Source organism: Rubrivivax rivuli (assembly GCF_004016505.1).
Taxonomy (GTDB): domain Bacteria; phylum Pseudomonadota; class Gammaproteobacteria; order Burkholderiales; family Burkholderiaceae_C; genus Rubrivivax; species Rubrivivax rivuli.
The window spans coordinates 506003-733777 of the sequence record NZ_SACR01000002.1 but is presented as its reverse complement, the minus strand read 5'-3'; the positions used below and the strand labels follow the sequence as shown (position 1 = coordinate 733777).

Here is a 227775-nt window from a genome sequence, read left to right as displayed (position 1 = left end):
CTGTCGGTGGCCTGCCTCGAAGACGGCGGCGCGCTGCTCGCGGTCAACCTGTACTGCCATGCGCCGGCCCAGGGTTTCGCGGCGGGCACGGTGGAAGGGTTCGGCCTGACCGCGGCCACCTTGCTGGCTGCGGTGCGGCGCCATCTGGACGACGAAGCAGCGCTGGCCTTGCCACCCCCGCGGCGCGAGCGCCTGCGCCAGCGGTGCGCGCAACTCACCGAGCGCGAACTCGACGTGCTCGAAGCCCTGCTCGACGGCCTGACCTACGACGGCATCGCTGCCCGGCTCGGCCTGAGCGTGGCCACCGTCAAGACCTACCGCGCCCGTGCCTTCGAGCGCCTGGGTCTGCACTTCAGGAGCCAGCTCTTCGCGGCCTTCGTGCCGCCCGGGGCCTGAGCGACGGCAGCGCCTGTCAGCCTCTTGGTGGACAGCCGCAGGGCCGGCGGCGTTCGACACTGCGGCCCCCAACGCTGTGCTGGAGCCTGCCGTGCCCGACCGCCGCCTCGTCCTCTCGTCCTTGTGCCTGCCTGTGGTGCTGAGCCTGTCCTCGCCGGCGTGGTCGCAGGCAGCCGCCTATCCCGACCGGGCCCCGCGCCTGGTGGTGGGCTTCCCGCCCGGGACCGGGCCCGACGTGGTGGCGCGCACCGTCGGCCAGCGCCTGGGTGAACTGCTCAAGCAGTCGGTGGTGATCGACAACCGCGCTGGCGCGGGGGGCCAGATCGCGGCGCAGGCCGTGGCCAAGAGCGCAGCCGATGGCTACACCTTGCTGCTGGGCGAGGTGGGTTCCATCGCCATCGCACCGGCGGCCTACGGCAAGCTGCCCTACCAGCCGGCGCGTGAACTCGCGCCCATCGCCGAACTGGTGCGCTCCGACTTCGTGCTGGTGGTGCCGCCGGCCTCGCCCGCGCGCGACCTGAAGGGCCTGCTCGACAGCGCGCGTGCGGCGCCTGCAGGCGTCAACTTCGCCACCTTCGGCGCGGGCACGCCGGGGCACTTCGGTGCCGTGGTGCTGGCCGAGCAGGCCGGCTTCAAGGTGGAGCCGGTCCACTACCGCGCCACGGGCGACGCGCTCACGGCGCTGATCGCGGGCGACGTGCAGGCCGCCTTCGTCTCCACGGCGCTGGCGGTGCCGCAGATCAAGGCCGGCAAGCTGCGCGCCCTGGCCACCACCGCCGGCACGCGGGCGCCCCAACTGCCCGAGGTGCCGACGTTCGCCGAGGCAGGCTGGCCGCGCATCGACTTCACGGCCTGGTTCATGCTCTTTGCGCCGGCCGACGCGCCGCCGGCCGTGCTGGACACCCTGAGCCGCCAGGCGGTGGCCGCCATGCAGACGCCGGAACTTCGCCAGAAGCTGCAGGACGCGGGCTTCACGCTCGTGGGCGGCGGCCGGGCCGAGGCCGAGAAGCGGGTGCGCAGCGAAACCGAGCGCTGGGCCGCCATCGTCAAGGCCACGGGTTTCAAGGGCGACTGAGCGGCGCCACGCGGCGCGGGCGGGCGCCGCCACCCACCCCCTTGAACCCGGGGTTGGCGCCGGCGACTCCCCTTCATTTGCGTGTTGGGCTCGAAAGTTCGCGCTGTTGCTGCTACCGTCATCGGCACGGTTTCTTGTGCTTTCCGTGCACTCTTCAACGCTTCGGCGGGCGAGGTGCGGGCCGGGCACGCAGCAAGCCCATCGTTTGTGCGGCCGCTGGCCCCCCGAGGCCCGCCGCTGCGCTTTTCAGCAGTTGCTCGCGGGCCTGGCGCCCGGTATGTGGAGGGGTCGAGATGAAGGTTTCTGGACAACGGGTCTTCAAGGCACTGGTGGTGGCCGTGGCAGCCGCCGCGGCCGTGGGCGCGCACGCGGCCGGCGCGAAGGGCGCCGCCACCACGGCCAGTGCCAAGGCCCAGCATTGGTCGGCCTCCACGGGCACCGTGGGGTTGCGCTGGAACCGCGATCTGGCCGGTGACATCGGCCTCGTGCTGGGCACCGCGCAAGCGCGCCAGGGCGCCATCGGCGTCGACGACCACGAGTTCTTCGATCTGCAGCCTTCGGCCACGCTCGACTTCAACGTGCGCAGCGGCAACCTCGACAGCTTCGTCGGGGGCGAACTGCGCGCGCTGGGCGGCTACAGCATCCAGTCGAAGGCCGCCGGCACCATCGACCTGACGAACTTCCGCCTCGTGCCGCGCGTCGGCGCCAAGGTGCCCACGCTCGACGTCGTGGGGGCCGACGGCAAGGCCTGGTTCTACCTCGATCGCGTGATGTACGAGCTGATCGACGGCAACCAGCGCCTGGCGCTGCGCACCATGGATCTGCGCATCTCGCCCGAGCTGGCGCAGCGCATCGGCCACCCCGAGGTGGCCGACTGGGCGATCGCCGACATGGTGGTGACGGCCAACGTGCTGCGCCAGGGCCCGCTGCCGCAGCCGGTGCTCGGCAGCACCAAGTGGCACGGCAACCCGGTGCCGGGCGTGCCGGGCCAGACCTACCAGGCCGACCTGTTCATGACCACCTTCAGCATGCAGTACTCGCGCTGCAACGGCTGCACGGGTGCCGGCGGCAACGGCCTGACGGTGTTCACGCCCTCTTCCACGCTGCGCAACAGCCTGAACAACGGCACCTTCGTGGCCACCGTGCCGGGCGACCCGCTGGGCACCAGCACGGCGCTCTACGCCGCCGACATTCCGTGGTACGAGAAGTTCACCGGTCCCTTCCCGCCCTACGGCAACGACCAGCACCCCTACCTGATCTGGAACATGTACCGCTACAACGCGGACGGCAGCATCGACCAGATCGGCCGCTCGGGCGTGAAGCACGCCTTCCTCACGCTGAACACCAACTGCCTGCAGAACCCCGGCGACAGCCACATCCTGGGCCTGGGCTGTGCCGACGTCTACAGCGTGGGCAACAACGACAGCAACAACTCGCTGGGCCCGCGCAGCGAGATCATCCCGTCGAACAACGCCTGGGGCCGCTGCGGCTCGATCTACGACACCAACTGCGACGGCTTCGCCAACGCCACGCCCAACGGCGCCTACGACCAGCGCCTGACGGTGCGTGAATCGCAGTTCAGCGGCCCGGCTCACAGCGGCGCCACCTTCCGCTTCGAGAGCTGGTACCTGGCGCGCCAGGACATCAACATCCTCAACTCCATGGGCACGGTGCGCACGACCTTCTCGCGTCCGTCGACGGTCTGGGTGGTGGGCGGCAACGACCAGTACCGCCTCGGGCCGGCCATCGACCGCTGGGTCGACCCCGCCGCGCCGGGTGCCAACGCCAGCTCGACGATGGTGACCACGGCCGAGGGCAGCGTGAAGGTGGCGATGAAGGCCATCAGCCTGGGCGGTGGCCTGTGGCGCTACCACTACGCGGTGATGAACCTCGACTTCTCGCGCCCGCAGACCGAAGGGGCCGAGCCCAACCTGCGCGTGCTGCGCAACCTGGGCTTCGACAACTTCACGGTCCCGGTGGGCGCCAACACCGTCACCGACCTGGTCTTCAGCGACGGTGACCTCGATGCCGTCAACGACTGGGTGCCTGCCATCCGCGACGGCCGCCTCACCTGGACGGCGGCCTCGCGCGGCAACGCGCTGAACTGGGGCACGATGTTCCGCTTCTCCTTCACCACGAACGTGGCCCCGAGCAGCAGCGCGGTGACCCTGCACGTGGCCGCCGACAACACGCGTGAGGTGCTGCGTGCCAGCGGCGTGCTGGCCCCGGCACCGCTGCAGCGGCCAGCGGCCACGGCCTCGCGTTGACCGGCAGGCGCCTTTGCGGCGCCTGCCCACAGAGCCTGACTGAAGGAACAGCGCCGGTCCGAGACCGGCGCTGCCGTTTCAGGCGCGCGGTTTGCGCGCCTTCTTCGAGGCGGCCTCGCGTGCTGCCTTCTTGGCGCTGCGAGCCGCCTCGCGTTCGGCGGTGGCGGCCAGCCACACGGCCTGGTCTTGCGGTGTCTCCAGCGTCACCCGGCCGATGGCGGCGCTGCGGAAGTCGTTGAGCACCGCCTCGGCGGCCTTGTGCAGGTGCGGCACGCTGCCGGCCCCCAGGTAGCCGCGGTGCCGGGCGATGCGTTCCAGCACCAGCTCCGAAGGCTGTGCCGCCAGTTCGGCCACGGCCTCGGGCGTGGCCGCCAGCTTGTAGCGCGCGCCCAGGGCCGCTGCGTAGCCGGCCTGCAGGCGTTCGATCAATCCCAGCGCCACCTCTTCTTCGTCGTAGGCGTTGCGGCCCACGGCGCCGCTGGCGGCCAGCAGGATGCCGTGCTCGGGCACGGTGATGCGCGGCCACAGCAGGCCGGGCGTGTCGTAGAGCGTCACGTCGCTGGCCAGCGCGATGGCCTGCTCGGTCTTGGTGATGCCGGCTTCGTCGCCGGTCTTCGTGGCCTTGCGCTTGGCCAAGGTGTTGATCAGCGTGCTCTTGCCGACGTTGGGCACGCCGCAGATCAGCACGCGCAGCGGCTTGACCATGCCGCCGCGCAGCGGCGCCAGCGCGCGGCAGGCCTGCACCAGGCGCGCCGCGGGCGCGGCTTCGCTCGCGTCCAGGCCATAGGCGTGGGTCTCGGGCAGGGCGTTGTAGTGCGCCAGCCAGGCCTCGGTGCGCGCCGGGTCGGCCAGGTCCTGCTTGTTGAGGATCTTCAGCGCCGGCTTGCCCGCCGTGAGCTCGGCCAGCAGCGGGTTCAGGCTGGCGGCGGGCAGGCGCGCGTCGAGCAGTTCGATGACGACGTCGATGCCGGCCTTGAAACGTTCCACCATCGCCTTGCGCGTGGCGTGCATGTGGCCGGGGAACCATTGGATGGCCATGTCAGGGCGGGCGGGGAAACATCGGCCGATGCTACCCAGGTCGCGCGCGGGGCCGGCCGGGCATGCCTTAGGCTCGCTGCATGGTCCACCCTCGTTCGCTTGTCACTCTCGGCCGCCGCTGGCTGCAGCTGTTCGCCGGCCTGGCCTTGCTGCTGGCGCTGCCGCTGCACGCGCAGACGCTCAGCATCGGCGTCGACACGCCCCTGGCCGCCGTGCTGGCCGACGCCGCACCCGCCTTCACCGCCACGCGCCCGGGCGTGAAGATCGTGCTGAAGGCCGCGCCCGCCGCGCAGCTGCTGGACGAGCTGGCGCGCGGCGCCCCGCTCGACCTGCTGGTGGGCATCGAACGCGAAACCGCCGCGCTGGGCGAGCAGCGCCGGTTGCTGCGGCCCGAGGCCCGCGCCGCTTTCGCCAGCAACCGGCTCGTGCTGGTGGTGCCCGCCGGCGTGGCCACGGTGCAGCGCCTGTCGGACCTGGCGCTGCCCGCCGTGCAGCGCGTGGGCCTGGGCCGCAGCAGCAGCCTGCCGCTGGGTCGCCATGGGCGCGAGGCGCTCAACGCGCAGCGGCTGTGGCCCGCGGTGCAGCGCAAGGTGATGCAGGCCGACGACAGCGCCGCGCTGCTGGCGCTGGTGAAGGAAGGCGCCGTCGACGCCGCCTTCGTGTACGAGACCGATGCCCTGGCCGCTGGTGCAGCGCTGCGCGTGGTGCAGGTGCTGCCCACGCCCGAGCCTCTGCGCCATGGCGCGCACCTCAGCACGGCCAGCCGGCAGGCCGAACTGGCGGCGGCTTTCGCCGCCTGGCTGCGCAGCGACGCCGCCCGCGCTCTGCTGCAGGCGCGCGGCTTCGGCCCCCCCTGAAACCGCGCGCCTGCGCCCCGCGCAGGCACCCCCTCCACCCCGGGTGCGCCCGCAGCAGCAAGGCGCGGTCTTTTGCGCACAATGCGCCGCTTCAACGCTCACCGCCCCACCCGGGCCCACCGCATGAAGCTGCAACGCTCCACCCTGGCCCTGTTGGCCACCGCCGGCACCCTGGCCCTGCTGTCGCCTGCCACCCAGGCCCAGACCCTGAGCTACCCTGCCACGCGCACCGTCGAGCAGGTCGACACCTACCACGGCACCCGCGTGCCCGACCCCTACCGCTGGCTGGAAGACGACAACAGCGCCGACACCAAGGCCTGGGTGCAGGCGCAGAACGCGGTGACGGAGAAGTTCTTCGCCGGCGTGCCGCAGCGATTGCCCACGCGCCAGCTGTACACCACGCTCTTCAACTACGAGCGATATGGCGTGCCCTTCGAGGAGGGCGGCCGCTACTTCTGGACGCGCAACGACGGCTTGCAGCAGCAGGCCGTGCTGTACACCGCCACCGCGCTGAACGCCAAGCCCACGGTGGCGCTGGACCCCAACACGCTCAGCAAGGACGGCACCGTGGCCCTCACCGGCGTGGTGCCCAGCCGCGACGGCAAGTTGCTGGCCTACGGCGTGGCCAAGGCCGGTTCCGACTGGCAGACCTGGCGCGTGCGCGACCTGGCCACCGGCCAGGACCTGCCCGACCTCATCGACTGGGTGAAGTTCAGCAGCGCCACCTGGACGCCCGACGGCAAGGGCTTCTTCTACGGCCGCTACGAAGCGCCCAAGCCCGGCGAAGCGCTCAGCGGCGTCAACCTCTTCCAGAAGCTGTACTACCACCGCCTGGGCACGCCGCAGTCGGCCGACGTGCTCGTCATCGACAACCCGCGCGAGGGCAAGTGGGGTTTCGGGGCCAGCGTCAGCGACGACGGTCGCATGCTGATGATCACCGTCAGCAACGGCACCGGGCGGCGCAACGGCCTGATGTTCCTGCCGCTGAAGGACGGCGCCTACGTCGGCGGCACGCCGCAGCCGCTGACCCTGGCCTTCGACGCGCAGTACGTGCCGCTGCACCTGAACGGCGAGCGCCTCGTGCTGCGCAGCGACCGCGGCGCGCCCAACGGCGCGCTGCTCAGCGTGCAGCTGCCCGCCCCGGGCGCCGAGCCCGTCTGGCAGACCCTGGTGCCGGAGGCCCGCGACGCGCTGGTGGGCGCCAGCGCCGTGGGCGGCCGCTACATCCTGCGCTACCTGCGCGACGCCTCCACGCTGGTGCGCCTGCACCGGCCTGACGGCAGCGTCGACCGTGAACTGCCGCTGCCCGGCGTGGGCACGGCCGGCGGCTTCGGCGGCCGCTGGGACGACAGCGAAACCTTCTTCAGCTACACCAGCCTGGTGACGCCCGCCGACGTGATGCGCCTGGACATGAAGAGCGGCCAGACCTCGGTCTTCCAGCGCCCGAAGACCGCCTTCGACCCCGAGCAGTACGAGACGCGCCGCGCCTTCGTCACCAGCAAGGACGGCACCAAGTTCCCCATCTTCATCGGCCACAGGAAGGGCCTGAAGCTCGACGGCAGCAACCCCACGCTGCTCTACGGCTACGGCGGCTTCAACGTGCCCACCACGCCGGGCTACAACGTGACGGCTGCGGCCTGGATGCAGATGGGCGGCGTGTACGTCACGGCCGCCATCCGTGGCGGCGGCGAGTACGGCCGCGCCTGGCACGAGGCTGGCACCAAGCTGAAGAAGCAGAACGTCTTCGACGACTTCATCGCCGCGGGCGAATGGCTGGTGGCGCAGAAGATCACCACCCCCGCCAAGCTGGCCATCAACGGCGGCAGCAACGGCGGCCTGCTGGTGGGCGCGGTGCTCAACCAGCGACCCGAGCTCTTCGGCGCCGCGGTGCCGGCGGTGGGCGTGATGGACATGCTGCGTTTCCACAAGTTCACCATCGGCTGGGCCTGGATCAGCGACTACGGCTCGTCCGACGACGCCGAGCAGTTCAAGGCGCTGCTGGCCTACTCGCCGCTGCACAACATCCAGGCCGGCAAGAAGTACCCGCCGGTGCTGGTGCTGACGGCCGACCACGACGACCGCGTCGTGCCGGCGCACAGCTTCAAGTACGCCGCCGCGCTGCAGGCCGCCAACACCGGGCCGGCGCCCAAGCTGATCCGCATCGAAACCAACGCCGGCCACGGCGCGGGCAAGCCCACCAGCAAGATCATCGAAGAGCGCGCCGACATGCTGGCTTTCCTGGCCCACACCTTCGGCATGAAGGTCGCGCCTTCGGCACCTTGAGCGAAACGGGCCGGGCCGGCACCTCCAGCCGGAGCCGGCCCTGGCGGCGCGTGTTGGCCGGCCCACCCCGCGCCATGGAGAAAACCATTTGCCGGTGTCGCGATCAACACGGGCATCGATTCACGCGAATTCACGAATTGCGGTTTTGCCAGAGGCGCCGTGCAGTAATTCACTGAATCTGCAAATTGCATGTCTTTGCGCGCGAAGATGTGCAATTTGACGCAAGGCGAAAACGCTGCGGTGTAGCGCCCTGGCATCGACGGCAAATCAACGGCCTGTCGAAGGGTTTGACAGTTCTGGCGAGCGATCCCCTGGGGGAAAGCAACTCATTGATATCAATCAATGAGTTAGAAGTGATGGCCTGGGTTTTGCTAATGGCGGGCTAATTCAGCGTCACTCTCTTTTTCAGTTTTTCGCCGGAGGCCCCCTTGATCTCACGTCCCTACTTTGCCGCTGCTCTTTCGACCTTGACCTTGCTGTGCGCAGGCACGGCGGTCGCAGCACCTGTGCTCGATCAGCGCCAGGAAGCCTTCGGCATCGGCATTCCCTTTGGCTTCAGCACCTCCGGCAACAACCTGCCCGTGGGGCAGAGCTTCACCGCCGGGCTCACCGGCCGGCTCACGTCCATCCAGCTGTTCTCCAACGGCACCAGCGACCTGAACGGTCTCAGCAACACGGTGACGATGTCGGTGCGCGCCGGTGCCACCCGTTCAAGCACGGCGCTGGGCACGGCCACCTACACGGGCCACGTCACCTGCACGGCGACGTGCTGGTTCTCCTTCGATTTCTCCAGCCAGGCGGTGGATCTGGTCGGCGGCAACGCCTACCACTTCGACATCACCAGCGTCACCGGCCCGGGCGCCTTCGGCTCGCGCGGCATCGTCGGTACCAGCATCAGCACCTACGCGGGTGGCCGCGTGCTGCCCATGCCCGGCTACGGGTCGCCGGACTGGGATCTGACCTTCAGGACCTATGTCGACACCAGCATCACCAGCAACGTGCCCGAACCCGGCACCCTGGCCCTGGCCGGCTTGGCCCTCCTGGCCGCCGCAGGGCTGCGCCGCAAGGTCTGAAGCGACGGCCGGGCGCGGCCGCTCTTTCTCTCGGTCCCTGCGGGTCCTGCGGGGCACTGCCGCGCACCACATGCAGCGCAGGGCGGGCTTTGCGGTCCAATCAGGTCCATGCAAAACGAAGCCGCACGCATGGATGACCGCATCGAGGCCCGCCTTACCGAACTGGAGATCAAGGCCAGCTACAGCGAAGACCTGCTCGACCGCCTGAACGAGGTGGTGGTGCGCCAGCAGGCGCAGATCGAGGCGCTGCAGCGCGCCTTGTCGGCGCTGCATGAGCAGGTGCTGGCCGCGCCGCAGCAGCCGGCCTTCCGCAGCCTGCGCGACGAGCTGCCGCCGCACTACTGAAACGAAAACGGCCCCGGGGCGCGCTGCCCTGGGGCCGTTGCCTTTTGGGCGGCTGGGGTTTACTTCGCCGCCAGTGCTTCCTTCAGCCCGGCCGCGAACTCGGCGCCATGGCGCACCTGTGCGGTGCTGGGCTTGAGCGTGCTGCCGATGGGCTCGGCACGGCCGCCCAGGCATTGCGCCAAGAAGTTCTCGGTCACCGCGTTGAAGGCGATGTTGTTCACCGGCCGCGCGAAGCCGTGGCCTTCGTCGGGGAAGACGATGTAGGTCACGGGGATCTTGCGCGCCTTCATGGCGTCGACGATCTGGTCGCTCTCGGCCACGTTCACGCGCGGGTCGTTGGCGCCCTGGCCGATGAGCAGCGGCCGCTCGATGTTGGCCGCGAAGTTCAGCGGCGAACGCTCCTTCAGCAGCGCCTGGCCCTCGGGCGTGCCAGGGTCGCCCATGCGGCGGTAGAGCTGCTTCTTGAAGGCTTCCCAATACGGCGGGATGGTGCCCAGCAGCGTGAACAGGTTGCTCGGGCCGACGATGTCGACACCGCAGGCGAACTCCTTGGGCGTGAAGGCCAGGCCGGCCAGCGTGGCATAGCCGCCGTAGCTGCCGCCCATGATGGCCACCTTGTCCTTCTGCGCCACGCCGCGCTGCACGGCCCACTGCACGGCGTCGAGCAGGTCGTCGTGCATCTTGCGGCCCCACTGCAGGTCGCCGGCATTCACGAAGCTCTTCCCGAAGCCCGTGCTGCCGCGGAAGTTCACGCTCAGCACCGCGTAGCCGCGGTTGGCCAGCCACTGGTGGTAGGCGTCGTAGCCGTACGTGTCGCGCGCCCATGGGCCGCCGTGCACCATCAGCACCATGGGCACGGGCTGGCGCGGCTTGCCTTGCGCGTCGGGCTGGGCCTGGGCGGGCACCGTGAGGTAGCTCACCAGCGTGAGCCCGTCGCGCGACTTGATCTCGTGCGCCTGCATCGGCACCAGCGGCGCGCCCACCAGTTCGGGGCGGCTCACGTACAGCGGGCTGAGCTTGCGCGCCTTGCGGTCGTACACGTGCACGGCGGCCGGTGCGGTGACGGTGTCCACCGCCACCAGCCACTTGTCGTCGGCCTCGGTGCGCGAGGTGATGCTGAACTGGCCCTTGGTCTCGCGCACCAGGAACTCGAGGTCGGCCTTCAGCGCCGGGTCCAGCGCCACGGGCTCGCTCTTCAGGTAGTTGACGGCGTAGCCCTGCACGCGGCCGGTCTGCGGGTCGAAGAGGCCGTCGGTGATGTCGGCGCGGCGGTCTTGCGCCACCACCGTCATCTGGCCGCTGGCCACGTCTTGCGCCATCAGCGCAGCGGTGTCGCGGCCGCGGGCGTCCACCCAGTACAGCGTCTTGCCGTCGGCGGTGTAGCCCAGCGGCGCGGTGGTCTGGCTGTCTTCCAGGCCCACGCTGATCATCGGCGTGGCTTCCACCTTGTTGTCGCTGACGCGGAAGTAGTCGCTGCCGCCGGCCGCGTTCGGCCGGCTGGCCAGGCGCAGGTTCAGGTCGCGGTCGGCGCGAAAGCCGCCATAGCCCTCGTTCTTCAGCACCAGCGTCAGTTCGCCGGTGGCCAGGTTCAGGCTGTGCACGTCGTGGAAACGCGGGTCGCGGTTGTTCAGGCCCACGAGGATGCGGTCGCGCACCTTGGGGCTGATGCCGATGACCTGCACCACGGTCTTGTCGAAGGGCGTGTAGCTCTTCTGCGTGCCGGTGGCCACGTCCACGCCGTAGAGGCGGAAGTTCTCGTCACCGCCCTGGTCGTTGACGTAGAGCAGGGTCTTGGAATCGGGCGACCAGAAGCTGCTGCGGATGGGCCGCACGCGTTCGTTGGTGAGCGCTCGGGCCTGCTCGGGCTTGTCCAGCGGCGCCACCCAGAGGTTGAGCACGCCGTCGCGAGGCGCCACCCAGCTCAGCCAGCGGCCGTCGGGGCTCAGGCGCCCGCCGGCCTTGGTGGGGTTGCCGAAGAACTTGGCGCGCTCGATCAGCGGCACCTGGGCGCCCGTGGCAGCCTGGGCCAGGGCGCTCTGCATGTGCAGGGGCAGGGCGGCGGCGATCAGCAGCGCCGGCAGGGAACGTGGGGTCATGCGGTCTCCGTGTGACGCGAAATGCGCCTGAAGGTGTCTCGGAAACCACGATTCTGCGTCGCACGGCCGGCTTCGTGCGCCCCGCGCGACAGGCTGCCTCAGGGCCGGATGGACGGGCCGCCGGGTGCTTCAGTGGAACTTGCCGCCCTTGCCTGGCGCCTTGCCTGTTGCCTTGCCGCCAGCTTTGCCCGTGAAACGCTTGGGCGGCGTGGGCTCGGCTTCCGGCGCCGGGGCGGCGCCGCGCGCGCTGGCCTGCGCGGCCAGGGCCGCGCCGCTGACGCCGGCGAAGAGCGCGGCGGCGCGCACCTTGATCTCCAGCAGCTCGCTGGCGCTCACCGAGTACTGGCCGGTGACGGTGTTGACCTCGATGCGGAACTCGACGTCCTTGCCGTTGTTCGACAGCGTGCCGCAGGTGAACTCGTAGTCTTCGCTCTCGAAGGGCAGACCCTGGGTGTCGATGTCGTAATCCTCGTACTCGATGCGGCCGATCTCGCCGCTGGCGAGGTTCAGCAGGCCGGTGGAGGTGATGACCTCGTCGGTCAGTTCATCGGCGATCGAGATCGGCACTTTCAGATCCACGGGCAGTCCTTGCGATTTCAGAGCGCGCATTCTGGGGCCTCGCGCCCGTGGGCCCTGGAGGGCTGCGCTTAAAGTGCCTGCATGAAGCCGCGTCTGCGCCTGCGCACCCTCACCCGCGGCGATGGCCTGCTCGGCAGCCGCGCTGTCACGGGCTTCGGGCCGCGCGGTGCGCAGCTGACGGTGGCGCAGGTGCACTACACCTATCCCGCGGCGGGCGCAGCGCCTGGCGACGAGCCTTTCGCCGTGCCCGCCCCGCGCAGCGTGCTGCAGCCGCGGCCCTGGCCCGTGCCACCGGGCCGCGACCTTGCCGCCGAAGCCACCGCGGCCGACCAGCTGTGGGCCAGTGCCTTGCGCCCGCTGCCTGATTTCGCGCCCCAGTGGCGCGCGCCCGAGGCCGCCGCCGGCCTGGACGACCTGTGGACCCTGCGCGAAGAAGGCCACTGGCCCGATTTCTGGGCCGACGAGGTGCCGCGCCTGCAGGCCCTGGGCTGGCAGGTGCTGGTGATGCCGGGGTTCGCCCACTTCAGCGTGCCCGTGCAGCGCTGGCACCTGGGCCTGCAGCCGCTGGCCGAGGCCGGGCTGGAGCCCGCCGTGGTGGCCGCGCTGCCCACCGATGGCGGTGTCGCGGGCCTGCTGCCGCTGCAAGGCCCGCGCGGGGTGGGGCAGGGCGTGGGCCAGGAAGGCGGCTGGCGCATGGCGCTGGGCGTGGAGGTGGAAGGCGAGGTGCTCGACCTCGCGCCCATGCTGGCCGCGCTGCTGCGCCGCGACCGTCGCTGGCTGCAGGCCGATGAACTGGCCGCGATGGACGATGCGATGACGGTGACGCTGCGCGCGCCCGGCGGCAGGCGCATCGAGGCACCGGTGGGGCCGCTCAAGCGCATCGTGACGGCGCTGCTCGACCTGCTGCTCACGCTGCCGGCCGAAGACAGCGCCGAGAAAGCCGCGCAGCGCCTTTCGGCCTGGGAAGCGGCGCAGGTGCAGGCGCTGCAAGAGTCTCTGGCCGACACCATGGGCGCCCGTGCAGGGGCGCAGACCTGGCAGCTGCAGGGCGATGCCGGCCTGGCCACGCTGGTGGCGCGCCTGCGTGATGCCGGCGCGCCGCCCGCCGTGCCAGCACCGGCCGGCCTGGCCACCCCGATGCGGCCCTACCAGCAGCACGGCCTGGCCTGGCTGCAATACCTGCGGGCGCAGGGGCTGGCGGGCATCCTGGCCGACGACATGGGCCTGGGCAAGACGCTGCAGGTGCTGGCCCACGTGCTGGCCGAGAAAGAGGCCGGCCGCCTCACCGCGCCGGCCTTGGTGGTGCTGCCCACCTCGCTGCTGGCCAACTGGCAGGCCGAGGCCGCGCGCCACGCGCCGGGCCTGCGCGTGGCGCTGCTGCACGGGCCGGGACGCGAGGCGGTGCTCGCACCGCCCGCCGATCAAGGTGACGTCACGCCGGCCCCGGCCTTCGACCTCGTGCTCACCACCTACGCCCTCGTCTGGCGCGACATCGACACGCTCGCCGCGCGCGACTGGCACCTGCTCGTGCTCGACGAAGCCCAGCAGGCCAAGAACGCTGGCAGCCGCGCCGCGCGCGCGCTGCGCCAGTTGCGCGCACGCCACCGCCTGTGCGTGACCGGCACGCCGCTGGAAAACCACCTTGGCGAGCTGTGGGCGCATTTCGATCTGCTGATGCCGGGCTTCCTGGGCGACACGCGCAGCTTCACGCGCCTGTGGCGCAAGCCCATCGAGGTGAACGGCGAAACCGCGCGCGCCGAGCTGCTGGCGCGGCGCCTGCGCCCCTTCATCCTGCGCCGGCGCAAGGAAGACGTGGCGCCCGAGCTGCCACCGCTGACCGAAGTGCTGCGCCGCGTGCCGCTGGAAGGCGCGCAGCGCACGCTTTACGAGACCGTGCGCATCGCGGTGGACGAGCAGGTGCGGCGCGTTCTCGAACGCCAGGGCCTGGCGCGCGGGCAGATCGAGGTGCTGGACGCGCTGCTCAAGCTGCGCCAGGTGTGCAACCACCCGCGCCTTCTGAAGACGCCGGGTGCCGCTGGCGTGCCCAGCGCCAAGCTCGCGCTGCTGATGCAGATGCTCCCGGCGCTCATCGCCGAGGGCCGCCAGGTGCTGGTGTTCAGCCAGTTCACCGAGATGCTGGCGCTGGTGGCCGAGGCCCTGGCCGCTCTGCCTGCGGCCGAGCGCCTGCCCTGGCTGCAGCTGACAGGCGACACGCCCGCCGCGCAGCGTGGCAAGGTGGTGAGCGCCTTCCAGGCCGGCGAAGCGCCGCTGCTGCTGCTGAGCCTGAAGGCCGGCGGCGTGGGCCTGAACCTCACGGCTGCCGACACCGTGATCCACCTCGACCCCTGGTGGAACCCGGCGGTGCAGGCCCAGGCCACGGCGCGCGCGCACCGCATCGGCCAGCACCGGCCGGTGTTCGCCTACCAGCTGGTGGCCGAAGGCAGCATCGAAGAACGCCTGCTCGCGCTGCAGGCGCGCAAGGCCGCGCTGGCCGAAGGCGTGCTGGGGCAGGACGCAGCCTTCGCGCCGAAGTTCGGTGAAGACGACCTGCGGGGCTTGCTGGCGCCCTTGCGGTAGAACCGCGGCATGCGCAAGAACGCCTCGGCCGGGGAAACCGGCCTCGTCTATTCCACCGACACCGGCCGCATGTGCCCGGCCTGCCGCCAGCCGCTGGCGGCCTGCCTCTGCAAGGCCTTGGCCAAGGCCGTGCCGGCCGGCGATGGCACCGCGCGCGTCACGCGCGAGAAGCAGGGCCGGGGCGGCAAGACCGTCACCGTGGTGCGTGGCCTGGCGCTGGACGCCGAGGCTCTGGGGGCCCTGGGCAAACGCCTGCGCAGCGCCTGCGGGGCCGGCGGCACGGCCAAGGACGGCGTGTTGGAAGTGCAGGGCGACCACGCCGACAAGGTGCTGACGCTGCTGCTGGCCGAAGGCTTCAAGGCCAAGCGCGCCGGCGGCTGAACGGCGCGCGGCCCTCCAGGCCGGCGGCCCTGCAAACACGGCGTCACCACGGGGTGTTGCCGGGCGGGCATGATGCGTCGATACCGTCTGCCTGCCACCCCTGGGAGCCCCGCTTGAACCCACCCCGTCGCCGCGCCCTGGCGCCCATCGCCGCCGCCCTGACCTTGCTGACCACCGGCCCTGCCGCGCAGGCGCAGAGCGAAGAAGCGCCGGCGTCCTCGCTGCCGCTGTGGGAACTGGGGGCCTTCGGCTTCGGCGTCTCGCAGCAGGCCTACCCGGGCTCTGAAGAACAGCTCACGCGCGGCCTCGTGCTGCCCTATGCGCAGTACCGCGGCCGCTTCCTGCGTGCCGACCGCGACACCGCCGGCCTGCGCGCCGTGAAGACGCCGCTGTACGAACTGGACATCGGCGTGGCCGGCTCCTTCGGCGGCAGCTCCGACGAGATCGGCGCGCGCCGCGGCATGCCCGCGCTGGGCACGCTCATCGAGTTCGGCCCGCGCCTGAAGATCAACCTGGGCACCTGGGGCGAGGGCCGCCACGCCGGCCGCTGGCGTGTGGAACTGCCGCTGCGCGGCGTCTTCGACATCAGCGACGGCGCAGCCCACCGCGGCATGAGCTTCGAGCCCAAGATCAACTTCCAGCGCCGCAGCCTGGGCGGCTGGGGCTACGCGGTGAGCCTGGGCGCCATCGTCGGCGACAAGCGCCTGAACCGCACCTTCTATGGCGTCGACCCGGTCTACGCCTTGCCCGACCGCCCCGCCTACGCGGCGCAGAGCGGCCTGATCTCGTGGCGCCTGAGCACCTCGCTGTCGCGCCAGGTCTCGCGCGACTGGCGCTGGGTGGGTTTTGCGCGCTGGGCCAGCGTGGCCGGCGCGGCCAACGAGGCCAGCCCGCTCGTCAAGCGCACCAACGGCCTGAGCGTGGGCATGGGCCTGAGCTACACCTGGCTGCGCTCGGAGGCGCGCGCCAACGAGTGAGCCGGCGCGCGCCCGGCTTTCAGGCTGCGGCCTTGCCGCGCTTCTTCTTGGCCGGGGCGGGCGGCGCGCTCAGCGTGGCGTAGAGCGCCGCGAACTCCAGCGTCACCTTGTGCTTGGCATCGAGGTGGATCAGGGGCTTCGCGAGCTCGTGCGATTCCTTGATCTTCACGCTGGCGCTCAGGCAGGGCTGCAGCACCGGCAGGCCTTCGTCGACCAGCTCCTGCACCGTGCGCCGCGGCAGGCTGGCGCGCGGCTGGTACTGGTTGACGACGATGCCCTCCACCCGCAGCGCCGGGTTGTGGTCGGCCTGGATCTCCTTCACCGTCTCCAGCAGGCCATAGAGCGCGCGACGGCTGAAGTCGTCGCAGTCGAAGGGGATCAGGCAGCCCTGCGCCGCGATCAGCGCCGAGCGTGTGTAGAAGTTCAAGGCCGGCGGCGTGTCGATCCACACCTCATCAAAGCTGTCGGCCATCTCGTCGAGCGCGTCGCGCAGCTTGTAGATCTTGTAGCGGCTCTCCAGCTTGCCGTGCAGCTCGTCCAGCAGCGGGCCGCCGGGCATCAGGTGCAGGTTCGGCCAGGGCGTGGCGACGATGAAGCTGCTGGTGGGCGGCGGGCGCAGCGTGAACTTCAGCGTGGTCTCGAAGAAACCCGCCGCGCCCGGGGCTTCGGCGTGTTCGGCATCGGCCGTGGCGCCCAGCAGGTAGCGCGTGCTGTTGCCCTGCGGGTCGAGGTCGATGACCAGCACGCGCCGCCCCGCGGCGGCGGCCAGCGCGGCCAGGTTGCAGGTGATGGTGGACTTGCCCACGCCACCCTTCTGGTTGAAAACGACGCGTCTCATGCAGCCCTCGGCAGCCGGTTCGAAAGCTGCATTGTGCGCCGCAGCAAAACACGTTTCGACGCGATGCCGCCACACTCGGGCCGTCGCTGCATCCGGCAGCGCCGCCCGCGCGTAGAAGGCGGCTGGCCGCGGTGAGCCCCGCGCGCCGCGCCGCGCCCCCAAAACCCCCGAGAAGGACTCCCCATGCGCACCACCCTCGCCCCCCTGGCCCTCGCCGTGGCCACCGCCGGCCTGCTGAGCAGCCCCGCTGAGGCCCAGGTCAGCCCCGTGACCATGGTCGACGCCTTCGAAGCCACCAACGGCAAGTTCGAGGGCTACCGCCGCTCCGGCGCCAAGGGCGTGTGCGCCACCGGCGAGTTCGTCGGCAGCGCCGAAGGCCGCGCCCTCTCCACGGCTTCGGCCTTCAGCGGCCGTGCGGTGCCGGTGATCGTGCGCTTCTCGGTGGGCGGCGCCAACCCGAAGGCCGCCGACAACACGCGCTCGCAGCGCAACCTGGCGCTGCAGTTCAACCTGCCCGACGGCGAGATCTGGCAGATGGGCAACATCTCGGCGCCCATCTTCGGCGCTGTCACGCCCGAGCAGATGCTGGGCAGGCTGCAATCGCTGCAGCCCGACCCGGCCACCAAGGCGCCAGACCCGGCCAAGGTCAAGGCCTACGTCGACGCCAACCCCGAGGTGCTGCTGCAAGGCCGCTACTTCGCCAGCCAGCCCGTGCCGGCCAGCTTCGGCAGCGTGAACTACTGGGGCGTGCACGCCTTCGCCTTCGTCAACGCCAAGGGCGAGAAGCAATGGGGCAAGTGGATCTTCGAACCGGTGGGCGGCGTGCGCGGCCTGAGCGACGAAGAAGCCAAGGCCAAGGGCCCGAGTTTCCTGTTCGACGACCTGCGTGAGCGCGTCAAGGCCGGCGGCGTGGCCTTCAACTTCAACCTCGAACTCGCCCAGCCCGGCGACAAGCTCGACAGCGCCATCGTGCCCCTGCCCGAAGGGCGCAAGAAGGTGACGCTGGGCAGCCTGAAGATCACCGCCGTGGCGCCCGATGCCGGCGGCAACTGCGTGGCCATCAACTTCGACCCCAACCGCCTGCCCAAGGGCGTGGAGCCCTCGGCCGACCCGATGCTGGCCGCGCGCGCCGCGCCTTACGCCATCTCGCTGAGCCGCCGCATCAACGAAGGCGCCAAGCAGTGAGCCCAGGCCGCGGCCTGGCCGCCGTGCGCGGCGGGGCGCGGCCTATCATCCTTCGATGAGTGCCGACATCGAAGACCCGAACGCCCCGATCCACGAGCCGCGCCTGTGGCGCGACAACGGCTGGACGGCGCGCGTGGTGAAGAACAACGACGACGAAGGCTGGGCGGTGGAGATGTACCGCGCAGGCCAGGTCGAGCCGGCCCTGATCGGCCCCTGGACCATGGGCCGCGACAAGAAGAACCCCAAGCCGCTGGACACCAACGCCTTCAACACCCTGGTGAAGACCGCGCACGAGGTGGTGCGCCGCCACGAGCAGGCGCAGCACGCGCTGCTGCACAAGGAGGTGGTGCTGATGCTGGAGAGCGGCCGCGTGACGGTGACGCTGGACGTGGTGCCCGACGAAGACGACCCCCACGCCTGGCTGGCCGCCACCGACGCCGAGGGCGGCGAAATCGGCCGCGTGCGCGTGGCGCCGAGCTTCAAGCTCAACAGCACCAGCGCGGCGGCCTGGGTGGAAGGCGGCTGCGGCAAGCCGCGCTAAAGCCGCACGAGAGCCGCACGAAAGCCGCGCCGGGCGCTCAGCCCAGCCCGCAGAGCTTGCGCAGCGGCCCGAGCAGCGTTTCACCCTTGAAGGGCTTGACGATCCAGCCCGTCACGCCGATGGCCTTGCCGCGTGCGCGCATGGCGGCGTTGTCTTCGGTGGTCAGCATCACGATGCGCACGTCGGTGTTGCCCATGTCGCTGCGGATCTTCTCCGCCATCGTCAGCCCGTCCATGTTGGGCATGTTGATGTCGCTGAGCACGAGGCGGATGCCGGGGTTCTGGCTCAGCTGCGCCAGGCCGTCGCGCCCGTCGGTGGCCACGGCCACCTCGAAGCCGTTCTTGCTGAGAAAGCTGGCGACGATCTCGCGCATGGTGGCGGAGTCGTCGACGACCAGTACTTGGGCCATGGCTTGCGGTCCTTGCAGGGCTTCTTGAGGCACCACGCGGGTGCCTGGCTTCAAAACAGTTCGAGTTCGCCGGTGTTGGCGGCTTGATCGGGCGGCGCGGCGTATTCCGTGAACTTCTCGGGCAACCACAGCAGGTTGAAGATCAGGCGCTGCACGATGGTCAGCGGCGGCAGGCCGGGCCGGCGCGGGTCGCTCAACAAGTAGCGCACGCACAGCTGTGGGTCTTCAGAGCCGAAGCTCATGTACTTGTGGTGGTGGTTGATGACGATGGGCACCTGCGTCTGCTGGTTGGCGAAGGCCTCGGGCGGGATGTAGCGGTTCTTGAACGCGCCCCAGATGAGGTTGGTGGTCTCGCCCAGCAGATGGTTGAGTTCGCGGAAGTTCAGGTCGCCGCCCACGCCGGCCAGGCCGAAGCCTTGCAGCAGGCCCTGGCGCAGCGCGCTCTCTTCGGTCTGCAGCATCATGTAGCCGCGGCACCAGGTGCTCTCCAGGGCGATGAGCGTGCTCACCTCGCCGAAGATGATGCGGTCGTGCACCACGTAGGGCGGTTCGTGGCCGACCTCGGCATGCGGGAACATCGAGCGGATGCTGCGCAGCGTGAGCTCCAGCACGCCCTGCACCAGCTCGGGCGGGTAGCGCAGGCCGTACAGGCTGCGCTCCACGGCGGCGCGCAGGCTGGCGGTGTCGCCACCGGCCCAGGCGTGTTTGATGGCCGCGGCTTCCGGCCCGCTGAGTGCACGCGCGCTGGTGCGCCGCAGAAAGATGGGCAGCTCGGGGCGCTGGCGGTGGATGGTCTGCGCCAGGCCCAGGCTGTCGGGCTGCACACCGGGCAGGTCTTCGGCCAGCAGCACGCCCGCCAGGTCCAGGTGCTCGGCCAGCGTGGCCACGGCATTCACCGCGCTGCGCGGCAGCGGCTTCAGGCCCAGCTCGTTGCAGAAGTCCAGCAAGTCCTGGTAGTGCTGGGGGTCGTGCTCCAGCAGCAGCACCTTGGCGGCGCGGAAGTCGTTGGCAGACATGGGATGGCAACAGGTTGGCGCTCGTGCGGAGCTGCGGGAACGCGCGCGGCCCCGTCCAGGGTGCCGGCTTGAGGCATATCGGCAGCGAGGGCGGAAGGTTGAGGGGGCCCGCACACGCGCTCGGCGGTGCTCTGGCCGCCAGGCCTTCAGCGCTTGCGGGCTGCCGCCTCCTGCGCCGTGAGCCACAGCCGCGTCTCGAACTCCAGCTGGTGGTACTCGGCCTCCATGTGCTGGCACAGCGCGTAGAAGGCCTTGTCGTGTTCACGCTCGCGCAGGTGCGCGAGTTCGTGCACGACGATCATGCGCAGGAAGTTGGCCGGCGCGTCCTGGAAGACGCTGGCGATGCGGATCTCGCGCTTGGCCTGCAGGCGCCCGCCCTGCACGCGCGAGACGGCCGTGTGCGTGCCCAGGGCCTGGTGCACCACGTGCAGGTGGTTGTCGTAGCGCACCTGCGCCAGCGGCGGCGCGTTTTTCATGTGCCGTGCCTTCAGCTCGGCCACGTAGGCCTGCAAGGCACGGTCGCTGCGCACGGTGTGGGTCTCGGGGTGGCGCTGCAGCAGCCAGGGCATCAGGCGGCCTTCGTCCAGCATCGCCTGCACGCGCGCCAGCACCTCTGGCGGGTGGTCCTGCAGGTACTTCATGGCGCAGGCCGCGCCACGATGCGCAGCGCGTTGGCCACGGCGCGCTGCGCGGGCTCGTTGGCCGGGCGAGCGGCCAGCGACCGGCCCTGCACGAAGAGCGCGCTGCTGCCGCCGCCGTCGAGGTTGACGGCCTCGTACACGCCCTGCGCCTGCAGCCACTGCGCCAGCGGCGCAAGGACGACGCCCGGCACGCCCGGGCGCCGGCCCTCGGCCACCACGATCCAGAGGTGGCGGCGCGCCGCGTCCAGGCCCACCACGGTGCGCGGGTGTTCGCGGGCACACAGGCCCGGGCAGCGCTGGTCGTCGGAGGGCTCGCGCGCCCGGCCCTCGCGCACCAGCCAGGGCGTGCCGGCCACGGCGTTGAACCACGCCGGCGGCGCCGCCGCGGGCGGCTCGAAGACGATCTCGCAGCGCTGCTCGCGCGTGCAGGCCAGCAGCGGGCTGGTCGCCACGGCCAGCGGGCGCGGCCAGACCTCGCCCTCGCTCACGGTCCAGCCGCGGGCGTCGAACTGGCGGTCGAAGAAGGACGCGTTGACGATCGCCAGCGCCGCCGCGGCGCCGGGCATCGCGTCCAGCGTCTGGCCGCGCTCGGCGGGCGCGCTGATGGCCAGGCGCAGGCCGGGCGCCTGCAGGTCCAGGCGCAGCAGGTGCAGCTCGGCGCCGGGCCAGGGCTGGGCGCGGCGGTAGTCCAGGCCCGGGGCGATGCGGGCCCAGCCCGGGGCTCCGGGCGCGCCGGCGGGCGGCAGCGCACACGCGCCCAGCAGCAGCGCCAGCGCTGCACACGCTGCGCCGCGCCAGCCCCGCCAGCCCTTCACCGCCGTGGGCGGCCGCCGGGGCGGCGCTGCTGCGCCAGCGGGCGCTTGCCCTTGAGCTGGCGTTCGATGCCGTCGTTCAGCGCGCTGCGCAGCAGGATGACTTCGTCGACATGGCCGTACACGCCTTCGAAGCGCAGGTCGAGCCAAAGCCACAGCGTGCAGGCGCGCAGCGCCATCTCCATGCGCTCCAGCCGGCTGTGGCCGTCCACCTGGTCCAGGAACCACGGGCGCCCGGCGCGGCCGGTGTGGGCGTGGCTGCTGCTCCAGTCCAGGAAGGCCTGCAGCTGCCCCTCGGTGCGCGTGTCCACCGGCGCCTGCGCGTAGGTGAAGCGCTGCTTCAGGGTCAGCGTGCCGGCGCTGGCGTCCAGCTGTTCGGCCAGCTCCAGCATCTGCTCCAGTTCGGCCACCTGGAAGTGCGCGTCGTCGAGCTTGAGCTGTTCGACGAAGACCCCCAGCACCTCGCGCAGCCGTGTCTTGCCCAGACGCTGCGAGATGGTGTCGATGTGCCAGCCGTTGGGCGCCACCGGCGCCTTGAAGTTGGCCGGTGCCTGCGGCGTGCGCGCCAGCAGCTCCTTCAGCGTGCGCAAGGCGCCGGGCTCGGCGTCTTCCAGCACGCCGGCAAAGCCTTCTTCGTGCATGCCGTAGCGGCCGGCGCGGCCGGCGATCTGGTGCGTCTCCGATTCATCCAGCCGGCGGTCGGCCACGCCGTCGTACTTGGTGAGCGTGCTGAAGAGCACGCGCCGGATGGGCAGGTTCAGGCCCATGCCGATGGCGTCGGTGGCCACCAGGATGTGGCTCTCGCCGGTGGCGAAACGTTCGGCCTCGCGGCGGCGCACCTCGGGCGGCAGCGCGCCGTAGATCACGCTCACCGGATGGCCGGCCGCGCCGATCGCGTCGCGCAGGGTCAGCACCTCGCGGCGGCTGAAGGCCACCACGGCGTCGCCCTTGTGCAGCGACTTCAGCGCCACCGGCCCAGGCAGCAGCTGCACGTGCTGCTTGCGCGTGAAATCACGCACCTCGCAGCTCTCGCCGCACAGGCCCAGCAGGTTCTCGATGGCCGGCACCGCGTAGGCGCTGCAGATGATGTAGACCTCGCGCGCCGGCACGGCCACGATGGCCTGCGTCCAGGCCCAGCCGCGGCTCTTGTCGAAGATCATCTGCGCTTCGTCGATCACGGCCACGTCGATGACGGTGTTGGTCGACACCATCTCGATGGTGCTGCTGACCACGCGTGCGCCCGGTGCGGGCTGGTTCTCTTCGCCGGTGAGCAGCGAGCAGGGCACGCCGGCGGCCATGAGCCGGTCTCGCCCCTCCAGCGCCAGCAGGCGCAGCGGCGCGAGGTAGGCGCCGTCCAGGGCGCCGGCCAGCTTCTGGAAGGCGGTGTAGGTCTTGCCGCTGTTTGGCGGGCCCACGAACAGCGTCACCTTGCGCTGCAGGCGGCGGGCTTTCTGGAAGGTGTCGGGGTAGCCGGTGAAGGCCAGCTCGGAGTGCAGGCCCTCCAGCGTGTCGAGCTCGGTGACGCGCCGCTCCCAGCGCTCTTGCGCGCGGCGGCAGGCGGCCAGCAGCTCGGGCAGGTCTTGCGGCGTGGCGCACTCGGCCTGCAGCGCGGGCAGCAGGCTGGCCAGGTGCGCCGGCTTGAAGGCCAGGCTGCGCGCCACCAGCGCATCCAGCTGCGCCACCAGCTCGGCGGCCTGCGGGTGCGGGGGCGGCGCGCCCATGGCGGCACGCAGCGCGGCTTCGTCGCCGCTGCGGTAGTAGGCCCACACCACGTCGGCGGCCACCGGCACGCGGAAGATCACCGGCACGCGCCAATCCTGCTGCTGCAGGCGCAGCGCGTGGCTGATCAGCCGGGTCCAGCTGCCGTGGTGGCGCGCCACGCCCAGCCCCTGCAGCACGCCGCTGCGCTGCAGCAGCACGGTGCGCGCCTCGGGGCCGGTGCCCACGGCGTCGATGTGCGCCAGCGCGGCGTCCATCAGCGCGGGGTCGATCCAGCGGCTGGGCCGCTGGCCGGCCACGGCCTTCTGCAGCAGCACGAAGCCGAGCTTGTCGAGGTGGTCTTCGTGGCCCTGGGCGTGCTCGGGCAGGTAGTCGGCCGGCTTCACCACCTGCGGCAGCGTGTAGGCGGCGTGGCGGATGCGCGCCAGCGCTTCCTTGTCGATGTGCTCGGGCAGCCGCGCGGCGTGGCGGTTGATGGGCAGGTTGGCGGGGTTCACCGCGCTGCTGCGCGGCGCGCCGCCGGGGCTGGCAGGCGCCTTGGCCGGTGGCTTGGAAGGAGAAGAACTCATGCCTGGGGGCAGCGCCGCGAGGGGCGCCACCGGTGTTGTAACGGCCGTGGAGCGGCACGGCACCGGGTGCGGCCGACTTTAAACCCGCGGGATGGCCCGCGAAACCCGCGCTGTTCCACCGATAAGGCCGCGGCCGCCTTGCGAACAATCGCGCCATCCAGATGTAACAGCTTCCACCATGCACGCCTGCTACCGCCTCGCACCCAGTGCCGGGCCAGCTTCGTGGGGCAGCGATGTCGCCGGCTGAACTCGACATCGCCACCCTGTCGGTGCTGGATGCCACGCACCAACACATCGCCGTCGTCGACGCGGCGGGGCTGATCGTCGCCGTCAACCGGCCCTGGTTGAACTTCGCGCGCCGCCACGGCGTGCTGGGCCCGGACGAAGACCCGGCCGGGCGGCCCTACCTGCCCCTGTGCGAGGCCTGCGGCCTGCCGGCCGATGCCGCCACCCAGGCCGGCCTGGCCGAGGTGCTGGCCGGCAGCGACCGCAGCTTCGAGCTGGAACACCCCTGCGCGCGCCGCCACGATGCGCCGGCCACCGAGAGCGGCGAGCGCTGGTACCTGATGCGCGCCTCGTCGCTGGCCGGCAACCGCGGCGGTGCCGTCATCACGCACGAGGATGTCAGCACGCGGCGCCAGGCCGAGCAGCAGATCCGCAACCTGGCCTTCATCGACCCCCTGACCGGCCTGCCCAACCGCCGCATGCTCTTCGACCGCCTGCAGCAGGCCTGCGCCACCAGCGCGCGCCACGGCCAGCACGGCGCGCTGTTCTTCATCGACCTCGACCACTTCAAGCTCGTCAACGACACCCTCGGCCACGACCACGGCGACCTGCTGCTGCAGCAGGTGGCGCGCCGCCTGCAGGGCTGCGTGCGCGGCGAAGACACCGTGGCGCGCATCGGCGGCGACGAGTTCGTGGTGATGACCGTGGGCCTGGACGGCTTGGAGAAGACCGCCGCCACCCAGGCCGCCGTGGTGGGCGAGAAGATCCTCGCTGCCGTGGGCCAGCCCATGCTGCTGGGCGAGCACCCGCACACCGTCACGCCCAGCATCGGGGTGAGCCTGTTCCGCGGGCGCGAGCACACGCAGGAAGAGCTGGTCAAGCGCGCCGACGTGGCCATGTACCAGGCCAAGGCCGCCGGCCGCGGCACCGTGCGTTTCTTCGACCCCGTGATGCAGGCCGGGCTGGACGCGCGCGCCGCCCTGGAGGCCGACCTCAAGCGCGCCCTGGGCGCGAACCAGCTCAGCCTGCACTACCAGGGCCAGGTGGAAGACCAGCGCGGCACCGTGGGCGCCGAGGCGCTGCTGCGCTGGGTGCACCCGCAGCGCGGCCTGCTGCGGCCCGAGCAGTTCCTGCCGCTGGCCGAGCAGAATGGGCTCATCGTGCCCATCGGCCAGTGGGTCCTCGACCGCGCCTGCGCGCAGCTGGGCCTGTGGCAGCGCAGCGGGCGGCACCCGGGCCTGCACCTCTCGGTGAACGTGAGCGCGCGCCAGTTCCGGCACGACGGCTTCGTCGACAGCGTGGCGCAGGCTCTGCGCCGCCACGGCGCCGACCCGCGCCGCCTGCGCCTGGAGCTGCGCGAAAGCCTGGTGCAGGACAACCCCGCGCGCACGCTCAGCCGCATGGGCGCGCTGAAGGACCTGGGCGTGAGCTTCGTGCTCGACGACTTCGGCATCAGCTACTCGTCGCTGAGCCTGCTCAAGCGCCTGCCGCTGGAGCAGATCAAGATCAGCCAGACGCTGATGCGCACGCTGCTCAGCGACCCGCACGACGCCGCCATCGTGCGCACCATCGTCGGCATCGCCGACGGCATGGGCCTGGGCGCCGGTGCGGTGGGCGTGGAGAACGCGCAGCAGCGCGACAAGCTGCTGCAGCTGGGCTGCCGCCAGTTCCAGGGCGATTTCTTCGGCGCGCCCGCGCCGCTGGGCCAGTTCGAGGCCCGCATGGCCGGCGTGGCCACGCTGGCCGGCCTGCCGCACACCCGCACCAGCCTGCGCGCCTGAGCGCCTGGGCGCGGGCCCACCCGCGCCGTGACAATCGGCGCGATGAACCCCAACGTTTCCGCTGCCGCCGCCGGCTTCGACACCTTGCCGCTGCCGCCCGCGGCGCTGCAGAACCTGGCCCGCCTGGGCTACACCGCGATGACGCCCATCCAGGCCGCCGCGCTGCCGCTGGCCCTGGCCGGGCACGACCTGCTGGCGCAGGCGCGCACCGGCAGCGGCAAGACCGCCGCCTTTGCGCTGGCGCTGCTGGCCCGCCTGGGCGCTGACCCTCAGAAGCGCAGCCCCATGGGCGCGCTGGCCGTGCAGGCCCTGGTGCTGTGCCCCACGCGCGAACTGGCCGACCAGGTGACGCAGGAGATCCGCCGCCTGGCCGCGGCGGAAGACAACATCAAGGTGCTCACGCTCTGCGGCGGCAGCCCCATGCGCCCGCAGCTGGCCAGCCTGGAGCACGGCGCGCACGTGGTGGTGGGCACGCCCGGCCGCCTGATGGACCACCTGGAACGCGGCAGCCTCGACCTGGCCGCGCTGAACACGCTGGTGCTGGACGAAGCCGACCGCATGCTCGACATGGGCTTCTTCGACGACATCGTCACCGTCGTCAAGCAGTGCCCGAAGCAGCGGCAGACGCTGCTGTTCAGCGCCACCTACCCCGAGGGCATCGGCAAGCTGGCCGCGGCCTTCCTGCGCGAGCCGAAGGAAGTGAAGATCGCCGCGCCCGCGCCCAGCGTGGCCGCGGCGCAGATCCAGCAGCGTTTCGTGCAGGTCAGCGAAGAAGACCGGCTGCACACCGTGGGCCTGCTGCTGGACCACGTGCGCCCGGCGCGCACGCTGGCCTTCTGCAACACCAAGCAGCAGTGCCGCGACCTCGTGGCCGTGCTGCGCGCGCAGGGGCTGGTGGCGCTGGAACTGCACGGCGACCTGGAGCAGCGCGAGCGCGACCAGGTGCTGGTGCAGTTCAGCAACGGCAGCGCCAGCGTGCTGGTGGCCACCGACATCGCCGCGCGCGGGCTCGACATCGTGGGCCTGGAGGCGGTGGTCAACGTCGACGTCAGCCCCGACGTGGCCACGCACACGCACCGCATCGGCCGCACCGGCCGGGCCGACGCGGTGGGCGCCGCCTACACCCTGGCCAGCCTGGACGAGATGGGCCGCGTGGGCGCCATCGAGCAGGCCGGGGGCTTCAGCTCGCAATGGCTGGCGGTGGACAGCCTGGTGCCCAGCAGCGCAGGGCCGCTGGTGCCGGCGATGGCCACGCTGCAGATCCTGGGCGGCCGCAAGGAAAAGATCCGCGCTGGCGACGTGCTGGGCGCGCTGACCAAGGACATGGGTTTTGCCGCCGCCCAGGTGGGCAAGATCAACGTCAACGAGTTCAGCACCTACGTGGCCGTGGCGCGCGGCGTGGCCGATGCGGCGGTGCGCAAGCTGAACGCGGGCAAGGTCAAGGGCAAGAGCGTGAAGGTGCGGCGGCTGTAGCCGCACCTGTCGCAGCGCCCGCATCGGCGCCGCCCCGCCTTGCTTCGTTGCTCAATTCAACGATTCGGCGTGGGGCCAAATTTGATGATTTGGTCAATCGCCACCCGGGGTAAGCACTGAGCCACCCCGCGGGCGCAGCCGCGCCCGGCCGGACCCGGGAAACCACCAAGTTCCTCCTGTGGCGGCGCCCTGCCGCCAAGGCCCCCGGCAGCGCGTTCGCGGCCCCGCTGGCACGTGCATTGCGCTCTCCTGGACAAGCGGCCATCCCGTTGCCGACTTCATCAATCCACCAGGAGACTTGCCATGGGTGCTTCGGAACAACTGCCTCTCATGCCTGCCGCGGCCGACGCCCGCCTTTATGACCAGGGCGCCTGGCGCGTGCCCACCGGCGGCACGCGGCCGGTCAACGAACCCGCCACCGGCCTGGTGCTGGGCCAGGTGGGCATCGCCTCGGCGGCCGACATGCAGGGCGCCATCGGGCGCGCCCAGGCGGCGCAGAAGGCCTGGGCGGCCACCTCGCCGCGCGACCGGGCCGCCGTGCTGCTGAAGGCCGCGCAGGCCCTGCAGGCGCGCTTCGAGGACTACGCCCTGGCCATCGCCCGCGAGACCGGCGGCATCGTGCCCAAGGGCCAGCACGAGGTGAAGGAAGCCATCGTGCTGTGCCAGGTGGCCGCCGGCCTGCCCATGCAGGCGCAGGGGCAGGTGCTGCCCAGCACGCCGGGCCGCATGTCGCTGGCCAAGCGCGTGCCGCATGGCGTGGTGGGCGTGATCTCGCCCTTCAATTTCCCGCTGATCCTGGGCATCCGCTCGGTGGCACCGGCACTGGCGCTGGGCAATGCCGTGGTGCTGAAGCCCGATCCGCGCACGCCCTACAGCGGCGGCGTGATCATGGCCGAGGTGTTCGAGCAAGCCGGCCTGCCCGCCGGCCTGCTGCAGGTGCTGCCGGGCGACGCCGAAGCCGGCGAAGCCCTGGTCACCGACCCGCGCGTGCCGATGATCGCCTTCACCGGCTCGCCCGGGGTGGGCCGCCGCATCGGTGAACTGGCCGGCCGCCACCTGAAGAAGGTGTCGCTGGAACTGGGCGGTGCCAACAACCTCATCGTGCTGGAAGACGCCGACCTCGATGCCGCCGCCAGCGCCGTGGCCTTCGGCGCCTGGTTCCATCAGGGCCAGATCTGCATGGCCAGCAACCGCGTGCTGGTGCATGAATCGGTGCTGGAAGGCCTGAAGGCCCGCCTGGTGGGCAAGGCCACGCACCTGCCCGTGGGCGACGGCGCCAGCGGCCGCGTGGCCCTGGGGCCGATGATCGACGCCAAGCAGCTGAGCCACTTCGATGCGCTGGTGAAGGACACCGTGAAGGCCGGCGCCACGCTGGAAGCCGGCGGCACCTTCGAGGGCCTTTGCTACAGGCCCACCGTGCTGTCGGGCGTGAAGCCGGGCATGCGCTCCTTCGACGAAGAGCCCTTCGGCCCGCTGGTCAACCTGGTGTCCTTCAAGACCGACGAAGAGGCCGTGAGCCTGGCCAACAACAGCCAGGGTGGTTTGTCGGCGGCGGTGATCGGCCGCGATGTCTCGCGCGCGCTGGCCATCGGCGAGCAGCTCAACGCCGGCATGTTGCACATCAACGACCAGACCGTGAACGACGACGCCGTCAACCCCTTCGGCGGCCCCGGTCTGGGCGGCAACGGCAGCGCGGTGGGCGGCCCGGCCGACCTCGACGAATACACCCGCTGGCAGTGGGTGACCGTCAAGGCCGCGTTGCCCGGCTTCCCGTTCTGAAGCGGCCGCAGAGCCCCAGAACCCCGAAACCCCAGGGCCCCGCGGGGCCCTGCGACCCGACTCACACCCACAACTTCTCGGCCAAGACCGAGGTGCAGGAGACAAGCATGAACGAATCCACCAAGTCCACTGGGCTCAACGCTGCCGCTGCGCCTTCGCGCCGTGCGGTCTTGCGCAGCGGCGCTGCAGCGGCAGGCCTGGCGGCCTTCCCGATGATCGGCCGCACGCAGGGCAACACCCTGCGCATCGGCGTCGTGAGCCCGCGCTCGGGGCCGCTGGCGCTGTTCGGTGAAGGCGACGGCTGGGTGCTCGACCAGGTGCGCAAGCACGTGGCCGGTGGCGTCGAGGCCGGCGGCAAGCGCTGGAACCTGGAGTTCATCGCCAAGGACACCACCAGCAACCCGGTGCGTGCCGCGGCCGTGGCGCGCGAGCTGATCAACGCCGACAAGGTGGACTTCGTGCTGTCCACCTCCACCCCCGAGACCGTGAACCCGGTGGCCGACGCGTGCGAAGCCGCCGGCATGCCCGCGCTGTCCACCACCAGCCCCTGGGAGGCCTTCTACTTCGGCCGCGGTGCCAAGCCCGGCGAGCCCTCGCCCTTCAAGTGGACCTTCCACTTCTGCTTCGGCGTGGGCAACTTCGCCAAGCTCTACACCGACCAGTGGAGCAAGGTCGCCACCAACAAGAAGGTGGGCATGCTGCTGCCGGCCGACGCCGACGGCAACGCCATCCGCCGCATGCTGATCCCGGCGCTGCAGCAGAACGGCTTCAGCGTCTTCGACGCCGGCCCCTACCAGAACGGCCTGGCCGATTTCTCGGCGCAGATCGCGGCTTTCCGCAAGGAAGGCATCGAGATCTTCAACACCTTCCCCTTCCCGCCCGACTTCGCGGTGTTCTGGCGCCAGGCCGCGCAGCGCGGGCTGGCCCAGCAGGTGAAGATCGTGCAGACGGCCAAGGCCGGCCTGTTTGCGGCCGAGATGCAGGCCCTGGGCCAGCTGGGCAACGGCATCCACTCGGGCACCTACTGGCACCGCAGCTTCCCGTTCAGCTCGCCCGCCACCGGCATGAGCAGCGCGCAGCTGGCCGACAACTACGCCAAGGCCAGCGGCAAGGTCTGGACGGCGCAGATCGGTGCCACCGCCTCGCTGTTCGACGCCGCCGTTGCCGCGGTGCGCGGAAGCGCCAACCCGGGCGACCGCGCCGCACTGGCCGCCTCCATCGCCAAGCTCAAGACCCCCACGGCCGTGGGCGACATCGACTTCACCACCGGCCCGGTGCCCAACGTCGCCACCACCAACCTGGTGGGCGTGCAGTGGCGGCGCGCTGCCAACGGCACCTTCAGCCTGGACATCGTGGCCAACGCCGACCACCCGAAGGTGCCGCTGACCGGCCAGATGACCGCCTACAAGCTGAGCTGATCGCCACAGCGGGGCGGGCCTCATGAACCACGACATCGTGCTCGGTGCCACCGGCATCACCAAGCATTTCGGCGCGCTGCAGGTGCTGCATGGCGTCGACCTGCACGTGCGCCGCGGCGAAGCGCTGGGCGTGGTGGGCCCCAATGGCGCGGGCAAGACCACGCTGTTCGGCGTGCTGGCCGGCACCCTGCCGGCCAGCCACGGGCGCGTGCACTTCGACGGCCGCGACATCAGCGCCTGGGACACCTCCGAGCGCTGCCGCGCGGGCATCGGGCGCACCTACCAGGTGCCGCGCCCCTTCCTGAGCATGAGCGTGGCCGAGAACGTGCTGGTGGCGGCCCAACACGGCGCGGGCCTGCGCGGCGCGGCGGCCCAGGCGGCCGTGCACAGCGCGCTGGACCGCACCGGCCTGCTGCCGCTGGCCCCGCGCCCGGCCGACACGCTGGGCCTGCTCGACCGCAAGCGGCTGGAGCTGGCCCGTGCGCTGGCCACCAACCCGAAGGTGCTGCTGCTCGACGAGATCGGCGGCGGCCTGACCGAGGCCGAACTCCTGAAGCTGGTGGAACTGGTGGGCAGCCTGCACGCCGAAGGCTTGACGCTGGTGTGGATCGAACACGTGCTGCACGCGCTGCTGAAGGTGGTGGGCCGGCTGGTGTGCATGGACGCCGGCAGCGTGCTGGCCGAAGGCGAGCCCGCGGCCGTGATGGCCAACCCGCTGGTGATGAAGGCCTACCTGGGTGGAGCCGCTGCATGAGCCCGGCAACCCGCAACCCCGATCACATCCTGCAGGTGCAAGGCCTGCGCGCCGGCCACGGCCAGCTGGTGGCCGTGCGCGACGTGTCGTTCGCCTTGAAGCGCGGCGCATGTGTGGCGCTCATCGGTGCCAACGGCGCCGGCAAGACCACGCTGCTGCGCTGCTTGGCCGGCGTGCACCCGGCCTTGGGCGGGCGGTTGCACCTGGGCGCGCAAGACATCACCGCGCTGCCCGCGCACCGCCGCGTGCAGCAGGGCCTGGCCCTGGTGCCGGAAGGCCGCCGCCTGTGGGCCGACATGACGGTGCGCGAGAACCTCACCGTGGCGCTGGAACACCGCGACGCCGCCCGCGCCGCCGCAGCCACAGCGCCCTGGTCCATCGAACGCGCACTGCAGGCCCTGCCGGGCCTCGTGCCCATCCTCGACCGCCCGGCCGGCGCCCTGTCGGGCGGCCAGCGCCAGGCCGCGGCCATCGCCCGCGCCCTGATGAGCAACCCCGAGGTGCTGCTGCTCGACGAGGTGTCGCTCGGCCTCTCGCCGCTGGTGGTGGACGAGGTCTACCGCAGCCTGCAGGCGCTGCGCGCGCAGGCCGGCACCACCTTGCTGCTGGTCGAACAAGACCTGGGCCGCGCGCTGGCCTTCGCCGACCGCGTGATGTGCCTGCGCGAAGGCCAGATCGTGCTGGAAGCGGCTTGCGCCGAGACCACGCGCGAGGCCGTCACCGAAGCGTATTTCGGCATGGCGCATGCGGCGCCGAGCGCTGCCCTGGAGACCACCCCATGACCGACGCCATCGTGCAAGGCGTGCTGCTGGGCGGCTACTACGCCGTGCTGGCCGCCGGCCTGTCGCTGATGTTCGGCGTCATGCGCATCATCAACCTGGCGCATGGCGACCTGGCCATCCTGGGCGCCTACGGCGTGCTGGCGCTCACCAGTGCCGGGCTGCCCTGGTGGGGCGCGGCGCTGCTGGTGCTGCCCGTGATGGCCGTGGTGGGCGCGCTGCTGCAGCGCTGGGTGCTCGCGCGCACGCTGCGGGCGGGGGTGCTGCTGCCGCTCTTGGTGACCATCGGCCTGGGCGCGCTGCTGCAGAACCTGCTGTACGGCGTGTTCGGCTCCGACACGCGCTCGCTGGCCGATGCGCTGGGGCCCTTGTCGTGGGCCAGCTGGACGCTGCCGGGCGGCATCGTCGTGGGCCAGGTGCCGGTGCTGACGCTGGGGCTGGGCATCGCGGTGCTGGCCTCGCTGCAGCTGATGCTCAAGCGCACGCGGCTGGGCCGCGCCATCCGCGCCGCCGCGTCCGACCCCGAAGCCGCCGCGCTGAACGGCGTGGACGCCGCGCGCGTGCACCGCGCGGCGGCCGGCATCGCGGTGGCGCTGGCGGCCCTGGCCGGCACCATGCTGGCCCTGCGCGCCACCGTCGAGCCCTATGCCGGGCCGCTGCTGCTCATCAGCGCCTTCGAGGCGGTGGTCATTGGCGGCATCGGCTCGCTGTGGGGCACCTTGCTCGGCGGCATCCTGCTGGGGCTGGCGCAATCGCTGGGCGCGCTGGTGTCGCCGGCGGGCTTCCAGCTGGGCGGGCACCTGCTCTTCCTGGCCGTGCTGGGCGCGCGCCTGTGGGCGCAGCACCGCGCCGCCCACGGCCGGCCGGCCTGGCCCTGGCAGGCGCGCCGGGCGGCCGCCTCACCCAGCGCCGCGCCCGTCAAAGGAGTGGTCTGATGACGCCCCGCCAGGTTCTCTTCGGGGGCACGGCCGTGTTGGCCGTGCTGACGCTGCTACCGCTGGTGGTGGGCGCCAACGTCATCGACAAGCTCACGGGCCTGTTCATCCTGATGCTGCTGGCCGCCATGTGGGGCCTGATGGCCGGGCAGGCCGGGCTGGTGTCGGTGGGCCAGCAGGCCTTCTTCGGCCTGGGCGGCTACTTCGCGCTGCGGCTGGTGGACGGCGGCTTCTCGGCCTACCCGGCGCTGCTGGCCGGTGCCGTGGGCGCTGCGGCCGTGGCCTGGGTGATGTCGTTCTTCCTGCTGCGCCTGAAGGACGGTGAGTTCGCCATCGCCACCTGGGTGGTGGCCGAGGTCATCCGCATTCTCGTGATGCTCGATCCGCTGGTGCAGGGCGAAACCGGCACCTCCTTGCTCGCGCTGAACGCGGTGGAGCCCGCGCTGCGCCGCAACCTGGGCTACGGCTTCGCGCTGGTGTCGCTGGCCGCCATGCTGCTGGCCGTGTGGTGGCTGATGCGCAGCCCGGTGGGCACGGCCTCGCGCGCCCTGGGCGACGATGACGAAGCCGCCGCTTCGCTGGGGGTGCGCGTGATGTCCACGCGGCGGGCGGTGTACGTGCTGGCGGCCTTCGGCTGCGCCCTGGCCGGCGTGGCCTGGCTGGCCAGCGCCGTCACCTTCCTGCCGCGCACCAACTTCGGCGTGCAGTGGTCGGTGCTGATGCTGTTCATGGTGCTGGTGGGCGGCCTGCGCAGCCTGGCCGGGCCCATCGTCGGCGCGCTGCTGCTCTTCACGCTGCAGGAGAGCCTGGGCGACTTCGGCGTCTGGTACCTGGCCGGCGTGGGCGCGCTGGCCGCCCTCTTCGCGCTGTTCCTGCCGCAAGGCCTGGTGGGCCTGTGGCAAGAGCGGCGGGCCCGCCAGGCGGCGCAGGCCGCCAGCGCTGCAGCACCACCGCCTGCAGACGCCTCAACCCCCGTCAACCCAACCCGGAGCATCTCCACATGAGCAAGTTTCAAGGCAAGACCATCGTCGTCACGGGTGTCAGTTCGGGCATCGGCAGCGACACCGCCCGGCTGCTGCGCCAGCAGGGCGCGCGCGTCATCGGCCTGGACCGCAACGACCCCATGCTGACGCTGGACGGCTTCGTCAAGGCCGACCTCTCGGAGCAGGCCGCCATCGACGCCGCGCTGCGCCAGCTGCCCGAGCGTGTGGACGGCCTGGCCAACATCGCCGGCGTGCCCGGCACCGCCCCGGTGGACCTGGTGGCCCGCGTCAACTTCCTGGGCCTGCGCCACCTCACGCAGAAGCTGGCCGAGCGCATGCCCGAGGGCGGCAGCATCGTCAACGTGTCGTCCATCCTCGGCTTCGAGTGGCCCGCCCGCGTCGACCTGCACAAGGCGCTGGCCGAGACGCCCAGCTTCGAGGCCGGCCTGGCCTGGCTGGCGCGCCACCCGGTGCCGCAGGCCAGCTGCTACCAGTACTTCAAGGAAGCGCTGATCGTGTGGACGCTGACGCAATCGCAGCGGCAGTTCCTGGCCCGGGGCGTGCGCATGAACTGCGTGGCGCCGGGGCCGGTGTTCACGCCCATCCTGGGCGACTTCGTGCAGATGCTGGGCCAAGAGCGCGTGCAGGCCGACGCCCACCGCATGAAGCGGCCGGCCTTCAGCGACGAGGTGGCGCCGGCCATCGCCTTCCTGCTGGGCGACGACGCACGCTGGGTCAGCGGCATCAACCTGCCTGTGGATGGCGGCCTGGCCTCGACCTACATCTGAGCCCAGGGGAGCGAGAGCCATGACAGCCCTCACCGAGGCCGCAGCCCCGCAGGCGGCCAGCAGCCCCTTGCCTGCACCGCAGACCCTGCCCATCGGCGGCAGCACGGTGCGCTACCGCGACAGTGGCGGCCCGGGCCTGCCGGTGCTGCTGACGCACGGCATCGGCGGCTCGCTGGAGCTCTGGAACCGGCAGTTCGAGCGGGCCGACCCGGCCCTGCGGCTGATCGCCTGGGACATGCCTTCGCACGGCCTGTCGAGCCCGGCGCCGGAGGACACCAGCCTGGACGGCATCGCGCGCCAGGGCTGGCAGCTGCTGCAGGCCCTGGGCGTGGGCCGCGCGCTGCTGGTGGGCAACTCGCTCGGCGGCGCGGTGTCGCTGCGCATGGCGGCGCAGGCCCCCGAGGCGGCCTGCGGCCTGCTGCTGGCGGCGGCTGCCACGCTGGGCCGCGGAACCGTGCTGCCCTTTCGCCTGATGACGCTGCCCGGCCTGGGCGAGCTGATGGTCAAGCCTGGCCCCATGGCGGTGAAGCAGCAGGTGCAGGCCATCGTGAAGCAGCCCGGGTCGATCACCCCCGAGGTGCTGGCCGCCATCGAGCGCAACGTGATGCGCCCGGGCGGGTCTGCCCACTTCCTGGCGCTGCTGCGCAGCCTCACGGCCTTCCGGGGCCAGAAGCAGGAGGTGGTGCAGCGCTCGCACGAGATCCTGCGCCAGCTCCGTGTTCCGTTCACCTTCCTGCATGGGGAAGAGGATGCGGTGCTGCCGGTTTCGCACTCGCGGCAGGCGCACCAGCAGCTGCCGCATGCGGGGCTGGTGGTGCTGCCCGGCTGCGGCCACACCCCGCAGCTGGAGCAGCCGGCGGCCTTCCAGTTCGCGCTGCTGGACCTGGCCCGGCAGGCCGGTGCCTGAGCCGGCCGGTGGTCTTGTTGGGGCTCCGGGGCGCCACGCGGTCACCCGCGGCCAGGCCTCGGGCCGCGCACCCACGGCACGGTGTGAAGTGAGGGCGCGCCGCTGCGGCACACTCAGTGCCCCCGCTGCCCCCATCCTTCCATGCGCCCACTTTCACTGCTGCCCGCCCTGGCCCTGACGCTGCTGCTTGGCTCTGCAGGGTTTGCCAAGGCCGCGCAGGCCGCCCAGCCGCCGGCCGCGCCGGTGCCCAGCACGGCCCCGGCCTCGCCCGACCACTGGCACCTGCCCGTGACCACCCACACCCTGCCCAACGGCCTGACGCTGGTGGTCACCGAAGACCAGAGCTCGCCCACCGTGGGCATCAGCGTGGTCTACAAGGTGGGCATGCGGCGCGAGCCGCGCGGGCGCAGCGGCTTTGCGCACCTCTTCGAGCACCTGATGTTCCAGGGCACGCCGGTGGCGCCCAAGGGCGTGTTCGACCGCGTCACCACCGCCGGCGGGGGCGACAACAACGGCAGCACACGCGCCGACTTCACCAACTACATCGAACGCGCACCGGTCTCGGCGCTGGAGACCATGCTGTGGCTGGAAGCCGACCGCATGAAGACGCTGGACTTCAACCCCACCACGCTGAAGAACCAGCAAGACGTGGTGAAGGAGGAGATCCGCGTCAACGTGCAGAACGCGCCCTACGGCGGCTTCATGTGGATCGACATCGGCATGCTCGCCTTCGACAAGTGGGAGAACAAGCACGACGGCTACGGCAGCTTCGAGGACCTGGACAACGCCAACCTGGACGACGTGCGCGCCTTCCACCGCGACTTCTACGGCCCCAACAACGCCGTCATCGCCATCGCCGGCGCGGTGACGCCAGCGCGTGCGCTGGCGCTGGTGCAGAAGCACTTCGGCAGCATCCCGCGCCGGCCGGTGCCGCCGCTGGCGGACTTCAGCGAGCCGCTGAACACCGCCGAGCGCCGCCTGGTGCAGAGCGACTCGCTGGCCCAGGTGCCCGGCCTGGCCGCCGCCTGGAAGATGCCCGTGCGCGGCAGCGCCGACCACGCCCCCATGGTGGTGCTGGGCGAGGTGCTGGCCGGCGGCAACGCCTCGCGCCTGTACCAGGGCCTGGTGAAGGGCCGCGAGCTCGCGCTGAACCTGGAAAGCCTGTGGGGACTGACCGGCCCCTGGCAGTACGACGGCCCGACGCTCTTCACGCTGTTCGCGCTGTACAAACCCGGCACCAGCGCCGACGGCGTGTTGGCCGCGGTGGACGAAGAGGTGGCGCGCATCGTGCGCGAAGGCGTCTCCGAGGCCGAGCTGCGCCGTGTGAAGACGCGCATGAAGGCCGATTGGTACAACGGCCTGGAAAGCTTCCTCGGCCGCGCCGACCTGCTGGCGCAGTTGCAGGCGATGTGGGGCGATGCGAAGGTGGTGAACCAGATCCCGGCGTGGATCGACGGTGTGAACTCGGCGCAGATCCAGCGCGTGGCCGCCACCTACCTCACGCGGGCCAACCGCTCGGTCATCGACCGCCGGCCTGCCGCCGCCACCACCCCTGCCGCCCGATGAGAGCCGCCATGACCCTGCGCCCCCAGAACCGCCCCGCCACGCTGCGTTCGCTGGCCTGCGCCGCTGCGCTGCTGGTGGCCGCCGCGCCTGCCCTCGCGCAGAGCGCCGCGCCGCCGCCCTTCCCGAAGGACATGCCGCGTTTCGGCCCCGACCCCGTGCTGCCTGCGCCGCAGGTCAGCCGCCACCGCCTGCCCAACGGGCTGGAGGTGTGGGTGGTGCCACGCGCCGGCCTGCCGCGTGTGGACGCCATGCTGGCCGTGCGCGGCGCCGGCCAGGCGGCCGACGCGCTGGCCCAGGCCGGCTTCAGCGCGCTGCTCGCCGCCCTGCTGAGCGAAGGCACGCTGCGGCGCGACGCGCTCACGCTGGCGCAGGACGTGCAGGCCCTGGGCGGCAGCCTGGGCGCGGCGGCCAGCGCCGACGGCATCACCGTGGGCATGCAGGCCCTGGCATCGCAGGCCGGGCCGATGTTGCAACTGCTGGCCGAGGTGGTGCGCGAGCCGGCCTTTGCCGCTGCCGAGGTGCAACTGGCCCGCAACAACGCGCTGGAAGGCCTGAAGGTGTCCAGCGCCGAGCCCGGCTACCGGGCCGAGGGGGCGCTGGGCCCGGCCCTCTTCGGCAGCCACCCCTATGCGCGCAGCCTGGCCACCGAAGCCGGTCTGATGAGCGCCACGCCCGAGGCCCTGCGGCGCGCGCACGCGCAGCGTTTCCGGCCCGAGCGCGCGCTGCTGGTGGTGGCCGGCCGCATCAGCGCGGCCGAGGGCCTGGCACTGGCCCGCGCCGCCTTCGGCAACTGGCAGGCCGCGGGTGAGGCACTGCCGCCCACGCCCGCCGCGCCGCGCCAGGCCACGCCCGTGCGCCAGCTGATCGAGCGGCCTGGCAGCGTGCAGACCACGCTGCGCCTGGGCCGCCCTGCCGTGCCTGCCAACCACCCCGACGCCGTGCCGTTGCGCGTGGCCGGCGCGGTGCTGGGCGACGGCTTCACCAGCCGCATCAACCTGAACCTGCGCGAAGACAAGGGCTACACCTACGGCGCCAGCCTGCGCAGCGGCACGCTGCGCGAGGGCGGCGCCATCCGCGGCGGGGCCGACGTGCGCAACGAGGTCACGGGCGCGGCGATGCAGGAGATCCAGCGCGAGATGCGCCGCCTGCAGACCGAGCCCGTGCCGGCGCAGGAGCTGGCCGAGACGCAGCGTTACCTCAGCGGCAGCTACCTCGTGGGCCTGCAGACGCAGAGCGCGCTGGTGGGCACGCTGGCGCGCAACTGGGTGGTGGGCCTGCCGCCCGAGCACCTGGTGAATTACACGAAAGCCGTGCACCGCGTGACGGCCGCGCAGGTGCAGGCGGTGGCCAAGACCTACTTCGCGCCCGAGGCCTACAGCTGGGTGGTGGTGGGCGATGCGGCGGTGGCGCCGCAGCTGCAGCCCATCGGGCGCTTCGAGACGCTCAAGCCTTGACCTGAGCCGCTGCCGGCAGCCGCAGGCCGGCATCGCCTGCCACGCGCTCGGGCAAGGCTTCGGCCCTGAAGAAGCGCAGTTCCAGGCTGCGCCGCGCTTGCGTCATCGTGGGCGTGAGGTGGGTGCGGTGCAGGCACAGGCCGTCGAAGAGCAGCGCGTCGCCAGCCTGCAGCACGGCGTGCTGGAAAGCGCCCTGACCGAAGCGCGCCGCCACCGCCTCGGGCGTGAGTTCGGGCGGGCTCAGCAGGCCGGGCAGGGCGGTGCCCACCCATTGCAGCGAAGGCGCGTCGCCGCCGCAGGGCGTGAGTGCGATCCACAGCGTCTGCATTGACAGCGCCGCACCGGCCGGGGCCGGCTGGCCGGCATGGGCCAGGAAGTCGTGCCGCAGCGCGCCGTCCTGGTGCCAGTGGTGCGCCGGCCGGCCGCTGCGCAGCCAGCTCTGCGACAGGTTGCACCAGGGCGCCGGGCCCAGGGCGCCAACCAGAGGCCCGGCTGCGGCGCTGTCGGCCACGGCCTGCAGCACCGCGGCGGCGTCCAGCGGCAGGGCGGTGAGCGGTGTTGACGCAGGGCTGTTCGTGGTGGCTTCCAGCCACGCTTCGCACAAGGCCGCCGGCAGCAGGCCGGGCAGAAGCTGCAGCGGCGTCGGCATGGCCGGGGACTTCAGTCGCTCTTGGCCAGCGCGCGCTCGATGCGGCGCCGCGCGATGCGCGTCTTCGGCACGTTGAAGTCGAACCACACGCGCACATCGTCTTCCAGCCCGATGCCGTGCATGTAGTTGTAGAGCGCCTTCTTCAGGCCCACACCCAAAGCGTCGTGGTCGGTGCCGGTGGGGTCGAAGAAGCCGATGTCGTTCTTGCCGAAGGTGACCTCGGGCAGCTCCTGCAGCGTCACGCCGTAGGCCGCCGGGTCCAGGCCCACGGGCGAGTGCACGGTGCAGGTGAAACGGTGCCAGAAACCGCTCTGGATGCAGCCGTGCACGAAGAGCTGGCGCACCAGTTCCAGCGCGTCCACCGTGTCCTGCACCGTCTGTGTGGGAAAGCCATACATCAGGTAGGCATGCACCAGCACGCCGGCGTCGCTGAAGCCCTTGGTGACACGCGCCACCTGGTCGACGCTCACGCCCTTTTTCATCAGCGCGAGCAAACGGTCAGACGCCACCTCCAGCCCGCCGCTGATGGCGATGCAGCCGCTGTCGGCCAGCTGCTGGCACAGCTGCGGCGTGAAGGTCTTCTCGAAGCGGATGTTGCCCCACCAGGTGATGGGCAGCTGCCGGCGCTGGATCTCCGCGGCCAGGGCCTTCAGCGATTTCGGCGGCGCGGCTTCGTCGACGAAATGGAAACCCGTCTGGCCGGTCTCGGCGACGATGGCCTCGATGCGGTCGCACAGCAGTTCGGCACTGGCTGCGTCGTAGCGGCCGATGTAGTCGAGGCTGACGTCGCAGAAGCTGCACTTCTTCCAGTAGCAGCCGTGGGCCACGGTGAGCTTGTTCCAGCGCCCGTCGCTCCACAGCCGGTGCATGGGGTTGAGCATGTCCAGCAGGCTGAGATAGCTGTGCAGAGGCAGGCCGTCCCAGGTGGGCGTGCCCACCTCGGCGAAGGGCACCTCGGGTTCGGCGAAGTTCACATAGCGCACGGCACCCGTGTCGGCATCGCGCAGGAAGGTGCGCACGAGGCGGCTCTTGCCGCGGCGCCCCTGCAGGTGGTCCAGCAGCGCCAGCAGCGGGCGTTCGCCGGCATCCAGCGTGACGAAATCGAAGAAGTCGAAGACGCGCGGCTCTTTCAACTCACGCAGCTCGGTGTTGACGTAGCCGCCGCCGAGCACGGTGACGATCTCGGGGTGCTGGGCCTTCACCGCCTGCGCGATGCGGAAGGCCGCGTACACCGCGCCGGGGAAGGGCACCGAGAGCAGCAGCACCGTGGGCCGGTGCTCGGCCACCGCCGCCAGCGCCAGGCGCTGCAGCGTGCGGTCCACCAGGTTCGGCGGTGCGGCCAGGGCGGCGGCCAGCGGCTCGAAGGTGGGCTGGCTCATCGCCAGGCGCTCGGCATAGCGCACGAACTCGAAGCGCGGGTCCACCGCGTCCTTCAGCACGTCGGCGATGTCGTTGAGGTAGAGCGTGGCCAGGTGGCGCGCGCGGTCTTGCACGCCGAGGGAACCGAAGGCCCAACCCAAGGCATCGGCGCCGGGTTCGTCTTCGGGGTCGGCATAAGCCTCCAGCGCCGCGAAGCGTGGGCCCTCGGGCAGGAAGCCGCGTGCGGCGATGCGGTGCGCCAGCGTGGCATCACGCCCCTGCAGGAAGGCCAGCGTGGGGCCGATGCTGCGGCTGTAGGCCTCGTACTGCGCCAGAAAACCCTGCACGCGCTGGCTGGGCTTCTTCAGCGCCAGGGCCTCTTCCCGCACGGCCTGCAGGCCGGGGCGCGAAAGCAGTTCGAGGATGAGCGCCAGCGCCAGGTCGACCTGCTGCGCCTGCACCCCGCGCGAGCGCAGGAAACCCGTGAGGTAGGCGGTGGAGGGGTAGGGCGTGTTGAGCTGCGTCATCGGCGGGATGACGCTGAGCACGCGCGGCCCCTCGGGGTTCGGGTTCGGGCTCGGGTTCGGGCTGGAGTTCGGCGGCGCAGTCATGGCGGCGCCGATTGTCGCGGCCCGGCGCTGCGGCCGGGCCGCCGGGGCCGTTCAACCCCGGGCGTGGCTCACTCGCTGGGCATGAAGATCCACAGCAGCACGTAGGCCAGCACGCCGAAGCCGCCCATCAGCAGCAGTGCCACGAAGAGCAGGCGCACCAGCCAGGCCTCCAGGCCCGCATAGCGGGCCAGCCCGGCGCACACGCCGCCCAGCCAGCGGTCTTGCCGGCTGCGGCGCATCAGGCGCGCGCCGGGGCTGGCGGTCGGGGCCTCGCCCTCGATCACGCGCGCCTTGGCGCGCTGGTACTCGTCGTCGCTGAGCTTGCCGCTGCTGTGCAGGGCGGCCAGGCGGTCCAGTTCGGTGGCAATCATGGGGGTGCTCCTGAGGTTGGAAAGACGGCTTCAGCTTTGCGGCTGCAGGGTGAATTCGCGGCGGCCCGAGCCCTTCTGGCCGGCGCCCGAACCGCTGTTGGTGGTGATGCGTTGCGTGGCGACCAGGCGCTCACCGACCACGGCGAAGACCTGTTCCTCGGTGTTCTGCATCTCGAAGCTGATGACCACGAAGGCGCTGCCTTCCAAGCGCTGCCGTGCCCGGCTGGCCAGCGGCGTGCCGTCGGCCCCCAGCCAGACTTCGAGCGTGGACTCGTACTTCTTCACGTACTTGTCTTTCTTGACCTGCGGCACGTCGAAGACCAGCACGCGTGCCGGCTGGCCCTGCCAGGGCTCGCTGCGCTCTGCCTTGAACACGGCGTTGGCCAGGTCGCGGCGCAGGTTCTCGGCGGCGCGCGAGAGTTCGCGCACCTCGCTGAAGCCCAGGCCGCGCAGGCCGGTGGCGGTGGGGGCCGGGGCCTTGGGGTTGGTGGCACGCGCGGCGTCTTCCTGCGCGGCCCTGGTCAGCGCGGCCTGCGGGTAGCTCAGGCGCAGGCCTTGCGGGCCGTCTTCCAGCTGCACGCTGGCCAGGCCGGTGTTGGTTTCGGTCTCGTCGCCGTCGGAGCTGCGGCCTTCGCTCTTCAGCTGTACCAAGGCCTTGATCGGCGTGTGGCCGGAGAGGCGGCCGAGGGTGTCGCGCAGGTCTTGCAGCGGGTTGGCCTGCAGGGGCAGGGCCACCAGCCAGCTGGCGGCGATGAGGAGAGGGGTACGCATCATGGGTTGGCATTGTGCGAAGCCAGCCCGCCGCCGCGCCAGCCCCGTGCGACCAGCCGCACGCCGGGCGGGTTCAAGCGCCGCTGCGCGGCCCGGACTGCACGCGCGGGTGCTGGGCTACCCGGGCGCCAGCCAGGCCCGCAACTGCTGCTGCACGGCCGGGCTGTGCAGCAGGGCCAGGTGGCCGGTGTTGGCGAGCACCGCGGTCTGGCCGGGCGGGAAGGCCAGGCGCTGCGCCACCGTGGCGTGCTGCCCCAGCGCGCTGGCCACGGGCACCAGCCCGTCGCCGCGCAGGCGGCTGAAGGCCTGCCGCGTGCGGCCACCGCCAGCGGGCGGGGTCTCGGCGTCCAGCGTGCCGGCCAGCGCCCAGCAGCGCGGGCCTGTTGGTGGCGGCGGTGGCAGCGGCAGGGCGCGGCCCTCGGCGTCTTGCAGGCCGTGGCGCAGGTTGGTGATGCCGGCGCTGCGCACCTTGCCCAGGCGCGCCAGCGGCGCGGTGTAGCGCGCCAGGCCTGGCGCGGCGCCGAGCAGCCAGTCCACGCCGTGGCCGGCGCGCTCCAGCGGCGCGCCGTGGTGCGGGCTGCCCAGGCACACCAGGTCGCTGCACAGCGCCGCCCAGCCGCTGCCCGCGGCCTGGTGCAGCGCGCTGCGCGCGATCAGCCCGCCCATGCTGTGGCCCAGCAGCACCACGCGGCGCACCGGCACGGGCCAGGCCGCCACCAGTGCTTGCATCAACGCGGCGAACTGGCGACCGTTGTCGGCGATGGGCAGGCCGGTGTTGGCGTGCAGGTACAGCGGCAGCGCGTCCAGCGGGCCGGCCAGTTCGCTGCCGAGGTCGCCGCCGGGGGTGCCATCCGGGGCCGCGGGGTGGGCCCACTGGCGGTCGTTCATGCACAGGCCGTGCAGCAGCACGAGCAGGGTGTCGGGCGCGGGCAGGCTGCGGGCCTGCAGCCAGGCGGCCAGCGCCGGGGCCTGCAGCGGCAGGGCCTGCCCGCCACGGCGCAAGGCCATGGGGATGGCCAGCGGGTTGGCTGTGGCGGCGAGGTGGTCGCCCAGCACGCCGTTGAGTGCGGCCACCAGGGCCTCGCGCTCGGCGCTGGGCAAGGCGGCAGGGGCGGCGGCCAGGCCGGGCGGGCCCTCGCTGCCGGCCGCCAGGCTCGGGCCGAGCAGGGCCAGCAGCGCTTCCAGCGTGCCGCCGGCCAGGCGCGTGACGCCGCGCACGCTGCGGTAGACCAGCCCGGTGAGGCCCGTGGTGCGGCCCTGCAGCTCGCCCGGCGTGCCGGGCAGCTTGGCGATGCGCTCGTGCATCGCTTCCACCAAAGAGGTGAGGCCGGCCACGCCGTCGGTGGCCAGGCGGGCGGCGCCGCGCAGGTCTTTCGTGTCGATCGCGGCGCTCCTTTCCGCACAAGGGCGCACGGTGTGCCGACGCTAACCGAAAGCCGTTGCGCCGCGATGGCGCGGCGAGCGCAAGCCCCGTCTTCCCCTCGGAGCCCGTTGGAAGCCTTGGGTTTAAATTCGAGCGCTTATGCCTGTCTCCAGCCTGCTCCACCACCCCACCGACCACCAAGACCAACTGCTCGACCGCCATCTGCGCGAGTTGCTGGGCCCCATGGCGCCAGAAGCGCTGCAGGCGCTGCACGGCGCCTTCCAGTGGGTGGAGATCGCCGCCGGCGAGACGCTCATCACCCAGGGTGAGGCGGCCGACTGCATGTACCTCTCCATCAGCGGCCGTCTGCGCGCCTGCCTGCGCGGCGACGACGGGCAGGACCGCCCGGTGCGCGAGATGGCCCGCGGGCAGGTCATCGGCGAGATGGCGCTCTACACCGACGAGCCGCGTTCAGCCACGGTGGTGGCCATCCGCGATTCGGTGCTCGTGCGGCTGGACAAGGCGGCCTTCCTCGGCTTGCTGGCACAGAACGCGCAGCTCTCGGTGGCGCTGACGCGCCAGATCATCCGCCGCCTGCAGAGCGCGCAGCAGGGCCCCGAGGCCACGAGGCCCGTGACCATGGCGCTGCTGCCCGTGACGGCCGGCGTGGACACGGCGGCCTTCGCTGCCGCGTTGGCGGCACAGCTGCGCGTGGCTGCACCACAGGCGCCTGTGCGTGTGCTCGACGCGGCGGCGCTGGACGCCGAACTGCAGCAACCGGGCCTGGCGCGCAGCGACGCGGCCGACCTGCAGGCCAACCGCCGCATCGCGCTGGCGCTGGACGACATCGAGGCCACGCACGGCTTCGTGCTGCTGGTGGCCGACGACGGCCCCACGCCCTGGACCGAGCGCTGCACGCGCCGCTGCGACGAACTGCTGCTGCTGGCCGATGCCACGCAGCCGCCGGCCCTGCACCCGAGCGAGACGCAGTTCCTCGCGGCGCGCAGCGGCCGGGCCGAGATCGCGCAGGTGGCCGAGGTGCTGGTGCTGCTGCACCCCGAAGGCACGGCCAACCCGCAGAACACGCGCGCCTGGCTCGACCGCCGCCCCGTGGCCGACCACGTGCACGTGCGCCCCGCGCGCACGGCCGACATGGCCCGGCTGGCGCGCCTGCAGAGCCGCACGGCGGTGGGTCTGGTGTTCGCCGGGGGCGGCGCGCGCGGCCTGGCCCACCTGGGCATCGTGGCCGAGCTGGAAGCACGCGGCCTGCACATCGACTGCCTGGGCGGCACCAGCATCGGCGCCATCATGGCCGCCGTCACTGCCAGCGGGTTGCCGCTGGAGCAGCGCCTGGACGTGGCCCGGCGCGCCTTCCTCCAGGGGCCCACGGGCGACTTCAACCCGGTGCCGCTGCTGAGCCTGATCCGCGGGCAGCGGCTGCGTGGCATCGTCAGCGAAGCCATCACCGCGCTGTTCGGCGGCCCGGTGCATGCCGAAGACCTGTGGAAGAACTTCTACGCCGTCGCCAGCAACTACAGCCGTGCCAGCGAGCAGGTGCTGCGCCGCGGCCCGCTGCAGCAGGCGCTGCTGGCCAGCGCCGCCATCCCCGGCGCGCTGCCGCCGGTGCTGCGCGACGGTGAGCTGCTGTGCGACGGCGGCACCTTCAACAACTTCCCGGTGGACGTGATGCGGCGCCAGCGCGGCATCGGCCGCGTGATCGGCGTCGACCTGGGCGCACGGGCGCCGCGGCGCATCCCGCACGATGAGGTGCCCGGTGCCTGGGCGCTGTTTCTCGACCGGCTGCGCCCGCGCCGCCTGCGCCGCTACCGCTTTCCTTCGCTGGTGTCGTACCTGATGAACGTCACCATCCTCTACAGCGGTTCTCGCCAGCGCCAGGCGCAGGCGCTCACCGATCTGTACTTCAACCCGCCGCTGCACCGCGTGGGCATGCTGCAGTGGAAACGCTTCGACGCCATCGTTCGCCAGGGGCGCGAACACGCGGCGCAGCAGCTCTCGGCGATGTCCGACGAGGCCTTGCAGCCCTACCGCCGCTAGGCCCGCCAGGCCGGCGCTGCGCGCCCGGGCGCGCGCCGTAAACTGCGCGCACGAAGAACGCGTGGCACGCATGAGCAACAAGACCGAAGGCCGGGCCCGCCGCAAGGGCGCGGCCACGCACGACAGCGGCAAGGTGACTCTGGAGATGGTGGCGGCGGCTGCCGGCGTTTCGCCCAGCACCGTCTCGCGCATCCTCAACGGCACCGCGGTGGTGGCCGACGAGAAGCGTGCCGCGGTCGACGAGGCCATCGCGCGCCTGGGTTTCGTGCCCAACCCCATGGCGCGCGGCCTGGCCGGCGGGCGCACGCTGAGCATCGGCGTGGTCACCCAGGCCATCGACAGCCCGTTCTACGGCGGCGCGCTGCGCGGCGTGGAAGAAGAACTCGGCCGCGCCGGCTACAGCCCGCTCTTCGTCAGCGGCCACTGGAGCGCCGCGCGCGAGGCGCAGTGCATCGAGACGCTGAAGGCGCGCCGCGTGGACGGCATCATCGTGCTGACGGGCCGCCTGAGCGACGCCGCCCTGGCCCAGCAAGCGCAGAGCCTGCCGGTGGTGGTGACGGGCCGCAACCTGGTGGCGCCACGCCTGTACGCGCTGAATTTCGACAACTTCGAGGGCGCGCGGCTGGCCGCGCACCACCTGCTCAGCCTGGGCCACCGCCGCATCGCCTTCATCTCGGGCGACAGCCGCCACCCCGACGCGAAAGAGCGCCTGCGCGGCTACCGCGCCGCGCTGGAGGCCGCGGGCCTGCCCTTCGAGCCGGCGCTGGTGCTGCCCGGCAACTACACCGAAGACAGCGGCCGCATGGCGGTGGAGCGTCTGCTGGACAGCCGAGAACCTTTCACGGCGATCTTCGCGGCCAACGACCAGATGGCTTTCGGTGCCGGCCTGGCGCTGCACCGCCGCCACCTGCGGGTGCCGGAAGACGTGTCGCTGGTGGGCTTCGACGACGTGGCCAGCGCGCTCTACGCCATCCCGCCCTTGAGCACCGTGCACCACCCGGTGTACGAACTCGGGCAGGCCGCGGCCCAGGCCATGCTGCAGCTGCTGGCGGGCGAAACGCCCACGGCACAGCTGCCGGCGCCGCGTTTCATCTCGCGCGAGAGCAGCCGCGAACTGCAGGCCGCGCCAGCCGGCGCTGCCCCGCGGGCCCGGCGCCGCTGAAGCCCCGAGCCGGCAGCTGGCGCCGGCGGTCCGCACTAACCCTCGATTGACAGCCCGGACCCGCCGCCTTAAATTCTGAAAGCGCTTTCATAGAGTCGTTTGCGGGCCCCGTGCGGGCGCCGCGACCCCGTGCGCACCGGCTCCGCTTCCTTTTTCCTTGACTGTCATGAACCCCAAGCCCCCCTTTCCCGCGCCGCAGCGCTTCCCGAAGGACTTCGTCTGGGGCGTGGCCACCAGCGCCTTCCAGATCGAGGGGGCGGCCACGGCCGATGGCAAGGGCCCGTCGATCTGGGACCGTTTCTGCCAGCAGCCCGGGGCCATTGCCGACGCCAGCAACGGCGACGTGGCCTGCGACCACTACCACCGCTGGCCGGCCGACCTCGACCTCATCCAGAACCTGGGCGTGGACGCCTACCGCTTCAGCATCAGCTGGCCGCGGGTGCAGGCCAGCGGCCACGGCGCCTTCAACGCCGCAGGCCTGGATTTCTACGAGCGCATCGTCGACGGCCTGCTGGAACGCGGCATCCGCCCCTACCTCACGCTGAACCACTGGGACCTGCCGCAGGCCCTGCAAGACGAGGGCGGCTGGGCGAACCGCAGCACCGTGCAGCGCTTCGTCGACTACGCCTGCGCCATCGACCGCCGCCTGGGCCGCCGAGTGGCCGCCATCACCACCCACAATGAACCCTGGGTGATGGCCGTGCTGGGCCACGAGACCGGCCTCTTTGCGCCGGGCCAGAAAAGCCGCGCCACCGCCATGCAGGCGGCGCACCACCTGCTGCTCAGCCACGGCCTGGCGCTGCAGGCGCTGCGCGCGCAGGGCTGCAGCAGCCGGCTGGGCATCGTGCTGAACCTCTCGCCCATCCGCGCCGCCACCGACAGCCCCGCCGACCAGGCGCAGGCCCGCCTGGAAGACGGCCGTGCCGTGCGCTGGTACATGGACCCGTTGTTCAAGGGCCAGTACCCCGAAGACGTGTGGCAGCACCTGGGCGCCGATGCGCCGCAGGTGCAGGCTGGCGACCTGGCCGCCATCAGCACGCCGATGGACTTTCTCGGCGTCAACTACTACACGCGCTCGGTGGTGAGTGCCGATGGCAGCTGGGACGTGAAGAACAGCGGCAAGGCCCTCACCGACATGGGCTGGGAGGTCTACCCCGAGGGCCTGACCGAACTGCTGGTGCGCCTGCACCGCGACTGGCCACTGCCCGCGCTGTACGTGAAGGAAAACGGCGCGGCTTTCAAGGACGAGTTCGTGCCGGGCAGCGCGGGCCAGCCTGGCCGCGTGCACGACGTGGCCCGCACCGACTACATCGCGCGCCACATCAGCGCCGTGGCCGATGCGCTGGCGCAGGGCGTGCCCATGGCCGGCTACATGGTGTGGAGCCTGCTCGACAACTTCGAGTGGGCCTCGGGCTACGAGAAGCGCTTCGGCATCGTGCACGTGGACTACGCCACCCAGCAGCGCACGCTGAAGGACAGCGCGCTCTGGTACCGCGACTTCCTTCAGGTGCAGAAGAGCGCCCGCCAGCCGGCGCTGAGCACCGTGGCCGTCTGACCCCCCGGAGCCCCCCGATGAAGAAGACCGCGCCGAAGACCAAGCCTCCCAAGATCGAGGGCTGGAAACTCGTCTGGCATGACGAGTTCGAAGGCGACGCCGTCGACCCCGCCAAGTGGGACTTCGACCTCGGCAACGGCTTCTACGACTACAAGAACCACGCCTGGGTGCCGGGCTGGGGCAACGAAGAACTGCAGTACTACACCGCAGAAGCGGAGAACGTGCAGGTGCGTGACAGCTGCCTTCGCATCCGCGCCGTGAAGGCGCCGCTGCACGGCTGCGGCTACACCTCGGCCCGGCTGAAGACCAAGGCGCGTGACGGGCGCGTTCTTTTCGCCACCTGCTACGGCCGCATCGAGTTCCGCGCGCAGGTGCCCTGGGGCAAGGGCCTGTGGCCCGCGCTGTGGATGCTGCCGGTGGACGACAAGTACGGCGGCTGGGCCGCCAGCGGCGAAATCGACCTGATGGAGATCGTGGGCGAGAAGCCCGAGGAGGTGCTCAACAGCATCCACTTCGGCAGCAGCTTCCCCAAGCGCTCGCTCATCACCACCGTGCACGCGCTGCCCGAAGGCAGCGTGGTGAGCGACTGGCACACCTACGCGGTGGAGTGGGAGCCGGGCGAGATCCGCTTCTTTGTCGACGGCGTGCAGACCTGCACCTACAGCCACTGGTGGAGTTGCAGCCAGCTGAAGAACGGGCAGGGCGTGGAGCCCAGGAAGGCCGCCGACCTGAACCCCTGGCCCGCGCCCTTCGACCAGCCCTTCTACCTGGTGATGAACGTGGCCGTGGGCGGCAACTTCCCTGGCGTGCCCAACGAGCAGACGCGTTTTCCCGCTGAGATGGTGGTGGATTACGTGCGGGTGTACGAGAAGGTGGGCGGCTACGGCGCACCGAAACCCATCGGCCCGGGCGCCTTCCCGTGGCAGATGAAGAAGAAAAAGGCCTGAGGAGCGTTGCGATGTCCCGTCCCACCGAACCGAACGATGCCGCGCCCGCGGGGCGCCTGACGCGCAGCGCCGAAGAGGGCGAAACCGCACGAACCCAGCAGCACCGCCACTCAGGCGCCTTGCCGCAGGCCACGGCGGTGGAACGCAGCCGCTGGCAGACGCAAGGCCCCGAGGTGTGGACCGCCGAGGCCCGCCGCACGCTGATCGACGACTTCAGCACCACACTGCAGCGCGGCGTGCACGGCCTGTGTTTCAGCCCCTACCTGGAAGGCCAGCAGCCCGGCAGCCAGGTCAGCGAAGCGCAGATCCGCGAGCGGCTGGCCATCATCCGCCCGCACTGCCAGTGGATCCGCACCTTCTCGTGCACCGACGGCCACGAGCAGACGCCTCGCATCGCGCACGAACTCGGCTTCAAGACGCTGGTGGGCGCCTGGCTGGGCACCGACGCCGAGATCAACGAACGCGAGATCCAGGGCGTGATCGACGTCGCGCGCGCCGGCCATGCCGACATCGTGGCCGTGGGCAACGAGGTGCTGCTGCGCGAAGACATGCCGGAAGAGCAGCTGCTCGGCTTCATGCAGCGGGTGAAAGACGCCTTGCCCAGCGTGCCGGTGGGTTACGTGGACGCCTACTACCTCTTCGAGAAGCACCCGCTCGTCACCGCCGCCTGCGACGTGGTGATGACCAACTGCTACCCCTTCTGGGAAGGCTGCCCGCGCGAGCAGGCGCTGGCCTACATGCAGCAGATGGTGGCGCGCACACGCGCCGCCGCGCCGGGCAAGCGGGTGCTGATCAGCGAGACGGGCTGGCCCGACCAGGGCAGCGCCTTCCAGGGCTCGGTGCCCTCGCGCGAAGGCGCGATGCAGTACTTCGTGGACACCTGTCGCTGGGCGCAGCAAGACGGCATCGAGATCTTCTACTTCGCGGCCTTTGACGAAGCGTGGAAGGTCGGCGCCGAAGGGGATGTGGGGGCCTACTGGGGTCTGTGGGACAAAGACGGCGCGCCGAAGTTCGCATGAGCCACGCCGAGTTCACGCTGCCCTCAGGCAACGCCATCTGCTATTCGGGCTACCGCGAAGGCCAGAGCCCCGACAGCCGCGTCTACCCCTCGGTGGCGCAGATCCGCGAAGACCTGCACCTGCTGCTGCGCGAGTGGCGGCTGCTGCGCCTGTACGACTGCAGCGTGCATGCCGAGCGTGTGCTGCAGGTGATCGAGGAAGACCGGCTGCCCATGCAGGTGATGCTGGGCGCCTACCTCGGCGCCGAGATGAACAACTTCGGTTGCCCCTGGGGCGGCACCTACAGCGAAGAGAAGCTCGAAGCCAGCCGGCTGGAGAACCAGGCCGAACTGCAGCGCCTGATCGAGCTCGCCAACCGCTACCCCCGCATCGTCTTCTCGGTGGCCGTGGGCAACGAGGCCACGGTCGACTGGACCGACCATTACGTGCCGGTGCCGCAGATGATCGAGTACGTGCGCCGCGTGAAGGCCGGCGTGCGCCAGCCCGTGACCTTCTGCGAGAACTACGTGCCCTGGCAGCACAAGCTGCGCGGGCTGGTGCAAGAGCTCGACTTCATCTCGCTGCACACCTACCCGGTGTGGGAATACAAGCACATCCACGAGGCGCTGGACTACACCAAGGCCAACGTGCACAGCGTGGCCAGCCTCTACCCCGGCAAGCCCGTGGTCATCACCGAAGCCGGCTGGTGCACCAACAGCAACGGCCGTGGCATGCACGCCGAGCACGCGGTGCAGGAACTGCAGGCGATCTACTACCAGGACCTGATGGACTGGACGCGCGCCGAAGGCCTGCTGTGTTTCGTGTTCGAGGCTTTCGACGAACCCTGGAAGGGCTCGGCCGACCCGCTGGAGCCCGAGAAGCACTGGGGCCTGTTCACCGTGGACCGCCGTCCCAAGCTGGTGATGCAGCCGCTGTACCCCGAACTGGCGCCCCCCGCCACCACCGAAAGCCCCGCATGAACGCACCCGCCGCCACCGCCGCAGCCCACAAGGTGCCCTTCGCCCACAAGGTGGCCTTCGGCCTGGGCATGCTGGCCAACCAGATGTTCCCGGCGGCCCTGGGCATCTTCATGGTGGTGCTGGTGCAGGACATGGGCTTTCCCACGTGGATGTGGGGCATCCTGTTTTTCCTGCCGCGCGCCTACGACGCGGTGCTCGACCCCATCATGGGTTTCATCTCCGACAACACGCGCTCGCGCTGGGGCCGGCGGCGGCAGTACGTGTTCATCGGCGCCCTCATGCTGGGCGTGGCCTTCGTGATGATGTGGCAGCTCTACCGTGAAGACGGGCTGGCCTACAACTTCGGCTACTTCCTGTTCTGGTCGCTGGTCTTCTTCACGGGGCTCACGGTCTTCAGCATCCCCTACGTGGCCATGGGCTACGAGATGAGCGACGACTTCCACGAGCGCACCAGCATCATGGCCGTGGCGCAGTGGATCGGCCAGTGGGCCTGGGTCATCGCGCCCTGGTTCTGGGTGGTGATGTACGACCCGGCCTGGTTCCCCAATGCCGACACCGCCACGCGCACGCTCTCGGTGTGGGTGGGCGTAGCCTGCATGCTGCTGGCCATGGTGCCGGCGGTCTTCCTGCCCAGCCGCTCCACGCTGAACGACACCCACCTGGTGCCGCTGACGGTGGCCAACATCGGCCACGGCTTCAAGGAGCTGATGGACGGTTTCAAGGAAGCCTTCGCCTGCGTGCCCTTCCGCAAGCTGTGCTTCTCCACCTTCCTGATCTTCAACGCCTTCAACACGGTGGCGGCGTTCTCCTTCTTCATCGTCGTCTACCACCTGTTCAACGGAAACACGGCGGCGGCCGGCATCTGGCCCACGCTCTTCGGCAGCATCGGCGCGCTGGTCACCACCTTCGCCGTCATCCCCACCGTGGCGTGGATGTCCAGGCGCCTGGGCAAGAAGATGGCCTTCATGGCCTCGCAGGGCATCTCCATCCTGGGCTACATCCTGCTGTGGTTCCTGATGGTGCCGGGCAAGCCGTGGATGTTCATGCTGGCGCTGCCCTTCTTCAGCTTCGGCATCGGCGGGCTTTTCACCATCATGATGAGCATGACGGCCGATGTGTGCGACCTGGACGAACTGGCCACCGGCAAGCGGCGCGAGGGCATCTTCGGCGCCATCTACTGGTGGATGGTGAAGCTGGGCTTCGCGGTGGCCGGCCTGCTCAGCGGCGCCATCATGGCCTTCGTGGCCTTCACCCCCGGCGCGCCGGTGCAGCCGGCGGGCGCGGTGGACGGCCTGCGGCTCTTCTACTCCGGCATCCCCATCTTCGGCACGCTGCTGGCGATGTGGATCATGCGCAACTACGACCTCGACGAGGCCCGCGCCGTGGAGGTGCATGCCGAGCTCGAGCGCCGCAAGCAGCGCGCGGCCGCGGCTGGCAGCGGCGGTGCTTCCGGCGCCGGCGCGCGCACCTGGCTCGTCGACCACGGTCTGGAGCTGGTGGAAGGCCAGCGCTCCAGCCTCGCGGGCTGCAGCGGGGCCGAACTGCAGGCCCGCTTCAACGAGCAGCGCGCCGAGCGCCTGTACGGCCTGTGCTTCAGCGCCTATGCGCGCGGCCAGGGCGCGGGCGACGTGCTGCCGCCTTCGCAGGTGCGCCGCCGCGTGGCGTTGGTGGCGCCGCACACGCGCTGGCTGCGTTCGTTCTCTTGCACCGAAGGCCACGAGCTCATCCCCAGCCTGGCGCGCGAGCACGGCCTGAAGACGATGGTGGGCGCCTGGATCAGCGCCGACCGCGAACGCAACGAGCGCGAGATCCACAGCCTCATCACGCTGGCGCAGGCCGGGCGCGTGGACATCGCCGTGGTCGGCAACGAGGTGCTGCTGCGCGGTGACCTGCCCGAAGCCGAATTGCTGGCCTACCTCCAGCGCGTGAAAGAAGCGGTGCCGGAAGACGTGCGCGTGGGCTGCGTGGACGCCTACTACGTCTTCCTGGAGCGGCCGGCCCTGGTGGCGGCCTGCGACGTGCTGCTGCCCAACTGCTACCCCTTCTGGGAAGGCGCCGACATCGCCTGGGCGGCGCACTACCTCAAGCGCATGCACGCGCTGGTTCAGGCCGCGGGCGGCGAGAAGCAGGTGATCCTGGCCGAGACCGGCTGGCCCGGCGCCGGCCAGGCGGTGGGCGGCGCCGTGCCCTCGGCCGAGAACGCCATGCGCTACTTCATCGACGTGCAGACCTGGGCGCGGCGCGAGGGCGTGAAGGTCTTCCACTTCTCGTCCTTCGACGAGCCCTGGAAGCTGCAGCCCGAAGGCGAGGTGGGCACGCAGTGGGGCTTGTGGGACGCCGACGAGAAGCCGAAGTACCTGGGCCCGGCCGCCTGATGCCGTGCGTCCCTGAACAAGCGCAGCGCCGCACCCGCACGCTGGCCGTGCTGGGCTGCCTGGTGCAGCTGGCGGCTTGTGGTGGTGGTGGCGGCGGCGGTGCGAGCAGCCCAGCCCCTGTGGCCGCAAGCCCGGCGCCCGCGCCGCCCGTGGCTGCGCCCACGCCGCCAGCCGCCCCCGCGCCACCCCCGGTGGCCACCGGTGCCGTGCCGGCGGGCTACCGCCTCGTGTGGTCTGACGAGTTCGACCTGCCCGGCCTGCCCGACGCCACGCGCTGGGGCTACGACACCGAGCGCAACCGCCTGGGCTGGTGGAACAACGAGCGCCAGTACTACGCGGCGGCGCGTTTCCAGAACAGCGTGGTGGACGGCGGCCGGCTGCTCATCACCGCGCGCCGCGAAGCCCTGTCGCAGCTGCCTGACTGGGGCGGCCAGGCCTACAGCTCCGCACGGCTCATCACGCGCGGCAAGGCGGCCTGGACCTACGGCTACTTCGAGATCCGCGCGAAGATGCCCTGCGGCACCGGCACCTGGCCCGCCATCTGGATGCTGGGCACGGGTGGGGTGTGGCCCGACGATGGCGAGATCGACATCCTCGAACACGTGGGCCGCACGCCGGGCGAGATTCTGGGCACGGTGCACACGCCCATCACCGGCGGCAGTGGCAACGGCTCGCGCACCGCGCTGCCCACCGCCTGTACCGCCTTCAACGACTACCAGCTGCACTGGACGGCCGATGAAATCGCCATCGGCGTCAACGGCACGGTCTACCACCGCTACCGCAACCCCCGCACCGGCCGTGCCGCCTGGCCTTTCGACGCGCCGCAGTACCTGCTGCTGAACATCGCGGTGGGCGGCACGCTGGGCGGCGCGGTGGACGACAGCATCTTTCCGCGCACGCTGGAAGTGGAGCACGTGCGGGTGTGGCAGGCGGCGCCTTGAACCGCCACTGAGGCGGCCACTCGGGCCCCCACATCGGCGGCCACTGATCCCCAGCCGCCCGGGTCGGGCGCGTGCTTGCCGTTAGAGTCGCCCGCGCCTTCGCGAACGAACCTGCCCATGCATCGAATCAAGCTCGGCCTGCCCGCCCTGTTGGCGAATTTCGCCGCCTTCGCGGCCCTCATCACCCTGGCGCCGCCGGCCGCGGCCCAGATCGGCACCGAACGCCTGCAAGGCCTGCGCGACAACACCCCGCGCTGGCACGCCATCACCGGCGCGCGGCTGGTGCTGGCGCCCGGCCGCGTGGTCGAAGGCGGCACGCTGGTGATGAAGGATGGCGTGATCGTCGCGGCCGGCACGGGCGTGGCGGTGCCGGCCGGCGCACGTGTCTGGGCGCTGCCCGGCCGCACGGTCTACGCCGGCTTCATCGACCTGGCCAGCCCGCTGGCACTGCCGGCGGCGATGAAGGCTGCTCCGCCCACGCGCCCGGGCGCCGAGCCGGGGGGCGTGCCGCCCGCAGGGGCGCGCCCGCCTGCCGCCTCGCCCAGCGGCCGCGGCCTGGCTGCCCGCAACCCCCTGGTGCGCGCCGAACAAGACGTGGCCCAGCAGCTCGACTGGAAGCCCGACGAGGTGCGTGCCGCGCGCGAACTCGGCTTCACTGCCGTGCTGGCAGCCCCTGCGGCTGGCGTGTTCCGCGGCCAGGGCGCGCTGCTGGCGCTGGGCGCGCCGGCCAGCGGCGACCCGAAATCGCAGGTGATCGCAGCGCGCGTGTCGCAGCACCTGGCCTTCGAGCTGGGCACGGGCCGCGACAGCTACCCCAGCTCGTTGATGGGCGCCATCGCGCTGATGCGCCAGACCTTCCTCGACGCCCGCTGGCAGGCCCGCGCACTGGCCGCCCCCGCAACTCTGGCCGCCGGTGAGCGCCTGGAACCCAATGCCACGCTGCAGGCGCTGCTGCCGGCGCTGGAGGGCCGCCAGCCCGTCATCCATGTGGCTGACGACGAGCAGGACTACCTCCGCATCGCCCGCCTGCGCGACGAGTTCAAGCTCAGAAGCGTGGTGCAGGGCAACGGCTTCGAGTACCGCCGCGCCGCACAGTTGAAGGCGCTGGCGCTGCCCGTGATCGTGCCGCTGGCCTACCCGGCACGGCCCGAGGTCGACAACCCCGACAGCGCGCTGGACGTCTCGCTGGCCGCGCTGCAGCACTGGGAGCAGGCGCCCTCCAACCTGGCGCTGATCGACCGCGCCGGCGTGCCCTTTGCCGTCACCGCGGCCGGCCTGCGCGATGCGAAGCGCGATTTCTGGCCCCGCCTGCGCCAGGCCGTGCGCCGCGGCCTGCCGGCCGAGCGGGCGCTGGCCGGCCTGACCACCGTGCCGGCCGGCCTGGTGGGCGAAGCGGCGCGCCTGGGCACGCTGGAGGCGGGGCGCATCGCGAACCTCGTCGTGGCGCGCGGCGACCTCTTCACCAGCGATGAGGCCGAGATCGAGCTGGCCTTCGTCGACGGCCGCCCGCTGGCCACCGAAGTTGCCGAGCGCGGTGACGTGCGCGGCACCTGGGCCGTGGACGGCAGCGGCGAGACCCTGACGATCACCGGCACGCGCGCCGCGCCGCGGCTGCAGCGCGACGGCGCCCCGTGCGACCTGGCGCAGCGCGGCACCGACTGGGTGCTGCGACTGCCCTGCGGCCGGCCGGGCGCCACGGGGCCTGCCGCCGAGGGCGCGGCGCCGCCCAGCCAGGTGGTGGCAGCCCTGCGGGGCGACCGCTGGGCCGGCACGCTGCAAGTGGGCGACGGGCCGCTGCAGGCCTGGTCGGCCCGGCGCGCCGCGCCTGCCGCGCCCGCGCCGGCCGCGTCGGCCGCCGTTGCGCTGGCGGCGGCCGATGCGGCCGTCAAGCCGCCCCCGGCCACCTGGCCGGCCGGTGCGGTGTCGCGTGCCCTCCCCGAGCAGCCGGCCGCGGTGCTGCTGCGCAACGCCACCGTGTGGACGGTGGGCGCTGCCGGCACCCTGCCGCGCGCCGACGTATTGGTGCGTGCCGGCAAGATCGCGGCGGTCGGCCCGAACCTCGCGGCGCCCGCCGGTGCCACCGTGATCGACGCCACCGGCAGGCACATCACCCCCGGGATGATCGACGCGCATTCGCACGTGGCCATCGCGCGCGGCATCAACGAGTTCAGCCACTCCGTCACCGCCGAGGTGCGCGTGGCCGACATCCTCGATGCCACCGACATGACGATCTACCGCCAGCTCGCCGGCGGCACCACTGCGGCCAACGTGCTGCACGGTTCGGCCAACACCATCGGCGGTCAGAACGAGGTCATCAAGATGCGCTGGGGCGGTGACGCCGCGGCGCTGGTCTTCCAGGGGGCACAGCCGGGCATCAAGTTCGCGCTGGGCGAGAACGTCAAGCGCTCGAACTTCGGCCCCGGCTCGCGCTACCCGGCCACGCGCATGGGCGTGGAGCAGGTGCTGCGCGACAGCTTCGCGGCCGCCGAGGAGTACGCGGCCGAGTGGAAGGCTTTCCGTGCGGCCAAGCCTGGCACGCGGACGGAGCCCCGGCGCGATCTGCAACTCGACACGCTGGTGGAACTGCTCGAGCGCAAGCGCGCCATTCACGTGCACTCATACCGCGCCGACGAGATCCTCATGTTTGCCCGCTTCGCGAAGGAGAAGAACCTGGAGGTCGCAGCCTTCCAGCACGTGCTGGAAGGCTACAAGGTGGCCGACGAGATGGCGGCCATCGGCGCCGGCGGCTCGACCTTCAGCGACTGGTGGGCCTACAAGATGGAGGTGCTCGACGCGATCCCGCACAACGCCGCGCTGATGGCACGCGCCGGCGTCGTGACCACGCTGAACAGCGACAACAACGAACTCGGCCGGCGCCTGAACACCGAGGCCGCCAAGGCCATCAAGCACGGCGGGCTCAGCCCGCAGGAAGCGCTGGCCCTGGTGACGCTGAACGCCGCCAAGCAGCTGGGCGTGGCCGCGCGCACCGGCTCGCTGGAAGTGGGCAAGGACGCCGACCTCGTGGTGTGGAACGGGCCGCCCATGGCCACCACCAGCCGCGTGGAGCAGACCTGGGTGGACGGCCGCCGCTACTTCGACCTGGAGGCCGACCGGCGCCAGCGCGAGGCCGATGCCGCCGAGCGCGCCCGCCTGGTGGCCGCCGCACTGCGCGCGCCGCGCCCTGCTGCCAGCGAAGGCGGCGGCGCGCCACCCGGTGGCGCCAGCCCGCCGCGCCCGAACTTCACCGACGGGCTGAACTGGTTCCACCTCTTCGACAAGATGCGCGCCCACCGCCACAGCTATGCCGACCTGGGCGCCTGGCACGAATGCACCGAGGACGCGCGATGAAAGCCGTGACGCAACACCTGCCCCTGCGGCACTGGCCGGCCCTGCTGCTGGCACTGGCCTGCACCGGGCCCGCGCAGGCCGCCGACCACGTGCCCCCGCCGCCGCAGCGCGTGCCGATGCTCGTCACCAACGCCGTGCTGCACACCGTCAGCGGCCCGGTCATCACGGGCGGGCGCATGCTGGTGGAGCGCGGACGCATCGTCGCCATCGCCGGCCCGGGCGAAGCCCTGCCCACGCCCAGCGCGGCACCGCAGGTGCTGGACCTGGGCGGTCGTCACGTCTACCCCGGCTTCATCTCGGCCAACACCGCGCTGGGCCTGGCCGAGATCAACTCGGTGCCGGCGACGGTGGACCTGCAGGAGGTGGGCCCGATCAACCCCAACGCACGCGCGCTGGTGGCCCTCAACCCCGACAGCGAACTGCTGCCGGTGACCCGCAGCAACGGCGTGCTGGCGGCGCTGGCGGTGCCGCAGGGCCCATCGGGCGGCGGTTTTGCCGGTACCTCGGCCGTGGTGCAGATGGACGGCTGGACCTGGGAAGACATGGCCCTGCGGCGCGAGGCCGCAGTGCACCTGGCGCTGCCCTCGATGCGCCTGAACCCCGAGCTGTTGCGCGGCGGCATGGAACTCTTCGCCGAAGAGCTGCGCCGCGCCACCGCGCAGCGCCTGCGCCTCATCGACGAATCCTTCGAGGCCGCGGCCGCCTACGGCCGCGCGCGCGCCGCCGACGCCAGCCACCCGCGCGATGCGCGCTGGGATGCGCTGCTGCCGGTGCTGCGCGGCGAGCGCCCGCTTTTCGTGCAGGCCGACGAACTGCCGCAGATCCGCCACGCGCTGGCGCTGGCCGAGAAACACGGCTTCAAGCTGGTGATCGTGGGCGGCGCCGACGCCCCACGCATCGCCAGCCTGCTGCGCGAACGCCAGGTGCCGGTGGTCATCGCCGGCATGCACCGCCTGCCGCTGCGCCGCGACGAGGCCTACGACGGGCCCTACCGCCTGGCCACCGCGCTGGCCGAGGCCGGCGTCACCTACTGCATCGGCCGCACCGGGGGCGCCTTCGCCGCGGCCAACGAACGCAACCTGCCCTACGAGGCCGGCACCGCGGTGGCGCATGGTCTCTCGCGCGATGAAGCGCTGAAGGCCATCACGCTCTACCCCGCGCGCATCCTCGGCGTGGCCGACCAGCTCGGCGCGCTGGCCCCCGGCCTGCTGGCCAGCTTCATCGTCACCGACGGCGACCCGCTGCAGACCGAGACGCAGGTGCTGCGTGTCTTCATCCAGGGCCGTGAGGTGGAGATCGGCAACCGGCAGACGCGGCTGGCGGAGAAGTACCGGCAGAAGTACGAGCAGCTGAAGGCGCGGTGAGCGGCGCGGTCGGGCGGGGTGGGGGCGCGCAGCCCGGGCGTTGTCACCCCGGTCGGTGAGGCGCCGCCCTGCACCGGAGCCAGGGCACGCGCGCCGGCTGCCTGGTTCCGAGGCTTCTGGGTGCTCAGCCCTGCCAGGGTTCTGCGGCGTAACCGGCCTCGAGCAGGGCCGTCGCGATGTCTTCAGCCGTGATCATCGCGGTGTGCATCACCCAGGCCTGGCGTTCGGCGAGCCGCACTTCGGCCTGGCTCACGCACGGCAGGTCCTGCAGTTCGAACATCACCGCATCGGCATCGTCCTGGCTCTGCAGGCCGGGGAGGTGGAAGGTGGTCTGGGGCATGGGGGCGTGGGAGGCGGGCAGGGCCAGCCTTGGGCAGCCGGTGTCGGCGCAGCTTACAACCTGCGACGCTGGAGCTGCTCTCAACGCACAGAAGTGCGCGCAAGTCCCTCATGTGAAAGCAAAAGTTTCAACTGGCAAGGAATCTGCTGGCAGGGCGGCCGTGCGAGCGGTGTGCCGGCGTCGGGTCGCTTGCGGGTGTGGCACGAAGCAGGAGAAACACATGATTCGGAACATCTCGAAGGGCTTCTTTTCATTGGCCCTGGCATGCATCGGTTGGGCTGCTTCGGCAGCGCCCATCGCGATCAGTGGCTACAACGTCCTGAATGCCACCGTGTCGGGTACCGGTGGATGGACCCATACCTACACGGGCACGATCACGCCGACCGGCACGCCGGGCTATGCCAACTACACCGGCGGCACTGGCACGATGGCCGACGGCGTGATCGGCGCCACCATTAGCGACACGCAGTTGTTCTGCCAGGTGTCGACTTCGACATGCAGCGGCACCTCCAACATCGGCCCCACCATCACGCTGTTCCTGGGCGGCACCTTCAACGTCTCCAGCTTGTCCATCTATGGCGGCTCTTTCAGTGGCAACTCCATCCCAGGGGCCATCACCGGCATGGATGTGACGATCGGCGGCACCACCGTCACCGTCGCCTCCACGCAGTTCGGGATGGCGGGCGGCTCCGGGCAACTGGTCAACGATCTGCTGAACCTGGTAGGCACCGGTCTCGAGAACATCGCCACGAGCAGCGTGGTGCTGTCCCGCATCACTTTCCTGGAGCAAGGGGTCACCACGCGAGGCCGCTTCTCGATCACCGAGATCACGCTCGATGGAGCTGCTGTGAACGTCGTGCCTGTGCCCGGAACCTTGGCGCTGGCAGGGGTGGCGCTGGCGCTGGCTGGCGTGTGCCGGCGGCGCGCTGCCCGCAGGGTGTGACGCGAACGATGCCGCGAGGCGGCGCTGCGAGGGCCGGCGTTTCACCGGTCTCGCAGGACTTCAGGTGCCGCCGTTCGCGGCCAGCAGGCTCAGGATGCCGTGCGCCGGCACCTGCACCCCAGCCCAACGCCCATCCACCAGCAGCGTGAAGCCCTGCGCCGCATCGCTGCGGTTGAGCACCACCACCACCACCTGCCCACCGGGGTTGCGCGCCGCCGTCACTTCCAGCACCTGCTTCGAGGCCGCGCACAGCACCCGCTGCGCCCCCGGCTGCATGAAGCGCGCGAAGTGGCCCAGCGCGGCGTAGCTGCTCTGGAGGTGCAGCGCCGCACGCCCAGCGTCCGCCAGGATCGGTGCGCTGCAGAAGTTGCCCACGTGGTTGGGGCCGCCGTGTTCGTCCAGCAGCAGGTTCCAGTCGATCCAGCCCACGGTCCAGTGGTTGAGGTCCTGGATCATTGAACGCGCATAGCGCTCGGCCAGCGCCCAGCTGCCGTGGTGCGGGCCGCCTTCCTGGCAGCCTTCGGTGAAGAGCAGCTGCTTGGTCGGATACGCGTCGTGCAGCAACTGCACCTGCTCGAAGTGGTCTTCCACGTACCAGTGGAAGCCGGCGCCCCAGACGTACTTCGCGGCCTCGGGGTCGGCGTAGACGGTGCCGGCGCGCTGCACCAGCTCGTCGCGGTTGTGGTCGTGCACGACGATCTTCACGTGCTGCAGCCCGGCGGCGTGCAGCGCGGGGCCGAGGTGGTCGCGCACGAAATCGCGCTCTTCCTCGGCGCTGAAGATGCACGAATCCCAGCGCTGCGTGGCCTGCGGCTCGTTCTGCACGCTCACGCCCCAGATGGGCACGCCTTCGGCGGCATAGGCCTGGATGAACTTCACGTAGCACTGCGCCCACGCGTCGCGGCATTCGGGCCGCAGTTGCCCGCCGCCGTTCATGCGGCCGGTGGTCTTCATCCAGGCCGGTGGGCTCCAGGGTGAAGCGAGCAGACGGATGGGCCGGCCCGCCACACGCTGCGCGGCGTGGATCAGGGGCAGGATCGCCTGCCGGTCGCGCTCGATGTTGAAGTGTTGGAGCGCGAAGTCGCCCTCGACATCGGCATGCGCGTAGTTGCCCAGTCCGAAATCGCTGCTGCCCATGGGCACACGGCACAGCGTGTAGCCGTGGCCTTCGGTGGGCGAGAAGCAGGCGCGCAAGAACTCGTCGGCCTGCGCCGGCGCCAGCTGCTGCCACACCGTGGCCGTGGCCTCGGTGAAGGCGCCGCCGAAGCCCAGCAGGGTCTGCAGGCGGCGTGTGCTGTCCACGTACACCTGCGGCCCGCCGGGCGGCGGGCCGCTGTGCCAGGGCAGCGGGGGCTGCTCGGCCAGGCGCTCGCCGCTGTCGCGGCAGCTGCGCCAGTGGCGCAGCGCCTGCGGCGGGCTCACTTCGCCCGTCACGTCGATCGTCACTTCGACCAGTGGATGCCGTCGACCTGGATCTTCGGCAGCCCCGTCGTGTTCAGCGGCTTGCCGGTGAACGAGAAGCGGTCGGCGATGATGAAGCGGAAGCTCACCATGCGCAGATCGAGCTTGGGGTTGGCGGCGACGAAGGCCGAGATGGGGATGCTCACCTGGCACCAGTTGTTGGTGTTGCAGTAACCGTAGTCGCCGGGGCCGATGGGCAGGAAGGCTTCCTGCACGTCGCGGTCTTCGGTGTCGGTGCTGATGCCGATCTCGATCTTGCCCGGGTAGCTGTCGCTCTTCACCGCGAAGTTCAGGCGGCCGTTGGCGTAACCCGAGAGGTTGGCCGTGACGCCGCTGCCCGAGTAGAGGAACAGGCCCCAGCCGAAGTTCACCGGGTTGGGCGTGATCTCGAAGCTGTTGCTGCCGTCACCCGGCGCGCCGCCGGCCACGGTGGCGTAGCCGGTGGTGGCAAACGGGTCCCAGCGCAGGCCGGTGGCCACCTGCTCGCCGGCCACCACGGCTTCACTGAAGAGCGTGTAGCGGTTGGCCGCGACCGCGGTGCCGATGGTGGGCGCCACCCACTTCACGGCGTCGGCCGTGGTGTAGGTGCCGGGTTCACAGGCCCAGGTCACGCCGCAGGTGCCGAGGCTCTGCACCGCGTAGCGCGCCTGGCGGTCCTTGTTGAAGAGGCCCCAGCCGTCGTCACCCTGCTTCCAGGGTTCGTCGAAGGCCTGGAAGAAGAAGACCGCCTTCGGCCCGTTGCCGCGCCGGCCTTCGGCCGCCCACTCCTGCAGGGCGTCGAAGTAGAGCTTCTGGTTCACCGGGTGCGCGCGGAAGGCCAGGTTGGGGCCGCCGGCCGTGTCCACGGCCGTCCAGCCGGTCTCGCCGATGATCATCGGCATGTTCTGCAGGCCGAGCTGGTCGAGCGCAGCGCGCGCCTTGCCGAACTGTTCCTTCGCCTCGGTGATGCTGGCCGCGATCATGGCCTGCGCACGTTGCGCCTCGGGCACGCTCTTCAGGCGCCAATCCCACTCACTCGGGTTGTAGAAGGTGTCCAGCACCGGGTAGGTGTGCACGGCCGCGAAGTCCACCACGTCGGTGATGACCTTGGGCACGCGCGACCAGAAGAGCCAGTTGTCGTCGGTGGTGACGGGCTGCTTGATGGCGTCGCGCACGCTCTTGATGTAGCGCGCCATGATCACCGGGTCGACCTTGTGCGTGGACCACTCCACCATGGTCTCGTTGCCCACGCTCACCGCGGCCACGATGGACTCGAAGCGCTTGGCCAGCTCGATGCACTTGGCCAGCTCGGCCAGGTTGGCGGCCTCGTCGGCCAGGCTGTTGACCGGGTTGGGGTAGGCGCCCAGCATCACCTTCAGGTCGAGGTTGTTGTCGCGGATGACGGAGAGCACCGTCTCGGCGAAGGCCTTGCTGCTGAAGAGGCGGATGGTGCCGATGCCGGTGGCCCGGATCAGCCGCAGGTCCTGCAGCACGTTGGCCGCGGTGATGACCTCGTTGCCGATCTCGGACTCGTTGCGCGAAGTGCGGTAGGGCGAGTAGTTCACCGCCGCGCGCGTGGTGAATTCGGCCGGCAGCGCGCGGCGCTCGGTCACCGAGACGGGTGATTCGGTGTAGCCACCACCGCCGCAGGCGGTGAAGGTGGCGGCCATCGTCACCGCCATGGCGGCGACCAGCGCGGCGCGGGCGCCGGGCAGCGTGTTCAACCAGTTGGACTTCATGGAAGCAGCCTCGGTCTCAGAAGGTGTAGTTCGCTTCGAGCGACACCCAGTTGCCGCGGTTGGCAATGCGGGAGTCGACGTTCGAGAAGGCATCGTGGGCCGGCATGCTCAGCGGCGCCTGGCCCTTGCGGCCGTAGGCCACGGCGTTCACCGAGCCCGAGACGCTGAGCCCGCCGCCCACGGCGTAGCGGGCGCCCAGGCTCACGAAGAGCGCGGTGTTGTTCTGGCCGCGGTCGCTCGGGTTCTTGGTGCTGGCCTTGCCCAGGTAGGTGAGGCCCGTGTAGCCCACGAGTTTCGGGTTGATGTACTTGCGCAGGCCGAGCATCAGGTCGACGGAGCGCGCCGAGTAACCCGGGTTGGGCACGCCGTTGGCGTCGAAGCCGCCCCAGTTCACGTTGAAGGGGTTGTTCCACTGCGCCTGCGCGCCGGTGGTCAGCGGCACGGCGTAGCTGCCGCTCCAGCGGTTGAAGCGCAGGCCGCCCGACACTTCGTATGCGGTGCCGATCTGGTACTTGCTCAGCAGCATGAACATGCCCTGGCTGCTGCCATTGAGCTGCCCATCGTCACGCTCGGGGAAGGGCGTGAGGCCCGTGAAGGGCGCCTTCGCGAAGGCGGCCGGCGGGCCGTTCTTGGCCGATTGCGCGATGGCTTCCACCACCAGCGGGCCGCGCGCCCACAGCGCCCAGAACTCGAAGAGCTGGGGCTTGTTGCGCTTGAAGTTGGTGTCGCCCTGGTCGTAGGTGGCTTCCAGCACCAGGTTGCCATCGGCCACGAACAGCTCGCGCGAGGTGTAGCGCAGCGCCTTGGTGAGGATGCCGTAGGCCGCGCCCGAATCGCTGAAGGCCGTCTGACCCAGGTCGCTGGCGTAGGGGAAGTCGGGGCGGTTCCAGCCGCGGGCGAGGAAGTTGCCGATCTGCACGGTGCCGTAGTACTCGTGCTGCAGCGTCAGGCTGCGCTCGTACACCACGCCGGGCAGGTCGGGTTTGCCGTCGCGCAGGCGCTGCGAGTAGGCGCCGCTGATCTTGAAACCCTGCGGTAGGTCGAACTTGACGCCCAGCACGGGCTGGATCTGCACGCTGTCGGTGTTCAGGCCGCCGTACTCCTTGCCGTAGACGATGTCATCGGCCCAGATGAAGTGGCGGCCGGCCTGCGGGTCGCGCTGGCAGCCTTCGCAGCCGTTGCTGACGCGGCCCACGCTCACCTTGGCAAAGCCAGTGAGGCTGAAGGGGCCGTATTCGAAGGCCTGGGCGGCGGGCGCGGCCGCAAGGCCCAGCGCGCACAGCGTCAGGGGCAGCGCTGCTGAAATGGCGGCCGCCAAGGCGCGGCGCGCCGGAAGCCGGGGCTGCCCGGCCGGGCGTGCTGTGGGGGCCGGGGTGCCGCGAGGGCGGGTGATGTCTTGCTGCATAGGTCGGGCCACCTTGGGCTGGATGGTTGCGTTGAAAGCGCTTTCACAGAATACGGTTGACGGTGCTGCGGCGTCAACGCGAACGCGGTGCGTGTTTACCCTCGCGCCTGAGGCCGGCAGGGTCTTGCGGGTGTGACGGCTCCGGGAAAACGCGGAATCTTTCTGAAAGCGCTTTCACAAACAATCGCCGCGCAGGCAGTTCTTGCACGAAAGGGAATGGCATGAGCGCGACGAACGCAGGTGGGCCCTTGCGGCCGGTGGGGGGCACGTGGCAGCGCTGGCGCCCGCGCGGGCTGGCCCGCATGGGGGCCGCCGTGCTGGCCGCGGTGTTGTCGGCCGCTGCCTGGGTGGGCCCTGCAACGGCGCAGACCGTCAAGCTCGGCGCCGGCGCCTACCACCTCACCCCCAAGGCCGGCGACAAGCCCGTGCCGCGCGCGCCCTTCCGCACCGAGGCCATGCTGCAGCGCGCCGCGCCCACGAGCCAGTGGTACTCGTCGCTGGTCTTCAACCCCAAGCCCGAAGCGCTGTTCGTCCAGCCCATCACGGTGAAGACCGTGCCGGCCGGCCTGGAGTTCGCGTTGCCGAGCAAGGAAGCCATCAACAGCGTGCGGCAGGACGTGGAGATCCGCTATCCGCACAAGGACCCGCTGCTGATCTCGCCCGTGGCCTTCGAGCCCGGCAAGGCCAAGCTGGCTGGCGCCGACGATTGGTCCATCGACATCTCGTTTGCCAACGGCGCCGACGACTTCCGCGCCACCGTGGCGCGCGGCAACCCCTACGCCTTCCTGAAGCTCACGCGCGGCGACCTGCGCGTGCGCCTGCCCGCCGCAGGCCAGCGCCTGCACGAGGCCGCCGATGCGCGCGTGCTGGCGCTGAAAGTGGGGGGCAAGGCCTATGCGCTCTTCGGCCCAACGGGCGTGAAGTGGGAGGCGGTGTCGCCCACGGAATGGATCGCGCGTTTGCCGGCCGGTGCCGGCTACGCCTCGGTGGCGGCGCTGCCCGACGAGCAGGCCGCCACGTTGGCCCTCTTCACAAAGCACGCCTACAGCTTCATCGAACAGACCCGCGTGGCCTGGCGCTACGACGAGGCCGCGAGCCTCGTGGAAACCACCTTCACGGCCACCACCAAGGCCATGGAAGGCGCCGACGCAGGCCCGCTGCTCGGCCTGTACCCGCACCAGTGGTTCAGGAATGCCTCGGTCGAGGGCAAGCTGGGCGTCACGTTCGACACCGTGCGTGGCCCGCTGCGCCTGCTGGCGGCCTCGCAGTTCAAGACCACCACGCGATACAACGGCTTCTTGCCTTACTGGCCCGGCATCACGGCCTCGCCGTGGCTCGACGAGCTGAAAGACGTGATGGAGAAGGACATCCGCACCGCCGGCCGCGAACTGCAGCGCGAAGGCAAGAGCGCCTACTGGGCCGGCAAGGGCCTGCAGCGCACGCTGAAGCTGGCCGAGGTCTTCGAGCAGCAGGGCGACAACGCCAGCCGCGACCGCCTGCTGGAGATGCTGAAGAAGCGCGCCGAAGAGTGGCTGGGTGGCGACAGCAGCCGCGGCTACGTGCAGTACGAGAAGTCGATGGGCGTGGTGAACATCTACCCCGAAGAGTTCTTCGCCATCACCGAGATCAACGACCACCAGTTCTGGTTCGGCTACTGGATCCGCGTGGCCGCGGAAGTGGGCCTGCGCGACCCGTCCTGGATCGCGAAAGACCGCTGGGGCGGCATGATCGAACTGCTGATCGCCGACATCGCCACCACCGAGCGCGGCCGCGCCGACTTCCCCTTCCTGCGCAACTGGGACGCCTACGAGGCCCACACCTGGGCCAACGGCATCGGCGCGGGCGAGTTCGGCAACAACAACGAGAGCTCGTCGGAAGCCATCAACGCCTGGGCCGGGCTCATCCTGTGGGGCGAGCTCACCGGCAACAAGGCACTGCGCGACCTGGGCGTGTATCTCTACACGAACGAGATCGAGGCCATCAACCACTACTGGTTCGACATCCACGGCCTGGTCTTCGCGAAGGAGTACAAGAACGCCGAGGTGAGCCAGGTCTTCGGCGGCATGTACCGCCACGACACCTGGTGGATCGACGACCCGCGGCAGATCAAGGGCATCAACCTGCTGCCCGTGACCACGGCGCACACCTACCTGGGCCGCGACCCGGCCTTCGTCAAGCGCAGCCTGGCCACGCTGCCGGCCGAGACGGCGCTGTGGAACCGCATCGCCAAGAAACCCAGCCCGCCGCCGCCGAAGGACATCTGGCAGGACGTGTTCGCGCAATACCTCGCGCTGGCCGACCCCGCCGAGGCGCTGAAGACCTGGGAGCGCTGGGGCTCGGTGGAGCTGGGCGCCTCGCGCAGCTACACGCTGCACTTCATGCTCAACCTCGAAGCGATGGGCCCGCCCGACTTCAGCATCACCGCCGACACACCGCTGCACGCCGTGTTCAAGCGCGCCGACGGCAGCCGCAGCTACCTGGCCTACAACGCGCGCAGCACGCCGCTGGAGGTGCGCTTCAGCGACGGCAAGCGCATGACAGTGGCGCCCAAGGCCCTGGGCCGCCTCAGCAGCGCGAACTGAAGGCCGCCCACCGAGGCCCGACCACCGAAACCAGCGCGCCTACGGGTAAGCCAGGGGGCGCGCGCCCTTGCCAAGCCAGAAACCGCCTGCGCATACTGCTGAAAGCGCTTTCACAGATTTTGTCGAACGACGTCACCCCGACAGGAAACACCGCCATGAACACCGCCCAACGCCCCCGTTCGCTGTCTGCCGGGCAGCCCGCCCGCCAGCCCCGGCACCTGATGTCTGCCACGGCGCTGGCCGCGGCCCTGCTGCTGGCCGCCTGCGGCGGCGGTGACGGCGAAGCGCCGCCGCAGCTGGCCACCGGCACGGCCGACACGGCCGGCCCGGTGATCACCATCACCGACAGCGTGGCCGAAACCAACGCCACGGGCGACGTCACCTTCACCTTCAACTTCAACGAAGACGTCGGCACCAGCTTCACGGTGGACGATGTCACCGTGGCCGGCGGCACCAAGGGCGCCTTCGTGCGCGTCAGCGGCACGCGCGCCACGCTGGTGGTGGTGCCCACGCCCGACGCCGTCGGCACCATCAACCTCAGCATCGCCGCCGGCCGCGTGAGCGACGCCGTGGGCAACACCAACGCGGTGGTCAGCTCGCTGCAGGCCTACAACACCGTGATCCCCATCGTGGAGACGCGCATCGTCGGCTTCAGCGAGGCCACGCCGCCGGTGCTGGCGGGCTTCGGCGGCGCCGAAGACGCCACCATCACGGCCGACCCCACCGACGCCAGCAACCGCGTGGCCAAGGTCGTGAAGAGCCCGACCGCCGAGCTTTGGGCCGGCACCACCGTGAGCATCTGCCCCAGCAGTGCCATCGTGCGCCTGCCCTTCAGCAGCACGCTCACCACCGTCACCGCCCGCGTGTGGGCGCCGGCCGCCGGCATCCCGGTGCGCCTGAAGGTGGAAGACGCGGCCGACGGCACGAAGAGCGCCGAGACCGAAGCCCTCACCACGGTGGCGGCAGGCTGGCAGACGCTGCTGTTCAACTTCGCCAACCCGGCGGCGGGCACGGCGGCGCTGAACCTGGCCAACACCTACAACAAGGCCTCGATCTTCTTCAACTTCGGCAAGACCGGCGCGGCCGGTGGTGGCGGCACCTTCTACTTCGACGACCTCGCCTTCCGTGGCAGCAGCTTCACCGTGGCCTGCCCCAGCGCAGGTGGCGGTGGCACGGCCACCACCACCAGCATCACGATGGACGAGGCCACCGCGCCCACGCTCACGGGCTTTGGCGGTGCGGAAGACAGCGCCATCGTCGCCGACCCCACCAACGCCGCCAACAAGGTGGCGCGCGTGATCAAGAGCGGCACCGCCGAACTCTGGGCCGGCACCACCATCTCGAACCTGGCCAACCAGGCCATCGCGCCCATCGGCTTCACGGCGACGAACCGCACCATCACGGCCCGTGTGTGGTCGCCCACCGCCGGCACGCCGGTGCGCCTGAAGGTGGAGAACGCCACCGATCCGAGCAAGAGCGTGGAGACCGAGGCCACCACCACCGTGGCGGCCGGCTGGCAAACGCTGAGCTTCAACTTCGCCAACCAGGCCGCCGGCACCGCGGCGCTGAACCTGGCCACCACCTACAACAAGCTGTCGGTCTTCTTCAACTTCGGCACCACGGGCGCGGCCGCTGGTGGCGCGCGCACCTACTACGTCGACGACATCGTCTACCCGGCGCCCGCAGCGGCCGGTGGCGGCGGCGGTGGCAGCACGGGCCCCGTCACCTTCAGCAGCGGCTTTGGCGCCACGACCACCGTGCAGGGCGGGGCCTACGGCGGCTACAGCGGCAGCAGCGTCGACGGCTTCAACTGCGGCGCGCCCGCGCAGTGCGGCAGCGGCGGCAGCTTCACGCCGGCGGTGGCGGCGGCCGACAGCGGCTTCTTCTACTTCTACCAGACGCCCACCGCGGTGACCTCGCTGTACGCCGGCATCTTCGTGCAGGCCCCGGGCCTCACCACGGGCCTGAGCGGCACGGGCGACACCCCGGGCGTGTCCATCGCAGGCAAGACCTCAATGTCCTTCACCTTCGGCCAGAACCCCGAGTGGTTCAACGGCCCGGCGAAGAATTTCGGCGTCATCCTCACCCTGGGCAAGTACTACAACGTGGGCAGCGCCTCGGCCCCCGCGGCCTGCAACATCAAGCTGCTGGCCGCGGTGACGCCCACCGCGCAGGCGGCCACGCGCTACACGCTGCAGCTGGCCGACTTCACGCTGATCCAGACCTGCAACGTGGCCGGCCTCACGCCTGCCAGTGCGCTGGCCCTGGGGCCGCTGTCGCAGGTCGACTTCCAGGCCGTGGGCTCGGGCAACCCGCTGCCGCCCAACAACGGCAAGCTGGTCGGCGCGAACATGAGCGTGTCCACGGGGAGCCCGGCGGTCTTCCCGACCACGCTGGTGGTCAACGGCGCCATCACCTTCGAGTGATGAAGGCTGGCCGGGCGCCGGCCCGGCCTGGTGTCACGGGCCGCACCGCGGCCCGTTGCTCCTTCAGCCGCGCCCGAGGTGTGCGCCCACCGTGTCGAGCAGGGCGTCCAGCGCGAGCGGCTTGGTGAGGTAGGCCGCAAAACCGGCTTCGTGCGCGGCGGTGATGTCTTCCTGCAGCGCGTTGGCGCTGACCGCCAGCACGGGCGTGTGCACCAGCGCAGGCATCTCGCGCAGGTGCCGCAGCACGGCGAAGCCGTCCATCTCGGGCAGGTGGATGTCCAGCAGCACCAGGGCCGGGCGGTGCTCTGCGGCCAGGCGCAGGCCTTCGCTGGGGGTCTCGGCGCACAGCAGGCGCACGCCGGGCAGGCGCGCCAGCATGGCCTCCATCAGCGCCACGTTGACGGGGTTGTCCTCGATGTAGAGCACGGTTTGTTCGGGCTGCGCTGGCGGTGCTGCGGGCGCCGCATCCAGCGCCGCACCGCTGAGCGGCAGCCCCGGGGCCGACGGGCTGCCGCCGTCGCGCGGCAGGCGCAGCCAGAAGGTGCTGCCTTCACCCGGCACGCTGTGCACACCGATCTGCCCGCCCATGGCCAGCACGAGGCGGCGGCTGATGGCCAGCCCGATGCCCGTGCCCTCGATGCCCGATTGCGCGGCCCCCAGGCGCTCGAAGGGCTGGAACAGCCGCGCCTGTTCGTCGGGCGTGAGCCCGCGGCCGCTGTCACGCACACCCAGCCAGAGTTCGCTGCCTTCCAGGCGCCAGAGCACGGCCACCGTGCCGCCGGGGCGGTTGTACTTGATGGCGTTGCCCAGCAGGTTCAGCAACACCTGCTTGAGGCGGCGTCGGTCGGCGCGCACCTGCACGCCCTCCAGGCCGCCCGGCGTGGCGCCCAGCGTCACCTCCAGGCTCTGCGCGAGGGCCTGCACCAGCGCCAGGCACTCGTCGACCAGATCGCCCGGGGCCAGCGGCTGCAGTTCCAGCGGCAGCTCGCCGGCTTCGATGCGGCCGAGGTCGAGGATCTCGTTGATCAGGCTGAGCAGGTGCTCGGCGCCGCGCAGCATCTCGCGCACCCAGGCCTGCTGGTGCGGCACGAGCGTCGCGCGCGGGTCGGAACCGAGCAGCTGCCCGAAACCCAGGATGGCGTTGAGCGGCGTGCGCAGCTCGTGCGACATCTGCGAGAGGAACTGCGACTTCGCCTGGTTGGCACTCTCGGCCTCGTCGCGCGCCGCGATCAGCGCCTCTTCGGCCTGCTTGCGCGCGGTGATGTCCACGCCGAAGGCATAGCAGTTCTGGCGGCCGTCGGCCTGGCGGGGGCCGGTCACGCGGGTCACTTCCAGCACCAGGCGCTGCCCGTCGGGCCCGCGGTAGAAGCTCGCTTCCGTGACCGAAGGCTCGCCCCGGTGCGCACGCTGGATGGCGGCTTCCACGCCCGCTGCGCGTTCTTCGCCCAGCACTTCGCGCACGGTGCGCCCGATGGCGGCCTCGCGCGAGAGGCCCCACACCGCGAGCAGGCGGTCGTTGATGTAGGTGTAGCGCAGCGCCTCGTCGGTGGCCGCGATGTAGCCTGGAAAGGCCTCCAGCAAGGCACCCAGTTCGGCCGAGCTGGCCCGCAGCGCCGCTTCGGCGCGCTTGCGCTGCGTGATGTCGAGCGTGAAGCCGTAGACCACGGGCTCGCCGCTCAGCGGGTCGGCGCCGGCCACCATGCGCACCTGCAGGTCCAGCGGCTCGGCGTCGGGCGGCCGTACCGTGTGCTCGTAGCTCACGGCCTCGCCGCGCAGCACGCGTTCGATCAGCGGATGCAAGGCCTGGGCCCGCTCTGCGCCCAGCACCTCGGCCACGCTGCAGCCCACCACGGTCTCGGGCGTGCGGCCGAACAGCGCGGCCAGGCGCTGGTTGACGTAGGTGTAGCGGTGCTGGCGGTCGAGGCGGCTGATGTAGCCCGGGAAGTTGTCGAGCAGCGCCCGGTGCTCGGCGGCGCTGGCCAGCAGCGCGTTGCGGCTGCGCTCCTGGTCGGTGACATCGCGCGTGACCATCACCACCTGCTGCACGCGCCCGGTGTTGTCCTTCTGCGGGAAGTAGTGGGTCTCGATGACGCAGTTCGGCCTCGAGGCGCGCGGGTCGGGGCTGCGGGCGCTGCGCATCTCGCCAGTGGCCATGCACTCGCGCAGGGCCTGCAGGCGCGCCTCGGTCACGCGGTGCGACAGCACCTCGCTGGTCAATCGTCCCAGCGCCGCCTCGCGCGGCACGCGCGAGGCGCGGCACCAGGCGTCGTTGACGAGGAGGTAGCGCTCGCTGCGGTCGACCACCGACACCACATCGCTGATGGCATTCACCGCCAGCTCGTAGTGCCGCAGCGCCGCTTCGGTGCTGCGGCGCTGGGTGATGTCGGTCCAGACACCCACCGAGCCCACCTTCGCGCCCTGCGCATCGAACAGCGCGGTGGCGCTGCACACGCAGTGCAGCCGTCGGCCGTCGGCGCGCATCAGCGTCAGCTCGTAGTGCCCTGCGGCCCCGCCGATGCGCTGTGCCAGTTCCATGGCCAGCACGGCCTGGTCTTCCGGCGCCACGAAGTCCTGCACGCGCCGCCCAAGCACGGCGGCGTGCGGCTCGCCCAGCAAGCGGGCCATGGCCGGGTTGAGGTCGGTGGTGCGCGCCTCGTTGTCGATGAACCAGAAGCCCTGCTGCGAGGTCTGCATCAGCTGCGTCAGCAGGTGGTGCTGGTCGGCCAGGCGCTGTGCCACGTCGTCGGCGCGCTGGCGGTCGGCCAGCGCCTCGTTGGCGCGCCGGCTTTCCAGCAGGCGCAGGTGCACGCCGTCGCGCACCAGCTGCTGCGCGCGGCGGGCGGTGGTGGTGGTGATGCACAGGTAGACGGCCGCCATCGCCGCCAGGGCCAGGGCGCCTGGGTCCTGCGAGCGCAGAGCCAGCAGCAAAGCCGCGCTGACGGTGGGCAGCGCGAAGAACAGGGCGGTGCGCAGGTCGAAGGCCGCGGTGCCGAGCGCGCCGGCGGTCACGATGCTCAGCGCGAACACCAGCAGGTCGAGCTCGCGCCCGGCTTGCAGCTGATCGGGCACCAGCACCACGCCCACCCAGGCCAGCCCGTGCAGCAGGAAGGCTGCGCGGTGGCGCCAGACCCAGCGGGGGTACCCGTCGGCCGCCGGGCTGCGCGCCGCCTGCGCACGCACGCCAGCCCAGCGCAGCGCCAGGGCCCCGGCCAGCGTGGCCAGCCAGGCCAACACGGCCCCTGGCGCAGCCACGCTCCAGAGCGCCGCAGCCAGCAGCAGGCCGATGCTGCCGCTGCCGAGCACCGAGCCGAGCACCACGCGTTCGTGCTGCAACAGGCGCTCGGCCTGCAGGGCCTTGTCGATATCGCTGTCGGTCACCATCGGGGCGCTGAATCTCCAGTTCGGGCAAGGGTGGCCGGGGCGGCTGCGCCGACCACGAGGCCCGAAGAGCGCGGCCCGCGTTGTGGGCTGCATTATTCATTTCCTGCTTGGTGCTGCCTGGTGCTGCTTGGTGCAGCTTCGCCCGCTGGCCGCGGGCGCGGTGCGACACTGCTGCCCGATGAAACCCGCGGCCGTCGTGCTGGCGCTGGGCACGGCGCAGACGCTGGCCTGGGCCTCCAGCTTCTACCTGCCGGCCATGCTGGCCGCGCCGATGGCGGCCGAACTTGGCCTGGCACCGGCCACCGTCTACGCGCTGCTGTCCATGGCCTTGCTGATCTCGGCGCTGCTGGGGCCGCTGTCAGGCCGCACCATCGACCGTCACGGCGGCCGCCCCGTGCTGATGGGCTGCAGCCTCGCCTTTGCGGCCGCGCTGGCACTGATGGCCGCAGCGCCCAGCGCGCCGGTGCTGGTGCTGGCCTGGGCGGCCTTGGGGGCGGCCATGGGTTTTGGGCTCTACGACGCGGCCTTCGCGGCGCTGGTGCGCTTGTACGGCGGCCAGGCGCGCAGTGCCATCACCGGCATCACGCTGCTGGCCGGCTTTGCCAGCACCGTGGGCTGGCCGCTCACGGCTTGGTTCGAAGCCACCTGGGGCTGGCGCGGGGCCTGCGCGGCCTGGGCCGCGCTGCACGTGCTGGTCGGGCTGCCCTTGAACGCCGGGCTGCCGCGCGTTGGCGCCGCCGCCATGGTGCCGCCGCCAGCCCCAGGCGCCGAGGCGCAGTCCGCCCAGCCGACGGCCGAAGCGGGCCGCGGGCTCGCCCCGCAGCGCGCGCGCCGCCTGGGTGTGCTGCTGGCGGCGGTGTTCGCGGCGATGAGCGTGGTCAGCGCCGGCATCGCCACGCACCTGCCGGCGCTGCTGCAGGCCAGCGGTGCCAGCCTGCCCGTGGCCGTGGCCACGGCGGCGCTGATGGGCCCGGCCCAGGTGGCGGCACGGCTGCTGGAGCTGGGCTGGCTGCGCCACCACCCGCCCTTGCTGGCCGCCCGCGCCGCGGCCCTGGCCCACCCGGTGGCGGCCGGGCTGCTGCTGACGCTGGGCCCGCTGGCGGCCATGCCCTTCACGGTGGTGCACGGCCTGGGCAACGGCCTCGTCACCATCGTGCGCGGCACGCTGCCGCTGGCGGTGTTCGGCAGCGCTGGCTACGGCGCTCGCCAGGGTTGGCTCACGCTGCCGGCACGGGTGCTGGGCGCCCTGTCGCCCTGGCTCTTCGGGTTGGCGCTGGCCCGCTGGGGCCTGGGTGCCGTGGGTCTGACGGCCGCGGTGGCGCTGGCCGGCGCGGCCGGGCTGTGGGTGCTGCGCCTGCCTGCGCGCTGAAACGGGGGCGCTGCCTCAGGCCGGCGCTGAACGCCAGCCCAGGCGCGTGGAGAGGCCCTGGGCCGCGGCCCTCACGCGTTGCACCAGCGCGCTGCCCGGGCGGCTGTCGAACACCGCCGTGGGGCCGATGGCGGTGAGGCTGAGCACCAGCGCGCCGCCGCCGTCGAACACCGGCGCGGCCAGCGCGCTGATGCCGGGCAGGTAGACGTCCTGCACGCGGCTGATGCCTTCCTCGCGCACGGCCTGCAGCGCGGCGCGCAGCTCGGCGTCGAGCGCGGCGCCGCCGCGGCCGCTGGCCTTGTGCTCATCGCGCAGCACCGGCTGCACCACGGCCGGCGGCATCAGCGCTGCAAAGAGGCGGCCGCTGGCGGTGGCGCGCAGGCTCATCACCGTGCCGTGGCGCATGCCCACGAACACCGCCGTGGGCGGCTGCGCCACGCGCACGATGGTGGCGCCGCGGTCGCCCCACACGGCCACGGCCATCGTGTGGCCGCACTCGGCGGCCAGTTCTTCGATCAGGGGCGTGGCCAGCGCCAGCGGGTCGAGCTGCTGCAGGCTGATCAGGCCCAGCTGCATGGCCAGCGGGCCCAGGCCGTAGCGCCCGCTGGCGTCTTGCGCCACCAGGCCCAGCTTGCCGAAGCTCACGAGATACGGGTGGGCCTTGGCCGGGGCCATGCCGGCGTTGGCGGCCAGCTCTTTCAGCGGCAGCGGGCGGCCGTGGTGGGCCAGCGCGCGCAGCAGCGCGCCGCCAACCTCGATGCTCTGGATGCCGCGCTGGGCCGCAGGGGTGGCGGGTGGTTCGGCGCGGGCAGGGCGGGGCATGATGAGCGTTAGTGGATGGTTAATGCGTTCGACAATACAGAACTCGTGCGCTAGCATCAAGGGCCATGTTCTTCAGCGGGTGTGCGCGATGACTTCCACCAAGACCTTTGCCAGCCAGGCCGATTTGCAAGAGAAGCAGGTCAGCTTCACCCGCCTGAGCGACAACGCCTACGCCTACACGGCCGAAGGCGACCCCAACACCGGCATCATCATTGGCGACGACGCGGTGCTGGTGCTGGACACCCAGGCCACGCCGGTGATGGCGCAGGACGTGATCCGCCGCATCCGCGAAGTCACCGACAAGCCCATCCGCTACGTGCTGCTCACGCATTACCACGCGGTGCGTGTGCTGGGTGCTTCGGCCTACGGCGCCGAGCACATCATCGCGAGCGAAGACACGCTCGACCTCATCAAGGAGCGCGGCGAGCAGGACAAGGCCAGCGAGATCGGCCGCTTCCCGCGCCTGTTCCGCAACGTGGAGAGCGTGCCGCCGGGGCTGACCTGGCCGACGATCACCTTCACCGGCAAGATGACGCTGTGGCTCGGCAAGCTCGAAGTGCAGCTGCTGCAGCTGGGCCGCGGCCATACCAAGGGCGACACGGTGGCCTGGCTGCCGCAGCAGAAGATCCTGTTCAGCGGCGACCTGGTGGAGTTCGACGCCACGCCCTACGCCGGCGACGCCTACTTCACCGACTGGCCGCAGACGTTGGACAACATCGCCGCGCTGCAGCCGCAGCAGCTGGTGCCCGGCCGGGGCCCCGCGCTTACCACGCCCGAAGCCGTGGCGGCGGGTCTGGCCGGCACGCGCAGCTTCATCGCCGACGTGCGCGCCAGCGTCGAAGCCGGCGTCAAGGCGGGGCTGGATCTCAACGCCACCTACAAGGCCACGATGGCGAAGCTGGCGCCCAGGTACGGCCACTGGGTCATCTTCCAGCACTGCATGCCCTTCGACGTGACGCGCTGCTACGACGAGATGAGCGGCCACACCCACCCGCGCATCTGGACGGCCGAGCGCGACATCGAGATGTGGAAGGCCCTGGAGAGCTGAGGCGCCGCCGTGCTGAGCACCTACACCTGGCCCCGCTACGCGGCCGGTGCGGCGCCCGAGGTCGGCGCGGCATCGACGCGCCGCGTGCCGCTGGTGGTGCTGGGCGCCGGCCCGGTGGGCCTGAGCGCGGCCATCGACGCCGCGCAGCGCGGCCTGCCCGTGCTGCTGCTGGACGACGACGACACCGTCTCGGTGGGCTCGCGCGGGCTTTGCTATGCCAAGCGCACGCTGGAGATCTTCGACCGCCTGGGCCTGGGCCAGCGCGTGGTGGACAAGGGCGTCACCTGGAACGTGGGCCGCACCTTCCTGGGCGAGCGCGAGGTCTTCAGCTTCAACCTGCTGCCCGAGCCCGGCCACCAGCGCCCGGGCATGGTGAACCTGCAGCAGTACCACCTGGAGCAGTTCCTGGTGGAGCGTGCGGCCGAACTGCAGGGCCTGGATCTGCGCTGGCGCCACCGCGTGGCCCAGGTCACGCCCTTGGCCGATGGCGCGCTGCTCCACGTTGAATCGCCGAACGGCGGCTACACGCTGCACGCCGACTGGCTGGTGGTGGCCGATGGCGCGCGCAGCCCCACACGCCGCGCGCTGGGCCTGGACATCGACGGCCAGGTCTTCCAGGACCGCTTCCTGATTGCCGACGTGCTGCTCGACGGCGAGCCCTTCCCGCTGGAGCGCACCGAGCGCCGCTTCTGGTTCAAGCCCAGCTTCTTCGATGGCGAAAGCGCGCTGATGCACCGCGAGGCCGATGGCGTCTGGCGCATCGATCTGCAGCTGGGCTGGCAGGCCGACCCCGAGGCCGAGAAACAGCCCGAACGCGTGGCCCCGCGCATCCGCCGCCTGCTCGATCAGCAAGGCTGGGGCCACATCGGCTTCACGCTGGAATGGGTGAGCGTCTACACCTTCCAGTGCCGGCGCATGGCGAAGTTCCGCCACGGCCGGCTGCTGTTCGCAGGCGACAGCGCGCACCAGGTCTCGCCCTTCGGCGCGCGCGGCGCGAACTCGGGCGTGCAGGACGCCGACAACCTGGTGTGGAAGCTGCAACAGGTGATCACGGGCCAGGCGCCTGAAGGCCTGCTCGACAGCTACGACGCCGAGCGCGGCGCTGCCGCCGACGAGAACCTGCTCAACAGCACGCGCAGCACCGAGTTCATGACGCCCAAGACACCGGCCGCGCGCACGCTGCGCGACGCCGTGCTGGGCCTGGCCGGTGCCGTGCCCGGCGTGCGCGCCCTGGTCAACAGCGGCCGGCTCTCGGTGCCCAGCTGCTACCGCGGCAGCCCCTTGAACACGCCGGACACGGACGCCTTCGAAGGCCGCATGGAACCCGGCGCGCCGCTGGACGACGCGCCCGTGGCCGGCCCGCGGCCCTGGCTGCTGCAGCACCTGGGGCAGGGGGGCTTCACGCTGCTGCACTTCGGCCTGCCCGATGCGGCCACCGCCACCGCGCTGCGCGGCCTGCCCGCTGGCGTGGCGGCCCTGTGTGTGCTGGCGGCCGACACCGACTGCAGCCTGCCGCATGTGGTGGACGTGCAAGGCCTCGCCGCGCGCCGCTGCGACGCCCGCCCGGGCACCGTCTACCTGCTGCGCCCCGACCAGCACGTGGCCGCGCGCTGGCGCGGCTTCAGCGCCGAGGCCGTGCACCGCGCGTGGCGCCGCGCGCTGGCGATGGACGCGCAGGCCGAGGCCGCCGCATGAAGCCCGAACACTTGATCACCGTCGCGAACTTCGGCCTGCCCGGCGAGCGGCACCGCCACGCCTACGAGCCCGGCGACACCTTCTTCAACCAGCTGGTGCAAGCCCACCAGGGCCTGAGCGAGGCGCAGAGCGAGCAGCTCAACGCCCGTCTCGTGCTGCTGCTGGCCAACCACATCGGCGACTTGCGCGTGCTGGGCGAAGCCCTGGCGCTGGCGCGCGAGAGCCTTGCTCCTGGAGATTCCGCATGACCCGCACTTACCTCAGCGGCTTCGGCAACCACTTCGCCACCGAGGCCGTGCCCGGCACGCTGCCCGTCGGCCGCAACAGCCCGCAGCGCGTGGCCCACGGCCTGTATGCCGAACTCCTCAGCGGCACCGCCTTCACCGCGCCGCGCGTGGAGAACCGCCGCACCTGGGTCTACCGCCGCCAGCCCGCGGTGGTGGTGGGCGGCTACACGCCCTACGCGCAGCCGCTTTGGAAAACGGGCCTGGCCGAGGGCGTGAACGCGCCGCCCGACCCGCTGCGCTGGCACCCGGTGCCGGTGCCCGAAGACACCGCGCTCGATTTCATCGATGGCGTGCGCACCGTGGTCGTCAACGGCGATGCCGAAGCCCAGAACGGCATGGCCGCGCACCTGGTGCTCATCAACCGCCCGATGTTCACGGGCGGCGCACGCCGCTGCTTCATCAACAACGACGGCGAGATGCTGCTCGTGCCGCAGCAGGGCGCTTTGTGCATCACCACCGAGCTCGGCGTGCTCGACGTGGCCCCGGGCGAGGTGGCCTTGCTGCCACGCGGCGTGGCTTTCAGCGTGGACGTGCAGGGCCCGAGCCGCGTCTACGTGTGCGAGAACTACGGCGCGCCCTTCCGCCTGCCCGAGCTCGGCCCCATCGGCAGCAACGGGCTGGCCAACCCGCGCGATTTCCAGGCGCCGGTGGCGGCCTTCGAGGCCACGCCTGCACCCGTGCAGCTCATCAAGAAGGCCGGCGGCCAGCTGTGGCAGGCCACCCAAGACCACAGCCCTTACGACGTGGTGGCCTGGCACGGTAACCTCTGCCCCTTGAAGTACGACACGGCGCACTTCAACACGATCGGCAGCATCAGCTTCGACCACCCCGACCCGAGCATCTTCACCGTGCTCACCAGCCCCAGCGACACGCCGGGCGTGGCCAATGTCGATTTCGTGATCTTCCCGCCGCGCTGGCTGGTGGCCGAAGACACCTTCCGCCCGCCCTGGTACCACCGCAATGTGATGAGCGAGTTCATGGGCCTGGTGCTGGGCCAGTACGACGCCAAGCCCGAGGGTTTCCGCCCCGGTGGCATGAGCCTGCACAACAGCCACGTGCCGCACGGCCCCGACACCGAGGCCTTCGGCAAGGCCAGCAGCGCCGCATTGGCGCCGCAGAAGCTCGAAGACACACTGGCCTTCATGTTCGAAAGCCGCTGGCGCATGCGGCCCACGGCCTGGGCGCTGCAGCCGGCGCTGCTCGACGGCGCGTATGCGCAATGCTGGGCCGGCCTGGCCGACCACTTTCAGCCTTGAACCTGGATGGCGCCGCTGCAAGCGCCATGATCCGCCCATGAACGACAACAACAACGCCCCGCTCACCGACGCCACCCACCACCCCGCGCTGCGCAGCTGGGTGGCCAGCGCCAACGAGCCCGGCACCGATTTCCCCATCCAGAACCTGCCGCTGGGCCGCTTTCGCCTGGGCGCGCAAGAAGCCGAGCGCGCGAGCGACCACGCCTTGCGCGTGGGTGTGGCCATCGGCGACCAGGTGCTCGACCTCAAGCTCGCGGCGCAGCTGTGCCCCTGGGCCGACGAAGTCCATCCGCTGCTGGAACCCCTGGCCGCTGGCGATTTGCCGGCCTTCATGGCCCTGGGCCGGCCGGCCTGGCGTGCGCTGCGTGCGGCACTCTCGGCCGCATTGGCCGAAGGCAGCGAGCAGGGGCCGTTTCTGGAGGTCTGCCTGCACCCGCAGAACGCCGTGCGCATGGCCCTTCCCTGCACGGTGCGCGACTACACCGATTTCTACGTCGGCATTCACCACGCCACGAACATCGGCCGCCTGCTGCGGCCCGACAACCCGCTGCTGCCCAACTACAAGTGGGTGCCCATCGGCTACCACGGCCGGGCGTCATCGGTGGGGCTGGGCGGCCCGGTGCGCCGGCCGCAAGGCCAGCAGCGCCTGCAAGCGGAAGGCGCGCCCGTCTACGCCCCCAGCCGCCGGCTGGACCACGAGATGGAACTTGCGCTCTGGGTGGGCGTGGGCAACGAACTGGGGCAGCCCGTGCCCATCGAGAAGGCCGAGCAGCACCTCTTCGGCGTCTCGCTGCTCAACGACTGGTCGGCGCGCGACCTGCAGGCTTGGGAGTACCAGCCGCTCGGGCCCTTCCTGGCCAAGAGTTTTGCCACCTCGGTCTCGCCCTGGGTGGTCAGCTTCGAGGCGCTGGCGCCTTTCCGCCGCCCCATGCAGCGCCCGGCCGACGACCCCGCGCCGCTGCCCTACCTGCTGGACGCACACGACCAGCAGCACGGCGCCATCGCGCTCACGCTCGAAGTCTGGCTGCACACCGCCGCCATGCGCGCGGCCGGGCAGAACCCGGTGCGCCTGTCTCAGGCCAACGCCGCCGAAGCGGCGTACTGGAGCCCCGCGCAACTGCTGGCCCACCACAGCAGCAACGGCTGCAACCTCGCCACGGGCGATCTCTTCGGCACCGGCACGCTCTCGGGCCCCGGGCCGGGGCAGGGCGGCAGCCTGATGGAACTTAGCCGCGCCGGGCGCGAGCCCATCACGCTGCCCAATGGCGAGCGGCGCAGCTTCCTGGAGGACGGCGACACCGTGCTGATGCGCGCCTATGCCGAAGCGCCGGGCGTCGTGCGCATCGGCCTGGGCACGCTCAGCGGCACCGTCATGCCGGCCTGAACCTCTCTCGGCCCACCGCGCCGGTGGGCGGGCCCGAAGCGCGGAACAGGCCGCCTGCGGCAGCGCTTATGCAGGCTTGGTGTGCGTGCCGCGCTGCCGAGAATCGGGGTTCATCATGGATCACTTGCGCCTGTCTGCCGTGGTTGCGCGTGTGGTGGCGTGGCACAACCGCCACCCGCTGGCGCGCCGCATTGGCGCGGCGCAGGTGCATGCCGTGGGTTACGTGTCACTCCCCTTCACCGGCCCGGCGCCGCAGCACACCGCGCCGAGTGCCGCGCAAGCCGCGGCCGAGGCCATCGCCGCCGCTGCGGCCACGCCGTTGCCCGTGCTGACCGAGGCGGCCGAGCCCGCGCATGCGCTGGCCGAAGGTCAACAGGCCGAGGCAGGCCCGGCGGCCCCACCCGATGCCTTGGGCCACGAGCGCAGCCGCCTGCGCGAGCGGGTGCTGGCCCGCGCCCGCGAACTTGCCGCGCTGCCGCCCGAGACCCAGGCGCAACTGCTGGCCGAAGAGCAGGCCGCGGCCGTGCTCGCCACGCTGGCGCCCGCCCTTCTGAAGCCCGACTTCAGCGAAGACTTCATCGACCCACTGACGCCGCGGCAGGTGGCGCGCTTCGCGCTCAAGCACGGCAGCGTGCTGGCCCGCATGCCCGTGGACGGCCCGGTGCGCCTGGTGCAGGCCGACAGCCTGCTGCCCGGCCGCAAGCCCGAGCCCGGCCGTGTGCTGGCGCGCGTGCTGCTGCTCACGGCGGTGGTGGAGACCGACACCCGCAAGAGCCGCGTGCTGCTGGGCAGCGGCCTGCAGCCCGAGGTGCTGGGCCGGCGCATCCACAGCACGCCCCGCCGTGCCGCCGTGCTGGCGCTGGGCGCCGGGCTGGTGGGCCTGCCGCTGTGGATCTGGCGGCCTGCGGGCCTGGTGCTGCCCGCCGGGGCAGGGGCGGCGCTGCCCGCGTCGGCCGTTGCAACGTCGGCTGCGGCGGCCTCCGCGGCCGTGCCGGTGCCGGCGGCCGGCGCCTCGGCCGCCGCCTCGGCCGCCGCGCTCCCCCTGGTGCCGCCTGATGCGGCCCACGGCCCTGCGGCTGCGGCCAGCGCCGCCAGCCCTGACCCCGTGCCCACGGCCACGGCTGTCGTCGAGGGTGCACCGGCCCCGGCTCACGCCGGCCCGCCCAGCGCCCATGCCGTGCCCATCGCCCCTGCGCCCCAGGCCGCTGCGTCTGGCGCCGCGGCGGCCGGGTCGCCTGCGGCCGGCCGCACGCCCCGCGTGTCCATCGTGCCGCCCTTGAGCGAAGAAGAAAAAGCCCGGGCCCGCGAGGCGCGTGCCGCGCTGCGGCCGGCAGCGCCCGCCGCTTCGGCGCCGGCGCCGGTGTCCGTGCCTGTGGCCGGCGCGGCAGCCGCTGCGGCGCCGCCCGAACCGGGCGCCGCGCCACCGGCCGGCACCCTGCCCCGCGTGTGGCGCGCCGGACCGACGCCCCGCCGCTTGCCCGGCGAGGCCGCCGACGGCGCACCCGCTGCAGCCGCCGGCACGCCGTCCGCGCAGGCCGCGGCCACCGCTGCGCCCGCGCGCGCCGCGGCGCCTGCTGGCGGGCCGGTGTTCGCCATCACCACGCGCCCGCTGCGCACGCGTTCCGAAGCCGATCAGGTGCGCGTGGCCATGGTTTCGCTGCTGCGCACGCTGGGCCACGAGAAGCTGCAGGTGGAAGTGCTGCCCCAGGGCGACGACTGGCGCGTGGTGGCCTTGCCCTTCTCGCGCCGTGCCGAAGCCGACCAGGGCCGCACGCTGCTGGTCTCGCGCGGGATGCGCGTCGAGGTCGTCGACTTCTAGCCGGCGGCCCGGCGGCGCCTCAGCGCGGCGCCCCGACGCGGACCACCACCGCCTGCTCGGCCACCCGCCCCTTCTCGTCGGCCACGCGCACGAAGAGCCGGTGCGTGCCCTGCGGCACCTGGGCCTGCTCCACCACCACGCCGCTTTCGCTGATCTGCGCATGGCGCTGCAGGCGCTCGGTGACATCGAGCTTGAGCACGCCGTAGAGGATGCGGAAGCTGCCCGGCACGATGCGCGCATCCACCGGCGGCAGGAACTGCACCTGCAGCCGCAACGGCGAGGGCACGGCGCGGCCGTCGGCCACCGGAGCCAGCACCTCGATGCCTGGCACCTGCCGCGGCGGGGCCGGCCCCGAAGCCGGGGCGGGCAGGCTGCGCGTCGGCGTGGGCAGCGCGGGTGCCGGCCCGGCGGCGGCCTCGCGCCGGGCTTCCTCTTCCGTGATCAGCACCGGCGGCCTCGCCGCAGCCGCCGGGGCCTGCGCCGCCGCGGACGGCAGCAGGCTGCAGGCCACCAGCGCCAGGGCGGAGAGCCCTGCGCCGGGCCCCACACCGGGCCAGAAGGGTCGGCTGTTCAGACGCATGCACAACTCCCGCAGCGGCCGCGCTGCGCGGCCAGCGCTCATTCTGAGGTGAACAGGTCGGCGCGTTTGCCCCGGATGGGCGCGTAGAAGCGCTTGATCTCGCCCATGTCGGCTTCCACGTCGCCCGTGGGCGTGAACACGGGGCCCAGGCCGCTGCGCTTTTCAGCGTAGTCCATGTAGGCCAGCACGATGGGCACGCGGGCTTCCAGCGCGATGAAGTAGAAGCCCGTCTTCCAGTGCCGGGTCTTGCCGCGCGTCCCCTCGGGTGGCACCACCAGCTGCACCGGCCCGTCGGCCTGCACCAGGGCCGCTGCCGAGGCCTGCACCAGGTTGTTGGTCTTGCTGCGGTCCACCGCAATGCCGCCCAGCCAGCGCATCACCGGGCCGAAGGGAAAACGGAAGATGCTGGCCTTGCCCATCCAGTAGATGTTCAGGCGCAGGCTGAAGGCCACCATCAGCGTGTAGGGCAGGTCCCAGTTGCTGGTGTGGGGGGCGGCGATGAGCACCGCTTTCGTGGCGCCGGGCGGCAGTTCACCCTCGATGCGCCAGCCCGTGGCGCGCAGGAAAGCCAGGGAAGCGGCGCGCAGGCAGGTGTTGACCACCGGTGTGCTGAAGATCGTGCGGTGCATGCAGAAACGGGGAATCGGTGGCGGGCGGATTGTCGGCCACCGGCCGGCCCCGCTGCCCCCGGGGCTGCCCGGGGCTCGGCGTTAACCCGTAGCATCGGGCGATGCATCCCGCCTTGGTGCCGGCCGTCTCCGGAGAACGCATCGAACGCCACGGCCTGAGCTGTTACGTGGCCGGCGAGGGCCCGCCGCTGCTGCTGCTGCACAGCGTCAACGCCGCGGCTTCCGCTGCCGAGGTGCGGCCGCTCTTCGAACACTGGCGCGCCACGCGCACCGTCTTCGCGCCCGATCTGCCCGGCTATGGCTACAGCGAGCGCACAGACCGCGCCTACACCCCGCGCCTGATGACCGACGCGCTGCACGCGGTGGCCGCGCTGGCGCGCGAACGTTGCGGGCCGCAGCCGCTGGACGCGCTGGCGGTCTCGCTGGGCTGCGAGTTCCTGGCGCGCGCCGCGGCCGAACAGCCGGCGCACTGGGGTCGGCTGGCGCTGGTCAGCCCCACCGGCTTCATGGGCCGGCGCGCCTGGCGCAAGGCGCCGGGCACCACGCGCGGGCTGCCCGCCCTGCACCGCGTGCTGGCCAACCCGCGCTGGGCACAGGCGCTGTTCAACGGTCTCACCAAGCCGCCCGTGGTGCGCTATTTCCTGCGCCGCACCTGGGGCGGCCCGAACATCGACACCGCGATGGCCGACTACGCCATCCTCACCGCACGCCAGCCCGGCGCGCGCCACGCGCCGCTGCACTTCCTGAGCGCCGGGCTGTTCAGCGCCGACATCCACACCGTCTACGACGCCCTGCAGCAGCCCGTGTGGGTGAGCCACGGGGTGCGCGGCGACTTCACCGACTACCGCGGCCTTGAAGGCTGGCGCGCACGGCCGAACTGGCGCATCACCGTCTACCCCACCGGCGCGCTGCCCTACTTCGAGCGCGAGGCCGATTTCAATGCCGAGCTCGCGCACTTTCTGGCGCAGCCGTCGGTGCCGGCTGCCGCCGTGGCTTGAGGCATATTCCGGACCAGGCCTGTCGCCCCCCCGTCCGCGCCCGCCATGCAGCTCTCTGCCACCGAAGTCCGCGTCCTCAGCCGCCTGATCGAGCGCACGCTGGCGCTGCCGCCCGAGCAGCGCGAGGCCTACCTCGCCGGACTGCCCGAGCCGCAGCAGGGTCTGGTGCCACGCATCCGCGAGCGCCTGGCGCAGCTGGCCGAAACGGCCGCCGAGGCCGAAGCCGCGGTGGCCCCGCCCCCGCCCCGACCCGCCAAGCCCGACGTGCGCGTGGGGCCCTACCGCCTGCTGGAGCCGCTGGGTGCCGACGCGCAGGCGCGTGTGTGGTCGGTGGAGCGCGCCGAAGGTGCCGCGCGTCAGCGTTTCGTGCTGCGCCTGCCCGATGCACCGGCGGCTGGCGGCACCGCGCCCCCGAGCGCCGATGAAGCCCGCCGCCAGGCGGCCGAGCGTCAGGTGGTGCTGCTGCCCGAGCATGCCGACATCGTGCGCCTGATCGACGCCGGCATCGAGGCCGAAGGCCGCTTCTACCGCGTGCTGCCGCACATCGACGGACTGGGCCTGCTCGAGCACGCGCAGCGCCGCGGCCTCGGGCTGCTGGCCCGCGTGGGCCTGCTGCGCCAGGTGTGCCGCCTGGTGGCCCACGTGCATGACGAGGAAGTGGCCTGCACCGCGCTGGGCCCGGCCTGCCTGCGCGTGGACGACGATGGCCGCGTGCGCCTGCTCGACTGGGGCCGCGGCCGCAGCCTGCGTCCCGACACGCGGGCCGAGGACATCGCCGCACTGGGGGCCCTGCTGCAGGCGCTGCTGGAGGCCGGCTCGCTGGCCCCGGGCCCCGACGTGGGCCAGATCCTGAGGCGCGCACTGCGCCGGGACGGTGCCGCGCCTTACAAGACCGTGCAGGCGCTGATCGACGATCTGAACCTCGTGCTCGGCTGGCAGCCGGTGCCAGGGGCCGGCGGCGGCACGCTGTACCTGGCGCGGCTGTGGTTGCGCCGTCACCGCACGAGGCTGGTGCTGGGCGCGGTGGCAGCGGCCTTGCTGGGCGCGGGCAGCTGGTCTGGCTGGCAGGCCTGGCAACGCAGCCAGGGCCAGGCGCTGCGCAGCGACGCCGTGAAGCTCTTCCTGCAAGAGCACCTGCCCGAGGCCCTGCCCGCGGGGCCCGCCGCTTCGGCCGCCGGGCCGGCCGTCGAGATCGACCTCGCCGTGGCAGGCCCGCGCCTGCAGCAGGCGCTGGAGCGCGCCCGCGCCGGTTTTGCCGGTGAGCCGGTGCTGCGCGGCCAGGTGCTGACCGCGCTGGGCTTGCGCTTCCGCGTGCTGGGTCAGCCCGAGCAGGCGCAGGGTGTGCTGCAGGAGGCGGTGACGCTGCTGCAGACCACCGCCCGCCCTGACGACCCCGCGCTCGGCGCGGCGCGTGCCGAACTGGCGCAGCAATGGCTGCTGGAAGGCAGCGCTGCGGGCCGCCAGCGCGCCGCGGTGCTTGCGCGCGAGGTGCTGCAGCAGTGCAGCGGCACGGCCTGCGCGGCGGCCCGGCTGCAGGCGCAGCGCGTGCAGCGGCAACTCGAGCCCTGAAGTTCCGCGGCCGCTACAGCACCTTGGTGGCGAGGCGGAAATCCGGGTCTTCGGGGTAGGGCGCCACAGTGAAGCCCAGGCTGGCCATGAGCTTCAGCATGGGTGCGTTGTTGGTCAGGATCAGGCCCATCACCGCTGCCAGCCCCATGCGGCGCGCGGCCTCGATGATGGACAGCATCAGCCGCGTGCCCAGGCCGCGCCCGGCGAAGTCGTCGGCCACCAGCAGCGCGAACTCGCAGCTCGTCCCGTCGGGGTTCGTGACGATGCGGCTCACGCCGACGATGCGCTCGGTCTCGGTGCTGCTGCCGTCGGCTTCGGCGTGGCTGTCCTTCACCACCGCCACCAGGGCCATCTCGCGGTCGTAGTCGATCAGCGTGAAGCGCGCCAGCATGCGCAGGGGCAGTTCGGGCAGCGTGCTGGCAAAGCGGAAGTAGCGGCTCTCCGGCGAGAGGCCGCGCACCAGGGCCTGCAGCATCTGGGCGTCGTCGGGGTGGATGGGGCGGATGGTGTAGACCCCGCCGGGCGCCGTGGCAGCGTTTTCGCCCGGCGCCGGCTTGGCGCGCCAGGGCCACTCGCGCTCTTGCCCGGTGGGGTAGGGCACGATGGCCAGGTGCGCGAAGCTGCCCGGGTGGCTGGCCGCGTCTTCCACCACCACGCGCGCATCCACCGCCACCGCGCCGTGCTCGTCCACGATGATGGGGTTGATGTCCATCTCGCGCAGCTGCGGCAGCGCGCACACCATCTCGCTCACGCGCAGCAGCACGGCTTCCAGCGCGGCCAGGTTGGCGGGCGCTGCGCCACGCCAGGCGCCCAGCATCTCGGCCACGCGGGCGCGGTCGATCAGGCGCGACGCCAGAAACTGGTTCAGCGGTGGCAGCTCCATCGCGCGGTCGGCGATCAGCTCCACCATCGTGCCGCCGGCGCCGAAGGTGATGACGGGGCCGAAGGCCTCGTCGGTGGTCAGTCCCACGAAAACCTCGCGGCCGCGGCCCTGGCCCGGGCCCTGGCCGTTGCGGCGGCTGGCCATGGGCTGCACCGTCACGCCGTTGATGCGGGCGCCCGGCTGCGCGTGGGCCACGGCCTGCAGCATCTCGAGGTAGCGGTCGCGCACCTGGGTGGCGTTGTGCACGTTCAGCACCACGCCCTGCACGTCGCTCTTGTGCGTGATGTCGGGTGAATCGATCTTCAGCGCCACCGGGTAGCCCAGCTGGCTGGCGATCAGCATGGCCTCGTTGGCGCTGCGCGCGAGCATGGTGCGCGTGACGGGGATGTGGAAGGCCGCCAGCAGCGCCTTGCTCTCCATCTCGGTCAGCACCTGGCGGCGTTCGGCGAGCACGCCTTCGATGAGCAGGCGCGCGCCTTCGGTGTCGGGCTGCGCGCCATCGCCCAGCGGCGGCGGCGTCTGCTGCAGCAGCAGCTGGTTGCGGTAGAAGCTGGCGATGCTGTGGAAGGCGTCCACCGCGGCCTCGGGTGTGCGGAACACCGGCAGGCTGCGCGCGGCCAGCAGCTCGCGCGCGGCGCGCACGCGGGTCTCGCCCATCCAGCAGGCCAGCACCGGCTTGCTGGATGGCGAGAAAGCCGCGGCGATGTCGCGCGTGAGCGCGTCCACGTCCACGCCGGCCTTGGGCGCGTGGATGAGCAGCACGCCGTCGACATCGCGGCTGTCCACGCAGGTCTTCAGCGCCTGCACGTAGGCCGGGCCGTCGGCGTCCTCGCCCAGGTCGTGCACCGCGCCCACCTGCAGGCCCAGCGTGCCGGCCCAGTCGGCGGCCAGCACGGCGGGCCCGCCGCCGTTGGTGACGAGGGCCAGCGTCTGCCCCACCGGCCGAAAGCGCGAGGCCAGGCACTGCGCCGCGCTGAAGAGCTGCGTGAACTGCCGCACCCGCACCACGCCGGCACGGCGAAGGGCGGCGTCGAAGACATCGTCGCTGCCCACGATGGCCGCGCTGTGCGTCAGTGCCACCTTGCTGCCGGCGGCCTGGCGGCCGGCCTTCATCACCACCACCGGCTTCGAATAGGCCGCTGCGCGCAGCGCGCTCATGAAACGCCGCGCGTGGCGGATGCCTTCCATGTAGACCAGGATGCTCTGCGTGCTGCTGTCGCTCGTCAGGTAGTCCAGCACCTGCGGCAGCTCCACCGCGGTGTTGGGGCCCAGCGAGACGACGGTGGAAAAGCCCACGCCGTGCTGGCGGGCCCAGTCGAGCATGGCCGAGGTGAGCGCGCCCGATTGCGACACCAGCGCCAGCGGCCCCGGGGCCGCCAGCGGCCCCAGGCTGCTGGCGTTCAGGCCGATGGCCGGGCGCTGCAGGCCCAGGCTGTTGGGGCCGAGCAGGTTCACGCCGTGCTGCCGGGCGGTCTGGTGGAGCTGTGTGCAGATCGCGGCGTCGAGCCCCGTGGTCATCACCAGCGCGGCGCGGCAGCGGATGCGCCCGGCCACCTCCAGCGCGGCCACACACTGCGCCGCCGGCAGCGCGATGAGTGCCAGGTCGGCCCGGCTCTGCGCCAGATCGCCCAGCGTGCCGGTGGTGTTGATGTCCAGCCAGGTGACGGGGCCTTGGTAGCCACCCTCGGCCAGCGCCTGGCGCAGCGCACGCGCTTCCCGCGTGAGGGCCTCGGCGTCGGGGTCACCGGCGAAGACGATCAGCGAGCGCGGCTGGAACAGCGGGGTCAGGAAGTGGCGGTCCACGGGGCGGCGTCCTCGCGCAGGGGTCTGTCGGGTGGGGGCCGGGGAAGGCTGACGTGCAGCATAGGGCAGGCGAGGTGACGGCCCGCTGACAGCGCGTGGCACGATAGCGCGATGCCTGCCGCCGATCTGACCGCCATCGCCCTTCAGCACCTCACGCAGGCCCTGGCCGACCCGGTGCAGCTGGTGGCCCTGGTCTCGGCCGCGGTGGCCGGGGCGCTGGTGATCGTCAGCGCCTTCGTGCGCACCATGATCCCGCTGCGCTGGCTCGCCGTGGGCAGCAACGTCGGCTTCATCGTCTACGGCCTGGTGCACCCGAGCTGGCTGATGGTGGCCTTGCACGCGGTGCTGCTGCCGGTGAACCTGTTCCGCGTGGTGCAGATGGTGCGCCTGAGCCGCCGCGTGGCCGCTGCCACCACCGACCCGCGCCAGCTGGCCGTGTGGATGCGCCCCTACATGCGCAGCCGCCGCTACGCAGCCGGCCGCGTGATCTTCGAGCTGGGGCAGCGTGCCGACCGGCTGTACTTCCTGGCCGAAGGCGAGGTCGAGCTGCCCGAGGTGGGCCGCCGCCTGCAGCCCGGGCAGATGTTCGGCGAGATCGCCTTCTTCGCCCCCGGCCGCCAGCGCAGCAGCAGCGCGCGCTGCCTCACGGCGGCCACGGTGCTGAGCATCGACGAGGCCACCTTCCGTCAGCTGGTCTACCAGAACCCGGAATTCGGCCTGGAGATCGTGGGCCTGATCGCCGGCCGCCTGAGCCAGGACGTGCAGCGTCTGCAAGCCGCCGAAACAGGGGCCGCCGCGGGCCGTGCTGTGCTGGAAAACAAGTCGACCTGATTACACTGCGGCCGCCGGCGCGGGCTGCGCCACGCCTTCACTTTCTGCACAGGACCCCCATGAAGAAGTTCGCCCTGCTTGCCGCCCTGCTCTCGACCCTGGCCGTGGCCGGCACCGCGCACGCGGCCGACCCCAAGGTCAAGATGAACCTCATCGACCACAGCAACGCCAACCTCATCGCCCCCGATGTGGCCAAGGCCGTGATGGGCGAGGCGCTGCCGGCCAAGGTGTGGAAGATCCACCCCGCCAACCGCTACGCCTTCGTGGCCCAGGTGGAAGGCGGCATGAAGGGCAGCACCTGCGTGGTGGCCGCCCGGGTGATGCTGGTGCCGCTGACGGCCACGGCCAAGGCCGTGCTCTTCCGCCCGCTGGAAACCGCCACCGCCTACGACGCGCTGCCCAACAGCAGCACCGACGCGTGCAAGGCCCTGGCCAAGGACAAGCTGAAGGAAGCCACCAGCGCCGTGGCCTCCAGCATCGTCAAGAGTTAAGGGTCGCGGGGTACAGGCCCCGCTGCCGCGCCATCAGCCGCACCAGGCCGAAGAGCGCGTCGATGTTCGGCGTGGCCTGGCCCAGGTGGGCGCCGATCTCGCGCACCGCGCCGAGCAGCGCGTCCAGCTCCAGCGGCCGGCCGGCCTCGGCGTCCTGCAGCATCGAGGTCTTGAAGCTGCCGAGCTTGCGCGTCACCGCATGGCGCGCCTCGGGTGCCTGGTCGATGGGGATGCCGAAGGCCGCGCCGATGGCCTGCGCCTCGCGCATCACGGCGCTGCAGAAGCCGCGCACGAGGTCGTCGTCGAGGATGCGGTCGCAAGGCGCGCCCGTCAGCGCGGAGACCGGGTTCATGGTCATGTTGCCCCAGAGCTTGAACCAGACCTCGCGCTGAACCTGCGCTGAGCGCGTCACGTCGAAGCCGGCGCGCTCCAGAACGGTGGCAACGGCCTGCAGCGAAGCGCCATCGTCAGCGGCGGTGCCCGCTTCACCGATCACCAGCCCCTGGCCCATCACCGGCCGCACCTCGCCCGGCGCTGGTGCCGTGGCGCTGGCGTTCACCACGCCGCCCAGCACGCGCGCGGCGGGCAGCAGCGCGCGCACCGCGGCGCCCGGGTCCACGCTTTGCAGCACCAGCCCGCGACAGGGGCCAGGCAGCTCCTCGAAGAACCACCAGGGCACGCCGTTCATCGCCGCGAGCACGCGCGTGTGCAGGCCGCACAGCGCGGCCACGGCCGGCGCCACCGCGGGCAGGGCCGGGCCCTTCACGGCCACGATGACGAGGTCCTGCACGCCGAGCGCGGCCGGGTCGTCGCTGGCTGGTAGGGGTATGGCGGTGATGCCTTCCGGCCCGTGCACACGCAGGCCGTGCTGCCGCACCGCCGCCAGCGTGGCGCCGCGCGCCAGCGCCGAGAGCGTGACCTCGCCCGGCGGCAGGCGCTGGCCCAGCCGCGCCGCGAACAGGCCCCCGATGGCGCCCAGGCCGACGATGCAGACTTTCATGGCACAGGCACGCGTGGTGGTGGTGATGCGGGCCGAGTCTATGCGTGGCTGCGCGCCGGGCCTGCGGGGCGGGCAGCGGCGCGGCAGGGGCGGGCATCATCCGGCGCATGTCTGATGCCTTCCTGCCTGCCGCCATCTCGGGCTTCGTGCTCGGCCTGTCGCTCATCGTCGCCATCGGCGCACAGAACGCCTTCGTGCTGCGCCAGGGGCTGCGGCGCGAGCATGTCGGGCCCATCGTGGCGCTGTGCGCATGTTGCGACGCCGTGCTGATGGCGGCCGGCGTGGCGGGCCTGGCGCAACTGCTGGGCACGCGCCCGGGCCTGGCCACGGTGCTGACGCTGGGGGGGATGGTCTTCCTGGCGGCTTACGGGCTGATGGCGCTGAAGCGCGCGCTGCGCCCGGGCACGCTGCAGGCCGCGGCGGCCAGCGGTGCACCCACCCCGCTGCGCACCGTGCTGCTGCAGGCCCTGGGCTTCACGCTGCTGAACCCGCATGTCTACCTCGACACCGTGCTGCTGCTGGGCAGCCTGGGCGCGCAGCAGCCGGGTGCGGCGAAGGGCGCCTTCGTGGCCGCAGCGGCCACGGCCAGCCTGCTGTGGTTCACGGCACTGGGCTACGGCGCGCGCTGGCTCGCGCCGGTGTTCGCGCGGCCGCGGGCCTGGCAGGTGCTGGACGTGCTGATCGGCCTGACCATGCTGGTCTTGGCGGCAGGGCTGGGCTGGCGGCTGTGGACCGGCTCCTAGCGTGGCGTGCCGCCCCGTTGTGCACAGGGGCGGCTCCGGGAGGCGGGCCTCATGGCGCTGCAGCCAGGCCGTCGTCCGCGGCGTGGCGCCAGGCCAGGGTGCCGCATTCCTTCAGGAAGATCCGTTTCGGGGATGGCGACATGTCGCGCAGCTTCATGCCGAACTCGTTGCCCGAGACGCCCCTGAAGTGCGGCACGCCCAGCGCGGTGCCCACCGTCTGCACGCAGGTCTCGCCGATCACCTCTTGAATGGTGCATTCGCGGCGGGCAGCCACGGCCTGCTGGGTTTGCTTGAAATGGGCGATCTCGTCGTGCTTGGCCTGCAGTGATTGCTGCAGGGCCTGCTTTTCCTTGGCGAACCTTTCCATGGCCTTGAGCCCGGTCAGGTGCCTTTGCTGCATCTGGCGGAAGCTGCTCTCCTGCACCGGCGAGAGTGCCAGCTTGCCTGCACGCACCATCTCGGTCAGAGCCAGAAGCTTGCTGAATTCGGGGTCCGCGGCGAGTTTCTTCACTTCGGCGGACACGGCCTCGATCTTCTGCTCGATGTCGGCCACACCCGCCCACAGCGCAGCCAGCTTGCGCCGTCCTTCGGCGGCATCTGGCACCAGCACGGTCACCAGGGTGGGCTTGCCGCGGCGCACGTCGGAGGTCTGGATCTGCACCGACTGGGCCACCAAGGTGCAGCCCTGCGCCACGCCGACCCGCAGGCTGTTGGCGATGACCTCGCAATTGATGGCGTGGCCGATGACCACCTCATCGCCGATGAGCGTCGAGTTCTCGGCGTAATGCACGTCGATGCTGCCGCCCACGGCCTCGACGCCGGCGTTCAATGCACGGTGCTTGATGTGGATGCTGCCGCCCGTGCTCGTGGCCCGGCCGCCACTGAGGCTGTCAGCCAGCTCGATGCGCCCGGCCTTGGAGACCAGCGAGCCGTACACGGTGGAGGTGAACTTCATGTGCTTGCCTTCCACGACGCGGCCTTCCTGCACCTCGCCGTGTTCGACAAACTCATCCACCGAGAGGGTCAGATCCCCGGTGGTCTTGGCATTGATGCCGCTCTTGTTCTCGATCTTCTCGGTCACCGAGATCAGGTTGGAGCCGACATCGATCGAGATGAACCCGCTGGCCGCCGCGGTGATGAACTCGCCGTCGGGGCCGTTGTCGATGCGTGTCCCGGGCCCGGCCAGGGCCTCCAGGCTCAGGTCCTTGGGCAGGTCGGGCTCGATGAGTTCGCCCGTGACTCGAAAGCCCGGCTTGCCCAGTTGCCGGGGCACCTTCTTCATCATCCGCGTGCCCTTGGCGATCTGCGGAAAGCGATTCTTGAAGCGCCGCAGATCGGCCCGGCCCGAGGTGATCAAGGGCGAATCGTCGCGGTGCAGGCCCTCGAACTGCTCCAGCAGTTCGGCATCGCGCCCGGGCTGGGGCGCGAGTTCCAGCGCCACGGCCACGCGGTCCGCCTTATTGGCGGCGATGGCGTCCTGCACCGCCTGCACCTGGATGCCGAAGCGCACGCCCTTGGTCCACATGACGCAAATGAACTCGTCGATGTCCAGGCGGGCCGGCTCGAGGCGGCTGCGGTCGCGGTGGTCGAGGGCCGGCGTCTGGCCGGGCTGGGGTTCCGGCTCGGCCACTTCCAGGAACACGGGCTCGAACAGGTACTCGGCCCGCGCGCCCTGGTCGAGCACCCGCACCTCCTTGTAGAGCGAGCGCCGCTCGGGCGACAAACGCATGATGCCGGCCGCCAGCCGTATCTCGCGGGCAGGACTGCGGATCGACTCGGGCTGGTACAGCAGCGCCTGGAAGCTGGCGTGGTCGAGTTGGGTGAAGTAGGCGCCCTGCGCAAACAGCCGGTCCACGAAGACCATGAAGCTGTCATCCACGGGCATCTTGGCCACATCGAGCACGACACCCCGGGGGGTCTTGCGGATGAAGCTCGGCAATGGCGACAAGTCAGGGCTGGACCCCACGACCTCAGCGTGATCTGTCTGCTCAATCATGTCGCTTCAGCGTGCCCATCGTGAACATCCATCGAGCTTGGCTCGGTTCTCGGTCGGTGCCGGCCGGCCCAGATTTTCACTGCGGCGCCAGTCCAGCCCGGCGGCTGGGGCTGGCAACGGCGTGGCGCGCCGGCGCGGACATCCACCACCGTTGTCGGCCAACCGGCGCCTTTCTTCAGGGCGCACCGACCCGCCGCGTTCATTCAACCGTGACCGAGGTCGCCAGATTCCTCGTCTTGACCGCACCGCCCGCCAAAGACCGCGCGGCGCTGGGCGGGCGTCATCGCTTCCAGGGTGTCGATGTTGCGCTCGAAGATGGCCTCGGCCTCGGGGAAGGCGGCCACCGCGCGCTCGACGCTGTCTTCGCGCAGCAGGTGCAGCGTGGGGTGGGGCGCGCGGTTGCTGAGGTTGCCGGCATCGCCAGGCTCGGTGCCCTCGAACTGGAACTGCGGGTGGAAGCTGGCGATCTGGAGGTCGCCGTCCAGGCCCAGGTCTTCCAGCGCGCCCTCGGCGACGTCCAGAAAGTCGTTGAAATCGAGGAAATCAGGCAGGGCCTGCGGGCACACCAGCACCGTGGTGTCGGTGGTCTCGGCCGGCGTGGCGTGCAGGTGCTGCAGCTCGGCCACCAGGTCGGCCAGCAGTTCGCGGGGCTGCTTGGCGCTGCTTTCCACCCAGCGGATCTGGCCCTTGCTGTGCACGGCCTTGGCGAAGGGGCACAGGTTCAGGCCGATGACGGCCTGCTCCAGCCAGGCTTGGGTGTCCTGCAGCGCAGGGGAGGGGGTGGTCGAGATCAAGGCGGTGCCCGTGGTGGGTTCACGGCCGCACGGCGGGGCTTTCCATCGCCATGCCGGCGGCGCGCTGTTTCAGGTAGAGCTCGATCATCGTGTATTCGTCGCTGCCGTAGGCATAGGGCTCGGCGCGCACGCCGGTCATGCAGTTGCGCAGGCGGCGCTGCAGCGAGCCCAGGCCCTGCCACTCCAGCCGGTACAGCGGGTAGCCCGTGGGGTGGGCCTGCGGGATCAGCGCGCCGGCCAGGCGGCGGCCGGCATGATCGTCGTGGCACTGGGCGCAGGAGAAATCGAGCTGGCCGATGCGCTGGCGGTAGAGCGCCTCGCCCCGGGCCAAAAAGGGCTGCAGCGCCGGCGTGCGGTCGGGTGCGATGGGCAGGCCGCGCGACTGCAGCGCCACAAAGGCTTCCAGCGCGAGCAGGCCTTCGCTCTCGGGCGCCAGCGGCGGCGCCTTCACGTGGCGCACGCGGCACTGGTTGATGCGGCCGGCCAGCGTGAGCGGTTTGCCGAGCGTGGCGTCCCAGGCGGGGTGGCGGGCCGCGGCGCCGCGCAGGCTCATGGCCGGTGCGCTGCCGGCGCCGTGGCAGCTTGCGCAATCTGCCTGGAAGCGCTGCTCGCCGTCTTGCACCCACAGCATGGCCGGGTTGAGCGTGTCGTCGCGCTGCAGGGCCTGGGTGCTGGGTGCCATGTCGGCGAAGCCCGAGCGGCGAGGGTCGGCCGCCTGGGCAGTGCCGGCTGTCACCACCGCGAGCAGCAGGCCCACCCCGCCCAGCAAGGCAGCGCGGGCGAAGCTCATGCCACCGTGAGCGTGGCGGTTTCGCGCTGCGAGACGCCGTTGTCGCCTTCGATGCCGACCACCAGCGTGCCGCTGCGCGTGGCGCGAAGCGGGAAGGCGAGGAAAGGGTTGGCGGTGATGGCCGGGAAGAGATCGGCCGCGAACACCAGCTCGCCCTCGAAACGCGCCTCGATGCGCCGCAGGATGTTGCGCGGCACCGTGCGGCCGCCAGCATCGGGGCGGAAGCCGGTCTCCATGGGGTGCTGCAGGAGCAGCCGCACCTCCACCACCTCGCCAGGGCGGGCCGTGGCGGGCAGGCGGAGCAGGGCGCGCACGTTGCTCATTCGCCCTCCAGGCAGGCAGCGAGTGCCACCGTCACGGCCACGCGGTGCTGCCAGCAGCTGCCGTCGTTCATCTGCGCGATGGCGATGACGTGCTGGCTGCTGGCCATGCGCATGCGCGTGCCCACCTGCGCGCGGCCGCTGGCCGGGCCCAGGTGGAACACGGCCACCTCGGGTTGCGGGTTCAGCTCGGTCAAAAGCGCAATGCGCCTGACGTGCTGCTCGGCCGTCATGGGGCTTTGCACGCTCACGCTCACCGGTACGGTGTTGCCGTTCTCCACCACCGCGTCCACGGCCAAGGTCACGCGGCCGGTCTGCAGCGGGGCGCCGCCGGTGAAACGTTCGATGGCGGCCTGCAGCGCGGGCGAAGTGGCCGCGTGCGCAGACCAGGGCCGCAGCAGCACGGTCAGCGCGCCCGCACCGCCGGCGGCCAAGAGCGTGCGGCGATCGGTGCTCATTGCAGGGTCTCGAGAAAAGCCACCACATCCTCCACTTGCTGCGCCGTCAGCACCGGTTTGCCCTGCCACGCCGCGCCCACGCGCTGCTCGGCCGTGGCTGGCGGCAGGCGGTGGAAGCTGGGCATCACGCTGGCCGGGTTCAGGTGCCTGGCATCGGCCACACGCAGCCGCAGTTGCGCCGCGCTGTAGCGGCGGCCCACGCCGGCCAGGTTCGTCGACAGGTTGCCCTGCGCGCGCTCGGCCGGCGTGCGGTCGAAAGGCCCGCTGTGGCACAGCAGGCACAGGCCCTGGGTGCGGTCGACCACGAGGGCGCGGCCGGCAGCGGCGTTGCCGGGCGTGGCAGTCAGGGGCTGCGGGATGCCATCGCCCACCACCGTGAACGTGGTGACCGCCCCCGCCAAGGCCAACGCCGCCATGCCCGGCATCACGCGCCCTGTGCCTCAGGCCTGCTGCAGCTGCTGCTTGATGGGCAGCTCGCGGATGCGCTTGCCGGTGGCCGCGAAGATGGCGTTCAGCACTGCCGGTGCCGCCACCGCGATGGTGGGCTCGCCCACACCGCCCCAGAAGCCGCCCGAGGGCATGACGATGGTTTCCACCTTGGGCATCTCGGCGATGCGCATCGACGGATAGGTGTCGAAGTTGCGCTGCTCGATGCGGCCGTCCTTCACCGTGCACTCTTCGTAGAGCATGGCGCTCAGGCCGTAGACGAAGCTGCCTTCCACCTGCGCCTCGATCTGCTGCGGGTTCACCGCGTAGCCGCAGTCGGTGGCCGCCACGATGCGGTGGATCTTGAGCTGCCCCTTGGGGCCCACCGAGACCTCGGCGCAGGCCGCCACGTAGCTGCCGAAGCCGTGCGTCACGCACAGGCCACGGTGCACCTTCTGGCCGTTGATGTCGGCCGCGGGCTTGTCCCAGCCCACGCGCTCGGCCACCGCGTTCAGCACCGCCAGGTGCTTGGGATGGTTGGCCATCAGCTTGCGGCGCAGGGCCAGCGGATCCTGGTTGGTGGCCTGGGCCACCTCGTCCAGGAAGCACTCCAGGTAGAAGGCGTTCTGGTTCAGGTTCACGCCGCGCCAGAAGCCGGGCGGCACGTGCGGGTTGCGCATCGCGTGGTCCACCAGCAGGGCCGGGAAGGTGTAGCCGATCATGGCCTCGCCGCCGCCGTTGTTCAGCCCCTGGAACATCACCGGGTCGCGCCCCTCGCGGATGTTCTGCGGCGCCACGCCGGCCAGGATGCTCTGGCCGCTGATGCGCATGTGCAGCCCGGTGATGTTGCCCTGCGCGTCCAGCCCGGCCGTGAGCTTGGCCTGGGTGATGGGGTGGTAGCGGCCCTGGGTCATGTCTTCTTCGCGCGACCACAGCAGCTTCACCGGCGTGCCGGGCATCTGCTTGGCGATCAGCACGGCCTGGGTGATCCAGTCCTGCACCGCGCCGCGGCGGCCGAAGCCGCCACCGAGGTCGATCTTGTAGACCTCGCATTGCGCCGCCGGCAGGCCCGCGGCCAGCGCCGCGGCCGAGAGCGAGGCCTCGCCGTTCTGCGTGGGCGTCCAGACCTCGCAGCGCTCGGGCGTCCACTTGGCCGTGGCGTTCATCGGCTCCATCGTGGCGTGGTTCTGGTGCGGGTAGGCGTACACCGCCTCCACCTTGCGCACGGCGCCGGCCAGCGCGGCCTTCACGTCGCCGTTGCTGTTGCCCACCACGGCCTGCGGGGCGTCCAGGCCGGCCTTCAGCACCGCGTTGAAGTCGGCCTGCTGGGCGTTGGCATGCGCGCCGAAATCCCACTGCACCGGCAGCGCATCCAGCGCCTTCTTCGCGCGCCACCAGGTGTCGGCCACCACGGCCACGGCGTTGTCGCCCACGGCCAGCACCTTCTTCACGCCGGGCATCTTCTCCACGGCGGCCGCGTCATAGCCCTTGAGCTTCCCGCCGAACACCGGGCAGGCGTTGATGGCGGCGTTCAGCATGCCGGGCAGTTGCAGGTCGGCGCCGAAGACCTTCTTGCCGTTGACCTTGTCCACCGTGTCCAGGCGCGCCATGCGCTGGCCGATGAGCTTCCAGTCCTTGGGGTCCTTCAGCGGGATGTCGGCGGCGGCCGGCGGCGTGAGCTTCGCGGCGGCGGCGGCCACCTGGCCGTAGCTCACCTTGCGGCGGCTGGCGGCGTGGGTGATCACGCCCTTGCTCACGGTGCACTCGGCAGCCGGCACCTGCCAGCCGTCGGCGGCAGCCTGCACCAGCATCATGCGTGCGCTGGCGCCGCCCTTGCGCACGTACTCGTGGCTGGTGCGGATGCCGCGGCTGCCGCCGGTGCCGAAGTCGCCCCAGGGGCGCTTACGGGCCAGGCTCTGGCCCGGCGTGGGGTATTCGGTGGTGACCTTGGACCAGTCGCATTCCAGCTCTTCGGCCACCATCTGCGCCAGGCCGGTGAGCGTGCCCTGGCCCATCTCGCTGCGCGCGATGCGGATGATCACCTTGTCATCGGGCTGGATCACCACCCAGGCGTTGATCTCGGGCGTTTGCCCCTGCGCCGTGGCGCTGGTGGGGAAGCCGAAGACGAAGCCCCCGGTGACGGCGGCCGTGGCCGCGGCGCCGGTGCCCAGGAACTGGCGGCGGTTCAATGTGGCGGCCTTCATGCGACGCTCCGGGTGACGTGCACGATGTCCAGGCCCGCGGTCTTGGTGACCCCGGCGGCTTCCTTGATGGCCGCGCGCACGCGGTTGAAAGTGCCGCAGCGGCAGATGTTGGTGATCTCGGCGTCGATGTCGGCGTCGGTGGGCTTGGGCTTCTTCTTCAGCAGCGCGGCGGCCGCCATGATCATGCCGCTCTGGCAGTAGCCGCACTGCGGCACGTCGTTGTTGACCCACGCCTTCTGCAGCGCGTTCAGGCCCTTGGGCGAGAGGCCCTCGATGGTGATGACCTTCTGGCTGGGCTGCACCGCCGAGACCGGCATCACGCAGCTGCGCACCGGGTTGCCGTCGATGTGCACCGTGCAAGAGCCGCACTGGGCGACGCCGCAGCCGTACTTGGTGCCCGTCAGGCCCAGATGTTCACGCAGCACCCACAGCAGCGGGGTGTCGGGTTCGGCGGGGTGCTGTCGCACCTGGCCATTGACGTTCAGACGCGTCATCGGGTGTCTCCTGGCGGTGGCTGTTAGAGACGCCGATGATGGCCGGTGTGAACCACCCCCGAGTTCAGTCGGGATTGCGCTTCAGTGCAAGTTGTCCTTGCCGTCCTTGCGCTGTTGAAAGCGGTCGGGCCGGTAGACGTTGCCCTCGCGCTCCACCTGCGCAGCCCGGCGGGCGCGCTCGATGAGGGCTTCGGCCTCCTCGCGGGCCTGCCGCGGGTCGGGCTGCCGGGGCGGCGCCGGCGCGCGCCGGGCGGCACTCGCACGCCGCCACCAGGCTTGCACGCGGTGGCGCAGCCCCTGCGTGCGCGCCGGGCCGAGCCACATGCCGCCCCACACGAGCGCGCAGAACACCAGCCCCAAGACCGCGAAAACCTGATCAGCCATGCCCGGAATCTAGCGCGCCTGCGGCCGCAGCGCGCGGTGCCGGGGCCGCGAATCTGCGGCGCATCTGGCACCGGCCCGCTCTTGGAGGGATGGCCGCCGGCCCCCGCCTTCCGCTATGGTGCGGGCTTCGCGCGCGCGAAGCGGGGCCGGTCCGGCACCCGCGCGCTGCGCCGGCTGCCGCACCATGCCCCTGCCTCTGCCCGCCACCGCACGTCCGCTGCCCGCCCGGCTCTGGCTGGGCGCCTGCGCCTTGTTGCTGCTCGCCGCGGCCCTGCCCGCCGAGGCCGCCCGCCTGGCCCTGGTGGTGGGCAACGACCGCTACCAGCACGTCACCCCCCTGCGCAACGCGCGCAACGACGCGCAGTCGCTGGCGCAGGAACTGCAGGCCGCCGGCTTCCAGGTCACCACCGTGCTCGACGGCACGCGCGAGCAGATGCACGACCAGATCGACGGCTTCCTGCGCCGCATCGAGAAGGGTGACGAGGTGGTGTTCTTTTTCAGCGGCCACGGTTCGCAGCCGCCGCAGCTGGGGCCCTACCTGCTGCCGGTGGACATCAAGGTGACGGGCGAGCGCGCCATCCAGCGCGACGGCCTCTCGCTGGAACAGTTGGTGGACGATCTCAACCAGCGCGCGCGCTTCTCGCTGATCATCGTCGACGCCTGCCGCGACGACCCCTTCCGCGCCACCACGGCAGGGCGTTCGCTGCCGCCGGGTTCGTCGCTCTCGCGCATCGAGCCGCCCAAGGGCTCGATGATCATCATGGCGGCCTCCAAGGGCCAGCAGGCGCTGGACCGCCTGGGCGACAGCGACCCGGTGCCCAACGGCCTGTTCACGCGCGAGCTGATCAAGCAGATGCGCAACGTGGGCGTGTCGGCGGCCGAGATGCTCAAGCGCGTGCGCAGCAGCGTGGAGACCAAGGCCTCGGCCGTGAACCACCAGCAGCGGCCCTCGCTGGTGGACGAGAGCTCCACCGATTTCTTCTTCTACCCGCCCAAGCCCGGCAGCGCCGTGGCCACGCCCGGGCCGGTGCAGCCGGCCACCCTGCCTGCAGCGGCGCTGGCACCTGCCGCGCAGCCCGTGCCGCGGCAGGGTGGCACGCCCGAGGCGGCGGCGCCCGCCCCGGCGCCTGCCACGCCGGCCAACGCGCTGCAGGCCGAGTTCGAGCTCTGGGATCGCGCCGCCAACAGCAAGCGCCGCGAAGACTACGAGGCCTACCTGCGCGCCTACCCCAAGGGCCGCTACGCCGAACGCGTGCGCGAGGCGCTGAAGCAGTTGCCCTGAAGGCGGCCGAGTGCCCCGCCGGGGCGCTCAGGCCAGGTGCTCCGTCAGCAGGGTCGACAGCATCGGCAGCGCCTGCTCCAGCAGCGGCCCGCGCGGGCGCTGCGCCGAGGTGGCCAGCCAGAGCGTGGCCGCCAGTTCGGTGGCCGCCGCGCCGCGCCGTGCGGGCAGTTGCACCGGGCGCGCGCGCAGTTCGTTTTCGCGCCCGCTGGCTCGGATGGCGTTCAGCGACAGCACGGCGTGCAGCGGGTGGCGCTGCACCAGGTCCAGGATGGCCGGCACGCTTTCGATCTCCAGCCCCACGCGGGGTTTGAGGCCTGCCTCGGCCATCACCGTCTCCAGGCGCATGCGGATGGCATGCGGGCGGCTCGGGATGGCGAGCTCGCGGGTGGCCAGCGTGGCCAGGTCGAGCGGGCGCGCCACCAGCTCGGCCCCAGCCTCGCGCGGGGTGCGCGCCGAGACGAGATAAAGCGGTTCTTCCAGCACCGGCAGCAGTTCGAAGGCCGCCGCTGGCGTGGCGTTGTAGACCACGGCGCAATCGATGCGGCCCTGGGCCAGCCATTCCAGCGTGTAGGTGGTGAGGCCCTCCACCACGGTGAGCGTGGCGCGCGGAAAGCGCTCGCGGAACAGCTCCACCAGCGGCGCCGTGAGCGTACGGCTGACGCTGGGCGGCAGGCCGATGCTCAGCAGCCCGGCGGCCATGCCGCGGTGTTCTTCCAGGTCTTGCCGGGCGCGCTCCAGCTGCTGCAGGATGCCGCGGCCGTGGCCGAGAAGGCGCGTGCCGGCCGGCGTGAGCGTGACCCCGCGGCCGTTGCGCTCGAAGAGGGCCTGGCGAAGCTCGACCTCCAGCGCGCGCACCTGGCGGCTGAGCGCCGGCTGTGCCACGCGCAGCACGCTGGCCGCGCGTGTGAAGCTGCCCAGCTCGGCCACCTGCACGAAGGTCTGCAGCTGTTTGAAATCCATGCGGCAATGGTATGCCGAAACGGCCTAGCAGCTAGTGTCGCCATGCGGTTGCAACATGGGCGGTCCGGTCGAAGAATGCGGGGCATCCGAGGCCCTGGCCCCTGTCCATTCCTCCACCCTGCGCGCATGAACACCCCGGCCTCCCCGCTCACCGGCATCTCTTCGATGGCCACGCGCCACCTGCTGGCCGAACTGGCCGAGCGCTGCGTGGCCCAGGGCGGCCCGCGCGTGGTGTTCGAGAGCGTGGGCGGCGTCGACGCCGCCCGCCGTGTGGCCGCCGGTGAACACTTCGACCTGGTGGTGCTGGCGTCGGATGCCATCGACACCTTGCTCGCCGCCGGGCAGGTGCGCGGCCCGCGCCTGGACCTGGTGCGCTCGGCCATGGTGGTGGCGGTGCCGGCCGGTGCGCCGCACCCGCCCCTGCACGACGAAGCCGCGCTGCGCGACGCCGTGGCCGCCGCGCCCAGCATCGGCTACAGCACCGGGCCCAGCGGCAAGCACCTGCTGGCGCTGGTGGCACGCTGGGGCCTGCAAGACAGCCTGGCCGGCCGCCTGGTGCTGGCCCCGCCCGGCGTGCCCGTGGCCACGCTGGTGGCCAGCGGGCAGGCGGCGATGGGTTTCCAGCAACTGCCCGAGTTCGCCGGCCAGCCCGGCATCGAGGTGGTGGGCGAGTTGCCGGCCGGCGCCGCGCAAACCACTGTCTTCAGCGCCGCGCTGGGCCTGCAGGCCGCCCCGGCCGCGGTGGTGGCGCTGGCGCACTTCATGCACCCGGCCACGGCCGCCCTCAAGCGCCATCACGGCTTGAGCGCCGCAGGCTGACAACCCGACGGAGACACCGTTCATGATCATCGACATCCACGGCCACTACACCACCGCGCCCAAGGCGCTGGAAAACTGGCGCAACGCGCAGATCGCCGGCATCAAGGACCCCGCGTCCATGCCGCGTGTGGCCGATCTCAAGATCAGCGACGACGAGCTGCGCGAGACCATCGAGCTCAACCAGCTGGCCAAGATGCGCGAGCGCGGCAGCGACCTCACCATCTTCAGCCCGCGTGCCAGCTTCATGGCCCACCACATCGGCGATTTCCAGGTCAGCAGCACCTGGGCCGCCATCTGCAACGAGCTTTGCTACCGCGTCAGCCAGCTCTTCCCGCAGCACTTCATCCCCGCGGCCATGCTGCCGCAGAGCCCGGGCGTGGACCCGGCCACCTGCATCCCCGAGCTGGTGAAGTGCGTCGAGCAGTTCGGCAACGTGGCGCTGAACCTCAACCCCGACCCGAGCGGCGGCCACTGGACCAGCCCGCCTTTGACCGACCGCCACTGGTACCCCATCTACGAGAAGATGGTGGAGTACGGCATTCCGGCCATGGTGCACGTCAGCACCAGCTGCAACGCGTGTTTCCACACCACCGGCGCGCACTACATCAACGCCGACACCACGGCCTTCATGCAGCTGCTGCAGGGCGACCTGTTCAAGGATTTCCCGACGCTGAAGTTCATCATCCCGCACGGCGGCGGCGCCGCGCCCTACCACTGGGGGCGTTACCGCGGCCTGGCCCAAGAGCTGAAGAAGCCGCTGCTGAGCGAACACCTGCTGAACAACGTGTTCTTCGACACCTGCGTTTACCACCAGCCGGGCATCGACCTGCTGACCAAGGTGATCCCGGTGGCGAACATCCTCTTCGCCAGCGAAATGATCGGCGCGGTGCGCGGCATCGACCCCGAGACCGGCTTCAACTACGACGACACCAAGCGCTACATCGAGGCCAGCACGCAGCTCAGCGCGGCCGAGAAACACGCCATCTACGAAGGCAACGCGCGCCGTGTCTACCCGCGGCTGGACGCCGCCCTGAAAGCCCAAGGACTCTGACCATGTACGAACTCGGCGTCGTCTACCGCAACATCACGCGCACCCCGGCGCACATCGCCGACCAGCTGGCGCACTTCGGCAGCGCCACGGTGCACGAGGCCATGGGCCGCGTGGGCCTGCTGCACACCGGCATGCGGCCCATCTACAGCGGCGCGCAGGTCAGCGGCACCGCCGTCACCGTGCTGCTGCACCCGGGTGACAACTGGATGATGCATGTGGTGGCCGAGCAGATACAGCCCGGCGACATCGTCATCGCAGCCATCACCGCGCCTTGCACCGATGGCTATTTCGGCGACCTGCTGGCCACGTCCTTCCAGGCCCGCGGCGCGCGTGCGCTGGTCATCGACGCCGGCGTGCGCGACGTGAAGACGCTCACCGAGATGCGCTTCCCGGTGTGGAGCAAGGCCATCAGCGCCAAGGGCACGATCAAGGCCACCCTGGGCAGCGTGAACATCCCCGTGGTGTGCGCCGGCGCGCTGGTGCACCCGGGCGACGTGGTGGTGGCCGACGACGACGGCGTGGTGTGCGTGCCGCGCGCCATGGCCGAAGCCACGCTGGCCGCCGCCACGAAGCGCGAGGCCAACGAAGGCGAGAAGCGCGCGAAGCTGGCCGCGGGCGTGCTGGGCCTGGACATGTACAAGATGCGCGAGCCGCTGGCCCAGGCCGGCCTGCGCTACATCGACTGAAGGCGCGACTGTGCGCATCGGCCTCATCGGTTATGGCGAAGTCGGCCGCATCCTGGCGGAAGACCTGGGTGCCGCCGGCCACCGGCTGCAGGCCCACGACCTGAAGCTCGCCGGCGCGGGCGCTGCGCCGCTGCGCGCCCATGCCGCGGCACACGGCGTGGTGCTGGCGGCCACGCACGCGGAAGCCGTGCGCGGTGCCGAGTTGGTCGTCAGCGCAGTCACCGCCAGCCAGGCCGTGGCCGTGGCCGAAGCCTGCGCTGCGGGCCTGGCCCCCGGTGGCTTTTTTCTCGACTTCAACAGCGCCAGCCCCGGCGCCAAGATCCAGGCCTCGCAGTGGGTCAACGCGGCCGGCGGCCGGTATGTGGAAGGCGCGGTGATGACCAGCGTGCCGCCCTACCGCCTGAAGGTGCCGCTGCTGCTGGGCGGGCCCGACGCGGCGGCGCTGAAGCCGCTGCTGGACACCTTGGGTTTTGCCGCCCAGGTGCACAGCGAACAGCTCGGCGTGGCCAGTGCCACCAAGATGTGCCGCAGCGTGATGATCAAGGGCCTGGAGGCCATGGTCATCGAGAGCTTCACCGCCGCGCGCCACCACGGCGTGGAAGACGCGGTGATCGCTTCGCTGCAGGAAACCTTCCCCGGCATCGACTGGGAGAAGCAGGCCAGCTACTTCTTCCAGCGCGTCATCGAACACGGCCGCCGCCGCAGCGAAGAGGTGCGCGAGGTGGCCGTCACCGTGCGTGAAGCCGGCCTCGTGCCGCACAGCGCGGCGGGCACGGCCGAGCGCCAGGCGCACATCGCCGATCTCGCCGACGCCGGCGTGTTCGGCACCCGCGGTGAACCGGGTTTTGCGCGCGGCGCCGACTGGCGTGTGGAAGCCGACCGCCTGCTGGCGGCCGTCAACAAGGACAAGACATGAAGACCCAGGTTGTCATCATCGGCAGCGGCCCCGCGGGCCTGTTGCTTTCGGAGATCCTGCACCGCCACGGCATCGAGAGCCTGGTGCTGGAACGCCAGACGCGCGAGTACGTGCTCTCGCGCATCCGCGCCGGTGTGCTGGAAAGCACCACGGTGGACGTGCTGCGCGCCAACGGCCTGAGCGAACGCATGGACCGCGAAGGCCACCCGCACGACGGCATGCGCATCGCGTGGGCCGGGCGCGACAGCTTCCTGGTGGACACCGCCAGCACCCTGGGCCGGCGCTTCATGGTCTACGGCCAGACGGCCATCCAGGAAGACCTCTACGCCGCCGCCGACCGCCGCGGCCAGACCGTGCTGACCGAAGTGCAGGACGTGGTGCTGCACGAGTTCGACGGCCGCCCGGGCGCCAAGCCCTACGTCACCTACACGCGCCATGGCCAGGCCGGGCGCGTGGACTGCGAGTTCATCGCCGGCTGCGATGGCTTCCATGGCGTGAGCCGACGCAGCATCCCCGAGAGCGTGCGCAAGGAGTACGAGAAGGTCTACCCCTTCGGCTGGCTGGGCGTGATGGCGCGCGTGAAGCCGCTGCCCGACATCACCTACGTCAACCACCCGCAAGGTTTTGCGCTGGCGAGTTATCGGAACAGCCAGCTCTCGCGCTACTACATCCAGGTGCCGGTGGACGACAAGGTGGAGGCCTGGTCCGACGACCGTTTCTGGAGCGAACTGACGGCGCGTTTCCCGGCCGAGATGGCCGAGATGATCGAAACCGGGCCCACCATCGAGAAGAGCATCGCGCCGCTGCGCAGCTTCGTCAGCGAGCCCATGCGTTATGGCGCCCTCTACCTGTGTGGTGATGCGGCGCACATCGTGCCGCCCACCGGCGCCAAGGGCCTGAACCTGGCGGTGAGCGATGTGTTCTACCTCTCGCGGGCGCTTGCCAGCTGGTACGGCCAGGGCAAGGACGAACTGCTCAACAACTACAGCGCGATGGCGCTGCGCCGCGTGTGGAGCAGCGTGCGCACCAGCTGGTACCTCACGACGCTGCTGCACCGCTTCCCGCACTTCAGCGATTTCGACCAGAAGGCGCAGGAGCACGAGCTCGATTACCTGAAGAACTCGCGGTTTGCACAAGCCGCGCTGGCCGAGCAGTACGCTGGCCTTCCCTTCGAGATGGTGAGCTGAAACCATGGTGCAGAACGTCTTCGAGAAGACCCCCGGCTGGCTGGATTGGTACGCCGGCCCATCGAAACCCCGCTTCCAGCTGCCGCCGGGCGCGGTGGACGCGCACTGCCACGTCTTCGGCCCCGGTGCCGAGTTCCCCTACGCGCCCGAACGCAAGTACACGCCCTGCGATGCCAGCAAGGCGCAGCTGTTCGCGCTGCGCGACCACCTGGGTTTTGCACGTAACGTCATCGTGCAGGCCACCTGCCACGGCGCCGACAACCGTGCCATGGCCGACGCCTGCGCCAGCAGTGGCGGCAAGGCGCGCGGCGTGGCCACGGTCAAGCGCAGCGTGACGGACCGGGAACTCGAAGCCCTGCACAACGACGGCGTGCGCGGCGTGCGCTTCAACTTCGTCAAGCGCCTGGTCGACTTCACGCCGAAAGACGAACTGATGGAGATCGCCGGGCGCATCAAGTCTTTGGGCTGGCACGTCGTCATCTATTTCGAGGCGGTGGACCTGCCCGAGCTGTGGGACTTCTTCACCGCGCTGCCCACCACCGTGGTGGTGGACCACATGGGCCGCCCTGACGTGAGCCTGCCGGTGGACGGCCCGCAGTTCGCGCTGTTCCAGCGGTTCATGCGTGAGCATGAAAACGTGTGGAGCAAGGTCAGCTGCCCTGAGCGCCTGAGCGTGGCCGGCCCGCGCGCCTTGAACGGCGAGCAGGCCGCCTACCGTGACGTGGTGCCCTTCGCCCGCCGCATCGTCGAGAGCTTCCACGACCGCGTGCTCTGGGGCACCGACTGGCCGCATCCCAACCTGAAGGACCACATGCCCGACGACGGCTTGCTGGTCGACTTCATCCCGCACATCGCCGTGACGGCAGAACTGCAGCAGCAGCTGCTCGTCACCAACCCGATGCGCCTCTATTGGCCGGAGGAAACCGCATGAGCCTCGACAAGCCGTACCTCGACATCCCTGGCACCACCATCTTCGACGCCGAGCAAAGCCGCAAGGGCTACCACCTCAACCAGTTCTGCATGAGCCTGATGAAGGCCGAGAACCGCAAGCGCTTCAAGGCCGATGAGCGGGCCTATCTCGACGAGTGGCCGATGACGGAAGACCAGAAACTGGCCGTGCTGGCGCGCGACCTGAACCGCTGCATCGCACTGGGCGGCAACATCTACTTCCTGGCCAAGATCGGCGCCACCGACGGCCGCAGCTTCCAGCAGATGGCCGGCAGCATGACAGGCATGAGCGAAGACGAGTACCGCGCCATGATGGTGGCCGGCGGCCGCGACCCGATGTGGGGAAGGAACTGACATGGCCCGCATCACCGCCTCGGTCTACACCAGCCACGTGCCCGCCATCGGCGCGGCGCTGGACCTCGGCAAGACGGCCGAGCCTTACTGGCAGCCGCTGTTCCAGGGCTACGAGTACAGCAAAGCCTGGCTGCAGGACAACCAGCCCGACGTGATCTTCCTGGTCTACAACGATCACGCCACGGCCTTCAGCCTGGACCTCATTCCCACCTTTGCCATCGGCACCGCAGCGGCTTACCAGCCCGCCGACGAAGGCTGGGGCCCGCGGCCCGTGCCCACCGTGATCGGCCACCCCGAATTGGCCAGCCACATCGCGCACAGCGTGATCCAGGACGACTTCGACCTCACCATCGTGAACAAGATGGATGTCGACCATGGGCTCACCGTGCCGCTGTCCTTGATGTGCGGGCAGCCGCAGGCCTGGCCCTGCCCGGTGATCCCCTTCGCCGTGAACGTGGTGCAGTACCCCGTGCCCAGCGGCCGGCGCTGCTTCAACCTGGGCCGCGCCATCCGCAAGGCCGTGGAGAGCTACGACCAAGACCTGAAGGTGCAGATCTGGGGCACCGGTGGCATGAGCCACCAGCTGCAGGGCCCGCGCGCCGGGCTCATCAACCGCGAGTGGGACAACCGCTTCCTCGACCGCCTGATCAGCGAACCCGAAGCCCTGTCCCAGGTCTCGCACATCGACTACGTGCGCGAGGCCGGCAGCGAGGGCATCGAACTCGTGATGTGGCTGATTGCGCGCGGTGCCATGAGCGACAGCGCGCCGCTGGTGAAGCACCGCTTCTACCATGTGCCCGCCAGCAACACGGCCGTGGGCCATCTGATCCTGGAGAACACATGACCATCAAAGTTGCCCTCGCCGGTGCCGGCGCCTTCGGCCTGAAGCACCTGGACGCGATGAAGCTGATTCCCGACGTCGAGGTGGTGTCGCTGATCAGCCGCGACCTCGCCAAGACGCAGGAAGTGGCCAGCAAGTACGGCATCCCGCACGTCACCACCAAGCTGGAAGACAGCCTGGCCATTGCGGAAGTGGACGCCGTCATCCTCGTCACGCCCACGCAGATGCACGCCAGCCAGACCCTGGCCTGCCTGGAGGCCGGCAAACACGTGCAGGTGGAGATTCCGCTGTGCGACGCGCTGAAGGACGGCCAGGCCGTGGTGCAGCGCGCGAAAGAGACCGGCAAGGTGGCCATGTGCGGCCACACGCGCCGCTTCAACCCCAGCCACCAGTGGGTGCGCCAGCGCATCGTGAAGGACGAGTTCCACATCCAGCAGATGGACGTGCAGACCTACTTCTTCCGCCGCACGAACATGAACGCGCTGGGCCAGCCGCGCAGCTGGACCGACCACCTGCTGTGGCACCACGCCGCACACACGGTGGACCTCTTCGCCTACCAGGCGCGCAGCCCCATCGTGCAGGCCAACGCGTTGCAGGGCCCCATCCACCCGACGCTGGGCATCGCGATGGACATGAGCATCCAGCTCAAGGCCGCCAACGGCGCGATCTGCACGCTGAGCTTGAGCTTCAACAACGAAGGGCCGCTGGGCACCTTCTTCCGCTACATCGGCGACACCGGCACCTACATCGCGCGCTACGACGATCTCTTCAACGGCAAGGAGGAGAAGATCGATGTCAGCCAGGTCGATGTGTCGATGAACGGCATCGAGCTGCAGGACCGCGAGTTCTTCGCGGCCATCCGCGAGGGCCGCGAGCCCAACGCCAGCGTGGCGCAGGTGCTGCCCTGCTACGAGGTGCTGCACCGGCTGGAGCAGCAGCTGAACCCGGCCTGAACCTCGGCGCATGAAGACGCGACGCATCGGCCCGTTTGAAGTGGCCGCCCTTGGCCTGGGCTGCATGAACCTGAGCCACGCCTACGGCACGCCGCCCGAGCCCGCGGCCGCCGAGGCCCTGCTGCTGCAGGCGCTGGACGCGGGCATCACGCTCTTCGACACCGCGGCGCTCTATGGCTTCGGCGCGAATGAATCGCTGGTGGGCCGTGTGCTCCAGGCTCACCGCAGCCGCATCGTGCTGTGCAGCAAGGGTGGCATGACGGGTCAACCGGTCGGCGCCGGCGGCGCGCTGCAGCGCGTGATCGACGGCCGGCCGGCTTCGATCCAGCGCGACTGCGAAGACAGCCTGCGCCGCCTGGGCACCGAGGTCATCGATGTCTACTACCTGCACCGCTGGGACAAGAGCGTGCCCATCGAAGACAGCGTGGGTGCGATGGCGCGGCTGGTCGAGCAGGGCAAGGTGCGCGCCCTGGGCCTGAGCGAGGTGGGCGCCGCCACGCTGAAGCGCGCGCAGGCCGTGCACCCGATTGCCGCGCTGCAGACCGAGTACTCGCTGTGGACGCGCAATCCCGAGATCGCCGTGCTGCAGGCCTGCGCCGACAGCGGCACCGCTTTCGTCGCCTTCAGCCCGGTGGGGCGCGGTTTCTTGTGCGGCGCGCCGCTGGATGCGGCGGCCTTCGCGCCCAAGGACATCCGCCGCGCCATGCCGCGCTTCGAGCCGGCGCACGCCGCCGCCAACGCGGCGCTGCTGCCCGCCCTGGCCGGGCTGGCCGCACAGGCCGGCTGCACGCCGGCGCAGCTGGCCCTGGCCTGGCTGCTGGCGCGGGGCGAGCACGTCATCCCCATCCCCGGCACCACGCAGGCCGCGCACCTGCAGGAGAACCTGGGCGCGTTGGCCCTCACCGTGCCGCCGGCCGTGATGGCGGCGCTGGACGCGCTGTTCGCGCCGGGCCGCATCAGCGGCGCGCGTTACAACGCGCAGAACGAAGCGGAAGTCGACACCGAACGATTTGCGGCCTGAGCGCGCCGGCTCTCGAAATCCTGGCCGGCGGGCCTTAGAGTCGAAGGGCACAGTTTCTGTGTGCCCTTCGGCTTCATGCCCGACCGCCCATGCCGCAAGCCCGCAACGCCCCTGCCATGCACCGCATCGTCATCGTCGGCGGCGGCGCCGGTGGGCTGGAACTGGCCACGCGCCTGGGCGACACGATGGGTCGGCGCGGGCAGGCGCACATCACGCTGATCGAGAAGAACCGCACCCACGTCTGGAAGCCCAAGCTGCACGAGATCGCGGCCGGCAGCATGGACATGGCCGACCACGAGGTGGGCTACCTCGCGCAGAGCCACTGGCATCACTTCACTTACCGCGTGGGCCAGATGACGGGGCTCGACCGTGAGCAGCGCCTGGTGAAGGTGGCGCCTTATCTCGACGACGAAGGCGTGGAAGTGGCCCCGGCGCGCGACGTGCCCTACGACACGCTGGTGATCGCGGTGGGCAGCCAGAGCAACGACTTCGGCACACCCGGCGTGCGCGAGCACGCGATGCGGCTGGAGTCGGCGGCCGATGCGCTGCGATTCCACCAGCGCATGGTCAACGCCTGCATCCGCGCGCACTCGCAGAGCGAGCCGCTGCGGCCCGAGCAGCTGCACGTGGCCATCATCGGCGCGGGCGCCACGGGCGTGGAGCTGGCCGCCGAACTGCACCGCACCACGCGCGAGGTGGTGGCCTACGGGCTGGACCGGGTGGATGCCGACAAGGACATCCAGCTCGCCGTGGTGGAGGCCGCGCCGCGTGTGCTGCCGGCGCTGCCCGAACGCCTGAGCACGGCCACCGAAAAGCTGCTGAAGAACCTGGGCGTGGCCGTGCACACCAGCGGCAAGGTGGCGGCGGTGTCGGCCGGCGCCGTGCACCTGGCCGACGGGCGCGTGCTGCCGGCCGAGCTGATTGTCTGGGCTGCAGGCGTGAAGGCGCCCGACTTCCTCAAGGACATCGGCGGCCTGGAGACCAACCGCGTCAACCAGATCGTCGTGCGCGACACGCTGCAGAGCACGCGCGACGAGGCCATCTTCGCCATCGGCGACTGCGCCGCCTGCGAGTGGAAGGACGTGCAGGAGGGCCGCGGCGCGCGCGACCACGGCACCGGCGTGAAGATCGTGCCGCCGCGCGCGCAGGCGGCGCACCAGCAGGCCAAGCACCTGCTCAAGCAGCTGCGGCGCCGCGTGAAGGGCCAGCCGCTGCAGCCCTGGTACTACCGCGATTTCGGCTCGCTCGTGAGCCTGGGCGAGTTCAGCACCGTGGGCAGCATGATGGGCGGCCTGGTCAGCGGCATGAAGGGCGGCAGCCTGATGGTGGAGGGCTACTTCGCCAAGTTGATGTACCAAAGCCTGTACAAGATGCACGAGCTGGCCCTGCACGGCTGGGTGAAGGTGGTGCTGGACACGCTGGCCCGGTCCATCGTGCGGCGCACCGAGCCGCACGTGAAGCTGCACTGAAGCCGCTTCAGCCCCGGGCGGGCCAGGCGGCGGTGTTCACCTCGGCCAGCGCGCGGAAAGCCGGGCGCGCAAACAGGTAGCCCTGCATCAGGCGCACGCCTTCTTCGGCCAGGAAGTCGCGTTCGGCCGGGGTCTCGATGCCCTCGGCGATGACCTGGATGTCGAGGTCGCGGCACACCTGCATCAGCCCGCGCACGATGGTCTGACGCGGCCGGCGGGTGTCGATGTCGCGCACCAGATCCATGTCGATCTTGATGAAGTCGGGCTGGAAGTCGGCCAGCAGCTTCAGCCCCGCGTAGCCGGCGCCGAAGTCGTCGATGGCCGTCTTGAAGCCGCAGCGCTTGTACTCGCGCAGGATCTGCGCGAACCAGGGGCCGTCCTGCACACGCTCGCCTTCGGTCACCTCGAAGAGGATGTGGTCGAGCGGGAATCCTGCGGCGCGGGCCGCTTCCAGCGTGGTGCGGATGCACACCTCAGGCTTGTAGACCGCGTTGGGCAGGAAATTGATCGACAGCAGGGCCTGCATCCCCAGCGCCTGCGCGCCCTTGATGGCCTTCACGCGGCAGGCCTGGTCGAAGCGGTAGCGGTTGATCTCGGTCACCTGCGCCAGCACATGGGCTGCCGGCTCGCCTGCCGGGCCACGCACCAAAGCCTCGTGCGCGAAGACGCGCCGCGTGGCCACGTCGACGATGGGCTGGTAGGCGTAGTCGAACAGGAAACCCAGGCGCTCGGGCGCATCGCAGCCACCGCAATGCCGCGCCTCGGCTTCCAGGGGCAGGAAAGCCGAGGCGGCAGGGGCCATGGTGCGCGACATCTGCGCAGCATAGAAGCGCCGTCTCCCGCCCGAACGGCGCAGAAGCGGGGGCTGTCGGGGCCTTCTCTGGCGGCGCGCCGCAGCCCCTACGCTGACCGGGAGCCTTGTCCTTACTGCTCGACGAAAGCCCGCTCGATGACGAAGTCGCCGGGCTTGGTCGTGTTGCCTTCCTTGAACTGGCGCTCTTCCAGCAGGCGCTTCAGGTCGCGCAGCATGGCGGGGCTGCCGCAGATCATCACGCGGTCGACCGCGGGGTCCAGCGGTGGCACGCCGAGGTCGGTGAAGAGCTTGCCGTTCTCGATGAGGTCGGTCATGCGGCCCTGGTTGCGGAAGGGCTCGCGCGTGACGGTGGGGTAGTACTTCAGCTTGCCGGCCACCACCTCGCCCAGCAGTTCGTCCTTGGCCAGGTCTTCGCTGAGCAGCTGGTGGTAGGCCAGCTCGGCCACCTCGCGCACGCCGTGCACCACCACCACCTCTTCGAACTTCTCGTAGGTCTCGGGGTCGCGCACCACGCTCAGGAAAGGCGCCAGCCCGGTGCCCGTGCCCAGCAGGTACAGGCGCTTGCCCGGCAGCAGGTAGTCGATCAGCAGCGTACCGGTGGGCTTCTTGCCGACGATGATGGTGTCGCCCACCTGGATGTGCTGCAGCCGGCTGGTGAGCGGGCCATCCGGCACCTTGATGCTCAGGAACTCGAGGTGCTCTTCGTAGTTCGCGCTGACGATGCTGTAGGCGCGCAGCAGCGGCTTGCCGTCCACGCGCAGGCCGATCATCGTGAAGTGGCCGTTGGAGAAGCGCAGCGCCGGGTCGCGCGTGGTGGTGAAGCTGAACAGGCGGTCGGTCCAGTGGTGGACGCTCAGGACACGTTCTTCGAGAAAGGCGCTCATGGGGGCGGGCCGGGCTGCGCGGCTTCAAGGAAAACCCTGAATTTTAGCGGGCCGCCCCTGCGCGGGCGCTGACAGGGTCACACCGCGCCGTCAGGCCTTGCGGCGCGGCCACAGCAGGTAGGCCAGCGGGCCCAGCGAGCCCCCCACCAGCGTCAGCAGCGCCCAGGGCCACCAGGGCTTGCCGCGGGCGCGGCAGTCGCGGGCGATGTAGCCCACCAGCAGGGTGCAGGCGATGATCAGGTCGAAGGTGATCTGCATCGAGCCCAGGTTGGCGAAACCGCCCTGCCAGATGCCGAAGTAACCCAGCTGCCACAGCACCCAGGTGGAAAAGGCGGCGAAGGCGAGCGCGACGGGCCAGAGCAGGGCTTTGTGGGCGGGCATGGTGGGGTCTCCAGAAGGGGTTGCGTTGAAGAGGCGGCCAGTCTCGGCGGGGCCGCGTCATGGCCGCAACGACCTCGGAGGTCATCGCGCCGGGGCAGGGCCCGGCCTATCCTCGCGACATGCACCCCCTTGCCGAACTGCGCCGCCAGCGGCGCATCAGCCAGCTGGAACTGGGCTTGAAGGCCGGCGTTTCGCAGCGCCACCTGAGCTGCATCGAAACCGGCCGCGCGCGCCCCACGCGCCCCACGCTGCTGGCCTTGCTGGATGCCTTGGAAGCGCCGCTGCCCGAACGCAACGGCGTGCTGCTGGCCGCCGGCCTGGCGCCCGCCTACACCGAGTTGGCGCTGGATGCGCCCGCCCTGCAGCCCGCGCGGCAGGCGCTGGAGCAGCTGCTGCACGCCCCCGGCAGCCCGCCGGCGCTGGTGATCGACGCCGAATGGAACCTGGTGATGGCCAACGCCGCCGTGCTGCGCCTGCTGGCGCTGCTGGGCCAGCCCGCGCCCACCGGGCCCGTCAACCTGCTCGACTGGCTGCTGGCGCCCGGCGGGCTGCGCGGCTGCATGCTCAACGAGGCCGAGGTCTGCGCCGACGTGCTGCACCGCGCGCGGCGCGAGGCGCCGCAGGTGCCGGCGCTCGCCGCGCGCCTGCAGCGCCTGGCGGCCGACTTGCCGGCCTGGCCGGCACCCGCCGTGGCCACGCCACTGCTGCTGACGCGGCTGCGTTCGCAGGTGGGCGAGCTGCGGCTGTTCTCGATGTTCAGCAGCTTTGGCGCACCCATGGACGTGACGCTGGCTTCGCTGCGCATCGAGCACCTGTTCGCTGCCGATGCCGAGACTGCGCGCGCCCTGGCCGTGCCGCCGGTGGCCTGAAGCGGGCACCGGCCTTCATGTCCCGCCGCCTGCACCGCAGCCTGTAGGACACCGCCGGCACGCGGCCGCGCCGGCGTCTGCTGGCGGGTGCGCGCTGGCCCGCGCATGCTGCGGGCACACGCATGAACCGACCGCAGGCGCCGCCCGCCCACCCCTCAGGCCCCGGAGCCCCGTCAGGCCTCAGCCCGCGCGCGCTGGGCTCGCTGCTGCGCGCCGCCGCCGTGGCCTGGGTGCAGGACCGCGCGCCCACCATGGGCGCGGCGCTGGCCTACTACACGCTGTTCTCGCTGGCACCGCTGCTCTTGATCGCCATCTCGGTGGCGGGCGCCGTGTTCGGGCTGGACGCTGCGCGCGGCGAGATCCTGCAGCAGATGCAAACGCTGCTGGGCCGCGAGGGCGCCGAGGCCATCGCCACCATGCTCGACCAGGTGCGGCGCAGCGGCCAATCCGCATTGGGCACGGTGCTGGGCGTGGTCCTTCTCGTCATCGGTGCCACCACGGTGTTCGCCGAACTGCAGGATTCGCTGGACCACATCTGGCGCGTCGACACCCCGCGGCGCGGCGGCACCCTGTGGCAGCTGCTGCGCGCGCGCCTGCTGTCCTTCGGCCTGGTGCTGGGCGTCGGCTTCCTGCTGATGGTGTCGCTGGCGGCCAGCGCGGCCCTCGCGGCCTGGGGCCGATGGTGGGCGCCGGCCTTCGGCGGCAGCCTGGGGCTGCTGGACGCGGCCAACCACGTGCTGGGTTTCGGGCTCACCACGCTGCTGTTCGCGGCCATCTACAAGGGCATGCCGCGTGCGCGCATCGGCTGGGCCGATGTGGTGCTGGGCAGCCTGATCACCTCCGTGCTCTTCACCCTGGGCAAGGCCTTGATCGGCTGGCTGCTCACCCGCACCGGCATGGCGGCGGGTTTCGGCGCGGCCAGCGCGGTGGTGGGTTTGCTCGTGTGGGTGTATGCCTCGGCGCAGGTGTTTCTTTATGGAGCCGAGGTGACGTGGCTGTTCGCGCAGCGTCACGGCTCGCGGCGTGGGGCGGCGGCGGGCTGAACCCGGCGGCAGCCCCGGCGCCTGCCGTGGCATGCTCGGCGGCTGCATGCAGAACACCGCCCCCGACACCTTCCTCCACACCCTGCCCAACGGCGTGCGCTGCCTCGTGCTGCACCAGCCCTGGCGGCAGGCCGTCAACCTCAGCGTCTTCGTGCGCGCCGGCAGCCAGCACGAGGCGCGGCGCTTCACCGGCATCAGCCACGTCGTGGAGCACATGGCCTTCAAGGGCACGGCCACGCGCAGCTGCCAGCAGATCAACCTGGCCGCCGAAGCCCTGGGCGCCGAGGTCAACGCCCACACCGACAAGGACCACACGGCCTTCCACATCGACGGCATGGCCGCCGATCTGCCGGCCTTCGTGGCGCTGCTGGCCGAGATCGTGCAGCACAGCACCTTCCCCGAAGAAGAGCTGGAGCGCGAGCGCCAGGTGATCCTGCACGAGTACACCGAGTTCGACGAAGACCCGGTGAGCATGGCCTTCCGCCTCTTCGACCGCGCCTGCTACGGCTTGCACCCGGCGGGCCAGCCCGTGATCGGCAGCCGCGCGAACCTGGAACGTTTCACGCGCGCCGACCTGCAGGCCCACGTGGCGCGCCTGTACACCGGGCCCAACGTGGTGGTGGCCGTGGCCGGCCCAGTGGACGCGCCGGCTTTTGCGCGGCAGGTGGAAGCCGCTTTCGGCGCCATGCCCGGCGGCACGCCCAACACGGTGGAAGCACCCGCCTGGCAAGGCGGCGTGAAACTGCGCCGCATGGCCGGCAGCGCGCAGTGCCAGCTGGTGCTGGGCCACGGCATGCCGCCGCTGGCGGATGCCAAACACACGGCCTGGGTGCTGGCCGCGGCGCTGCTGGGCGAGGGCATGAGCTCGCCGCTGCTGGACGAGATCCGCGAGCGGCGCGGCCTGGCCTACCACGTGGGCTGTTCGGCCGACGTGGGCGCGCTGGCGGCGCAGTTCGTCATCGACGCCGCCACCGCGCCCGAGCAGGCCGACGAGCTGCTGCAGGCCGTGGCCGTGCTGCTGCAGCGCCATGCCGAGAAGACCGACAGCGTGGCCCTGGCCCGCGCGCGCAAGCAGCTGGCCGTGCGCGCGCTGCGCACGCTGGAGCAGCCCGTGCGCCGGCTGGAAGCGGCGGTGCAGGACGTGTACACCTTCGGCCGCGTGCGCAGCACCGAAGAACAGTTGCAGGCCCTGCACGACGTGACGCCGGCGCAGGTGCGCCGCGTTTTCGCCACCATGGCCATGCGCCCGGCGGCCATCGGCCTGGCCGGCAGCGTGACGGCGCGGGCGCGCGAGCAGGCCGAAGCCTTGTTCGTGGCCGAAGGCCGAGCGGCCAGCACAATCGGCGCGTGATTCCTACAAGGCAAGGCGGTGCGGCATGGCAGGCAAAGTGAACAGGCGCGCTTGGATGGCGGGGGCCGGGGCCGCCGTGGGGGCGGCGGCCTTGCCGGCTGAAGCGGGCACCTCGGCCAAGGCCACCGCGAGCGTGAAGCCGGCCTTGAAGGACAGCAAGCTCGACACGATGGACGTCACCGCGCTGCAGGCCGAGATGGCCGGCGGCCGGCTCACATCGCAGGCCTTGGTGCGCCACTGCCTGCAGCGCATCCAGGCCATCGACCAGCGCGGCCCGCGCCTGAACGCCGTCATCCAGCTCAACCCCGAAGCGCTGGCGCAAGCCCAGGCGCTGGACGCCGAACGGCGCGGCACGCGCAGCACCCCGGGCCGCGTGCGCGGGCCGCTCCACGGCATCCCGGTGCTTCTGAAGGACAACATCGCCACCGCCGATGCCATGGCCACCACGGCCGGCTCGCTGGTGCTGGCGGGTTTGCGTGCTCAGGCCGACGCGCCCATCGTCGCGCGGCTGCGCGAGGCCGGCGCCGTGATCCTGGGCAAGACCAACCTCAGCGAGTGGGCCAACATGCGCAGCACGCGCAGCAGCGGCGGCTGGAGCAGCCGCGGCGGCCAGACGCGCAACCCGCACGTGCTCAACCGCAGCCCCAGCGGCAGCAGTTCGGGCTCGGGCGCCGCGGCCGCCGCCGGCCTGGCGCCGCTGACCATCGGCACCGAGACCGACGGCTCCATCTGCAGCCCGGCCAACGTCAACGGCGTGGTGGGCTTCAAGCCGACGGTGGGCCTGGTCAGCCGCAGCGGCATCATCCCCATCTCGGCCAGCCAGGACACCGCCGGCCCCATGGTGCGCCACGTGCGCGACGCCGCGCTGTTGCTGCAGGCCCTGGCCGGGCCCGATGCGCGTGACGCGGCCACCGCCGCGCAGCCGGCCACGCCGCCCGACTTCATCGCGGCGCTGAAGCCCGGCGCGCTGCAAGGCGCGCGCATCGGCGTCGTGCGCCACGCCGTGCCCACGCAGCCGCAGGTGGCCGCGCTTTTCGAAGAAGCGCTCACCGTGCTGCGCGCGCAGGGCGCAGTGCTGGTGGACCCGGTGGAGATCCCCAACCGCGACAAGATTCGCAGCCCCGAGTTCGCCGTGCTGCTGCACGAGCTGAAGCCGGGCCTGGCCGACTACCTGAAGGCCTACCAGCCCGATGCGCCGGTGAAGACGCTCGCGGACATCATCGCTTGGAACAAGGCCAACGCGCCGCGCGCGATGCCGCACTTCGCGCAAGAGCTCTTCGACCTGTCCGAAGCCACCGCCGGGCTGGAGGCCACCGTCTACACCGAGGCGCTGGCCACGTGCCGGCGCTTTTCGCGCGCCGAAGGCCTGGACGCGCTTTTCGCCCAGCACCAGCTCGACGCCGTGGTGGGTCCCACCGGCGCCGTGGCCTGGCCCATCGACCAGCTGCTGGGTGATCGGTCCGGCGGCGGCGGCTTCGGCAGCGTCTTCGCCGTGGCGGGCTACCCGCACCTCACCGTGCCCATGGGCGTGGTGGCCGGCCTGCCCACGGGCCTGAGCTTCGGCGGCCTGGCCTGGCAAGACGCGCGCGTGCTGGCACTCGGCCACGCCTACGAGCAGGCCAGCCGCCGCCGCGTGGCGCCGGGCTACCTGCGCGAAACCGGTATCGCGGGATGAAAGCCCCGCCGCGCCTGCAGGCGCTGGTGGACGAAGGGCTGATCGACGCGGTGCTGCGCCAGCTGATGAGCGGCAAGGAGGCCGAGGTCTACGTGGTGCGCCGCGGTGAAGAGGTGATCTGCGCCAAGGTCTACAAGGAAGCCACGCACCGCAGCTTCCGCCAGGCGGTGGACTACACCGAGAACCGCAAGGTCAAGAACAGCCGCCAGGCCCGCGCCATGGCCAAGGGCACGAAGTACGGGCGTGAATCGCAAGAAGCCGCCTGGCAGAGCGCCGAGGTCGACGCGCTCTACCGCTTGGCCGCCGCCGGCGTGCGTGTTCCCCGCCCGCACAACTTCTTCGAAGGTGTGCTGCTGATGGACCTCGTCACCACGGCCGAGGGCGACGCCGCGCCGCGCCTGAACGACGTGCCCTTCACGCCGGAAGACGCCACCCGCCACCACGCCACGCTGCTGCGCGAGGTGCTGCGCATGCTGTGCGCGGGCGTGGTGCACGGCGACCTGTCGGAGTTCAACATCCTGCTGGCCGAAGACGGCCCGGTCATCATCGATCTGCCCCAGGCCGTGGACGCCGCCGGCAACAACCACGCCCGGCGCATGCTGCTGCGCGACGTGGACAACCTGCGCGATTTCTTCGGCCGCTACAACCCGGCGCTGCTGCCCACGCAGTACGGCCCGGAGATCTGGGCGCTGTACGAGAAGGGCCTGCTGCGGCCCGACACGGTGCTGAGCGGCCTTTTCGAGGCCCCGAAGACGCCGGTGGACCTGGCCGGCGTGGTGCGCGAGATCGACGACGCCCGCGCCGAAGACGCTGCGCGCCGGCTGCGGATGGGCCAGCCACCCGGCTGAGGCCCCAGCCCGGCTCTTGAAATCGGCCAGCCCACCCCCAAAGTGCGCTGGCCGGGCGGGAACACGCCGCCCTCCCACATTCCAAACCGTCATTGCCTGCACCCATGGACAAGCAAACCCTGTCATTCCAGGCCGAGGTCAAGCAGATCCTGCACCTCGTCACCCACAGCCTGTACAGCAACAAGGAAATCTTCCTGCGCGAGCTGGTCAGCAACGCCAGCGACGCCTGCGACAAGCTGCGTTTCGAGGCGTTGGACAACGCGGCCCTGTTCGAAGACCAGCCGAACCTGGAAATCCGCGTCTGGTTCGATGCGGAAAAGAAGACCATCACCATCCGCGACAACGGCATCGGCATGACGGCCGAAGAGGCCGTGGCCCACCTGGGCACCATCGCCAAGAGCGGCACGCGGGAGTTCATGGCCAAGCTGGAAGGCGACCAGAAGAAGGACGCCAACCTCATCGGCCAGTTCGGCGTGGGCTTCTACAGCGGCTTCATCGTCGCCGAGCGCATGACCGTGGAAACCCGCCGCGCCGGCGCCGAGGCCAGCCAGGGCGTGCGCTGGAGCAGCGAAGGCACGGGTGACTTCGAGGTGGAAACCATCGAACGCGCGCAGCGCGGCACCGACGTCATCCTGCACCTGCGCGAGGGCGAGGAAGAGTTCCTCTCGGCCTGGAAGCTGAAGTCCATCATCAGCAAGTACAGCGACCACATCAGCCTGCCGGTGCTGATGCCCAAGCAAAAGTGGGATGAAGAGAAGAAGGAACAGGTCACCACCGACGAGTGGGAGCCCGTGAACAAGGCCGCCGCGCTGTGGACCCGCCCCAAGAGCGAGGTGACCGACGCGCAGTACCAGGAGTTCTACAAGCAGATCAGCTACGACCAGGAAGCGCCGCTGGCCTACACGCACAACCGCGTGGAGGGCCGCACCGAGTACACGCAGCTGCTCTACGTGCCGGCCAAGGCGCCCTTCGACCTGTGGAACCGCGACAAGCGCGGCGGCGTGAAGCTGTACGTGAAGCGCGTCTTCATCATGGACGACGCCGAGGCGCTGATGCCGGTGTACCTGCGCTTCGTCAAGGGTGTGATCGACAGCGCCGACCTGCCGCTGAACGTGAGCCGCGAGCTGCTGCAGGAAAGCCGCGACGTGAAGGCCATCCGCGAGGGCAGCACGAAGAAGGTGCTCGGCATGCTGGAAGACGTGGCCGAGAACCAGAAGGACAAGTACGCCGAGTTCTGGAAGCAGTTCGGCGCCGTGCTGAAGGAAGGCATCGGCGAAGACTTCCAGAACCAGGAGCGCCTGGCCAAGCTGCTGCGTTTTGCCAGCACCACGGCGGACGAAGGCGTGAGCCTGCCCGACTACGTGGCGCGCATGAAGGAAGGCCAGGAATCCATCTACTACATCACCGCCGACAGCCTGGCCGCCGCGAAGAACAGCCCGCAGCTGGAGATCTTCCGCAAGAAGGGCATCGAGGTGCTGCTGCTGACCGACCGTGTCGACGAGTGGATGCTCAGCCACCTGTACGAGTTCGACGGCAAGCCGCTGCAGAGCGTGGCCAAGGGCGGCGTCGACCTCGGCAAGCTGCAGGACGAAGAAGAGAAGAAGGCCGCCGAGGCCACCGCCGAGGCGCTGAAGCCGCTGATCGATCGCCTCAAGGGCAGCCTGCAAGACCGTGCGAAAGACGTGCGCGTCACCACGCGCCTGGTCGATTCACCGGCCTGCATCGTGGTGGACGAAGGCGACATGAGCGGCCACCTGGCGCGCATGCTCAAGCAGGCCGGCCAGAACGCGCCCGCGAGCAAGCCCATCCTGGAGATCAACGCCGAGCACGCGCTGATCAAGCGCCTGGATTCGGCCGAGGGCAGCGAGCGCTTCGACGACCTGGCGCACATCGTCTTCGACCAGGCCGTGCTGGCCGAGGGCGGCCACCTGGAAGACCCGGCGGCCTATGTGCGGCGCGTGAACTCGCTGCTGACGGCGTGATGTCGCCGTGATGTGAACTTCAGGCGAAACCGTCGCCGTCGAAGCTCACGTCTTCGTCAACGCCCCCGCGGTGCCAGCGCGCCTCGGGGGCGTTGTCCATGAGGGCAGCCGTCTCGGCCATGGCCTCGATCTGCTCGCGCAGCTGCGTGGTCTGCTGGTTCCAGTAGGCCGCGGTGCCGAAAAACGGAAAGTTCAGCGGGAAGGTGGGGTCGCTCCAGCGCTCGGCCAGCCAGGCGCTGTGCCGCAGCATGCGCAGCGTGCGCAGCGGCTCGATGAGGCGGCGTTCGCGCTCGTCGAAGTCGCAGAACTGTTCGTAGCCTTCGAGCAGCGTGTTGAGCTGCTGCGCCATCGTGGCGTGGTCGCCCGAGACCAGCATCCACAGGTCTTGCACCGCCGGGCCTTGCATGGCGTCGTCGAGGTCGACGATGTGCGGCGAGCCGTCGCGCCACAGCACGTTGCCCAGGTGGCAATCGCCGTGCAGGCGCAGCGTCTGCAAGGGCGCTTTGGGCGTGAAGGTGTCGAAGGCCGCGTTCACGGCGGCCAGCGCCTGCTCGCAGGCTTGTTGCCAGGGCGCACGCTCGGTGTCGGGCACGAAGCCACCGGCCAACAGCAGGCGCAGCGCGCGTTCGCCGTCGGCGCGCGGGTGCAGGTGGTGGCGGTGTTCGAACACCCGCTGCCGGCCCACCGCGTGCAGCCGCCCGATGAAACGGCCCAGCTGGCGCAGCGCCGCCGGGTCTTCAAGCTCGGGCTCGCGGCCGGCGCAGCGGGCCGACACGCCCCAACGGTGGCCGAAGCCGCAAGCCAACGTGGGCGGCGTGCCCAGCAACTGCACCTCGGGCGTGGCCGAGGGCAGGGCCAGCGGCGGCACCACCGGCACTTCGGCCGCGGCGAGCTCCAGCGCGAAGGCGTGTTCTTCCAGGATCTGCGCGTCGCTCCAGCGGCCCGGCCGGTAGAACTTTGCCACCACGGCGCTGTGGCCCTGGTGGGGCTCTTCCAGGAAGACCTGGAAGACGCGGTTCTCGTAGCTGTTGAGCTGCAGCACGCGGCCGTCGCCGCGCAGGCCCACGGCGTCCAGCGCGTCCAGCACGCGCTGGGGGTCGAGGTGGCTGTAATCCACGCGCGCGCTCAGGGGCGCCGTGCCGGTGGCGCCGGGCCGTCGACGACCATCCCGCCGCCCTCGGGCGCCTGCCCCGGCGGGGGCTCGGGCGCGGGCTGCAGCGTGCTGTGGTGCGAGTCGGCAAAGGTCGAATCGGCGAAGCGCGAGTCGGCAAAAGCCGAATCGGGCCACTGGCCCTGCTGGCGCTGCTGGCGGCGCGAGGCCACGGTGTTGGACAGGCGCTCGCGCGATTGGTCCACGGGCGACAGGGGCATGGGCGCCGACACCGGCATCGCCGAGTTCAGCACCGGCAGCGGCAGCAGGCCCTGCAGCGTGGCCACCGTCGGCAGTTCACCGGGCGTGCAGCGCAGGTAGCGCACCCGGCAGGTCTCCAGCACGGCGGCCTTGATCTGCCGGCTGCGCCGCGAGGTGCTGCGTTCGGTCTCGATGTCCACGGCCGCCAGCACGCGCCCGCTGGGGCTGCAGATGGCGAAGGCCACATGGCTGCCGGCCAGCAACTCGTACCAGTAGCGCACCCGCTTCGGGTCGAGCGGCTGGCAGAAGCGCACCAGCGGCAGCTTGGCCAGGATCACGTGCTGCGGCAAAGCTTCGCGCAGCTGGCGGTACAGCCGGCGCTCGTCGGACGTGAACACCGGCCTCGGCGACAGGCCCCACTCGCGCGGCAGCGGCCCGCGCCCGGGCTTGCGCCGCGCCTGCATCAGCAGCAGCAGCGCCACCAGCAGCAGCGCGGCGGCCACGAGGGCGGGAATCCAGGCAAGCAGGGGCGGCATGGCAGGGAAAGCGGCAGGCGCTGGCGCAGCGCCCGGCGGGCGTTGCGGATGCCGGGGCACCGGGTGAGCCGGGATTATTGCCGCCGCCCCCTGGCGGCGCGTCAGCCCGATGGGGGTGAGCCGCGCGCGCCACGGCTCAGCGGGCGCGGTCTGCAGCAGGCTGCCCTTGCCGGCCACAATGCAGCTATACTCACGGGCTTTTCCCAATTTCGGCCGGGAAAAGAACCATCTGCCGCAAGATCGCCCCGCGAGGCCGCCCCCCACAGAGCGGTACCAAAGGAGGATCGGCAGGCGGTCAGGGCGCAGGCCCTGCAGGCCGATGCAACGCGCGGTGCCCTCAAGCCCGCGACCCCAGAGAGACTCTCATGAAGACCTTCAGCGCCAAGCCGGCCGAAGTGACGCACGAGTGGTTTGTGATTGACGCCACCGACAAGGTGCTCGGTCGTGTTGCCAGCGAAGCAGCACGCCGTTTGCGCGGCAAGCACAAGGCCATTTACACGCCTCACGTCGACACCGGTGATTTCATCATCGTCGTCAATGCCGACAAGCTCCGCGTGACCGGGGCCAAGGCCACCGACAAGATCTACTACCGCCACAGCGGCTACCCCGGCGGCATCACCGCCACGCCCTTCAAGGACATGCAGGCCAAGCACCCCGGCCGCGCCCTGGAGAAGGCCGTCAAGGGCATGCTGCCCAAGGGCCCGCTGGGCTACGCGATGGTCAAGAAGCTGAAGGTCTATGCCGGTGACACCCACCCGCACACCGCTCAGCAGCCCAAGCCGCTCGAGATCTGAGGACGAAGCGATGATCGGAACCTGGAATTACGGCACCGGCCGCCGCAAGTCGAGCGTGGCACGCGTCTTCATCAAGAAGGGCAGCGGCCAGATCGTCATCAACGGCAAGCCCATTGACGCCTACTTCGGCCGTCAGACCTCCATCATGATCGTGCGCCAGCCGCTGCTGCTCACGGGCAACAACGAGGCCTTCGACATCAAGATCAACGTGCACGGCGGCGGTGAATCCGGCCAGGCCGGCGCGGTGCGCCACGGCATCACCCGTGCGCTGATCGACTACGACACCGCGCTGAAGCCCGACCTCAGCCGTGCCGGCTTCGTGACGCGTGACGCGCGCGAAGTGGAACGCAAGAAGGTCGGTCTGCACGGCGCTCGCCGCCGCAAGCAGTTCAGCAAGCGCTGACCCCCCCCGGCCCGGCCACCCTGCTGCCAACGCGGGGAGCCGGCCAACGAACCGCGGATCGTCGACAATCGACGTCCGCGGTTTTGTTTTTTGGGGCGCAGCCCCCAACTACCGTCTCTCGATTTCCGCTGCCACTGGAGCCTGCCATGAACGCTGTTGCCGAACTGCCCGTCACCACCGACGAAATGCCGCCCCCGCTGGTCTTCACCGACAGCGCCGCCGCCAAGGTGGCCGACCTCGTGGCCGAAGAAGGCAACCCCGAACTGAAGCTGCGCGTCTTCGTGCAAGGCGGCGGCTGCTCGGGCTTCCAGTACGGCTTCACCTTCGACGAGGTGATCAACGAAGACGACACGCAGATGACGAAGAACGGCGTCACGCTGCTGATCGACGCCATGAGCCTGCAGTACCTGGGCGGCGCCGAGATCGACTACAAGGAAGACCTGCAGGGCGCGCAGTTCGTCATCAAGAACCCGAACGCCACCACCACCTGCGGTTGCGGCTCGTCATTCTCGGTCTGATCTTTAACGTGCGCCGCCTGCGAGGCGGCGCCATCTCGCGCAAGGCTCAGGCGGCCGGGTACAGCGCGCCCAGCACGCGCGGGCCCTGGGCGCCGGTCACAGCCGGCATGTTGCCGGGCCTTCGCGCCAGGCAAGCCTGGGCCAGCCAGGCGAAGGCCAGCGCTTCCACCTGATCGGGCGCCACGCCCAGGGCAGCCGTGCTGGCCACGGCCACATCCGGCAAGGCCGCCTGCAACAGACCCATCAGGTGCGTGTTGGAAGCACCGCCTCCGCACACGTGCAGGGCCCGGGCTTCGGGCGCATGCGTGTGGATCGCCTGGGCAACGCTGCGGGCCGTCAAGGCAGCCAAGGTCGCCATCACGTCGACAGGCACCACTGCGGCTGCGCCCTCGAGCCAGGTGGCCAGCCAGCGCGCATCGAACAGATCGCGCCCCGTGCTCTTGGGTGGGGGCAGCGCGAAGTAGGGCTCGGCCAGGGCGCGCGCCAGCAATCCGTCGTCGACTTGCCCGCTCGCGGCCCACTGCCCGCTGGCGTCGTGGCTGGTGCCTCGGTGCTGTTGGCACCAGGTGTCCATCAACACATTGGCCGGGCCGGTGTCGAAGCCCTCGACGCGGCCATCGGCGTGCAACAGCGTGACGTTGGCAATGCCGCCGAGGTTGAGCACCGCGTGCGTCTGCCCGGGCTGCGCGAAGCGGGCTGCATGGAAAGCCGGTACCAGCGGCGCCCCTTGCCCGCCGGCGGCCACATCGCGGCTGCGGAAATCGCACACCACGTCAATGCCGGTCAGTTCGGCCAGCCGTGCGCCGTTGAGGATCTGCACGGTGTAGCCGATGCCATCGTGCAGGCCGGGTTGGTGGCGCACGGTCTGCCCGTGGGCACCCAAGGCCGTGATCGCGGTGGGCGCCAGGTCTTGCGCCTGCAGCACCGCCTGCACGGCCTCGGCGTACACCGCCGCCAGCGCGTTGGCCGCGAGCGCGGCACGGTGCAGTTCGTCAGCGCCGCTGCGGTTGAGCGCCAGCAATTCGGCGCGCAGGGCCGGTGGGAAGGGAAAGTGCCGGTGGGCCCGGGATTGCAGCGGGCCAGCGCCCGGCGCGGCTTCGGCGAGCACGGCATCCACGCCGTCCAGCGAGGTGCCTGACATCAGACCGATGAACCAGGCCATGGACGGAATCGCAACACAGCCAGGCGCTCGAGCCCGGCGCGTGCTCACTCCATGCGCACGCGTGCCCCGCCCAGGGTCTCGGCAGCCTGCAGCTTCACCTGCACTGCGGCCACGCGTTCCTGGAACTGCGGGCGCAGACCGGATTCGATGGGACGCGACTCCGAAGCCTTGGCCACGCGCAGCGGGTCCTGGTGCTGGCCGTTGACGCGGAATTCGAAGTGAAGGTGCGGGCCGGTGGCCCAGCCCGTGGCGCCGACGGCACCGATGCGCTGGCCCTGCTCGACGCGCTGGCCTTTCCTCACGTCGATGCGACTGAGGTGCGCATAGAGCGTGGTGCGGTTGTTCGGGTGGCGCACTTCGATCACGTTGCCGTAGCCGTTCTGGCGGCCGGCGTAGTCGACCACGCCATCGCCCACCACGCGCACGGGCGTGCCGGTGGGCGCGCCGTAATCCACGCCCAGGTGAGCACGGCGGGTCTGAAAGATGGGATGGATGCGCATCGCGAACCCGGAGGTCACGCGCGAGAATTCCAGCGGGCTGGCCAGGAAGGCGCGGCGCTTGCTGCTGCCGTCGAGCCCGTAGTAGGCGCCCTTGCCATCGGCGCCGGCAAACCACACGGCGTGGTGCTCGCGGCCGGCATTGACGAACTCGGCGGCCAGGACACGGCCCGCACCTTCGTTCCAGGCCACGGGCTCGCCATCGGCGAGCAGGGCTTCGTAGACGACGCTGAAGGTGTCGCCCTTGCGCAGTTCGCGGTGGAAGTCGATGTCGGTGGAGAAGATGTCGGCCAGCTGCACGGCCACGGCGTCAGGCAGGCCCGATTCGTCGGTGGCGGCGAAGAGCGAACTGCGGATGCTGCCGCTGGAGAGGCGAGCTTGCGTCGTGAAGGGCGCCGTCTCAAGACGCGCGAGCCAGCGGCCGTCGATGCGCGAGACCGTCAGGCGCGTGAAATGCGTGCGCGCCAGTTCGCTGTTCTCGGCCGGAAAGCGTGCCACCAGCTCACGCAGGCTGCCGAAGCTATCGGTGTCGGCGCGCACCATCTTGCCGCCCCGCCCAGTGATGAGGCGTCGCGCCGTGGCATCGGTACGGATGAAGCTGGCGGCCTCAGGGTCGCGCACGCCCAGGCGCGCGAAAAGGGCCTCTGCAGTGTCGGTGCCGCGCGTGATGTCGCTGCGGGTCAGCGTGAGCTCCTGCAGCGCCAATTCGGCGAGCTGGCTCTCGACGCCCTGCGGGACCAGGGCCTCGGTGACAACCCGCTTCGGCAGCGAGGCTGCATCAGGCGCCAGGGGTGCCACGGCCACCGCCGTGATGCCGAAGCCGGCCATCAGCACCACCGCACCCGCCACGAGCGTGCGGCGATGCTGGCGGCTGAAGGCCTGGAGGCTTTGCAGGGCGCGTTGGGCAGCGGGCTTCAAGGGCGGGACATCACGGCTGAGCGCAGGAGACCCTGTGGCTGCATCAGGGGGCCGGCGGTGTTGACGGGGTGGCCTGCGGTGGCGGGCAAACGCCGGCGCCAGACAGGCCGTCCACTAGAATGAAAGGCTGTTCAGCCGAAGGCTGGGCCGTGACATCCGTCCTGGATAGGTCGGCAGAGTATAACGAAGGCACCCCCGTTCGGGCGAGTGCGTAGCCCCCCTCCGAGTAAGCGTTCATGACAGAGCCCAGCGCCAAACCGGCGACCGCCAGCACCGTGCCCTCCGCCGACACCGCGCCTTTGAGCGATGCGGTGCAGCAAGCCCTGGCCGTGTCTCTGCGGGGCTGCGACGAACTGCTTCCGCAGCCTGATTGGGTGAAGAAGCTGCAGCGTGCCGAAGCCACGGGCCAGCCGCTGCGCATCAAGCTCGGGCTGGACCCGACGGCGCCCGACATCCACATCGGCCACACCGTGGTGCTGAACAAGATGCGCCAGCTGCAGGACCTGGGGCACACGGTCATCTTCCTGATCGGCGACTTCACCTCGATGATCGGTGACCCTTCGGGCCGCAACGCCACGCGCCCGCCGCTGACGCGCGAGCAGATCGAGGCCAACGCCCAGACTTACTACAAGCAGGCCAGCCTGGTGCTGGACCCGAGCAAGACCGAGATTCGTTACAACAGCGAGTGGAGCGACCCGCTGGGCACGCGCGGGCTCATCCAGCTCTCGGCCAAGTACACGCTGGCGCGCATGCTCGAGCGCGACGACTTCACCAAGCGCTTCAAGGCCAACACGCCCATCAGCCTGCACGAGCTGCTCTACCCGCTGATGCAGGGCTACGACTCGGTGGCCTTGAAGAGCGACCTCGAACTCGGCGGCACCGACCAGAAGTTCAACCTGCTGGTGGGCCGCGCGCTGCAGCAGGAGTTCGGGCAGGAGCCGCAGTGCATCCTGACGATGCCACTGCTGGAAGGGCTGGACGGCGTCGAGAAGATGTCGAAGAGCAAGCACAACTACATCGGCATCACCGAAGAGCCCAACACCATGTTCGCCAAGGTGCTGAGCATCAGCGACGTGCAGATGTGGAAGTGGTTCACGCTGCTGAGCTTCCGGCCCGAAGGCGAGATCGCGGCGCTGAAGGCCGAGGTGGAGGGCGGCCGCAACCCGAAGGACGCCAAGGTGATGCTGGCGCGCGAGATCACCTCGCGTTTCCACGGCGCGGCGGCGGCCGAGGCCGCGGTGGAAGATTTCCACCGCCGCGCAGCGGGCGGTGTGCCTGACGAAATTCCTGAAGTGGCGCTCGTCGGCGCCCCGCTGGCCGTGGGCGCGCTGCTCAAGCAGGCGGGCCTGGCGCCTTCCACCAGCGAGGCGCTGCGTCTCGTGGAGCAAGGCGGTGTGCGCATCGACGGCGGCGTGGTCAGCGACAAAGGTTTGAAGCTGGCTGCTGGGGTCTACGTGGTGCAGGTCGGCAAGCGCAAGTTCGCGCGTGTGACGCTCACGGCCTGAGCGCGCATGCAGGTACAGCGCTACCTGCAACTGTCCATCGCGGTGGCGCTGGCCACCATCGCGCTGAAGACCGGCGCCTGGTGGGTGAGCGACAGCGTGAGCCTGTTGTCGGACGCGCTGGAGTCGCTGGTGAACCTGGCTGGTGCGGTGTTCGCGCTGGCGATGGTGACCATCGCGGCCCGTCCGCCCGACGACGACCACCCCTACGGCCACCACAAGGCCGAGTACTTCAGCAGCGGCTTCGAGGGCGTGCTGATCTTCGCGGCGGCGTTGGGCATCGTGTGGGCCTCGGTCGACCGCCTGTTGAACCCGCAGCCGCTGGAGGCTGTGGGCCTGGGCCTGCTGCTTTCGGTGCTGAGTTCGGCGCTGAACGGCGCGCTGGCCTTCAGCATGCTGCGCAAGGCGCGGCAGGTGCATTCGATGGCGCTGGAGGCCGATGCACGGCACCTCTTCACCGATGTCTGGACCTCGGTCGGCGTGGTGGCTGGGCTGCTGGCGGTGATGGCCACCGGCTGGGGCTGGCTCGACCCGGTGATCGCCATCGCCGTGGCGCTGAACATCCTGCGCGTGGGCGCGGCCCTGGTGTGGCAATCGGTGCGCGGCCTGATGGACGAGGCGCTGGAGCCCGAACACCAGGCCGCGGTGGCGCGCGTGCTGGCGGCAGCGGCCCACGACGCCGTGCGCTTCGACCACGTGAGCTCGCGCCGCGCCGGGCCGCGGCGCTTCATCGACCTGCACATGCACATGCCGGCCGATTGGACCTTGGGCCAGGCGGCCGCTGAGCGCGCCCTGGTCGAGCGGGCCCTGATGGAGGCCGTGCCCGGGTTGAGGGCCAGCATCCAGCTCCTGCCGCTGGGTGTGGAAGCCCACTTGGGCGACCCGCTGGACAGCGAGGAGACCCGCACGTGATCGCGCTCGTGCAGCGCGTGCGCGAGGCCCGCGTGGCAGTGGCGGGTGCCACCGTGGGCGAGATCGGCCCTGGCCTGCTGGTGCTGGTGTGCGCTGAACCTGCCGACACGTCGGCTCAGGCCGCGAAGCTGCTGGACAAGCTCTTGAAGCTGCGCATCTTCAGCGACGAGGCCGGCAAGATGAACCGCAGCGTGCAGGACGTGGGCGGCGGCTTGCTCATCGTCAGCCAGTTCACGCTGGCGGCCGATGTCAGTGGCGGCAACCGGCCGAGTTTCACGGGTGCAGCACCGCCTGCACTGGGCCGTGGGCTCTACGAAGAACTGCTGCGCCTGGCGCGCGCGCGCCACCCGCAGGTGGCTGCCGGCGAGTTCGGCGCTGACATGCAGGTGCACTTGGTGAACGACGGCCCGGTGACGATCCCGATCACGGTGCGCTGAGCCGAAAAGAAAAAGGCCGCCCCTGGGCGGCCTCTTGTTGCGCGCAGGCTGCCGTGTTTCAGTCAGCGTACTGGCCGGCCGCCTTGATGGCCGGGCCCCACTTGTTGATCTCGGCTTCCACGAACTTCTTGTGGTCGGCGGGGTTGATGCGGTTGTCGTTGACAACCACGGCGCCCAGGGCTTCCTGGCGCTTGATGAACTCGGGGTCCTTCAGCGCGGCGCGCAGCGCGGTGTTCACCTGGTCGACGATGGCCTTGGGCGTGCCCTTGGGCGCGTACAGGCCGTGCCAGATGGAGACGTTGAAGCCCTTCAGGCCTTGCGAATCCAGCGTGGGCAGCTTGCTCAGGGCGGGCGTGCTCAGCGGCTTGAGCGTGGTGACGGCGTAGGCCTTGACCTTGCCGGCTTCGATCTGGCCGGTGGTGTTGGTGGTCTGGTCGCACATGATGTCGACCTGACCGCCCAGAATGTCGGTCATGGCCGGCGCGGTGCCCTTGTAGGGCACGGTGGTCATGTCGATCTTCAGGTTCTGCTGGAAGAGCAGGCCGCACAGGTGCGAAGCAGCGCCCAGGCCGGCGTTGGCCAGGTTGATCTTGCCCTTGTTGGCTTCCAGCCACTTCACGAGCTCGGCGTAGTTGTTGGCCGGCAGCGTGGGGCGGCCGATCAGCGTCATCGGCACGTCGTTGACCATGCCCACGTACTCGAAGTCTTCCAGCACCTTGAACGACAGGTTGCGGTACAGGGCCGGCGCGGTGGCCATGCCGATGTGGTGCAGCAGGAAGGTGTAGCCATCGGGAGCGGCCTTGGCCACCTTGGCCGCGCCCAGCGTGCCGCCGGCCCCGCCCACGTTCTCGATGATGATGGTCTGGTTCTTCAGGTTCTTGCGCAGCACCTCGGCGAGGTCGCGGGCCACCTTGTCGGTGGGACCGCCCGCCGCGAACGGCACGACCATGGTGATGGGCTTGTCGGGGTAGGCGAAGCTGCTGGTGGCCACGAAGGCCGCTGCCAGGGCGGTGAGGGTCTTGATCTGGGTCTTCATGGTCTTGTCTCCAGGGGACGGACGGTGGTCAACGGGCGCGATGTTAGGACCGCCGGGTGGCGGGGTCACGTCGGGAACTACTTATCGCTTGGCCGGTGTGAGGTCATCACGCCTTTGGCCCTCTTGCTCGCCGGGGCGCAGCGCTGGCTGCACACTCGGCACCCCTTCCACCTTCAGGCGCTCCATGATTCGACGCTCTGCACTGCACGGCCTGCTGGGCGCGGGCCTCCTGGCCATGGCCGCCCCTGCTGCCATGGCCACCGAAGAACCCGCCTTCGAACTCGTGCGCCAGCTCGGCGCGGTGGAGATCCGCCAGTACGCGCCCTACGTCGTGGCCGAGGTGGAAGTGACCGGCACGTCAGAGACCGCCGGCAACACGGCCTTCCCCATCCTGGCCGGCTACATCTTCGGCAAGAACAAGGGCGAGCGGAAGATGGCGATGACGGCCCCCGTCACGCAGACGGCCGCGCCCATGAAGATGGCCATGACGGCACCGGTGACGCAGACGGCCAGCGGCGAAGACCGCTTCGTGGTGCAGTTCGTGCTGCCGGCCAGCGTGAGCCTGGCCACCGCGCCCGAGCCGCTGGATGCGCGTGTGAAGCTGCGCGAGGTGCCGGCCACGAAGGTTGCTGTCATCCGCTACCGCGGCACCTGGTCGCAGGCCAATTACGACGAGCACCTGGGGCAGCTGCAGAAGGCCCTCACCGAGGCGCAGATGGCTTGGGCCGGCGAGCCGGTGTTCTCGCGCTACGACCCGCCGCTGATGCCGTGGTTCTTGCGCCGCAACGAGATCTGGCTGACCCTGTCCTGAAGCCGGCCGGCGCTGCTCAGGCGTAGCTGCGCTTGTCCTCGATCACCTTGCCGTCGTTGGGCAAGCTGCCCGGGGGCAGCAATTGCACGTCGCAGCGCAGCTTGGTGAGGTCACGCACGCTCGCGGCCACGGCGGCCTGCAGGCCTGCAGCGGCGCTGGCGGTCTCGGCGTGCAGGGTGAGGCGGTCGTTGGCCATCTCGCCCTCCACCACCAGGCGCGCGCGGCCCAGTTCGGGGTGGCGCTTGAGAACGTCGGCCACCTGGCTGGGGTGCACGAACATGCCGCGCACCTTGGCCGTCTGGTCGGCGCGGCCCATCCAGCCCTGGATGCGCGTGTGGGTGCGGCCGGTGGGGCAGGGGCCGGGCAACACGGCGCTCAGGTCGCCGGTGCCGAAGCGCAGCATCGGGTAGTCGGCGTTGAAGGTGGTGACCACCACCTCGCCCACCTCGCCATCGGGCAGCACGTCGCCGGTGCCCGGGCGCACGATCTCCACGATCACGCCCTCATCCACCACCAGGCCTTCGCGGGCGCTGGTTTCGTAGGCGATGACGCCGACATCGGCAGTGGCGTAGGCCTGGTAACCGGCGATGCCACGCTCCAGCAGCCAGTCGCGCAGGCTGGGCGGGAAGGCCTCGCCGCTGACCAGCGCCTTCTGCAGGCTGGGCAGTTGCACGCCGGTCTCGGCCGCCTTCTCCAGCAGGATGCGCAGGAAGCTCGGCGTGCCGGTGTAGGCGCTGGGGCGCAGGTGCTGCATGGCCTGCAGCTGCAGCTCGGTGTTGCCCACGCCGCCGGGGAAGACGGTGCAGCCCAAGGCGTGCGCGCCGCTTTCCATGATCCATGCGCCGGGCGTGAGGTGGTAGCTGAAGCTGTTGTGCACCAGGTCGCCGGCCGTGAAGCCTGCGGCGCGCATCGCCCGGGCCACGCGCCAGTAGTCGGCGGCGAAGCCTTCGGGTTCGTAGATCGGGCCGGGCGATTGGTAGACGCGCCGTGCCGGCCGCAGCGCACGCTGTGTGGCCCAGCCCAGCGCCGAGTAGCCGCCGAAGGCATCGCTGCCGCGCTGCGCGTTCTGCGCATCGAGCAGCTCGTGCTTGCGCGTGACGGGCAGCGTCGCCAGTGCCGAGAGGCTGGTGATGCCGGCTGCGTCCACGCCTTGCAGCCGCGCGGCCATCGCCGGCACGGCCATCGCGGCTTGCACCTGCACGGGCAGGGCCTGCGCCAGCGCAGCCTCGCGTTCAGCCGGGCTGCGGGTCTCCAGGGGGTCGGGCTGCATGCGGCGCCTGCTTGGGGTGGAGGTCGTTTCAGTCTTCCTGGTCCCAGCGGGCCAGGCGCTTCTTCAGTTCATCGATCAGCTTGCGCTGCTCGGCGGCGTTGCGCACGGTGTGGCGGTCCCACTCGGGCGTCATCGCCAGCTTGCGGGCCAGGCGCACCTGCATGGCATCGCCTTCCACGCTGGCCTGCAGCACGGGCTTGCCGCGCAGTTCGAAGCCGGCGCTGCGGGCGCTGAGCTTCAGGTCGCGCGCGGCGCGCTGCAGGGCTTGCAGCGCCTCGTCGGGCTTGAAGGCGGGCAGCGCGAGGCCGAAGTCGTCGTCGCTCATGACAACCAACGCTTGCGGCGCTTGTAGCTCTTCACGTCCTTGAAGCTCTTGCGGTCGCCACCACCCATGCCGAGGTAGAACTCTTTCACGTCCTCGTTCTCGCGCAGGTCTTTCGCGGCGCCTTCCATCACGATGCGGCCGCTCTCCAGGATGTAGCCGTGGTCGGCGTAGCGCAGCGCCATGTGGGTGTTCTGCTCGGCCAGCAGGAAGGTGACCTTCTCGCGCTGGTTGAGGTCCTTCACGATCTCGAAGACCTCTTCCACGATCTGCGGCGCCAGGCCCATGCTGGGCTCGTCGAGCAGCACCATCTTCGGGTTGGCCATCAACGCGCGGCCGATGGCGCACATCTGCTGCTCGCCACCGCTGGTGTAGGCCGCCTGGCTGCCCCGCCGCGTCTTCAGGCGCGGGAAGTAGTTGTAGACCTTCTCCAGCGTGGCGTTGATGGCGCCCTTGCCGTCCTTGCGCGTGTAGGCGCCCGTCATCAGGTTCTCTTCGATGGACAGGTGCGCAAAGCAGTGCCGCCCCTCCATCACCTGGATCACGCCCCGCTCCACCATCGCCGAGGTGCTGAGCTTCTCGATGCGCTCGCCGCGCAGTTCGATGCTGCCCTTGGTGACCTCGCCGCGCTCGCCGGCGAGCAGGTTGCTCACCGCGCGCAGCGTGGTCGTCTTGCCGGCACCGTTGCCACCCAGCAAGGCCACCACGCCGCCCTCGGGCACCTGCAGGCTCACGCCCTTGAGCACCAGGATGACGTGGTTGTAGATGACCTCGATGCCGTTGACGTTGAGGAGCGGGGCGCTCATGGCTTCAGCTCTGGCAGTCTGCCGGTGCGCGGCGCGTCAGCTTCTTCTCGGCGGCGTACTTCTCGGCCGAGGCCTTGACCATGGGCTTGATCAGCTGCTCGTCGGCCTGCAGCCAGTCAGAAGCCCAGGTGAACTTGGCGCCGTCCCAGGTGTGCACACGCGCCCAGGCCGAGCCCATGTGGTTGAAGCAGCTGGTGGAGACCGGCCGCATCACGCCCTTGAAGCCGAGTGCATCCAGCTTGGCCTGCGTGAGGTCGAGGTTCTCGTAGCCCCAGCGCGCCTGCTCGCCCGTCATCACCTTGCCCTTGCCGAAGCGCTCTTGCGCCGCGCGCACGCCTTCGACGGCCAGCATCGCGCCGACCACGCCGCGCATGTAGAGCACCTGACCCACTTCGTCCTTCGGCCCGGTGCCCTGGCCCTTGGCGTGCACCTTGTCCAGGATCTCCTTCACCACGGCGGCCTGCGGCTCGGCACCGTGCTGCATCATCACCGCGCTGTAGCCCTTGGCAGCGGCGCCCACGTCCTTGAGATCGGGCTCGGCGCCGCTCCACCAGGTGCCGAACATCTTCTCGCGCGGGTAGCCGGTGGCGATGGCTTCCTTCAGCGCGGTGGCCGTCATCACGCCCCAGGTCTGCATGATCACGAAGTCAGGGCGCTGCTGGCGCACCTGCAGCCAGATGGCCTTCTGCTCCACGCCCGGTGCCGGCACCGGCAGCAGCTGCACCTCGAAGCCGTGCATCTTCTGCCGCTCTTGAATGATGGGCAGCAGCTCCTTGCCGAAGGGGCTGTCGTGGTAGACCACGGCGATCTTCTTGCCCTTGAGCTTGTCCCAGCCGCCTTCCTTCTTGGCGATGTGCTGCAGCACGGTGTCGCCGGCCACCCAGTAATGGCCGATCAGCGGGAAGTTCCACTTGAAGACGCCGCCGTCCTGGCTGTCGCTGCGGCCGTAGCCCGAAGTGATCATCGGGATCTTGTCGTTCGGGATCTTCTCGGTCAGCGCGAAGGTGATGCCGGTGGACAGCGGCTGGAACACCGTGGCGCCGCCGTGTTTGCCCTTCAGGCGCTCATAGCACTCCACGCCGCGGTCGGTGGCGTAGGCCGTCTCGCACTCTTCCACCAGGGTCTGCACACCGTTGATGCCGCCGCGCGCGTTCACGAGCTTCATGTAGTCGGCATAGCCGTTCGCAAACGGCGTGGCGTTGGGCGCCACGGGGCCGGTGCGGCCGGTGAGGCTGGGGAAGAACTGCACCTTGGCCTGCGCGAGCGCGGCCGTGGCGGTGAACAGGCTGCCGGCAGCCAGGGTGGCGGCCAGGGCCAGGGTGCTGAGTTTCATGGTCTTGTCTCCGAACGTCTGAGGGTGGGTGTCAGTGAGGGAAGGGCCACAGCCGCATCTTTTCCTTGGCGGTCGACCAGAGTCGTGCCAGGCCGTGCGGTTCCTTGATGAGGAAGAAGACGATGAGTGCGCCGAAGATCATCAGCTCGCTGTGCGCCACGGCGGCGGTGCTGATCTCCACGCCGAACAGGTCGCCCACGGCCGGCAGCGCGCGGTTCAGGAAGATGGGCAGGATGACGATGAAGGCCGCGCCGAAGAAGCAGCCCATGATCGAGCCCAGCCCGCCGATGATGATCATGAACAGCAGCTGGAAGCTGCGGTCGATGCTGAAGGCCGCGGGCTCCCAACTGCCCAGGTGCACGAATCCCCACAGCCCGCCGGCCACGCCGACGATGAAGCTGCTCACGGCAAAGGCCGTGAGCTTGGCGTAGACGGGACGGATGCCGATGACGGCAGCGGCCACGTCCATGTCGCGGATGGCCATCCACTCGCGGCCGATGTGCCCGCGCACCAGGTTCTTGGCCAGCCATGCGAACAGCACCACGATGCCCAGGCAGAACAGGTACTTCTCGTGGGGCGTGTTGATGGAGATGCCAAAGAAGGAGAGGTTCGAGACGCTCACCGAGCCCGAGGGCGAGTTGTTCGTGAACCAGCTGATGCGCAGGAAGGCCCAGTCGACGAAGAACTGCGCCGCCAGCGTGGCCACCGCGAGGTACAGGCCCTTGATGCGCAGCGAAGGGATGCCGAAGAACACGCCCACCACCGTGGCGCACAGCCCGCCGAGCAGCAGCGCCACGATGAGCGGCATGCCCTCGATGCGCACGAAGAAGTTGTAGGCCGCGTAAGCGCCCACCGCCATGAAGGCGCCGGTGCCCAGGCTGATCTGCCCGCAGTAGCCCACCAGGATGTTCAACCCCAGTGCCGCCAGCGACAGGATCAGGAAGGGGATGAGGATGGCGCGGAAGAGGTACTCGTCGGCCAGCACCGGCACCGCCAGCACCGCGAAGGCCAGCAGCGCGAGGATGGCAACGCGGTCTTGCGTGATCGGGAAGACCTGCTGGTCGGCCCGGTAGCTGGTCTTGAACTGCCCGTTTTCTCTGTACAGCATCAGGCCTCCCGCCGGGCCGCCCCAAGGGAGGCCTGCGCCCCCTCGGGGGGCAGCGAACGAAGTGAGCGTGGGGGTCGCATGTCTAGACCCGATCGATGATCTTCTCGCCGAACAGCCCTTGCGGCCGCACGAGGAGCACGAACAACACCAGCACGTAGCCGAACCAGATCTCGATGCCGCCGCCGAGCGTCGGGCCGAGGTAGACCTCGCTGACCTTCTCGCCCACGCCGATGATCAGCCCGCCGATGATGGCGCCGGGCACGCTGGTGAGGCCGCCCAGGATGACCACCGGCAGCGCCTTCAGCGCCACCAGGCTCAGCGAGAACTGCACGCCGAGCTTGCTGCCCCAGATCATGCCGGCCACCAAAGCCACGAAGCCGGCCACGCTCCAGACGATGACCCAGATGCGGTTCAGCGGGATGCCGATGCTCTGTGCCGCCTGGTGGTCGTCGGCCACGGCACGCAGCGCGCGGCCGGTGCTGGTGTACTGGAAGAACACGCTGAGCGCGATCACCAGCGCCGCGGCGATGCCGGCGGCGTAGAGGTCTTCCTTGTTCACGAGCACGCCGCCCTGGAACACGCTTTCCAGCAGGAAGAGCGGATCTTTCGGCAGGCCGACGTCGATCTTGTAGATGGCGCTGCCGAAGAGCGTCTGCCCGAAGCCGTCGAGGAAATACGCGATGCCCAAGGTGGCCATCAGCAGCGTGATGCCTTCCTGGTTCACCAGCTTGCTCAGCACCAGGCGTTCGATCAGCCAGGCCACCGCCACCATCACCACCATGGCGCCCGCAAAGGCCAGCAGGTTGCCGATGAGCTTGTTGTCCAGCCCCAGCAGCGCCGGGAACCATTCGGCAAAGCGCGCCATCGCCAGCGCCGCGAACAGCACCATCGCGCCCTGTGCGAAGTTGAAGACGCCGCTGGCCTTGAAGATGAGCACGAAGCCCAGGGCCACCAGCGAATAGAGCATGCCGCTCATGAGCCCGCCGATGACGGTTTCGATGAAGAAGCCCATGTCAGTGACCCGCTCCGAGGTAGGCGCTGATGACCTCGGGGTTGGCGCGCACCGCTTCGGGCGTGCCGTCACCGATCTTCTTGCCGTAATCGAGCACGACCACGCGGTCGCTGATGTCCATCACCACGCCCATGTCGTGCTCGATGAGCACGATGGTGGTGCCGTACTCGTCGTTCACGTCGAGGATGAAGCGGCTCATGTCGCGCTTCTCTTCCACGTTCATGCCGGCCATGGGTTCGTCGAGCAGCAGCACCTGCGGCTCCATCGCCAGTGCGCGGCCCAGGTCCACGCGCTTCTGCAGGCCGTAAGGCAGGCGGCCCACGGGTGTCTTGCGGTAGGCCTGGATCTCGAGGAAGTCGATGATCTTCTCGACGAACTCGCGGTGCTCGCCTTCTTCACGCTCGGCGGCGCCGAAACGGATGGCCTGCTGGAAGAGGTTGCTCTTCATCTTCAGGTTGCGGCCCGACATGATGTTGTCGAGCACGCTCATGCCCTTGAAGAGCGCCAGGTTCTGGAAGGTGCGCGCCACGCCCATCTCTGCCACCTGGCGGCTGTTCATGTGGCTGAAGGTCTTGCCGCGGAAGGTGATCTGCCCTTCCTGCGGCGAGTACACGCCGTTGATGCAGTTGAGCATGCTGCTCTTGCCGGCGCCGTTGGGGCCGATGATGGCACGCACCTCGTGCTCGCGCACGTTGAAGCTGATGTCGGTGAGCGCCTTCACGCCGCCGAAACGCAGGCTGATGTTCTTGACGTCGAGGATGACCTCGCCGATACGGCGTTCGCTCATCAGGCGGCCCTCCCCATCGCAGCTGCCGCAGGGAAGGTCTTGGCATCGACGATGGGCAGCGTGGCGCTCACGCTGCCGGTGCGGCCGTCTTCGAACTTCACCGCGGTCTCGATGAACTGCTCGGTCTTGCCGCCGTAGAGCGCGTCCACCAGCGGCTGGTACTTCTCGCCGATGTAGCCGCGGCGCACCTTGCGTGTGCGGGTGAGTTCGCCGTCATCGGCGTCGAGTTCCTTGTGCAGCACGAGGAAGCGGCTGATCTGGCTGCCGGCCAGCATGGCGTCGGCGGCGAGGTCGGCGTTGACCTTCTCCACGCAATCTTTCACCAGCGCGAGCACTTCCTTCTTCGCGGCCAGGTCGGTGTAGCCGGCGTAGGGCAGGTTGCGGCGCTCGGCCCAGTTGCCCACGGCCTCGAAGTCGATGTTGACGAAGGCGCAGACCTTCTCGCGCCGGTCGCCGAAGGCCACGGCTTCCTTGATGAAGGGGAAGAACTTCAGCTTGTTCTCCACGTACTTGGGGGCAAACATCGCGCCTTCGTTGGCCCCTGGCGCAGGCAGCAGACGCCCCACGTCTTTCGCACGGTCGATGATCTTCAGATGGCCCGTGGCGTCCAGGAAGCCGGCGTCGCCCGTGTGGTACCAGCCGTCGGCCGTCAGTACCTCGGCCGTGGCCTTCTCGTTCTTGTAGTAGCCCTTGAGCAGGCCCGGGCTGCGCACCAGGATCTCGCCGTTGGCCGCCACCTGGATCTCCACGCCGTCGATGGGCACGCCCACGGTGTCGGCCTTCACCTCGTGGTCGGGTTGAAGGCACACGAACACGGCGGTCTCGGTCGAGCCGTACAGCTGTTTGAGGTTGATGCCGATGCTGCGGTAGAAGGTGAAGAGGTCGGGCCCGATGGCCTCACCCGCGGTGTAGGCCACGCGCACGCAGGAGAAGCCCAAGGTGTTGCGCAGCGGGCCGTACACGCAGGCATTGCCGATGGCGTAGAGCACCGTGTCCACCAGCCCCAGCGGCTTGCCGTCCATCTTGGTGGGGCCCACGCGGCGCGCCACGTCCATGAAGGTGTGGAAGAGCCAGCGCTTGAAGCGGCCCGCGTCTTCCATGCGGATCATCACGCTGGTGAGCAGGCCCTCGAAGACGCGCGGCGGCGCGAAGTAGTAGGTGGGCCCGATCTCCTTGAGATCGATCATCACCGTGCTGGCCGACTCCGGGCAGTTCACCACGTAGCCGCAGGCCAGCCACTGCGCGTAGCTGAAGATGTTCTGGCCGATCCAGGCCAGCGGCATGTAGGCCAGCACCTCTTCGCGGTTGCTCAAGTTGTCGAAGCGCTGGCCGGCGGTGGCGCGGTCCAGCAGCGTGGCGTGGGTGTGCACCACGCCTTTCGGGTTGCCGGTGGTGCCGCTGGTGAAGAACATCGCGGCCACGTCGCCGGGCTGGCAGCGCGCCACTTCGTCTTCGAAGAGCCGTGCGTTCGCCGCGTCGTGCGCCTGGCCGGCGGCCACCAAGGCATCGACGCTGTCCAGGCCGGGCTCGCTGTAGTTGCGCAGGCCGCGTGGGTCGTCGAACCAGATGCGGCGCAGGCTGGGGCACTGCGCGCGCAGCTCGATCATCTTGTCGACCTGCTCCTGGTCTTCGACGATGGCCCAGGCCACTTCCGCGTTGTTGATGGGGAAGGCGTACTCGGGCGCGGCGGCGTCCTGGTACAGCGGCACCGGGATGGCGCCCAGCGCCTGCGCGGCCAGCATCGAGGCGTAAAGACGCGGGCGGTTCTCGCCGACGATGACCACGTGGTCGCCTCGCTGCACGCCCGCATGCGCCAGCCCGCAGGCCAGGCGGCGCACCAGCAGGGCCAGCGCAGCCCAGCTGGTGGTCTGCCAGATGCCGTAGACCTTCTCGCGCAGCGCCGGTGCTTCGGGGCGCGCTTGGGCGTGGTCCAGCAGCAATCGCGGAAAGGTCGAGGGCACGGACGGTGTCTCCTGGTGCTTTGCAGCGCATTCTGGGCGGCACTTTGACGCCATGTTGTCGTTGTGACGACAATCTTCGGGTTCGTCCTCACAGGCCTTACCCCCAAAGCCCACCGAAAGCTTGCCGCATCACCGGCCTCTTGCCGCCTGGCCCCCGCATGCCCGCCCACCCTTTGCCCCGCGCGGCCGACGCCGCAGCCGTGCAGGCCTCGCGCTCGCGCGCGGCCCAGCCCGAGGACCTGCTGCAGATTCCGTGGCTGGCCGCCGTGGACGACGCCGACAGGGCCCGCGTGCAGGCCGACCTGCGCGTGGTGCAGGTCGAGCCCGGCGAACTGATCTGCCGCATCGGCCGCCCCGTGACCTACTGGTTCGGCCTGGTCGACGGCCTGCTGAAGATGAGCAACGACAGCGGCTCGGCCGATGGCCGCAGCGCGCCCATCACCTTCACGGGTGTCTCGCCGGGCGGTTGGTTCGGCGAAGGCACGGTGCTGAAGAACGAGGTCTACCGCTACAACATCCAGGCGCTGCGCCGCAGCGTGGTGGCGGGCATCTCGTCCGAAACCTTCCACTGGTTGCTGGGCCGCAGCATCGGCTTCAACCGCTTCGTGATGAACCAGCTCAACGAGCGCCTGGGCCAGTTCATCGCCGCACGCGAGATCGACCGCCTCACGCACCCCGACGAACGCGTGGCGCGCAACCTCGCGGCACTGTTCCACCCCGTGCTCTACCCCGGCGTGGGTGAGGTGCTGCGCATCACGCAGCAGGAACTGGGCTACCTGGTGGGCCTGAGCCGGCAGCGGGTGAACGAGGCGCTGGCGGCCTTGCAGGCTGCCAGCGTCATACGCGTCGAGTACGGCGGCGTGCGCGTGCTCGACCTCGAGACCCTGCGGCGCTACCGCTCGGGCTGAGCGGGTGCAGCGCGCTCGCGCCGCACCCGGGCCGCGTCAGCGCGCGACAGCGCGGCTGCCGATGGCGCGCGTGGCCGGTGCGGCCGGCGCCTTGGCGCGTGCAGCCGCAAAGTCGATCACCACCAAGATCGGGTCGTGGTCCGACGAGCGGTAGGGGTCCAGGCGGTTGGCCGGGTCGGGCGCGCAGGTGGCGCAGGCCGGCTGCTTGAACTCGAGGTTGTAGTCGTAGGCCACGCTCTCGTCGGCGTTGATGTTCCACAGCCGCGTGTTCACCACCTTGCTGGAGAAACCGGCGTTGGTGATGGCGTGGTCCAGGCGGCCCGACCTGCCGTCGAAGACGTAGGTGTAGGCCAGCGGGTTGAAGCGCGAGGCCTGGTCGACGAAACCATTGCTGGTGAGTTCGAAGATCGGGTCTTCCTGGCCGTAGGCGTTGAAGTCGCCCATCAGCAGCACGTCGGCCACGCCGGTGTTCTGCTGCACCTGCGCCACGAAGGTGCGCAGGCGCTGGGTTTGTGCCAGGCGCGTGGCGTTCCAGCAGCCCTGGCCGTCGCCCTGGTCGGCATCGGGGCCGCTGCCGCTGGGGCAACTGCCTTTGCTCTTGAGGTGGTTCACGAAGTAGGTGAACCGGTTGCCGGTGCTGGTCTGGAAGGTCTGGGCCAGCGTCGGGCGGTTGTTCACAGCGTCGGTGTCGCTGACGGGCGCACCCACCGGCGTCACCTTGGCGGGCTTGTAGATCATCGCCACGCGGATGGCGTCGGTGCCGGTGCCGCCGGTGGGCAGCGCGATCACGGCCCAGGGGCCCGAGCGCACCTGCGCGTTCAGCGCATCCACGAGGTTCTGTGCCGCGACGTTGCCGTTGTTTTGGATCTCCATCAGGCCCACCACGTCGGCGTCCAGGCCGGCGATGGCGCGCACGATCTTGTCGCGCTGGCGCTGGAACTCGGCCAGGTTGTTGGCGCCGCGGCAGTTGCCGGCGGTGGTGGACGTGCCCACCGTGCAGCCCTGGCCGGTCTGGCCGTCGGCGGTCTGGCCGTTGGTGAAGGTGGTGAAGTAGTTCAGCACGTTCATGCCGGCCACGGTGAGCTTGCCGCTGTCCAGGCCCGCCAGCGCGCGAGGGCGCGGGTTGGTGGCGGTGATGACCGGCGCAGCCACCGGGTGCAGGCGGTACAGGCCCGGGCCGGCGCTGCTGGTGCCCGAGAGGCCGAAGTCCAGCGTGCCGACCAGGTTGCTCACCGTGTCACCCGTGCGGGGCAGGCCGTTGGCGCCGAAGTAGGGCGTGGGGTTCAGGTTCTGCGCCGAGCTGCCGTCGTCCAGCACGATGCGGCCGCGCGCCTGCAGCGCTTCCAGGTCGAGGGCCTGCGGCGTGTTCGGGCGGAAGCGGTTGGTCGGCACCTCGTGGCGGCCGCCGGCGCCCAGCAGCAGCTGGCCGAAGCGCGCCTGCAGCTCGTTGGCCTGCACGGTGAGCGCGGTCTCGATGCGCACCAGCATGCCTTCGAAGCGCTCCAGGCTGTCGCCCGCGGCCACGGGCAGCGTCACCGACACCGGCGCGATGCTGTAGCCCGTGCCCAGCAGCGACACCGCGGTCGGGCTGGCGATCTGCGTCAGCGGCGTGGCGGCGGTGCCGCTGCCACTGGCGAACTCGGTGACGGTGCCCGTCACCTGCACCAGGTTGCCCACCACCACTTCCGGGAAGACCGTGGTGCCGGTGAAGACGAAGAGGCCGTCGCTGGTGGCGGGGTTGCCGTCACCCTGCAGGTCCTGGATGAAGAAGCCGTTGCTGTTGATGCGCGTGACCACGCCGCTGGTCACCACGGCCTGACCGGCCAGCGCGCTGGTGGTGCCGCTGCCCTGGATGGTGTAGATCGGCGCCGCCGTGGGCGTGCCGCCGCCCCCACCGCCCCCACCACCGCCCCCGCCGCCATTGGCGCACACGGCCACGGGCGCGCTGCTGTTGCGCGGCGCGGGTGTGCCGACCGTGAAGTCGGCCAGGTTGTTGCCGGTGTCGTCGCAGCCGCCGGTGTTGCGGATCGCGGCGGTGGTGGCGCTGAGCGCCGGTGTGGGGGTGCCTTCGGTGTTGCTCGCAGTGCCGTAGCTCACGATGTCGACCACCGCGCCGCCCACCGGCGCCACGCCCGAAAGCGGCGTCAGCGTGTTGGCCAGGGCCACCTTGCCGTTGCTGCCGCCCATGGCGATGGTGCCGGTGATGTCACCGACCACGTCCACGGTGCCGCCGGTGCCCGCCGCCTGGCGGATCAGCAGGTAGCCGCCGGCCGGGATGCTGGTGCCCGGAGGGATGCTCGTGACCTGCCAGGTGCTGCCGGTGCCCGAGGCGTACTGCACCGACCAGCCGCCCACGCTTTCGGTCACCGTGCTGCGGTTCTTCAGCTCGATGAAGTCGTGGCGCAGCGTGGCGCCGGTGTTGCCGCCACCGCCATACACCTGGCTGATGACCACCTGCGCAGCGGCCGGGGACAGGAAGGCGGCGATGGCCAGGGGCACGGCCGCGGCGCGGAAGGCGCGCCAGGCGCGGCCAGGGCTGGCAAGCAGGGTGTTCAGGCTCATGGGCAGGATCCGTTCGGTGAGCTGTCGCCGCGCGTGCACGGCGGTATCAAAGAAAGCAAAGGCCCGGCGGCCACCGTGGCAGCCGCCGGGCCGTTCAGGCTCAGCCGCGGCGGCGGCGTGCCACGAAGCCCAGGCTGGCCACGCCGGCCAGCCACATCGCCAGCGTGCCGGGTTCGGGCACCGGCGTCACGGCAAAGCTGAAGTTGTCGATGGCCAGGCCGTGGTCGTTGCCGGCGTCGTTGAGGTCGGACCAGCGGAACCACAGCGTCTCGCCCGGCGCCCAGTTCATGTTGATGAACATGGCGCCCAGGCCGCCCACCAGACCCGCGGTGTTGCCGTCCACGGCGGCTGCAGTAGCGCCCGTGATGGGCGAGGTGACGTTGGTGGCAGCGACGCCCGGGATGTAGGCGGCGGTGCCGAAGCTGCTGCCGAAGCCGAACTCGAAGCTCAGTGTCTGGGCGCTGGTGTTGCCGCCGTTGCGCCACTGCTCGCCCTGCATGGCGAAGCTGAAGCGGTCGATGGCCGCACCGGTGTTGTTGGTGAAGGCCACCGCGATCCAGCCAGCCACCGCACCCGTGGCGGGCGAGCCGAAGTAGGTGCCGCCCGAGGCCGCGGAGCCCAGCGCGCGATCAGTGCTGCCGGCCGCACCGAAGCTGTAGAAGCTGCCGGTGTTGCTGCTGCCGGTGCCGCCCAGCAGCGTGGGGGCCGCGTTGCCGTTGCCGATGAACAGGCTCCAGCCCGGCAGGGTGCTGTTGTTGGCCCAGGGCTGCGCCGTCGTGGCCGTGGTCAGGCTGTCGAAGTTCTGCGTGTAGGTGAACGCAGGGTCGGTGATGCTGATTTGCGCCTGCGCGGCAGGCAGCACGGCCAGCAGCGCGGCGGCAGTGAGGAGGGTCTTCTTCATCGGGAACGGTCCTTCGGAGTGCAAATCGATCGGGGCCCCTGCGGGCCCCGTGTCTTCAGCCAAGACCTTAGGGGGAAAGCATGAACCGCGCATGACGCAGGGCTGCGAGGACGGGGGGCTCCCCCACGAATGGGGGGCGAAGGATTCCACGGCCGGCCGCGCCCTAAACTCCGCGCATGGCCGCAGACGACCCCCGCGAACGCGCGGAACAGCGCACCCTGCTCATGCCCCGGCGCGACCAGGGCAGCGAGCTGCGTCCCGGTCACCAGCTGCAGGAGTTCATCGTCGAACGCCTGCTCGGCGTGGGCGGCTACAGCTGCGTCTACATGGCCCGCGACACGCGGCTCGACCGCAAGGTCGCGCTGAAGGAGTACCTGCCCGCCACCCTGGCCGCTCGCGGCGCTGACGGCATCGTCGCCGCGAGGCTGCCGCGCTTCGAAGACTTCTACAACAAGGGCCTGCAGGGTTTCCTCAACGAGGCCCGGCTGCTCGGTTCCTTCGACCACCCCTCGCTGGTGAAGGTCTACCGCTTCTGGGCAGAGGCCGGCACCGCCTACATGGTGATGCCCTACTACGAAGGCATCACGCTCAAGAAGTGGCTGGCCGACTTGGGGGCGCCGCCCTCGGAGCGCTGGCTCCGGGACCTGGCCGACCCCATGATGACGGCGCTGGGGGCCATGCATGCGCAGCGCTGTTTTCACCGCGACGTGGCGCCCGACAACATCCTCATGCTCTACGACCGCAAGGCGCCGGGCAGCTACCTCGAGCAGAAGCCGCGCCCCGTGCTGCTGGATTTCGGCGCTGCGCGCCGCGTGATCGGCGACGCGACACAGCAGCTCACCGCCATCCTGAAAAGCGGCTATTCGCCCGTGGAGCAGTACGAGGGCGAAGAATCGCTGCGCCAGGGCGCCTGGACCGATGTCTACGCGCTGTGCGCGGTGCTCTACACCGCCATCACCGGCAAGCCGCCGGGTTCTTCCGTGGCGCGCGCGGTGCGCGACGACCTGGTGCCTGCGGTCGTGGCAGGCCAGGGCCGCTACTCGCCCTCTTTCCTGGCCGCCATCGACGCCGGCCTGCAGGTGCGGCCCGAGCAGCGTCCGCAGAGCATGCAGGCCTTGCGCGAACTGATGGATGCGCCCGCCCCTGCACCGGCCGTGCCCGCCACGGCACCCGCCGCCCCAGCGGCGGCGCCCGCCTCGCGCACCGCGCTGTGGGCGGGCGGTGCGGTGGCCGCGGCCGTGCTGGCCGCGGGCGGCTACTTCCTGCTGCGCTGAGGCGCGTTCAGGCGTTGCGCACGCCCGAGGCCACGTGCCCGGCAGGCACGTGGGGCGCGGCGTTCTCGATGTGGCCGGTCTGGTCGTCGAAGAAGAAGTCGGGCTCGAACTCGCGCAGGAAGCTGCCCTTGGGCAGGCCGCCCAGGAACATCGCCTCGTCGACATCGATCTGCCAGGCCATCAGCGTGCGGATGGCCCGTTCGTGCGCGGGCGCACTGCGCGCGGTGACCAGCGCGGTGCGCAGGCGCATGGCGGCCACGGGCTCGTTCTGCAGCCGGCGCAGCGCTTCCAGCAGCGGCTTGAAGGGGCCGGGGGCCAGCGGCGTGTCTGCGCGTTCGCGCTCGTGGCTCTGGAAGGCGCTCAGGCCTTCGGCCTGGAAGACGCGCTCGGCCTCGTCGCTGAAGAGCACGGCATCGCCGTCGAAGGCGATGCGCACCTCGGCCGGGTGCGCGGCGCTGGCGCGCGCGCTGTCGGGGTAGACGCGCGCGGCCGGCACGCCGGCGGCCAGGGCCTGGCGCACGTCGGCCTCGTTGGTGCTGAGAAAGAGGTTGGCCGCCAGCGGGCGCAGGTAGCGCCACGGCGGCTCGCCGCGCGTGAACACGCCGCGCTCGATGGGCAGGCCGTAGTGCTGGGCGGAACGGAACACGCGCATGCCCGAGACGGGGTCGTTGCGCGAGAGGATCACCACCTCCACGCGCGGCTGCCCGGCCGTGTTGAAGGCCAGCAGCTTGTTCACCAGCGAGAAGGCCACGCCGGGCCGCGCGGGCTGCTCCACACGCTGCAGCTGCAGTTGCATGTAGGCGCGGTCGTCACCGCTCTCGAAGATGCGGTTCTCCTCTTCGAAGTCGAAGAGTGCGCGCGAGGAGATGGCGACGACGAGCTGGCCGTCCAGGGTCATGGGCATGGTGCGCAGCATGCCATGGCAGCGCCCCTGCGCGCCGGCGGGTGAGAAGCGCACGGCACAATCCGCGCGCTTCCTGGAGCCCAGCCCATGCGCCTGCCCCGCCTCGCCCCGTCACCCGCCCTGTTCGCGGCCCTTGCGCTGTCCGCCGCCGTGCCCGCCTGGGCCGGCAAGGCCCACCAGCACGGCGTGGCCCAGCTGGACGTGGCGGTGGAACCGGGCCGGGTCACGCTGGACCTGCAGACGCCGCTGGATGGCCTGGTGGGCTTCGAGCGTGCGCCGCGCAACGACGCCGAGCGCGCGCGCGTGGAGGCCGCGCTGGCCCGGCTGCGCGATGCCGCAAGCCTGTTCCGCATCGACAGCGCCGCGGGCTGCACGCTGGCCAAGGTGACGCTGAACGCGCCCGTGCTCGGCGTGACGCCGGCGGGTACGGCCGCGCCGGCCGCACCCGCGAAGGGCGAGCACGCCGATCTGGACGGCCGCTTCGAGTTCAACTGCAAGGGCGATGCCCGGCCGGCTTTCGTCGAAGTGGGCCTTTTCGAGGCCTTCAGCGGCATGAAGCGCATCGAGCTGCGGCTGGTGCTGCCCAAGGGTCAGATGAAGGCCACGCTGGTGCGCCCCGCCACGCGCGTGGCGCTGGCGCGCTGAAGGGCCTGCCCGCACCGTGCTGCGACTGCAGGGCGTCTGTTTTGCGTGGCCCGGCGCAGCCACCGACTGCCTGGATATCGAGGCGCTGCACATCGCCGCCGGCCGCACGGTCTTCCTGCACGGCCCCAGCGGCTGCGGCAAGAGCACGCTGCTGGGGCTGATGGCCGGCGTGCTGGTGGCGCGCGCCGGCAGCGTTGAACTGCTGGGGCAGGACTGGGCCGCCCTCGGCGGTGGCCGGCGCGACGCCCGGCGTGTCGACCATGTCGGCGTGATCTTCCAGCAGTTCAACCTGCTGCCCTACCTCACGATGCTGGACAACGTGCTGCTGCCGACCCGTTTCTCGAAGGCGCGGGCCGCGCGCTGCGCCGGCGGCGCCGCCGCCGCTGCACGCAGCCTGCTGGAGCGCGTGGGCCTGCCAGCGCCGCTTTGGGCGCGCCGCGCCGACGCACTGAGCGTGGGCCAGCAGCAGCGTGTGGCCGCGGCGCGGGCGCTCATCGGCGCGCCCGAACTCGTGATCGCCGACGAGCCCACCTCGGCGCTCGACGCGGCGCGCCGAGATGACTTCATGGCGCTGCTGATGGACGCCTGCGCCGCGGCCGGCAGCACGCTGGTCTTCGTGAGCCACGACGAACGCCTGGCCGACCGCTTCGACGAGAAGCTCTCGCTGCCGGCGCTGAACCGCGCGCTCGCCACGGCATGAAGGCCTTGCTGCACATCGCGGCACGCAGCGCCTGGAACCGGCGCGGCACGCTGATGCTGGTGGTGCTGTCCATCGCGCTGGCCACGGCACTGCTGCTCGGTCTGGAGCGCCTGCGCACCGACGTGCGCAGCAGCTTCACCGCCGCCGTCAGCGGCACCGACCTCGTGGTGGGGGCGCGCACCGGGCCCGTTCAGCTGATGCTCTATGCGGTGTTCCGCGTCGGCGGCGCCACCAACAACATCCAGATAGACAGCGTGAAGGCCATCGCCGAGCACCGCGCCGTGCGCTGGGTGGTGCCCATCGCCTTGGGCGATTCGCACCGCGGCCATCCGGTGATCGGCACCACGCCGGCCTACTTCGAGCACTTCATGTACGGCGACCGCCAGCCCCTGGCGCTGCAGCAGGGCCGCGCCTTCAGCGGCACGCTGGACGGTCTGTACGAAGCCGTGCTCGGCGCCGAAGTGGCCGAGGCCCTGGGCTACACGCTGGGCCAGAAGATCACGCTCACGCACGGACTGGGCGCCGCACCCGGCGACCTGGCTGCGGAACATGCCGACAAGCCCTTCACGGTGGTGGGCATCCTCGCGCGCACGGGCACGCCGGTGGACCGCTCGGTGCATGTCAGCCTGCAGGCCATCGAGGCCATCCACCTCGACTGGGTGGGCGGCGCGCCGCTGCCCGCGGCCGCGGGCCTCAAGATCGCGCCGGAGTTCGCGCGCAAGTTCGACCTCGAGCCCAAGCAGGTCACGGCCGTGATGGTGGGCCTGAAGAGCCGTGCCGCGGTGTTCGCGGTGCAGCGTTTCGTGGCCAGCTACGAGCCCGAGCCCTTGCTGGCCGTGCTGCCCGGCGTGGCGCTGGACGAACTCTGGCAGGCCGTGGGCCTGGGCGAGAAGGCGCTGCTGGCCATCAGCGGCCTGGTGGCGCTGGTGAGCCTGGCCTCGCTGGTGGCCGTGGTGCTGGCCGGCCTGAACGAACGCCGACGCGAACTGGCCGTGCTGCGCGCCGTGGGCGCCGGCCCGCGCCAGGTGCTGGTGCTGCTGGCCACCGAGGGCGCGCTCGTCACGCTGTGCGGCGCGCTGCTGGGCGCGGCGCTGGCCGCCGCCGCGGTGCTGGCCGCCGGGCCCTGGGTGCAGCAGCGTTTCGGCATCGGCCTGCAGGCCGGCGCGCCCACGCCCGAGCAATGGGGCTTGTTCGCCGCCGTGCTGGCCGCGGGTATGCTCGCCAGCCTGGTGCCCGGGTGGCGGGCATACCGCCTCTCGCTGGCCGATGGCCTCTCGCCACGCACCTGATGCGCTGCCCCGTTTCTTGACCTTCTGAGACCCACCCGCCCATGCGCCGTCTGTTGCCCACCACCGCCTCAGCCGCCCTGGCCCTGATGCTGGCTGCCGCCACCGGCCCGGCCGCGGCCCAGCCCCAGGGTGTGCCGCTGATGAAGCCACCGATCGCGGCCACACCGCCGGCGGCCAAGACGCCACAGGCCCAGGCCTTCCGCACCATCACCTGGGAAGCGCTGGTGCCGAAGGACTGGGACCCCTTCGCCGAGTTCAAGGGCATCGACCTGGCCAGCATGCAGGACGGCGACCCGCGCACCAACGAACTGATGAAGCGCATGCGCGCGGTCTGGGACCGGGCGCCGGTGAACACCGCCCTGGTGGGGCAGCAGGTGCGCATTCCCGGTTTCGTGGTGCCGCTGGAAGACACGAAGGACGGCATCAAGGAGTTCCTGCTCGTGCCGTACTTCGGGGCCTGCGTGCACAGCCCGCCGCCGCCTTCGAACCAGATCATCCACGTGCTGCCGCAGTCGGCGGTGAAGAACGTGCGTTCGATGGACGCGGTGTGGATCACCGGCACGCTCACCAACGAGCAGACCGATTCCTACATGGGCGCTGCCAGCTGGCGGCTCAGCGCCGTGGGCGTGGTGCCCTACGAAGCGCCCAAACGCTGACGCACCGGCCGGGCCGCACCGCCGACCGAACGCCTGGCACACCCCCATGAGCGCCCGCCGCCCGCAAGACCTCACACGCGTCACCTTCGGCGTGCTCGTCATCGGCGTGCTGCTGGCGGCGGTGCTGTGGATCCTCAAGCCCTTCATCGGCCCGGCCATCTGGGCCACGATGGTGGTGGTGGCCACCTGGCCGGTGATGCTGCGCGCCCAGGCCCTGCTCGGCAACCGCCGCGGCCTGGCCGTCACGGCCATGACGCTGCTGCTGCTGCTGCTGTTCGTGGTGCCGCTGACGATGGCCATCGTCACCATCGTGGGCAACGCCGACCGCCTGGCCGGGTGGGCCAAGCTCGCAGCCGACTACCACTTGCCCGAAAGCCCGCCCGCCTGGCTGCTGAACCTGCCGGTGCTGGGCGGGCTGGTCGAGCGCCTCTGGGAGCAGGCCACCGCGCTGGGCGTGCGCGATCTGCTGCCGCGCCTGTCGCCTTATGCCGGTGGCCTGACGCGGTGGTTTGTCGACCAGGTCGGCAACGTCGGCTTCCTCACCCTGCAGTTCCTGCTGACGGTGGTGATCGCGGCCGTGCTCTACGCCACGGGTGAAGACGCGGCGCGCCTCGTGAAGCGGTTTGCCGGGCGGCTGGGGGGGCAGCGTGGTGTGGAGGTGGTGGCCCTGGCCGGCGGCGCCATCCGTGGCGTGGCGCTGGGCGTCGGTGTCACGGCCCTGGTGCAGGCGGTGCTGTCGGGCCTGGCGCTGGCACTGGCCGGCGTGCCGTTCGCGGGGCTGCTCACGGCCGTGATCTTCATGTTCTGCATCGCGCAGGTAGGGCCCATTCCCGTGCTGGTGCCGGCGGTGGCCTGGGCCTTCTGGAATGACAGCACGGGCTGGGGCATCTTCCTCATCGTCGCCACCGTGCTCATCGCCAACCTCGACAACGTGCTGCGCCCCGTGCTCATCCGCATGGGGGCCGATCTCTCGCTGCTGCTCATCTTCGGCGGCGTCATCGGCGGCCTGGTGGCCTTCGGCCTGGTGGGCATCTTCGTCGGCCCGGTGGTGCTGGCCGTGGCCTGGAAGCTGCTGGAGGCCTGGATGGACGACGGCGACAAGCCCCAGCCGGGCTGGCGCGACTGAACCGCGCCCGCAGGGCCGCTAGAGCCAGCCGGCCGCGCGAAGTTCGGCCTCGGCCTGTGCCGCGTGGTGGAACACCCGGCCGTGCCAGCCCAAGGCGCGCGCCGCCTCGATGTTGGGCGGGTGGTCGTCGAGGAAGACGAGTTCGCTCACCGGGTGCCCGAAACGCTGCGCCGCGATCTCGTAGATGGCCGGCTCGGGCTTGTTGTGGTGCACGCGCCCGCTGAACACGCCGTCGCTGAAGAGGCGCAGGAAGCCGTGTGTCGCCTCCAGGTGGTCGGCCATGGGTGCCGGCATGTTCGAGAGGTAGTAAAGGCGCCGCCCGGCGGCATGCAGCCGCTCGATCAGCGCCACGGTCTCGGGCAGCGGCGTCAGTGACAGCGGCACGGCCTGCACCACGCGCTGCACCTCGGCCTGGTGCAGGCCGGTGCGCGCGGCGATGCGCTGCACCAGCTCGGCCGGGCTGACGGTGCCACGGTCGTACTCGCCCCAGTCGCCGCCGTAGCTCTGGAAGATCTGCGCCACCCAGTGCGCCGCGGCGGTGCTGTCGGTGGCCCGCTCGGGCAGCACCTGCTGCAGCACGGCCGCTGGCTCCCAGCGGAAGACCACGCGGCCAAAGTCGAAGACGAACTTCTTCGCAGACAGCGCGCTCATGCCGTCAGGCGCCGCAGCAGCCCGGCGGTGGAGGCGTCCAGCCCTGCCGTGTCGCCGCTGGCCAGGCGTGGCAGAAGCTGGTTGCACAGCGCCTTGCCCAGCTCCACGCCCCACTGGTCGAAGCTGTTGATGCCCCAGAGCGCGCCGCTGGTGAAGACGCGGTGTTCGTACATCGCCACCAGCGCGCCCAGGCTGCGCGGCGTCAGCGCTTCCAGCACGAAGGTGGTGCTGGGCCGGTTGCCGGGGAAGCTGCGGTGCTGCGCCAGCACCTCGGGCGCGATGCTGGCGCTGGCCGTGGGCGCCTTCTCGGTGGCGGCCTCGGCCGCCGTCTTGCCCAGCATCAGCGCCTGGCTCTGCGCCAGGCAGTTGGCCAGCAGCTTGTGGTGCTGGCCGGCCCAGGGGTGGCTGGGCGTCTTCACGGCGATGAACTCCACCGGGATGACGTCGGTGCCCTGGTGCAGCATCTGGAAGTAGGCGTGCTGGCCGTTGGTGCCGGGCTCGCCCCACACCACCGGGCTGGTGCCGAAGGGCAGGGCGGCGCCGTGCACGTCGACGCGCTTGCCGTTGCTTTCCATCTCCAGCTGCTGCAGGTAGGCCGGCAGGCGCGCCAGGCCCTGGTGGTAGGGCGCCACGCTGCGGCTGCCGAAGCCGTGGAAGTTGCGGTACCAGAGGTCCAGCAGGCCCAGAAGCGCCGGCAGGTTCCTTTCCAGCGGGGCTTCGGCGAAGTGGCGGTCCATCGCGTGCGCGCCGGCCAGCAGTTCACGGAAGTTCGCGCTGCCGATGGCGATGGCGATGGGCAGGCCGATCGCGCTCCACAGCGAGTAGCGGCCGCCCACCCAGTCCCAGAAGCCGAAGGTGGTGCTGATGCCGAAAGCTGCGGCCGCCTCGATGTTGGTGGTGGTGGCCACGAAGTGGCGCGAGATGGCGTGGCCGCCGGCGCTGAGGAACCAGTCGCGCGCGGCCTGCGCGTTGGCCATGGTCTCCTGCGTCGTGAAGGTCTTGCTGGCGACGATGAACAGCGTCTTGTTCGGGTCCAGGCGCTGCAGCAGCGGCGCGAGGTCGTGGCCGTCGACGTTGCTCACGAAGTGCAGGCGCTGGCCCGAGTGCGTGTAGCTCTCCAGCGCGCGCACCACCATCTGCGGGCCGAGGTCGCTGCCGCCGATGCCGATGTTGACGATGTCGGTGAAAGCCCAGTCGGCGCGCACGCCGTCGGCGTAGGCGAGCATGTGGTCGAGCACGCCATGCACGTCGTCGCTGAAGGGGGCCGTGCCCTGCGGTGCGCGCAGCGCGGTGTGCAGCACCGCGCGGCCCTCGGTGCCATTGACGGGCTCGCCGCGCAGCAGCGCGTCGCGCTGCGTTTCCAGGCCGCACTCGCGCGCGAGGTCGAGCAGGAAGTGCAGCGTGGCGGTGTCCAGCAGGTTCTTGCTGAGGTCGGCGTAGACCTCGGGGGCCTCGATGCCCATCGCGGTGTAGCGGCCGGCGTCGCGCGCGAAGGCCTCGCGCAGGTCGAAGCCCCGGCCATGGGCCTGGTAGTGGCCTTGCAGGGCGGCCCAGGCGGCCGTCTGGTCACACCGTTTCATGCGCGTGCCGCCTCGATGAGCTTGTCGAGCTTGCCCGCATCCACGGCGAAGGCGCGGATGCCTTCGGCGAGCTTCTCGGTCGCCATGGCGTCTTCGTTCAAGGCCCAGCGGAAGCTCTTTTCGTCGTGGTGCAGGGCCGGCAGCGCCAGGCTGCGCGCGGCCTCGGCGTCCAGTGCACGCGCCAGCGGTGCCGCGCTGCCCTGCAGCTGGGCCAGCAATTCGGGGCTGATGGTCAGCAGGTCGCAGCCGGCCAGCGCGGTGATCTGGCCCACGTTGCGGAAGCTGGCGCCCATCACCTGCGTCTCGATGCCGTGGCGCTTGTAGTGGTTGAAGATGGCGGTGACGCTCTTCACGCCGGGGTCGTTCGCGCCGGCCATGGCCGCTTCGTCCCAGGCGGTGCCGGCCTGCTTCTTGTACCAGTCGTAGATGCGGCCGACGAAGGGGCTGATCAGGCGCACGCCGGCATCACCGCAGGCCACGGCCTGGCAGAAGGCGAACAGCAGCGTGAGGTTGCAGCGGATGCCCTGGCGCTCCAGCACCTCGGCGGCGCGGATGCCTTCCCAGGTGGCCGCGATCTTGATCAGCACCCGCTCGCGGCCGATGCCTGCGGCTTCGTACAGGCCCATCAGCCGCTGCGCGCGCGCCACGGTGGCGGCGGTGTCGAAGCTCAGGCGCGCGTCGACCTCGGTGCTCACGCGGCCGGGCACCACCTTCAGGATCTCGCGGCCGAAGCGCACCAGCACCTCGTCGACGATGGCCTCCAGCGCAGCGCCGCGGTGCGCCGCCACGGTCTCGGCCAGCAGCGGCGCGTACTCGGGCTGCTGCACGGCCTTCAGGATGAGGCTGGGGTTGGTGGTGGCATCCTGCGGCGCGAAGGCCGCGAGCTGGTGGAAGTTGCCGGTGTCGGCCACCACGGTGGTGTGCTGCTTGAGCTGGTCGAGCTGGTTCATGACGGTGCAGGGTTGAAGCCAGCTTGGATTAGACCCGAGAGCGCGGCTTCGCCGGGAAATGGGCGGTGCCGGCCGGCCTGTTCATGCGATGGGTGCGTTGACAGCGCCGGGGGGGCCTGCGAAGGTGTGCATGGCCGTCAGGCGCCCGCCGGGTGGCCCTGTTCGCGCCTGAATCCGCACCTCGCCCCACGCTGACTGCCTGCCTTCGCGATGAGCCTGCCCGCCCTGCGCCTGCTGCCCGGTGCCGATGCCTCGGCGCCGGAAGCGGTGCGCCCGGCGCAGGCCGTGCGTGCGCCAGCGCTCCGGCTGGTGGTGGCCTGGCCGGCGGCGCCGGTGCCGGTGGTGGCGCGCCCCGCGCTCACACCCTTCATGCGGCGCTGCCTGCTGCTGGCCGCGCTGCTGCACGTGTGGCTGGTGCTGATGTTGGGCAACGCGCCGGGCGGCACAGCAGCGCCCGGGCAGGGCGTGGCCGGCACGCTCAACATCACCTTGCAGGGGCCGGTGACCCCGGGCGCGACACAAGAAGTGCTGCCGCCAGCGCCGGCCGTGCCCGAGGGGCCGACCGGTACTGGCACGCAGCCGCGCTGGGGTGGCCAGGTGCGCAGCGAGGCGCCGGCCGTGGCCGCCGAACCAGGCGCCGCCCAACTGGGCCGCTGGGCGGCCGAGCCGGGCCCCGCGGTCGTGCCGGCGCCGCCACCGCCCCCTGGGCGCGTGCTGGAAGAACGCAGCGCTGCCGAACCCGAAGCCGTGGCCATCCCCGAGCCGCCAGCCCTGGCCGCCGTGCCCATGCCCGTGCCGGTACCGACCGCGTCGCCTGAACCGGCACCGGCTCCGCCCCTGGCCCAGGCGGTTCCGGCCGCCAACCCGGCAGCCCCGGCCGCGGTGGCGCCCCAGCCCGTGCCGGCCGAACGCAGCCTGCAGGCGCCCGCCGTGCGTGCCGGTGCGGCAGCCCTGGCACCGATCGAACCCCTGGCCCCGGCGGCAGCCTTGCCTGTGCTGCCCACCGAGCTGCCGCCCACGGCCGCCCCGCTGCAGCGCCTGGCCAGGCCTGCCGTGCCCGCCCCTGCGGCGGCGACCGTGGCGCCGACCCTGGCGCCGACCCTGGCGCCGATAGCCGCCGAACCCCTGGCTGCGGCACCGGCCCGGCTGGCGCCGCCGGCCCTGCCGGCCCAGGCCGTGCCGATGGCCGCAGCGGAGCCGGCGCCAGGCGCTGCCGTGCCGGGCGCCGCGCCTGGCAGCCCGCCTTCACGGCCACCGCTGAAAACCGGGCAACCCGATGCCGGCGCCCAGCTGGGCCGCGATGTCGCCACCCCCCCGGCTCCCGCGGCCAGCGTGCCACCGCGCCTGAACTTGACGCTGCAGCGCCCCCGGGGCGGCGAGCTCTCGCGCGGGCGCAGCGCGGGCGCGCTGCCGGTGCTGCCCCGCCCGCCGGAGGTGGACGAGAAGCTCGGCCGCGACATCGCCAAGTCGGCCCGGGCCGACTGCCGCGAGGCCTACCGCGGCGGCGGCCTGGCCGCCGCCTTGCCGCTGCTGGCCGATGCGGTCAAGCCGGACAGCGGCTGCAAGTGGTGAGCGCCGTCGGAGGGCGCATGAGCGACGAAAAATGTCGCATAAAGAATATAAATAGACGGCATAAATATCAATTGAATCAATTGAAGGCCGTGAAACCCTAAACTCCGGGGGCGACTTCGCAGGTGCCGCTGGCCCCTTCGTGAGCGTCCGCACAGGGCGGTTGCCCTGAAGCCTTGCCTCCTGGAGTACCCATGCGCGCCGTGTCCCGTCTGAGCTTCGCCGCCCGTCTGTACCTGATGACCGCGCTTGTCAGCCTCGCGCTGGTGGCGATGGCGCTGACGGCGCATGTCAAGCTCAGCGCTGTGGTGGCTGCCGCGCACCACACCGGCACCACCCGCATCCCGCAGCTGGACCAGATCGCGAAGCTGGAACTGGGGGTCACCCGCGTCTCGCTGCAATTGCGCCATGCCTTGCTGGTGCGCAACGCGGCGGAACTCGAAGCCACGCTGCAGGCCATCGGCCGGCTGCGGCAGGACATTGCGGGCCACCAGCAGGCCTACGAGAAGGGCCTGTTCACGGCCGCTGGTCGCGAGCGCTACGCCGCGCTGCCGCCCGCGATGGCCGCGTTCTGGCGCGAGGGCGAGGCCAACATCGCCCTCATCCGCGAAGGCCGGAAGGACGAGGCCTTTGCCCACCTCGTCGAACGCACCATGCCTGCGCGCGACGCGCTGGTCTCGGTGCTGGGCGCCACGCTGCGCTACCAGGAAGAGGCCTTGGCCGCCGACATCGAAACGGTGGCCGGCCGCGTCGACGCCACCTTGCAGCTGCTGGAAGGGCTGGTGCTGCTGATCACCTGCGGGCTGGTGGCGGCCAGTTGGCGCCTGGCCCGCGCGTTGCGCCGGCGTGTTGCCCAGGCCCAGCGCGTGGCCGAGCAGGTGCGCGACGGCGACCTGAGCATCGCCCCTGACGACGCCCGCCGCGACGAGCTTTCGCCCCTGCTGCACGCGCTGCAGCAGATGCAGCGTTCGCTGGCCGACGTGGTGAGGCACGTGCGGGGCAACGCCGAGGGCGTGGCCACGGCCAGCGAGCAGATCGCCCAGGGCAACCTCGACCTGTCCTCGCGCACCGAAGAGCAGGCCGCGGCGCTGCAGCAGACCGCCGCCACGATGGACGAACTCGGCACCACCGTGCGCCACAACGCCGACAACGCGCAGCAGGCCAACGAACTTGCGCAACGGGCGTCGCGGGTGGCGGCGCGCGGCGGCGAGGTGGTGGGCCAGGTGGTCAGCACGATGACCGCCATCCACGAGGCCTCGCGCCGCATCGCCGACATCACCGCCGTCATCGACGGCATCGCCTTCCAGACCAACATCCTGGCCTTGAATGCGGCGGTGGAAGCGGCCCGCGCCGGTGAAGAAGGCCGTGGCTTCGCCGTGGTGGCCAGCGAAGTGCGCCACCTCGCGCAGCGCAGCGCGACGGCCGCGCGCGAGATCAAGGCGCTGATCGGCAGCAGCGTCGACCGGGTGGAACAAGGCACTTCGCTGGCGAGCGAAGCCGGGCAGAGGATGAGCGAGATCGTCGGCGCCATCGAGCGCGTGAACCAGATCGTGTCCGAGATCAGCGCCGCCAGCCGCGAGCAGAGCCATGGCGTGGGCCAGGTGGGCGAGGCCGTCAACCAGATGGACCGCGCCACGCAGCAGAACGCGGCGCTGGTGGAACAGTCGGCCGCCGCCGCCGAGAGCCTCAAGCAGCAGGCTGCGCGCATGGTGCAGGCGGTCGCTGTGTTCCGGCTGCAGGGCGGCCGCGCCTGAGGCACCGGCTGCGGGCCGTTGCGGGCAGCCGCTAAGCTGCTGCCATGCGCGAACCCGCCCTGTTGCCGCTGCTGCTGACCACACTGGAAGCCACCGCCACCGTCGCCTTTGCGCTCTCGGGCCTGATGGAGGCGGCGCGCAAGCGGCTCGACGCCGTGGGCGTGTGCGTCGTGGCGGGCCTGGCGGCCTTCGGCGGCGGCACGCTGCGCGACGTGCTGCTCGACCGCCGGCCCTTCTTCTGGGTGGAGCACGCCGGCTGGCTGTGGGCGCTGCTGGGCGGCTGCATCGTCGCGATGCTGCTGCTGCGCCGGCGTCACTTCGCGCCCACCGAGCGCGCCATGCAGTGGCCCGATGCCGTGGGCCTGGGCCTCTTCAGCGCGGGCGGCACGCAGCTGGCGCTGGCGCAGGGCCTGCCGGCCATCGTGGCCGTGTTGATGGGCGTGGTGACGGCGGTGTTCGGCGGCGTGCTGCGCGACATCGTCTGCAACGAGATCCCGAGCGCCTTCCGCGACCACCGGCCGTACGCCGTGTGCGCCTTCGCCGGGGGCTGGGTGCTGGTGGCGGCGCGCAGCCTCGGCCTGGACGACAGCGCCGCCGTGCTGCTGGCCGCAGCCGCCACCTTCGGCCTGCGCGCGCTGGCGCTGGCCACCGACTACCGCCTGCCGGCGTGGACCTCGGGGTCCGAACGGTGAGCCTGTCTTTGCCTTCCACCGAATCCGCCACCCGCCCATGAGCGACCTTGATTTCCGCTGGGGCCTGATCGGCCCGGGCGCCATCGCCCACCGCTTTGCCGAAGCCGTGCAGGGCCTGCCCGGCGCTCGCCTGGTGGCGGTGGCCGGGCGTGACGAAGCGCGCAGCCGTGCCTTCGCAGAACGTTGGAGCGGGCCCGCCCCCGTGGCGGCCTCGCCCAGCGTGGCCGCGCTGCTGTCGCGCGGCGACCTGGACGCCGTCTACATCGCCACGCCGCACAGCGCCCATGCCGAAGCGGTGCGGGCCTGCCTGCAGGCCGGCCTGCCGGTGCTGTGCGAGAAGCCGCTCGTGCCCACGCTGGCGCAGGCGCGGCCGCTGGTGGCGCTGGCGCGCGAGCGGGGCGTTTTCCTCATGGAGGCGCTGTGGTCGCGTTTCTTGCCGCTGTATGGCGAGATCGGCGCCTGGCTGCGCCGTGGCGACATCGGCCCCTTGCGGGCCGTGCACAGCAGCTTTGCCTTCCGGCTCGGTTTCGACCCGTCGCACCGCTGCTTCGCCCCTGCCCTGGCCGGCGGCGCGCTGCTGGACATCGGCGTCTACAACGTGGCGTTGTCGCGCTGGGCGCTGGAGCAGACCCTGGGCGCCTGCCCTGCGCTGACGGCCGTGCATGCGCAGGGCCTGCTGGCGCCCACGGGCGTGGACCAGCGCGTGAGTGCGCAACTCGTGTACGAAGGCGGCGCCGTGGTGCAGTTCTTCTGTGCCTTCGACAGCGAGGGCGACAACAGCCTGCACCTGCTGGGCGAGCGCGGCAGCATCGTCGTGCCGCAGGCTTTCTGGCAGGGCACGCGGGCGACGTTGGTGCGCCAGGACGGTGAGACGCGCAACGTGGAGCGGCCTTTCGAGATCAACGGTTTCGAAGGCGAGATCCGCGAGGCCATGCGCTGCGTGCGCGCCGGTCTGGTGGAAAGCCCGGGCATGCCGCACGCCGAGAGCTTGGCGCTGGTGGCCACGCTGGACCGGCTACGGGCGGCGGTGGGGGTGCGCTACCCGTTCGACAACGGTCAACTGGCGCCTTGACGGCAGCCGAAGGCCCGCGAGCCACCCGCCCGCAGGGCCTTCAGCCGGCATCGGCTGGCGTCCGCCGTCTGCCGCCGCGTGCCGTCAGCATCAGCCCGGCCAGGGCAGCGCCCACAAGCGCCAGGGCCGAAGGCTCCGGCACGGGCTGCGAGGGCGTCTGCACCGTGGGCGAGCTCATCTCGATCCGCGACGCGATGTCCATGTCCGGGAGGGCGGAGTACCCGCTGCCACCGTAGTTGGCGTAGAAGCGGCCGCCGTCGATTGCCGTGCCACCGACCGCGCTCAGCGAGAGCCGGCCTCCCGCCGTGTTCGTCACCAGGCCGGTGTCGACGCCGATGAAGTACTCCAGCCCCACGGTCAAGGTGAGATTTGGAGCAAAGAACAGATCGCCCGAGACGAGGTCCGCGGGCAGATCGTCGCTTTGCCACAGGACCGACCCGATGGGGGCATTCATGCCGACGGAGCTGTCGAACCCGATGGCCATCACCACCGCGCGGAAGAAGCCTGCACCGAATTGGATGTTGAGCGTGAACGAGTCGAGCCGCGTGCCGTCGGCCGTGAAACTGCCGCCGCCGACGCTTGCCGGATTCGCCGCAAACTGCGATTGCGAGTCCCAGCCGTAGGAGGGGGATGCCGATCGCGAATCGATGATGCCCGCTGCGCCGGGGCCGGCCAGCATCAGGAACAGGGCGCCAGCGGCGGCAGCGCGGGTGGTGAGGGGCATGTCAGACCTGTGGGTGATCGGTGGCGTGAAAGACGGCACCTGTCGTGGGCAGCGCCAGCGCCGTGCACTGGCGGACGCTAACACGCGCAGGGACGCATGGGTTCGAAGGCGGTGCCCGCGTTTGGGGGGCGGTCGAGCCGGAGGCTGGCGCGGGGCCAGTCCCACGCTGCTCGTGCCATCGCCGAGCACGCGGCGCGCACCCGATGGGGTCGTTCAGTTCACCAGCACCGCCCGGAAGTCGTTGACGTTGGTGTAGGTCGGCCCCGGCACCACCAGGTCGCCCAAGGCCGCGAAGAAGCTGTAGGCGTCGTGGCGGTCGAGGAACTCCGGCGGCTTCAGGCCCAGCGCCGCGGCGCGGGCCAGCGTGTCGGGGGTGACGATGGCGCCGGCGTTGTCTTCCAGGCCGTCGATGCCGTCGGTGTCGGCGGCCAGCACGTGCACGCCGGGCTGGCCCTGCAGTGCGATGGCGCAGCCGAGCAGGAACTCGGTGGCGCGCCCGCCCTTGCCACCCTGGCCTTGCACCGTGACCGTGGTCTCGCCGCCAGAAAGAATCACGCAGGGCTTCGCGAAGGGCGCGCCGCGCCGCGCCACCGCGCGCGCCAGCGCCGCCTGCACTTGGCCGACGACGCGGCTTTCGCCTTCCATTTCGTCACTGAGGATGTGCGCTTCCACACCGGCCGCGCGCGCGGCTTCGGCAGCCGCTTCCAGCGCCTGCTGCGGCGTGGCCAGCATGTGCACCTGGTGGCCGTGGAAGAGCGGGTCGCCGGGTTTGGGCGTTTCGAAGGCGCCGCTTTCCAGCCCCGCCAGCGCCGCCGGCGGCAGCGCGATGCCGTAACGGCGGCAGATGGCCAGCGCGTCGGCGCAGGTACTGGCGTCGGGCACGGTGGGGCCGCTGGCGATGACCTCGGGCGCGTCGCCGGGCACGTCGCTGATCAGCAGCGTCACCACGCGCGCCGGCGCGCACAGCGCGGCCAGGCGGCCGCCCTTGATGGCGCTCAGGTGCTTGCGCACGCAGTTCATCTCGTCGATGGCGGCGCCGCTCTTCAGCAGCGCGCGGTTGATGGCCTGCTTGTCTTCCAGCGTCAGCCCCGGCGCGGGCAGCGAGAGCAAGGCCGAGCCGCCGCCGCTGACGAGGCACAGCACGAGGTCGTGTTCGGTCAGACCCTGCACCATCGCCGCGATGCGCTGCGCGGCCTGGCGGCCGGCTTCGTCGGGCACGGGGTGGCGGGCTTCCACCACCTCGATGCGCCCCGGCCGGGCGCGGTAGGCCGGCGGCACGTGGTCGTAGCGCGTCACCACCAGGCCGCTGAGCGGCGCGGCAGCGGGCCAAAGTGCGTCCACGGCCGCCGCCATCGCACCGCCGGCCTTGCCCGCGCCGATGACCACCGTGCGGCCGCGCCGCGGGCCTTCGGTGTCGGGCGGTGGCGGCAGGTGCGCAGCGGTGTTCAGCGCCGGCAGCGCGCGCTGCACGGCGGTGTCGTAGAGGTGGCACAAAAAGGCGCGCGGGTCGTGCAGCGCAGCGCTCATCGCGGGGCGGGGTGCGTGGGATCCACCCAGGCGACCGTGGTGGGTTGTTCGACAGGGGTGATGTCGAGATTCACGGCCACGGCCTCGCCGTCGCTGCGGCAGAGCACGCACTCCAGCACCTCGGTGGCGCTGGCGTTGATCTCCTGGTGCGGCACGAAGGGCGGCACGTAGATGAAGTCGCCCGGGCCGGCCTCGGCGGTGAACTCGAGCCGCTCGCCCCAGCGCATGCGCGCGCGGCCCTTGATCACGTAGATCACGCTCTCCAGCGGCCCGTGGTGATGGGCGCCGGTCTTGGCGTCGGGGTGGATGTGCACCGTGCCGGCCCACAGCTTCTGCGCACCCACGCGCGCGAAGTTGATGGCGGCCTTGCGGTCCATGCCCGGCGTCTGCGCGGTGTTCGCGTCCAGCTGGTTGGCAGGCACCACGCGCACGCCGTCGTGCTGCCAGCGCGGGTGGTCGTGCGTGTGTTCGTGCGATTCGGCCATGGGTGGGTCTCCTTGTCGTTCTCGGGCTTCAGGCCTCGGCCTGCAGCAGCGTTTCCAGCGCCTGTTCGCGGATGCCGAAGAAGCGTTTGAGCTCGGCCACCTGCGCCAGTGCGGCCTCGCGCTGGCGCGCCGTGGCGGCGTTGGCCGGCCGCTTCACGGCCAGGATCATCTTGTTCTTGCGCGTGTGTTCCAGCGTGATGAACTCGAAGACCTGGGTGTCGTAGCCGCGTGCTTCCAGCAGCAGCGCGCGCAGGCTGTCGGTCAGCATCTCGGCCTGCTGTTCGGCGTGGATGCCGTGCTGGAACACCGGCCGCAGCGGGTGCGGGCTCAGCAGCTGCGGGCGGATCTGCTTGTGGCAGCAGGGGCTGCACAGGATGATCTCGGCGCCGGCCTGCAGGCCCAGGTGGATAGCGTGGTCGGTGGCGGTGTCGCAAGCGTGCAGCGCGATCATCACGTTCATCGCGCCGGGCTGGAAATCACGCACGTCGCCGGCCTCGAAGCGCAGGCCCTGCAGGCCCAGCCGCTGGATGCTGGCCTGGGCCTCTTGCACCAGATCCGGCCGCAGCTCCACGCCGTGCACCTCGGCCTGCACACCCAGCCCGTGCTGCAGCCAGTGGTGGATGGCAAACGTCAGGTAGCCGCGGCCGGCGCCGAAATCGGCCACCTTCACCACCGGCGCGCCGGCCAGCGGCGAGCGCTGCAGCGCGTGCGCAAACACCTCGACGAACTTGTTGATCTGCTTCCACTTGCGCGCCATCGCGGGCACCAGCGTGCCCTGCGGGGTGGTCACGCCCAACGCCGTGAGGAAGGGTGCCTGCAGGTCGATCCAGCGCTGCTTCTCGCGGTCGTGGCCGGCGGTCTCGGCGACGTCTGCCGCCGGGGGGGCCGCCGCAGACGCCGTGTGGCTGAACAGCGCCTTGCCGCGTTTGCTGATGGCCAGCTGGCTTTCGCCATCGGCCGCCAGCAGGTGCAGCTTGCGGAAGCCCGGCTTGCCGGCCAGCGTGGGCAGCAGCGCCCGGGCCTCGGCCAGCGGCAGGTTCTTCGTCACGTCGCGCGTGCGGTGGCTGTAGACGAGGCTCAGGCAGGCTTCGCCACGCAGCTGCAGCGGGCGCGCCGTGATGCGCTGCAGGTCTTCAGGCTGCACGCCTTCGGGCTGGGCCAGCACCAGCTTGTGCAGCCGGCCCTGGGCCAGCGCTTCGTCCACGCGCTGCCAGAAGCGCAGGCGCGCCTGCGCGCTGCGGGCGGCCTCGGCATCGTCGGCAGAGGGTGAGGGTGCGGCGGTGACGGCGTCTTCAGGCATCAGGGCGTGGGCGGGCCGGGCAGGGAGGGCAGGGGTTCGCCCGGCCGATTGTCTCTGTGTGCTGGTGCTACCCTGAAATGCTGTACCGCCCGCCGCCCAATAAGCCTCATGCCTGCACCCGCCCCGCCCACCAGCCCGCCGGCCGCCGCCTACAAGAGCCGCGGCGGCATCGGCCGCGTCTTCCGCGCGCTGCGTTACTCGTGGGCCGGCCTGCGCGCCGCGGTGCGCCACGAAGCCGCTTTCCGGCAAGAGCTGCTGCTGGCCGCGCCGCTGCTGGTGGCGGCGCCCTTCCTCGCGCCGGGGCGCTGGCAGTTGCTGGTGATGGTGGCCAGCGTGGTGGCGGTGCTGGTGGTGGAGCTGCTGAATTCGGCCATCGAGGCGCTGGCCGATGCCGTGTCGCTGGAGCTGCAGCCGCTGCTGGGCCGTGCGAAAGACCTGGGCAGCGCCGCCGTGCTGCTGACGCTGCTGGGCGTGCCCTTCACCTGGGGCCTGGTGCTGCTGCCCGCGCCGCCCTGGCGCTGAGGGCGGCGCTCAGGCCTGCGCTCAGGCCGCTAGCAGCGCCTGCAGGCGCAGCACGCCATCCGGCACGGCGCGGCTGAGGCGGTCCACGCAGGCCGGGTCGTCGAAGTCCAGCGGGTTGCCCTCGGCGTCGACCGCGGGCGTGTCCACGCCGTCCAGGCCGCCGCCCAGCTGCAGCAGCGGGGCCAGTGCGGGCTCGCCCCAGGGGCCGCCGCCGGGGGTGTCCCAGGCGCTGGGCCACAGGTCCACCGCCTGCAGGAAGCCGGCGCACCAGTCGCTGGCGTCGGCCCACTCGTCGGCGCCCTGTTCGGCGATGCTGAAGATGGGCTGCCAATCGTCGGGCCGCTGCAGCTCGGCCTGCACGTGGCGCAGGTGGCGCAGCAACTGCACCACGGTGTTCTTGCGCAGGCGCTTGCTGGCGAAGGGCTCGGCCGCGTCGTGGCCCTGCGGGCTGTCGCCGCCCCACACCTGGGGCAGCCACTCGGCGGTGGGCAGCTCGGCCAGCAGGCCGGCCGGGGCCACCGCCAGCGCGGTGAGGAAGCCGTCGGCGCCATCCAGGCTCATCACGCCGTCCTGCGTGGCCTGCAGCGTCTGCAGCAGGTGGTCGAGCGCCTGCAGTTCGTCGGGCTGCAGCGGGGTCAGCGGGGAAGCGGGGTCGTAGCGCGGGTAGTCCATGCCCGCGAGTGTCTCTCAGCCCGGCGCGGGCCCGGCTTGCACCTGCACTTGGGTGCCGCCCACCTGCACCGTCTCACCACCGCGCAGCTTGCGGCCGCGGCGGGTTTCCACCTCGCCGTCCACACGCACCTGGCCCTCGGTGATGAGCAGCTTGGCCTCGCCGCCGCTGCCCACCAGGCCGGTGGCCTTGAGCAGGGCGTCCAGCGTGATGAGTTCGCCGCGCAGCGTGAAGGGCTGCGGCGCCGTGGCTGGTTTCAGGGGCTTCATGGCTTGGCCCGCGCGCCCAGGTCGGCGCCCAGGCTGCCGCGCATGGCGCCCAGCACGCGGCGCGAACCTTCCACGAGCAGGTTCACGTCGGAGGCCAGCGTCACGAAGCGGTAGCCGAGTTCGATGCGCGCCTGCGCCACCTCGGTGCGGCCGTTGTGGATGCCCGCGAACAGGCCGTGCGCCTTCGCGCGCTGGGCGATGTGCTCGATGGCCTGCTGCACTTTCGGCTCGACATCGTCGAAGGTGGGCTTGCAGCCCAGGCTCATCGAGAGGTCGGACGGGCCGACGTAGACCGCGTCCAGCCCTTCCACCGAGAGGATGCTGTCGAGGTTGTCCAGCGCCTGCGCGGTTTCGATCATCGCGAAGACCACGATCTCGCTGTTCGCGCGCGCCACGTACTCGGGCCCGTGCAGCTGCACCGCGCGGATGGGGCCCACGCTGCGCGTGCCCTGCGGGGCGTAGTGCGTCCAGGCCACGAGCTTCTGCGCGTCTTCTCGCGTGTTGACCATGGGGCAGATGACGGCCATGGCGCCGGCGTCGAGCGCGCGCATCAGGATGCCCGGCTCCAGCCAGGGCACGCGCACCACGGGCACGGTGGCGGTGGTGCTGAGGGCCTGCAGCATCGGCACCAGCGCGCCGGCGTCGGCCAGGCCGTGCTGCAGGTCGATGGTGAGGGTGTCGTAGCCCTGTCGCGCCATCACCTCGGCGCTGAAGCTGTTGGGCACGGCCAGCCAGCCGTTGAGCGCCGCGCGGTCTTGCGCCCACAGCTGGCGCAGGGGGTTGGGCTTCATCGGCAGGCTTTCGGGTGCGGGTTCAGCGGCGGGCGCCGGGGGCTTCCACCGGGTCCAGCGGGAACTGCGTGCAGCCCAGCTGGCGCGAGATGTCGCGGCTGGCGTCGCGCAGCATGGCCACGAGTTCGGGCTCGCGCGCGGTGTCGTAGCGGAAGGTGGGGAAGCTCACGCTCAGGCCGGCCACCACCTGGTTCTGGCGGTCGAAGATGGGGATGCCGGCGCAGCGGATGTGGTCGTCGAACTCTTCGCGGTCCTGCCCGAAGCCCTGGGCCAGCGTGCGTTCGAGTTCGGCGTTGAAGGCTTCCAGCGTGGTGATGGTCTTCTCGCGGTAGGGCTTGAAGTCGCAGCCTTGCAGGATCTGCGCGCGGCGGGCCGGGCTCTCCCAGGCCAGCAGCACCTTGCCGATGGCCGTGCAGTGCAGCGGCGCGCGGCGCCCCACGCGCGAGTACATGCCCAGCATGTGGCGGCTGTCGACCTTGTGCACGTAGATGATCTCGCTGTCGATCAGCGTGCCCAGGTGCACCGTCTCGCCAGTGGCGTCACTCAGGCTCTGCATGTGCGGCTTGCAGATCTCCACGAGATCCGGGTACTGCAGCGCCTTGGCGCCGAGTTCGAACATGCGCATCGACAGGCCGTAGCGCTCGCTGTCGACCTGCTGGCGCACGTAGCCCAGCGTCTTCATCGTCTGCAGGAAGCGGTAGACCGTGGCCTTGGGCATGGCCAGGCGCACCGAGAGTTCGCTGATGCCGGTTTCGTCCCGCTCCGACAGCGACTGCAGGATGGCGAAGACTTTCAGGACCGCGGCCACCGATTCGGGCTGCCGGGCGTCGTAGCTGTCGTCGTCCATGTTGTTTCGATCGTTTCGGGCTGGCGTTTCAGAAGATATTGTGAACCGACTGGCGGGCACGGCGGGCGCCGGCCTGCGGGCGCTGGCGCCGCGGCTCATGGGGCCCCCAGCCACAACCACCCCGGCCCGGCCGTGGCGCGCACGCGGGCGGGCACGGATGCAGCTGGGTCGGCAGCGGGCGGGTGGGGGGGGTGCCAGCCCAGCGCATCGGAAACGCTGGCGCCGCTGGCGCGCAGCGTGGCGGCCAGGTCCAGCAGCCGGCCGTTGTGCAGCGAACCCTGGTCGCGGAAGAGGCTGCCCTTGAGCACACGCACCAGCTGGGCGGGCGCCACCGTGGGTGGTGTCTGCCAGGCGTTGCTTTCGCTGAACACGCGCGAGCCCTGGCCCAGGCCCAGCGAGTAGCCGAACTCGCTGCCGGGGTTGACGAGGTAGAGGTTGTTCAGCAGGTGCACCTGCCCGTAGCGCACGCGCGGGGCGCGCTCCTTCACGTCTTCCCAGAGGTTGTGGTGCAGCGTCACCTGCAGCTTGCCGTCGTCGCTGGTGAGGCTGTCGCTGTTGCCGATGAGCACGGTCTTGTCGTGGCCGCGGAAATGGCTGTGGCTCACGGTGACGAACTGGCTGCCGCGGATGATGTCGAGCAGGCCATCGAAGCGCTGCAGCGGTCGGCCGAAGATCACGCGCTCGGACGGGGTCGCGGGGACGCCATCGTCAAACAGGCAGTGGTTCACCCACACGTGGCGCGCGTTGCGCAGCATCAGCGTGTCGTAGGCCGAGTTCCATTCGCCGCCGGCGTTGTCGTTCGGATCCCAGGCCGGGAAGTGGTCGTAGGCGCGGCGCAGGTGCAGGTGGCGCAGGACGACCTGCTGCACGCCGTCGAGCACCAGGCCGCCGCCCGTGATCTCGGCGCCGGCGCCGAGGCCCACGATCGTGGTGTTGGAAGGCACGGCCACCATCACCTGCGCGGCCTGGCGTTTGGCCGAGCGCTGGCGGGCTTCTTCCAGCGGGCCTTCGGGCTTCTTCTTGCCCCAGGTGGCAGGGGCGTAGGCGGCTTCGAAGGCGTCCCAGCTGAAGGCGGGGTCGCGGAAGTCATCGAAGCCCAGGGCGCGTCCGTCGTCGGCCTGGGCCAGGTCGATGCGGCCGGCGATCTTCACCAGGCGCGGGCGCTGCACGCCGGGGCGGCCGTCGGTGCCGAGGTGGGGCTTCAGTGCGGCGCGCAGCTGCGCGGCCGTGCGCACGGTGTGCACGTCTTCGGGCGCGGCCTCGGCGCCGCCGCGCGTGCCGCCTTCGGCTGCGGCCCAGCCGCCATCGGCAGCCAGCACTTCGCGCGCCGGGTCGGCCGGCAGCGCCCGGTTGTTGAACTCGAAGAAGCGGTTGGCCTGCTCGCCCGTGGCCGCAAAAGGCCGGCGCGAGGTGCTGGCCGACCAGCCGCCCAGGTGGGGCCCGAGCTGGCTGTCGCGGATCAGCACCTGGCCGTTGGGCGAAACGCCCGGCTGCCAGGTGCCGCGCGCCACGCCTTCGTCCCAGGCCCGCCCCAGGCTGATGCTGGCGGGCGCCACGCCCGGCTCGGCCGTGAAGCGCGTGCGCTGCACCAGGAAACCCAGGCGCGCCGCGGCCGGTGTGCTGGGCGCCAGCACGTGGCCGCCGTTGGGCGGCTGGCGGCGGCCGGCGCGCTGCAGGATGGTGCTGTCGTCGATGACGAGCGTGGCGTTGCCGAAGATGTAGTCCACATCGCCGGCGATCAGGCTGGCACGCACCAGCACGCGGCCAGGCAGCGTGGGTTTCGCGCGGCGCACGTGCAGCGTGTCCTGGTGGGCGAGCAGGTGCACGCGTTCCAGCAGCACGCGGTCGCCGATGGTCATCAGCGCCACGGCCTGCGCGCCGCCGCTTTCACCGGCGCCGGGTGGGTAGCCCTGGCCGGCCTTCACGCCGTCCATCGCGTCGTTGGCGATGGTGAGGTGGACGGCGGTGAGGTCGTCGCTGGCGAACACCACGCTGGCGCTGCCGTAGGTGCCGTAGGTGGTGGCGGCCAGGTCGGGCCAGCAGGCGTGGGCCGCGGTGCCGGCGGGTTTGGTCTGCGCGTTGTAGCGGCCTTCCACCAGCCGCACGGCGCCGGCATCGCCGGGCACGCCGATGAGCGTCAGCGGGGCCTTGCCTTGCACGCACAAGGGCTCGCGGTAGGTGCCGGGGCGGATCTGGATGACCCAGCGGCGCCCGTTGTTGCTGGCGGTGGCCGCGGGCACGGCATCCACCGCGGCCTGCACCGTGCGGTGCGTGCCGCTGCCGTCGGCGGCGACGATGAAGTCGGGCTTCAGCGCGTGGGTGTCCACCGCCGCCGGCGCCCAGGGCGTGGGGCCGTCGGCCAGGTAGTGCGCCGCGGTGTGTTCGGCGGCCTGGGCCGTGCTCAGCTGCGGGCGCAGCGGGCCGGTGTGGTTGTCGGTGCCGGGCGTGGCCGCCGCCGCCGCGCCGGCCAGGGTGGACAGCAGCAGCAGCGCGAGGCTCGGCGTCATGGGCTTACGCAGGCAGGTCTGCAAGGTAGAGGGCCGGCTCGCCTTCGGCATCGGCGCTGAACAGCACCTGTTTCCCGTCGGGCGTGAAGCTGGGGTGCGGGTGCGTGACCTGCCGGTTGCCCTTGTGCACCTTCCAGCTGCTGTCGTGCCGGGCGATGCGCGTGGTGGTGCCGGCCTGCATGTCGAAGAGGTGCAGGTAGGGGTCGTGATCGATCGCGTGGCTGCTGGCGTCGGCCACGTCGGCCGGGCTGCCGCAGCCGTCGCCCACCATCAGGCTGCCGTCGTGGTTGCTCATCAGGTGCGAGCAGGGCGGCATTTGCATGAGCTGGCGGCTTTCCAGCGTCACGGGGTCCAGGCTGCAGATCCAGCGTTCACGCTCGCCCTTGAAGTAGCTCACGAAGGCCATGGCGCTGCCATCGGGCACCCAGAACTCGTGCGTGCAGCTCTCGCCGGGTGCGTGCACCTTGCCGCAGCGGCGCTTGGTGCCGTCTTCGTTGATGAACCACATGCGCGCGTCCACCAAGTCGTGCGGGCCTTCGTGGCAGTAGGCCACGGTGTGGTCGTCGCCGGGGCGGTATTGCGGGTGGCCGAGCCAGCCTTTCTGTTCGAGGATGACGGTCCGTGCGCCGGTGGCCAGGTCGATGCTGAACAGCCGGCACAGCGGTTGCCGGTGGTACATCTCGGCGAACTGCTTCCAGTCGGACAGCGGCGACCAATCGGCCTGCGCGATCTCGATGCCCACCATCTTCGTGCAGGCGCTGTTGCTCACCCAGGTGCCGTAGCCCACCCAGCCTTCGGGCACGGTGTAGACCACGTCTTCGTGCAGGCCCTGGAGTGCCAGGCGCACCAGCGTGCGGCCGCCGCGCACGAAATAGAGGTGCTGGTCGTCGGGGCTCAGGAAGCCGCCGAAGGTGTTTTCACCGGCACCGTCGCTGAGCTGCACGGCCGTCTGGCTTTGCAGGTCGAGCAGGTGGTAGTTCCAATTCGTGCCGGGGCCGAACTCGGCGCCGAAGATCAGCTTCGAGCCATCGTTCGTGAAGCACTTCTGGTAGAAGTAATTGCGGTGGCAGGTGACGTCGGTGGGCGTGAGCCGCGTGACCCGCGCGCCGGTGTCGGGGTCGGCGCGGGTGACGAATTGCAGCTGGCGTTCGGTGTGCTTGGGCATGAGGGGCTCGGCCCGACAAGGCCGCCGTGGTTCTTACTTGATGCGGTTGAGTAGCGCAGCGCCATCGGTGATGAGGCGGCGCGCGGCGGCGATGTCGGTGGTCTTGTTGTACGCCACCGTCTCGAAAACTTCGCGCATGAACTTGAGCATTCGCGGGTGCTCGAAGAGCGGGCCCGGCAAGGGCAGGCGGCCGGCATCGCGCTGGGCCTGGATCTGCCGGTGCGCTTGCAGCTCCAGCGCGGGCAACTGGCCCTCACGCTCCAGCTGCTGCAGCGGGCCGCGCGCGCCGGGCAGGCCGCGCGTGCGGCCGAGCAGGCGTGCGGCGTCCAGGTCGGTGAGCAGAAACTCGATGAGCCTGGCCGCCAGCTCGGGCTGCTTGCAGTGGCGGCCCACGGCATACATCAGCGTGGGGCGGCCGAACATGCCGCTGTGCAGGGCGCCGGGCAGGGTGGGGAAATCGCCCAGGGCCAGGCGCTGCGGGGGCTTCAGCGTGCTGGCGCGCAGCGGAATCGCCGAATCCCAGGTGTAGTTGCCGGCCCAGCGGCCGGTCACCCAATCTGGCTGCTGCTCGGTGGGCTTTTCAGCGCCGCCCAGGCTGGCGCGCAGCGGCAGCGGCGTGGCCACGTGCTCCTTCACCAGGCGCTGGTAGATGCGCACCCAGTCCAGCGCCGCGGCTTCGTTCATCGCCACGCGGCTGGGGCCTTCGGCCGTGGCCGGCGCGATGAAGGGCGTGCCGTGTTTCTGCTGCACCCAGGTCTGGGCGAGCAGGATCATGTCGTAGAGCTCACCGTCCAGCGGAAAGGCGCCCTCGCCCAGCTTGTTGCGGAACACCGGGCCGGCGGCAAAGAGTTCGTCCCAGGTCTTGGGCAGGGCCAGGCCCACGCGCTCGAAGGTGCTGGGGTTCCACAGCATCACGCGCGCGCTGTAGCTCACAGGCAGCGCGTTGAGCTTGCCGGCCACGCGGCCGGTGGCGAGTTCGGCCTCGGGCAACTGTTCGCGCACGGCCGGGCCCAGCAGCGGCGTGAGGTCGGTGAAGCCGCTGCCGCGCTTGCTGAACATCGCCAGCCAGGCCCAGTTGATCTGCATCACGTCGGGCTCGCTGCCGCCGGCCACCTGCGTGGTCAGGCGCTCGAGGTAGCCGTTGAAGCCCATGTACTCCGACTTGATGCGCAGGCCCGCGTTGCGCTGCTCGAAGAGCCGCACCGCGGCCAGCGTGGCGCCGTGGCGCGCCGCGCCGCCCCACCACGCGAAGCGCAGCACACGCGCATCCTTCTGCGCCAGCGCGGGGGCGCTGAGCGTCGCGGCGCCCAGGCCTTGCAGCAGCAGGCGGCGCTTCATGCCACGGCCAGGCCGCTGGCGGCGTCGAAGAGGTGGGCCGCGCCCATCTGCAGGTGCATGGTGAGCGCCGCGCCGCGCTGCAGGCCATGCAGGCCGCTGGCCTGCTCCACCGGCACGCGGGCGCTGAAGGGCAGTTCGCCGATGTTGAAGTGCACATAGACCTCGCTGCCCATGTGCTCGGTGAAACGCAGCGTGGCGGGCACGGGCAGGCTGTCGCCCTGCGGGCGCGGCAGCGCGCCGATGTGTTCGGGCCGCAGGCCGAAGGTGATGGCGCCTTGCCGGCCCGCCAGTGCCGCAGAGCGGGCGCCCGACAGCGGCAGCACCTGCCCGCCCAGGCCGACAGCAGCGCTGCCGTTCAGCGGCTGCAACTCGGCCTTCACCAGGTTCATCTCGGGCGAGCCGATGAAACCCGCCACAAACGCGTTGGCCGGCTTCTCGTACAGCGCCACGGGCGTGTCCACCTGCTGGATCACGCCTTCCTTGAGCACGCAGATGCGCTCGCCCATGGTCATGGCTTCGGTCTGGTCGTGGGTGACGTAGATCACCGTGGCCGGCTGGCCCTGGTCGCGCAGCGTCTGGTGCAGCTCGGTCAGGCGCACGCGCATCGCGGCGCGCAGCTTGGCGTCGAGGTTGGAGAGCGGCTCGTCGAAGAGAAACACCTCGGGCTTCTTCACGATGGCGCGGCCCACGGCCACACGTTGCGCCTGGCCGCCACTCAGCTGCTTGGGGTAACGCTCCAGCAGGTGCTCCATCTCCAGCAATTGCGCGGCCTGGCGCACGCGCAGGTCGAGTTCCTTCTTCGGTGTGCCGGCCAGCTTCAGCCCGAAGGCGAGGTTGTCGTACACCGTCATGTGCGGGTAGAGCGCGTAGTTCTGGAACACCATGGCGATGCCGCGCGCCTTGGCCGGCAGGTCGTTGACCCGCTTGTCGCCGATGCGCAGTTCGCCGCCGGTGATGCTCTCCAGCCCCGCCACCATGCGCAGCAGCGTGCTCTTGGCGCAGCCGCTGGGGCCCACGAAGACCATGAACTCGCCGTCACGGATGTCGAGGTCGACGCCGTGCACGGCCTTGAAGCCGTTGGGATAGACCTTCTCGATCTTGCTCAAACTCACGCGGGCCATGGCTCAGCCTTTGATGCCGCTGCTGGCGGCACCTTCGATGAAATGTTTCTGGGCGGCAAAGAACACCGCAACGGAAGGCAGCAGGGCCACCACGCTGATGGCGATGACGTTGGCCCACTCGACCTCTTCGGTGGCGCCGATGCTCATCTTCAGCGCCAGGCTCACGGGGTACTTCTCGACGCTGGCGAGATAGATCAGCGGCCCCATGAAGTCGTTCATCGTCCAGATGAACTGGAAGACGACCACGCTGATGATGGCCGGCTTGAGCAGCGGCACGATGATGTGCCACAGCATCTGGATGGCGTTGCAGCCGTCGATCATCGCGGCCTCTTCCATGTCACGCGGGATGCCGCGCAGGAACTGCACGAGCATGAACACGAAGAAGGTGTCGGTGGCGAAGGCGCTGGGCAGGATCAGCGGCCAGTAGCTGTCGAGCATGCCCACTTCGCGGAACATCAGGTACTGCGGCAGCCGCAGCACGATGAGCGGCAGCATCATCGTGCCCACCATGATGGCGAACAGCGACTTCTTGCCCCAGAACTCGAAGCGCGCAAACGCGTACGCCACCAGCACGCAGCTGATCACCGTGACGATGATGCGCGGCACGGTGATGATGAAGCTGTTGAGGAAGTAGGTCGCGAAGGTGTACTCGGTGCTGGTCTTCCAGCCCTTTTCATACGCGCCGAAGTCCAGCCGGCTGGGCCAGAAGCCGATCTCGGTGAAGATCTCGGCGTTGGTCTTGAAGGTGGCGCCCACCAGCCAGATCAGCGGGTAGAGCATCAGCAGCGACACCGCGCCCAGCGCGATGTAGCGCACCCAGGGCACGGGGGGCGCCGCGTCGCGCAGCGGCGCCGGGGAGGCAGACGTCGTCATTTCTTGGCCGCCTCTTTTTCACCGGCGTAGAACACCCAGTACTTCGAACTCCAGAAGCTCAGGCCCGCCAGCGCGGCCACCAGGGCGAACAGCACCCAGCTCAGTGCCGAGCCGTAGCCCAGGTTGAAGTAGCGGAAGCTCTGGTCGTAGATGTAGAGCGCGAGCACGTAGGTGCTGGAGAGAGGCCCGCCCTCGGTGACCATGTAAGGCGCGTTGAACTCCTGGAAGGCGTGCACCATCTGCATGATCACGTTGAAGAAGATCACCGGCGTGATCAGCGGCACCGTGATGCGCCAGAACTGCTGCGAGCGGCTTGCGCCGTCGATCTCGGCCGCTTCATAGAGCGATTGCGGCACGTTCTGCAGCGCCGCCAGGAAGATGACCATGGCCGAGCCGAACTGCCACATGAAGAGCAGCACGATGGTCCACATCGAGTAATGCTCGTCGGCCAGCCAGGCGATGGGCTCGATGCCGAACTGCCCCAGGATGCCGTTGACCAGCCCGTTGCGCGCGAACAGAAAGCGCCACAGCACCGCGGTGGCGATGCTGCCGCCCAGGATGCTGGGCAGGTAGAAGGCGCTGCGGAAGAAGTTGATGCCGCGCAGCTTGAAGTTCAGCACGTGCGCCACGAAGAGCGCAAAGCCCACGCGCGCCGGCACCGCCAGCACCGCGAACCACAGCGTCACGCCCAGGCTCTTGGTGAAGAGCGGGTCTTCGGTGGCCAGTTCCTTGTAGTTCTGCAGGCCCACGTAGACCGGCGGGTCCATCACGTCGTACTGGGTGAAGCTCAGCGCAAAGCTCATCACGAAAGGGAAGAGCTTGAACAGCAGCACGCCCAGCACGAAGGGCAGCACGAACAGGAAGCCTAGTCTCTTGTTCTCGTACATCTCACCGTGTCTCCGGCGGTGATGAAGGGGCGCTGGATCAGCGTGCCAACCAGCCGCCGTCGACGGCGACCGTGTAGCCGTTGACGTAGTCGCTGGCCTGGCTGGCGAGGAAGACCACCGGCCCGGCCAGATCGTCAGGCACGCCCCAGCGGCCGGCGGGGATGCGTTCCAGGATGGACGCGTTGCGGCCTTCGTCCGCGCGCAGCGCGGCGGTGTTGTTGGTGGCCATGTAGCCCGGGGCGATGGCGTTGACGTTGATGCGGTGGCCGGCCCATTCATTGGCCATCAGCCGGGTGATGCCCATCACGCCGCTCTTGCTGGCCGTGTAGCTGGGCACGCGCACGCCGCCCTGGAAGCTGAGCATCGAGGCCACGTTGATGATCTTGCCGCCCGTGCCCTGGGCCAGGTACTGGCGCGCGGCGGCCTGGGCGAAGAAGAAGACCGACTTCAGGTTGATGTCGATGACATCGTCCCAGTCCTTCTCGCTGAACTTGATGGCGTCTTCGCGGCGGATGATGCCGGCGTTGTTCACGAGGATGTCCACGTGGCCCGCCAGCTCCAGCGCCTGCTTCATCAGGCCTTCGATGCAGCCGATGCTGCCCAGGTTGGCGCGCAGGTCCAGGAAGCGGCGGCCCAGGGCCTCCACCTGCGCCTGCGTCTCGCTGGGGGCACTCACGTTCACGCCCACGATGTCAGCGCCCGCTTGCGCCAAAGCGCGCGCCATGCCTTGGCCCAGGCCGGTGTCGCAGCCGGTCACGATGGCGACCTTGCCGCCGAGTTGGAACTGTTGAAGGATCATTTTCTGGGCACCGTGTAGGGAGTGGGGCGCGTCTGCGCCGGGGGTGGCAGGGCGTCGGGGCGCGAGCCTAAACCAGCTTCCGCCTTGTCCAAAATCATGGTTTCTAATTAGTGAACCGGCGTTTCTTTTTTATTGTGCCATTGCTACAGTCCTTCCGAATCGATGTCCCGGAGACTGCTGCATGAACCCCTACTTCCTCGAAGCCGAGACGCCCTGGACCGATCTGGGCGGTGGCATCCGCCGCAAGATCGTGGGCCACACGCCTGGCCTGATGAGCGTGCTGGTGCAGTTCGACCAAGGCGCGGTGGGCACGCCCCACGCGCACGACGAGTACGACCAGATCGCCTACGTGGTGAGCGGCTCCTTCGAGGCCGATGTCGCCGGCGTGAAGCGCGTGCTGCGCCCCGGTGACGCCTTCATCGCCCCGCGCACGCACCTGCACGGTGTCGTGGCGCTGGAGCCGAACAGCACCCTGCTCGACCAGTTCACCCCCCGCCGCGAGGACTACCTCTAGGCCGCTGCCTGCCCGGCCGGCGCGCACTGCAGCGCCCGGCCCTGACTCAGCCACAAGAGGCGACCTGCATGCGCCCGGCCCCACCCGACGGAGACAAGACCATGACCCAGCGCCACCCGCGCTCCCTTCGACCCACCCGCGCCCTGCGCCACCCGCGCGGCCTGCAACTCACGGCCGTGGCCGGTGCCCTGGTGGCGCTGGCCGCTTCCGCCCAGGTTCAGGCCCAGGCCCAGACGGCACCCGCTGCCGGCACGGCCGCGGCCGCCAACCAGCCGCAGCGCATCGAGATCACCGGCTTCCGCGGCTCGCTGGAAAGCGCGCTGAACAAGAAGCGCGAGGACACCGGCATCGTCGATGTCATCCGCGCCGAGGACATCGCCAAGTTCCCCGACACCAACCTGGCCGAGAGCCTGCAGCGCATCCCCGGCGTGGTGATCGACCGCGACGCCGGCGAAGGCCGCAACATCACGGTGCGCGGCCTGGGTTCCGACTTCACCCGCGTGCGCATCAACGGCATCGAAGCCCTGGCCACCACTGGCGGCACCGACAGCAGCGGCGGTGCCAACCGCTCGCGCGGCTTCGACTTCAACGTCTTCGCGGCCGAGCTCTTCAACAGCATCACCGTGCGCAAGAGCGCCTCGGCCGATGTGGAAGAAGGCTCGCTCGGTGCCACCGTCGACCTGCAGGCCTCGCGCCCCTTCGACTTCAAGCAGCGCACCTTCAGCGTCTCTGTGAAGGGTCGCTACAACGATGTCGGCCGCAAGACCGACCCGCGCATCGCCTTCCTGGCCACCGACACCTTCTTCGACCGCAAGGTGGGCGTGCTGGTCTCCGGCGCCTACAGCAAGCGCAACCTGCTCGAAGAGGGCTTCAGCACCGTTCGCTGGGACAACGGCGCCAGCTCCGGCGGCTGGTGCGCCCCCACCGGCGTTGTGCCGGCCAACCCCACCACCAGCACCGCCACCACCTGCGGCCCGGCCGCCCAGGGTGTGCCGCGCGTGACCGGCACCGCCGACAACATCGCCGCCTACAACACGGCCAGCAGCGCCAGCAACTTCCACCCGCGCCTGCCGCGCTACGGCCGCCTCACGCACGAGCAGGACCGCCTGGGTCTCACGGCCTCGGTGCAGCTCAGGCCGGCCGAGGGCACGCTGGTCTCTCTGGACGTGCTCTACAGCAAGCTCGACGCCACGCGCCAGGAAGACTTCCTGCAGGCCATCAGCTTCAGCCGCAGCGCCACGCAAGGCGGCAAGCCGCAGACCACCGTGCTGGAGACGCAGTACGCCGCCAACGGTGCGCTGCTCTACGGCCGCTACAACGGCGTCGACATCCGTTCCGAATCGCGTTTCGACGAGCTGAGCACCACCTTCACGCAGCCCAGCCTCACCATCCAGCAGGACATCGGCGACAGCATCCGCCTGTTCGGCCGCATCGGCCGCGCCGACAGCAAGTTCCGCAACCCGGTGCAGACGACCACCACGCTGGACGCGCTGAACGTCAACGGCTACGCCATCGATTTCCGCGGCAACGACCGCCTGCCCAGCATCACCTACCCCTTCGACGTCACGCAGCCCGGCGGCGCCTTGACGCTGGTATCGGTGCCGCAGGTGACCACCGGCACCCAGCCCAGCACCATCACCAACACCACCAGCAGCGAGATCCGCATCCGCCCGCAGGGTGCCAACAACATCAACGACGTGGCCTCGTTCAGCGGCGAGTGGGAAGCCCTGCCCGGCAACCTGACGCTGAAGGCCGGCCTGGACTACAAGCGCTACACCTTCGACACCTACGAGTTCCGCCGCGTCAACCAGAACGACACCATCTTCGCGCCGCCGACGGGCACCAGCATCGCCAGCCTGACCACCAGCGTCACCGGCTTCGGCCGCGGCCTGGGGCTGCCCGCGGGCACCCCCACCAGCTGGGTGATCCCGAACCTGAACGCCATCGCGGCGGCCTACGACATCTACTGCAACTGCATCAAGAGCGGCCCGGCCGGCGGCCCCGGCGACTTCACGCTCTCGTCCATCACCAACGGCAACGCGCGCGGCAACAACCGCAAGGTGGTGGAGACCGACCAGGGCGTTTTCGCGATGGCCGACTTCAGCTTCAAGCTGGGTGCCATGCCCATCCGCGGTAACGCCGGCGTGCGCGTGGTGCAGACCGAGCAGGCGGCCACCGGCTACCAGGCCGGCGGCGGCGGCACCGAGGTGACGGTGACGCAGACCTACACCGACACCCTGCCCAGCATCAACCTCTCGGCCAACCTCACGAAGGACATCGTCCTGCGTGCGGCCGCGGCCAAAGTGATGGCACGCCCGCAGCTCGGCAACCTGAACCCCGGCGGCACCATCAGCACCACCGGCACGCTCAGCGTGACCAGCGGCAACCCGCTGCTCAAGCCCTTCCGGGCCACCACGCTGGACCTCAGCGCCGAGTGGTACCTGGGGCGGCAGACCTTTGTCGGCCTGGGCCTCTTCACGAAGGACATCAACACCTACATCCAGAGCCTGCGCACGACGATCCCGTACAACCAGACGGGCCTGCCGCTGAGCTTGCTGCCGAGCAACTTCACGGGCGAGGAAGTCTTCCAGGTCACCACGCCCATCAACACCAACGGCGGCAAGCTCACGGGCTTCGAGTTCAACTGGCAGCAGCCCTTCACCTTCCTGCCGGGCGCGCTCAGCAACTTCGGCATGCTGGTGAACTACACGCAGGTCAAGAGCAAGATCGACTACCAGGTCTCGCCGACCAGCACCTCGGTGATCCGCGACGACCTGCTGAACCTCTCGCCCAAGAGCTGGAACCTGACGCTGTACTACGACGATGGCACCTTCAGCGCACGCGTCTCGGCGGCCAACCGCTCGGGCTTCCTGACGCGCGTGCCGGGGCAGAACAACAACGACGTGGAAGGCAAGAACGCCAGCACCAACGTCGACGCCTCGATCTCCTACAAGATCAGCGATCAGCTGGACATCACGCTGGAAGGCGTGAACCTCACCAACGAGGCCAACGACCAGTTCATCAGCCGGGCGCGCAACAGCTCGGTCGTCTATCACAAGACCGGGCGCGAGTACCTGCTCGGCATGCGCTACAAGTTCTGAAGGAAGGCCTGACCATGAACCGCAAACTGAACGTGATGCGGCTCGCGGGCTTGCTGGCGGCCACCCTGGCCGCCGGCAGCCTGCAGGCCGCGCCCTTGAGCCTGAGCGGCAGCAGCGTGAGCGCTTCTGCCACCTTGAACGGCAGCGCGCTGGTGCTGCTGAGTGCCGACAGCGGCTTCGCCGCCGGCGGGCCCGCGCAGGTGGGCGATGCCGGCGTCGAGTTCATCACCGACGACGCCAACCCCAGCCTGTTCGCCGACCCTTCCTTGCAGATCGACTTCGGCACCAGCGGGCTGCTGAGCTTCTTCGACAACACCGGCCTGGGCACGCCCAGCGGCAACTACAGCTTCAGCTTCGTCTTCACCGGCCTGGCGGGCGCACTGGGCGGCGTGGATCTCGATCTCTCGCTGCTCACCGCCGGCAGCGTGACCGCCACGGTCACCGCGCCCGACACCGTGCAGTTCACGCTCAGCGGCGTGAACTTCGCGAACCCGTTCGAGAGCTTCAGTGCCCAGCTGAACGCCGCCCCGCAGGCGGCCGTGCCGCTGCCGGGCACGCTGGCCCTGGCCGGTCTGGCCCTGGCCCTCATGGCCGCGCCCACGCGCCGCCGCAAGGAGGTTTGACATGCGACGCTTCTTCACCGGCACCGCGGGTGCCGTGGCCGCGCTCACCTTGACGCTGGCCGTTTCGGGGGCCCAGGCCCAGACCGACCCGGCCCGCCAGCAGGCCCCGGCCGATGGCTGGGCCGCCCTGGCCGGCGGCACGCGCGGCGGCGCCAATGCCGAAAGTGCCCAGATCTACACCGTGACCAACCGCGTGCAGCTGCAGGCGGCGCTGGACGACGGCGCGGGCCTGCCCAAGATCGTGAAAGTGGTGGGCACCATCGACATGAGCGAGGGCCGGCCCTACCTCAGCCGCGCCGACCAGACCAGCCGCGGCAACGTGCGCCTGCCGAGCAACACCACGCTCATCGGTGCCGGCCCGGGCGCGGGTTTCGTCAATGCGCAGGTCCTCATCAGCGGGGTCTCGCAGGTCATCGTGCGCAACCTCAAGATCGTGGCGCCCTGCGATGTGGCGCCGGTGTTCGACCCCACCGACGGCGCCAACGGCAGCTGGAACGCGGCCTTCGACGCCATCTCGGTGATCTCCAGCGATCACGTCTGGATCGACCGCAACACCATCACCGACGTGCCTGTCACCGACGACACCCTGCCCATCGAGAACGGGCAGGTGCGCCAGTGCCACGACGGCGCCATCGACATCACGCAGGCCAGCGACCACGTCACAGTCTCGTACAACGTGATCGAGATGCACAACAAGACTGTGCTGATCGGCGGCAACGACAGCCACACCGGCGACGCCGGCCGGCTGCGCGTGACGCTGGCCAACAACGTCTTCCGCAACGTGGTGCAGCGCGCGCCGCGCGTGCGCTACGGCCAGGTGCACCTTTTCAACAACCTGCACCTGGGCAGCCGCACGGCGCAGCCTTACCCGCACAGCTACAGCGTGGGCGTGGGCAAGGCCGCCAAGATCATCAGCACGGCCAACGTGCACACCATCACCGGCGCGGCGCCCGGCTGTGCCAGCGTTGTGTCGGCCACCACGCCCGATGCCGACAGCCGCTTCGTCGACACCGGCAGCGTGCTCAACGGCGCGGCGCTGGGCCCCTGCGCCTTCGCGGCCGACGTGGGCTGGAGCGTGCCCTACGTCTTCCGCGCGCGGCCGGCCAGCCTGGTGAGCGCGCACGTGCTGGCCACGGCCGGCGCGGGCAGGTTCAGCACCGCCATCACCGGCACCGGCAACCAGGCCACCCCCCCGGGCACCCGCGCACCGGCCCCTGGCGACATGGCCGCGCACACCGACACGCGCCTGAGCCTGGCCTTCGACAACGTGCCCACGCTGGGCACCAGCGGCTTCATCACCGTGCGCCGCGCCAGCGATGGGGTGGTGGTCGACACCATCGACATCAGCAACGCGCCTTCCGCAGGCGAGACGCAGACGGCGATCCCGCGCACGAACATGGAGATCGATGCCATCGCGCGCGGTGCCATGCCCGAGAACCCGGCGCTGGCACGCTGGGTCTGGTACCGGCCGCTGCGTGTCGTCAGCAACCGTGTCGAGATCCAGCTGCACGACGGCAAGCTCGCGCACGGCACGGCCTACACCGTCAGCATCGACCCCGGCGTCATCAACGGCACGCTGTTCGGCCAGGCCTTCAACGGCATCGCCCCGGGCGATGGCTGGACCTTCACCACGCGGGCCGCGCCGGCCAGCTACACCAACCTCACGGTGGACGACACCGGCAGCACGGCCGATTTCCGCAGCCTGCAGGGCGCGCTGAACTGGGTGATGCGGCACTGCTCGCAGGGCAGCGCCACCAACGCCTTCGGCTGCAACACGCTGGCCACGCCCAAGCTCATCACCGTGGCCAACGGGCGTTACCGCGAGTTCAACATGCTGCGCCGCGTGCTGAACCTCACCATCCGTGGTGAAAGCCGCGACGGCGTGGTGATCGGCGACGTCAACTTCGAGAGCTTCAACAGCGGCAGCGGCGGCACGTCGGCCTCGCCCGGCACTGCGTTCACCACCGGGGGGCGCGTCATCGGCCGGCGCATCCTGCTCGGGGGCCGCGCATCGATGCTGGTGGAGAGCTGCGACCTGCTGACCCTGGAGAACTTCACCTTCGTCAACCCGCACGCCCGCATCAACACCTTCGACAACCAGGCCGAGGTGATCTACTTCAACACCGGCAGCACCGCCACGGCGGGGCGCATGGTGGCCAAGCAGGTGAGCTTCCTGAGCCAGCAGGACACGCTGCAGCTCAAGGGTTATGTGTGGGTCTACCAGTCGCTGGTGGAAGGCAACGTCGATTTCATCTGGGGCGGCCCGATGGCGGCGCTGTTCGAAGACAGCGAGATCCGCTCGGTGCGCGACACCTCCAGCAGCTCGCCCGGCTACATCCTGCAGGCGCGGGCCATCGCCGGCGACAAGGGCTTCGTCTTCCTCAACAGCCGTCTCACCGCCGGCCCCGGGGTGACGGCGGCCTACCTGGCGCGCAGCGGCGGCACCACCAGCAGCACCTACATCGACAACATCGCCTTCATCAACACGCGCATCGGCCCGCACATCCTGCCCGTGGGCTGGTGCGTGGGCACCGGCACCAGCAAGACGGGCACGGGCACGGGCAATTGCAGCACCAACCCGCCGCCCTGGGCCGGCACCACCACCGGTGCCGCCACCGACGCAGCCGGCTGGCGCGAGTGGGGCAGCACCGACCTGGACGGCAACCCGCTCGACCTGAGCCAGCGCCTGGGCAGCGCCACCGTGAACGTGGCGGGCACGCCGCGCAGCGTGGTGCTGGCCAAGCCGTTGGACAGTACCGCCGGCCTGGCCACACGCGCCGAGGTGTTTGCCAACAGCACCGCCGGGGGCCTGCCGGCGGGCTGGGTGCCGGTGCCGTGACACGGGCGCAGGCCCTGGCCGGGCTGCTGCTGGCCGGGGCTGCGCTCGCGGGCGCGCCGCACGCCGCGGCCAACGGGCTGGAAGCCGAGCGGCCGGCCCTGCTGCTGGTCGGCGACAGCACGCTGGCCCCGCGCAGCGGCTATGGCGACGCCCTCTGCGAACGGCTGGCCCCGGGCTGGGCCTGCCTGAACCTGGCGCGCGGCGGTCGCAGCACCAAGAGCTACCGCGAAGAAGGCCTGTGGGAGCGCGTGCTCGTGCGCCTGCGCTCGCGCCAGAGCAACGCGCCGCACGTGGTGCTGATCCAGTTCGGCCACAACGACCAGCCCGGCAAGCCCGGCCGCAGCACCGACCTGGCCACCGAGTTCCCGGCCAACCTGCGGCGCTATGTCGAGGAGGTGCGCGCCGCCGGCGGCCTGCCGGTGCTGGGCACGCCGCTCACGCGCCGCAGCTTCAAGGAGGGGCGGCTGCAGGGCGATCTGGAGCCCTGGGCAGACACCACCCGCCGCGTGGCGCGCGAACTCGGCGTGCCGCTGGTGGACACGCTGGCCAGCAGCGCCGCGCGCGTGCAGGCCCTGGGCGAAGCGTTGGCCGACACACTGGCCGTGGCCGCCAAGCCCGCGCCCGGTGAAGCGCCGGGGCGTGGCTCCAACAGCTTCGACCGCACGCACGTGGGCCCGCGCGGCGCCTGCCTGTTTGCGGCGACGTCGGCGCCCCTGCTGGCACAGGCCGTGCCGGCCTTGCGTGAGGCCTTCGTCAGCGCCGGCCAGCCGGATGAATCCGCCTGCCTGGCGCTGCCGCCCCCGCCGCCGGCGGCGGCGCTGGGGCAGGCCAGCGAACTGCACCGCGGCAGCTACACGATGCCCGGGTGGGCGGTGGGCACGCAGGGCGGGCGCGGCGGGCGGGTGCTGCGTGTCACCAACCTGCAGCCCAGCGGCCCGGGGTCGCTGCGCGCCGCGCTGGAGGCGCGCGGCCCGCGCAACATCGTCTTCGAAGTCGGCGGCGTCATCGACCTGCAAGGCGGCAAGCTCGACATCCGCGAGCCCTTCGTCACCATCGCCGGGCAGACGGCGCCCGCGCCCGGCATCACGCTCATCAAGGGTGAGGTGCGCGTGGGCACGCACGACGTCATCGTGCAGCACCTGCGCTTCCGCCCCGGCGCCTGGGGCCGCCCCGCACGCAGCGGCGGTGATCAAGACGGCCTGAGCACCGGCGCCGGCGCGCACCAGGTCATCGTCGACCACTGCAGCTTCAGCTGGGCCACCGACGAAAACCTCTCGGTCGGCGGCCCGCGTTTCCCCGGCAAGACGCCCGACGAGTGGCGTCGCCACACCGGCCGCGCCATCACCTTCAGCCACAACCTCATCTACGAAGGCCTGGGCCATTCGGTGCACGCCAAGGGCGAGCACAGCAAGGGCACGCTGATCCACGACAACGCCACCGGCATCCTGCTGCACGCCAACCTCTACGCCAGCAACCGCGAGCGCAACGCGCTCTTCAAAGGGGGCGTGCACGCGGCCATGGTCAACAACCTGGTCTTCAACCCCGGCACGCGCGCCGTTCACTACAACCTGCCTGCCGGCGAGTGGGAAGGCCAGCCGCACCAGACGGGCCGCATCGCGCTGCTGGGCAACCTGCTGCGCCACGGGCCCGACACGCGAGCCGGCCTGCCGCTCTTCGTGCTGGGCGGCCATGGCGATGTGGAACTGCACCTCGAGGGCAACACGGCCGTCGATTTCCTGGGCCGCCCGCTGCCGCTGACGGCGGTGGACAACGCCGGCCGCGCCCGCATCATCGAAGTGCCCGCCGCGCAGGCCACGCTGCCGCCCGACCTGCGCCTGCTGCCCGTGGCCGAGCTGGAAGTGCAGCTCACGCGTGCCGCCGGCGCCCGCCCCTGGGACCGCGACGAGGCCGACCAGAAGCTGCTGGCCGACGTGGCCGAAGGTCGCGGGCGGCTGATCGACGACGAGACGCAGGGCCTGGGCCACCCGCGCCACGCGCCCACGCGGCGGCCCTTCAACGCGGCCGATTGGCAGCTGCACGACCTCAGCCCGCGTGCGGGCTGGGCCTCGCTGTTCCCGCCCGAGGCCGCGCCACCTGCGGCCCCTGCGGCCAGCGCCCCGCCGGCTTCGATGAACCCGGCCACCGCGCCCCGCTGGGCCGCCGGCCCGGAGGGCCAGCGCCGCGCCGACCTGGGCGACGGCCGCTTTCGCAACCCCGTGCTGGCCGGCGACTTCCCCGACCCCACGGTGCTGAAGGACGGCCCTGACTACTACCTCACGCACTCGTCCTTCGAGGCGGTGCCCGGCCTGCTGATCTGGCATTCGCGCGATCTCGTCAACTGGCAGCCGCTGGCGCCTGCGCTCACGCGCTACATCGGCAGCGTCTGGGCGCCCGAACTTGTCAAGCACGCCGGCCGCTACTACCTCTACGTGCCGGCCAAGCGCCCCGGGCCGCAGCAAGGCGCTGGGGGCGGGGGCCCCCGCGGCGACATCTTCGTGATGCACGCGCCGCACCCGCGCGGGCCCTGGTCGGCGCCGGTGGCGCTGGGCATCGACCGCATCGACCCCGGCCACGCGGTGGACGAGCAAGGCCGGCGCTGGCTCTTCCTCAACGGCGGCGTGCGCGTGCCGCTGAGTGCCGACGGCCTGCGCACCACCGGTCCGCTGGAGACGGTGTACGAGGGCTGGCGCTACCCCGAAGACTGGGTGGTGGAGAGCTACTCGCAAGAAGGCCCGAAGATGCTGCGCAAGGACGGCTGGTGGCACATGACGCTGGCGGTGGGTGGCACCGCCGGCCCGCCCACCGGGCACATGGTGATCTCGGCGCGCGCGCGCACGCTGGCCGGGCCCTGGGAGCACTCGCCGCACAACCCGCTGGTGCGCACGCGCTCGCGCAGCGAGGCCTGGTGGTCGCGCGGCCATGCCACGCTGGTGGAAGGCCCCACGCCGGGCGACTGGTACATGCTCTATCACGGCTACGAAGCCGGGTACCACACGCTCGGCCGGCAGATGCTGCTGGAGCCCATCGAATGGACGCCCGAGGGCTGGTTCCGCAGCCGGCTGCCGCCGGGCGCCGATGTCGGCGACCCGCTGCCCATGCCGCGCGGCGGCAACGCCTTGCCGCACGGCCGCGCGCTGTCCGACGACTTCCAGGCGTCGCAGCTGGCCATGCCATGGAGCTTCTTCCGCGGTGACGAGAGCGACGCCGCGCGGGTGCGGGTGGGTGGCGGTACGCTGGCACTGGCCGCGCGCGGCAACGGCCCGGCCGACAGCCGGCCGCTGAGCTTCGTGGCCGGCGACCGCGCCTATGAACTGGAGGTGGACCTCGACCCCGACGCCGGCGCCACCGCCGGGTTGCTGCTCTTCTACAGCGAGCGCCTCTATGCCGGCCTGGGCCTGCAGCCGCTGCCCGAAGGCGGGGCGGCGCTGCTGCTGCACCGCTACGGCACCGACCAGCGCCGCGGCAGCCTGCCCTTGCGCGCCGACGGCCAGCCCTGGCGCCCCGGCCAGCCGCTGCGCCTGCGCCTGCGGCTGGAAGACCAAGTGCTGACGCTGCACACCAGCACCGACGGTGGGCAGCGGTGGCAGAAGTTCGGCACGCAGATCGAGGTTTCGGGCTACCACCACAACGTGGCCGGCGGCTTCATGAGCCTGCGGCCGGCGCTCTACGCGGCGGGGCAGGGGCAGGTACGATTCCGCCGCCTCGTCTACCGCGCGCTGCCCTGAACCCGAGCTTCTTCCCGGCCGATCTGGCGGGCTGGCTCAGCCCCGCACAGTTGCTGGGTTATGCCGCCTTCGCCCTGGGGCTGGCCTGTTTCCTCCAAACCGACGACCGCCGCTTCAAGCTCTTCATGGCGGCCGAGTGCGCGGCCTACATCGGCCACTTCGCGCTGCTGGGCCAGCCCACGGCGGTGGCCAGCACGGCGGTGTCGCTCGGGCGTTCCATCGCTTCCTTGAAGTGGCGCACGCCGGCGGTGGGCCTGTTCTTCATTGCGCTGAGCCTGGCGCTCGGGGCCTGGTTGTTCCAGGGCTGGCTGAGCTTGCTGCCCATCGCGGCCTCTTGCATCGGCACCACGGCGCTGTTCTTCCTGCACGGCCTGCGCATGCGCGCGCTGATGCTGGTGGGCACGCTGCTGTGGCTGGTGAACAACCTGCTGGTGGGCAGCATCGGCGGCACCTTGCTGGAGGCCTGCCTGGCCGTGGCCAACCTGCGCACCATCGCGCAGCTGTGGCGGGCCGAGGCGCGGGCCGCGGCCTGAAGCACCCTCAGGGCGGGTCGCTCACCGGGCGGCCGGCCAGCAGCCGCTGCACGAATTCCACCGTGGCGTGGTGCAGGAAGTTGCGGTTGTCGGCGCGGTTGAAGCCGTGACCTTCGTTCTCGCCGGTGAGAAACCACACCGGCGTGCCTTGCGCGCGCAGCGCCTGCACGATCTGCTCGGCCTCGCGCCAGGGCACGCGCGGGTCGTTGCGGCCGTGCACGATGAACATCGGCTTCTTCATCTGCGCCACGCGGTTCAGCGGCGAGATGCTGTTCAGGAAGGCGCGCATCGCGGGGTCGCGCTCGTCACCGTATTCGAGCCGGCGGTTGTCGCGCCGGTAGCTCTCGGTGTTCTCCAGCAGGCTCACGAAGTTGCTGATGCCCAAGCGGTTGATGGCGCCCAGGATGCGCGCGTTCTCGGCCGCTGCCACGGCCAGCGCCATGTAGCCGCCGTAGCTGCCGCCGGCCACCACCACGCGGCCCGCGTCCACGCCCGGCAGCGTGGCCAGGTGGTCGAGCAGGCCGCTGATGTCGCGCACGGCGTTTTCGCGCTGGCGGCCGTTGTCCAGGTCGAGGAAGCGCCGGCCGAAGCCCTCGCTGCCGCGCACGTTGGGCAGCACCAGGTGCATGCCGAGTTCCTGCACCACGTGGCGCAGCGTGCCTTGCAGGTAGCTGGGGCGCGCCTGCGAGCTCGGCCCGCCGTGGATCTCGATGAACACCGGCCTCGGCCCGCTGAAGCTCGCCGGCGGGGCGATGTGCAGCGCGCTGATCTCGGTGCCGTCGAAGCTTTTCCAGCGCAGCGTGCGCAGTTCGGGCTGCACGGTGCCCGCGGGCTGGGTGCTCGCGCTCCAGGGCTGCACTTCGCCGCGCTCCAGGTCCAGCACCCAGGGACGGCCCGGGCTCTGCGGCGAGACGTGGTTGAAGGCCAGCAGCGGAAGCCGCGGGTGCCAGGCCAGCGTGCCGATCACGCCGGGCGGCACGCCGTCCGGACGGCGCAACTCGCCAGCGCCGTCCTTCGGCAAGAAGAGGCGCAGCACCGACAGGCCCTGCTCGTTGTGCACCAGCGCCAGCGGCCGGGGCGGGCTGCCTGCCGGCGGCACGGCCAGGCCTTCCAGGTCGGCGGCGGGGCTGGCGCTGTAGCGGGTGCGCTGGCCGGTGTCGGGGTCCAGCGCTGCGAGGCCGCGGAAATCGCCTTCCACCGGCCGGGTCCACAGCAGGCCGGGGGGCGTGGGGCTGGCCGGGCCGGCATCCGCCAGCACCGGGCCGGGGGTGGTGGTGGCCGTCTCGCCGCGGCCGGTGATGGCCGTGGGCGGGCCGCCGCGCCAGGGGTGGCGCCACACCCGGCTGCCGCGGCCCACGGTGTGCAGCAGCGTGATGTCGCCGTTGGCCAGCACACGCAGATCGCTCAGCCGCGTGCCCTCGGCGCTGGCCAGCAGCTGCGGCTCGGCTTCGGGGCGCAGAGGGTCGATGCGCCAGAGCTCGGTGCGCGCCTGGCGGGCGCCTGGGGCCGGGTTCGGGCTGTCTTCGCCTTCGTCGCCCTTGTCGTCGGCATCGGGGCTGCGCGCGGCGCGGCGGTCCAGCGTGGTCAGCAGCACGGCCAGGCTGCGGCCGTCGCGGGCTTCCGGCGCGAAGGCGTAGTCGGCCACGCGCAGGTGGGCGGGCGTCAGCGGCACCGGGGCTTCACGGCCTTCGGGGTCGAGGCGGAAGAGGCGCCAGGCTTCGTCGCCGTCGGTGTCGCGGCTGTAGACGAGGTAGGCACCGGCCTGCGGTTCCCACAGCGCGCGCTGCACGGCATGGCGCTCGCGCGTCAGCGGCAACGGGCGGCCGCCGGGCTCGCGCAGGCGGTGCAGCTGCGGCGTGCCGGCGCTCTCAGTGCCGCCGCCGGCCACCACCAGCATCTCAGGGCGCTGCGGGTGCCAGTCGACGAAGCGCAGGCTGCGCGGTGCCGGCGTCTCGGCGCGCGGCAGGCGGGGAATGGGGGGCAGGCCTTCGGCGCGCAGCTGCGGGCCGGGGGCCAGCCGCGGGGTGTGGGTGCCCGTTTCGTCGGCGTTCTGGGCCTGTGCCGGGTTGGCGAGGCCAGCGCTCAGCAGGGCCAGCAGACCCACCGCGCGCCAGCTGGCTTGGGCGCGCGGGTGCAGGGAGGGCTTGGGTTCGGCAGTGCTGGGCTTCATCGCGGCATGGCCTCGGGGGGAATCACGGCCCCCCGATGCTGCACCACGATGCTGGCCAGTTGGTTGCCGGCCGCCGCCGCCGCCGTGGCGCTGCCGCCGGCCAGGCGCGTGGCGAGGTAGGCGCCGGCAAAGCTGTCGCCAGCGGCGGTGGTGTCCACCACCTTGGGCACGGTCACGGTGGGCACCTCCACCGGCGCCTGGCCCTGCAGCCGCACCAGCGTGGGGGCGGCGCCGCGCTTGACCACCACCTCGCCGCAAGGCAGGGCCAGCGTGCGCGCCAGCGCGTTGGCCGCGCCTTCGGGCGTGGCGGGGTCGCCCCAGAGCAGCTGTTCGTCGTCCAGCGTGGCCAGCACCGTGCTGGCCAGCGCGGTGAAGGTGCTGAAGGCGGCCTGCGCGGTGGCCGCATCGGCCCACAGGCGCGGGCGGTAGTTGTTGTCGAAGACCACCGCGGCCCCGCGCGCGCGCAGCCGCTGTGCCAGCGCCGCCAGCCGCGCACGGCCGGCCGGCGGCAGGATGGCCAGGCTGATGCCGCTGAGGTACAGCGCGTCGATGCTGTTGGCCTGCTGCTCCAGCGGCGTGTCGCCCTCCGCGGTGTCGAAGTAGGCGCGCGCGGCGGCCTGCTCGCGCCAGTAGTGGAAACGGCGCTCGCCGTGTGCATCCACCTCGATGAGGTACAGGCCCGGCAGCTTGCCCGGCAGCCGCCGCACCAGGCCGGTGGCAATGCCCTCGGCCTGCCAGCGCTGCAGCAGACCGGTGCTGAGGCCGTCGTCGCCCAAGGCGGTGGCGTAGTCCACCCGCAGGCCGTGGCGCGCGCCGCAGCGCGCCAGGTAGACGGCGGTGTTCAGCGTGTCGCCGCCGTAGCCCTGCTGCAGCGTGCCGAAGGGCTGGCCCTGCAGTTCCAGCATGCATTCGCCGATGGCCACGATGCGCGGGCCGGGGCCCGGGGTGCCTGCCATGTGGATTCCCCTATCTGCTTTTGAAACGACGTTTCGATATTCTAGGCACCTGATTTCACCCGCCCGCTCCGGGCCGACCCTGGGCCCATGAACACCGCCACGCCCGTTTTCGACACGCTGCTGCTTACCGGTGCCGCCGGCACCCTGGGCCGCGCCCTGGCGCCCAGCCTGCGCGCCCTGTGCCGCACGCTGCGCCTGAGCGACCTGCCTGCCGCGCTGGCTGCGCCGCCGCTGCAGCCCGGCGACGAAGCGCGCCCCGCCGACCTGGCCGACGCCAGCGCGATGGACGCGCTGCTGCATGGCGTGCAGGCCGTGGTGCACCTGGGCGGCGTGTCGGTGGAAGGGCCGTTTGCGCCCATCCTGGCGGCCAACCTGGCCGGCACCACGCACCTGTACGAGGCCGCGCGCCGCGCCGGCACGCGGCGCATCGTCTTCGCCAGCAGCAACCACGTGACGGGCGGCTACCCGCAAGGCCACAGCCTCACCACGGCCTGCCCGCCGCGGCCCGACGGCTTCTACGGTGCCAGCAAGCTCTATGGCGAAGGCCTGGCCGCGCTGTACTGGCAGCGCTACGGCATCGAGAGCGTGTGCCTGCGCATCGGCAGCGCCACGCCCGAGCCCACCGACGCCCGCGCGCTGGCCACCTGGCTGAGCCTGCGCGACCTGGCGCAGCTGGTGCGCTGCGCGCTCACCGCCCCCGGCGTGGGGTGCACCGTGGCCTACGGCTGCAGCGCCAACACGCGCCGCTGGTGGCAGGACGACGCCACCTGGGCCCGCCTGGGCTACGCCCCGCAGGACAACGCCGAAGCCTGGGCTGCGCAGTTGCAGGACCGCCTGCTGCCCGAAGGCCCGCAGCGCGAGCTTCAGGGCGGTTCTTTCCTCGGCATCGGCCCCTTCGATCCATGAGCAACCCGTCTTCTCCAGACCGCCGACTGCTGCAGCAGCACGCTGCGGACAACGTGGCCATCGCCGTGCAGGCCGGCGGCCTGGCTTCGGGCACCGTGCTGGCCGGTGGCCTGGTGCTGCGCGACACGGTGCCGCAGGCGCACAAGGTGGCGCTGCAAGACATCGCCGCCGGCGCGCCCGTGCTGCGCTACGGCGTGGCCATCGGCCATGCGCTGCGCGACGTCGCCGCCGGCAGCTGGGTGCATGAACGCCTGCTGCAGCCCTTGCCTGCGCGGTCGCTGGAGGGCCTGCCGATGGCCACGGCGCTGCCGCCGGCCGCACCGCCGCTGCACGGCCACACCTTCCAGGGCTACCGCAACGCCGACGGCAGCGTGGGCACGCGCAACCTGCTGGCCATCAGCACCACGGTGCAGTGCGTGGCGGGTGTGCTGGACGTGGCGGTGCAGCGCATCAGGGCCGAACTGCTGCCGCGTTTCCCCAACGTCGACGGCGTGCTGGGCCTGGAGCACGCCTACGGATGTGGCGTGGCCATCAGCGCACCGGGCGCCGAGATCCCCATCCGCACGTTGCGCCACCTGGCGATGAACCCCAACTTCGGCGGCGAGGTGATGCTGCTCGGCCTGGGCTGCGAAAAGCTGCAGCCCGAGCTGCTGCTGCCGCCGGGCAGCCTGCCGCTGCACACCGCGCAGACGCTGAGCACGCTGCGCCTGCAAGACCCGCAGCACGTGGGTTTTGGCGCGATGGTCGACCACCTCGTGCAAAGCGCCGTACCCCATCTGGAGCGCCTGAACGCACGCCGCCGCGAGACCGTGCCCGCCAGCGCGCTGGTGGTGGGCGTGCAGTGCGGCGGCAGCGACGCCTTCAGCGGCCTGACCGCCAACCCCGCCGTGGGCCACTGCACCGATCTGTTGTTGCGCGCCGGCGCCACCGTGCTGTTCAGCGAAACCACCGAAGTGCGCGACGCCATCGCGCAGCTCACCGCGCGCGCTGCCACGCCGGCCGTGGCGCAGCGCCTCGTCGACGAGATGGCCTGGTACGACGACTACCTGGCCCGTGGCGGCGCCGACCGCAGTGCCAACACCACGCCGGGCAACAAGGCCGGCGGCCTGAGCCACATCGTCGAGAAGGCCATGGGCAGCGTGGTCAAGAGCGGCAGCGCGGCCATCACCGGCGTGCTCTCACCGGGCGAGCGCGTGCCGCCGGGCGCGCCGGGTCTCTACTACTGCGCCACACCGGCCAGCGATTTCATCTGCGGCACGCTGCAGCTGGCCGCGGGCATGAACCTGCACGTCTTCACCACCGGCCGCGGCACGCCCTATGGCCTGGCGGCCTGCCCCGTGGTGAAGGTGGCCACGCGCAGCGAACTGGCCGAACGCTGGCACGACCTGATGGACATCGACGCCGGCCCCATTGCCGACGGCCGCGCCACGGTGCAAGAGCTCGGCGAGCTGATGTTCCGCAGCTTGCTGGCCGTGGCCAGCGGACAGCGCACCTGGGCCGAGCATTGGGGCCTGCACAACGCGCTGGTGCTCTTCAATCCGGCGCCCGTGACCTGAAGGCCAGGGGCGACGCCCGCACGCCGACGTGCATGCGAGCATGCGGGCGTGAACCCCGAGCCCCCGGCGACCCTGCCGCCTGCACCCCGCCGCGCCGCGTGCCCACGCTGCCTGCGCCCGCAGCCCACCTGCCTGTGCGCGCTGGTGCGCCCTACCGCGCACCGCAGCGGGGTGCTGGTGCTGCAGCACCCGCAAGAGCAGCGCCAGGCGAAGAACAGCGTGGGCTTGCTGCGGCTCTCGCTGGCGCATTGCGAGGTGGTGGTGGGCGAACGTTTCACGCCTGAGGGGCTGGCCGCCCTGCTGCACCGGCCCGGGCGGCAGACCCGGCTGCTTTATCCCGACGGGCCTGCCGCGCCGGCACCGCAGGTGCCAGCGCCGGCCCCGCAACAGGCTGCGTGGCCTGTCCGGCTGGTCGTCATCGACGCCACCTGGCGCAAGAGCCTGCGCCTGCTGCTCGAACACCCGGCGCTCGCCGCGCTGCCGCGCCTGGCTCTGCCCGCGCCGCCGCCCACGCGCTACCGCGCCATCCGCGCCGCGCGCCGGCCCGACCACGTCTCGACGCTGGAAGCCACGGTGCAGGCGCTGGCGCTGATCGAAGGCCCGGGCTTCGACGGCGCGCCGCTGCTGTCGGCTTTCGGACAGTTCGTGGACACGCTGGCGGCCCGCAGGTGAGGGGTGCTGTTCGAATGGGCCTGCCCTGCACGTTGATGGGCAGGTTGCGAGGCGATACATTCACCGCGCGTCGATGCCGGCGAGGATCGAAGGCCTGAAGGCCCTCAGCAGTTCAACGGTGCACGGACTTGGGAGAAGCGAGTGGCGAGCAAAAAGTCAAAGGCGAAGGCAGCGGCTCCAGCAGCGGCCGTCACGCCGCGAATCATCTTTCAGGACCTGGACCCAGTGTCGGAAGCGGCGGTCCGGGCGATGATCCAGGCGCTGGGTGACGGCTCGCCCTCCGCGCAGTTCGTGGGTCAGGCGCAGGCTGAGACGGTCTGGGCCGGGATGAATGCGCCTGTCGCGATCTGCGCTTCGCCCTATCCCCCCGACAACCCCAGCAATCCAGCCCCGAACGGGCCGGCACCTGCGCGCAAGGCGCCGGGCAAGAAGGCGCCGAAGACCCCTGCCGACAAGCCGAAGAAGCCGCCTCGGGACGGCAAGTAACCTCGCGCCGCGCCGCGATGCATGACGCGTCGGCGCACGCGTCGCGCGGTGCCGGTTCCGCGCGCGTCTTGCGCCGCGGCTCCAGCTTGCGAGCCTGCGCGCCCGCGCTGACGCTGAGCCGGGCGCGCGCCGCGATGGCGGCGCTCGGCATCACCCGGGTGACCGACATCACCCGGCTCGACCAGCTGGGCCTGCCCGTGTTCACCAGCATCCGCCCGCGCGGGCAGGGTCTGCGTGTCCATGCGGGCAAAGGCCTGCGGCGCATCGACGCGCAGGTGGGCGCCTTGATGGAGGCCATCGAGTTCGCCGTGGCCGACCCTGGCCGCCAGCCCAGCCTCGGCCGGCGCTTCAGCGTTGCAGCGCTGCAGCGGCGCTGGGGCGAGCGGCTGATCGACCTGGTGCCGCTGCTGTCCTGGCAGCCGCAGGCCGACCAGCGCCTGCGCTGCCTGCCGCTGGACGACCTGGCCGCCGGCCTCCGGGTCTGGGTGCCGTCGGCGCTGGTTCTCTACCCCTGCGACGGCCCCACCTTCGGCGAGCCCGAGGTCTTCGGCGCCACCACCACCGGCCTGGCCTCGGGCAACACGCTCGACGAGGCCACGCTCCACGGGTTGCTGGAAGTGCTGGAGCGCGACGCCATCGCCCTGCACCACGCGCAAGACCGCTCGATGCACGTGGCGCCCGGCGACCTGCCCGCACCTTTCCGACGGCTGGCGCTGCAGTGGCGCGAACTCGGCATCCACCTGGCCGTTCGCTGCATCCCGAACGACTTCGATCTGCCCTGCTTCTTTGCCGTGCTGCACGACGCGACGGGCGCACCCGTGCATCTCGCGGGCGGGCACGGCCTCCACCTCGACGCCCGCGTGGCGCTGTCGCGGGCCGTCTGTGAGGCGGCGCAGTCCCGCCTGAGCCAGATCCACGGCGGACGCGACGATGTGACGCGCTACCACGCCCAGTTCGCGGCCCTGCCCAAGCAGGACCGTGCGGCCGCCATCGCCCGGCAGCTCGAGCCGTGGTTCGACACGCACCGGCGCATCCGTTTCCGCGACGTGCCCTCGCGCCCGGTGGCAGGGCGCAGCCTCGCGCAGCACGTCAGCGACCTGGTCGCCGAACTCGGCCGGCGCGGTTTTCCCACGGTCGCCCGGCACCGCTTCGACGCCGGCCTCGACGGGCTGGAGGTGGTGCGCATCGTCGTTCCCCGCTGCGAAGACCTGGCAGGCGGCACGCGCCGCGCCGGCATGCGTTTTGTCGCACGCGCCATCGGCCGTGGCTGAACCGGTGCTCTTCGTCGGCCCGACGGCCTGCGGCATCGACCTTGCGGCCTTGTCGCGCGGTGGCCTGCGCGTGCGCCCGCCCGTGGCGCGCGGTGATGTCGACAGCCTGCTGGCCCGTTCGCGCCGGCCCGGCGTGATGATCCTCTGCGACGGCCTGTTCCAGTCGCAACCAGCCGTCTCGCATGCGGAGCTGTGCCGCGCGCTCGATGCCGGTTGGCAGGTGTGGGGCGTCTCCAGCCTGGGCGCCATCCGCGCGCACGAGTTGCGTGGCGAAGGCATGCGCGGCTTCGGCTGGGTCTACGAGCAGTTCTCGCGCCACGCCGATTTCACCGACGACGAGATGTGCCTGCTGCACTTCCCCGAGCCGCCTTTCTTCCCGGCCAGCGTGCCGCTGGTGAACCTGCGCTACGCGCTGGCCTGCCGCGCTGCAGACCTCGGCATCACCGCGGCCAGCGGGCGGCGCGTGCTGTCGGAGCTGTCGGGGCTGTGGTTCGGCGACCGCACCGCATCGCGCATGCGCCTGGCCCTGCTCGAAACAGGCGGGCTGTCGGCCGCGGTGGCCGACGAGCTGCTGCGCTGGATGGCCGCCTACCCGGTCAAGACGCTGGATCTGCAGGCATTGCTGCAGCAGCGGCCCTGGCGGGCTGCGCCCGCGTAGGGCCGGCCCCCAGGGGCGATGCGCTCAGCGCGCGGGCCAGCGCGGCCTGCAGCGGCAGGGCCTCGCCCTGCCGGCGGAGTTCGGCCAGGCTGCCCGCGTCGAACTGCTGCACCAGCGCGGCCTGCACGTCTTCGATGAGGGCCGCTTCCGCCGGATCGGGCTGCAGGGCGCGCTCGTGGCGCAGGCGTGCCGCGCAGGCGGCCAGCAGGGCCGCGTCGTCCCAGCGCGCTTCGCGGGTGGCGGCCAGCGCCATCGACTCCAGCACGAGAAACGCCACGCCGGGCGACGCACGCACCGCGGCGCGCGCGGCTTGCCGGGCCAGTTCCAGGCGCCCCAGGCGCACACCGGCCAGCGCCCGGTTGCACAGCATCAGGCTGCGCAGCCGGGGCCCCAGGTCCCAGCTTTCCAGATCGTGGTCGGTGGCCTCGAGCACGGCTTCGTACTGGCCTTCGACCAGCAGCCGGTCGGACAGCCGCACGCGGCAGGTGGACGCCAGCATCGCGAAACCGGCATCCGCCGCCCGCTGCTGCAGCGCCTGCAGCTGGGCCGCCTTGCGGTCGCTCCGGTAGAAGAGGCCGGAGGTGATCTCGCCCCACAGCCGCACGCGGGCCGAGAGCTCCCAGCTTTCGGATTCGCGCAGCCGCGCCCAGGCCTCCAGGGCCTCGCCCAGCCGGCCGGGCTGCGCTTCACACAGCCGGATCAGTTGCGCCAGGGCGCGGTACTCGCCGGCCTGGTCGCCCGCGGCCCGGTAGTCGTCGAGGGCGCGGCGCGTCAGCTCCGTGCCCACCTGCCGGCGTCCGTCCTCGTGGTGGGCCCGGCCCAGTTCCAGGCAGGCCCAGGCCCGGCGCCGCTGCCCGGCCAGGGCCAGCCGGTCCATTGGCACTGGCGTCTGCAAGACCTCGGGGGCCGTCTGCAGCAGCGTGTCGACCTGGGCCAGCCCGGCCACCAGCACCGCCAGCGTGTCGGGCTCGCCGTGTTCGCAGGCCCAGGCCAGGGCCTGCCGCAGGTTCGCCCGCTCGGTGGCGTAGCGGTCCATCCAGGGCGCATCGGCCAGGTGGTCGAGCTGTTCGTTGGCGTCTTCGAACCACCGCGCCAGGGCCTGCGCGTGGCTGCGCTGGATGGCGGCCGTCTCGCCCTGCCGCTCGAGCAGTTCCGCGGCGTAGTCGCGCGCGCTTTCCAGCAGGTAGAAGCGGTCGCCTTGCTCGCGGTGCCGGTGCACGAGCGACTTGTCGACCAGCGCACCGAGCGCATCGAGGAGGTCCCACTCGCCCAGCGTGGCATCGGCCGCGTCGAGGCACACCACCTGGCAGGCCACCTCGACACGGAAGCCGCCCACGAAAGGCTGCAGCCGGCGGAACACCAGGCGCTCCGTGGGCGTCAGCAGTTCGTAGCTCCAGTCGTAGGTCTGGCGCAGGCTCTGGTGCCGCGCGGCCCCGGGGCCCTGCCGCCGCGACAGCAGCCGCCGCTGCCGCAGCTGCGCATGCACCACCACCAGGCCCAGCGAAGCCACACGGGCCGCGGCCATCTCGATGGCCAGCGGCAGGCCGTCGAGTTGCTGGCACAGCTCGGCGGCGACCTTCACGTTCGAGGCATCCAGCAGGAAGCGGCGGTCGCCTTCGACCGTGCGCTGCCACAGGAGCTGCAGCGCCGGGTACTCGGCCACGTGGTCCGGCGAGACCCCGGGGCCGGGCGTCGCGAGCGGGTCGAGCCGGTAGACCCGTTCACCGGCCACATGCAGCGGCGTGCGCGAGGTCAGCAGCCACCGCACGCCCGGTGCGCGCGCCAGCGCCGCCGAGACGATCTCGGCCACTGCCGCCGAGAGGTGCTCGCAGTTGTCCATCACCACCAGCACCTGCGCCTGCGACAAGGCCTGCAGCAAGGCCTCGCGCCCGTCGGCGCAGGCCAGGATCTCGATCTGCAGCGCTGCCGCCAGCCGCGGCACCAGCTCGTCGCCGTTGCGCAGCAGGTCGAGCTCGAGCCAGCACACGTCACCTGCCAGGGTGGCGCTGCGCCGGGCGACGAGCGCCTGTGCCAGCGCGGTCTTGCCGACACCGCCCGTGCCAGTGATGCTGACCAGGGGCGATTGCGCGAGCCAGCCCGTCAAGGCCGTGAGATCGGCCTCGCGGCCGACGAGCCGGGGCGCCTGGGGGGCTGTGGGTGCCAGGGCAGCGCTGGACGGTGCGGGGGGTGCGGGAGGCGCAGCCGCAGGGGTGTCATCGCGCCGGGGCACGCTGAGGCGGTAGCCGATGGCCGGCACGGTGGCGATCGCCTGCGCGCCCAGCAGCTTGCGCAGCGTGGAGATCTGCACCGAGATGTTGTTTTCCTCGACCATGAGCGCGCCCCAGGCGCTGTCGAGGATCTGCCGCTTGCTCACCACTTGCTCGGGTTGGCGCGCCAGGGCCAGCAGCACGTCGAAAGCGCGGCTGCCGATCTCGACGGGATACCCCCCCACCCGCAGCACCCGTGCGACGGGATCGATATCGAAACCTTGGAAACGGAGCACGGCCATGGGGTCAACGCAGGGATGCGGCAAGGGCGCATCGGCAAGCCTGCGGATTCTCGGGCAAGCCGTGCGCTGGCAACGCCAGGACTTGCGAAGACCGAGCCCAGGCCCTGGCGGCGGCTGTGCGACGATGCCCGGGCGCCCCGCACCGTCCCAAGCACCCCACACCCACCCGAGATCCAGCCCCGCCATGGCCCGCCTGCCCTACGCCGACCTCACCCACCCCGAAGCCGCGCCGCTGGTGCAGCGCATCGTCGCCGAACGCGGCAGCGTGCTGCACCTCTACCAGATGCTGCTGCACAGCCCGCCGCTGGCCGAGGGCTGGTTGAACTACCTCACCGCGGTGCGGCAGAAGCTCGGCATCGGCGGCGCGCTGCGCGAGATGGTCATCATGCGCGTGGCCGTGCTCAACGGCGCACCCTACGAGGCCTTCCAGCACGCGCCCATCGCGCTGAAGGAAGGCATGACGCAGGCGCAGCTGGACGCGCTGGAACACTGGCAGGACAGCGCGCTCTTCAGCGACACCGAGCGCGCCGTGCTGAGGCTGACCGATGCGATGACGCGCGAGATCCACTTCGCGCCCGAGATCATGGAAGCCGTGCGCAGCGCTCTGGGCGAACGCGGCGCGGTGGAAGTGGCGGCCACCATCGCGGCCTATAACATGGTCTCGCGTTTTCTGGAAGCACTGCAGATCCACGCGGACGATCCGCGTTGAATGCGCTGCGGGCGCTGCAGGCCGCTCAGAACGGCTGCTGCCACTGCGCCTGCAGCAGCCACGGCCGGCCCGTCACGGGCTCGAAGAAGCGGCCATTGGCATCGCCCACGATCACGCTGCCCACGTAGGGCCGGCCCGAGAGGTTCTCCAGGCGCGCGCGCAGCGTCAGCGTGCCTGGGCCGAGCGGCAGCGCCTGGCTCGCGCGCAGGGCCGCGGTGGTGGCCGATGCGGCGAAATCGGTGTTGCGGTCGTTGACGGCCACGGCGCCTTGCTGGCGCAGTTCCAGCCCGACTTCGCGGCCCGTGCCGGGCGGGGCCCAGGCCAGCTGCAGCGCCGCGCTGCGCGGCTGCGTGCCCGCGATGCGGCCCCCGGGCGCCACCGTCACGCGGCCTTGCGTGGCGGTGCAGGGCACGCCGGTGCAGGCGATGAAGGCGTCGAGGTAGCGCGCGCTGAGTGTGGTGGCCGCGGCCTGCACACGCCAGGCCGGGTGCGGCTGCCAGCGCAACGCGAGTTCTGCGCCGCGGCGCTGCGTGCGGCCCACGTTCTGGAAGGTGGATCGGCCACCGGCGTTGGTGAGCACGCCGATCTCGTTGCTGGTGCGCGCGTCGAAGAGCGCCAGCTCGGCTTGCAGGTTCAAGGCCGGCGCGCGCCACTTCGCGCCCGCCTCCACCTGGCGGCTGCTTTGCGCGCGCAGCGCGCTGTTCAGGCCCGGCGCGCCATCGGGGCGGTAGGCCAGCTCGCCCAGCGTCGGCGTCTCGAAGCCGCGGCCGGCGCTGAGGTACAGGTTCCAGCCGCCGCCGGCCGGCGCCCACTGCAGCGCGGCCACGGGGTTGGTGTAGCGCAGGCGCTGGCTGCCGCTGTCGTCGCCGTTGCGGAGGTAGGCGTCCTGCGTGCTCAGCTGCAGGCGGCCGTGGCGCAGGCCGGCGGTGGCGGTGAAGCCGGCGCCCAGCGGCTGCTCGGCCTGGGCGTAGACATCGCTGTTGCGCAGGCGTGAACTCTCCTGGCGGCGCAGCGCCCCGCTCACGCCCAGCGTGGGGCCGATGAAGTTCTCGTAGCCGCGGCGGTCTTCGTCCTGCTGCTCGACGTTGAAACCCGCCACCAGCTGCGTGCCGCCGGCCCAGCGCCACACGGCGCGCAGGTCGACGCCGCCATAGTCGCGGTCGAAGTCGATCACGCCGCCGGGGTGCGCGGGGGCGGCCTGCGTGGCCACGGGGATGGCCTGCCACTGCGTCACCGCGCGCCGGCCGGTGTAGGCCGCGGCCTGCAGCTCACGCAGCGCGCCGTCACCGCCGAAGCGGTGGCGCCAGCTCGCGCCCGCCTGCGTCTGCCGTGCGCTCTTGCGGGTGTTGAACTGCAGGGCGGGTGTCGCGGTCTGGCCGGGGTCGGCCTCGAACTGCGTGCGGGTCAGGCCCAGCGGGTCTTGCGCCGGCTGCTCGGCGTGGTTCAGCACGACCGTCAGCGTGTCGGTTTCGGTGCTGCGGCCCACGCGCAGGTTGGCCAGCGTTCGCTGCGCCGCGCTGTGCGGGCGCGGGCCGTCGGTGCGCAGGCCGCTGGCCAGCGCGCGCGCGTGCCAGCCGGCCGCCAAGGGCGCTTCGGCCACCAGCCGCAGCTGCTGGAAGCCGTCGGCGCCGACATCGAGATCGAGCGACCCACGCCTTTGCGTGGGCGGCGCGCTCACCACCGAAAGCACCCCGCCCGAGCTGCTGCCGTACAAGGCGCTGAACGGGCCGCGCAGCACCTCCACGCGCTGCGCGCCGGCGAGGTCGAAGTGCGCCACCTGGCCCTGGCCGTCGGGCATGGTGGCGGGGATGCCGTCGCTGTACAGCCGCAAGCCGCGGATGCCGAAGCTGGCGCGTGCGCCATACCCGCGTGAGCTGAGTTGCAGGTCTTGCGCGTAGTTGTTGCGTGCATTCGCCACCAGGCCCGGCACCAGCGTGAGCGCCTCCGAGAGGTTGACCATGGGCCCGGCGTCGCGCAGCGAGTCGGCGTTGATCACGGTCACGGCGAAGGGCGCGTCGAAGGCGCGGCGTTCGGTGCCGTTGCCGCTGATGACGATGGTTTCCGCGGGCGCCTGCGCCAGCGTGGGGCCGGCCATCAAGGCGGCGGCCAGGGCAGCCAGCACAGGGACGTGGTGTCGCGCGGGTGTGGACGGGCGCACTGCGCGGCGCGGGCGGGGGGTTCGCATCGGTTCGGGCCGGTCAAGGGCAGGCCACGAAGGCGGCTTGCAGCAGGGGCGCGAGCTTAAGCGCCGCTGCTTTCTCCTGGCCGGCCGCGGGCTGCCGCCAGCCGGCGGTAGAGCAGCCCGCGCGACACGCCCAGCTCGCGCGCCGCGCGCGAGACATTGCCGCCGTTGCGCGCCAGCGCCTGCAGCACGAGGCGGTGGTCGTGTTCGGCCAAGGTCGACGCGGCGTCCGCGGCTGCGGAGGGCGCGGGCTCGGGCGCCACCGCCCGGGTCGAGGCCTCTGCGGCGGGCGGCGCCAGCGTGGGGGCCGGGGTGCGGCGGCCTTCGCCGTCGTCGCTGCGTGCGCCCGGCGCCATCTGCAGCCGCGCGCGCAGCCACACGCCCAGGCCGTTGGCCAGCTGCAGCGGCTGCGGGCCGCGCGTGCCGGCCGTGGCCATCAACACCGCCAGCTCGTGGCCAAAGACCTCGGCCACCGGCCGCTCTTGCAGATCGTCGGTGCCCAGCAGGCTGCGCGCGGCGCGGTTGGCCCAGGCCACGCGGCCTTGCGCGTCGATGCCGGCCAGCGCCTGCAGGGGCGTGCCGAGCAGGCGCGGGTCGGCCTGGAAGTGCAGCACCAGGGTGTCGCCATCGGGCTCGGCCAGCAGCGCGTCTTCGATGCTGCTGGCGTACAGGCCCACCAGCGCCGCGGCATCGAAGGTGAAGGCCCGGCCTTCGGTGGAGAGATCGAGCACGCCGGCCAGCCGGCCCTGGCGGTCGCGGATGGGCGCGGCGGCGCAGCTCAGGCGACCGCAGAGGTCGAAGAAGTGCTCTTCACGCGTCACCGTCACGGCCTGGCCCGTGCGCAGCACCAGGCCCGGCGCGGTGGTGCCCACCGCGTCTTCGCCCAGGTTCACGCCCAGGCGGCTGGCCAGGCCGAGCACGGGCTCGGTGTCCACCGGCACCGGCGAGCTGTGCACCACCAGGCCTTCGCCATCGCAGAGAAAGCTGCGCACGCCCGTGCGTGCCAGCGTGGCCTGCAGGCGTTCCAGCGCGGGGCGTGCGGCCTCCAGCAGCGGGCGTCCGCGTTGCAGGGCCCCGTGCCGGCGCGACGCGGTGACGGGGTCGAAGGCCAGCTTCTCGCCCGGCTGGCGGTGCGCCACCAGGCAGCGCTGCCAGCTCTGGATGATGGGCTCGGCCACCAGCCCGGTGGGGCGCTGGCCTTCGACGAACAAACGTTCGCGCGCCAGCGCGGCGCGCTGCGGTGCGCTGGCGAAGAAGGGCTGCTCGGGCAGGGCCACGGCGCTGTGCGCTGAACGGCGGCCGGCTGGCGGGTGGTGCATGGCGGGCAGTTTGTGCCGGGACGGAACAGCGCCTCATTCGGGAAAGCCCGTTGTTTGCGGCAAGGCGCGCCCGCGCGAAGCTGCGGCCCAGCCATGCGGTGGGCCGGGATCGGCCACACCCGGGCGCGGTTCAAGAACAAGCGCAGGAGACGACGCATGAACACCCCGCACCACCTCGCGGCCTGTCTGGCCCTCTGCCTCTCGGTGGGGGCCGTGGCGCAGACCGCCAAGCCGGCCGCCAACGCCACCCCCGCGGCCAAGGGCTCGGCCGCCCACATCAAGGCCGTGACCACGCGCGTGGACACCGGCTTCATCCGCGCCAACGCGCGAACCACCGTCGATTGGCCCAGCTACGGCCTCGACCACGCCGAGACGCGCTTTTCCAAGCTCACGCAGATCAACACCGCCAATGTCGGCAAGCTCGGCCTGGCCTGGAGCTACAACCTCGAGAGCACACGCGGCGTGGAGGCCACGCCGGTGGTGGTGGACGGCATCATGTACGTCACCGCCAGCTGGAGCATCGTGCACGCCATCGACGTGCGCACCGGCAAGCGCCTGTGGAGCTTCGACCCGCAGGTCGACCGCGGCTACGGCTACAAGGGCTGCTGCGATGTGGTGAACCGCGGCGTGGCCGTCTACCAGGGCAAGGTCTTCGTGGCCAGCTACGACGGCCGCCTGATCGCGCTGGACGCCGCCACCGGGGCCAAGGCCTGGGAGGTGGACACCATCATCGACCGCAAGTTCAGCTACACCATCACCGGCGCGCCGCGTGTCTACAAGGGCAAGGTGATCATCGGCAACGGCGGTGCCGAGTACGGCGTGCGCGGCTACATCACCGCGTACGACGCCAAGAGCGGCAAGCAGCAGTGGCGCTGGTTCACGGTGCCGGGCGACCCGAGCAAGCCCTTCGAAGACGAGAGCATGGCCAAGGCCGCCAAGACCTGGGACCCTGCCGGCAAGTACTGGGAAGCGGGTGGCGGCGGCACGGCCTGGGACACCATGGCCTTCGACCCCGAGCTGAACCTGATGTACGTGGGCACCGGCAACGGCAGCCCCTGGGCGCACAAGAAGCGCAGCCCGGCCGGTGGCGACAACCTCTACCTGGCCAGCCTGGTCGCGCTGAACCCCGACACCGGCAAGTACGTCTGGCACTACCAGCAGACGCCGGGCGACAACTGGGACTTCACCTCCACGCAGCCCATGATCCTGGCCGACCTGAAGATCGGCGGAAAGCCGCGCAAGGTGATCCTGCACGCGCCGAAGAACGGCTTCTTCTTCGTGGTCGACCGCAAGAGCGGCGAGTTCATCTCGGCGAAGAACTTCGTCGACGTCAACTGGGCCACGGGCTACGACGCCAAGGGCCGGCCCATCGAGACCGACATCGCGCGCGTGGCCGACCGCCCGCGGGAGATCATTCCCAGCCCCTATGGCGCGCGCAACTGGCACTCGATGAGCTTCAACCCGCAGACCGGGCTGGTGTACATGCCGGTGCAGAACGTGCCCGTCACGCTGCTGGACAACAAGGCCTGGAAGTTCAACGCCGCCAGCCCGCTGGAGCCGCACAGCAACCTGGGCTGGAACCTGGGCATGTTCGCGAATGCCGAGCCGCCCAAGAGCGCGCCCTTCGGCCGCCTGCTGGCCTGGGACCCGGTGAACCAGCGCGAGGCCTGGCGCGCGGAGAACGTCTCGCCGTGGAACGGCGGCACGCTCACCACCGCGGGCAACCTGGTCTTCCAGGGCACGGCCGACGGCCGCTTCATCGCGTACGACGCCCGCGACGGCAAGAAGCTCTGGGAAACGCCCACCGGCACCGGCGTCATCGCCGCGCCCAGCACCTACATGGTGGACGGCAAGCAGTACGTGAGCATCGCGGTGGGCTGGGGTGGCGTCTACGGCCACACCGCGCGCCACACCGACCGCAAGGGTCCGGGCACGGTCTACACCTTCGTCATCGACGGCCAGGCCCCTGCGCCCGAGTTCGTGGCCTACCGCCTGGGCGAACTGGTGCAGGGCGTGGCCTACGACAAGAATCACGTCGCCGAAGGCACGGCGCTGTACGTCAGCAACTGCGTCTTCTGCCACGGCGTGCCGGGCGTGGACCGCGGCGGCAACATCCCGAACCTGGGCTACTCGGCGCAGGGCGTCATCGCCAACCTCGACAAGTACATGTTCGGCGCGCTGGCCAAGAACGGCATGCCCGATTTCACCGGCAAGCTGCAGCCGGCGGATGTGGAGAAGCTCAAGGCCTTCATTCAGGGGACGGCGGACGCGATACGCCCGAAGTGACGGTTCCACCCCCGGGGGGCGCGGGCAGAATCGCGCTCCTCGGGAGGTGAGATGGTCTGGATGAAGAACGCGACGCGGTGGGCGCTGGGTGCGCTGGTTCTGGTGCTGGGCGCTTGCGGCGGCGGTGGGGGCGGAGGCGGCGGCCCCTCGAACAATGGGCTGCGGCTCACGGTCGACAGCAGCCGCGTCGATTTCACCGTGCTCGAAGGCGCAACGCCCGGCCAGGGCGCGCAGACCGTCACCGCGCGCCTCAGCGGTGGCAACGGCAACGAATCGGTCTTCATCGGAGTGGAGGCCACCGGCCAGGGCGTGCTGCTGCCCATTGGCGTGACCATCGACACCGTGGCACGCACCGGCGTGGCCTCGGTGGCGCCGAACGCGGCGCTGGCCGCTGGCACCTACAACGGCACCTTGCGGGTGCTGGCCTGCCTGGACGCGGCCTGCAACTCGCCCATCAGCGGCTCGCCGTTCACCATCAACTACGGCACCACGGTGCAGCCGCGTTTCAAGGCCTCGGTGGGCAGCCTGGCCTTTGCGGCCGCCGAATCGGTACAGGCCGCGGCCAAGACCTTGACGCTCACCTTGCCCAGTGGCGTGAGTGCGGCCACCCACACCGTGCGCTACGGCAGCGGCGCGACGGGCTGGCTGCAGGTGGACGCTACAGGCAGCAGCTACAGCATCCGCCCTGGCACGGGCCTGGCCGCTGGCAGCTACAACGCCCAGATCGACTTTGACGCCGGCTCGCAGCCGCGCGTGACGGTGGACGTGCAGCACGTGGTGAGCGCCGGCCTGGTGCTGGCGCCTCTGGTGGAGGCACGCATCACCTCCACCAGCCCAGCCTCGGCCAACAGCGGTTCGGTGGCCGTGGACGCCGCCCCCGGCGTGGCCGCTGGCACATGGACCGCCAGCACGGCCAGCCCCTGGCTGCGCCTGGCAAGCACCACGGGTGCGCTCGGCACGCCGCTGCAGTGGTCGATCGACCCCGAGGGCTTCCGCGCCCTGCCCAACGGCGCCAGCACCGACGCGAGGGTCACGGTCACCGCCGGTGCGCTGACCCCCCAGGTGCTGACGCTGCGCCTGAACAAGGACGTTGCCGAGTTCCAGGGCATCGACACCCTGGCCGTGCTGGCCGGCGAGGCTGGCGAGGTGCTGATCCACGGCCGCCTGCTCGATGAAGCCGGCCTGCAGCAGCGCGTGGTGGCCACGGGCTTCACGCCCGGTGCACTCACGGTGCGCAGCCCCAAGCTGCTCAGCCTGCAGGTGGGTGCGCTGGCGGCCGGCAGCTACACCCTCACGCTGCCCACGGCCTCGGGCCTGCCGACGCGCAGCGTGCAGTTGCAGGTGCTGGCGCCGGTGGACCGCGGCGCGCAGGTGGTGGCCACCACGGGCATCAAGGGCGGCGTGCAGTGGGACCCGATCACCCAGAGCCTGTTCGTGCACAACATCAGCCAGTCTTCGGTGATGCGCTTCCAGCTCGGCGGCAGCGTGGCCCAGCCCAGTGCCACCGTGAGCAGCCGCGTGATCGCCGGCCTGATGGGCATCGCGCTCAGCCCCGACCGCCGCAGCGTCATTGCCATCACCGCCACGGGCACGCTGCTGCGCCTGAGCACGCAGGACCTGTCGACGCAGACCAGCACCGAACTGGGCCGCACCGTGGCAGAGGGCACCTCGGTGGGCCTGCCGCTGGTGGTGACGGGCGACCAGCGCCTGCTGATGTCGCAAGGCAGCCAGTTTGCAGGCGCACTGTATGTCGACCTCGAGACCGACCGCGTGCTGCCGCTGCCCACGGGCAACTTCACCTTCTACAGCGGGCCCTGGGGGCGCGTCTCTCCCAACGGCCAGCGCGCGCTGATCGTGCAGACGGCCGGCCTCTCGCCGGCGCCGCCGCTGCTGCGCCGCGATGCGGCCGACGGGCTGCTCTCGCCGGTGGTGGGCAACGCCCCGTCCTTCTTCTACCGCGGTGCCAGCGACCGGCGCGGCACGCGCTGGGTGCTGGACGGGCGCGTGTACACCTACGACATGGTGCAGCAGGGCATGCTGCAGCCGGTGCCGCCGGATGGCTGGTTCGGGCAGGAGGCCGTGATGTCGCGTGACGGCTCGCGCACCTACCTCTACACCCGCAACGCCGTGCTCTCGCAGTCGCGCATCTTCGTGCTGGACACCGGCGCATCGCTGGGCACGGGCTACATCTTCCCGTCGCTCGGCACCCTGGAACCCTGGCTGGAACCTTCGTGCTCGAACCAGGTGCAGAACGAAAGCTGCAACGGCTACGCCACGCGCGTGGTGCTGACGGACGACGACCGCACGCTGCTGCTGATCGGCGATCGCCAGCTGGCCGTGGTGCCCATCCCCGCGAACCTGCGCGGCGGGCCGCTGCCGGCCACGGCGCAGGGCACGCGCTGGATGGGGCCGGCGCGGCGCTGACGGCCGCCGCTGGCGCGCGGCTCAGCCGAGCGCCAGCGCCCGAGCCAGCTGCCCGCGGTTGAGCCAGGCGCGCAGCTGCAGTTGCAGCCGGCCCTGCTCGGCTTCCAGCCGCGCGTTCCTGGCCTGCAGGAAATCGGCCTTGGCGATGGCGCCCACCTCCAGGCGCAGCGCGGCCACGCGCTCGGCGGCTTGCGTCTCGCGCAGGCGCGTGGCGTTGGCGGCCAGTTGCTGGCGCAGGCGCTCGCCGTCGATGAGGGCCGATTCCACCTCCACCAGCGCACGCGCCACCGTCTCGCGCAGCGCCAGCGCGGCCAGCTCCAGCTCGGTGCGGGCGGCGTCGCGCTGCAGGTCGAGGCGGCGCCAGTCGATCAAGGGCACCACCAGGTTGCCGGCCAGCGAGGCCACGGGGTTGCTCAGCCAGTCGCGCGCGGCGCTGCCGCCGGTGCCCAGGCTGGCACTGAAGCTCAAGGCCGGGTAGCGCTGCGCCTCGGCGGCCTGGCTGCGGGCCAGCGCGGCGTCCACCTGCGCGCGGGCGCGCTGCACGTCGGGGCGGCGCTCCAGCACGGCGGCAGGCCCTTCGCCCACGCGCCAGGGCGGGGGCAGGCCGTCGGCCGCGCCTGCCGGCAGGCGCGGCTGCTGCAGCGCAGGGCCCGGCGGGGTTTCGTCCAGCAGCAGGGCCAGCTGCAGGCGCTGCTGCGCGACATCGGCCTGCAGGTCGGCCAGCCGCTGCTCGGCCTGCTGCAGCGTGGCGGCGGCGCGGTCCACCTCGATGGGCAGCAGCTTGCCTTCCTGCACGCGCAGGCGCGTGGCGGCCAGCAGTTCGCGGTTGAGCTGCAACTGTTCTTGCGCCAGCGCGCCCTGCGTGCGGGCGGCGGCCAGCTGCCAGTAGCTCTCGGCCACGCGCTGGCGCAGCAGCAGGCGCGCGGCGCGCAGGTCGGTCTGCGCGCCGCGCAGTTGTGCGGCGTCGGCGGTGCGCAGCGCGGCCAGGCGGCCCCAGAGGTCGAGTTCGTAACCCACGCCCACGCTGGCGCCATAGCTGCGCGTGGTGCGTGCCGGCAGGGGCGCGGGCGGGTCCAGCGGGCGGTTGGCGCCGGTGCTGAGCCCTGCCGAGGGCGTGAGGCGCAGATCACCCAACCCAGCCTGCGTGCGTGCCTGTTCGATGCGCAGCGCCGCCTGGATGAGATCGCGGTTGGCGGCTTCGGCCCGCTGCAGCAGCGCCTGCAGTTCGGGGTCGGCCAGCAGGGCCCAGTCGGCGGGTGTGCCGCTGCTCGGCTCGGCCTGCCAGCTTTCGGGCGCAGCCGGGGCGGCGGGGGCGGCCTGAAGGACCGGGCCGCGCCAGGCGCAGCCGCCCAACGTCAAGGCCACGCTGGCAGCGGCAGCGGCCGTCAGCGCCGAGACACCGGCTTGCCGCAGGCCGCGGGGTGGGGTTCGCGCTCTCAAGGTCTTGTCCTTCTTCGCCGTTTTCATTCCCAGGGCCTCATTCCCGCGCCAGCGCGTCCACCGGGCTCAGCGCCGCCGCGCGGCGGGCCGGCACGGTGCCGAAGATCAGGCCCACCGCGCTGCTGACCGCGAAGGCCACGCCCAGCGCCGACCAGCTCACCGTCACCGCCAGCTTGTCCTGCGCGGCATTCAGCGCCTGCGCGCCCAGCCAGCTGAAGCCCACGCCCACCAGGCCGCCCAGGCAGCACAGCACCACGGCCTCGATGAGGAACTGCAGCCGCACGTCGCCCTGGCGCGCGCCCACGGCCATGCGGATGCCGATCTCGCGCGTGCGCTCGCTCACCGAGACCAGCATGATGTTCATCACGCCCACCCCGCCCACCAGCAGCGCGATGGCGCCCACGCCCGCGAACAGCGCGGCGAAGCCGGCGGTCACCTCCTGCATCTTGCGGAACTCGCTGTCGCCGCTCCAACTGGAGAAGTTCTCGGCGCCGCGTAGCGCCACCAGCCGGTGCTTGATGTGGCGCAGCACCTCTTCGGGCGGCTGCGTGAAGTCCATCTGCACGCTGAAGGCGTCGACCGCGGGCCGCGAATCCAGGCGCTGGATGAAGGTGCGCTCGGGCACGAAGGCGATGCCGTTGCCGAAGTTGATGCCCAGCTGCGTGTCGGCCTTGACGGTGCCGATCACCGTGAAGGGCAGGGCCGCCGTGGCCGGCGCGGCACCGGCCCCGGGTAGGCCGGCGCCGCTTTCGCCACCGCCCCCCATGCCGCCGGCGGCGCCCGAGCCGCTGAGCAGCACCGTCTTGCCGACGGGCGATTCGGTGTCCTTGAACAGCGCCTTGCGCGACTGCTCGTCGAGCACCAGCACCTGTGCGCCTTCCGCGAGTTCGTAGGCGCTGAAGAAGCGCCCGCTGTCGACCTTCAGCTTGCGCTCGTAGAGCGTGTTGCCGTCGGCGCCGCGCGCGTTGAGGTTGGCATCGCTGGAGCGGTGGCGCAGCAGCACGGGCAGCTGCCGTTCGCCCTGCACGCTGGCGATGCCGGGCAGGCCGCGCAGCGCGTCGATCTCCGCCAACCGGAAGGACGGCGGCTGCGCGCCCGGTGGCAGGCGGTTGTTGCCGCGCCAGATCCAGATCTTGCCGCTCATCACGCTCTGGAACTCGCCTTCGAAGGTGCTGCGCGCGGCACTCGTCAGCGCCACGATGCTCACCACCGAGGCGATGCCGATGCTGATGCCCAGCATCGAGAGAAAGGTGCGCAGCCGGTTGCCTTGCAGCGAGAGCCAGGCCGTGGCCACGGCCTCGCGCCACTGCACCTGCCAGCGGCGCAGCCAGCCGCCCTGGTGCACTTGCGGGGCATCGGGTGCCGGCGGCAGCGTCTGCGTCTTGTGGTCGGTGGGCGTGCCGTCGTCCTTGACGACGCGGCCGTCGCGCAGCTCGATCACGCGGCGCGCGTGCGCGGCCACGGTGGGGTCGTGCGTCACCAGGATGATGGTGTGGCCGGCCTCGTTCAGCTCTTTCAGCAGGCGCAGCATCTCGGCGCCGCTGTTGGTGTCCAGCGCGCCGGTGGGCTCGTCGGCCAGGATGATCTGCCCGCCGTTCATCAGCGCCCGCGCGATGGACACACGCTGCTGCTGCCCGCCCGAAAGCTCGTTGGGCTTGTGGTGCAGGCGCTCGCCCAGGCCCAGCCGTTCCAGCAGCGCCTGCGCGCGGGCACCGCGTGCGCCGCTGCCCACGCCGGCGTACACGGCCGGCAGTGCGGCGTTGCCGCGCGCGTCCAGGTGCGGCAGCAGGTGGTAGCGCTGGAAGATGAAGCCGAAACGCTCGCGCCGCAGCGCGGCGAGTTCGTCGGGGCCGAACTGCCCGGCGTCTTGCCCGTCGATGAGGAACTGTCCTTCGGTGGGGTTGTCCAGACAACCCAGCACGTTCATCAGCGTGCTCTTGCCCGAGCCCGACTGGCCCATGATGGCCACGAACTCGCCGGCCTCGATGGCCAGCGTGATGCCGTCCAGCGCACGCACCTCGATCGTGCCCAGCGTGTAGCGGCGGCTGACGCCGCGCAGCTCGATCAGCGCCATGCCCACGCGTCCTTCCGGGCCCGGCTCACTTCGCGGCCTTGCTGGCCGAGGCTGCCGACGCGGCCGCATCGGCCTTGGCCGCTTCCTCGGCCGAGGGCGGCGCGGTGAGCACGGTGTCGCCCAGCTGCAGGCCCTCGAGCACCTGCACGCGGGTGCCGTCCTGCAGGCCGGTGCGCACGAAGCGCGGCTGCTGCTTCTGGTCCTTGTCGAGCACGGTCACGCGGAAGCGGCCGTCCTTGCCGCGCTCGCCCAGGGCCACCATGGGCATGGCCAGCACGTCCTTCACACGGCCGGTCTCCACGTCGACCTGCACCGTCATGTCGGAGTAGAGCTTGCGTGCGCGGTTGTCCACCTCGAAGAGCACGTTGTAGAAGACCGCGTTGCCCACGCGCTCGGGCACCGGCTGGATGACGCGCAGCTTGCCTTCGTAGAACTGGCCTTCGCCGGCCAGGGTGGTGAAGCGCGCCACCTGGCCCACCTGCACGGTCTGGATGTCGGCCTCGGGCACCTTGGTGCGCACGGTGATGGTGTCCAGGTCGGCCAGCGTCAGCATCACCGGCGTGATCTGCACCGCGATCACCGTCTGCCCCACCTGCACCGGCAGGCTGACCACGGTGCCGTCCATGGGCGCGGTGATGCGTGTGTAGCCCAGGCGCACCTGGGCCTGGGCCAGGTCGGCCTGCAGCCGGCTCATCACCGCGCTCTGGCCGCGCACCTCGGCTTCGAGCTTGGCGAGATCGCTCTCGGCGCGCTCGGCTTCCAGCGCCGCGGTGGCGTCGCCGGCCAGCAGGCGGCGCTGGCGGTCGCGCTCGCGGCGTGCGGTGGCCAGGTCGACCTGGCGCGATTCGAGCAGCGCCCTCTGCTGCAGCAGCGCGGCTTCGGCCCGCGCCACGTCGTTGCGCGCGAGTTCGGGGTCGAGGCTGACGAGCAGTTCGCCCTTCTTGACCTGCTGGCCCAGCTGCACGTGCAGCGTCTGGATCTGGCCGCTGACCTGCGCGCCCACGTCGACCTTGGTCTTGGCCTGCAGCACGCCGGCAGCCTGCACGAGCTGGGTGATGTCGGCCTTCTCCACCTTGGCGCTGGGCGGGGGCGGCGGAGGCGGCGGCGGGTTCAGCGCCCGCCAGCCGGCGTAGGCGCCGGCGGCCAGGGCCAGGATCAGCAACCAACGCAGCCGGGTGTGGCGCTGCCAACGGCGGCGCAACACGCCGCCTGCCTTGTTCTTCTCCGTGACGCTCAAGACCTTCTCCTCTCAGGCCGGCGCAATGTAGCGGCGCCGCTTCGGCCCGGGCAGCGTGTGGCGACGAAGCGCAGCGCGCAGCCGACAGGCCGCAGCCCGCCGGGATGGGCGGAAGCGCCCTGTGGCGCGGCACGCTAGAGTCCCCGGCTTTCGTTCACCCCCGGGCCCGGGGCAAGCCTGGCCGCCCCCTGATCGAGACCCCCTGCCGATGAAGCACCTTTCCCTACGCCGCCCGCTGCAGGCCCTGCTGCTGAGCACCGCGCTGGCCGCGGTGTTCACCGCCGCCGCCCAGGCCCCCGCGGCCCCGCCCGCGGGCCCCCGCGCGCTGAGCTACGCCGACACCGACGCCTGGCGCAGCATCGCCACGCCCACGCTGTCGAACGACGGCGCCTGGCTGGCCTACTCGGTGCAGCCGCAGCTGGGCGATGGCGAGCTGGTGCTGCGCGAGCGCAGCAGCGGCAAGGAGCGGCGGGAAGGCGTGGGCATGTTGCCGCCGCCGGTGACCACGCCCAACGCCGAGAACCCCGATGCCCCGCCGCCGCCGCGCGCCATCCGCGTGGTCTTCAGCAGCGACAGCCGCTTTCTCGTGGCGAGCACGAACCCCACGCAGGCCGAGACGCTGGCCGCGCGCAAGGCCCGCACGCGGCCCGACGACATGCTCAAGGGCGGCCTGCTGATCGTCGACCTGAAGGCCGAAGGCCCGGCGCTGCGCGTGCCGCGTGTGAAGAGCCTGGCACTGCCGTCCAAGGGCGGCGCCTGGCTGGCCTACCTGAAGGAAGCCGAGCCGGCCCCTGCAGCGCGCCCGGCCGCGGCCGGTTCGGCCCCCGCAGCCGCCACAGCCCCCACCGCCGCGCGTGCACCAGCCGCCGGCGCCGCCGCCGCTGGTGCGGGCGCCCCGCGCAAGGAGTACGGCACCGAACTCGTCGTGCGCGATCTCACCAGCGGCACCGAGCGCCGTTTCCCCGACGTGCTGGAGATGAGCTGGGCGCGCGACGGCCAGACGCTCGTGTACACCGTTTCCAGCCGCACCGAAGCGAACAACGGTGTCTACGCGCTGGCGCCGCAGACGGGCGCCGCGCCGGTGGCGCTGCTCTCGGGCAAGGGCCGCTACAGCAAGCTCACCTGGGACCGCGCGCAGACGCAACTCGCCTTCCTCAGCGACCGCGACGACGAAGCCGCCAAGGTGCCGGCCTTCAAGCTCTACCACTGGCCGCGGGGCAGCGCGGCAGCGGTGGAGAAGGTCACCGCCGCCACGCCGGGCTTCCCGGCCGGGCAGGTGGTCAGCGACAAGGGCCCCATCGCCTTCTCGCGCGATGGCAGGAAGCTCTACGTGCCGGCTGCGCCGCCGCCCAAGCCGCCGCGCACGCCCGAGAGCCAGCCGCATGAAGAAGACCGCGTCGTGGCCGACCTCTGGCGCTGGAACGACGACCTCGTGCAGCCCATGCAGAAGGTGCGTGCGGTGGTGGAGCGCAACCGCAGCTTCCGCGGCGTGCTCGACCTCGCCAGCAACACCTACGTGCAGCTGGCCGACGAGAGCCTGCGCCAGGTCTCGCTCAGCGACGACGGCCAGCGCGCCCTGGGCCTGGACGACCGCGCCTACCGCCGCCGTGTCGACTACGACGGCCTTTACCACGACGTGTACGTCGTCAACCCGCGCAGCGGTGCGCGCAAGCTGGCGCTGAAGATGCAGCGCCTGGGCTTCAATGCCAGCCTCAACGCCGAGCAGTGGTCGCCCGACGGCCGCTGGCTGCTGCACTACCAAGACCGCCAGTGGTCGGCCATCGACACCGAAACCGGCGCCCTCCAGCCGCTGAGCAAGGCCATCCCGCGCCCGGTGCACAACGAACTGCACGACGCCCCCGGGCCCGCCGCCGCCTACGGAACCGCGGGCTGGACGAGCGACAGCCTCTCGGCGCTGGTGTATGACCGTTACGACGTCTGGCAGGTCTTCGTCGACGGCCGCGCGCCGCGCAACCTGACGCTGGGCGAAGGCCGCAAGACGCGCACGCGCCTGGTGGTGCAGCGCATCGACCCGGTGGACGAGGATGACGACGAGCGCGGCATCGACCCCACCAAACCCCTGACGCTGCGTGGCGAGAGCGAGACCACGCGTGCCAGCGGTTTCCTGCGCACCGGTTTCGATGCGAAGACGGCGCCGCAGAAGCTGACTTGGGGCGACCAGGCCTGGCGCTTCGTGGCCCGCGCGCGTGAGGCCGATGTCGCCATCACCACCGCCTCGCGTTTCGACGCCTTCCCCGAACTGCGCCTGAGCGATCTGGCCTTCGCCAACCCGCAGCCCGTCACCGACGTGGGCGTGCAGCTGAAGGCCTTCCGCTGGGGCCGCGCCGAGCTGATGGACTTCAGGAATGCCAAGGGCGTGGCGCTGCAGGCGGCGGTCTACAGGCCGGCCGACTTCGACCCGAAGAAGAAGTACCCGGTGATGGTCTACATCTACGAGCGGGTCTCGCAGAACGTGCACAACTTCGTGAACCCCACGCCGAGCAACATCGTCAACATCTCGCTGTACACCAGCAACGGCTACGTGGTGCTGGCGCCGGACATCGCCTACACCGTGGGCCAGCCGGGCCGCAGCGCGCTGGATGCCGTGCTGCCCGCCATCGATGCCCTGGTGAAGAAGGGCGGCATCGACGAGAAGAACATCGGCATCCAGGGCCACTCCTGGGGCGGTTACCAGATCGCCTGGATGGTGACGAAGACGAACCGCTTCAAGGCCGCCGGCGCCGGCGCGCCGGTGGGCAACATGACGAGCGCCTACTCGGGCATCCGCTGGGGCTCGGGCCTGCCGCGGCAGTTCCAGTACGAGCAGGGGCAAAGCCGCATCGGCCCTTCGATGAACAAGGCCCTGCCGCTGTACCTGGAGAACTCGCCGGTCTTCCACGTCGACAAGGTGAAGACGCCGCTGCTCATCCTGCACAACGATGCCGACGACGCCGTGCCCTGGTACCAGGGCATCGAGCTCTTCCTCGCGCTGCGCCGGCTGGAGAAGGAGGCCTACCTCTTCAACTACAACAACCAGCTGCACAACCTGCGCCGCCGTGCCGACCAGAAGGACTTCGCGGTGCGCATGCAGCAGTTCTTCGACCACTTCCTGAAGGGCGCGCCGGCGCCCGCTTGGATGCGCGAGGGCATCCCCTTCAACGACCGCGAGGAAGAGAAGGAAAGCTTCGCCAAGGCGGCCGCGACACAGCCTTGAGCTGCGGCGTGCTGCGCACGCGGCCGCCGCCCAGAGCTGCGCTTCAGAATGCCGGGCCAGGGCCCCAAGGGGCGGGCCCGTCCACAGCAACGAAACGCCTGCCCAGGCAGGCGCGCAAGGAGCAGACCATGGGTTGGTTCTCGAAGCAGGACGCCGGCTTCTTTCTCGCCACCGTGCTGCCGGCACCGGCAGCCGACGGCAGCGGGCCGCGTGTGCAGCGCTACCTGGGGGTGGTGCACGGCGAAGCGATCATCGGCGCGAACATCTTCCGCGACCTGTTCTCTTCGGTGCGCGACGTGGTGGGTGGCCGCGCCGGCGGCTACGAGCGGGCGCTCTCGGGTGCGCGGGACGCGGCCCTGGCCGACCTGATCGAAAGCGCCAAGGAGATGGGCGCCGACGGCGTGATCGGCATCGACTTCGACTACGAGGTGCTCGGCGAGACCAACGGCATGATGATGGTGGCCGTCAGCGGCACCGCCGTGAAGATGGGCTGAACGCCCTGGCGCGCCGCGGTGTTCAGCCGCAGGCCGCCGCGCCCGCGCGCCGCCAGGGCAAGGTGGCGGTGGCATCGCCGCCGCGCAGGGTGTTGCCGTCCACCGTGGCCTGCCAGCGGGCGCCGGCCTCGCCCAGCAGTTCCATCGCCGTGCCGTGCAGGCGACCGCTGTAGCTGCGCGACAGCCCGCCCTGCGTGAGCAGTGCGCTCAAGACCTGGTAACGCTGCTGCAGCTGCAGCGTGGCGCCACCCGGTCCGCACCACAGGCCTTGCACGGCCGCGGGCACCGTCCACAGGTGCAGGCGGCTGAGCTTCTCGCGGCCGATGGTCTTCTCGGGCACGGCCACGGTGAGCGTGCGGTCGGGCGCCCAGTCGCCCAGGTCCCAGTCGTGCGAGACGATGCGTGTGCCCGGCTTCAGCGCCAGCAGGCGCGGGCGCAGCGCCAGGTTCACCTCGGGCAGCAGGTACATCGTCACCACGCTGGCCGGTGCCAGGTCGGTGGCGAAGAGGTCCTGCACCTCGAAGCGCGTGCGCGCCGCCACGCCGGCGCGGCGCGCGTTCTCGCGGCTCTGCGCCACCAGATCGGGCACGATCTCCACGCCCAGCCCGCTGGCCCCGAAGCGCTTCGCGGCGGTGATGACGATGCGGCCATCACCCGAGCCGAGGTCGATGACGTGGTCACGGGCGCCCACGCCCGCCAGTTCCAGCATGGCCACGGTGACGTGGTCGGGCGTGGTGATGAAGGGCACGTCTTCGACGGAGGCTGTCACCGTCACTGGGCCTTGCGCTGCGGCCCACAGCGGCAGGACCAGCCAGAGAAACGGCGCCCGCAGGCGCCTTCGAGGAAGGATGCGCATGCGCCCGATGCTAGCGGCGCAGGCCTGCCCGGCTTCAGCCTTGCGGTGCCTCGGCCACCGCATGTGCCGCCATCAGCTCCAGCGCCTTCACCAGTGCGCTGTGATCGAGCTGGTCCCAGCCCTGCGCGGCGCAGGCCTGCATCAGCTGCGCGGCGCCCGCGGTCTGCGGCAGGCTCACGCCCAGGGCCTTGGCGCCCTGCAGCGCGAGGTTCAGGTCCTTCTGGTGCAGGCCGATGCGGAAGCCGGGGTTGAAGGTGCGCTGGATCATGCGTTCGCCGTGCACCTCCAGGATGCGGCTGCTGGCGAAGCCGCCCATCAGCGCCTGCCGCACCTTGGCCGGGTCGGCGCCGGCCTTGCTGGCGAAGACCAAAGCCTCGCTCACGGCTGCGATGTTCAGCGCCACGATGATCTGGTTAGCCACCTTGGTGGTCTGCCCGTCGCCGTGGCCGCCCACGTGCGTGATGTTCTTGCCCATCAGCTGCAGCAGCGGCAGCACCTGGGCGAAGCCGGCTTCCGTGGCGCCCACCATGATGGTGAGGCTGGCGGCCTTGGCACCCACTTCGCCGCCGCTGACCGGCGCATCCACGTACTCGCAGCCCAGCGCGCTGATCTTCTCCGCGAAGGTCTTGGTCGCGATGGGCGAGATGCTGCTCATGTCCACCACGGTCTTGCCGGGCCGCAGCCCGGCGGCCACGCCTTTGGGGCCGAAGAGCACGGCCTCGACATCGGGCGTGTCGGGCACCATGGTGAAGATGACCTCGGCCGCCTCGGCCACCTCCTTGCCGCTGGCGCAGGCCACGGCGCCGGCCTCCAGCAAGGCCTGCGGCAGCTTGCTGCGCGTGGTGATGTAGAGCTCGTGCCCGGCGGCACGCAGGTGGCCGGCCATGGGCGTGCCCATGATGCCCAGGCCGATGAATCCGAGTTTCATGCGAGTGTCTCCAGGACCTTGGTCAGGGCCTTGCGCGGAGCCGGCTCTGCCGGGCCGCTGCAAGAGCCCCCTCGGGGGGTGGCGAACGTCAGTGAGCCTGGGGGCCCTTGAACTGGCGTCTTGCGGTTTCGAGCCAGCCCAAGCCGGCTTCGGTGGTGGTGGCGGGTTTGTACTCGCAACCCACCCAGCCCTTGTAGCCGATGCGTTGCAGGTGCGCGAAGAGGAAGGCGAAGTTGATCTCGCCCGTGCCCGGCTCGTTGCGGCCCGGGTTGTCGGCCACCTGGATGTGCGCGATGCGGCCCAGGTGCTTCGCCATCGTGGCCGCGAGCTCGCCCTCGTAGCGCTGTGCGTGGTAGATGTCGTACTGCAGGTAGGCGTTGTCGGCACCCACCTCGTCCAGCACCGCCAGCGCCTGCGCCGTGCTGTGCAACCAGAAGCCGGGGATGTCGTAGGTGTTGATCGGCTCGATCAGCAGCTTCAGCCCCACTTCCTTCAGCGCCGCGGCCGCGAAGCGCAGGTTCTCGACGAAGGTCTGGCGCAACACGGCCTCGGACACGCCGGCCGGTGCCTTGCCGGCCAGGCAGTTGAGCTGCGGCACCTCCAGCGCCTGCGCGTAATGGATGGCGCGTGCCACGCCCGCGCGGAACTCGTCCACGCGGTCGGGGTGGCAGGCGATGCCGCGCTCGCCGGCGGCCCAGTCACCCGCCGGCAGGTTGTGCAGCACCATCTTCAGCCGGTTGGCCTGCAGGCGCTTGCGCAGTTCCTCGGCCGGGGCTTCGTAAGGGAACTGCAACTCCACCGTCGTGAAGCCGGCGCGGGCGGCGCGCTCGAAGCGTTCGAGCAGCGGCACCTCGGTGAACAGCATCGACAGGTTGGCAGCAAAACGCGGCATCGGGGTCACTCCAGCAGGCCGGCCATCTGCAGGCCTTCACGGCCCTGCGGATGCCGGCAGTCGATCTCTTCGAACTCGTTGATCTTGTCGATCTCGGTGCCCATGGCGATGTTGGTCACCTTCTCCAGGATCACCTCCACCACCACCGGCACGCGCAGATCATGGGCCATCAGCTTGGCCTGCTGCAGCGCGCCTTCGATCTTGGCCGGATCGGTCACGCGCAGCGCCTTGCAGCCCATGCCTTCCACCACCTTGGCGTGGTCCATGCCGTAGCCCTTGAGCGCGGCGTCGTCGACGTTGATGTTGTCGTAGGCCAGCTGCACGCAGAAGTCCATGTCGAAGCCGCGCTGGCTCTGGCGGATCAGGCCCAGGTAGCTGTTGTTGACCAGCACCACCACCAGCGGCAGCTTGAACTGCGCGCCGACGGCCAGCTCTTCGATGAGGAACTGGAAGTCGTAGTCGCCGCACAGGCCCACCACGGTCTTGGTGGTGTCGCTGGCCACCACGCCCAGGGCCGCCGGCAGCGTCCAGCCCAGCGGGCCGGCCTGGCCGCAGTTGATCCACTGCCGCGGCTCGAACACGTGCAGAAACTGCGCGCCCGCAATCTGGCTCAGGCCGATGGTGGTGACGTACACCGTGTCGCGGCCGAAGGCGCGGTTCATCTCCTCGTACACGCGCTGCGGCTTCACCGGGATCTGCTCGAAGTGCGTCTTGCGGTGCATCAGGCGCTTGCGCTCCTGGCAGCGGAAGGCCCAGTCGCTGCGGTCCTTCAAGGCCCCAGCGGCCTGGCGCTCGCGCGCCACCTCCACGAAGAGTTCCAGCGCCAGCTTCGCATCGCTGACGATGCCGAAATCGGGCGTGAACACGCGGCCGATCTGCGTGGGCTCGATGTCCACGTGCACGAACTTGCGGCCCGCGGTGTAGGTCTCGACGCTGCCGGTGTGGCGGTTGGCCCAGCGGTTGCCGATGCCCAGCACGAAATCCGACGCCAGCATGGTGGCGTTGCCGTAGCGGTGGCTGGTCTGCAGGCCCACCATGCCGGCCATCAGCGGGTGGTCGTCGGGGATGCAGCCCCAGCCCATCAGCGTGGGGATCACGGGCACGCCGGTGAGTTCGGCCAGTTCCACCAGCAGCGCGGAAGCGTCGGCGTTGATGATGCCGCCGCCGGCCACGAGCAGCGGCTTCTCGGCGGCCTGCAACATGTCCAGCGCCTTCTCCACTTGCTTGCGCGTGGCGGCGGGTTTGTAGACGGGCAGCGGCTCGTAGGTGTCGATGTCGAACTCGATCTCGGCCATCTGCACGTCGAAGGGCAGGTCGATCAGCACCGGCCCCGGGCGGCCGCTGCGCATCAGGTGGAAGGCCTGCTGAAAGGCGCGCGGCACCTGGCCGGGCTCGCGCACGGTCACGGCCATCTTCGTCACCGGCTTGGCGATGCTCTCGATGTCGACGGCCTGGAAGTCTTCCTTGTACAGCCGCGCACGCGGCGCCTGGCCGGTGATGCACAGGATGGGGATGCTGTCTGCGCCGGCGCTGTACAGGCCGGTGATCATGTCGGTGCCCGCCGGGCCGCTGGTGCCGATGCACACGCCGATGTTGCCGGCCTTGGCGCGCGTGTAGCCCTCGGCCATGTGGCTGGCGGCTTCCACGTGCCGGGCCAGGATGTGGGCGATGCCTTGCCGCTCGCGCAGCGCGGCGTACAGCGGGTTGATCGCGGCACCGGGCACGCCGAAGGCCTGCGTGACGCCTTCTTTCTCCATCACCAGCACGGCGGCCATCGCGGCCTTCATCTTTGCCATCGTCGTGTCTCCTTTTGAGGTGGGCGGATGCTGGGGCGCCGTGCCGGGCGCGAGAAGCGCAGCCAGCGGATATGAGCTATTCCGTGGTGGAATGGCGCGGTGAAAAGTGCTCTCTGGAAGGCCCTGCTCGGGGCCGCATGCGCGGTGGGGGCCTTGCTGCCCGCCTCCTTGATGGCCGCCCCGGCAAAGATTGAAGACACGCTCGCCGCACGGCTGGCGGCGTGCAGCACCTGCCACGGCGCGCAGGGCCGCGCCGCACCCGATGGCTACCACCCGCGCATCGCGGGCAAACCGGCGGGCTATGTCTACAACCAGCTGCTGAACTTCCGCGAAGGCCGGCGCGCCTACGGGCCGATGGTCAGCCTGGTGGCGCCCTTGCCTGATGCCTACTTGCGTGAGATCGCCGCGCACTACGCCGCGCTGGAGCTGCCCTACGCCGCGCCGCCGCCCGCGCAGGCCGATGCGGCCACACTCCCGCGCGGCCGGCAGCTTGCGTTGCAAGGTGATGCCGCGCGCCAGCTGCCGGCCTGCAGCAGCTGCCACGGCCCCACGCTCACCGGCCGCCTGCCGGCCACGCCAGGGCTGCTGGGTTTGCCGCGTGACTACCTCATCGGCCAGCTCGGCGCCTGGCGCAATGGCCAGCGCCGCGCCCACGAGCCCGACTGCATGGCCAGCATCGCCCGGCAGCTTTCGCCCGAAGACCTGGGCGCCGTCACCGCCTGGCTGGCCAGCCAGCCCGTGCCGGCCGGCGCGCGGGTGGCTGCTGCGCCAGCGGCGGGTGAGGCCCTGCCAATGAAGTGCGGCAGCGCGGTGGCGCCATGAAGCGCTCGCTGAAGCTGGGGCTGGGCGCCGCCGTGGCGCTGCCGCTGCTGGGCCTGGCCGCGGCAGCGGCCGTGCTGGCGCTGGATGCCGCACCCGCGCTGCCAGCCAGCCCCGCGCCGCTGGCGCTGAACGACCCCGCGCTCATCGAACGCGGCCGCGTGCTGGCGCTGGCGGGCAACTGCGCCGGTTGCCACAGCACGCCCGGCGGCGCGCCCTACGCGGGCGGCCCGGCCTTGCGCACGCCCTTCGGCGCCGTCTACGCTGGCAACCTGACGCCCGATGCCCGCACCGGCCTGGGCCGCTGGAGCGTCGACGACTTCTGGCGCGCCCTGCAGCATGGCCGCAGCGCCGACGGCCGCCGCCTCGTGCCGGCCTTCCCCTACACCGAGACCACCCTGATGCCGCGCGCCGACAGCGACGCGCTCTACGCCTGGCTGCGCACGCTGCCGGCCGTGCAGCAGCCCGCGCGCCCGCACGAGCTGCGCTGGCCCTACAACACGCAGCTGGCGCTGGCCGCCTGGCGGGTGCTGTTCTTCCGCCCCGGCCCCTGGCAAGACCACCCGGCGCAAAGCGCCGAGTGGAACCGCGGTGCCTATCTCGTCAACGGCCCGGCGCATTGCGTGGCGTGCCACGGCGGCCGCAACGTTCTGGGCGCCACCGCCGATGCCGGCTTCGGCGGCGGGCTGCTGCCCACGCGCAACTGGTACGCGCCGGCGCTGAACCGCACCAGCCAGGCCAGCGTGGCCGATTGGCCGGTGGAAGACATCGTGGCGCTGCTGCGCGACGGCCGCGCGCCACGCGGCCAGGCCCTGGGCCCGATGGCCGAGGTGGTGGCACAGAGCACGCAGCACCTGCCCGCGGCCGACCTGCGCGCGATGGCCGTCTACCTGAAAACGCTGACCATGGTGGCCGAGCCCGCACCGCGCCATGTCGACCCGCCCGCGCTCGAGCGTTTGGCGCGTGGCGAGAAGCTCTATGCCGAGCACTGCGCCGATTGCCACGGCGCCACCGGTGAAGGCGGTGTGCTGCCCAGCGGCGAACGCGTGGTGCCGCCGCTGGCCGGCAACCGCGTGGTCACCATGGACCCGCCGGCCAACCTCGTGCGCGCCATCGCGCTGGGCGGCTTCGGCCCGGCCACGGCGGCGCACCCGCGGCCCTTCGGCATGCCGCCTTTTGCGCATGTGCTCAGCGATGCCGACATCGCCGACCTGGCCACCTGGCTGCGCCGGCGCGAGAACCCGCAGGCCACCACGCTCAACGCCTTCGACGTGGCGCGCTGGCGCGGCGGCGACTAACTCGGCGCCGTGCCCGGCGGCGCTGCCGAGCGCCGCAGGAACTGCCGCACGCGTTCGTCTGCCGTCAGGCCCAGCGCGCGCTGCAAGGCGGCCTCGGCGTTTTGCCCGGCCTGCCGCTGCAGGTGGGCCAGCGCCACCCAGTAGGGCTGGTGATCACGCACACGTTCGGCCGGCAGCGCCGCCAGCAGTGTCAGGCCCTCGGCGCCTTGGCCTGCTTCGCCCAGCGCCACCGCGTGGCCGATGTGGGCGCCCAGGCTGCCTGTCAGCGTGACCAGCGCGCCGTAGAGCTGCGCGATCTGCGGCCAGGGCGTGGCCCGGCCGCGCCGGCGTTCGGCGTGGGCCGACTGGATGGCCGCTTCGATCTGCAGCGGCCCGGGCTGGCGCAGCGCGGCGGCGCGGCGCAAGGCGGTCTCGGCTTCGTCCAGCAGGCCCGCGTGCCACAGCGCGGGGTCTTGCTGCGCCAGGGGCACGAAGTCGCCGCCGTGCGTGAACAGCGCCGGCCGGCGCGCCTCGGCATGCGCCAGCAGGGCGTGCAGGCCGGCGGCCTCGGCCGAGGCCGGCTGCAGCGCGGCCACCAGGCGCGCCAGGTAGAGCGCTTCGTCGCGCAGGCCGGGTTCGGCCTCGGGCGCGGGCGAGGCGAAATCGCTGCCGATGGTGTAGGCGCCATAGATGCCTTCCAGCACCGCGCCCAGGCGGGCCGGCAGTTCCTCGGGGCCGGGGATCTGGAAGCCGATGCCGGCATCGCGGATCTTGGCTTTCGCGCGCACCAGGCGTTGCGCCAGCGTGGCCGGCGGCAGCATCAGGGCGCGCGCGATGCTGCGCGCCTCCAGGCCCAGCACGGCCTGCAGCATCAGCGGCGCGTGCACCGACGGGGCCAGCGCCGGGTGGGCACAGACCAGCAGCAGTTCCAGGCGGCGGTCGGGCAGGGCGGGCGCTTCAGGCGCGGTGGGTTCAGCCTCCAGCAGCGCCTGCACTTCGGGTGATTGCGCCAGGCGCTGGCGGCGGTGCTGCTGCAGCAGTTCGCGCTGCGCGGTCTTCAGCAACCAGGCCTCGGGCTGCGCCGGGATGCCGCGTTCGGGCCAGTGCGTCAGGGCCGCCACCAGGGCCTGGCCGAGCGCGTCTTCGGCCGCGGCCAGGTCGCGCCACTGCCAGGCCAGCCAGGCCACCAGGCGGCCGTAGCTCTGGCGGGCCACGGCCTGGGCCGTCGCTTGGGCCTTGAGCGTGGCGGTGTTCAAGGCCGATTCAGCCCGGCGCGCCGTCGTCGGGCATGTGCATCACCGGGCGCACCTCCACGCTGCCGGCGCAGGCGCAGGGCGCGCGCGCGGCCCAGGCCAGCGCGGTGTCGAGGCTGTCGGTCTCGATGAGGAAGTAGCCGCCCAGGTGCTCGCGCACGTCGGCGAAGGGGCCGTCCTGCACCACGCGCTGTCCGCCCACCACGCGCACGGTGGTGGCGGTGCGGGGCGGCTGCAGGCCGTTGCCACCGCGCACCAGGCCGCTGCCTTGCAGCGCGGCCACGTAGGCGCCCCAGGCGCCCCAGTAGGCCTCGGCCTGGGCCGGGTCGTCGGCGCGCGCCTGCTCGGCGGGGGTTTCGTAGAACAGCAGCATGTAGTCCATGGGTCTTCCTTGGTCGGGGTGGACGGGCCGGCGCACACCGCCAGCCCTGTGATGTTGATGCACGGCCCGGCCGCCAATCGACAGGCCCTGTGTCTGCCCCCGATGTTTTTTTCAAGGGGCGGGTCTAGAGTGGCCCGCATGGACACCGTCACCGGCCTGCGCCTGTTCATCCGCGTGGTGGAAACGGGCAGCTTCAGCAAGGCCAGCGCCGACCTCGGCATCACCCAGCCCACGGCCACCAAGCACGTGGCGGCGCTGGAGGCGCGCCTGGGCGCGCGGCTCTTCCACCGCAGCACGCGCGGTGTCACGCCCACCGAGGTGGGCGCGGCCTACTACGACCAGTGCAAGAGCATCGCGCGCCAGCTCGAAGACGCCGACAACCTGGCCGCGCTGATGCAGCAGCGCGTGCGCGGCACGCTGCGCATCAGCACCAGCGTGGCCTTCGGCCGCCGCGTGCTCACACCCATGGTGCTGCGCTTCATGCAGCAGCACCCCGACCTGCAGATCGACCTCAGCTTCGAAGACCGCTACGTCAACCTGGTGGAGCAGGGCATCGACCTGGCCGTGCGCATGGGCCGCCTGGCCGACAGCACGCTGGGCGCGCGCTACCTGGGCCTGAACCACTGGGTGCTGGTGGCCGCGCCGGCCTACCTGCGCGAGCGCGGCACGCCCGCCCAGCCGGCCGAACTGGCGCAGCACGCCGCGCTCGTCTACAGCACGGTGCAGGGCGACGACCTCTGGCACTTCACCGGCCCGGCCGGCGAGCCCCAGGCCGTGCGCGTGCGCGGCCCGCTGCGCAGCAACAACCTCAGCGCGCTGCTGGCCGCCGCGCGCGCCGGCATGGGCCTGGCGGTGCTGCCGCGCTACGTGGCGCGCGAAAGCCTGCAGACCGGCCAGGTGCAGGCGCTGCTGCCCGGCTGGGTGCTGCCGGCGCAGGAGATGCACGCGGTCTTCCCTTCGCCGCGCCTCGTGCCGACCAAGGTGAGTGGCTTCGTCGATTGGCTGCAAGGCCAGTTCAGCGACGAGGCCTGGGCGCGCTGAGGGCGGCCGGCGCGGGCACCTGCCCGGCGCCGCTCTGCTTGCTAATGCGAACCATTCGCATTACAGTTTGGGCATGAAGATCCGCATCGAACCCCGGCACCTGACCCGCGCCGTGGCGCGGGTGCAGCGATGCCGGGCCACTGCCACGGTCACGGCCACCGAGGCCAAGCCCAGCGCCGGCCGGCGCCGCCTGTGGGACCTGCCGCCGCGGGCGCTGGACATGGTGCTGGGCATCGGCCTGCCCCACGAGGCGCTGCGCCGCGTGGCCCGGCGCGTGCTGCGCGCCGAGCCGCAGGCGCAGGGCCACGAACTGCACGCCGGCCTGGTGGCCGAGTGCAGGCGCCGGGGGCCGATGGCCGAGGCGCTGCAGGAAGCCCTGGAGCGCCAGCACGCGGCCACCCAGGGCCAGGCCCACGAGGCCGGCTGCACCGAGGCCCTGGCCGCGTGGTGGCAGGACCGGGCGGCCCGCGGTGAACTGCCCGGGGCGCTCTGGGCCGTGCTCACCCATCCGCACTGCACCGAAGCCCTGCAGCAGCGCGTGCTGGGCGAGGTGCAGATGCTGCAGTTCCAGGCTGGGCAGGCGGCGCGCGTGGAGCTGGCGCGTTTCGAGGCGCTGATCGACGAAAACGCCGTGCTCGGGCGCGCGCTGGCCGCGGCGCAGCAGCGCTGCGCACAAGGGGCCGCCGAGCACGCGCGCGAGCGTGCGGCATGGCTGAGCGAAGGGGCCGCCTTGCGCGGCCGGCTGGCGGCGATGGAAGCGCGGCTGGCCGAACGCCCCGGGCCGGCGTCGGCGGATGCGCAGCGGCTCGATCGCCAGGCGGCGCGCATCTCGGCACTGGAGCGGGCGCTGGCCGTCGCGCTGGCCGGCGCAGGTGCCGCCCCGCAGACAGCGGCCACATCCCCACGGGCGGCAGCCACCGCCTTGCCGGAACCGCTGCCCGTGCTGCCGCAGCCCGCCAGCGCGGCCCCTGCGCTGGACCAGCGCAACGTGCTCTGCGTGGGGGGCCGCACCGCCATCGTGCCGGTCTACCGCCGGCTGATAGAAGCCAGCGGCGGCCGCTTCCTGCACCA

The 227775-nt window shown here is 71.1% G+C and carries 192 protein-coding genes (2 of these 192 only partly in view); 107 read left to right on the top strand and 85 right to left on the bottom strand.

Features of this window, described 5'->3' with window-relative positions; all coding sequences use genetic code 11:
• The 3 genes from EOE66_RS07820 to EOE66_RS07810 form a co-directional block, all read left to right on the top strand.
• A protein-coding gene (locus EOE66_RS07820; protein WP_128228089.1) for a LuxR C-terminal-related transcriptional regulator crosses the window boundary here: on the top strand, nucleotides 1-396 show its 3' portion. The gene continues 393 nt to the left of window position 1, outside the view; only the last 396 of its 789 coding nucleotides appear in the window; the start codon falls outside the window, past its left edge; its stop codon occupies nucleotides 394-396.
• A 91-nt stretch (nucleotides 397-487) separates the two neighbouring features.
• Nucleotides 488-1471 carry a Bug family tripartite tricarboxylate transporter substrate binding protein gene (locus tag EOE66_RS07815; protein WP_245478949.1) on the top strand — a complete coding sequence of 328 codons (984 nt, stop codon included), beginning with the start codon at nucleotides 488-490 and terminating at the stop codon, nucleotides 1469-1471.
• A gap of 293 nt (nucleotides 1472-1764) precedes the next feature.
• Nucleotides 1765-3738, top strand: a complete 1974-nt coding sequence (locus tag EOE66_RS07810) for a hypothetical protein (protein ID WP_128228088.1) — start codon at nucleotides 1765-1767, stop codon at nucleotides 3736-3738.
• Between the two features lie 78 nt (nucleotides 3739-3816).
• Here the strand turns inward: EOE66_RS07810 and ylqF are convergent, their stop codons facing one another.
• The gene (gene ylqF / locus EOE66_RS07805) at nucleotides 3817-4776 is read right to left on the bottom strand and encodes a ribosome biogenesis GTPase YlqF (protein WP_128228087.1); all 960 of its coding nucleotides are present in this window, start codon (nucleotides 4774-4776) and stop codon (nucleotides 3817-3819) included.
• 80 nt (nucleotides 4777-4856) lie between these two features.
• Between ylqF and modA the strand changes: the two genes are divergently transcribed.
• From modA to EOE66_RS07785, 4 genes are all read left to right on the top strand, one after another.
• Nucleotides 4857-5633 (top strand): molybdate ABC transporter substrate-binding protein, encoded by a 777-nt coding sequence (gene modA / locus EOE66_RS07800; protein ID WP_128228086.1) that lies wholly within the window; start codon nucleotides 4857-4859, stop codon nucleotides 5631-5633.
• Nucleotides 5634-5756: 123 nt separating this feature from the next.
• On the top strand, nucleotides 5757-7916 hold the full coding sequence (locus EOE66_RS07795) for a prolyl oligopeptidase family serine peptidase (protein ID WP_128228085.1): 2160 nt from the start codon (nucleotides 5757-5759) through the stop codon (nucleotides 7914-7916).
• A gap of 428 nt (nucleotides 7917-8344) precedes the next feature.
• A complete protein-coding gene (locus EOE66_RS07790; RefSeq protein ID WP_128228084.1) occupies nucleotides 8345-8989 on the top strand; it encodes a PEP-CTERM sorting domain-containing protein in 645 nt (214 codons plus the stop codon).
• Nucleotides 8990-9118: 129 nt separating this feature from the next.
• On the top strand, nucleotides 9119-9334 hold the full coding sequence (locus tag EOE66_RS07785) for a SlyX family protein (protein WP_128228083.1): 216 nt from the start codon (nucleotides 9119-9121) through the stop codon (nucleotides 9332-9334).
• 59 nt (nucleotides 9335-9393) lie between these two features.
• Here EOE66_RS07785 and EOE66_RS07780 read toward each other — a convergent pair whose 3' ends face one another.
• Both EOE66_RS07780 and EOE66_RS07775 read right to left on the bottom strand, forming a co-directional pair.
• Nucleotides 9394-11430 (bottom strand): S9 family peptidase, encoded by a 2037-nt coding sequence (locus tag EOE66_RS07780; RefSeq protein WP_128228082.1) that lies wholly within the window; start codon nucleotides 11428-11430, stop codon nucleotides 9394-9396.
• A 129-nt stretch (nucleotides 11431-11559) separates the two neighbouring features.
• Complete coding sequence (locus EOE66_RS07775) at nucleotides 11560-12009, bottom strand: hypothetical protein (RefSeq protein WP_245478948.1); 450 nt, start codon at nucleotides 12007-12009, stop codon at nucleotides 11560-11562.
• Between the two features lie 81 nt (nucleotides 12010-12090).
• Here EOE66_RS07775 and EOE66_RS07770 point away from each other — a divergent pair, with 81 nt between their 5' ends.
• The 3 genes from EOE66_RS07770 (at nucleotide 12091) to EOE66_RS07760 (ending at nucleotide 15944) form a co-directional block, all read left to right on the top strand.
• Nucleotides 12091-14586, top strand: coding sequence for a DEAD/DEAH box helicase (locus EOE66_RS07770; protein ID WP_128228081.1), 2496 nt, complete (start codon nucleotides 12091-12093; stop codon nucleotides 14584-14586).
• A gap of 9 nt (nucleotides 14587-14595) precedes the next feature.
• Nucleotides 14596-14967, top strand: coding sequence for a translation initiation factor Sui1 (locus EOE66_RS07765; RefSeq protein ID WP_128228080.1), 372 nt, complete (start codon nucleotides 14596-14598; stop codon nucleotides 14965-14967).
• Nucleotides 14968-15080: 113 nt separating this feature from the next.
• Nucleotides 15081-15944: a MipA/OmpV family protein gene (locus EOE66_RS07760; protein ID WP_245478947.1), complete on the top strand. Its 864-nt coding sequence runs from the start codon at nucleotides 15081-15083 to the stop codon at nucleotides 15942-15944.
• A gap of 19 nt (nucleotides 15945-15963) precedes the next feature.
• Here EOE66_RS07760 and EOE66_RS07755 read toward each other — a convergent pair whose 3' ends face one another.
• Nucleotides 15964-16782, bottom strand: a complete 819-nt coding sequence (locus tag EOE66_RS07755) for a ParA family protein (protein WP_128228079.1) — start codon at nucleotides 16780-16782, stop codon at nucleotides 15964-15966.
• Between the two features lie 183 nt (nucleotides 16783-16965).
• Here EOE66_RS07755 and EOE66_RS07750 point away from each other — a divergent pair, with 183 nt between their 5' ends.
• Complete coding sequence (locus EOE66_RS07750; RefSeq protein ID WP_128228078.1) at nucleotides 16966-17967, top strand: catalase family peroxidase; 1002 nt, start codon at nucleotides 16966-16968, stop codon at nucleotides 17965-17967.
• Nucleotides 17968-18022: 55 nt separating this feature from the next.
• Nucleotides 18023-18508 (top strand): hypothetical protein, encoded by a 486-nt coding sequence (locus tag EOE66_RS07745; protein WP_128228077.1) that lies wholly within the window; start codon nucleotides 18023-18025, stop codon nucleotides 18506-18508.
• Nucleotides 18509-18545: 37 nt separating this feature from the next.
• Here the strand turns inward: EOE66_RS07745 and EOE66_RS07740 are convergent, their stop codons facing one another.
• The 5 genes from EOE66_RS07740 to EOE66_RS07720 all read right to left on the bottom strand — a co-directional run bounded on the left by EOE66_RS07740 (nucleotide 18546) and on the right by EOE66_RS07720 (nucleotide 23674).
• Entirely contained in the window at nucleotides 18546-18917 is a 372-nt protein-coding gene (locus EOE66_RS07740; protein ID WP_128228076.1) for a response regulator, read from the bottom strand.
• 50 nt (nucleotides 18918-18967) lie between these two features.
• On the bottom strand, nucleotides 18968-19933 hold the full coding sequence (locus EOE66_RS07735; RefSeq protein ID WP_128228075.1) for a chemotaxis protein CheX: 966 nt from the start codon (nucleotides 19931-19933) through the stop codon (nucleotides 18968-18970).
• Nucleotides 19934-20079: 146 nt separating this feature from the next.
• Nucleotides 20080-20574: a YgjP-like metallopeptidase domain-containing protein gene (locus tag EOE66_RS07730; RefSeq protein ID WP_128228074.1), complete on the bottom strand. Its 495-nt coding sequence runs from the start codon at nucleotides 20572-20574 to the stop codon at nucleotides 20080-20082.
• A complete protein-coding gene (locus tag EOE66_RS07725) occupies nucleotides 20571-21389 on the bottom strand; it encodes a phosphodiester glycosidase family protein (protein ID WP_128228073.1) in 819 nt (272 codons plus the stop codon). The genes EOE66_RS07730 and EOE66_RS07725 overlap by 4 nt, the downstream gene beginning before the upstream one ends.
• On the bottom strand, nucleotides 21386-23674 hold the full coding sequence (locus EOE66_RS07720; protein ID WP_128228072.1) for a helicase-related protein: 2289 nt from the start codon (nucleotides 23672-23674) through the stop codon (nucleotides 21386-21388). The genes EOE66_RS07725 and EOE66_RS07720 overlap by 4 nt, the downstream gene beginning before the upstream one ends.
• Nucleotides 23675-23907: 233 nt before the next feature.
• Here EOE66_RS07720 and EOE66_RS07715 point away from each other — a divergent pair, with 233 nt between their 5' ends.
• The 12 genes from EOE66_RS07715 to EOE66_RS07660 all read left to right on the top strand — a co-directional run bounded on the left by EOE66_RS07715 (nucleotide 23908) and on the right by EOE66_RS07660 (nucleotide 38516).
• Nucleotides 23908-25680, top strand: a complete 1773-nt coding sequence (locus EOE66_RS07715; RefSeq protein WP_128228071.1) for a putative bifunctional diguanylate cyclase/phosphodiesterase — start codon at nucleotides 23908-23910, stop codon at nucleotides 25678-25680.
• 42 nt (nucleotides 25681-25722) lie between these two features.
• Nucleotides 25723-27153 carry an ATP-dependent RNA helicase DbpA gene (gene dbpA / locus EOE66_RS07710; protein ID WP_128228070.1) on the top strand — a complete coding sequence of 477 codons (1431 nt, stop codon included), beginning with the start codon at nucleotides 25723-25725 and terminating at the stop codon, nucleotides 27151-27153.
• Nucleotides 27154-27456: 303 nt separating this feature from the next.
• The gene (locus EOE66_RS07705) at nucleotides 27457-28932 is read left to right on the top strand and encodes a benzaldehyde dehydrogenase (protein ID WP_128228069.1); all 1476 of its coding nucleotides are present in this window, start codon (nucleotides 27457-27459) and stop codon (nucleotides 28930-28932) included.
• Nucleotides 28933-29039: 107 nt separating this feature from the next.
• Nucleotides 29040-30350, top strand: a complete 1311-nt coding sequence (locus EOE66_RS07700) for an ABC transporter substrate-binding protein (protein ID WP_128228068.1) — start codon at nucleotides 29040-29042, stop codon at nucleotides 30348-30350.
• Between the two features lie 22 nt (nucleotides 30351-30372).
• Nucleotides 30373-31104 carry an ABC transporter ATP-binding protein gene (locus EOE66_RS07695; protein ID WP_128228067.1) on the top strand — a complete coding sequence of 244 codons (732 nt, stop codon included), beginning with the start codon at nucleotides 30373-30375 and terminating at the stop codon, nucleotides 31102-31104.
• A complete protein-coding gene (locus tag EOE66_RS07690) occupies nucleotides 31101-31886 on the top strand; it encodes an ABC transporter ATP-binding protein (RefSeq protein ID WP_128228066.1) in 786 nt (261 codons plus the stop codon). Before EOE66_RS07695 ends, EOE66_RS07690 begins: the two co-directional genes overlap by 4 nt.
• On the top strand, nucleotides 31883-32818 hold the full coding sequence (locus EOE66_RS07685) for a branched-chain amino acid ABC transporter permease (protein WP_128228065.1): 936 nt from the start codon (nucleotides 31883-31885) through the stop codon (nucleotides 32816-32818). Before EOE66_RS07690 ends, EOE66_RS07685 begins: the two co-directional genes overlap by 4 nt.
• Nucleotides 32818-33822 (top strand): branched-chain amino acid ABC transporter permease, encoded by a 1005-nt coding sequence (locus EOE66_RS07680; protein WP_128228064.1) that lies wholly within the window; start codon nucleotides 32818-32820, stop codon nucleotides 33820-33822. The genes EOE66_RS07685 and EOE66_RS07680 overlap by 1 nt, the downstream gene beginning before the upstream one ends.
• Entirely contained in the window at nucleotides 33819-34589 is a 771-nt protein-coding gene (locus tag EOE66_RS07675) for a coniferyl-alcohol dehydrogenase (RefSeq protein ID WP_128228063.1), read from the top strand. Before EOE66_RS07680 ends, EOE66_RS07675 begins: the two co-directional genes overlap by 4 nt.
• Before the next feature lie 19 nt (nucleotides 34590-34608).
• Complete coding sequence (locus tag EOE66_RS07670; protein WP_164885026.1) at nucleotides 34609-35496, top strand: alpha/beta fold hydrolase; 888 nt, start codon at nucleotides 34609-34611, stop codon at nucleotides 35494-35496.
• A gap of 141 nt (nucleotides 35497-35637) precedes the next feature.
• Nucleotides 35638-37062 (top strand): M16 family metallopeptidase, encoded by a 1425-nt coding sequence (locus EOE66_RS07665; protein WP_128228061.1) that lies wholly within the window; start codon nucleotides 35638-35640, stop codon nucleotides 37060-37062.
• An 8-nt stretch (nucleotides 37063-37070) separates the two neighbouring features.
• Entirely contained in the window at nucleotides 37071-38516 is a 1446-nt protein-coding gene (locus EOE66_RS07660) for a M16 family metallopeptidase (RefSeq protein WP_128228060.1), read from the top strand.
• Here EOE66_RS07660 and EOE66_RS07655 read toward each other — a convergent pair.
• The 5 genes from EOE66_RS07655 to EOE66_RS07635 form a co-directional block, all read right to left on the bottom strand.
• Nucleotides 38506-39165 carry a phytanoyl-CoA dioxygenase family protein gene (locus tag EOE66_RS07655; protein WP_128228059.1) on the bottom strand — a complete coding sequence of 220 codons (660 nt, stop codon included), beginning with the start codon at nucleotides 39163-39165 and terminating at the stop codon, nucleotides 38506-38508. The genes EOE66_RS07660 and EOE66_RS07655 overlap by 11 nt on opposite strands.
• A gap of 11 nt (nucleotides 39166-39176) precedes the next feature.
• Complete coding sequence (locus EOE66_RS07650; protein WP_128228058.1) at nucleotides 39177-41135, bottom strand: B12-binding domain-containing radical SAM protein; 1959 nt, start codon at nucleotides 41133-41135, stop codon at nucleotides 39177-39179.
• A 68-nt stretch (nucleotides 41136-41203) separates the two neighbouring features.
• A complete protein-coding gene (locus EOE66_RS07645; RefSeq protein WP_128228057.1) occupies nucleotides 41204-41506 on the bottom strand; it encodes a PspC domain-containing protein in 303 nt (100 codons plus the stop codon).
• Between the two features lie 30 nt (nucleotides 41507-41536).
• On the bottom strand, nucleotides 41537-42280 hold the full coding sequence (locus EOE66_RS07640) for a hypothetical protein (protein ID WP_128228056.1): 744 nt from the start codon (nucleotides 42278-42280) through the stop codon (nucleotides 41537-41539).
• A gap of 114 nt (nucleotides 42281-42394) precedes the next feature.
• Nucleotides 42395-43690, bottom strand: a complete 1296-nt coding sequence (locus EOE66_RS07635) for an esterase/lipase family protein (RefSeq protein WP_245478946.1) — start codon at nucleotides 43688-43690, stop codon at nucleotides 42395-42397.
• Nucleotides 43691-43799: 109 nt separating this feature from the next.
• On the opposite strand from EOE66_RS07635, the gene EOE66_RS07630 reads away from it, so the two are divergent.
• The 10 genes from EOE66_RS07630 to EOE66_RS07585 all read left to right on the top strand — a co-directional run bounded on the left by EOE66_RS07630 (nucleotide 43800) and on the right by EOE66_RS07585 (nucleotide 59365).
• Entirely contained in the window at nucleotides 43800-45695 is a 1896-nt protein-coding gene (locus EOE66_RS07630) for a patatin-like phospholipase family protein (RefSeq protein WP_128228055.1), read from the top strand.
• A 70-nt stretch (nucleotides 45696-45765) separates the two neighbouring features.
• Nucleotides 45766-46857, top strand: a complete 1092-nt coding sequence (locus EOE66_RS07625) for a LacI family DNA-binding transcriptional regulator (RefSeq protein ID WP_128228054.1) — start codon at nucleotides 45766-45768, stop codon at nucleotides 46855-46857.
• A gap of 166 nt (nucleotides 46858-47023) precedes the next feature.
• Nucleotides 47024-48412, top strand: coding sequence for a GH1 family beta-glucosidase (locus EOE66_RS07620; protein WP_128228053.1), 1389 nt, complete (start codon nucleotides 47024-47026; stop codon nucleotides 48410-48412).
• 17 nt (nucleotides 48413-48429) lie between these two features.
• Entirely contained in the window at nucleotides 48430-49359 is a 930-nt protein-coding gene (locus tag EOE66_RS07615) for a glycoside hydrolase family 16 protein (RefSeq protein WP_128228052.1), read from the top strand.
• Between the two features lie 11 nt (nucleotides 49360-49370).
• Nucleotides 49371-50378, top strand: a complete 1008-nt coding sequence (locus EOE66_RS07610) for a glycoside hydrolase family 17 protein (protein WP_245478945.1) — start codon at nucleotides 49371-49373, stop codon at nucleotides 50376-50378.
• Complete coding sequence (locus EOE66_RS07605) at nucleotides 50375-51337, top strand: glycosyl hydrolase family 17 protein (RefSeq protein ID WP_205702653.1); 963 nt, start codon at nucleotides 50375-50377, stop codon at nucleotides 51335-51337. The genes EOE66_RS07610 and EOE66_RS07605 overlap by 4 nt, the downstream gene beginning before the upstream one ends.
• Nucleotides 51334-53712: an MFS transporter gene (locus EOE66_RS07600; protein WP_128228051.1), complete on the top strand. Its 2379-nt coding sequence runs from the start codon at nucleotides 51334-51336 to the stop codon at nucleotides 53710-53712. Before EOE66_RS07605 ends, EOE66_RS07600 begins: the two co-directional genes overlap by 4 nt.
• On the top strand, nucleotides 53712-54653 hold the full coding sequence (locus EOE66_RS07595) for a glycoside hydrolase family 16 protein (protein WP_128228050.1): 942 nt from the start codon (nucleotides 53712-53714) through the stop codon (nucleotides 54651-54653). Before EOE66_RS07600 ends, EOE66_RS07595 begins: the two co-directional genes overlap by 1 nt.
• Nucleotides 54654-54770: 117 nt before the next feature.
• Entirely contained in the window at nucleotides 54771-58001 is a 3231-nt protein-coding gene (locus EOE66_RS07590; RefSeq protein WP_128228049.1) for an amidohydrolase family protein, read from the top strand.
• Nucleotides 57998-59365, top strand: a complete 1368-nt coding sequence (locus EOE66_RS07585; RefSeq protein WP_128228048.1) for an amidohydrolase family protein — start codon at nucleotides 57998-58000, stop codon at nucleotides 59363-59365. Before EOE66_RS07590 ends, EOE66_RS07585 begins: the two co-directional genes overlap by 4 nt.
• A gap of 124 nt (nucleotides 59366-59489) precedes the next feature.
• On the opposite strand, the gene EOE66_RS07580 is transcribed toward EOE66_RS07585, so the two are convergent.
• Nucleotides 59490-59705 (bottom strand): heavy-metal-associated domain-containing protein, encoded by a 216-nt coding sequence (locus EOE66_RS07580; protein ID WP_128228047.1) that lies wholly within the window; start codon nucleotides 59703-59705, stop codon nucleotides 59490-59492.
• Nucleotides 59706-59925: 220 nt separating this feature from the next.
• Between EOE66_RS07580 and EOE66_RS07575 the strand changes: the two genes are divergently transcribed.
• On the top strand, nucleotides 59926-60648 hold the full coding sequence (locus EOE66_RS07575; RefSeq protein WP_128228046.1) for a hypothetical protein: 723 nt from the start codon (nucleotides 59926-59928) through the stop codon (nucleotides 60646-60648).
• A gap of 60 nt (nucleotides 60649-60708) precedes the next feature.
• On the opposite strand, the gene EOE66_RS07570 is transcribed toward EOE66_RS07575, so the two are convergent.
• The 3 genes from EOE66_RS07570 to EOE66_RS07560 are packed head-to-tail and all read right to left on the bottom strand — an operon-like array spanning nucleotide 60709 to nucleotide 65145.
• Nucleotides 60709-62094 carry a glycoside hydrolase family 30 protein gene (locus EOE66_RS07570; protein WP_128228045.1) on the bottom strand — a complete coding sequence of 462 codons (1386 nt, stop codon included), beginning with the start codon at nucleotides 62092-62094 and terminating at the stop codon, nucleotides 60709-60711.
• Nucleotides 62091-63827: a glycosyl hydrolase family 17 protein gene (locus tag EOE66_RS07565; protein WP_164885024.1), complete on the bottom strand. Its 1737-nt coding sequence runs from the start codon at nucleotides 63825-63827 to the stop codon at nucleotides 62091-62093. Before EOE66_RS07565 ends, EOE66_RS07570 begins: the two co-directional genes overlap by 4 nt.
• Nucleotides 63828-63843: 16 nt before the next feature.
• A complete protein-coding gene (locus EOE66_RS07560) occupies nucleotides 63844-65145 on the bottom strand; it encodes a hypothetical protein (RefSeq protein ID WP_128228043.1) in 1302 nt (433 codons plus the stop codon).
• Between the two features lie 308 nt (nucleotides 65146-65453).
• Here EOE66_RS07560 and EOE66_RS07555 point away from each other — a divergent pair, with 308 nt between their 5' ends.
• Together EOE66_RS07555 and EOE66_RS07550 are read left to right on the top strand one after the other, a co-directional pair.
• A complete protein-coding gene (locus EOE66_RS07555) occupies nucleotides 65454-67814 on the top strand; it encodes a glycosyl hydrolase (RefSeq protein WP_128228042.1) in 2361 nt (786 codons plus the stop codon).
• Between the two features lie 155 nt (nucleotides 67815-67969).
• Nucleotides 67970-70240: an Ig-like domain-containing protein gene (locus EOE66_RS07550; RefSeq protein ID WP_128228041.1), complete on the top strand. Its 2271-nt coding sequence runs from the start codon at nucleotides 67970-67972 to the stop codon at nucleotides 70238-70240.
• 63 nt (nucleotides 70241-70303) lie between these two features.
• On the opposite strand, the gene EOE66_RS07545 is transcribed toward EOE66_RS07550, so the two are convergent.
• A complete protein-coding gene (locus EOE66_RS07545) occupies nucleotides 70304-73621 on the bottom strand; it encodes a PAS domain-containing hybrid sensor histidine kinase/response regulator (RefSeq protein WP_128228040.1) in 3318 nt (1105 codons plus the stop codon).
• A gap of 178 nt (nucleotides 73622-73799) precedes the next feature.
• Here EOE66_RS07545 and EOE66_RS07540 point away from each other — a divergent pair, with 178 nt between their 5' ends.
• Nucleotides 73800-74990: an MFS transporter gene (locus EOE66_RS07540; RefSeq protein WP_128228039.1), complete on the top strand. Its 1191-nt coding sequence runs from the start codon at nucleotides 73800-73802 to the stop codon at nucleotides 74988-74990.
• A gap of 15 nt (nucleotides 74991-75005) precedes the next feature.
• Here the strand turns inward: EOE66_RS07540 and EOE66_RS07535 are convergent, their stop codons facing one another.
• Nucleotides 75006-75812 carry an IclR family transcriptional regulator gene (locus tag EOE66_RS07535; RefSeq protein ID WP_128228038.1) on the bottom strand — a complete coding sequence of 269 codons (807 nt, stop codon included), beginning with the start codon at nucleotides 75810-75812 and terminating at the stop codon, nucleotides 75006-75008.
• An 88-nt stretch (nucleotides 75813-75900) separates the two neighbouring features.
• Between EOE66_RS07535 and EOE66_RS07530 the strand changes: the two genes are divergently transcribed.
• From EOE66_RS07530 to EOE66_RS07505, 6 genes are all read left to right on the top strand, one after another.
• Nucleotides 75901-76860 carry an MBL fold metallo-hydrolase gene (locus EOE66_RS07530; RefSeq protein WP_128228037.1) on the top strand — a complete coding sequence of 320 codons (960 nt, stop codon included), beginning with the start codon at nucleotides 75901-75903 and terminating at the stop codon, nucleotides 76858-76860.
• A 9-nt stretch (nucleotides 76861-76869) separates the two neighbouring features.
• Complete coding sequence (locus EOE66_RS07525) at nucleotides 76870-78555, top strand: FAD-dependent oxidoreductase (protein ID WP_128228036.1); 1686 nt, start codon at nucleotides 76870-76872, stop codon at nucleotides 78553-78555.
• On the top strand, nucleotides 78552-78803 hold the full coding sequence (locus EOE66_RS07520; RefSeq protein ID WP_128228035.1) for a DUF2783 domain-containing protein: 252 nt from the start codon (nucleotides 78552-78554) through the stop codon (nucleotides 78801-78803). Before EOE66_RS07525 ends, EOE66_RS07520 begins: the two co-directional genes overlap by 4 nt.
• On the top strand, nucleotides 78800-80098 hold the full coding sequence (gene hmgA / locus EOE66_RS07515) for a homogentisate 1,2-dioxygenase (RefSeq protein ID WP_128228034.1): 1299 nt from the start codon (nucleotides 78800-78802) through the stop codon (nucleotides 80096-80098). Before EOE66_RS07520 ends, hmgA begins: the two co-directional genes overlap by 4 nt.
• Before the next feature lie 37 nt (nucleotides 80099-80135).
• Nucleotides 80136-81482, top strand: coding sequence for a fumarylacetoacetase (gene fahA, locus EOE66_RS07510; protein WP_128228033.1), 1347 nt, complete (start codon nucleotides 80136-80138; stop codon nucleotides 81480-81482).
• A gap of 115 nt (nucleotides 81483-81597) precedes the next feature.
• Nucleotides 81598-83301: an SPOR domain-containing protein gene (locus EOE66_RS07505; RefSeq protein WP_128228032.1), complete on the top strand. Its 1704-nt coding sequence runs from the start codon at nucleotides 81598-81600 to the stop codon at nucleotides 83299-83301.
• Nucleotides 83302-83320: 19 nt separating this feature from the next.
• Here EOE66_RS07505 and EOE66_RS07500 read toward each other — a convergent pair whose 3' ends face one another.
• Nucleotides 83321-83881 (bottom strand): hypothetical protein, encoded by a 561-nt coding sequence (locus EOE66_RS07500; protein WP_128228031.1) that lies wholly within the window; start codon nucleotides 83879-83881, stop codon nucleotides 83321-83323.
• A 38-nt stretch (nucleotides 83882-83919) separates the two neighbouring features.
• Entirely contained in the window at nucleotides 83920-84510 is a 591-nt protein-coding gene (locus EOE66_RS07495; protein WP_128228030.1) for a lysophospholipid acyltransferase family protein, read from the bottom strand.
• A gap of 101 nt (nucleotides 84511-84611) precedes the next feature.
• Here EOE66_RS07495 and EOE66_RS07490 point away from each other — a divergent pair, with 101 nt between their 5' ends.
• Together EOE66_RS07490 and EOE66_RS07480 are read left to right on the top strand one after the other, a co-directional pair.
• A complete protein-coding gene (locus tag EOE66_RS07490) occupies nucleotides 84612-85508 on the top strand; it encodes an alpha/beta fold hydrolase (RefSeq protein ID WP_128228029.1) in 897 nt (298 codons plus the stop codon).
• Between the two features lie 45 nt (nucleotides 85509-85553).
• Complete coding sequence (locus tag EOE66_RS07480; protein ID WP_128228027.1) at nucleotides 85554-87077, top strand: serine/threonine-protein kinase; 1524 nt, start codon at nucleotides 85554-85556, stop codon at nucleotides 87075-87077.
• 13 nt (nucleotides 87078-87090) lie between these two features.
• Here EOE66_RS07480 and EOE66_RS07475 read toward each other — a convergent pair whose 3' ends face one another.
• Entirely contained in the window at nucleotides 87091-89763 is a 2673-nt protein-coding gene (locus EOE66_RS07475; protein WP_128228026.1) for a bifunctional acetate--CoA ligase family protein/GNAT family N-acetyltransferase, read from the bottom strand.
• Between the two features lie 111 nt (nucleotides 89764-89874).
• Between EOE66_RS07475 and EOE66_RS07470 the strand changes: the two genes are divergently transcribed.
• Both EOE66_RS07470 and EOE66_RS07465 read left to right on the top strand, forming a co-directional pair.
• Nucleotides 89875-90594, top strand: coding sequence for a Crp/Fnr family transcriptional regulator (locus EOE66_RS07470; protein ID WP_128228025.1), 720 nt, complete (start codon nucleotides 89875-89877; stop codon nucleotides 90592-90594).
• A 59-nt stretch (nucleotides 90595-90653) separates the two neighbouring features.
• The gene (locus tag EOE66_RS07465) at nucleotides 90654-91085 is read left to right on the top strand and encodes a hypothetical protein (RefSeq protein WP_128228024.1); all 432 of its coding nucleotides are present in this window, start codon (nucleotides 90654-90656) and stop codon (nucleotides 91083-91085) included.
• Here the strand turns inward: EOE66_RS07465 and EOE66_RS07460 are convergent.
• A complete protein-coding gene (locus EOE66_RS07460) occupies nucleotides 91075-92085 on the bottom strand; it encodes a 2-dehydropantoate 2-reductase (RefSeq protein ID WP_128228023.1) in 1011 nt (336 codons plus the stop codon). The genes EOE66_RS07465 and EOE66_RS07460 overlap by 11 nt on opposite strands.
• 107 nt (nucleotides 92086-92192) lie before the next feature.
• On the opposite strand from EOE66_RS07460, the gene EOE66_RS07455 reads away from it, so the two are divergent.
• Nucleotides 92193-92828, top strand: coding sequence for a LysE/ArgO family amino acid transporter (locus EOE66_RS07455; RefSeq protein WP_128228022.1), 636 nt, complete (start codon nucleotides 92193-92195; stop codon nucleotides 92826-92828).
• Nucleotides 92829-92877: 49 nt separating this feature from the next.
• Here the strand turns inward: EOE66_RS07455 and EOE66_RS07450 are convergent, their stop codons facing one another.
• From EOE66_RS07450 to EOE66_RS07410, 9 genes are all read right to left on the bottom strand, one after another.
• A complete protein-coding gene (locus tag EOE66_RS07450) occupies nucleotides 92878-94776 on the bottom strand; it encodes a flagellar assembly protein A (RefSeq protein WP_164885022.1) in 1899 nt (632 codons plus the stop codon).
• 251 nt (nucleotides 94777-95027) lie between these two features.
• On the bottom strand, nucleotides 95028-95615 hold the full coding sequence (locus EOE66_RS07445; RefSeq protein ID WP_128228295.1) for a DUF1415 domain-containing protein: 588 nt from the start codon (nucleotides 95613-95615) through the stop codon (nucleotides 95028-95030).
• A 22-nt stretch (nucleotides 95616-95637) separates the two neighbouring features.
• On the bottom strand, nucleotides 95638-96408 hold the full coding sequence (soxA, locus tag EOE66_RS07440; RefSeq protein ID WP_128228020.1) for a sulfur oxidation c-type cytochrome SoxA: 771 nt from the start codon (nucleotides 96406-96408) through the stop codon (nucleotides 95638-95640).
• On the bottom strand, nucleotides 96405-96731 hold the full coding sequence (gene soxZ / locus EOE66_RS07435) for a thiosulfate oxidation carrier complex protein SoxZ (protein WP_128228019.1): 327 nt from the start codon (nucleotides 96729-96731) through the stop codon (nucleotides 96405-96407). The genes soxA and soxZ overlap by 4 nt, the downstream gene beginning before the upstream one ends.
• A complete protein-coding gene (locus EOE66_RS07430; protein WP_128228018.1) occupies nucleotides 96728-97186 on the bottom strand; it encodes a SoxY-related AACIE arm protein in 459 nt (152 codons plus the stop codon). The genes soxZ and EOE66_RS07430 overlap by 4 nt, the downstream gene beginning before the upstream one ends.
• Nucleotides 97183-97611 carry a sulfur oxidation c-type cytochrome SoxX gene (gene soxX, locus EOE66_RS07425; RefSeq protein WP_128228017.1) on the bottom strand — a complete coding sequence of 143 codons (429 nt, stop codon included), beginning with the start codon at nucleotides 97609-97611 and terminating at the stop codon, nucleotides 97183-97185. The genes EOE66_RS07430 and soxX overlap by 4 nt, the downstream gene beginning before the upstream one ends.
• A gap of 15 nt (nucleotides 97612-97626) precedes the next feature.
• Nucleotides 97627-99816: a xanthine dehydrogenase family protein molybdopterin-binding subunit gene (locus EOE66_RS07420; protein WP_128228016.1), complete on the bottom strand. Its 2190-nt coding sequence runs from the start codon at nucleotides 99814-99816 to the stop codon at nucleotides 97627-97629.
• Entirely contained in the window at nucleotides 99813-100310 is a 498-nt protein-coding gene (locus EOE66_RS07415; protein ID WP_128228015.1) for a (2Fe-2S)-binding protein, read from the bottom strand. The genes EOE66_RS07420 and EOE66_RS07415 overlap by 4 nt, the downstream gene beginning before the upstream one ends.
• Before the next feature lie 81 nt (nucleotides 100311-100391).
• Complete coding sequence (locus EOE66_RS07410; protein WP_128228014.1) at nucleotides 100392-100694, bottom strand: hypothetical protein; 303 nt, start codon at nucleotides 100692-100694, stop codon at nucleotides 100392-100394.
• A gap of 184 nt (nucleotides 100695-100878) precedes the next feature.
• Between EOE66_RS07410 and EOE66_RS07405 the strand changes: the two genes are divergently transcribed.
• Nucleotides 100879-101976, top strand: a complete 1098-nt coding sequence (locus EOE66_RS07405; protein WP_164885021.1) for a caspase family protein — start codon at nucleotides 100879-100881, stop codon at nucleotides 101974-101976.
• A 27-nt stretch (nucleotides 101977-102003) separates the two neighbouring features.
• Here EOE66_RS07405 and EOE66_RS07400 read toward each other — a convergent pair whose 3' ends face one another.
• Nucleotides 102004-102936: a LysR family transcriptional regulator gene (locus EOE66_RS07400; protein WP_128228012.1), complete on the bottom strand. Its 933-nt coding sequence runs from the start codon at nucleotides 102934-102936 to the stop codon at nucleotides 102004-102006.
• A gap of 126 nt (nucleotides 102937-103062) precedes the next feature.
• Between EOE66_RS07400 and EOE66_RS07395 the strand changes: the two genes are divergently transcribed.
• The 11 genes from EOE66_RS07395 to EOE66_RS07345 all read left to right on the top strand — a co-directional run bounded on the left by EOE66_RS07395 (nucleotide 103063) and on the right by EOE66_RS07345 (nucleotide 113181).
• Nucleotides 103063-103755, top strand: a complete 693-nt coding sequence (locus tag EOE66_RS07395; protein ID WP_128228011.1) for a substrate-binding domain-containing protein — start codon at nucleotides 103063-103065, stop codon at nucleotides 103753-103755.
• A 22-nt stretch (nucleotides 103756-103777) separates the two neighbouring features.
• Nucleotides 103778-104806, top strand: a complete 1029-nt coding sequence (locus EOE66_RS07390; RefSeq protein WP_128228010.1) for an amidohydrolase family protein — start codon at nucleotides 103778-103780, stop codon at nucleotides 104804-104806.
• Between the two features lie 2 nt (nucleotides 104807-104808).
• Nucleotides 104809-105492 (top strand): 4-carboxy-4-hydroxy-2-oxoadipate aldolase/oxaloacetate decarboxylase, encoded by a 684-nt coding sequence (ligK, locus tag EOE66_RS07385; protein WP_128228009.1) that lies wholly within the window; start codon nucleotides 104809-104811, stop codon nucleotides 105490-105492.
• 10 nt (nucleotides 105493-105502) lie between these two features.
• Nucleotides 105503-106408, top strand: coding sequence for an NAD(P)-dependent oxidoreductase (locus EOE66_RS07380; RefSeq protein ID WP_128228008.1), 906 nt, complete (start codon nucleotides 105503-105505; stop codon nucleotides 106406-106408).
• Entirely contained in the window at nucleotides 106405-107595 is a 1191-nt protein-coding gene (gene pobA, locus EOE66_RS07375) for a 4-hydroxybenzoate 3-monooxygenase (protein ID WP_128228007.1), read from the top strand. Before EOE66_RS07380 ends, pobA begins: the two co-directional genes overlap by 4 nt.
• A gap of 4 nt (nucleotides 107596-107599) precedes the next feature.
• Nucleotides 107600-108526 (top strand): amidohydrolase family protein, encoded by a 927-nt coding sequence (locus tag EOE66_RS07370; protein WP_128228006.1) that lies wholly within the window; start codon nucleotides 107600-107602, stop codon nucleotides 108524-108526.
• Entirely contained in the window at nucleotides 108523-108897 is a 375-nt protein-coding gene (gene ligA, locus EOE66_RS07365) for a protocatechuate 4,5-dioxygenase subunit alpha (protein ID WP_128228005.1), read from the top strand. The genes EOE66_RS07370 and ligA overlap by 4 nt, the downstream gene beginning before the upstream one ends.
• Before the next feature lies 1 nt (nucleotide 108898).
• A complete protein-coding gene (locus EOE66_RS07360) occupies nucleotides 108899-109741 on the top strand; it encodes a class III extradiol dioxygenase subunit beta (RefSeq protein WP_128228004.1) in 843 nt (280 codons plus the stop codon).
• Entirely contained in the window at nucleotides 109738-110691 is a 954-nt protein-coding gene (locus EOE66_RS07355; RefSeq protein ID WP_128228003.1) for a Gfo/Idh/MocA family oxidoreductase, read from the top strand. Before EOE66_RS07360 ends, EOE66_RS07355 begins: the two co-directional genes overlap by 4 nt.
• A gap of 10 nt (nucleotides 110692-110701) precedes the next feature.
• The gene (locus EOE66_RS07350) at nucleotides 110702-111712 is read left to right on the top strand and encodes an aldo/keto reductase (protein WP_128228002.1); all 1011 of its coding nucleotides are present in this window, start codon (nucleotides 110702-110704) and stop codon (nucleotides 111710-111712) included.
• An 89-nt stretch (nucleotides 111713-111801) separates the two neighbouring features.
• Nucleotides 111802-113181, top strand: a complete 1380-nt coding sequence (locus EOE66_RS07345; RefSeq protein WP_164885020.1) for an NAD(P)/FAD-dependent oxidoreductase — start codon at nucleotides 111802-111804, stop codon at nucleotides 113179-113181.
• Between the two features lie 7 nt (nucleotides 113182-113188).
• Here the strand turns inward: EOE66_RS07345 and EOE66_RS07340 are convergent, their stop codons facing one another.
• The 3 genes from EOE66_RS07340 to EOE66_RS07330 all read right to left on the bottom strand — a co-directional run bounded on the left by EOE66_RS07340 (nucleotide 113189) and on the right by EOE66_RS07330 (nucleotide 115260).
• Nucleotides 113189-113983 carry an EAL domain-containing protein gene (locus EOE66_RS07340; protein ID WP_205702652.1) on the bottom strand — a complete coding sequence of 265 codons (795 nt, stop codon included), beginning with the start codon at nucleotides 113981-113983 and terminating at the stop codon, nucleotides 113189-113191.
• Nucleotides 113984-114105: 122 nt separating this feature from the next.
• On the bottom strand, nucleotides 114106-114879 hold the full coding sequence (locus EOE66_RS07335) for a ferredoxin--NADP reductase (RefSeq protein WP_128228000.1): 774 nt from the start codon (nucleotides 114877-114879) through the stop codon (nucleotides 114106-114108).
• Nucleotides 114880-114969: 90 nt separating this feature from the next.
• The gene (locus EOE66_RS07330; protein ID WP_128227999.1) at nucleotides 114970-115260 is read right to left on the bottom strand and encodes a DUF2834 domain-containing protein; all 291 of its coding nucleotides are present in this window, start codon (nucleotides 115258-115260) and stop codon (nucleotides 114970-114972) included.
• 119 nt (nucleotides 115261-115379) lie between these two features.
• On the opposite strand from EOE66_RS07330, the gene EOE66_RS07325 reads away from it, so the two are divergent.
• The 6 genes from EOE66_RS07325 (at nucleotide 115380) to htpG (ending at nucleotide 123028) form a co-directional block, all read left to right on the top strand.
• The gene (locus EOE66_RS07325; RefSeq protein ID WP_128227998.1) at nucleotides 115380-116129 is read left to right on the top strand and encodes a helix-turn-helix transcriptional regulator; all 750 of its coding nucleotides are present in this window, start codon (nucleotides 115380-115382) and stop codon (nucleotides 116127-116129) included.
• Between the two features lie 122 nt (nucleotides 116130-116251).
• Complete coding sequence (locus EOE66_RS07320) at nucleotides 116252-117172, top strand: YihY/virulence factor BrkB family protein (RefSeq protein WP_128227997.1); 921 nt, start codon at nucleotides 116252-116254, stop codon at nucleotides 117170-117172.
• Between the two features lie 46 nt (nucleotides 117173-117218).
• Entirely contained in the window at nucleotides 117219-118523 is a 1305-nt protein-coding gene (locus EOE66_RS07315; RefSeq protein WP_128227996.1) for a M16 family metallopeptidase, read from the top strand.
• A 37-nt stretch (nucleotides 118524-118560) separates the two neighbouring features.
• Nucleotides 118561-120198, top strand: coding sequence for an amidase (locus EOE66_RS07310; protein WP_164885042.1), 1638 nt, complete (start codon nucleotides 118561-118563; stop codon nucleotides 120196-120198).
• Complete coding sequence (locus EOE66_RS07305) at nucleotides 120195-121046, top strand: PA4780 family RIO1-like protein kinase (protein WP_128227994.1); 852 nt, start codon at nucleotides 120195-120197, stop codon at nucleotides 121044-121046. Before EOE66_RS07310 ends, EOE66_RS07305 begins: the two co-directional genes overlap by 4 nt.
• Before the next feature lie 104 nt (nucleotides 121047-121150).
• Nucleotides 121151-123028: a molecular chaperone HtpG gene (gene htpG, locus EOE66_RS07300; RefSeq protein WP_128227993.1), complete on the top strand. Its 1878-nt coding sequence runs from the start codon at nucleotides 121151-121153 to the stop codon at nucleotides 123026-123028.
• A 19-nt stretch (nucleotides 123029-123047) separates the two neighbouring features.
• Here the strand turns inward: htpG and EOE66_RS07295 are convergent, their stop codons facing one another.
• Together EOE66_RS07295 and EOE66_RS07290 are read right to left on the bottom strand one after the other, a co-directional pair.
• A complete protein-coding gene (locus EOE66_RS07295; protein ID WP_245478944.1) occupies nucleotides 123048-124145 on the bottom strand; it encodes a serine/threonine protein kinase in 1098 nt (365 codons plus the stop codon).
• 8 nt (nucleotides 124146-124153) lie between these two features.
• Nucleotides 124154-124915, bottom strand: coding sequence for a DUF2726 domain-containing protein (locus EOE66_RS07290; RefSeq protein WP_128227992.1), 762 nt, complete (start codon nucleotides 124913-124915; stop codon nucleotides 124154-124156).
• A gap of 365 nt (nucleotides 124916-125280) precedes the next feature.
• Between EOE66_RS07290 and rplM the strand changes: the two genes are divergently transcribed.
• The 3 genes from rplM (at nucleotide 125281) to erpA (ending at nucleotide 126630) form a co-directional block, all read left to right on the top strand.
• Nucleotides 125281-125709 (top strand): 50S ribosomal protein L13, encoded by a 429-nt coding sequence (gene rplM / locus EOE66_RS07285; protein WP_054140569.1) that lies wholly within the window; start codon nucleotides 125281-125283, stop codon nucleotides 125707-125709.
• Between the two features lie 10 nt (nucleotides 125710-125719).
• Nucleotides 125720-126112, top strand: coding sequence for a 30S ribosomal protein S9 (rpsI, locus tag EOE66_RS07280; RefSeq protein ID WP_054140570.1), 393 nt, complete (start codon nucleotides 125720-125722; stop codon nucleotides 126110-126112).
• Nucleotides 126113-126258: 146 nt separating this feature from the next.
• Nucleotides 126259-126630 (top strand): iron-sulfur cluster insertion protein ErpA, encoded by a 372-nt coding sequence (gene erpA, locus EOE66_RS07275; RefSeq protein WP_128227991.1) that lies wholly within the window; start codon nucleotides 126259-126261, stop codon nucleotides 126628-126630.
• A gap of 46 nt (nucleotides 126631-126676) precedes the next feature.
• On the opposite strand, the gene EOE66_RS07270 is transcribed toward erpA, so the two are convergent.
• Both EOE66_RS07270 and EOE66_RS07265 read right to left on the bottom strand, forming a co-directional pair.
• Nucleotides 126677-127792 (bottom strand): anhydro-N-acetylmuramic acid kinase, encoded by a 1116-nt coding sequence (locus EOE66_RS07270; protein ID WP_205702650.1) that lies wholly within the window; start codon nucleotides 127790-127792, stop codon nucleotides 126677-126679.
• A 44-nt stretch (nucleotides 127793-127836) separates the two neighbouring features.
• Nucleotides 127837-129207, bottom strand: coding sequence for a M23 family metallopeptidase (locus EOE66_RS07265; protein WP_245478943.1), 1371 nt, complete (start codon nucleotides 129205-129207; stop codon nucleotides 127837-127839).
• A gap of 236 nt (nucleotides 129208-129443) precedes the next feature.
• Here EOE66_RS07265 and tyrS point away from each other — a divergent pair, with 236 nt between their 5' ends.
• Genes tyrS through dtd form a run of 3 tightly spaced genes read left to right on the top strand, consistent with a single transcriptional unit; the run spans nucleotide 129444 to nucleotide 132058 of the window.
• Nucleotides 129444-130712 carry a tyrosine--tRNA ligase gene (tyrS, locus tag EOE66_RS07260; protein ID WP_128227990.1) on the top strand — a complete coding sequence of 423 codons (1269 nt, stop codon included), beginning with the start codon at nucleotides 129444-129446 and terminating at the stop codon, nucleotides 130710-130712.
• A gap of 6 nt (nucleotides 130713-130718) precedes the next feature.
• On the top strand, nucleotides 130719-131621 hold the full coding sequence (locus tag EOE66_RS07255; RefSeq protein WP_128227989.1) for a cation diffusion facilitator family transporter: 903 nt from the start codon (nucleotides 130719-130721) through the stop codon (nucleotides 131619-131621).
• Entirely contained in the window at nucleotides 131618-132058 is a 441-nt protein-coding gene (gene dtd, locus EOE66_RS07250) for a D-aminoacyl-tRNA deacylase (RefSeq protein ID WP_128227988.1), read from the top strand. The genes EOE66_RS07255 and dtd overlap by 4 nt, the downstream gene beginning before the upstream one ends.
• A gap of 58 nt (nucleotides 132059-132116) precedes the next feature.
• On the opposite strand, the gene EOE66_RS07245 is transcribed toward dtd, so the two are convergent.
• On the bottom strand, nucleotides 132117-133094 hold the full coding sequence (locus EOE66_RS07245) for a tripartite tricarboxylate transporter substrate-binding protein (RefSeq protein WP_128227987.1): 978 nt from the start codon (nucleotides 133092-133094) through the stop codon (nucleotides 132117-132119).
• A gap of 184 nt (nucleotides 133095-133278) precedes the next feature.
• Here EOE66_RS07245 and EOE66_RS07240 point away from each other — a divergent pair, with 184 nt between their 5' ends.
• Nucleotides 133279-133905 carry an SOUL family heme-binding protein gene (locus tag EOE66_RS07240; protein WP_205702649.1) on the top strand — a complete coding sequence of 209 codons (627 nt, stop codon included), beginning with the start codon at nucleotides 133279-133281 and terminating at the stop codon, nucleotides 133903-133905.
• A 16-nt stretch (nucleotides 133906-133921) separates the two neighbouring features.
• Here the strand turns inward: EOE66_RS07240 and EOE66_RS07235 are convergent, their stop codons facing one another.
• The 8 genes from EOE66_RS07235 to EOE66_RS07200 form a co-directional block, all read right to left on the bottom strand.
• Nucleotides 133922-135175, bottom strand: coding sequence for a phenylacetate--CoA ligase family protein (locus tag EOE66_RS07235; RefSeq protein ID WP_128227986.1), 1254 nt, complete (start codon nucleotides 135173-135175; stop codon nucleotides 133922-133924).
• Between the two features lie 28 nt (nucleotides 135176-135203).
• Complete coding sequence (locus EOE66_RS07230) at nucleotides 135204-135500, bottom strand: hypothetical protein (RefSeq protein WP_128227985.1); 297 nt, start codon at nucleotides 135498-135500, stop codon at nucleotides 135204-135206.
• Nucleotides 135497-136303: an ABC transporter ATP-binding protein gene (locus tag EOE66_RS07225; protein ID WP_128227984.1), complete on the bottom strand. Its 807-nt coding sequence runs from the start codon at nucleotides 136301-136303 to the stop codon at nucleotides 135497-135499. The genes EOE66_RS07230 and EOE66_RS07225 overlap by 4 nt, the downstream gene beginning before the upstream one ends.
• 4 nt (nucleotides 136304-136307) lie before the next feature.
• The gene (locus EOE66_RS07220) at nucleotides 136308-137636 is read right to left on the bottom strand and encodes an ABC transporter substrate-binding protein (protein ID WP_128227983.1); all 1329 of its coding nucleotides are present in this window, start codon (nucleotides 137634-137636) and stop codon (nucleotides 136308-136310) included.
• Nucleotides 137637-137667: 31 nt separating this feature from the next.
• Nucleotides 137668-138744 carry a branched-chain amino acid ABC transporter permease gene (locus EOE66_RS07215; RefSeq protein ID WP_128227982.1) on the bottom strand — a complete coding sequence of 359 codons (1077 nt, stop codon included), beginning with the start codon at nucleotides 138742-138744 and terminating at the stop codon, nucleotides 137668-137670.
• Nucleotides 138745-138826: 82 nt separating this feature from the next.
• Nucleotides 138827-139756: a branched-chain amino acid ABC transporter permease gene (locus EOE66_RS07210; RefSeq protein WP_128227981.1), complete on the bottom strand. Its 930-nt coding sequence runs from the start codon at nucleotides 139754-139756 to the stop codon at nucleotides 138827-138829.
• A gap of 1 nt (nucleotide 139757) precedes the next feature.
• On the bottom strand, nucleotides 139758-140543 hold the full coding sequence (locus tag EOE66_RS07205) for an ABC transporter ATP-binding protein (protein ID WP_128227980.1): 786 nt from the start codon (nucleotides 140541-140543) through the stop codon (nucleotides 139758-139760).
• Complete coding sequence (locus EOE66_RS07200) at nucleotides 140543-142504, bottom strand: AMP-dependent synthetase/ligase (protein ID WP_128227979.1); 1962 nt, start codon at nucleotides 142502-142504, stop codon at nucleotides 140543-140545. Before EOE66_RS07200 ends, EOE66_RS07205 begins: the two co-directional genes overlap by 1 nt.
• Before the next feature lie 158 nt (nucleotides 142505-142662).
• Between EOE66_RS07200 and EOE66_RS07195 the strand changes: the two genes are divergently transcribed.
• Entirely contained in the window at nucleotides 142663-143412 is a 750-nt protein-coding gene (locus EOE66_RS07195) for a Crp/Fnr family transcriptional regulator (RefSeq protein ID WP_128227978.1), read from the top strand.
• A gap of 36 nt (nucleotides 143413-143448) precedes the next feature.
• Here the strand turns inward: EOE66_RS07195 and EOE66_RS07190 are convergent, their stop codons facing one another.
• Together EOE66_RS07190 and EOE66_RS07180 are read right to left on the bottom strand one after the other, a co-directional pair.
• Complete coding sequence (locus EOE66_RS07190) at nucleotides 143449-145974, bottom strand: ExeM/NucH family extracellular endonuclease (protein WP_205702648.1); 2526 nt, start codon at nucleotides 145972-145974, stop codon at nucleotides 143449-143451.
• A gap of 100 nt (nucleotides 145975-146074) precedes the next feature.
• Complete coding sequence (locus EOE66_RS07180; RefSeq protein ID WP_164885019.1) at nucleotides 146075-146875, bottom strand: PEP-CTERM sorting domain-containing protein; 801 nt, start codon at nucleotides 146873-146875, stop codon at nucleotides 146075-146077.
• Between the two features lie 176 nt (nucleotides 146876-147051).
• On the opposite strand from EOE66_RS07180, the gene EOE66_RS07175 reads away from it, so the two are divergent.
• The gene (locus tag EOE66_RS07175; protein ID WP_205702647.1) at nucleotides 147052-148149 is read left to right on the top strand and encodes a serine/threonine protein kinase; all 1098 of its coding nucleotides are present in this window, start codon (nucleotides 147052-147054) and stop codon (nucleotides 148147-148149) included.
• 7 nt (nucleotides 148150-148156) lie between these two features.
• Here the strand turns inward: EOE66_RS07175 and EOE66_RS07170 are convergent, their stop codons facing one another.
• On the bottom strand, nucleotides 148157-149053 hold the full coding sequence (locus EOE66_RS07170) for a 5'-nucleotidase (RefSeq protein WP_128228288.1): 897 nt from the start codon (nucleotides 149051-149053) through the stop codon (nucleotides 148157-148159).
• An 87-nt stretch (nucleotides 149054-149140) separates the two neighbouring features.
• Here EOE66_RS07170 and EOE66_RS07165 point away from each other — a divergent pair, with 87 nt between their 5' ends.
• The 5 genes from EOE66_RS07165 to ydiK are packed head-to-tail and all read left to right on the top strand — an operon-like array spanning nucleotide 149141 to nucleotide 153469.
• Nucleotides 149141-149698, top strand: a complete 558-nt coding sequence (locus EOE66_RS07165; protein ID WP_128227976.1) for a DUF2796 domain-containing protein — start codon at nucleotides 149141-149143, stop codon at nucleotides 149696-149698.
• A gap of 16 nt (nucleotides 149699-149714) precedes the next feature.
• Entirely contained in the window at nucleotides 149715-150398 is a 684-nt protein-coding gene (locus EOE66_RS07160) for an ATP-binding cassette domain-containing protein (protein ID WP_128227975.1), read from the top strand.
• Nucleotides 150395-151687: an ABC transporter permease gene (locus tag EOE66_RS07155; RefSeq protein ID WP_128227974.1), complete on the top strand. Its 1293-nt coding sequence runs from the start codon at nucleotides 150395-150397 to the stop codon at nucleotides 151685-151687. Before EOE66_RS07160 ends, EOE66_RS07155 begins: the two co-directional genes overlap by 4 nt.
• Before the next feature lie 41 nt (nucleotides 151688-151728).
• Entirely contained in the window at nucleotides 151729-152343 is a 615-nt protein-coding gene (locus EOE66_RS07150; RefSeq protein ID WP_128227973.1) for a DUF3299 domain-containing protein, read from the top strand.
• 46 nt (nucleotides 152344-152389) lie between these two features.
• Nucleotides 152390-153469 (top strand): AI-2E family transporter YdiK, encoded by a 1080-nt coding sequence (gene ydiK / locus EOE66_RS07145; RefSeq protein WP_128227972.1) that lies wholly within the window; start codon nucleotides 152390-152392, stop codon nucleotides 153467-153469.
• Between the two features lie 18 nt (nucleotides 153470-153487).
• On the opposite strand, the gene EOE66_RS07140 is transcribed toward ydiK, so the two are convergent.
• Genes EOE66_RS07140 through tal form a run of 3 tightly spaced genes read right to left on the bottom strand, consistent with a single transcriptional unit; the run spans nucleotide 153488 to nucleotide 156650 of the window.
• On the bottom strand, nucleotides 153488-154120 hold the full coding sequence (locus EOE66_RS07140) for an HAD family hydrolase (RefSeq protein WP_245478942.1): 633 nt from the start codon (nucleotides 154118-154120) through the stop codon (nucleotides 153488-153490).
• Nucleotides 154117-155700: a glucose-6-phosphate isomerase gene (gene pgi, locus EOE66_RS07135; protein WP_128227971.1), complete on the bottom strand. Its 1584-nt coding sequence runs from the start codon at nucleotides 155698-155700 to the stop codon at nucleotides 154117-154119. The genes EOE66_RS07140 and pgi overlap by 4 nt, the downstream gene beginning before the upstream one ends.
• Nucleotides 155697-156650, bottom strand: a complete 954-nt coding sequence (gene tal / locus EOE66_RS07130) for a transaldolase (RefSeq protein WP_128227970.1) — start codon at nucleotides 156648-156650, stop codon at nucleotides 155697-155699. Before tal ends, pgi begins: the two co-directional genes overlap by 4 nt.
• Nucleotides 156651-156860: 210 nt before the next feature.
• Here tal and EOE66_RS07125 point away from each other — a divergent pair, with 210 nt between their 5' ends.
• The 4 genes from EOE66_RS07125 to EOE66_RS07110 all read left to right on the top strand — a co-directional run bounded on the left by EOE66_RS07125 (nucleotide 156861) and on the right by EOE66_RS07110 (nucleotide 161737).
• Nucleotides 156861-158222: a hypothetical protein gene (locus tag EOE66_RS07125; RefSeq protein WP_128227969.1), complete on the top strand. Its 1362-nt coding sequence runs from the start codon at nucleotides 156861-156863 to the stop codon at nucleotides 158220-158222.
• Between the two features lie 191 nt (nucleotides 158223-158413).
• A complete protein-coding gene (locus tag EOE66_RS07120) occupies nucleotides 158414-159973 on the top strand; it encodes a methyl-accepting chemotaxis protein (RefSeq protein ID WP_128227968.1) in 1560 nt (519 codons plus the stop codon).
• Nucleotides 159974-160017: 44 nt separating this feature from the next.
• Complete coding sequence (locus EOE66_RS07115) at nucleotides 160018-160665, top strand: trimeric intracellular cation channel family protein (RefSeq protein ID WP_128227967.1); 648 nt, start codon at nucleotides 160018-160020, stop codon at nucleotides 160663-160665.
• Nucleotides 160666-160702: 37 nt separating this feature from the next.
• Nucleotides 160703-161737 (top strand): Gfo/Idh/MocA family protein, encoded by a 1035-nt coding sequence (locus EOE66_RS07110; RefSeq protein WP_128227966.1) that lies wholly within the window; start codon nucleotides 160703-160705, stop codon nucleotides 161735-161737.
• Nucleotides 161738-161777: 40 nt separating this feature from the next.
• Here EOE66_RS07110 and EOE66_RS07105 read toward each other — a convergent pair whose 3' ends face one another.
• The 4 genes from EOE66_RS07105 to EOE66_RS07090 form a co-directional block, all read right to left on the bottom strand.
• A complete protein-coding gene (locus EOE66_RS07105; protein ID WP_128227965.1) occupies nucleotides 161778-162461 on the bottom strand; it encodes a PEP-CTERM sorting domain-containing protein in 684 nt (227 codons plus the stop codon).
• A 213-nt stretch (nucleotides 162462-162674) separates the two neighbouring features.
• Nucleotides 162675-163988: a glycerate kinase type-2 family protein gene (locus EOE66_RS07100; RefSeq protein ID WP_128227964.1), complete on the bottom strand. Its 1314-nt coding sequence runs from the start codon at nucleotides 163986-163988 to the stop codon at nucleotides 162675-162677.
• Nucleotides 163985-164473 carry a cupin domain-containing protein gene (locus tag EOE66_RS07095; protein ID WP_128227963.1) on the bottom strand — a complete coding sequence of 163 codons (489 nt, stop codon included), beginning with the start codon at nucleotides 164471-164473 and terminating at the stop codon, nucleotides 163985-163987. Before EOE66_RS07095 ends, EOE66_RS07100 begins: the two co-directional genes overlap by 4 nt.
• Nucleotides 164474-164501: 28 nt before the next feature.
• The gene (locus EOE66_RS07090) at nucleotides 164502-165773 is read right to left on the bottom strand and encodes a class I SAM-dependent methyltransferase (protein WP_128227962.1); all 1272 of its coding nucleotides are present in this window, start codon (nucleotides 165771-165773) and stop codon (nucleotides 164502-164504) included.
• A 108-nt stretch (nucleotides 165774-165881) separates the two neighbouring features.
• On the opposite strand from EOE66_RS07090, the gene EOE66_RS07085 reads away from it, so the two are divergent.
• Nucleotides 165882-166295, top strand: coding sequence for a diacylglycerol kinase (locus EOE66_RS07085; protein ID WP_128227961.1), 414 nt, complete (start codon nucleotides 165882-165884; stop codon nucleotides 166293-166295).
• 21 nt (nucleotides 166296-166316) lie between these two features.
• Here EOE66_RS07085 and EOE66_RS07080 read toward each other — a convergent pair whose 3' ends face one another.
• The 11 genes from EOE66_RS07080 to kduD all read right to left on the bottom strand — a co-directional run bounded on the left by EOE66_RS07080 (nucleotide 166317) and on the right by kduD (nucleotide 177562).
• Nucleotides 166317-166967 (bottom strand): YecA/YgfB family protein, encoded by a 651-nt coding sequence (locus EOE66_RS07080; protein WP_128227960.1) that lies wholly within the window; start codon nucleotides 166965-166967, stop codon nucleotides 166317-166319.
• Nucleotides 166968-166982: 15 nt separating this feature from the next.
• Complete coding sequence (locus EOE66_RS07075; RefSeq protein ID WP_128227959.1) at nucleotides 166983-167234, bottom strand: RNA-binding S4 domain-containing protein; 252 nt, start codon at nucleotides 167232-167234, stop codon at nucleotides 166983-166985.
• Nucleotides 167231-168025 carry an HpcH/HpaI aldolase family protein gene (locus EOE66_RS07070; protein WP_128227958.1) on the bottom strand — a complete coding sequence of 265 codons (795 nt, stop codon included), beginning with the start codon at nucleotides 168023-168025 and terminating at the stop codon, nucleotides 167231-167233. Before EOE66_RS07070 ends, EOE66_RS07075 begins: the two co-directional genes overlap by 4 nt.
• Nucleotides 168026-168047: 22 nt before the next feature.
• Nucleotides 168048-168872: a DNA-binding transcriptional regulator KdgR gene (gene kdgR, locus EOE66_RS07065; RefSeq protein WP_128227957.1), complete on the bottom strand. Its 825-nt coding sequence runs from the start codon at nucleotides 168870-168872 to the stop codon at nucleotides 168048-168050.
• Nucleotides 168873-168967: 95 nt separating this feature from the next.
• Nucleotides 168968-171379 carry a pectinesterase family protein gene (locus EOE66_RS07060; protein WP_164885018.1) on the bottom strand — a complete coding sequence of 804 codons (2412 nt, stop codon included), beginning with the start codon at nucleotides 171377-171379 and terminating at the stop codon, nucleotides 168968-168970.
• Between the two features lie 4 nt (nucleotides 171380-171383).
• Nucleotides 171384-172544 carry an oligogalacturonate lyase family protein gene (locus tag EOE66_RS07055; RefSeq protein WP_128227955.1) on the bottom strand — a complete coding sequence of 387 codons (1161 nt, stop codon included), beginning with the start codon at nucleotides 172542-172544 and terminating at the stop codon, nucleotides 171384-171386.
• Between the two features lie 33 nt (nucleotides 172545-172577).
• Nucleotides 172578-173882: an ABC transporter substrate-binding protein gene (locus EOE66_RS07050; protein ID WP_128227954.1), complete on the bottom strand. Its 1305-nt coding sequence runs from the start codon at nucleotides 173880-173882 to the stop codon at nucleotides 172578-172580.
• The gene (locus tag EOE66_RS07045) at nucleotides 173879-175003 is read right to left on the bottom strand and encodes an ABC transporter ATP-binding protein (protein WP_128227953.1); all 1125 of its coding nucleotides are present in this window, start codon (nucleotides 175001-175003) and stop codon (nucleotides 173879-173881) included. Before EOE66_RS07045 ends, EOE66_RS07050 begins: the two co-directional genes overlap by 4 nt.
• Before the next feature lie 3 nt (nucleotides 175004-175006).
• Nucleotides 175007-175876: a carbohydrate ABC transporter permease gene (locus EOE66_RS07040; RefSeq protein WP_128227952.1), complete on the bottom strand. Its 870-nt coding sequence runs from the start codon at nucleotides 175874-175876 to the stop codon at nucleotides 175007-175009.
• Nucleotides 175873-176763 carry a carbohydrate ABC transporter permease gene (locus EOE66_RS07035; RefSeq protein WP_128227951.1) on the bottom strand — a complete coding sequence of 297 codons (891 nt, stop codon included), beginning with the start codon at nucleotides 176761-176763 and terminating at the stop codon, nucleotides 175873-175875. The genes EOE66_RS07040 and EOE66_RS07035 overlap by 4 nt, the downstream gene beginning before the upstream one ends.
• Nucleotides 176764-176800: 37 nt before the next feature.
• Entirely contained in the window at nucleotides 176801-177562 is a 762-nt protein-coding gene (gene kduD, locus EOE66_RS07030) for a 2-dehydro-3-deoxy-D-gluconate 5-dehydrogenase KduD (RefSeq protein ID WP_128227950.1), read from the bottom strand.
• A gap of 181 nt (nucleotides 177563-177743) precedes the next feature.
• On the opposite strand from kduD, the gene EOE66_RS07025 reads away from it, so the two are divergent.
• The 6 genes from EOE66_RS07025 (at nucleotide 177744) to EOE66_RS07000 (ending at nucleotide 188897) form a co-directional block, all read left to right on the top strand.
• The gene (locus EOE66_RS07025) at nucleotides 177744-178076 is read left to right on the top strand and encodes a cupin domain-containing protein (protein ID WP_128227949.1); all 333 of its coding nucleotides are present in this window, start codon (nucleotides 177744-177746) and stop codon (nucleotides 178074-178076) included.
• Nucleotides 178077-178177: 101 nt separating this feature from the next.
• Entirely contained in the window at nucleotides 178178-181177 is a 3000-nt protein-coding gene (locus EOE66_RS07020) for a TonB-dependent receptor (protein ID WP_128227948.1), read from the top strand.
• 14 nt (nucleotides 181178-181191) lie between these two features.
• On the top strand, nucleotides 181192-181800 hold the full coding sequence (locus tag EOE66_RS07015; protein WP_128227947.1) for a hypothetical protein: 609 nt from the start codon (nucleotides 181192-181194) through the stop codon (nucleotides 181798-181800).
• A gap of 1 nt (nucleotide 181801) precedes the next feature.
• Entirely contained in the window at nucleotides 181802-184639 is a 2838-nt protein-coding gene (locus EOE66_RS07010; RefSeq protein WP_128227946.1) for a pectate lyase family protein, read from the top strand.
• The gene (locus tag EOE66_RS22135) at nucleotides 184636-188364 is read left to right on the top strand and encodes a family 43 glycosylhydrolase (protein ID WP_164885017.1); all 3729 of its coding nucleotides are present in this window, start codon (nucleotides 184636-184638) and stop codon (nucleotides 188362-188364) included. The genes EOE66_RS07010 and EOE66_RS22135 overlap by 4 nt, the downstream gene beginning before the upstream one ends.
• 50 nt (nucleotides 188365-188414) lie before the next feature.
• Nucleotides 188415-188897, top strand: coding sequence for a YgjV family protein (locus EOE66_RS07000; RefSeq protein ID WP_205702646.1), 483 nt, complete (start codon nucleotides 188415-188417; stop codon nucleotides 188895-188897).
• Nucleotides 188898-188904: 7 nt separating this feature from the next.
• Here the strand turns inward: EOE66_RS07000 and EOE66_RS06995 are convergent, their stop codons facing one another.
• Both EOE66_RS06995 and EOE66_RS06990 read right to left on the bottom strand, forming a co-directional pair.
• The gene (locus tag EOE66_RS06995) at nucleotides 188905-191067 is read right to left on the bottom strand and encodes a S9 family peptidase (protein ID WP_128227944.1); all 2163 of its coding nucleotides are present in this window, start codon (nucleotides 191065-191067) and stop codon (nucleotides 188905-188907) included.
• Nucleotides 191064-192023, bottom strand: coding sequence for a sugar kinase (locus EOE66_RS06990; protein WP_128227943.1), 960 nt, complete (start codon nucleotides 192021-192023; stop codon nucleotides 191064-191066). Before EOE66_RS06990 ends, EOE66_RS06995 begins: the two co-directional genes overlap by 4 nt.
• Nucleotides 192024-192110: 87 nt before the next feature.
• Here EOE66_RS06990 and EOE66_RS06985 point away from each other — a divergent pair, with 87 nt between their 5' ends.
• From EOE66_RS06985 to EOE66_RS06960, 6 genes are all read left to right on the top strand, one after another.
• Nucleotides 192111-192929 carry an NAD-dependent epimerase/dehydratase family protein gene (locus tag EOE66_RS06985; RefSeq protein ID WP_128227942.1) on the top strand — a complete coding sequence of 273 codons (819 nt, stop codon included), beginning with the start codon at nucleotides 192111-192113 and terminating at the stop codon, nucleotides 192927-192929.
• Nucleotides 192926-194485, top strand: a complete 1560-nt coding sequence (gene garD / locus EOE66_RS06980; protein ID WP_128227941.1) for a galactarate dehydratase — start codon at nucleotides 192926-192928, stop codon at nucleotides 194483-194485. The genes EOE66_RS06985 and garD overlap by 4 nt, the downstream gene beginning before the upstream one ends.
• Before the next feature lie 48 nt (nucleotides 194486-194533).
• Nucleotides 194534-195157, top strand: coding sequence for a DTW domain-containing protein (locus tag EOE66_RS06975; RefSeq protein WP_245478941.1), 624 nt, complete (start codon nucleotides 194534-194536; stop codon nucleotides 195155-195157).
• 141 nt (nucleotides 195158-195298) lie between these two features.
• Nucleotides 195299-195643 carry a hypothetical protein gene (locus EOE66_RS06970; RefSeq protein WP_128227940.1) on the top strand — a complete coding sequence of 115 codons (345 nt, stop codon included), beginning with the start codon at nucleotides 195299-195301 and terminating at the stop codon, nucleotides 195641-195643.
• A 17-nt stretch (nucleotides 195644-195660) separates the two neighbouring features.
• The gene (locus EOE66_RS06965) at nucleotides 195661-196914 is read left to right on the top strand and encodes a YcaO-like family protein (RefSeq protein ID WP_128227939.1); all 1254 of its coding nucleotides are present in this window, start codon (nucleotides 195661-195663) and stop codon (nucleotides 196912-196914) included.
• Nucleotides 196907-197572 carry a TfuA-like protein gene (locus EOE66_RS06960; protein ID WP_128227938.1) on the top strand — a complete coding sequence of 222 codons (666 nt, stop codon included), beginning with the start codon at nucleotides 196907-196909 and terminating at the stop codon, nucleotides 197570-197572. Before EOE66_RS06965 ends, EOE66_RS06960 begins: the two co-directional genes overlap by 8 nt.
• Here EOE66_RS06960 and EOE66_RS06955 read toward each other — a convergent pair.
• The gene (locus tag EOE66_RS06955; RefSeq protein ID WP_164885015.1) at nucleotides 197511-200081 is read right to left on the bottom strand and encodes an ATP-binding protein; all 2571 of its coding nucleotides are present in this window, start codon (nucleotides 200079-200081) and stop codon (nucleotides 197511-197513) included. The two genes, EOE66_RS06960 and EOE66_RS06955, sit on opposite strands and share 62 nt — an antisense overlap.
• 184 nt (nucleotides 200082-200265) lie before the next feature.
• Between EOE66_RS06955 and EOE66_RS06950 the strand changes: the two genes are divergently transcribed.
• Nucleotides 200266-200790 carry a carboxymuconolactone decarboxylase family protein gene (locus EOE66_RS06950; protein WP_128227936.1) on the top strand — a complete coding sequence of 175 codons (525 nt, stop codon included), beginning with the start codon at nucleotides 200266-200268 and terminating at the stop codon, nucleotides 200788-200790.
• Between the two features lie 25 nt (nucleotides 200791-200815).
• On the opposite strand, the gene EOE66_RS06945 is transcribed toward EOE66_RS06950, so the two are convergent.
• Entirely contained in the window at nucleotides 200816-202975 is a 2160-nt protein-coding gene (locus tag EOE66_RS06945) for a TonB-dependent receptor family protein (RefSeq protein ID WP_128227935.1), read from the bottom strand.
• 56 nt (nucleotides 202976-203031) lie between these two features.
• Nucleotides 203032-204291, bottom strand: coding sequence for a helix-turn-helix domain-containing protein (locus EOE66_RS06940; protein ID WP_128227934.1), 1260 nt, complete (start codon nucleotides 204289-204291; stop codon nucleotides 203032-203034).
• Nucleotides 204292-204447: 156 nt separating this feature from the next.
• On the opposite strand from EOE66_RS06940, the gene EOE66_RS06935 reads away from it, so the two are divergent.
• Together EOE66_RS06935 and EOE66_RS06930 are read left to right on the top strand one after the other, a co-directional pair.
• Nucleotides 204448-206577, top strand: a complete 2130-nt coding sequence (locus EOE66_RS06935) for a PQQ-dependent dehydrogenase, methanol/ethanol family (protein WP_128227933.1) — start codon at nucleotides 204448-204450, stop codon at nucleotides 206575-206577.
• 60 nt (nucleotides 206578-206637) lie between these two features.
• Complete coding sequence (locus EOE66_RS06930) at nucleotides 206638-209001, top strand: hypothetical protein (RefSeq protein WP_128227932.1); 2364 nt, start codon at nucleotides 206638-206640, stop codon at nucleotides 208999-209001.
• A gap of 21 nt (nucleotides 209002-209022) precedes the next feature.
• Here EOE66_RS06930 and EOE66_RS06925 read toward each other — a convergent pair whose 3' ends face one another.
• The 3 genes from EOE66_RS06925 to EOE66_RS06915 are packed head-to-tail and all read right to left on the bottom strand — an operon-like array spanning nucleotide 209023 to nucleotide 213752.
• The gene (locus EOE66_RS06925) at nucleotides 209023-210468 is read right to left on the bottom strand and encodes a TolC family protein (RefSeq protein WP_128227931.1); all 1446 of its coding nucleotides are present in this window, start codon (nucleotides 210466-210468) and stop codon (nucleotides 209023-209025) included.
• Between the two features lie 10 nt (nucleotides 210469-210478).
• A complete protein-coding gene (locus EOE66_RS06920; RefSeq protein WP_164885013.1) occupies nucleotides 210479-212515 on the bottom strand; it encodes an ATP-binding cassette domain-containing protein in 2037 nt (678 codons plus the stop codon).
• A gap of 25 nt (nucleotides 212516-212540) precedes the next feature.
• Nucleotides 212541-213752, bottom strand: a complete 1212-nt coding sequence (locus tag EOE66_RS06915; protein ID WP_128227929.1) for an efflux RND transporter periplasmic adaptor subunit — start codon at nucleotides 213750-213752, stop codon at nucleotides 212541-212543.
• Between the two features lie 208 nt (nucleotides 213753-213960).
• Between EOE66_RS06915 and EOE66_RS06910 the strand changes: the two genes are divergently transcribed.
• Nucleotides 213961-216966 (top strand): S9 family peptidase, encoded by a 3006-nt coding sequence (locus EOE66_RS06910; protein ID WP_128227928.1) that lies wholly within the window; start codon nucleotides 213961-213963, stop codon nucleotides 216964-216966.
• A gap of 128 nt (nucleotides 216967-217094) precedes the next feature.
• Nucleotides 217095-217460 (top strand): heavy metal-binding domain-containing protein, encoded by a 366-nt coding sequence (locus EOE66_RS06905; protein WP_128227927.1) that lies wholly within the window; start codon nucleotides 217095-217097, stop codon nucleotides 217458-217460.
• A 22-nt stretch (nucleotides 217461-217482) separates the two neighbouring features.
• Here EOE66_RS06905 and EOE66_RS06900 read toward each other — a convergent pair whose 3' ends face one another.
• The 4 genes from EOE66_RS06900 to gcl all read right to left on the bottom strand — a co-directional run bounded on the left by EOE66_RS06900 (nucleotide 217483) and on the right by gcl (nucleotide 221932).
• On the bottom strand, nucleotides 217483-218229 hold the full coding sequence (locus EOE66_RS06900) for an SAM-dependent methyltransferase (RefSeq protein ID WP_205702644.1): 747 nt from the start codon (nucleotides 218227-218229) through the stop codon (nucleotides 217483-217485).
• Between the two features lie 121 nt (nucleotides 218230-218350).
• Nucleotides 218351-219244 carry a 2-hydroxy-3-oxopropionate reductase gene (locus EOE66_RS06895; RefSeq protein WP_128227925.1) on the bottom strand — a complete coding sequence of 298 codons (894 nt, stop codon included), beginning with the start codon at nucleotides 219242-219244 and terminating at the stop codon, nucleotides 218351-218353.
• Nucleotides 219245-219332: 88 nt separating this feature from the next.
• A complete protein-coding gene (gene hyi, locus EOE66_RS06890) occupies nucleotides 219333-220136 on the bottom strand; it encodes a hydroxypyruvate isomerase (protein WP_128227924.1) in 804 nt (267 codons plus the stop codon).
• Between the two features lie 5 nt (nucleotides 220137-220141).
• Complete coding sequence (gene gcl, locus EOE66_RS06885) at nucleotides 220142-221932, bottom strand: glyoxylate carboligase (RefSeq protein ID WP_128227923.1); 1791 nt, start codon at nucleotides 221930-221932, stop codon at nucleotides 220142-220144.
• A gap of 171 nt (nucleotides 221933-222103) precedes the next feature.
• Here gcl and EOE66_RS06880 point away from each other — a divergent pair, with 171 nt between their 5' ends.
• Both EOE66_RS06880 and EOE66_RS06875 read left to right on the top strand, forming a co-directional pair.
• The gene (locus tag EOE66_RS06880; RefSeq protein ID WP_245478940.1) at nucleotides 222104-222754 is read left to right on the top strand and encodes a c-type cytochrome; all 651 of its coding nucleotides are present in this window, start codon (nucleotides 222104-222106) and stop codon (nucleotides 222752-222754) included.
• Nucleotides 222751-224049, top strand: a complete 1299-nt coding sequence (locus EOE66_RS06875) for a cytochrome c (RefSeq protein WP_128227921.1) — start codon at nucleotides 222751-222753, stop codon at nucleotides 224047-224049. Before EOE66_RS06880 ends, EOE66_RS06875 begins: the two co-directional genes overlap by 4 nt.
• On the opposite strand, the gene EOE66_RS06870 is transcribed toward EOE66_RS06875, so the two are convergent.
• Nucleotides 224046-225284: an RNA polymerase sigma factor gene (locus EOE66_RS06870; protein ID WP_205702643.1), complete on the bottom strand. Its 1239-nt coding sequence runs from the start codon at nucleotides 225282-225284 to the stop codon at nucleotides 224046-224048. The two genes, EOE66_RS06875 and EOE66_RS06870, sit on opposite strands and share 4 nt — an antisense overlap.
• A gap of 7 nt (nucleotides 225285-225291) precedes the next feature.
• Nucleotides 225292-225663 carry a YciI family protein gene (locus EOE66_RS06865; protein ID WP_128227920.1) on the bottom strand — a complete coding sequence of 124 codons (372 nt, stop codon included), beginning with the start codon at nucleotides 225661-225663 and terminating at the stop codon, nucleotides 225292-225294.
• 138 nt (nucleotides 225664-225801) lie between these two features.
• Here EOE66_RS06865 and EOE66_RS06860 point away from each other — a divergent pair, with 138 nt between their 5' ends.
• Together EOE66_RS06860 and EOE66_RS06855 are read left to right on the top strand one after the other, a co-directional pair.
• Nucleotides 225802-226704, top strand: coding sequence for a LysR family transcriptional regulator (locus tag EOE66_RS06860; protein ID WP_128227919.1), 903 nt, complete (start codon nucleotides 225802-225804; stop codon nucleotides 226702-226704).
• 73 nt (nucleotides 226705-226777) lie between these two features.
• Nucleotides 226778-227775, top strand: the 5' portion of a protein-coding gene (locus tag EOE66_RS06855) for a DUF2325 domain-containing protein (protein WP_128227918.1). 205 nt of this gene lie beyond the right edge of the window; 998 of the gene's 1203 nt are visible here — the first part of the coding sequence; its start codon is at nucleotides 226778-226780; the stop codon falls past the right edge of the window.

Coding starts and splice junctions, on each gene's coding strand:
- EOE66_RS07810 (WP_128228088.1), top strand. CDS start 1,765: ATGAAGGTTTCTGGACAACGGGTCTTCAAGGCACTGGTGGTGGCCGTG.
- ylqF (WP_128228087.1), bottom strand. CDS start 4,776: ATGGCCATCCAATGGTTCCCCGGCCACATGCACGCCACGCGCAAGGCG.
- modA (WP_128228086.1), top strand. CDS start 4,857: ATGGTCCACCCTCGTTCGCTTGTCACTCTCGGCCGCCGCTGGCTGCAG.
- EOE66_RS07795 (WP_128228085.1), top strand. CDS start 5,757: ATGAAGCTGCAACGCTCCACCCTGGCCCTGTTGGCCACCGCCGGCACC.
- EOE66_RS07785 (WP_128228083.1), top strand. CDS start 9,119: ATGGATGACCGCATCGAGGCCCGCCTTACCGAACTGGAGATCAAGGCC.
- EOE66_RS07780 (WP_128228082.1), bottom strand. CDS start 11,430: ATGACCCCACGTTCCCTGCCGGCGCTGCTGATCGCCGCCGCCCTGCCC.
- EOE66_RS07770 (WP_128228081.1), top strand. CDS start 12,091: ATGAAGCCGCGTCTGCGCCTGCGCACCCTCACCCGCGGCGATGGCCTG.
- EOE66_RS07765 (WP_128228080.1), top strand. CDS start 14,596: ATGCGCAAGAACGCCTCGGCCGGGGAAACCGGCCTCGTCTATTCCACC.
- EOE66_RS07755 (WP_128228079.1), bottom strand. CDS start 16,782: ATGAGACGCGTCGTTTTCAACCAGAAGGGTGGCGTGGGCAAGTCCACC.
- EOE66_RS07750 (WP_128228078.1), top strand. CDS start 16,966: ATGCGCACCACCCTCGCCCCCCTGGCCCTCGCCGTGGCCACCGCCGGC.
- EOE66_RS07745 (WP_128228077.1), top strand. CDS start 18,023: ATGAGTGCCGACATCGAAGACCCGAACGCCCCGATCCACGAGCCGCGC.
- EOE66_RS07740 (WP_128228076.1), bottom strand. CDS start 18,917: ATGGCCCAAGTACTGGTCGTCGACGACTCCGCCACCATGCGCGAGATC.
- EOE66_RS07735 (WP_128228075.1), bottom strand. CDS start 19,933: ATGTCTGCCAACGACTTCCGCGCCGCCAAGGTGCTGCTGCTGGAGCAC.
- EOE66_RS07730 (WP_128228074.1), bottom strand. CDS start 20,574: ATGAAGTACCTGCAGGACCACCCGCCAGAGGTGCTGGCGCGCGTGCAG.
- EOE66_RS07720 (WP_128228072.1), bottom strand. CDS start 23,674: ATGAGTTCTTCTCCTTCCAAGCCACCGGCCAAGGCGCCTGCCAGCCCC.
- EOE66_RS07715 (WP_128228071.1), top strand. CDS start 23,908: ATGTCGCCGGCTGAACTCGACATCGCCACCCTGTCGGTGCTGGATGCC.
- dbpA (WP_128228070.1), top strand. CDS start 25,723: ATGAACCCCAACGTTTCCGCTGCCGCCGCCGGCTTCGACACCTTGCCG.
- EOE66_RS07705 (WP_128228069.1), top strand. CDS start 27,457: ATGGGTGCTTCGGAACAACTGCCTCTCATGCCTGCCGCGGCCGACGCC.
- EOE66_RS07700 (WP_128228068.1), top strand. CDS start 29,040: ATGAACGAATCCACCAAGTCCACTGGGCTCAACGCTGCCGCTGCGCCT.
- EOE66_RS07695 (WP_128228067.1), top strand. CDS start 30,373: ATGAACCACGACATCGTGCTCGGTGCCACCGGCATCACCAAGCATTTC.
- EOE66_RS07690 (WP_128228066.1), top strand. CDS start 31,101: ATGAGCCCGGCAACCCGCAACCCCGATCACATCCTGCAGGTGCAAGGC.
- EOE66_RS07685 (WP_128228065.1), top strand. CDS start 31,883: ATGACCGACGCCATCGTGCAAGGCGTGCTGCTGGGCGGCTACTACGCC.
- EOE66_RS07680 (WP_128228064.1), top strand. CDS start 32,818: ATGACGCCCCGCCAGGTTCTCTTCGGGGGCACGGCCGTGTTGGCCGTG.
- EOE66_RS07675 (WP_128228063.1), top strand. CDS start 33,819: ATGAGCAAGTTTCAAGGCAAGACCATCGTCGTCACGGGTGTCAGTTCG.
- EOE66_RS07670 (WP_164885026.1), top strand. CDS start 34,609: ATGACAGCCCTCACCGAGGCCGCAGCCCCGCAGGCGGCCAGCAGCCCC.
- EOE66_RS07665 (WP_128228061.1), top strand. CDS start 35,638: ATGCGCCCACTTTCACTGCTGCCCGCCCTGGCCCTGACGCTGCTGCTT.
- EOE66_RS07660 (WP_128228060.1), top strand. CDS start 37,071: ATGACCCTGCGCCCCCAGAACCGCCCCGCCACGCTGCGTTCGCTGGCC.
- EOE66_RS07655 (WP_128228059.1), bottom strand. CDS start 39,165: ATGCCGACGCCGCTGCAGCTTCTGCCCGGCCTGCTGCCGGCGGCCTTG.
- EOE66_RS07650 (WP_128228058.1), bottom strand. CDS start 41,135: ATGACTGCGCCGCCGAACTCCAGCCCGAACCCGAGCCCGAACCCGAAC.
- EOE66_RS07645 (WP_128228057.1), bottom strand. CDS start 41,506: ATGATTGCCACCGAACTGGACCGCCTGGCCGCCCTGCACAGCAGCGGC.
- EOE66_RS07640 (WP_128228056.1), bottom strand. CDS start 42,280: ATGATGCGTACCCCTCTCCTCATCGCCGCCAGCTGGCTGGTGGCCCTG.
- EOE66_RS07630 (WP_128228055.1), top strand. CDS start 43,800: ATGCCTGTCTCCAGCCTGCTCCACCACCCCACCGACCACCAAGACCAA.
- EOE66_RS07625 (WP_128228054.1), top strand. CDS start 45,766: ATGAGCAACAAGACCGAAGGCCGGGCCCGCCGCAAGGGCGCGGCCACG.
- EOE66_RS07620 (WP_128228053.1), top strand. CDS start 47,024: ATGAACCCCAAGCCCCCCTTTCCCGCGCCGCAGCGCTTCCCGAAGGAC.
- EOE66_RS07615 (WP_128228052.1), top strand. CDS start 48,430: ATGAAGAAGACCGCGCCGAAGACCAAGCCTCCCAAGATCGAGGGCTGG.
- EOE66_RS07610 (WP_245478945.1), top strand. CDS start 49,371: ATGTCCCGTCCCACCGAACCGAACGATGCCGCGCCCGCGGGGCGCCTG.
- EOE66_RS07605 (WP_205702653.1), top strand. CDS start 50,375: ATGAGCCACGCCGAGTTCACGCTGCCCTCAGGCAACGCCATCTGCTAT.
- EOE66_RS07600 (WP_128228051.1), top strand. CDS start 51,334: ATGAACGCACCCGCCGCCACCGCCGCAGCCCACAAGGTGCCCTTCGCC.
- EOE66_RS07595 (WP_128228050.1), top strand. CDS start 53,712: ATGCCGTGCGTCCCTGAACAAGCGCAGCGCCGCACCCGCACGCTGGCC.
- EOE66_RS07590 (WP_128228049.1), top strand. CDS start 54,771: ATGCATCGAATCAAGCTCGGCCTGCCCGCCCTGTTGGCGAATTTCGCC.
- EOE66_RS07585 (WP_128228048.1), top strand. CDS start 57,998: ATGAAAGCCGTGACGCAACACCTGCCCCTGCGGCACTGGCCGGCCCTG.
- EOE66_RS07580 (WP_128228047.1), bottom strand. CDS start 59,705: ATGCCCCAGACCACCTTCCACCTCCCCGGCCTGCAGAGCCAGGACGAT.
- EOE66_RS07575 (WP_128228046.1), top strand. CDS start 59,926: ATGATTCGGAACATCTCGAAGGGCTTCTTTTCATTGGCCCTGGCATGC.
- EOE66_RS07565 (WP_164885024.1), bottom strand. CDS start 63,827: ATGAAGTCCAACTGGTTGAACACGCTGCCCGGCGCCCGCGCCGCGCTG.
- EOE66_RS07555 (WP_128228042.1), top strand. CDS start 65,454: ATGAGCGCGACGAACGCAGGTGGGCCCTTGCGGCCGGTGGGGGGCACG.
- EOE66_RS07550 (WP_128228041.1), top strand. CDS start 67,970: ATGAACACCGCCCAACGCCCCCGTTCGCTGTCTGCCGGGCAGCCCGCC.
- EOE66_RS07545 (WP_128228040.1), bottom strand. CDS start 73,621: ATGGTGACCGACAGCGATATCGACAAGGCCCTGCAGGCCGAGCGCCTG.
- EOE66_RS07540 (WP_128228039.1), top strand. CDS start 73,800: ATGAAACCCGCGGCCGTCGTGCTGGCGCTGGGCACGGCGCAGACGCTG.
- EOE66_RS07535 (WP_128228038.1), bottom strand. CDS start 75,812: ATGCCCCGCCCTGCCCGCGCCGAACCACCCGCCACCCCTGCGGCCCAG.
- EOE66_RS07530 (WP_128228037.1), top strand. CDS start 75,901: ATGACTTCCACCAAGACCTTTGCCAGCCAGGCCGATTTGCAAGAGAAG.
- EOE66_RS07520 (WP_128228035.1), top strand. CDS start 78,552: ATGAAGCCCGAACACTTGATCACCGTCGCGAACTTCGGCCTGCCCGGC.
- hmgA (WP_128228034.1), top strand. CDS start 78,800: ATGACCCGCACTTACCTCAGCGGCTTCGGCAACCACTTCGCCACCGAG.
- fahA (WP_128228033.1), top strand. CDS start 80,136: ATGAACGACAACAACAACGCCCCGCTCACCGACGCCACCCACCACCCC.
- EOE66_RS07505 (WP_128228032.1), top strand. CDS start 81,598: ATGGATCACTTGCGCCTGTCTGCCGTGGTTGCGCGTGTGGTGGCGTGG.
- EOE66_RS07500 (WP_128228031.1), bottom strand. CDS start 83,881: ATGCGTCTGAACAGCCGACCCTTCTGGCCCGGTGTGGGGCCCGGCGCA.
- EOE66_RS07495 (WP_128228030.1), bottom strand. CDS start 84,510: ATGCACCGCACGATCTTCAGCACACCGGTGGTCAACACCTGCCTGCGC.
- EOE66_RS07490 (WP_128228029.1), top strand. CDS start 84,612: ATGCATCCCGCCTTGGTGCCGGCCGTCTCCGGAGAACGCATCGAACGC.
- EOE66_RS07480 (WP_128228027.1), top strand. CDS start 85,554: ATGCAGCTCTCTGCCACCGAAGTCCGCGTCCTCAGCCGCCTGATCGAG.
- EOE66_RS07470 (WP_128228025.1), top strand. CDS start 89,875: ATGCCTGCCGCCGATCTGACCGCCATCGCCCTTCAGCACCTCACGCAG.
- EOE66_RS07465 (WP_128228024.1), top strand. CDS start 90,654: ATGAAGAAGTTCGCCCTGCTTGCCGCCCTGCTCTCGACCCTGGCCGTG.
- EOE66_RS07460 (WP_128228023.1), bottom strand. CDS start 92,085: ATGAAAGTCTGCATCGTCGGCCTGGGCGCCATCGGGGGCCTGTTCGCG.
- EOE66_RS07455 (WP_128228022.1), top strand. CDS start 92,193: ATGTCTGATGCCTTCCTGCCTGCCGCCATCTCGGGCTTCGTGCTCGGC.
- soxA (WP_128228020.1), bottom strand. CDS start 96,408: ATGAGCTTCGCCCGCGCTGCCTTGCTGGGCGGGGTGGGCCTGCTGCTC.
- soxZ (WP_128228019.1), bottom strand. CDS start 96,731: ATGAGCAACGTGCGCGCCCTGCTCCGCCTGCCCGCCACGGCCCGCCCT.
- EOE66_RS07430 (WP_128228018.1), bottom strand. CDS start 97,186: ATGAGCACCGATCGCCGCACGCTCTTGGCCGCCGGCGGTGCGGGCGCG.
- soxX (WP_128228017.1), bottom strand. CDS start 97,611: ATGCCGGGCATGGCGGCGTTGGCCTTGGCGGGGGCGGTCACCACGTTC.
- EOE66_RS07420 (WP_128228016.1), bottom strand. CDS start 99,816: ATGAAGGCCGCCACATTGAACCGCCGCCAGTTCCTGGGCACCGGCGCC.
- EOE66_RS07415 (WP_128228015.1), bottom strand. CDS start 100,310: ATGACGCGTCTGAACGTCAATGGCCAGGTGCGACAGCACCCCGCCGAA.
- EOE66_RS07410 (WP_128228014.1), bottom strand. CDS start 100,694: ATGGCTGATCAGGTTTTCGCGGTCTTGGGGCTGGTGTTCTGCGCGCTC.
- EOE66_RS07405 (WP_164885021.1), top strand. CDS start 100,879: ATGCCCCTGCCTCTGCCCGCCACCGCACGTCCGCTGCCCGCCCGGCTC.
- EOE66_RS07400 (WP_128228012.1), bottom strand. CDS start 102,936: ATGGATTTCAAACAGCTGCAGACCTTCGTGCAGGTGGCCGAGCTGGGC.
- EOE66_RS07395 (WP_128228011.1), top strand. CDS start 103,063: ATGAACACCCCGGCCTCCCCGCTCACCGGCATCTCTTCGATGGCCACG.
- EOE66_RS07390 (WP_128228010.1), top strand. CDS start 103,778: ATGATCATCGACATCCACGGCCACTACACCACCGCGCCCAAGGCGCTG.
- ligK (WP_128228009.1), top strand. CDS start 104,809: ATGTACGAACTCGGCGTCGTCTACCGCAACATCACGCGCACCCCGGCG.
- pobA (WP_128228007.1), top strand. CDS start 106,405: ATGAAGACCCAGGTTGTCATCATCGGCAGCGGCCCCGCGGGCCTGTTG.
- EOE66_RS07370 (WP_128228006.1), top strand. CDS start 107,600: ATGGTGCAGAACGTCTTCGAGAAGACCCCCGGCTGGCTGGATTGGTAC.
- ligA (WP_128228005.1), top strand. CDS start 108,523: ATGAGCCTCGACAAGCCGTACCTCGACATCCCTGGCACCACCATCTTC.
- EOE66_RS07360 (WP_128228004.1), top strand. CDS start 108,899: ATGGCCCGCATCACCGCCTCGGTCTACACCAGCCACGTGCCCGCCATC.
- EOE66_RS07355 (WP_128228003.1), top strand. CDS start 109,738: ATGACCATCAAAGTTGCCCTCGCCGGTGCCGGCGCCTTCGGCCTGAAG.
- EOE66_RS07350 (WP_128228002.1), top strand. CDS start 110,702: ATGAAGACGCGACGCATCGGCCCGTTTGAAGTGGCCGCCCTTGGCCTG.
- EOE66_RS07345 (WP_164885020.1), top strand. CDS start 111,802: ATGCCGCAAGCCCGCAACGCCCCTGCCATGCACCGCATCGTCATCGTC.
- EOE66_RS07340 (WP_205702652.1), bottom strand. CDS start 113,983: ATGGCCCCTGCCGCCTCGGCTTTCCTGCCCCTGGAAGCCGAGGCGCGG.
- EOE66_RS07335 (WP_128228000.1), bottom strand. CDS start 114,879: ATGAGCGCCTTTCTCGAAGAACGTGTCCTGAGCGTCCACCACTGGACC.
- EOE66_RS07330 (WP_128227999.1), bottom strand. CDS start 115,260: ATGCCCGCCCACAAAGCCCTGCTCTGGCCCGTCGCGCTCGCCTTCGCC.
- EOE66_RS07325 (WP_128227998.1), top strand. CDS start 115,380: ATGCACCCCCTTGCCGAACTGCGCCGCCAGCGGCGCATCAGCCAGCTG.
- EOE66_RS07320 (WP_128227997.1), top strand. CDS start 116,252: ATGAACCGACCGCAGGCGCCGCCCGCCCACCCCTCAGGCCCCGGAGCC.
- EOE66_RS07315 (WP_128227996.1), top strand. CDS start 117,219: ATGCAGAACACCGCCCCCGACACCTTCCTCCACACCCTGCCCAACGGC.
- EOE66_RS07305 (WP_128227994.1), top strand. CDS start 120,195: ATGAAAGCCCCGCCGCGCCTGCAGGCGCTGGTGGACGAAGGGCTGATC.
- htpG (WP_128227993.1), top strand. CDS start 121,151: ATGGACAAGCAAACCCTGTCATTCCAGGCCGAGGTCAAGCAGATCCTG.
- EOE66_RS07290 (WP_128227992.1), bottom strand. CDS start 124,915: ATGCCGCCCCTGCTTGCCTGGATTCCCGCCCTCGTGGCCGCCGCGCTG.
- rplM (WP_054140569.1), top strand. CDS start 125,281: ATGAAGACCTTCAGCGCCAAGCCGGCCGAAGTGACGCACGAGTGGTTT.
- rpsI (WP_054140570.1), top strand. CDS start 125,720: ATGATCGGAACCTGGAATTACGGCACCGGCCGCCGCAAGTCGAGCGTG.
- erpA (WP_128227991.1), top strand. CDS start 126,259: ATGAACGCTGTTGCCGAACTGCCCGTCACCACCGACGAAATGCCGCCC.
- EOE66_RS07270 (WP_205702650.1), bottom strand. CDS start 127,792: ATGGCCTGGTTCATCGGTCTGATGTCAGGCACCTCGCTGGACGGCGTG.
- tyrS (WP_128227990.1), top strand. CDS start 129,444: ATGACAGAGCCCAGCGCCAAACCGGCGACCGCCAGCACCGTGCCCTCC.
- EOE66_RS07255 (WP_128227989.1), top strand. CDS start 130,719: ATGCAGGTACAGCGCTACCTGCAACTGTCCATCGCGGTGGCGCTGGCC.
- EOE66_RS07245 (WP_128227987.1), bottom strand. CDS start 133,094: ATGAAGACCCAGATCAAGACCCTCACCGCCCTGGCAGCGGCCTTCGTG.
- EOE66_RS07240 (WP_205702649.1), top strand. CDS start 133,279: ATGATTCGACGCTCTGCACTGCACGGCCTGCTGGGCGCGGGCCTCCTG.
- EOE66_RS07235 (WP_128227986.1), bottom strand. CDS start 135,175: ATGCAGCCCGACCCCCTGGAGACCCGCAGCCCGGCTGAACGCGAGGCT.
- EOE66_RS07230 (WP_128227985.1), bottom strand. CDS start 135,500: ATGAGCGACGACGACTTCGGCCTCGCGCTGCCCGCCTTCAAGCCCGAC.
- EOE66_RS07225 (WP_128227984.1), bottom strand. CDS start 136,303: ATGAGCGCCCCGCTCCTCAACGTCAACGGCATCGAGGTCATCTACAAC.
- EOE66_RS07220 (WP_128227983.1), bottom strand. CDS start 137,636: ATGAAACTCAGCACCCTGGCCCTGGCCGCCACCCTGGCTGCCGGCAGC.
- EOE66_RS07215 (WP_128227982.1), bottom strand. CDS start 138,744: ATGCTGTACAGAGAAAACGGGCAGTTCAAGACCAGCTACCGGGCCGAC.
- EOE66_RS07210 (WP_128227981.1), bottom strand. CDS start 139,756: ATGGGCTTCTTCATCGAAACCGTCATCGGCGGGCTCATGAGCGGCATG.
- EOE66_RS07205 (WP_128227980.1), bottom strand. CDS start 140,543: ATGAGCGAACGCCGTATCGGCGAGGTCATCCTCGACGTCAAGAACATC.
- EOE66_RS07195 (WP_128227978.1), top strand. CDS start 142,663: ATGCCCGCCCACCCTTTGCCCCGCGCGGCCGACGCCGCAGCCGTGCAG.
- EOE66_RS07190 (WP_205702648.1), bottom strand. CDS start 145,974: ATGAGCCTGAACACCCTGCTTGCCAGCCCTGGCCGCGCCTGGCGCGCC.
- EOE66_RS07180 (WP_164885019.1), bottom strand. CDS start 146,875: ATGAAGAAGACCCTCCTCACTGCCGCCGCGCTGCTGGCCGTGCTGCCT.
- EOE66_RS07175 (WP_205702647.1), top strand. CDS start 147,052: ATGGCCGCAGACGACCCCCGCGAACGCGCGGAACAGCGCACCCTGCTC.
- EOE66_RS07170 (WP_128228288.1), bottom strand. CDS start 149,053: ATGCCCATGACCCTGGACGGCCAGCTCGTCGTCGCCATCTCCTCGCGC.
- EOE66_RS07165 (WP_128227976.1), top strand. CDS start 149,141: ATGCGCCTGCCCCGCCTCGCCCCGTCACCCGCCCTGTTCGCGGCCCTT.
- EOE66_RS07155 (WP_128227974.1), top strand. CDS start 150,395: ATGAAGGCCTTGCTGCACATCGCGGCACGCAGCGCCTGGAACCGGCGC.
- EOE66_RS07150 (WP_128227973.1), top strand. CDS start 151,729: ATGCGCCGTCTGTTGCCCACCACCGCCTCAGCCGCCCTGGCCCTGATG.
- ydiK (WP_128227972.1), top strand. CDS start 152,390: ATGAGCGCCCGCCGCCCGCAAGACCTCACACGCGTCACCTTCGGCGTG.
- EOE66_RS07140 (WP_245478942.1), bottom strand. CDS start 154,120: ATGAGCGCGCTGTCTGCGAAGAAGTTCGTCTTCGACTTTGGCCGCGTG.
- pgi (WP_128227971.1), bottom strand. CDS start 155,700: ATGAAACGGTGTGACCAGACGGCCGCCTGGGCCGCCCTGCAAGGCCAC.
- tal (WP_128227970.1), bottom strand. CDS start 156,650: ATGAACCAGCTCGACCAGCTCAAGCAGCACACCACCGTGGTGGCCGAC.
- EOE66_RS07125 (WP_128227969.1), top strand. CDS start 156,861: ATGAGCCTGCCCGCCCTGCGCCTGCTGCCCGGTGCCGATGCCTCGGCG.
- EOE66_RS07120 (WP_128227968.1), top strand. CDS start 158,414: ATGCGCGCCGTGTCCCGTCTGAGCTTCGCCGCCCGTCTGTACCTGATG.
- EOE66_RS07115 (WP_128227967.1), top strand. CDS start 160,018: ATGCGCGAACCCGCCCTGTTGCCGCTGCTGCTGACCACACTGGAAGCC.
- EOE66_RS07110 (WP_128227966.1), top strand. CDS start 160,703: ATGAGCGACCTTGATTTCCGCTGGGGCCTGATCGGCCCGGGCGCCATC.
- EOE66_RS07105 (WP_128227965.1), bottom strand. CDS start 162,461: ATGCCCCTCACCACCCGCGCTGCCGCCGCTGGCGCCCTGTTCCTGATG.
- EOE66_RS07100 (WP_128227964.1), bottom strand. CDS start 163,988: ATGAGCGCTGCGCTGCACGACCCGCGCGCCTTTTTGTGCCACCTCTAC.
- EOE66_RS07095 (WP_128227963.1), bottom strand. CDS start 164,473: ATGGCCGAATCGCACGAACACACGCACGACCACCCGCGCTGGCAGCAC.
- EOE66_RS07090 (WP_128227962.1), bottom strand. CDS start 165,773: ATGCCTGAAGACGCCGTCACCGCCGCACCCTCACCCTCTGCCGACGAT.
- EOE66_RS07085 (WP_128227961.1), top strand. CDS start 165,882: ATGCCTGCACCCGCCCCGCCCACCAGCCCGCCGGCCGCCGCCTACAAG.
- EOE66_RS07080 (WP_128227960.1), bottom strand. CDS start 166,967: ATGGACTACCCGCGCTACGACCCCGCTTCCCCGCTGACCCCGCTGCAG.
- EOE66_RS07075 (WP_128227959.1), bottom strand. CDS start 167,234: ATGAAGCCCCTGAAACCAGCCACGGCGCCGCAGCCCTTCACGCTGCGC.
- EOE66_RS07070 (WP_128227958.1), bottom strand. CDS start 168,025: ATGAAGCCCAACCCCCTGCGCCAGCTGTGGGCGCAAGACCGCGCGGCG.
- kdgR (WP_128227957.1), bottom strand. CDS start 168,872: ATGGACGACGACAGCTACGACGCCCGGCAGCCCGAATCGGTGGCCGCG.
- EOE66_RS07060 (WP_164885018.1), bottom strand. CDS start 171,379: ATGACGCCGAGCCTCGCGCTGCTGCTGCTGTCCACCCTGGCCGGCGCG.
- EOE66_RS07055 (WP_128227955.1), bottom strand. CDS start 172,544: ATGCCCAAGCACACCGAACGCCAGCTGCAATTCGTCACCCGCGCCGAC.
- EOE66_RS07050 (WP_128227954.1), bottom strand. CDS start 173,882: ATGAAGCGCCGCCTGCTGCTGCAAGGCCTGGGCGCCGCGACGCTCAGC.
- EOE66_RS07045 (WP_128227953.1), bottom strand. CDS start 175,003: ATGGCCCGCGTGAGTTTGAGCAAGATCGAGAAGGTCTATCCCAACGGC.
- EOE66_RS07040 (WP_128227952.1), bottom strand. CDS start 175,876: ATGACGACGTCTGCCTCCCCGGCGCCGCTGCGCGACGCGGCGCCCCCC.
- EOE66_RS07035 (WP_128227951.1), bottom strand. CDS start 176,763: ATGTACGAGAACAAGAGACTAGGCTTCCTGTTCGTGCTGCCCTTCGTG.
- kduD (WP_128227950.1), bottom strand. CDS start 177,562: ATGATCCTTCAACAGTTCCAACTCGGCGGCAAGGTCGCCATCGTGACC.
- EOE66_RS07025 (WP_128227949.1), top strand. CDS start 177,744: ATGAACCCCTACTTCCTCGAAGCCGAGACGCCCTGGACCGATCTGGGC.
- EOE66_RS07020 (WP_128227948.1), top strand. CDS start 178,178: ATGACCCAGCGCCACCCGCGCTCCCTTCGACCCACCCGCGCCCTGCGC.
- EOE66_RS07015 (WP_128227947.1), top strand. CDS start 181,192: ATGAACCGCAAACTGAACGTGATGCGGCTCGCGGGCTTGCTGGCGGCC.
- EOE66_RS07010 (WP_128227946.1), top strand. CDS start 181,802: ATGCGACGCTTCTTCACCGGCACCGCGGGTGCCGTGGCCGCGCTCACC.
- EOE66_RS06995 (WP_128227944.1), bottom strand. CDS start 191,067: ATGAAGCCCAGCACTGCCGAACCCAAGCCCTCCCTGCACCCGCGCGCC.
- EOE66_RS06990 (WP_128227943.1), bottom strand. CDS start 192,023: ATGGCAGGCACCCCGGGCCCCGGCCCGCGCATCGTGGCCATCGGCGAA.
- EOE66_RS06985 (WP_128227942.1), top strand. CDS start 192,111: ATGAACACCGCCACGCCCGTTTTCGACACGCTGCTGCTTACCGGTGCC.
- garD (WP_128227941.1), top strand. CDS start 192,926: ATGAGCAACCCGTCTTCTCCAGACCGCCGACTGCTGCAGCAGCACGCT.
- EOE66_RS06965 (WP_128227939.1), top strand. CDS start 195,661: ATGCATGACGCGTCGGCGCACGCGTCGCGCGGTGCCGGTTCCGCGCGC.
- EOE66_RS06955 (WP_164885015.1), bottom strand. CDS start 200,081: ATGGCCGTGCTCCGTTTCCAAGGTTTCGATATCGATCCCGTCGCACGG.
- EOE66_RS06950 (WP_128227936.1), top strand. CDS start 200,266: ATGGCCCGCCTGCCCTACGCCGACCTCACCCACCCCGAAGCCGCGCCG.
- EOE66_RS06945 (WP_128227935.1), bottom strand. CDS start 202,975: ATGCGAACCCCCCGCCCGCGCCGCGCAGTGCGCCCGTCCACACCCGCG.
- EOE66_RS06940 (WP_128227934.1), bottom strand. CDS start 204,291: ATGCACCACCCGCCAGCCGGCCGCCGTTCAGCGCACAGCGCCGTGGCC.
- EOE66_RS06935 (WP_128227933.1), top strand. CDS start 204,448: ATGAACACCCCGCACCACCTCGCGGCCTGTCTGGCCCTCTGCCTCTCG.
- EOE66_RS06930 (WP_128227932.1), top strand. CDS start 206,638: ATGAAGAACGCGACGCGGTGGGCGCTGGGTGCGCTGGTTCTGGTGCTG.
- EOE66_RS06925 (WP_128227931.1), bottom strand. CDS start 210,468: ATGAAAACGGCGAAGAAGGACAAGACCTTGAGAGCGCGAACCCCACCC.
- EOE66_RS06920 (WP_164885013.1), bottom strand. CDS start 212,515: ATGGCGCTGATCGAGCTGCGCGGCGTCAGCCGCCGCTACACGCTGGGC.
- EOE66_RS06910 (WP_128227928.1), top strand. CDS start 213,961: ATGAAGCACCTTTCCCTACGCCGCCCGCTGCAGGCCCTGCTGCTGAGC.
- EOE66_RS06905 (WP_128227927.1), top strand. CDS start 217,095: ATGGGTTGGTTCTCGAAGCAGGACGCCGGCTTCTTTCTCGCCACCGTG.
- EOE66_RS06895 (WP_128227925.1), bottom strand. CDS start 219,244: ATGAAACTCGGATTCATCGGCCTGGGCATCATGGGCACGCCCATGGCC.
- hyi (WP_128227924.1), bottom strand. CDS start 220,136: ATGCCGCGTTTTGCTGCCAACCTGTCGATGCTGTTCACCGAGGTGCCG.
- gcl (WP_128227923.1), bottom strand. CDS start 221,932: ATGGCAAAGATGAAGGCCGCGATGGCCGCCGTGCTGGTGATGGAGAAA.
- EOE66_RS06880 (WP_245478940.1), top strand. CDS start 222,104: ATGGCCGCCCCGGCAAAGATTGAAGACACGCTCGCCGCACGGCTGGCG.
- EOE66_RS06875 (WP_128227921.1), top strand. CDS start 222,751: ATGAAGCGCTCGCTGAAGCTGGGGCTGGGCGCCGCCGTGGCGCTGCCG.
- EOE66_RS06865 (WP_128227920.1), bottom strand. CDS start 225,663: ATGGACTACATGCTGCTGTTCTACGAAACCCCCGCCGAGCAGGCGCGC.
- EOE66_RS06860 (WP_128227919.1), top strand. CDS start 225,802: ATGGACACCGTCACCGGCCTGCGCCTGTTCATCCGCGTGGTGGAAACG.